Annotated in this window: 199 protein-coding genes and 1 pseudogene; 135 read left to right on the plus strand and 65 right to left on the minus strand. The window is 42.8% G+C overall.

The window, feature by feature from the left end; genetic code table 11:
• On the plus strand, window positions 1–317 hold a 317-nt coding region (locus tag E0D70_RS05280; protein WP_133011236.1), incomplete at its 5' end, for an IS30 family transposase.
• 527 nt (window positions 318–844) lie between these two features.
• Complete coding sequence (locus E0D70_RS05285) at window positions 845–1381, plus strand: hypothetical protein (RefSeq protein WP_133011237.1); 537 nt, start codon at window positions 845–847, stop codon at window positions 1379–1381.
• A gap of 277 nt (window positions 1382–1658) precedes the next feature.
• On the opposite strand, the gene E0D70_RS05290 is transcribed toward E0D70_RS05285, so the two are convergent.
• The 8 genes from E0D70_RS05290 to E0D70_RS05325 form a co-directional block, all read right to left on the minus strand.
• The gene (locus tag E0D70_RS05290; protein WP_133011238.1) at window positions 1659–2156 is read right to left on the minus strand and encodes a PaaI family thioesterase; all 498 of its coding nucleotides are present in this window, start codon (window positions 2154–2156) and stop codon (window positions 1659–1661) included.
• Window positions 2157–2335: 179 nt separating this feature from the next.
• Entirely contained in the window at window positions 2336–4048 is a 1713-nt protein-coding gene (locus E0D70_RS05295) for an AMP-binding protein (protein ID WP_133011239.1), read from the minus strand.
• A gap of 151 nt (window positions 4049–4199) precedes the next feature.
• Window positions 4200–5156 (minus strand): hydroxymethylglutaryl-CoA lyase, encoded by a 957-nt coding sequence (locus E0D70_RS05300; protein ID WP_133011240.1) that lies wholly within the window; start codon window positions 5154–5156, stop codon window positions 4200–4202.
• Complete coding sequence (locus tag E0D70_RS05305) at window positions 5153–7150, minus strand: acetyl-CoA carboxylase biotin carboxylase subunit (protein WP_133011241.1); 1998 nt, start codon at window positions 7148–7150, stop codon at window positions 5153–5155. The genes E0D70_RS05300 and E0D70_RS05305 overlap by 4 nt, the downstream gene beginning before the upstream one ends.
• 4 nt (window positions 7151–7154) lie before the next feature.
• Window positions 7155–7949 carry an enoyl-CoA hydratase/isomerase family protein gene (locus tag E0D70_RS05310; protein WP_133011242.1) on the minus strand — a complete coding sequence of 265 codons (795 nt, stop codon included), beginning with the start codon at window positions 7947–7949 and terminating at the stop codon, window positions 7155–7157.
• A 12-nt stretch (window positions 7950–7961) separates the two neighbouring features.
• Window positions 7962–9569: a carboxyl transferase domain-containing protein gene (locus E0D70_RS05315; protein WP_133011243.1), complete on the minus strand. Its 1608-nt coding sequence runs from the start codon at window positions 9567–9569 to the stop codon at window positions 7962–7964.
• Window positions 9570–9649: 80 nt separating this feature from the next.
• Window positions 9650–10816, minus strand: coding sequence for an isovaleryl-CoA dehydrogenase (locus E0D70_RS05320; RefSeq protein ID WP_133011244.1), 1167 nt, complete (start codon window positions 10814–10816; stop codon window positions 9650–9652).
• A gap of 43 nt (window positions 10817–10859) precedes the next feature.
• A complete protein-coding gene (locus E0D70_RS05325; RefSeq protein WP_133011245.1) occupies window positions 10860–11270 on the minus strand; it encodes a MerR family transcriptional regulator in 411 nt (136 codons plus the stop codon).
• 555 nt (window positions 11271–11825) lie between these two features.
• Here E0D70_RS05325 and E0D70_RS05330 point away from each other — a divergent pair.
• The 6 genes from E0D70_RS05330 (at window position 11826) to E0D70_RS05355 (ending at window position 23749) form a co-directional block, all read left to right on the plus strand.
• A complete protein-coding gene (locus E0D70_RS05330) occupies window positions 11826–13499 on the plus strand; it encodes a type I restriction-modification system subunit M (RefSeq protein ID WP_133011246.1) in 1674 nt (557 codons plus the stop codon).
• Window positions 13489–14877, plus strand: coding sequence for a restriction endonuclease subunit S (locus E0D70_RS05335; RefSeq protein ID WP_133011247.1), 1389 nt, complete (start codon window positions 13489–13491; stop codon window positions 14875–14877). The genes E0D70_RS05330 and E0D70_RS05335 overlap by 11 nt, the downstream gene beginning before the upstream one ends.
• Before the next feature lie 117 nt (window positions 14878–14994).
• Complete coding sequence (locus E0D70_RS05340) at window positions 14995–18273, plus strand: type I restriction endonuclease subunit R (protein WP_133011248.1); 3279 nt, start codon at window positions 14995–14997, stop codon at window positions 18271–18273.
• 176 nt (window positions 18274–18449) lie between these two features.
• A complete protein-coding gene (locus E0D70_RS05345) occupies window positions 18450–20651 on the plus strand; it encodes an McrB family protein (protein ID WP_133011249.1) in 2202 nt (733 codons plus the stop codon).
• Between the two features lie 2 nt (window positions 20652–20653).
• A complete protein-coding gene (locus E0D70_RS05350; RefSeq protein ID WP_207923204.1) occupies window positions 20654–23278 on the plus strand; it encodes a hypothetical protein in 2625 nt (874 codons plus the stop codon).
• A 105-nt stretch (window positions 23279–23383) separates the two neighbouring features.
• Entirely contained in the window at window positions 23384–23749 is a 366-nt protein-coding gene (locus E0D70_RS05355) for a gamma-glutamylcyclotransferase family protein (RefSeq protein WP_165942872.1), read from the plus strand.
• A 317-nt stretch (window positions 23750–24066) separates the two neighbouring features.
• Here E0D70_RS05355 and E0D70_RS05360 read toward each other — a convergent pair whose 3' ends face one another.
• A complete protein-coding gene (locus tag E0D70_RS05360) occupies window positions 24067–25089 on the minus strand; it encodes an ester cyclase (RefSeq protein WP_133011252.1) in 1023 nt (340 codons plus the stop codon).
• Between the two features lie 205 nt (window positions 25090–25294).
• Between E0D70_RS05360 and E0D70_RS05365 the strand changes: the two genes are divergently transcribed.
• The 16 genes from E0D70_RS05365 to E0D70_RS05440 all read left to right on the plus strand — a co-directional run bounded on the left by E0D70_RS05365 (window position 25295) and on the right by E0D70_RS05440 (window position 41333).
• The gene (locus E0D70_RS05365; protein ID WP_133011253.1) at window positions 25295–26350 is read left to right on the plus strand and encodes an ABC transporter ATP-binding protein; all 1056 of its coding nucleotides are present in this window, start codon (window positions 25295–25297) and stop codon (window positions 26348–26350) included.
• Between the two features lie 50 nt (window positions 26351–26400).
• The gene (locus tag E0D70_RS05370; protein WP_133011254.1) at window positions 26401–27609 is read left to right on the plus strand and encodes an ABC transporter substrate-binding protein; all 1209 of its coding nucleotides are present in this window, start codon (window positions 26401–26403) and stop codon (window positions 27607–27609) included.
• Window positions 27610–27678: 69 nt separating this feature from the next.
• Complete coding sequence (locus tag E0D70_RS05375; protein ID WP_133011255.1) at window positions 27679–28701, plus strand: carbohydrate ABC transporter permease; 1023 nt, start codon at window positions 27679–27681, stop codon at window positions 28699–28701.
• 4 nt (window positions 28702–28705) lie between these two features.
• Window positions 28706–29923, plus strand: coding sequence for a carbohydrate ABC transporter permease (locus E0D70_RS05380; RefSeq protein WP_133011256.1), 1218 nt, complete (start codon window positions 28706–28708; stop codon window positions 29921–29923).
• Window positions 29924–29976: 53 nt separating this feature from the next.
• Window positions 29977–30510, plus strand: coding sequence for an ester cyclase (locus E0D70_RS05385; protein WP_133011257.1), 534 nt, complete (start codon window positions 29977–29979; stop codon window positions 30508–30510).
• A gap of 109 nt (window positions 30511–30619) precedes the next feature.
• Entirely contained in the window at window positions 30620–31588 is a 969-nt protein-coding gene (locus tag E0D70_RS05390; RefSeq protein WP_133011258.1) for a nuclear transport factor 2 family protein, read from the plus strand.
• A 62-nt stretch (window positions 31589–31650) separates the two neighbouring features.
• Window positions 31651–32658: a nuclear transport factor 2 family protein gene (locus tag E0D70_RS05395; protein ID WP_133011259.1), complete on the plus strand. Its 1008-nt coding sequence runs from the start codon at window positions 31651–31653 to the stop codon at window positions 32656–32658.
• A gap of 148 nt (window positions 32659–32806) precedes the next feature.
• Window positions 32807–33823, plus strand: coding sequence for a LacI family DNA-binding transcriptional regulator (locus E0D70_RS05400; RefSeq protein WP_207923205.1), 1017 nt, complete (start codon window positions 32807–32809; stop codon window positions 33821–33823).
• Between the two features lie 118 nt (window positions 33824–33941).
• Window positions 33942–34919: a TRAP transporter substrate-binding protein gene (locus tag E0D70_RS05405; protein ID WP_133011260.1), complete on the plus strand. Its 978-nt coding sequence runs from the start codon at window positions 33942–33944 to the stop codon at window positions 34917–34919.
• 74 nt (window positions 34920–34993) lie between these two features.
• Window positions 34994–35482, plus strand: a complete 489-nt coding sequence (locus E0D70_RS05410; RefSeq protein ID WP_133011261.1) for a TRAP transporter small permease — start codon at window positions 34994–34996, stop codon at window positions 35480–35482.
• A gap of 1 nt (window position 35483) precedes the next feature.
• The gene (locus E0D70_RS05415) at window positions 35484–36755 is read left to right on the plus strand and encodes a TRAP transporter large permease (protein WP_133011262.1); all 1272 of its coding nucleotides are present in this window, start codon (window positions 35484–35486) and stop codon (window positions 36753–36755) included.
• A 97-nt stretch (window positions 36756–36852) separates the two neighbouring features.
• Window positions 36853–38166: a histidinol dehydrogenase gene (gene hisD / locus E0D70_RS05420; protein WP_133011263.1), complete on the plus strand. Its 1314-nt coding sequence runs from the start codon at window positions 36853–36855 to the stop codon at window positions 38164–38166.
• Window positions 38167–38171: 5 nt separating this feature from the next.
• Window positions 38172–38936, plus strand: a complete 765-nt coding sequence (locus E0D70_RS05425; RefSeq protein WP_133011264.1) for an SDR family NAD(P)-dependent oxidoreductase — start codon at window positions 38172–38174, stop codon at window positions 38934–38936.
• A 21-nt stretch (window positions 38937–38957) separates the two neighbouring features.
• The gene (locus tag E0D70_RS05430; RefSeq protein ID WP_133011265.1) at window positions 38958–39926 is read left to right on the plus strand and encodes a cupin domain-containing protein; all 969 of its coding nucleotides are present in this window, start codon (window positions 38958–38960) and stop codon (window positions 39924–39926) included.
• On the plus strand, window positions 39895–40632 hold the full coding sequence (locus E0D70_RS05435) for an alpha/beta fold hydrolase (protein ID WP_207923206.1): 738 nt from the start codon (window positions 39895–39897) through the stop codon (window positions 40630–40632). Before E0D70_RS05430 ends, E0D70_RS05435 begins: the two co-directional genes overlap by 32 nt.
• Window positions 40629–41333 carry an RraA family protein gene (locus tag E0D70_RS05440; RefSeq protein ID WP_133011266.1) on the plus strand — a complete coding sequence of 235 codons (705 nt, stop codon included), beginning with the start codon at window positions 40629–40631 and terminating at the stop codon, window positions 41331–41333. Before E0D70_RS05435 ends, E0D70_RS05440 begins: the two co-directional genes overlap by 4 nt.
• Window positions 41334–41420: 87 nt before the next feature.
• Here E0D70_RS05440 and E0D70_RS05445 read toward each other — a convergent pair whose 3' ends face one another.
• Window positions 41421–42281, minus strand: coding sequence for an NAD(P)-dependent oxidoreductase (locus E0D70_RS05445; protein WP_133011267.1), 861 nt, complete (start codon window positions 42279–42281; stop codon window positions 41421–41423).
• A gap of 514 nt (window positions 42282–42795) precedes the next feature.
• Here E0D70_RS05445 and E0D70_RS05450 point away from each other — a divergent pair.
• From E0D70_RS05450 to corA, 14 genes are all read left to right on the plus strand, one after another.
• Window positions 42796–43020, plus strand: a complete 225-nt coding sequence (locus E0D70_RS05450; protein WP_133011268.1) for an SHOCT domain-containing protein — start codon at window positions 42796–42798, stop codon at window positions 43018–43020.
• Window positions 43021–43036: 16 nt separating this feature from the next.
• Window positions 43037–45400, plus strand: a complete 2364-nt coding sequence (locus tag E0D70_RS05455) for a phosphoketolase family protein (protein WP_133011269.1) — start codon at window positions 43037–43039, stop codon at window positions 45398–45400.
• A gap of 215 nt (window positions 45401–45615) precedes the next feature.
• Window positions 45616–48099 carry a plasma-membrane proton-efflux P-type ATPase gene (locus E0D70_RS05460; protein WP_133011270.1) on the plus strand — a complete coding sequence of 828 codons (2484 nt, stop codon included), beginning with the start codon at window positions 45616–45618 and terminating at the stop codon, window positions 48097–48099.
• Window positions 48100–48325: 226 nt separating this feature from the next.
• Window positions 48326–49768, plus strand: a complete 1443-nt coding sequence (atpD, locus tag E0D70_RS05465) for a F0F1 ATP synthase subunit beta (protein WP_133011271.1) — start codon at window positions 48326–48328, stop codon at window positions 49766–49768.
• A complete protein-coding gene (locus tag E0D70_RS05470; RefSeq protein ID WP_133011272.1) occupies window positions 49743–50159 on the plus strand; it encodes a F0F1 ATP synthase subunit epsilon in 417 nt (138 codons plus the stop codon). Before atpD ends, E0D70_RS05470 begins: the two co-directional genes overlap by 26 nt.
• A complete protein-coding gene (locus E0D70_RS05475; RefSeq protein WP_133011273.1) occupies window positions 50156–50545 on the plus strand; it encodes an AtpZ/AtpI family protein in 390 nt (129 codons plus the stop codon). The genes E0D70_RS05470 and E0D70_RS05475 overlap by 4 nt, the downstream gene beginning before the upstream one ends.
• On the plus strand, window positions 50529–50888 hold the full coding sequence (locus E0D70_RS05480; RefSeq protein ID WP_133011274.1) for an ATP synthase subunit I: 360 nt from the start codon (window positions 50529–50531) through the stop codon (window positions 50886–50888). Before E0D70_RS05475 ends, E0D70_RS05480 begins: the two co-directional genes overlap by 17 nt.
• A complete protein-coding gene (locus E0D70_RS05485; RefSeq protein ID WP_133011275.1) occupies window positions 50888–51577 on the plus strand; it encodes a F0F1 ATP synthase subunit A in 690 nt (229 codons plus the stop codon). Before E0D70_RS05480 ends, E0D70_RS05485 begins: the two co-directional genes overlap by 1 nt.
• A 65-nt stretch (window positions 51578–51642) precedes the next feature.
• Window positions 51643–51924 (plus strand): F0F1 ATP synthase subunit C, encoded by a 282-nt coding sequence (locus E0D70_RS05490; RefSeq protein ID WP_133011276.1) that lies wholly within the window; start codon window positions 51643–51645, stop codon window positions 51922–51924.
• Between the two features lie 3 nt (window positions 51925–51927).
• Window positions 51928–52773 (plus strand): F0F1 ATP synthase subunit B family protein, encoded by an 846-nt coding sequence (locus tag E0D70_RS05495; protein WP_133011277.1) that lies wholly within the window; start codon window positions 51928–51930, stop codon window positions 52771–52773.
• Window positions 52739–54319, plus strand: a complete 1581-nt coding sequence (locus tag E0D70_RS05500; RefSeq protein WP_133011278.1) for an alternate F1F0 ATPase, F1 subunit alpha — start codon at window positions 52739–52741, stop codon at window positions 54317–54319. Before E0D70_RS05495 ends, E0D70_RS05500 begins: the two co-directional genes overlap by 35 nt.
• On the plus strand, window positions 54316–55221 hold the full coding sequence (locus E0D70_RS05505; protein ID WP_133011279.1) for a F0F1 ATP synthase subunit gamma: 906 nt from the start codon (window positions 54316–54318) through the stop codon (window positions 55219–55221). Before E0D70_RS05500 ends, E0D70_RS05505 begins: the two co-directional genes overlap by 4 nt.
• Before the next feature lie 203 nt (window positions 55222–55424).
• Window positions 55425–56180: a Crp/Fnr family transcriptional regulator gene (locus E0D70_RS05510; protein ID WP_133011280.1), complete on the plus strand. Its 756-nt coding sequence runs from the start codon at window positions 55425–55427 to the stop codon at window positions 56178–56180.
• Window positions 56181–56255: 75 nt separating this feature from the next.
• A complete protein-coding gene (gene corA, locus E0D70_RS05515) occupies window positions 56256–57407 on the plus strand; it encodes a magnesium/cobalt transporter CorA (protein WP_240536997.1) in 1152 nt (383 codons plus the stop codon).
• Here the strand turns inward: corA and E0D70_RS05520 are convergent.
• Window positions 57373–57732: a hypothetical protein gene (locus tag E0D70_RS05520; protein WP_133011281.1), complete on the minus strand. Its 360-nt coding sequence runs from the start codon at window positions 57730–57732 to the stop codon at window positions 57373–57375. The genes corA and E0D70_RS05520 overlap by 35 nt on opposite strands.
• Before the next feature lie 228 nt (window positions 57733–57960).
• On the opposite strand from E0D70_RS05520, the gene E0D70_RS05525 reads away from it, so the two are divergent.
• The 5 genes from E0D70_RS05525 to E0D70_RS05545 all read left to right on the plus strand — a co-directional run bounded on the left by E0D70_RS05525 (window position 57961) and on the right by E0D70_RS05545 (window position 64464).
• Window positions 57961–58920 (plus strand): ABC transporter substrate-binding protein, encoded by a 960-nt coding sequence (locus E0D70_RS05525; RefSeq protein WP_133011282.1) that lies wholly within the window; start codon window positions 57961–57963, stop codon window positions 58918–58920.
• Window positions 58921–58964: 44 nt separating this feature from the next.
• On the plus strand, window positions 58965–60605 hold the full coding sequence (locus E0D70_RS05530) for an ABC transporter permease (protein WP_165942873.1): 1641 nt from the start codon (window positions 58965–58967) through the stop codon (window positions 60603–60605).
• Window positions 60602–61591, plus strand: coding sequence for an ABC transporter ATP-binding protein (locus E0D70_RS05535; protein WP_133011284.1), 990 nt, complete (start codon window positions 60602–60604; stop codon window positions 61589–61591). The genes E0D70_RS05530 and E0D70_RS05535 overlap by 4 nt, the downstream gene beginning before the upstream one ends.
• A gap of 212 nt (window positions 61592–61803) precedes the next feature.
• Entirely contained in the window at window positions 61804–62799 is a 996-nt protein-coding gene (locus E0D70_RS05540; RefSeq protein WP_133011285.1) for a potassium channel beta subunit family protein, read from the plus strand.
• 372 nt (window positions 62800–63171) lie between these two features.
• Window positions 63172–64464, plus strand: a complete 1293-nt coding sequence (locus E0D70_RS05545; RefSeq protein ID WP_133011286.1) for a cation:proton antiporter — start codon at window positions 63172–63174, stop codon at window positions 64462–64464.
• 96 nt (window positions 64465–64560) lie between these two features.
• Here E0D70_RS05545 and E0D70_RS05550 read toward each other — a convergent pair whose 3' ends face one another.
• Window positions 64561–65385, minus strand: a complete 825-nt coding sequence (locus tag E0D70_RS05550) for a PRC-barrel domain-containing protein (RefSeq protein ID WP_133011287.1) — start codon at window positions 65383–65385, stop codon at window positions 64561–64563.
• Between the two features lie 34 nt (window positions 65386–65419).
• Complete coding sequence (adhP, locus tag E0D70_RS05555; RefSeq protein ID WP_133011288.1) at window positions 65420–66454, minus strand: alcohol dehydrogenase AdhP; 1035 nt, start codon at window positions 66452–66454, stop codon at window positions 65420–65422.
• A 600-nt stretch (window positions 66455–67054) separates the two neighbouring features.
• Between adhP and E0D70_RS05560 the strand changes: the two genes are divergently transcribed.
• The 8 genes from E0D70_RS05560 (at window position 67055) to E0D70_RS05595 (ending at window position 78624) form a co-directional block, all read left to right on the plus strand.
• Window positions 67055–68461 carry a YfcC family protein gene (locus E0D70_RS05560; protein ID WP_133011289.1) on the plus strand — a complete coding sequence of 469 codons (1407 nt, stop codon included), beginning with the start codon at window positions 67055–67057 and terminating at the stop codon, window positions 68459–68461.
• A gap of 91 nt (window positions 68462–68552) precedes the next feature.
• Entirely contained in the window at window positions 68553–69794 is a 1242-nt protein-coding gene (locus E0D70_RS05565) for an arginine deiminase (protein WP_133011290.1), read from the plus strand.
• Window positions 69795–69946: 152 nt separating this feature from the next.
• Window positions 69947–70948, plus strand: coding sequence for an ornithine carbamoyltransferase (gene argF / locus E0D70_RS05570; protein ID WP_133011291.1), 1002 nt, complete (start codon window positions 69947–69949; stop codon window positions 70946–70948).
• An 11-nt stretch (window positions 70949–70959) separates the two neighbouring features.
• A complete protein-coding gene (gene arcC / locus E0D70_RS05575) occupies window positions 70960–71889 on the plus strand; it encodes a carbamate kinase (RefSeq protein WP_133011292.1) in 930 nt (309 codons plus the stop codon).
• Window positions 71890–72018: 129 nt separating this feature from the next.
• Entirely contained in the window at window positions 72019–73014 is a 996-nt protein-coding gene (locus E0D70_RS05580; protein WP_133011293.1) for an HlyD family secretion protein, read from the plus strand.
• Entirely contained in the window at window positions 73014–75743 is a 2730-nt protein-coding gene (rbbA, locus tag E0D70_RS05585) for a ribosome-associated ATPase/putative transporter RbbA (RefSeq protein ID WP_133011294.1), read from the plus strand. Before E0D70_RS05580 ends, rbbA begins: the two co-directional genes overlap by 1 nt.
• Window positions 75740–76870, plus strand: coding sequence for an ABC transporter permease (locus tag E0D70_RS05590; protein WP_133011295.1), 1131 nt, complete (start codon window positions 75740–75742; stop codon window positions 76868–76870). Before rbbA ends, E0D70_RS05590 begins: the two co-directional genes overlap by 4 nt.
• A 419-nt stretch (window positions 76871–77289) precedes the next feature.
• Window positions 77290–78624, plus strand: coding sequence for an OmpP1/FadL family transporter (locus tag E0D70_RS05595; protein ID WP_133011296.1), 1335 nt, complete (start codon window positions 77290–77292; stop codon window positions 78622–78624).
• A gap of 442 nt (window positions 78625–79066) precedes the next feature.
• On the opposite strand, the gene E0D70_RS05600 is transcribed toward E0D70_RS05595, so the two are convergent.
• The gene (locus tag E0D70_RS05600; protein ID WP_240536998.1) at window positions 79067–81253 is read right to left on the minus strand and encodes a bifunctional diguanylate cyclase/phosphodiesterase; all 2187 of its coding nucleotides are present in this window, start codon (window positions 81251–81253) and stop codon (window positions 79067–79069) included.
• A 367-nt stretch (window positions 81254–81620) separates the two neighbouring features.
• Window positions 81621–82232 (minus strand): hypothetical protein, encoded by a 612-nt coding sequence (locus tag E0D70_RS05605; protein ID WP_420813327.1) that lies wholly within the window; start codon window positions 82230–82232, stop codon window positions 81621–81623.
• A gap of 385 nt (window positions 82233–82617) precedes the next feature.
• Here E0D70_RS05605 and E0D70_RS05610 point away from each other — a divergent pair, with 385 nt between their 5' ends.
• From E0D70_RS05610 to E0D70_RS05660, 11 genes are all read left to right on the plus strand, one after another.
• A complete protein-coding gene (locus E0D70_RS05610; RefSeq protein WP_240537012.1) occupies window positions 82618–83748 on the plus strand; it encodes a BaiN/RdsA family NAD(P)/FAD-dependent oxidoreductase in 1131 nt (376 codons plus the stop codon).
• Between the two features lie 108 nt (window positions 83749–83856).
• Window positions 83857–84156 (plus strand): hypothetical protein, encoded by a 300-nt coding sequence (locus E0D70_RS05615; RefSeq protein WP_133011299.1) that lies wholly within the window; start codon window positions 83857–83859, stop codon window positions 84154–84156.
• 162 nt (window positions 84157–84318) lie between these two features.
• Window positions 84319–85338 (plus strand): ABC transporter substrate-binding protein, encoded by a 1020-nt coding sequence (locus tag E0D70_RS05620; protein WP_133011300.1) that lies wholly within the window; start codon window positions 84319–84321, stop codon window positions 85336–85338.
• Between the two features lie 9 nt (window positions 85339–85347).
• Window positions 85348–86130 (plus strand): ABC transporter permease, encoded by a 783-nt coding sequence (locus tag E0D70_RS05625; protein ID WP_133011301.1) that lies wholly within the window; start codon window positions 85348–85350, stop codon window positions 86128–86130.
• Window positions 86115–86846 carry an ABC transporter ATP-binding protein gene (locus tag E0D70_RS05630; protein ID WP_133011302.1) on the plus strand — a complete coding sequence of 244 codons (732 nt, stop codon included), beginning with the start codon at window positions 86115–86117 and terminating at the stop codon, window positions 86844–86846. The genes E0D70_RS05625 and E0D70_RS05630 overlap by 16 nt, the downstream gene beginning before the upstream one ends.
• A gap of 19 nt (window positions 86847–86865) precedes the next feature.
• Window positions 86866–87168: a DsrE family protein gene (locus E0D70_RS05635; RefSeq protein ID WP_133011303.1), complete on the plus strand. Its 303-nt coding sequence runs from the start codon at window positions 86866–86868 to the stop codon at window positions 87166–87168.
• Window positions 87169–87673: 505 nt separating this feature from the next.
• On the plus strand, window positions 87674–87964 hold the full coding sequence (locus tag E0D70_RS05640; RefSeq protein ID WP_133011304.1) for a DUF2607 family protein: 291 nt from the start codon (window positions 87674–87676) through the stop codon (window positions 87962–87964).
• Window positions 87965–88066: 102 nt separating this feature from the next.
• Window positions 88067–89668 carry an ABC transporter substrate-binding protein gene (locus E0D70_RS05645; RefSeq protein ID WP_133011305.1) on the plus strand — a complete coding sequence of 534 codons (1602 nt, stop codon included), beginning with the start codon at window positions 88067–88069 and terminating at the stop codon, window positions 89666–89668.
• Window positions 89652–90584, plus strand: a complete 933-nt coding sequence (locus E0D70_RS05650; protein WP_133011306.1) for an ABC transporter permease — start codon at window positions 89652–89654, stop codon at window positions 90582–90584. Before E0D70_RS05645 ends, E0D70_RS05650 begins: the two co-directional genes overlap by 17 nt.
• Entirely contained in the window at window positions 90581–91381 is an 801-nt protein-coding gene (locus tag E0D70_RS05655) for an ABC transporter permease (RefSeq protein ID WP_133011307.1), read from the plus strand. Before E0D70_RS05650 ends, E0D70_RS05655 begins: the two co-directional genes overlap by 4 nt.
• On the plus strand, window positions 91365–92774 hold the full coding sequence (locus tag E0D70_RS05660) for an ABC transporter ATP-binding protein (protein WP_133011308.1): 1410 nt from the start codon (window positions 91365–91367) through the stop codon (window positions 92772–92774). Before E0D70_RS05655 ends, E0D70_RS05660 begins: the two co-directional genes overlap by 17 nt.
• Window positions 92775–92963: 189 nt before the next feature.
• On the opposite strand, the gene E0D70_RS05665 is transcribed toward E0D70_RS05660, so the two are convergent.
• A complete protein-coding gene (locus E0D70_RS05665) occupies window positions 92964–93650 on the minus strand; it encodes a GntR family transcriptional regulator (RefSeq protein WP_133011309.1) in 687 nt (228 codons plus the stop codon).
• A gap of 209 nt (window positions 93651–93859) precedes the next feature.
• Here E0D70_RS05665 and E0D70_RS05670 point away from each other — a divergent pair, with 209 nt between their 5' ends.
• From E0D70_RS05670 to E0D70_RS05700, 7 genes are all read left to right on the plus strand, one after another.
• The gene (locus E0D70_RS05670) at window positions 93860–94774 is read left to right on the plus strand and encodes an aminotransferase class IV (RefSeq protein WP_133011310.1); all 915 of its coding nucleotides are present in this window, start codon (window positions 93860–93862) and stop codon (window positions 94772–94774) included.
• A gap of 58 nt (window positions 94775–94832) precedes the next feature.
• Complete coding sequence (gene proC / locus E0D70_RS05675) at window positions 94833–95654, plus strand: pyrroline-5-carboxylate reductase (protein WP_133011311.1); 822 nt, start codon at window positions 94833–94835, stop codon at window positions 95652–95654.
• Window positions 95655–95800: 146 nt separating this feature from the next.
• On the plus strand, window positions 95801–96787 hold the full coding sequence (locus tag E0D70_RS05680) for a TAXI family TRAP transporter solute-binding subunit (protein WP_133011312.1): 987 nt from the start codon (window positions 95801–95803) through the stop codon (window positions 96785–96787).
• Window positions 96788–96867: 80 nt separating this feature from the next.
• Window positions 96868–99438: a TRAP transporter permease gene (locus E0D70_RS05685; protein ID WP_133011313.1), complete on the plus strand. Its 2571-nt coding sequence runs from the start codon at window positions 96868–96870 to the stop codon at window positions 99436–99438.
• A 306-nt stretch (window positions 99439–99744) separates the two neighbouring features.
• Window positions 99745–100101: a hypothetical protein gene (locus E0D70_RS05690; protein WP_133011314.1), complete on the plus strand. Its 357-nt coding sequence runs from the start codon at window positions 99745–99747 to the stop codon at window positions 100099–100101.
• 213 nt (window positions 100102–100314) lie between these two features.
• Window positions 100315–102264, plus strand: a complete 1950-nt coding sequence (locus E0D70_RS05695; RefSeq protein WP_133011315.1) for a copper resistance system multicopper oxidase — start codon at window positions 100315–100317, stop codon at window positions 102262–102264.
• 10 nt (window positions 102265–102274) lie between these two features.
• Window positions 102275–102988, plus strand: a complete 714-nt coding sequence (locus E0D70_RS05700) for a copper resistance protein B (protein WP_133011316.1) — start codon at window positions 102275–102277, stop codon at window positions 102986–102988.
• Window positions 102989–103202: 214 nt separating this feature from the next.
• Here the strand turns inward: E0D70_RS05700 and E0D70_RS05705 are convergent, their stop codons facing one another.
• The gene (locus E0D70_RS05705) at window positions 103203–103451 is read right to left on the minus strand and encodes a hypothetical protein (RefSeq protein WP_133011317.1); all 249 of its coding nucleotides are present in this window, start codon (window positions 103449–103451) and stop codon (window positions 103203–103205) included.
• Window positions 103452–103761: 310 nt separating this feature from the next.
• Between E0D70_RS05705 and E0D70_RS05710 the strand changes: the two genes are divergently transcribed.
• Window positions 103762–104364, plus strand: coding sequence for a class I SAM-dependent methyltransferase (locus tag E0D70_RS05710; protein WP_207923208.1), 603 nt, complete (start codon window positions 103762–103764; stop codon window positions 104362–104364).
• Window positions 104361–105464: an HNH endonuclease gene (locus E0D70_RS05715; protein ID WP_133011318.1), complete on the plus strand. Its 1104-nt coding sequence runs from the start codon at window positions 104361–104363 to the stop codon at window positions 105462–105464. Before E0D70_RS05710 ends, E0D70_RS05715 begins: the two co-directional genes overlap by 4 nt.
• A gap of 704 nt (window positions 105465–106168) precedes the next feature.
• Here E0D70_RS05715 and E0D70_RS05720 read toward each other — a convergent pair.
• Together E0D70_RS05720 and E0D70_RS05725 are read right to left on the minus strand one after the other, a co-directional pair.
• Complete coding sequence (locus E0D70_RS05720; protein ID WP_133011319.1) at window positions 106169–107143, minus strand: IS5 family transposase; 975 nt, start codon at window positions 107141–107143, stop codon at window positions 106169–106171.
• Window positions 107144–107295: 152 nt separating this feature from the next.
• Window positions 107296–110463, minus strand: a complete 3168-nt coding sequence (locus E0D70_RS05725; protein ID WP_133011320.1) for a DEAD/DEAH box helicase — start codon at window positions 110461–110463, stop codon at window positions 107296–107298.
• Between the two features lie 430 nt (window positions 110464–110893).
• Here E0D70_RS05725 and purU (E0D70_RS05730) point away from each other — a divergent pair, with 430 nt between their 5' ends.
• Window positions 110894–111766 carry a formyltetrahydrofolate deformylase gene (gene purU / locus E0D70_RS05730; protein ID WP_133011321.1) on the plus strand — a complete coding sequence of 291 codons (873 nt, stop codon included), beginning with the start codon at window positions 110894–110896 and terminating at the stop codon, window positions 111764–111766.
• Between the two features lie 100 nt (window positions 111767–111866).
• Here purU (E0D70_RS05730) and E0D70_RS05735 read toward each other — a convergent pair whose 3' ends face one another.
• The 3 genes from E0D70_RS05735 to E0D70_RS05745 are packed head-to-tail and all read right to left on the minus strand — an operon-like array spanning window position 111867 to window position 114562.
• On the minus strand, window positions 111867–112724 hold the full coding sequence (locus E0D70_RS05735; RefSeq protein ID WP_207923209.1) for an ABC transporter permease: 858 nt from the start codon (window positions 112722–112724) through the stop codon (window positions 111867–111869).
• Window positions 112725–112726: 2 nt separating this feature from the next.
• Window positions 112727–113536 carry a taurine ABC transporter ATP-binding protein gene (locus tag E0D70_RS05740; protein WP_133011323.1) on the minus strand — a complete coding sequence of 270 codons (810 nt, stop codon included), beginning with the start codon at window positions 113534–113536 and terminating at the stop codon, window positions 112727–112729.
• Between the two features lie 24 nt (window positions 113537–113560).
• Window positions 113561–114562 carry a taurine ABC transporter substrate-binding protein gene (locus E0D70_RS05745; protein WP_133011324.1) on the minus strand — a complete coding sequence of 334 codons (1002 nt, stop codon included), beginning with the start codon at window positions 114560–114562 and terminating at the stop codon, window positions 113561–113563.
• A 580-nt stretch (window positions 114563–115142) separates the two neighbouring features.
• Between E0D70_RS05745 and E0D70_RS05750 the strand changes: the two genes are divergently transcribed.
• The 7 genes from E0D70_RS05750 to E0D70_RS05780 all read left to right on the plus strand — a co-directional run bounded on the left by E0D70_RS05750 (window position 115143) and on the right by E0D70_RS05780 (window position 124060).
• Window positions 115143–116795: an electron transfer flavoprotein-ubiquinone oxidoreductase gene (locus E0D70_RS05750; RefSeq protein WP_133011325.1), complete on the plus strand. Its 1653-nt coding sequence runs from the start codon at window positions 115143–115145 to the stop codon at window positions 116793–116795.
• Window positions 116796–117077: 282 nt separating this feature from the next.
• Window positions 117078–117824, plus strand: coding sequence for an electron transfer flavoprotein subunit beta/FixA family protein (locus E0D70_RS05755; RefSeq protein WP_133011326.1), 747 nt, complete (start codon window positions 117078–117080; stop codon window positions 117822–117824).
• Complete coding sequence (locus tag E0D70_RS05760; RefSeq protein ID WP_133011327.1) at window positions 117824–118771, plus strand: electron transfer flavoprotein subunit alpha/FixB family protein; 948 nt, start codon at window positions 117824–117826, stop codon at window positions 118769–118771. The genes E0D70_RS05755 and E0D70_RS05760 overlap by 1 nt, the downstream gene beginning before the upstream one ends.
• Window positions 118772–118829: 58 nt before the next feature.
• Window positions 118830–119687 (plus strand): formyltetrahydrofolate deformylase, encoded by an 858-nt coding sequence (gene purU / locus E0D70_RS05765; RefSeq protein ID WP_133011328.1) that lies wholly within the window; start codon window positions 118830–118832, stop codon window positions 119685–119687.
• A 52-nt stretch (window positions 119688–119739) separates the two neighbouring features.
• A complete protein-coding gene (locus E0D70_RS05770; protein WP_207923210.1) occupies window positions 119740–122193 on the plus strand; it encodes a GcvT family protein in 2454 nt (817 codons plus the stop codon).
• 84 nt (window positions 122194–122277) lie between these two features.
• A complete protein-coding gene (locus E0D70_RS05775) occupies window positions 122278–123120 on the plus strand; it encodes a tetrahydrofolate dehydrogenase/cyclohydrolase catalytic domain-containing protein (protein WP_133011329.1) in 843 nt (280 codons plus the stop codon).
• A 349-nt stretch (window positions 123121–123469) separates the two neighbouring features.
• Window positions 123470–124060 (plus strand): helix-turn-helix domain-containing protein, encoded by a 591-nt coding sequence (locus tag E0D70_RS05780; protein ID WP_133011330.1) that lies wholly within the window; start codon window positions 123470–123472, stop codon window positions 124058–124060.
• A gap of 137 nt (window positions 124061–124197) precedes the next feature.
• Here the strand turns inward: E0D70_RS05780 and E0D70_RS05785 are convergent, their stop codons facing one another.
• Window positions 124198–126627 (minus strand): GcvT family protein, encoded by a 2430-nt coding sequence (locus E0D70_RS05785; RefSeq protein ID WP_165942874.1) that lies wholly within the window; start codon window positions 126625–126627, stop codon window positions 124198–124200.
• A 138-nt stretch (window positions 126628–126765) separates the two neighbouring features.
• On the opposite strand from E0D70_RS05785, the gene E0D70_RS05790 reads away from it, so the two are divergent.
• The 4 genes from E0D70_RS05790 (at window position 126766) to E0D70_RS05805 (ending at window position 130776) form a co-directional block, all read left to right on the plus strand.
• On the plus strand, window positions 126766–127662 hold the full coding sequence (locus E0D70_RS05790) for a LysR family transcriptional regulator (protein WP_133011332.1): 897 nt from the start codon (window positions 126766–126768) through the stop codon (window positions 127660–127662).
• 18 nt (window positions 127663–127680) lie between these two features.
• The gene (locus E0D70_RS05795; RefSeq protein ID WP_133011333.1) at window positions 127681–128595 is read left to right on the plus strand and encodes a LysR substrate-binding domain-containing protein; all 915 of its coding nucleotides are present in this window, start codon (window positions 127681–127683) and stop codon (window positions 128593–128595) included.
• A 624-nt stretch (window positions 128596–129219) separates the two neighbouring features.
• A complete protein-coding gene (locus E0D70_RS05800; protein WP_338068570.1) occupies window positions 129220–129960 on the plus strand; it encodes an ETEC_3214 domain-containing protein in 741 nt (246 codons plus the stop codon).
• 171 nt (window positions 129961–130131) lie between these two features.
• The gene (locus tag E0D70_RS05805; RefSeq protein WP_133011335.1) at window positions 130132–130776 is read left to right on the plus strand and encodes a hypothetical protein; all 645 of its coding nucleotides are present in this window, start codon (window positions 130132–130134) and stop codon (window positions 130774–130776) included.
• Here the strand turns inward: E0D70_RS05805 and tnpB are convergent.
• The gene (gene tnpB / locus E0D70_RS17765) at window positions 130723–130875 is read right to left on the minus strand and encodes an IS66 family insertion sequence element accessory protein TnpB (RefSeq protein WP_133011336.1); all 153 of its coding nucleotides are present in this window, start codon (window positions 130873–130875) and stop codon (window positions 130723–130725) included. The genes E0D70_RS05805 and tnpB overlap by 54 nt on opposite strands.
• Before the next feature lie 116 nt (window positions 130876–130991).
• Here tnpB and E0D70_RS17695 point away from each other — a divergent pair, with 116 nt between their 5' ends.
• Complete coding sequence (locus tag E0D70_RS17695; RefSeq protein ID WP_276312843.1) at window positions 130992–131120, plus strand: hypothetical protein; 129 nt, start codon at window positions 130992–130994, stop codon at window positions 131118–131120.
• A gap of 223 nt (window positions 131121–131343) precedes the next feature.
• Here the strand turns inward: E0D70_RS17695 and E0D70_RS05815 are convergent, their stop codons facing one another.
• From E0D70_RS05815 to E0D70_RS05830, 4 genes are all read right to left on the minus strand, one after another.
• Window positions 131344–132510, minus strand: coding sequence for a hypothetical protein (locus tag E0D70_RS05815; protein WP_133011337.1), 1167 nt, complete (start codon window positions 132508–132510; stop codon window positions 131344–131346).
• 1 nt (window position 132511) lies between these two features.
• Entirely contained in the window at window positions 132512–133825 is a 1314-nt protein-coding gene (locus E0D70_RS05820; RefSeq protein WP_133011338.1) for a hypothetical protein, read from the minus strand.
• 9 nt (window positions 133826–133834) lie between these two features.
• Window positions 133835–134848, minus strand: coding sequence for an OmpA family protein (locus E0D70_RS05825; RefSeq protein WP_133011339.1), 1014 nt, complete (start codon window positions 134846–134848; stop codon window positions 133835–133837).
• A 559-nt stretch (window positions 134849–135407) separates the two neighbouring features.
• The gene (locus E0D70_RS05830; RefSeq protein WP_133011317.1) at window positions 135408–135656 is read right to left on the minus strand and encodes a hypothetical protein; all 249 of its coding nucleotides are present in this window, start codon (window positions 135654–135656) and stop codon (window positions 135408–135410) included.
• Between the two features lie 586 nt (window positions 135657–136242).
• Here E0D70_RS05830 and E0D70_RS05835 point away from each other — a divergent pair.
• The 3 genes from E0D70_RS05835 to E0D70_RS05845 all read left to right on the plus strand — a co-directional run bounded on the left by E0D70_RS05835 (window position 136243) and on the right by E0D70_RS05845 (window position 139673).
• On the plus strand, window positions 136243–137307 hold the full coding sequence (locus tag E0D70_RS05835; RefSeq protein ID WP_133011340.1) for a substrate-binding domain-containing protein: 1065 nt from the start codon (window positions 136243–136245) through the stop codon (window positions 137305–137307).
• Between the two features lie 255 nt (window positions 137308–137562).
• The gene (locus tag E0D70_RS05840) at window positions 137563–138381 is read left to right on the plus strand and encodes an ATP-binding cassette domain-containing protein (protein ID WP_133011341.1); all 819 of its coding nucleotides are present in this window, start codon (window positions 137563–137565) and stop codon (window positions 138379–138381) included.
• Window positions 138378–139673 carry a sugar ABC transporter permease gene (locus E0D70_RS05845; RefSeq protein ID WP_133011342.1) on the plus strand — a complete coding sequence of 432 codons (1296 nt, stop codon included), beginning with the start codon at window positions 138378–138380 and terminating at the stop codon, window positions 139671–139673. Before E0D70_RS05840 ends, E0D70_RS05845 begins: the two co-directional genes overlap by 4 nt.
• A gap of 185 nt (window positions 139674–139858) precedes the next feature.
• On the opposite strand, the gene E0D70_RS05850 is transcribed toward E0D70_RS05845, so the two are convergent.
• From E0D70_RS05850 to E0D70_RS05920, 15 genes are all read right to left on the minus strand, one after another.
• Entirely contained in the window at window positions 139859–141151 is a 1293-nt protein-coding gene (locus E0D70_RS05850; protein WP_133011343.1) for an NCS2 family permease, read from the minus strand.
• A gap of 348 nt (window positions 141152–141499) precedes the next feature.
• The gene (locus E0D70_RS05855; RefSeq protein ID WP_240536999.1) at window positions 141500–143356 is read right to left on the minus strand and encodes an LTA synthase family protein; all 1857 of its coding nucleotides are present in this window, start codon (window positions 143354–143356) and stop codon (window positions 141500–141502) included.
• Window positions 143357–143595: 239 nt separating this feature from the next.
• Complete coding sequence (locus tag E0D70_RS05860; RefSeq protein WP_133011345.1) at window positions 143596–145236, minus strand: phosphoethanolamine transferase; 1641 nt, start codon at window positions 145234–145236, stop codon at window positions 143596–143598.
• A gap of 361 nt (window positions 145237–145597) precedes the next feature.
• On the minus strand, window positions 145598–147238 hold the full coding sequence (locus E0D70_RS05865; RefSeq protein WP_133011346.1) for a phosphoethanolamine transferase: 1641 nt from the start codon (window positions 147236–147238) through the stop codon (window positions 145598–145600).
• A gap of 216 nt (window positions 147239–147454) precedes the next feature.
• Window positions 147455–148396: a class I SAM-dependent methyltransferase gene (locus E0D70_RS05870; RefSeq protein WP_133011347.1), complete on the minus strand. Its 942-nt coding sequence runs from the start codon at window positions 148394–148396 to the stop codon at window positions 147455–147457.
• 167 nt (window positions 148397–148563) lie between these two features.
• Window positions 148564–149871, minus strand: a complete 1308-nt coding sequence (locus E0D70_RS05875) for a PepSY-associated TM helix domain-containing protein (RefSeq protein ID WP_133011348.1) — start codon at window positions 149869–149871, stop codon at window positions 148564–148566.
• 168 nt (window positions 149872–150039) lie between these two features.
• On the minus strand, window positions 150040–150531 hold the full coding sequence (locus tag E0D70_RS05880) for a DUF2946 domain-containing protein (RefSeq protein ID WP_133011349.1): 492 nt from the start codon (window positions 150529–150531) through the stop codon (window positions 150040–150042).
• A gap of 46 nt (window positions 150532–150577) precedes the next feature.
• Window positions 150578–150985, minus strand: coding sequence for a DUF2750 domain-containing protein (locus E0D70_RS05885; RefSeq protein WP_240537000.1), 408 nt, complete (start codon window positions 150983–150985; stop codon window positions 150578–150580).
• 59 nt (window positions 150986–151044) lie between these two features.
• Complete coding sequence (locus tag E0D70_RS05890) at window positions 151045–152058, minus strand: adenosine deaminase (protein WP_133011350.1); 1014 nt, start codon at window positions 152056–152058, stop codon at window positions 151045–151047.
• A 13-nt stretch (window positions 152059–152071) separates the two neighbouring features.
• On the minus strand, window positions 152072–152875 hold the full coding sequence (xdhC, locus tag E0D70_RS05895; protein WP_133011351.1) for a xanthine dehydrogenase accessory protein XdhC: 804 nt from the start codon (window positions 152873–152875) through the stop codon (window positions 152072–152074).
• A 21-nt stretch (window positions 152876–152896) separates the two neighbouring features.
• Window positions 152897–153250, minus strand: coding sequence for a hydroxyisourate hydrolase (gene uraH, locus E0D70_RS05900; RefSeq protein ID WP_133011352.1), 354 nt, complete (start codon window positions 153248–153250; stop codon window positions 152897–152899).
• A 115-nt stretch (window positions 153251–153365) separates the two neighbouring features.
• The gene (locus E0D70_RS05905) at window positions 153366–154448 is read right to left on the minus strand and encodes a BMP family ABC transporter substrate-binding protein (protein ID WP_133011353.1); all 1083 of its coding nucleotides are present in this window, start codon (window positions 154446–154448) and stop codon (window positions 153366–153368) included.
• 71 nt (window positions 154449–154519) lie between these two features.
• Window positions 154520–155452 (minus strand): ABC transporter permease, encoded by a 933-nt coding sequence (locus tag E0D70_RS05910; protein WP_133011354.1) that lies wholly within the window; start codon window positions 155450–155452, stop codon window positions 154520–154522.
• Between the two features lie 9 nt (window positions 155453–155461).
• Window positions 155462–156529, minus strand: a complete 1068-nt coding sequence (locus E0D70_RS05915) for an ABC transporter permease (RefSeq protein WP_133011355.1) — start codon at window positions 156527–156529, stop codon at window positions 155462–155464.
• On the minus strand, window positions 156526–158079 hold the full coding sequence (locus tag E0D70_RS05920) for an ABC transporter ATP-binding protein (RefSeq protein ID WP_133011356.1): 1554 nt from the start codon (window positions 158077–158079) through the stop codon (window positions 156526–156528). The genes E0D70_RS05915 and E0D70_RS05920 overlap by 4 nt, the downstream gene beginning before the upstream one ends.
• A gap of 401 nt (window positions 158080–158480) precedes the next feature.
• On the opposite strand from E0D70_RS05920, the gene puuE reads away from it, so the two are divergent.
• From puuE to rlmM, 5 genes are all read left to right on the plus strand, one after another.
• A complete protein-coding gene (gene puuE, locus E0D70_RS05925; protein ID WP_133011357.1) occupies window positions 158481–159389 on the plus strand; it encodes an allantoinase PuuE in 909 nt (302 codons plus the stop codon).
• A gap of 14 nt (window positions 159390–159403) precedes the next feature.
• Window positions 159404–159940, plus strand: a complete 537-nt coding sequence (gene uraD, locus E0D70_RS05930) for a 2-oxo-4-hydroxy-4-carboxy-5-ureidoimidazoline decarboxylase (RefSeq protein WP_133011358.1) — start codon at window positions 159404–159406, stop codon at window positions 159938–159940.
• Between the two features lie 142 nt (window positions 159941–160082).
• Entirely contained in the window at window positions 160083–161177 is a 1095-nt protein-coding gene (locus E0D70_RS05935; RefSeq protein ID WP_133011359.1) for a GGDEF domain-containing protein, read from the plus strand.
• Window positions 161178–161259: 82 nt separating this feature from the next.
• Window positions 161260–161931, plus strand: coding sequence for a TIGR01621 family pseudouridine synthase (locus E0D70_RS05940; RefSeq protein ID WP_133011360.1), 672 nt, complete (start codon window positions 161260–161262; stop codon window positions 161929–161931).
• Between the two features lie 41 nt (window positions 161932–161972).
• Window positions 161973–163025 carry a 23S rRNA (cytidine(2498)-2'-O)-methyltransferase RlmM gene (gene rlmM / locus E0D70_RS05945; RefSeq protein WP_133011361.1) on the plus strand — a complete coding sequence of 351 codons (1053 nt, stop codon included), beginning with the start codon at window positions 161973–161975 and terminating at the stop codon, window positions 163023–163025.
• 92 nt (window positions 163026–163117) lie between these two features.
• Here rlmM and E0D70_RS05950 read toward each other — a convergent pair whose 3' ends face one another.
• Together E0D70_RS05950 and E0D70_RS05955 are read right to left on the minus strand one after the other, a co-directional pair.
• Window positions 163118–164791 carry a L,D-transpeptidase family protein gene (locus E0D70_RS05950; protein ID WP_133011362.1) on the minus strand — a complete coding sequence of 558 codons (1674 nt, stop codon included), beginning with the start codon at window positions 164789–164791 and terminating at the stop codon, window positions 163118–163120.
• The gene (locus E0D70_RS05955) at window positions 164788–165078 is read right to left on the minus strand and encodes a YkgJ family cysteine cluster protein (protein ID WP_133011363.1); all 291 of its coding nucleotides are present in this window, start codon (window positions 165076–165078) and stop codon (window positions 164788–164790) included. Before E0D70_RS05955 ends, E0D70_RS05950 begins: the two co-directional genes overlap by 4 nt.
• A gap of 190 nt (window positions 165079–165268) precedes the next feature.
• Here E0D70_RS05955 and E0D70_RS05960 point away from each other — a divergent pair, with 190 nt between their 5' ends.
• Entirely contained in the window at window positions 165269–166510 is a 1242-nt protein-coding gene (locus E0D70_RS05960; RefSeq protein WP_133011364.1) for a GGDEF domain-containing response regulator, read from the plus strand.
• A gap of 70 nt (window positions 166511–166580) precedes the next feature.
• Here E0D70_RS05960 and E0D70_RS05965 read toward each other — a convergent pair whose 3' ends face one another.
• Window positions 166581–167378, minus strand: a complete 798-nt coding sequence (locus E0D70_RS05965) for a response regulator transcription factor (protein ID WP_133011365.1) — start codon at window positions 167376–167378, stop codon at window positions 166581–166583.
• A 97-nt stretch (window positions 167379–167475) separates the two neighbouring features.
• Between E0D70_RS05965 and E0D70_RS05970 the strand changes: the two genes are divergently transcribed.
• Together E0D70_RS05970 and E0D70_RS05975 are read left to right on the plus strand one after the other, a co-directional pair.
• Entirely contained in the window at window positions 167476–167757 is a 282-nt protein-coding gene (locus E0D70_RS05970; RefSeq protein WP_133011366.1) for a peptidylprolyl isomerase, read from the plus strand.
• Window positions 167758–167782: 25 nt separating this feature from the next.
• A complete protein-coding gene (locus E0D70_RS05975) occupies window positions 167783–168208 on the plus strand; it encodes a protein tyrosine phosphatase family protein (RefSeq protein WP_133011367.1) in 426 nt (141 codons plus the stop codon).
• Window positions 168209–168363: 155 nt separating this feature from the next.
• On the opposite strand, the gene leuA is transcribed toward E0D70_RS05975, so the two are convergent.
• On the minus strand, window positions 168364–170037 hold the full coding sequence (gene leuA, locus E0D70_RS05980) for a 2-isopropylmalate synthase (protein ID WP_133011368.1): 1674 nt from the start codon (window positions 170035–170037) through the stop codon (window positions 168364–168366).
• Window positions 170038–170229: 192 nt separating this feature from the next.
• Between leuA and E0D70_RS05985 the strand changes: the two genes are divergently transcribed.
• Window positions 170230–170703, plus strand: coding sequence for an Lrp/AsnC family transcriptional regulator (locus E0D70_RS05985; RefSeq protein WP_133011369.1), 474 nt, complete (start codon window positions 170230–170232; stop codon window positions 170701–170703).
• Window positions 170704–170781: 78 nt separating this feature from the next.
• Window positions 170782–171396: a GTP cyclohydrolase II gene (ribA, locus tag E0D70_RS05990; protein WP_133011370.1), complete on the plus strand. Its 615-nt coding sequence runs from the start codon at window positions 170782–170784 to the stop codon at window positions 171394–171396.
• A gap of 111 nt (window positions 171397–171507) precedes the next feature.
• Here the strand turns inward: ribA and E0D70_RS05995 are convergent, their stop codons facing one another.
• Window positions 171508–172758: a DEAD/DEAH box helicase gene (locus E0D70_RS05995; RefSeq protein ID WP_133011371.1), complete on the minus strand. Its 1251-nt coding sequence runs from the start codon at window positions 172756–172758 to the stop codon at window positions 171508–171510.
• Window positions 172759–172965: 207 nt separating this feature from the next.
• Here E0D70_RS05995 and E0D70_RS06000 point away from each other — a divergent pair, with 207 nt between their 5' ends.
• Window positions 172966–173526 carry a DUF1415 domain-containing protein gene (locus E0D70_RS06000; protein WP_133011372.1) on the plus strand — a complete coding sequence of 187 codons (561 nt, stop codon included), beginning with the start codon at window positions 172966–172968 and terminating at the stop codon, window positions 173524–173526.
• A gap of 55 nt (window positions 173527–173581) precedes the next feature.
• On the plus strand, window positions 173582–174415 hold the full coding sequence (locus tag E0D70_RS06005) for a CvfB family protein (RefSeq protein ID WP_133011373.1): 834 nt from the start codon (window positions 173582–173584) through the stop codon (window positions 174413–174415).
• Between the two features lie 67 nt (window positions 174416–174482).
• Here E0D70_RS06005 and E0D70_RS06010 read toward each other — a convergent pair whose 3' ends face one another.
• Window positions 174483–175427, minus strand: coding sequence for a ketopantoate reductase family protein (locus E0D70_RS06010; RefSeq protein ID WP_133011374.1), 945 nt, complete (start codon window positions 175425–175427; stop codon window positions 174483–174485).
• Between the two features lie 85 nt (window positions 175428–175512).
• Here E0D70_RS06010 and E0D70_RS06015 point away from each other — a divergent pair, with 85 nt between their 5' ends.
• Window positions 175513–175998 carry a YajQ family cyclic di-GMP-binding protein gene (locus E0D70_RS06015; RefSeq protein WP_133011375.1) on the plus strand — a complete coding sequence of 162 codons (486 nt, stop codon included), beginning with the start codon at window positions 175513–175515 and terminating at the stop codon, window positions 175996–175998.
• A gap of 84 nt (window positions 175999–176082) precedes the next feature.
• Here E0D70_RS06015 and E0D70_RS06020 read toward each other — a convergent pair whose 3' ends face one another.
• Window positions 176083–176391 carry an MGMT family protein gene (locus E0D70_RS06020; protein WP_207923211.1) on the minus strand — a complete coding sequence of 103 codons (309 nt, stop codon included), beginning with the start codon at window positions 176389–176391 and terminating at the stop codon, window positions 176083–176085.
• Window positions 176392–176439: 48 nt separating this feature from the next.
• Between E0D70_RS06020 and E0D70_RS06025 the strand changes: the two genes are divergently transcribed.
• The 8 genes from E0D70_RS06025 to E0D70_RS06065 all read left to right on the plus strand — a co-directional run bounded on the left by E0D70_RS06025 (window position 176440) and on the right by E0D70_RS06065 (window position 184911).
• Window positions 176440–176919, plus strand: a complete 480-nt coding sequence (locus E0D70_RS06025) for an FxsA family protein (RefSeq protein ID WP_133011376.1) — start codon at window positions 176440–176442, stop codon at window positions 176917–176919.
• 136 nt (window positions 176920–177055) lie between these two features.
• Window positions 177056–177346, plus strand: coding sequence for a co-chaperone GroES (locus E0D70_RS06030; RefSeq protein ID WP_133011377.1), 291 nt, complete (start codon window positions 177056–177058; stop codon window positions 177344–177346).
• A gap of 57 nt (window positions 177347–177403) precedes the next feature.
• The gene (gene groL, locus E0D70_RS06035) at window positions 177404–179050 is read left to right on the plus strand and encodes a chaperonin GroEL (protein WP_133011378.1); all 1647 of its coding nucleotides are present in this window, start codon (window positions 177404–177406) and stop codon (window positions 179048–179050) included.
• A gap of 425 nt (window positions 179051–179475) precedes the next feature.
• Window positions 179476–181236 (plus strand): KAP family P-loop NTPase fold protein, encoded by a 1761-nt coding sequence (locus E0D70_RS06045; protein WP_133011379.1) that lies wholly within the window; start codon window positions 179476–179478, stop codon window positions 181234–181236.
• Complete coding sequence (locus tag E0D70_RS06050) at window positions 181236–182063, plus strand: hypothetical protein (RefSeq protein WP_133011380.1); 828 nt, start codon at window positions 181236–181238, stop codon at window positions 182061–182063. Before E0D70_RS06045 ends, E0D70_RS06050 begins: the two co-directional genes overlap by 1 nt.
• On the plus strand, window positions 182063–183394 hold the full coding sequence (gene qatC, locus E0D70_RS06055; protein WP_133011381.1) for a Qat anti-phage system QueC-like protein QatC: 1332 nt from the start codon (window positions 182063–182065) through the stop codon (window positions 183392–183394). Before E0D70_RS06050 ends, qatC begins: the two co-directional genes overlap by 1 nt.
• On the plus strand, window positions 183391–184116 hold the full coding sequence (qatD, locus tag E0D70_RS06060) for a Qat anti-phage system TatD family nuclease QatD (protein ID WP_133011382.1): 726 nt from the start codon (window positions 183391–183393) through the stop codon (window positions 184114–184116). The genes qatC and qatD overlap by 4 nt, the downstream gene beginning before the upstream one ends.
• A gap of 270 nt (window positions 184117–184386) precedes the next feature.
• Window positions 184387–184911, plus strand: coding sequence for a JAB domain-containing protein (locus E0D70_RS06065; RefSeq protein WP_133011383.1), 525 nt, complete (start codon window positions 184387–184389; stop codon window positions 184909–184911).
• Between the two features lie 290 nt (window positions 184912–185201).
• On the opposite strand, the gene E0D70_RS17620 is transcribed toward E0D70_RS06065, so the two are convergent.
• Window positions 185202–185345 (minus strand): hypothetical protein, encoded by a 144-nt coding sequence (locus tag E0D70_RS17620; protein ID WP_240537002.1) that lies wholly within the window; start codon window positions 185343–185345, stop codon window positions 185202–185204.
• Here E0D70_RS17620 and E0D70_RS17770 point away from each other — a divergent pair.
• From E0D70_RS17770 to E0D70_RS06090, 6 genes and pseudogenes are all read left to right on the plus strand, one after another.
• Window positions 185310–185449: pseudogene (locus E0D70_RS17770) on the plus strand (hypothetical protein); the annotation flags it as partial. The gene E0D70_RS17620 and the pseudogene E0D70_RS17770 sit on opposite strands and share 36 nt — an antisense overlap.
• Window positions 185450–185476: 27 nt before the next feature.
• Window positions 185477–185890 (plus strand): zincin-like metallopeptidase domain-containing protein, encoded by a 414-nt coding sequence (locus E0D70_RS06070; RefSeq protein ID WP_207923213.1) that lies wholly within the window; start codon window positions 185477–185479, stop codon window positions 185888–185890.
• A gap of 476 nt (window positions 185891–186366) precedes the next feature.
• Window positions 186367–186651 carry a type II toxin-antitoxin system ParD family antitoxin gene (locus E0D70_RS06075; RefSeq protein ID WP_207923214.1) on the plus strand — a complete coding sequence of 95 codons (285 nt, stop codon included), beginning with the start codon at window positions 186367–186369 and terminating at the stop codon, window positions 186649–186651.
• On the plus strand, window positions 186644–186934 hold the full coding sequence (locus E0D70_RS06080; RefSeq protein ID WP_165942875.1) for a type II toxin-antitoxin system RelE/ParE family toxin: 291 nt from the start codon (window positions 186644–186646) through the stop codon (window positions 186932–186934). The genes E0D70_RS06075 and E0D70_RS06080 overlap by 8 nt, the downstream gene beginning before the upstream one ends.
• Before the next feature lie 1270 nt (window positions 186935–188204).
• Window positions 188205–189860, plus strand: a complete 1656-nt coding sequence (gene ltrA, locus E0D70_RS06085) for a group II intron reverse transcriptase/maturase (RefSeq protein ID WP_133011384.1) — start codon at window positions 188205–188207, stop codon at window positions 189858–189860.
• A 17-nt stretch (window positions 189861–189877) separates the two neighbouring features.
• On the plus strand, window positions 189878–190282 hold the full coding sequence (locus E0D70_RS06090; RefSeq protein WP_133011385.1) for a hypothetical protein: 405 nt from the start codon (window positions 189878–189880) through the stop codon (window positions 190280–190282).
• 561 nt (window positions 190283–190843) lie between these two features.
• Here E0D70_RS06090 and E0D70_RS06095 read toward each other — a convergent pair.
• From E0D70_RS06095 to E0D70_RS06125, 7 genes are all read right to left on the minus strand, one after another.
• The gene (locus tag E0D70_RS06095; protein WP_059747811.1) at window positions 190844–191509 is read right to left on the minus strand and encodes a DUF4336 domain-containing protein; all 666 of its coding nucleotides are present in this window, start codon (window positions 191507–191509) and stop codon (window positions 190844–190846) included.
• A gap of 135 nt (window positions 191510–191644) precedes the next feature.
• Window positions 191645–192544 (minus strand): haloalkane dehalogenase, encoded by a 900-nt coding sequence (locus tag E0D70_RS06100; RefSeq protein ID WP_059747812.1) that lies wholly within the window; start codon window positions 192542–192544, stop codon window positions 191645–191647.
• A 20-nt stretch (window positions 192545–192564) separates the two neighbouring features.
• Complete coding sequence (locus E0D70_RS06105) at window positions 192565–193263, minus strand: DNA alkylation repair protein (protein ID WP_124732370.1); 699 nt, start codon at window positions 193261–193263, stop codon at window positions 192565–192567.
• Between the two features lie 79 nt (window positions 193264–193342).
• Window positions 193343–193987, minus strand: coding sequence for an SDR family oxidoreductase (locus tag E0D70_RS06110; protein WP_133011386.1), 645 nt, complete (start codon window positions 193985–193987; stop codon window positions 193343–193345).
• A gap of 78 nt (window positions 193988–194065) precedes the next feature.
• Window positions 194066–194806: an SDR family oxidoreductase gene (locus E0D70_RS06115; protein ID WP_133011387.1), complete on the minus strand. Its 741-nt coding sequence runs from the start codon at window positions 194804–194806 to the stop codon at window positions 194066–194068.
• A 10-nt stretch (window positions 194807–194816) separates the two neighbouring features.
• Window positions 194817–195728 carry a haloalkane dehalogenase gene (locus tag E0D70_RS06120; protein ID WP_133011388.1) on the minus strand — a complete coding sequence of 304 codons (912 nt, stop codon included), beginning with the start codon at window positions 195726–195728 and terminating at the stop codon, window positions 194817–194819.
• A gap of 76 nt (window positions 195729–195804) precedes the next feature.
• Window positions 195805–196185, minus strand: coding sequence for a hypothetical protein (locus tag E0D70_RS06125; protein WP_133011389.1), 381 nt, complete (start codon window positions 196183–196185; stop codon window positions 195805–195807).
• A 153-nt stretch (window positions 196186–196338) separates the two neighbouring features.
• On the opposite strand from E0D70_RS06125, the gene E0D70_RS06130 reads away from it, so the two are divergent.
• Window positions 196339–196941, plus strand: coding sequence for a TetR/AcrR family transcriptional regulator (locus E0D70_RS06130; protein WP_133011390.1), 603 nt, complete (start codon window positions 196339–196341; stop codon window positions 196939–196941).
• Between the two features lie 577 nt (window positions 196942–197518).
• Here E0D70_RS06130 and E0D70_RS06135 read toward each other — a convergent pair.
• From E0D70_RS06135 to E0D70_RS06145, 3 genes are all read right to left on the minus strand, one after another.
• A complete protein-coding gene (locus tag E0D70_RS06135) occupies window positions 197519–198466 on the minus strand; it encodes a LysR family transcriptional regulator (RefSeq protein ID WP_133011391.1) in 948 nt (315 codons plus the stop codon).
• A 94-nt stretch (window positions 198467–198560) separates the two neighbouring features.
• A complete protein-coding gene (locus E0D70_RS06140) occupies window positions 198561–199220 on the minus strand; it encodes a nitroreductase family protein (protein ID WP_133011392.1) in 660 nt (219 codons plus the stop codon).
• A 22-nt stretch (window positions 199221–199242) separates the two neighbouring features.
• Window positions 199243–200220 carry an alpha/beta fold hydrolase gene (locus E0D70_RS06145; RefSeq protein WP_133011393.1) on the minus strand — a complete coding sequence of 326 codons (978 nt, stop codon included), beginning with the start codon at window positions 200218–200220 and terminating at the stop codon, window positions 199243–199245.
• Window positions 200221–200442: 222 nt separating this feature from the next.
• Between E0D70_RS06145 and E0D70_RS06150 the strand changes: the two genes are divergently transcribed.
• The 15 genes from E0D70_RS06150 (at window position 200443) to purF (ending at window position 214230) form a co-directional block, all read left to right on the plus strand.
• Window positions 200443–201300, plus strand: coding sequence for an SMP-30/gluconolactonase/LRE family protein (locus E0D70_RS06150; protein WP_133011394.1), 858 nt, complete (start codon window positions 200443–200445; stop codon window positions 201298–201300).
• Window positions 201301–201352: 52 nt separating this feature from the next.
• A complete protein-coding gene (locus tag E0D70_RS06155; RefSeq protein ID WP_133011395.1) occupies window positions 201353–201988 on the plus strand; it encodes a DsbA family oxidoreductase in 636 nt (211 codons plus the stop codon).
• A gap of 133 nt (window positions 201989–202121) precedes the next feature.
• Window positions 202122–202490, plus strand: a complete 369-nt coding sequence (locus E0D70_RS17550) for a putative quinol monooxygenase (RefSeq protein WP_207923215.1) — start codon at window positions 202122–202124, stop codon at window positions 202488–202490.
• 92 nt (window positions 202491–202582) lie between these two features.
• Window positions 202583–202861, plus strand: a complete 279-nt coding sequence (locus tag E0D70_RS17555) for a hypothetical protein (RefSeq protein WP_207923216.1) — start codon at window positions 202583–202585, stop codon at window positions 202859–202861.
• 356 nt (window positions 202862–203217) lie between these two features.
• Window positions 203218–203499: an EAL domain-containing protein gene (locus tag E0D70_RS06165; protein WP_133011396.1), complete on the plus strand. Its 282-nt coding sequence runs from the start codon at window positions 203218–203220 to the stop codon at window positions 203497–203499.
• A gap of 145 nt (window positions 203500–203644) precedes the next feature.
• The gene (locus E0D70_RS06170) at window positions 203645–205864 is read left to right on the plus strand and encodes a FimV/HubP family polar landmark protein (RefSeq protein WP_133011397.1); all 2220 of its coding nucleotides are present in this window, start codon (window positions 203645–203647) and stop codon (window positions 205862–205864) included.
• Window positions 205857–206681, plus strand: coding sequence for a tRNA pseudouridine(38-40) synthase TruA (gene truA / locus E0D70_RS06175; RefSeq protein WP_133011398.1), 825 nt, complete (start codon window positions 205857–205859; stop codon window positions 206679–206681). Before E0D70_RS06170 ends, truA begins: the two co-directional genes overlap by 8 nt.
• The gene (locus E0D70_RS06180; RefSeq protein WP_133011399.1) at window positions 206665–207285 is read left to right on the plus strand and encodes a phosphoribosylanthranilate isomerase; all 621 of its coding nucleotides are present in this window, start codon (window positions 206665–206667) and stop codon (window positions 207283–207285) included. The genes truA and E0D70_RS06180 overlap by 17 nt, the downstream gene beginning before the upstream one ends.
• Entirely contained in the window at window positions 207275–208486 is a 1212-nt protein-coding gene (trpB, locus tag E0D70_RS06185) for a tryptophan synthase subunit beta (RefSeq protein WP_133011400.1), read from the plus strand. Before E0D70_RS06180 ends, trpB begins: the two co-directional genes overlap by 11 nt.
• Window positions 208483–209289 carry a tryptophan synthase subunit alpha gene (gene trpA, locus E0D70_RS06190; RefSeq protein WP_133011401.1) on the plus strand — a complete coding sequence of 269 codons (807 nt, stop codon included), beginning with the start codon at window positions 208483–208485 and terminating at the stop codon, window positions 209287–209289. Before trpB ends, trpA begins: the two co-directional genes overlap by 4 nt.
• Before the next feature lie 33 nt (window positions 209290–209322).
• Entirely contained in the window at window positions 209323–210186 is an 864-nt protein-coding gene (accD, locus tag E0D70_RS06195) for an acetyl-CoA carboxylase, carboxyltransferase subunit beta (RefSeq protein ID WP_133011402.1), read from the plus strand.
• Between the two features lie 4 nt (window positions 210187–210190).
• On the plus strand, window positions 210191–211447 hold the full coding sequence (gene folC / locus E0D70_RS06200; protein ID WP_133011403.1) for a bifunctional tetrahydrofolate synthase/dihydrofolate synthase: 1257 nt from the start codon (window positions 210191–210193) through the stop codon (window positions 211445–211447).
• Complete coding sequence (locus tag E0D70_RS06205) at window positions 211441–212034, plus strand: SPOR domain-containing protein (RefSeq protein WP_133011404.1); 594 nt, start codon at window positions 211441–211443, stop codon at window positions 212032–212034. The genes folC and E0D70_RS06205 overlap by 7 nt, the downstream gene beginning before the upstream one ends.
• Window positions 212035–212109: 75 nt before the next feature.
• Window positions 212110–212643: a CvpA family protein gene (locus tag E0D70_RS06210; protein WP_133011405.1), complete on the plus strand. Its 534-nt coding sequence runs from the start codon at window positions 212110–212112 to the stop codon at window positions 212641–212643.
• 78 nt (window positions 212644–212721) lie between these two features.
• Window positions 212722–214230 carry an amidophosphoribosyltransferase gene (gene purF / locus E0D70_RS06215; RefSeq protein ID WP_133011406.1) on the plus strand — a complete coding sequence of 503 codons (1509 nt, stop codon included), beginning with the start codon at window positions 212722–212724 and terminating at the stop codon, window positions 214228–214230.
• 244 nt (window positions 214231–214474) lie between these two features.
• Here purF and E0D70_RS06220 read toward each other — a convergent pair whose 3' ends face one another.
• On the minus strand, window positions 214475–217621 hold the full coding sequence (locus E0D70_RS06220; protein ID WP_133011407.1) for an efflux RND transporter permease subunit: 3147 nt from the start codon (window positions 217619–217621) through the stop codon (window positions 214475–214477).
• Between the two features lie 13 nt (window positions 217622–217634).
• Window positions 217635–218759, minus strand: coding sequence for an efflux RND transporter periplasmic adaptor subunit (locus tag E0D70_RS06225; protein ID WP_133011408.1), 1125 nt, complete (start codon window positions 218757–218759; stop codon window positions 217635–217637).
• A gap of 290 nt (window positions 218760–219049) precedes the next feature.
• Between E0D70_RS06225 and E0D70_RS06230 the strand changes: the two genes are divergently transcribed.
• The 4 genes from E0D70_RS06230 to E0D70_RS06245 are packed head-to-tail and all read left to right on the plus strand — an operon-like array spanning window position 219050 to window position 226011.
• On the plus strand, window positions 219050–220954 hold the full coding sequence (locus tag E0D70_RS06230; RefSeq protein WP_133011409.1) for an ATP-binding cassette domain-containing protein: 1905 nt from the start codon (window positions 219050–219052) through the stop codon (window positions 220952–220954).
• Window positions 220955–220957: 3 nt separating this feature from the next.
• A complete protein-coding gene (locus E0D70_RS06235; protein ID WP_133011410.1) occupies window positions 220958–221551 on the plus strand; it encodes a DUF2760 domain-containing protein in 594 nt (197 codons plus the stop codon).
• A gap of 2 nt (window positions 221552–221553) precedes the next feature.
• Complete coding sequence (locus E0D70_RS06240; RefSeq protein ID WP_133011411.1) at window positions 221554–223308, plus strand: Hsp70 family protein; 1755 nt, start codon at window positions 221554–221556, stop codon at window positions 223306–223308.
• A complete protein-coding gene (locus E0D70_RS06245; protein WP_133011412.1) occupies window positions 223309–226011 on the plus strand; it encodes a hsp70 family protein in 2703 nt (900 codons plus the stop codon).
• 122 nt (window positions 226012–226133) lie between these two features.
• On the opposite strand, the gene E0D70_RS06250 is transcribed toward E0D70_RS06245, so the two are convergent.
• On the minus strand, window positions 226134–227003 hold the full coding sequence (locus E0D70_RS06250; RefSeq protein WP_133011413.1) for a lipase family protein: 870 nt from the start codon (window positions 227001–227003) through the stop codon (window positions 226134–226136).
• Between the two features lie 177 nt (window positions 227004–227180).
• Window positions 227181–228098 carry a ParB/Srx family N-terminal domain-containing protein gene (locus tag E0D70_RS06255; RefSeq protein WP_133011414.1) on the minus strand — a complete coding sequence of 306 codons (918 nt, stop codon included), beginning with the start codon at window positions 228096–228098 and terminating at the stop codon, window positions 227181–227183.
• A gap of 301 nt (window positions 228099–228399) precedes the next feature.
• On the opposite strand from E0D70_RS06255, the gene E0D70_RS06260 reads away from it, so the two are divergent.
• The gene (locus E0D70_RS06260; RefSeq protein ID WP_133011415.1) at window positions 228400–230673 is read left to right on the plus strand and encodes a bifunctional diguanylate cyclase/phosphodiesterase; all 2274 of its coding nucleotides are present in this window, start codon (window positions 228400–228402) and stop codon (window positions 230671–230673) included.
• The last annotated feature ends 13 nt before the right edge of the window (window positions 230674–230686 follow it).

Below are 230686 nucleotides of genomic sequence, written 5' to 3' on the forward strand. Positions count from 1 at the left end.
AGCTATTGATGCCTTTTAAAGATCATGTACATACGATCACAGCAGATAATGGTCGAGAGTTTGCCTATCACGCTGAAATAGCGGAAGCATTAGATACGACAGTGTATTTTGCTCATCCATACAGTTCTTGGGAACGTGGAGCGAATGAAAATAGTAACGGCCTTTTAAGACAGTATGTGCCTAAAGGTATTGATTTAAGAAGTGTTACGGAAGAAACGATTCAGTTCGCTATGGGACGAATAAACAATCGCCCAAGAAAGTGTCTAGGGTTCAAGCAACCAGCTATGATTTTCAAGGAATTATGCTTGGTTGCTTGAAATGAAAAGTGTCGCACTTCGGACTTGAATTCAGGGGTATTTTAAAAATGTAGTGGCTAAGTAATGCTGCCCACAACTGTATAAATTTCTATCTTGCTATGGGGGCGAAAGTGAGTTGGTGTTCTAGCTCGCTAAGGAGGCACAAACCGAGATGGAAGCTATTGCTTGTTTACTCTAAACCAGGTGGCCAAATTCACTATGCCACTACACCAACAAGTGATATTTTTTAATCTGCATTTTATTGATTTCTTGATGATCAATTTAAGTGTTGCCGAGGCTAGCCACTTTCCCATTGAGCATTCAATGTTTTTTGGGGGGGTAACAAATAGGAATCAGTAAGGTATCAAGCTCATCATCATGATATATTTATTTTTCGCACGTTAGTACCTATCCGACTGTATTAGCTTCAATAGACGCTATTTTCTGAAATCTTCTTCAAAAAAGTGGTCTGGGCACCTTATTTATTACATTAAGGGTCTAAAGAGTGCAGATTTTAATAGTTTGCTGAAGATGTTATGGCAGTAAATGTGAACAATAGTATAAACTCTAAGTTCCAAACAAGAATGATTGAGTACCCAATTTTCAAGGAACTCCACAACACCAATATGACACAAACAGCACACTCAGATATAACGCATACAACACGCGTTATTGATATGTTTCTTAACACGATAGCGCTTCTCCCATCGACTACCATCACAGCGAAAAGATTGATCGCTGATATTGATCGTGAAGGTGATTATCTTGCCGCCAAAAAAATACTCGTCAGATCAATAAAGGGTAAACACGCAGAGCAAAAGCGCTACGAAGATAAAATTGAGCCTCTTGAACTGGTGAGTAAAAGGTTCGCAGGTATTATGAACGAAATACAGCCAGCGCAACGCTCAAGTGTGGTCGCGTACCTTAGGACGCACCCAAAAGAAGTGTTGCAGATGGCTTTGGCGTTTTTCGACGTCATTATTGAAGGCATAGAAAAAAAGCGCGCTATTGCGATTGAGCTACGAAAAAAACTTTCGGCAGCAGGTCTAAAAGTCAGTGATTTAAGAAATACTGACGGCGGCTAAATCAATCTCTCAGATTTGATGAATTCAGCTTCATTATGATCGGTTTTATATTAAATGTACGCTCTATTTAAATGGAATGATGATCTAACGCTGGATGATCTAACTATTTATTTGATGGTTTTATAGAACCGAAAAAGCCGATTAGTGATTTCTCACAATCGGCTTTTTTAATGTCTAAATATTTAATTGGTATTCAATGAGTAATGCATACAATGCTTCTTTGTGGCCTATAGCCTAGTTAAGAAATGTCTGCTTATATTGACTTCTAATACACTTATTAAGCTTTCGGAGTCATGCTGTCTGGCATAAGCACGGCAATAACCTGTCCTTTTACGCAGACTATATCATTGGCTGATAGCGTTATTTCTACGATAATTTTGCGCTCTTTGACTTCACTGAAGCGACCAATGAGAGTGAGCTCGACGCCTTGAGGCGTTGGTGCCAAATAATTCACATTTAACGCACCGGTAACAAAGCGCATTGGCGGTAGGCTGCCGATTTCACGGTTCTGAGCAAGATAAGCCATGCCCGAAGCGCTTCCTGTGCCATGGCAATCGATTAATGATGCCAGCATCCCGCCATAAACGAAGCCAGGAATAGCCGTGTATTTCATATCAGGAATGCAATGCGCAATAGTGGTACTGGCGTTTAAGTTTGCTTCGTCAATGTGTTGCCAGTAACTTTTTAATTGGTGGCCGTCAGGATTGTTTTTACCGCAGCCATAACAGTGGCTTAACTCTTCTGGGTAATGATCTTGAAACGCGATGGTATTCATAGGACATCCTTATTATTTTGGTGAGTAGCATTGGCCCAAATGCAGATCAGGCAGCGTTCGTGCCAGTGGTGTTATTTACTAGTCGTGTGGATTGATCAAATTAACGATGCTTATCAAGGTAGAAACGATCACGCCACCAAGAGTGGCGTGTCGTCTGTGTTGTCTGTGTTAATGGATGATCAAGGCGTGTCTTTTTTTATGTCCAAGCCCAGTTCTTCAATGGAAATCTGGCGCATTTTAAATTTCTGAATTTTGCCCGTAACCGTCATAGGAAACTCATCGACAAACTTAAAATAGCGTGGGATTTTAAAATGTGAGATCTGGCCTTTGCAGAATTCACATAAGGTCTCAGCGCTGATGTTTTCTGCGTTGGGTTTTAATTTAATCCAAGCAACCAGCTCTTCACCGAATTTATTGTCAGGAACGCCCGTCACCTGCACATCGGAGATGGCATGATGGGTGTACAAGTATTCTTCAATCTCTTTTGGGTAGATGTTTTCACCCCCGCGAATCACCATGTCTTTGATGCGGCCAACGATTTGAACATAGCCCTCGTCGTCCATCATGGCTAAGTCGCCAGTGTGCATCCATCCTGATTCATCAATGGATGAGTGAGTCGCCTTCTCGTTATTCCAATACTTCAGCATTAAACTGTAGCCACGCGTACACAGCTCTCCAATCTCGCCGCGAGGTAACACGTAGGTGGAGGAGGGATCTACAATCTTAGATTCAATATGAGGTTGTGTTCGCCCTACGGTGGTAACGCGTTTATCGAAAGGATCATTACTCGCGGTTTGCAGCGACACCGGGCTGGTTTCCGTCATGCCATAAGCAATTTGCACGTCTTTTATATTCATCTTGGCATTTACGGCTTTCATCACCTCAGCTGGGCAAATAGAGCCCGCCATAATGCCGGTGCGCAAACTGGTTAAATCGTATTGTTCGAAATTAGGGTGCTCCAGTTCAGCAATAAACATGGTAGGCACACCAAAAAGAGCCGTCGCGCGTTCTTCTTCGACCGTTTTCAGAACCGTCTCAGGTTCAAAGCCCTCGCTTGAATAAATTATCGTAGCGCCATGGGAAAGGCAGCCAAGGTTGCCCATCACCATGCCAAAGCAGTGATAAAGTGGAACAGGAATAATGAGACGATCTTTGTGTGTTAAACCAATGCTTTCAGTGACAAAGAAGCCATTGTTAAGAATATTGTGATGAGAGAGCGTCGCCCCTTTTGGAAACCCTGTCGTACCAGATGTGTACTGGATATTGATAGGATCATCGAACTGCAATTCGTGCTGTGCGCTGGCAAGCTGTTTAGCGTTTATCTTGTCAGCTTGTTCGATAAAATCTGACCAGCGCCACATGCCTTCATAGACGGTATCCGATAGATTAATGATCCCTTGTAGGTGAGGCAGCGTTTCAGATTTTAGTTTGCCTTTTTCGCACTCGGCCAGCTCCGGCGCCAGTTTTTGCAGCATTTCAGTGTAATTAGAGCTTTTGAAGTTTTGCGCCGTCACCAAAAAGCGGGCTTCAGAATGGTTGAGGGTATATTCCAGTTCATGCAAACGATAGGCGGGATTAATATTCACCAAAATGGCACCAATTTTAGCGGTAGCCAATTGGGTGAGTAGCCATTGAGCATTGTTAGGAGACCAGATACCAACACGATCACCCCGACGCACGCCGATCGCTAGCATGGCTCGGGCCGTACTATCTACTTTTGACTTTAACTGAGCATAACTCCAACGGATCGATTGATGGCGCGAAATTAATGCATCGTTATCTGGATAACGGTCTGCGATTTGGTCGAACTTGTCGCCAATCGTCATACCAATGAGTGGCGTATTACTGGCACCGCTAGCGTAACTTGGGTTTGCTCTTAAGAGATTGTTCATTCATTTAATCCTAATGAGTCGTTTATTTTTGTTGTTGTCTCGGTCTGGATGTCATCTTTTCAGCGTGTCAGAATGCGTTATTCGGTATTGAATGGGGTCTTCTTGCTTCTCATGAGCGACCAAGGATTTCGAATAGAGTGTGATTGAGTGCTCATATATTCCCTCCATTATGACTATTGTCTAAGTCCAGCGTTGTAGGCTTGGTGATTTCATGCCTCATGGCTTGTGTTACGCGGGCGCCATTTTGGCGTCCTAATTGTGTGCAGATCCAGTCGCTTGTCTCGACAAGCTTGTGTAAATTGACGCCGGTCTCTATGTCTAATCCCTCTAGCAGATAAAGCACATCTTCAGTGGCCACATTGCCCGAAGCTCCTTGAGCATAAGGGCAGCCGCCTAGGCCAGCGACTGAGGTGTCGACAACGGAAATACCTTCTTCAAGTACCGCATAAAGATTGGCTAGAGCTTGTCCGTAAGTATCGTGAAAATGCGCAGCAAGTGCGTTCATGGGGATCTCGCGGGCAACAGCTTCCAACATACGTTTCGCTTTTAACGGAGTGCCAACGCCTATCGTATCGCCCAGTGAAATCTCGTAACAACCCAGCTGATACAAATCACGACTAACGGCCGCGACTTGAGCCGGTGAAATTTCACCAGCATAAGGGCAGCCAAGAGCCGTCGAAACATAACCTCGTACGGGGATGCCGTGTTGCTTTGCTTTTTCGATCAAGGGTATAAAACGCTGGATACTTTCTTGAATCGAACAATTAATATTCTTTTGCACGAAAGCGTCAGATGCGGCCGTAAACACCGCCACTTCAGAAACCCCTGCGGCCAATGCCGCTTCAAACCCCTTCATATTTGGGGTGAGAGCGCTGTAAATAACGCCTTGTTGACGATGAATACCAGCCATCACTTTGCTGCTATCCGCCATTTGAGGCACCCACTTAGGGGAGACAAAACTGGCCGCTTCAATGTGCTTCAAACCGCAGGCTGCCAAGCGTTCAATCAACTCCACCTTGATAGCGGTGGCAATCACAGGGCCAGATTCATTTTGTAAACCGTCACGAGGGCTCACATCGACCAATCGAACGTGCGTGGGAAACGTCATACGCTTGTCTCCTTTTCTTCACACTGCAATGCGATCAGAGCATCGCCTTCTTTTACCAGCTCACCATCACGAAAGAATATGTCACTGACAACACCATCAGATGAAGCATGAATGCTGTGTTCCATTTTCATTGCTTCCATGATGACCAGCGTTTGTCCTGCTTCGACGGCTTGACCTTTTTCGACCATAACCGCGACAACAACCCCATTCATTGGCGCCGCGAGCGATCCAGAGCCTGCCTGTTCGGTTTCAATGAAAGTCTCACGATATTGACAACACAGGAAGGGTTCGCCCTCATGAAACAGGGTTAAATCATCACCATTTGCATAACCGTGCAGTGTCAGATTATGACCATCAATAACCAGTTTCAAGCTGTCTTGCTGTTGTGTCGCATGAACATGATAAGTCACCTTGTCTAAAGTAATATCGTATTCATCTTTTTGTTCTTGGATGCTAAGTAAATGACAAATATCACCAACCATTAGCGTCATTGAACGAATATGCTTAGCGTTCAAACGCCAGCTGTTTTGGGCTGAGAAAGGAGAGTGCTCATCGCCATTAATGCGATTGCCATGTTTTGTTTGCTCAAGAAACCAAGCGCAGGCACTGACTAAACACAAAGAGGGATCTAATTGGCTTGGCGCGAAGAGACTCTCGTGATGGCGTTCAATAAAGCCAGTATCGAGTTGCGCCTGACGGAACGGTTCCGAATCTGCGAGCCGATGTAAAAAGCGGGTGTTCGTTTTTAGACCACCGATGCGGTAATGTTCTAACGCTTGCACAAGTCGATTAATGGCAGTGTCGCGATCTTCGTCCCAGACGATCAATTTTGCGATCATAGGGTCGTAATAAACGCTCACCTCATCCCCCTCGGTTACCCCAGTGTCAACGCGAACATGAGCGCTTTCGTCGGGCGTACGAAGATAGTGTAAAGTGCCCGTTGCAGGTAAAAAGTCTAGATTAGGATCTTCAGCATAAATACGCGCTTCTAAGGCATGGCCGCGAATCTGTATTTGCGCTTGCATAAGAGGCAGCGGCTCAGCGTTCGCAACGCGCAATTGCCATTCGACCAGATCCAAACCAGTGATCATTTCTGTCACCGGATGCTCGACTTGTAGGCGAGTATTCATCTCCATAAAATAGAAAGACTCGTCTACATCATAAAGAAATTCTACAGTGCCAGCGCCAACATATTGAATGGCTTGAGCGGCCTGTACAGCGGCTTCGCCCATAGCACGTCGCGTCGCATCGGTTAAATTAGGCGCGGGCGCTTCTTCAATGACCTTTTGATGGCGGCGTTGCACAGAACAGTCGCGTTCAGCCAAATACACACCGTTGCCTTGTTGATCACAAAACACCTGAATCTCAACATGACGCGGCTGAGTCAAATATTTCTCGATGAGCATATCTGAATTACCGAAGGCATTTTTTGCTTCACGGCACGCAGAGTTCAGTGCTTCATCGAATTCGGTCAGTGAATTGACCACTCGCATCCCTTTACCGCCACCACCAGCGACCGCTTTCAGTAATAAAGGAAAGCCGCATTTTTCGGCTTCTTGTTTGAGCCGAGCAGGGGATTGATCGTCAGCGTGATAACCGGGAACCAATGGCACACCGGCAGCTTCCATGATGGTTTTGGCCGCAGATTTTGATCCCATTTGCGCAATGGCGCTGGCTGGTGGACCAATGAAAACAATGCCATTTTGTTCACAGGCCGCCGCAAAATCAGTGTTCTCGGATAAGAAACCATAACCAGGGTGAATCGCTTGAGCGCCAGATGTTTTGGCTATTTCAATAATACGATCTGCGCGTAAGTAGCTTTCGCTGCTTGGCGCAGGCCCCAGAAGAAAAGCCTCGTCTGCCATGGTCACATGACGCGCAAAACGGTCTGCTTCTGAGTAAACCGCGACACACTTAATGCCAAGACGGTGCGCTGTTTTAATAACCCGACAGGCAATCTCACCTCGGTTTGCTATTAATATTTTACTAAACATGCGATTACTCCTCGATCCACGTTGGCTGGCGTTTGCTCAAAAAAGCATTTAAACCTTCTTGACCCTCATCGCTCACTCGAATATCAGCAATTCGTGTTGCGGTGTCGCGGATTAACGCCTGATCAATTGGCTGTTGACTCACGGCGTGAATGAGCGATTTTGCCGCACTGACCGCTTGTGGGCTGTTCCGATAAAATGGCTTCAGTAATTGATGACACAAACTGTCCAATTCGACATCGTCCTCGGCTAATTCATGAACCAAACCAAATTGCTGAGCCGTTACCGCATTAAACGCTTCCGCGGTCATAAAATAGCGTCTGGCTTGGCGTTCGCCGATTGCTCGAATCACATACGGGCTAATGACCGCAGGGATGAGCCCGATACGTACTTCAGATAGGCAAAAGTTGGAGTTTCGTGTCGCAATAACCAGATCACAACAAGCGGTCAACCCAACGGCACCACCATAAACAGCGCCTTTAATGAGCGCCATGGTTGGCTTAGAATAATGGTTCAAACGCTCCATTAATAAGGCCAAGCGGCTGGCATCGTCTAGGTTTTTCTGGCGACTATGGTTCGCCATCCGTTTCATCCAAGCTAGGTCTGCGCCCGCCGAAAAATTCTTGCCGTGAGCGCGTAATACCAAAGCACGCACGTTAGTATTTCGGTCAGTCTCTTCTAATGCGGTTATCAACTGCTCGATCATAATATCGTCGAAAGCGTTGTGTACCTCAGGGCGGTTAAGCGTCAGCCAAGCGACACCTTTCGCGTCTAGGCTTAGTTCTACATACTGCTTTGTCATGTGACGGCCTCTTTACATGCGGAACACGCCGAAGCGCGTTTCGTCCTGCGGTGCGTTGAGTGCAGCGGATAAACCCATGGCGACCACTTCTCGTGTCTGAGCGGGGTCAATGACGCCATCGTCCCATAGTCGTGCCGACGCATAATAAGGGTGTCCCTGATGCTCATAGGTTTCGACAATAGGGCGCTTGAATTCTGCTTCTTCTTCCGCAGACCAATGTTGACCACGTCGATCAAAGTTATTACGACGCACCGTCGCCATTACCCCAGCCGCTTGTTCGCCACCCATGACTGAAATACGAGCGTTTGGCCACATCCAGAGAAAATTAGGACTATAGGCACGGCCACACATGCCGTAGTTACCCGCGCCAAAAGAACCACCGACCAGCACGGTTAATTTGGGAACATTCGCACAGGCAACGGCGTTGACCATCTTGGCGCCATGTTTCGCGATCCCTTCTGCTTCTGTTTTTTGACCGACCATAAAGCCCGTAATATTCTGCAAAAACAGCAATGGAATATTACGCTGGCAGCACAGCTCGATGAAATGAGCGCCTTTTTGAGCGGAGTCACTGAATAAGATGCCGTTGTTCGCAAGGATACCCACCGGATAGCCATATATGTGCGCGAAGCCAGTTACCAAAGTCGTGCCATACAGTTTTTTAAATTCGTCGAACTCAGAACCATCAACAAGGCGAGAGATTATCTCGCGAGCGTCATAAGGTTTCTTGAGATCAGTACCGACAATGCCGCCCAGTTCTTCTGGTGAATAGAGTGGAGGGCTTGGTACTTTTTGTTCGACCGCCACTGTTTTTTTGCGATTAAGGTTAGCCACACAAAGACGGGCAATCTGCAATGCATGAGTGTCGTTTTCAGCATAATGATCCGCCACCCCAGACACGCGACAATGTACATCGGCGCCACCAAGGTCTTCGGCCGAGACGACTTCGCCAGTAGCGGCTTGAACGAGAGGTGGGCCAGCGAGAAAAATAGTGCCTTGATTTCGTACTATGATGGATTCATCCGCCATGGCCGGTACATAAGCCCCGCCAGCGGTACATAACCCCATGACAACCGCGATTTGAGGGATACCTTTGGCAGACATGCGGGCTTGATTGAAGAAGATGCGCCCGAAATGGTCACGATCTGGAAAAACGTCATCCTGTTGTGGCAAGTTAGCGCCACCAGAATCAACCAAATAAATACACGGCAAGTGGTTGCGTTCGGCAATCTCCTGAGCGCGTAAATGTTTTTTGACGGTCAAGGGGAAATAGCTGCCACCTTTTACCGTCGCATCATTTGCAATCACCATGCATTCAACGCCATTAATGCGCCCAATACCTGAAATGATGCCAGCGGCAGGAATGTCATCGTTGTAAACTTTATAGGCGGCTAATTGAGACAGCTCAAGAAAAGGGGAGCCTTCATCGAGCAAAACATTGATGCGCTCTCGCGGAAGCAACTTTCCTAACGACAAATGGCGCTGTTGATAGTCATTGCCACCGCCGAGTGCAATAGTAGCGACCTTGTCGTGAAGGTCCGCAACCGCTTCACGCATGGCCGCCTCATTACGACAAAACTCATCGCTGCGCGTATTGATCTTGGTATGAAGAACCGGCATAACTTTCTCCTGATATTGTTCTTATTCTTTTCTATTCAGACAGTGAGTCAGACGATAGGCTTGTTCCGTTCGTCTCGAACTCAGTTATTCAGGAACAATTCTCGACCGATTAACATACGGCGAATTTCTGATGTGCCCGCGCCAATTTCGTAAAGTTTGGCATCACGCAACAAGCGACCAGTAGGAAATTCATTGATATAGCCATTACCACCGAGCAATTGAATCGCATCTAAAGCGAGTTTTGTGGCATTTTCTGCGGAATAAAGGATAACGCCAGCACAATCCTTGCGACTGACTTCGCCGCGCATGGCCGCCTGACAGACGGCATAAAGATAGGAGCGGGAGGCATTCATTACCGTGTACATGTCCGCAATTTTCCCTTGCACCAGTTCAAATTCACCAATGGCTTTACCAAACTGCTGACGATCACGAATATAAGGCACAACGATATCCATAGCCGCTTGCATAATACCCAATGGACCCCCTGACAAAACCAGCCGCTCGTAATCCAAACCGCTCATGAGCACCTTAACTCCGCCGTTTAGCTCACCAATAATGTTTTCTTTTGGTACCGGACAGTCTTCGAATACTAGCTCGCACGTGTTCGAGCCACGCATACCAAGCTTGTCGAGCTTTTGATGACGAGAGAACCCCGCAAAATCCCGTTCGACGATAAACGCAGTAATACCGCGCGAGCCTGCTTTTTGGTCGGTTTTCGCATAGATCACATAAGTGTGAGCATCAGGACCATTAGTGATCCACATTTTCGTACCGTTGAGCAGATAATGGTCGCCATTGTCGCGAGCGTGTAACTTCATCGATACCACATCAGAACCAGCGTTAGGCTCAGACATAGCAAGCGCACCAATGTGCTCTCCGCTGATCAATTTTGGTAAGTACTTATGCTTTTGCTCTTCACTGCCATTGCGATGAATCTGGTTAATACAAAGATTAGAATGAGCGCCGTAGGAAAGACCCACGGACGCAGAGGCACGACTGATTTCTTCCATCGCAATAACATGCGCAAGGTAGCCCATATCGACACCACCGTACTCCTCTTTCACCGTGATACCGAGCAACCCCATATCGCCGAATTTACGCCATAAATCCGCCGGAAATAGATTGTCATGGTCGATCTGCTCAGCGCGTGGCGCTATCTCTTGAGCCGCAAAACCATTGACTTGATCGCGTAGCATATCGAGCGTTTCGCCTAGGCCAAAGTTGAGGCCGGTATATTGTGAAATCATTGTCTTATACCTATGTTTATTGCCAGCTGTACTTTTTAAAGGCTTAGCGGGCTTGTTGTTTTTGTGTGTTTAGTTCTGCTAATGCGTTAGAACACCTCGTTTCCGCATTGTCTAATTCCAGTTGTATCATCGTAATGTCTTTTAACTGTTGCTCCAGCTCGCTGCGTTTTTGATGAATGATTTCCAGCAATAGATTGAGCTGTTTCTCGCTCCCCGTCAGCGTTTCATCCCAAAGGGAAAATAACTCTCTGATCTCTGCAAGGGAAAACCCAAGACGCTTGCCTCGTAAAATAAGCTTCATACGAACCCGGTCTTGACGGCTGTAAACGCGCGTCTGACCCCGACGAATAGGCTGGAGCAATCCTTGATCCTCATAAAAGCGAATACTGCGAGTCGTCACGTCAAACTCACTGGCTAACTCGCTGATTGAATAGCTCACTTTTTTATCTGTCATGGTGTGACTCATTAATGGAATTATTTTCAGACTAGGGTAAGTTAACGTAAACGTCAACTTTAAATTGTCGATAAATTAATCAGATGATCCACTAGGAGAAAATAGTGACCAACGCACAAGCGACTAAGTTTTTAATGCCAAGAATTGCAATTTCGTTAATTTGGGTTGAATATCGATGAACTTGATTAAAGCCCTTACCAAATAAAAGGGCATTGAAAATAGCCATATACCAAAAAACAGCGTGGCGAAAAAGCCAAAGCATACGGGAAACATTTCCCCATGCACTCGTGTACGACACCACCCTCAAGTCGTATCAGATAACTGAGGATTTAGTGCCTCAAAATTTAAATAGTTACTAATTTAAATAGTTACTAATTTAAATAGTAACTGCGAGCGTTAGGGGTGAGTCCGAGGCGAGTGGCCCGACTAATATTTTCTTATAAATAAACGGCTTTTTTACCATCGCAAGTCATTATCGAGTAATATCTTTAGATACATATTTTTACATTCATATTTATATGGCTTTTTAACGCGTCAATGGAGAAACCCCAGTACATGGAATCCACGAATCACCCAGACTCTCAATCAGCGACGACATCCGCTGCCATTAAAAAGTCACCTGCGAAAAAATCGCCTGCTAAGAAGAAGCCAAGCAAAGGCTTTGAAGAAACCTTATGGGACACGGCGAACCAGTTACGCGGCAGTGTAGAATCTTCCGAATACAAGCACGTTGTGTTGAGTCTGGTGTTCTTAAAGTTCATCAGTGATAAGTTCGAAGCCCGTCGCCAAAAGATGCTCGACGATGGTCAAGAAGCCTTCATCGAGATGAAAGAGTTTTATCAGCAAGACAACATCTTCTATTTACCCGAAGAAACCCGTTGGTCGTTTATTAAAGCGCGCGCCAAACAAGACAATATTGCCGTACTCATCGACACCGCGTTATCGACTATCGAAAAGAACAACCCAAGCTTAAAAGGCGCCTTGCCAGACAACTATTTCACTCGCCAAGAACTAGAAGTGAAAAAGCTCGCGTCCTTGATAGACACCATAGAAAACATCGACACTTTAGCCAATGAATGCAACGCCACCGATGAAGACTTAGTCGGTCGCGTGTACGAATACTTCCTCGGCAAATTCGCCGCCACAGAAGGCAAGGGCGGTGGCGAGTTCTACACCCCTAAATCTGTCGTGACCTTATTGGCACAAATGCTCGAACCATATCAAGGCAAGGTTTACGACCCGTGCTGTGGTTCTGGTGGTATGTTTGTGCAGTCGTTGAAATTTGTCCAGCAGCACGAAGGCCGCAGTAAAGACATCGCCATTTACGGTCAAGAGCTTACCGCGACCACGTACAAACTGGCGAAGATGAACCTAGCGGTACGCGGTTTGTCTGGCAACTTAGGTGAAAAGCCGGCGGATACGTTTTTCTCCGATCAGCACAAAGATCTAAAAGCCGATTACATCATGGCCAATCCGCCGTTTAACTTAAAAGACTGGCGCGATGAAGCAGAATTAACCGACGACCCGCGTTTTGCGGGTTACCGTACGCCGCCCACTGGCAACGCCAACTACGCGTGGATATTGCATATGTTGTCGAAGCTGAGCGAAACCGGCACCGCAGGGTTTGTATTGGCCAACGGTTCCATGAGTTCTAACACCTCGGGCGAAGGCGAAATACGCCAACAGTTGATCGAAAACGACCGCATTGAATGCATGATCGCCTTACCGGGGCAATTGTTCTATACCACGCAAATTCCTGTGTGTTTGTGGTTTATGTCGAAAGACAAAACCGCCAACAGCGACAAAGGCTTCCGTAACCGTGAAACCGAAACCTTGTTTATCGACGCCCGCGAAATGGGCTCCATGATCAGTCGTGTACACAAAGAACTCACGGTAGATGATTTAAACCTGATCGCCGACACCTTTCACGCATGGCGCAGCAGCGACGACGCCTTGCAAAAACGTGTCGACAGCGGTGATTGCAAAGTCACTGAATACCAAGACCAAGCGGGCTTCTGCAAATCCGTCACCATTGAAGACATGAAAGCCAACGATTACGTACTCACACCAGGACGCTACGTGGGCGCAGCGGAAATAGAAGACGATGGCATTCCCTTTGAAACGAAAATGCGCGAACTTAGCCAAACCCTCTACAGCCAAATGAACCAAGCCGAAGCACTTGATAAATCAATCCGTAAGAATCTAGAAGGGCTGGGTTATGGGGAGTGAAAAATATAACTTTCCAATTGATTGGGATGTGAAGCCATTAGTTCAATGTACTTCTAATAAAAATATTTCCTATGGAATAGTACAGCCAGGTCAGCATGATGAAACTGGTATTGGAATAATCCGAGTAAACAATTTCGAAAATGGACAGATAAATACGAAAGATGCTCTTAAAGTATCTTTTAAGATTGAAAATAAATTTGAAAAAACACGATTAGTTGGTGGAGAGGTGCTTCTTACCCTTGTTGGAAGTACTGGTCAAAGTGCTGTTGTGCCAGTTTCATTACAAGGTTGGAATGTAGCACGTGCAATAGCTGTTATAAGGCCATCAGCTGCTATTAGTGCTGAATGGATCGATATTTGTCTTAAATCACCGTTATCTAAACAATTCTTAGATGATAGAGCTAATACAACAGTTCAAAAAACACTTAATTTAAAGGATGTTAAGGAAATACCTATACCCTTACCTCCTCTGAATGAAAGAAGTGAAATTGAACTTATAATTACTAATTTCGACAAAAAAATCACTCTCAATCGCCAAATCAACCAAACTTTAGAGCAAATGGCGCAGGCCTTGTTTAAGTCGTGGTTTGTGGATTTTGATCCTGTCATCGACAACGCCTTAGACGCAGGTTTTTTCGATGCAGCAACCAACAGCGAATTGAGCAGCCTTCCTCCAGCTTTAATTGCCCGCGCTGAATTACGCAAAACCGCCCGCGCCAGCGACGACTTTCAAGCCTTACCAGACCACATCCGCCAGCTTTTCCCTAGTGCATTTGAAGACAGCCAAGAACCGAGTGTTGGGATTAAAGGCTGGGTGCCGAAAGGGTGCAGTGTTAAAGGCTTAGAAAGTAGAATTAAATTTTCAAATGGGAAGACCAAAAAATCAGACGATAAAGGAAAATACCCACTTTACGGCGCTAATGGAATTATTGGTTTTAGTGATGACTCAAGATTTAGTAATGCGATTATTATAGGAAGAGTTGGCGCATATTGTGGTGCAATTGAGTATTGCTCTGGATTATTCTGGCCTTCGGATAACACTATCGTCGCATCAGCTAAAATAGATCAAAATGAATTGGCTTTTATACTATATCTTTTAAAACATTTAAATCTGAATCGTTATGCAGGTGGAGCAGCTCAACCTCTATTAAATCAAAGAACCTTGAATCAAATTGCGTTTTCATTTTCTTCACCAGAATTACTTTTAAAGTATTCTGAAATTATTGATCTTAATTTGAAGAAAATCGAACAATTGAGTTTAGAAAATGAGTCTCTGATACAAATAAGAGACATCTTATTGCCCAAACTCATCTCCGGTGAATTACGTTTGGATTCACCAGAAGTAGAGCAAGCCAATGCGTTGATGGACGCAGAATAACCCCCTCCCAACCCCCTTGAAGAGAAAGGGGGAGGGGCTAGAACATGACACTTCTTTGAAGGTAAAGGGTGGGGTTGGTCATTATTAATAACACGCAGTCAGAAGGATTTTTATTGCATGGGTTCGATGTTTACTGAGGCAAAATTAGAGCAAGCCATTATTGAATTGATGGGCGAGCAGGGTTATCCCCATGTGTTAGGTCAGAAGATACACCGAGCGGATCAGTCTCAGGTGTTGATCGTCGACGATGTGCGTGAGTATTTGTCTTGCCAATATCACGCTGACGGTATTACGACGAACGAGATCGAGTCGATCATTCGTCAGTTAAGCGCCTTGCCTGCCAGTGATTTGTACCAGAGCAATAAAACCTTCAGTGCTTGGCTGTCTAATGGTTTCTTGTTGAAGCGAGAAGACCGTAACCAAAAAGATTTGTACATCGAGCTGATCGATACTCGCCACCTGAATGAAACGTTGGCTCAGTTATTTGCCACTCCGAAAGATCTGGCGAAAGTCGCTGAAGGTCAAATCCATTATTTGTCGTCGGCGAATAACGCGCCAAACAGTCATAATGTCTACAAGATGGTGAATCAGCTTGAGATAGAAGGCGTGGATGGTCAGATGCGCATTCCCGATGGCATCTTGTACGTAAACGGCTTGCCGCTGGTGGTGTTTGAGTTTAAATCCGCTGTGCGTGAAAACAACGCCACCATTCATGACGCTTGGCAACAAATCTGTATTCGTTACCAGCGGGATATTCCCCAACTGTTTGTTTACAACGCCTTGTGCATCATCAGCGATGGGGTCAACAACAAGCTGGGTAATGTGTTTGCGCCTTACGAGTTTTATTACGCGTGGCGCAAGGAGACAGGCTTTGAGTCTGCCGAGAAAGACGGCATCAATTCCCTCTATACCATGCTCCACGGCTTGTTCCATCCCACTCGATTGTTGGATGTGATTAAGAACTTTGTCTTCTTTCCTGACACCACGAAAAAAGAAGTCAAAATCAGTTGTCGTTATCCGCAATATTACGCCGCTCGCAAGCTGTATTTTAATATCCTCAAAGAACGCAAGCCCCTTGGCTCAGGCAAAGGTGGTACCTACTTTGGTGCGACGGGTTGTGGCAAGAGTTTCACCATGCAGTTCTTGTGTCGCTTGTTGATGAAAAGCATCGATTTTGAAAGCCCAACCATTGTATTGATCACGGATCGAACCGATTTAGACGACCAACTCGCCAAACAGTTTACCGGCGCGACAGGTTACATTGGCGACGACACCATTGTCTCCGTCACCAGCCGAGCCGATTTGCGTGAAAAGCTGCAAGGCATCAAAAGCGGCGGGGTATTTCTAACCACCATTCATAAATTCACCGAAGATCTACAGCTGTTGTCGGATCGTACCAACATCATTTGTATTTCAGACGAAGCTCATCGCTCGCAAGTGAATCTCGACAAAAAAGTAGTGATCAAATATCAAGATGGCAAAGCCGTATCGGTAAAAGAAACCTATGGCTTCGCTAAGTATCTGCATGACTCTTTGCCGAACGCGACTTACGTGGGCTTTACGGGAACGCCAATAGACGCCACGTTGGATGTGTTTGGACAAGCCATCGACAGCTACACCATGACAGAAGCGGTGAACGACGAAATCACCGTGCGCATTGTCTACGAAGGGCGTGCTGCAAAAGTCTTTTTGGACAACAGTAAACTCAAAGAAGTTGAGGCTTATTACGATGTGTGTGCACAAGAAGGCTCCAGCGAACATCAGATAGAAGAAAGTAAAAAAGCCTCAGCCAATATGAATGCCATCTTGGGCGACCCTGACCGTATCGCTGCGTTAGCGAAGGACTTTGTGATTCATTATGAAAGCCGAGTCAGTGAAGGCGCTACGGTGAAAGGTAAGGCGATGTTTGTCTGCGCCAACCGAGAAATCGCCTATGACTTCTATAAAGCGGTAAAAGCACTACGCCCCGATTGGTTTGAGAAACATTTAACCTCAGATGAAAATCTCCAATTAACTGAGAAAGAGCAAGAAGCTTTATTGCCGCTCGAAAAAGTGCAGATGGTCATGTCCCAAGGGGAAAATGACACCGCCGAATTGTATGCGCTAGTGGGCAAGAAAGAACACCGTAAAGAGCTAGATCGACAATTCAAGAACCCGCTTTCCAACTTCAAAATCGCCATCGTCGTAGATATGTGGCTAACCGGCTTTGATGTCCCTGAATTAGACACCATTTACATTGATAAACCGCTGCAAAAGCACAACCTGATTCAAACCATTTCCCGCGTTAACCGTAAACTGGAAGGCAAAGAAAAAGGCTTGGTGGTGGATTACATCGGCATTAAATCTCGAATGAATCAAGCACTGGCCCAGTACTCCAAAGCGGATACAACCAGCATGGAAGATGTGAATTTATCTGTGGTGGAGGTGAAGAACCATTTAGATTTACTCAAGCAGATGTTTCATGGCTTTGATGTGTCTGGCTATTTTAGTAATGAGCCCCGTGAGCAGTTGGAATGCTTAAACCAAGCGGCCGAATTTATCCTGCAAACGAAGAAAGGCGAGAACCGCTTCATGAGCTTAGTAAAACGGCTAAAAGCCGCTTACGACGTGTGCTGTGGCAATGAGCGGATTGATCAAAGCGAACGGGACTTGATTCATTTCTACATCGCGGTACGTTCAATTATCTTCAAGCTCACCAAAGGCGATGCGCCAGACACCGCGCAAATGAATGCCCGTGTACGCGAGCTGATTGCCGAAGCCTTGCGAGCAGACGGGGTAGAGGAGATCTTCACCATAGGCGAAGCAAAAGCTGACGCCATTGATATTTTTGATGAAGACTACCTAGAGCGCATCAACAAAATCAAACTGCCCAATACCAAAATTCAACTGCTGCAAAAACTACTGCAAAAAGCCATTGGCGACTTTAAAAAGGTCAACCAAGTGAAAGGCATGGACTTCTCAAAACGCTTTGAAGCCTTGGTAGAACAATACAACGAACGTCGCGACGAAGATGTTTTGAACGGAGAAGAGTTCGACACCTTCAGCCAAGAAATGACCGATATGGTGTATGACATGGCAAAGGAAATGGGCTCCTTCGCCGACCTTGGCATCGACCTAGAAGAAAAAGCCTTCTACGACATCCTTGAACACATGCAGAAAAAATACGAATTCAGCTACGACAGCGACAAACTACTCGAACTCGCCAAAGCCATGAAAACCATCGTCGACGACGTCGCCAAATACCCCGACTTCGCCAAACGCGACGACATAAAAGCCACACTAAAAGTCGACCTAATACTCCTACTGCACAAATACGGCTTCCCACCCGTCGCCAACGACGACGTGTATAAAAGCGTACTAGAGCAGGCCGAGAATTATAAGAAGTATCGTGGGTGATAATGGCAGTAATCTTGGAAGTACTGAATATAAAGCAATCTCTCTTTTGATCGATATTATGGTTAGATTATGTTTTTTTAGATATTTTTTTTCAAAATATGAACTATTAGTTATAAATAAATATATTGTTAAAAGCAAGGTGTTTTAAATAGATAGTTCTATTAATAGGGGGATAAGTGGAAAATAAAATATACAATTTTGATGAGTTAGAAGGGTTATCTGATATAGATTTGGAAGAGATTCTTGAGAGAAGTTGGAATATTGAAAATGGTAATTTTGAGGTTTGGGGGGAAGTCAAACTATTTGCAGATAAAACTTGGGGATATTTAATAAATCCTAGAACAATAAGCGAAAACAAATTAATTTCTTATCCATTAACTGGAATTAATAACACATGTAAATTTTTTATTAATCCAAAAGATGTGAAAAAAATTGGAGATGAAAACACCTCATCTTTCGTTCGCTGTAAACTACAATTATCTCCTCTATCTGAAAGAGAAAAACATAATATTCCTTTCGAAATGAACACTTGTCCTGGAAGCTTCTCATTACTTGAAAAGCTACCATTCGATATTTCGAATGATATATTTACTAACGATAATATGTCTTCATTTATGTCCAAATCTATATATGACTTTTACCATGAAAAAGCAGATGAAAAAATAAAAGATGATTTTTATATCCTAAAAAAAAGACTAAATGATGAGTTGTTAGAATCGAGAAAAGTAGTAGAGGAAGAACTTAATGGAATTAAAAATGAGAAGTCAGTTGCAGAGATAGAACGTAATACTACATTAAAAGCCAATAAAGTGTTGATAGCTAAAAAAGAAATTCTCGACTCAAAAATTGAATCATTAACCTTTAAAGAGCAAGAAAAAGTAAAACATATAACCCAATTAAAAAAAGAGTTTCACGACTTAGAGGCTGGAATGAATAATAAAATTGAACGTCTAAGAAAATATGTATCTGATAAGGCTTTATTTTTAAAAACATTTGAGTTTGTTGATGAAGAAGATCTAGGTTGTTTTTTACTTGAGTCAAATTCGAATAATGAAATTGTCGATGGTTTTTCATTTAAAAATATATTGGGTGGTGATTACTATAAAGCAGTCTCTTATATACAGGCATATTTAGTGAAAAAAGGTGTTTTATATCCGCGGCATATTGTTGAAAATTATATAACATTGTTACGTACAAAGGATCTGATTGTACTTGCTGGTGATTCAGGTTCTGGTAAAACTAATTTAGTTAAGTCTTTTGCAAAAGCTGTTGGTGGAAAATCTATTATTATACCGGTCAAACCAAATTGGACAAGCTCAGAAGATCTTTTAGGATATTACAACCCCTTAGAAAAAAAGTACCTTGCAACTCCATTTCTTGAAGCATTAATTGAAGCTAATAAAAACCCTGATATCCCATATTTTATTTGCCTTGATGAAATGAATCTTGCAAGAGTCGAATATTATTTTGCTGATTTTTTATCGCTTTTAGAATCTAGGGATGAAGAACCAGAAATTAAGCTTTATGCAGAAGATGAATCTGCACACGTACTGTCAGAATTAAAGGCTGTTGTTGAAATTATTCAAGCAGGGAAAGAAAAATATAGTCAAGATGGTGTTGTTAACTTTATTGAGTTGTTGAAAGATGAGGAGCTTACACAGCATTTGAGACAAGCATTTGGATTTAGTGATAAAAATTCTCTTATCAAATATCACAGTGAAATACGACGTATGTTATCTGCTGCTATTACAATGCCTTCAAGTATTAAAATGCCAGAAAATGTACATATTATTGGTGCCATTAATATTGATGAGACAACACATTATCTATCCCCCAAAATTCTTGATAGAGCTCATATCATGCGCTTTGAATCGCCACTTTTATCTGATTGGGATCAAATTTTATCTGAAGTTGAACGGTACGATTTTGTTGATGTAACAAAGCCATTACTTTTTGAAATAAAGGAGCTAGGCGAACGGAATGATTATCCGAAATTTGACTGGAATAATGAATTTTGTAAATTATTTATTGAACTTAATAAAGAGTTTTTTCATAAGCTAGGTATCGAATTCGGAATGCGTACTATTCGTCAAGGGCTTAATTATCTTGCTTTTTTTGAATCGGTGAATGATGACTCTATTTTATCTATTAATAATTTTTTATTACATAAGGTTCTACCTAAATTTACTTTTGATGGTAATAAATCATTGGGACAACAAACCAAATTAGATTTAATAGAGAAGGTGTTTATAGAGCGGATTAAGAAAGAGTTACCTACATATACTGAGATGCCTCAAATATTTTCAGCCGTCGCTGTATTAGAAAGTGTCATACAAGATGCTAAAGTAAATGATGGTGTCGTGAATTTCTGGTCATAATTATGAAGTCAGAATTTGAAATTAAATATATTGAAATCCAATGGTACGATCAAGAAACTGTTATTAAAATAACTGAGTCTTTATTCTGTTTGTCTCTCGAATATAATAAGGACATTGAATGTTTTGAATGTGAAACGACTATATACCCCAATACAGGGGGATTACGTGGGCAACTTGCGGTTCGTTTTTTACATAATAATATAGTAAATCCATATATCCAATTACCAAATGGAGGAACGCAGTACTTAAGTTCTATTGATGATATCGACACAGGTAAAACGTGGTGGGTTGTAAAAGATAAATGGGATAATAAAAATCAGTATTGGCAACATTCAAGCATTAATACGGCTGGTACTTTAAGGTTGATCTTACAAGACAAAGTGTGTCAAATTCTTATCGGTTCAATAGATTTTACTCGAGAGCAACTAGATACTTACCTCTCTAGCTTTAAAGATGATTTATGGGAATTGATCTTAGATGATTCAAGCCCCATTCAAGCTGATAAAGAAGGTAATAGCATTGGTATTAATGAAGAAGTAATTGAATGCATTCAGCATCTTATTGTTAATGCAGATAAAATATTAAATGCTCCAAAATCAGAACTTCGTGAAATTCAAACACTAAAATCTCGTAAATCAGTCAAGCCAGTTAATCGGACATTTATGGAGCTTGTTAGTAAACGTAATCAGAATTTTTTAACCAGCCGAGCGACAAAACCATCTTATAACGTTGCTGAAAATCGATATGTATTATTTGCCTTAGAACGTTCATATCGAATTATAAAAAAAATAGCGATTCTCTCTCGCAATAAAGTTAAACGTTATGCTAATACTGTTGATAGGCTTCAAAGCCAATATGATGCATTCACCGATATAATTTCAATCGATAGGGAGCTAGTTGTAAAAGATTTAAAAATATTAGGTGAACGTTGCCATTTAGATTACTGGCAACGCAAATTGAAAGAGCAGTTAAATAAGAATGGAATAAATTTAGATGTGGAAGCAACAAACCATAACGAGTTATATATTCGTACCCAAAACTATACAAAAGATCAAATCTCAGGAAACAAAGATGGATTTTTTATAGAAATATTCAATAATGGAGTTTGGGGGAAGGTTGATAATAAAACAACTATATTATCTTTTAAATATAACTACTCAAATTTGATTCGTTGTCTCAAAACTAATTCTGAATATAGAGTAATAGGCGCAATACATCGAAATAAATCAACTAATTCTGTATTATATTCTATCTCATCTTTAAGTTTGGTAGAACTATTAACAACAAAAGGGTTTCAAGTTGCTAGGAAAAAGTTTGAAGAAGAAAAGCAATTAGGGTTGCAGTTAAATTCAAATGGTTGGAAACGTAATCTGAGAAGCAATGAGTTAGAAGAACAGGAAAAAGAAAAGAATGCATTGGTAAACCGAATTAACTTTTATGCTGACAATGAGAAATTATCAGCATATGTCTATGATAAAGTAGCGCCTAAATTAAAACAACTTACAAAGATCATTAAATCGCTTCGTCGACTTGAAATAAAACATTCATCAAACTTTCCTAATTCAATGACATTTGTACAAAATCCCAATTATCAAGGTGTTCATAATAATTATAAGGTATTAAGAAAGGTTACTAATCTTGCTGATGATGAATTACTTATTAGATTAGAAGAGATTGATGCGATCGGATTGGTGAATATGCCAATTATTTATGAGCGTTGGTGTTTATTACAAATAATCAAAGTATTGAGAGAATCATTTCGATATGTGCTGGAAGATAACTGGAAATATAAGCTCATAGAAGCTATTCGAACAAATACTGTTGATATCGAAATTAAGCTGTCAAACCTTGAAGCAAAACGTTTTATTACATTAACCTATGAAATGACGTTGGATAATGGGAAAAGACCCGATTTTGTTCTTGATGTCGAGTGGTGGCCTGAAGATAAAGCTCAAAATATTCAAAAAAAACGATTTGTTATGGATGCAAAATTTTATAATCAAGCTACGTTTACTCGATTTGGTGGATTAATAGGAGCTATTGATCTTCTTTATACCAAAAAAAACTATAGTGAAGATAATAAAAATCCTGTGTTTATTTTACATCCATGTAAAGAAGCTATTTCTGAGAGAGTGACTGCTCAAGAATGGGGGAAGTATAGCTTTCTTGGAGAATTAGCAATAAATGAAAACTATTCGAATCCTCTACATCAATATGGAGGTGTCTTTCTAAGCCCTATTGATAGATTATTATATTTGGATGAATTACAAAGGGTACTTGGATTATTTTTACAGTATAAATTAGAAGATCCTGATACATCTCATAATAGTCGGAATGATGATCGCACAGCTTCAAAACCATTTTGTATTCGTTGTGGTTCTTGCAACCTTCGTCAGATTGAAAAGTCGAGTGGATATTACAATAAAGATGGAGAATGGGTTCCACGAACACCTCGTTCTGTATGGATGCAGTGTAATGAGTGTGAGCAATTTATAAGCTTTAATCATTGCCGAAGTACAGATACTCGGATAATAAAAAATGGTTTTTATTGGACATATCATTCAGCAAGAGCTATTGAACCATTTAATAACAAATGTCCAAGTTGTGGAGAATGGGGGGCTTGGTGAAAGAGGATATATTTAAAAAATTAACATTAATTTATTGAAATATAAGATTTATTATTTTTCTAACTTTAATTCCGACCAATGTTTTTAGGGTATCTAGGTTTTGAAATGAAAAATACATGTCGTGTTGCCGTCTACGGATCTTTGAAACAAGGCTTTTTTAATCATGAGTTATTGGGATATTCAACGCATATAGATTCTGGTTTTATTTCTGGATTCAAAATGTTCGATCTAGAGCTATTTCCAGCGATTATTCGTTCTCCTAACGACAAAATTTTTGTAGAGATCTACGAGGTTGAAGCGGATACGTTAGCGGATCTAGATGAGTTGGAGAGTTACAAGGAGGATGATTTAGCAAATAGTTTTTATAAGCGAATCTGTATTATTTCTCGTTGGGGGCCAATTATGCTTTATGTCTATAATAAGAGTCTGAAAAATGCACAGGAAGTGATTGGTGGTAACTGGGAGCAATGACTAGAAACATGGAGGTAATTACATAATCCCAGTTTTAAACCCGTGGAATTCGACGGGTTTAAAACCTTTTACCTCATCTGAAAAATAATGGATAGCATCCATTGGCACTATTTATTTGATCTCTAAATCAGGCAGATGCAATCAAAGAAAGTCTCATTTCTGACGCATGATTCGGTAACAAATTTCATTCATGAATGACAATGAAGTAGGTGTTTTAATATCATCGAATTCGATGACATTAAAACAGAAGAGGGAGGTTCACTACGGTGGTATGCTCGTTGCGAATTGTGTAGTCGATTACGTTCCTCAAATAATGATTAGCGCTCGAAGTAGTTCAATCGCGCTTTGTTGAGTTCTTTCATTCGTCCTAGAACATCGACGCCTATTTGGTTGTAGACATCTAATAAGTCGATCAACACCCAGTTTTCTCTAATTAAGCCATTTTCGACGCGCCAAAAGTCCAAGCTTCTCATGGTAATTTTTTGATTTGAAGGGGCGATGCCTAACCATCCGCCTTGGCTTATTGTCATGGACATGCCCGGCCAAGCGGTAAACCCAACGTAGCCAGCGTCTGCAAATAAGTATCCTTTGGTTGTGTCTCCAATGCGATTTGGGAGGGCTTTTAAGAAAGGGATTTGATGCCAATTTCGAAACCCTTTGATCCCTCTGGCTGTGCCAATAGCAGATGGGCCGTACCAGCTACAATGAGGGTGCCAATACTTTTCTAGCTGCATTGCTTCGACACCACCATTGGCAAAATCCCCTAATGAGGCACACATAGCCGAGACGATATCTAAACTTTTTTTGGCGGCTGTTTCGTTGTATGCGGACGTTACTATGCCATCTTGAGTTGCGGGCCCTGGAACATGCCATTCGCGCCCTAAGCTAGGCGATAAAGGCCAAGCGCCGGCTTGCATCATTACTTCTGGAATGTCCCAAACGGCTTGTATTTCTACGATTAAGCCATTTTCGATACGGAAAAACTCATGGAAACGCATACTGACTTGATGGCCTGTTGGCAATATGTCTAGCCACGCTTTTTCAAAAGAGCCTGTGTAATAACCGCAACATCCTACCCATTGGCTTTCATGGTTTGAATCACCCGCGATGACGATGGTGTCACGACGCTCTAATCCGACAAAAGCGTCCGCCAGTGGTTTATAAATATGGCTGTATAGCTGGTGTTTTGATTGCAGTGTTTCGAACGGAAAAGTGAATTGAAGTGTTGCCGTATCGGCTATTAATTTATCTATATTATCGATCAAGGCTTCGTCTGAGTAATTGTATAAAGAGGTTCTTAATTTATTTACTATGTCCTTGTTTTTATTGTGAATTAACATTTTTAATTGCTCCCAATTTATTAAATAATGGTTTGCCTAAATCTACATTAAAGCTGTTTTTTTACAGACTAAAAACGCTTCATTTTCTGACTTGTTTTGAGTTTGTCTAATCGCGACACGGTTTTAAAAAAATATTGCATGGCTCAAAAAAGTATGGTTATTTATTGCATACGTATTCATTAAAAACAACTAGGCGACTAAGAATATGGCCAAGATACAGTTAAAAAATATTTGTAAGCGTTGGGGCTCGACGGTTGGTGTTAGGGATTTCAATTTAGACATTGAGGACAAAGAGTTTATTGTATTTTTAGGCCCATCTGGTTGTGGTAAAACGACGACAATGCGAATGATCGCAGGACTTGAAGACCCAACGGAAGGTGAGATTTTTATAGGAGATCGTTGTGTTAATGGGCTAGACCCTAAAGACAGAGACATTGCCATGGTGTTTCAAAGTTACGGTCTTTATCCAAATTTAACCGTATATGAAAACATTCGTTTTCCTCTAAAAATACGTAAAGTGGATTCTGCAACGCACGATAAAAGGGTCCATAAAGCGTCCGACATGGTGGAGTTGGGCAATCTTCTAGAGCGTTACCCACGAGAGCTTTCTGGCGGACAGCGTCAAAGGGTTGCCTTGGCTAGGGCGATCGTTCGTGAACCTAATGTGTTTTTAATGGATGAACCTTTATCGAACTTAGATGCAAAGCTTAGGGTATCTACACGAGCTCAGATAAAGCATCTACAACACACATTACAAACAACGACTATTTATGTAACACATGATCAAATTGAAGCCATGACGCTTGCAGATCGTGTAGTGGTGATGAGCATGGGGGAGTTACAGCAATTAGGAACTCCGACCGAAATTTATGATAAACCAGCCAATACATTTGTTGCGAGTTTCATCGGTTCTCCCGCAATGAATCTGTTGGATGGCGAGATTAGCGATGGCAAGTTTATAGCCGACCATACGCTTGTTAAGGACATTCCCTCAGGTTTACCAAATGCCGTCACGATAGGATTTAGAGCAGAAGATATTCAAGTGACGACCGAGTTAGAAGGCGACATTACCGCCCCTGTTTATAGTGTTGAATTGCTTGGAGATTCAACACTCATTTCTATAAAAATCGGAGATGCCTTATTAATTGCCAAAGCAGATAAGGCGTTTAGAGTAAACATAGGTCAGACAGTTAGTTTTATTATTCCACCAGAGTCGAGGCATTGGTTTAATAAAGAAGATGGTGCCCGTATCGATTTCTAATAAAAAAACCAAAATTAAAAAAAACACAAAAGTCCCAAAGGAACCTAATAATGAAAAAATCAACGCTATCTTCTCTGATTATATTAAGTACGCTAAGCTCTTTTTCATACGCCAATTGTGATTTTAAGAATACTCAAGAGGTTAAAACTATTTCCGCAAGTTTTGCCGCATGGAAAGCCGTTACGGGTGCTATGGCTGAATGTGGCCATGTTAGTTCTACTCTTGATTCAGAATTCAAAACTAAAGTAGGTTCTGCATTAGCCGCGAATCCTTCATTATATGAAGTCGCTGGTGTTGCTAATGGGACATTCGTACCTTTATTAAATAGCGGTCTTATTAGACCTTTAGACAGTCTTGTTGCGAAATATGGTCAAAATTTAAATCCAAATCAGCTTATCAAAGTGGATGGAAAAATCATGGCCATTGCCATGATGATTAATACGCAAAACTTTATGTACCGAAAAGATATTTTTGACAAGTTAGGTTTAAAAGCCCCAACCACTTGGGATGACGTTCTTGTTGATGCAGAAAAAATCAAAAAAGCCAACCTCGTTGAATACCCACTAGGTGGTGCCTATAAAGCAGGCTGGAACCTTGGCCTAGAATTTATCAATATGTATTTGAGTTATAACGCGAAGTTGTTTGATGGAAACCAACCGAGTGTTAATAATGCAGCTGGCATTAAAACTCTGGAAATGATGAAAAAATTATCTGCCTATATGGATCCAGAATACTTGATTGCTGATCCTACCTTTGTTCAGAAGCAGCTTCAATACGGCAAAATTGCCATGGCCAATCTTTGGGCGAGTCGTGCTACCGCATTTGACAATAAAGAAGAGTCTCAGGTAGTGGGTAAGGTTTATATGTCTGCCACACCTAAATCAATAGCCGATGGTCGTCCGGCCAGCACCATGTGGTGGGATGGCATTACGATTGCGAAAAATATCACCGATGAGCAAGCGGATAATGCCTTTAGAGTGGCTATGCAAGGCTTAAACGAAGATATGGTGAAGAAGAATACTGACGCGGCGATTTGGTTAGTAAAAGGCTATAAACCTTCTCGTTTAAGCGATGGTGCTATTCAGAATGCAATAGATAGAACGCCAAGCTATCCACTGACTTCTAAAATTGGTCTTATGCACTCAGCATTAGGAAAAGATGTGTCTGATTATCTGACTGGTCAAAAAACAGCCGAAGAAACATTGAAAGAAGTTGAATATGACTATATTACAGCCGCTAAAGAATCTGGCTTGTTGTAATTAATATATTCCCATAATGAGCCAATATAGTATTGGCTTCATTTTCGTTCATTGAAAGCGGTAATTAGAATGAAAAATAAAACTTTCTTTGCCTTTGTTTCACCTTCGATAATCATAATGTTTTTGTTCATAGCCATTCCTTTAGTGACGGTGTTTGTGCAAAGCTTTTATGTGACTCAAACTGTGTACAACACAGTTTCGGTAGAAACATGTACGCCAAGTTTTCCTACTTCTATTTGTACTACCTCAGAGAAATCAGTCCCAGTAATGGATAAAGACAATAATCCAGTTACGAAAACGGTATACGTAGGACTTGATACTTATAAATCTGTATTAGAAACAGGAAAGGTGGCTAAGTTAATTAGCTCTGGTCATTTCTTCGATATATTTAGCAATATAGATTTTTATAAGGCGTTGTCATTTACGTTACTTTTTACACTGATTACTCTTCCTTTGGTGTTGGGTGTAGGGCTGCTTATTGCGCTAGCCGTTAATAATGTCTCGAAAAGAATGAAAGGGCCGGTTATTTTTGTGTCTTTGTTGCCTTTTATTATCACACCAATTATAGGCGCTCTTTCTATCAAATGGCTGTTTGTGAGTAATGGTTTGCTGACAAGGGTATTGGAAAAGATTACAGGGCATGAAATATCGGTATTTGCTAATAGTTGGTCGATCGAGCTACTGATGGTGTTCTATCGTGTTTGGCACGTTGCGCCATTTGCGTTTGTTCTTTTCTATGCCGGTTTGCAATCCGTGAATAAAGATACATTAGAGTCTGCGATTATTGATGGTGCCTCTAGATTTGAACGGATTCGATACGTCGTTATCCCGCATTTGATGCCGTTAATTTACTTTGTAACCTTGATTCATTTGATGGATACCTACCGCGTATTTGAAGAAATAATAGGTTTTGCAAGTCAAGCCCATGTTATTTCATTGCAGTGGTTAACTTATAATTTCTTAGAGCCTGATGACACAGGAAACCGTGCAATATCAAGTGCTTCAGCGTCATCCATGTTAACCATGGTTGGTATTATTATTTTGCTCGCACCCGTGCTTAAGCGCACGCTTCGAGACCAGAAAAAAGGATAATAAGATGGAAGACGATACACCTAAAGCATTAAGACAGACGTCTTTACTCAAGATAGGCAGTTACGGCTTTTTAGCCTTATGGGCGTTGATTGCGGCATTCCCGTTAGTTTGGATTTTTGTCATGAGCTTTAAGCTGCCCATTGATGCTTTTGCACAAAACCCTTTAGACGTGATATTTGGACCACACACTGCTCAAAAAGACAGTGCGTTCAGTATCATTGATATTCTATTAGGTGGTGTTTTTGCTTATTACGCTTATCAAATCCCTGTGCGTTTTTATCGCACGACGTTAGATTACTTTGTGCCTGTTCAAAATAAAAATATGGGTGCTTTTGCACTGGGGTTATCGTATATATTTATTTTAGTGGGCTTTGCGTTTTATGTTTTACCTGCAATTAGTCATGTATTGAACGGGATATTTCATTCTATTTCGGCGTTGTCTTTGCTGGCTAAGCCTTTAATCGGTTACACGCTTCAGCATTATTATGCGGTATGGGTAGAAAACCAATTCTACATTCAGTTTAAAAACTCGTTAGTGATTACTTTTGGCGTAGTTACTATTTCTCTTACAGTAGGGACATTAGCGGCTTATGCACTATCAAGAACGGCTTCTAACCTTGCGATTTGGTTGCTTATTATTGCCCTTGTCTTTAGAGCGCTTCCTCACTCTGTATTAGTAACAGGGTATTTGCCTTTCTTTATTAATTCTAAAGAGATATTAGGGCCTCTATGGAGTATGCCTGTTATCGGGTGGTTTCTTAGTTTATTTTCTCAAACCCCGCCAACATTGTATGGGCAGCCTCTGGCCGTTATTGCGGTGTTAGTAGCGATTAACCAACCCTTTACGATATGGATGCTACGATCATTTTTTATGAACGTACCTAAAGAGTTAGATGAAGCGGCTAGGGTAGACGGTTGCACTCACTTTCAAGCGTTTAGAAAAGTGATTTTACCCGTAATGTGGCCAGGACTGATTACGACAGGGTTGTTTTCTTTCTTGTTGGCTTACAACGATTACTTAGTGACTTCACTGTTATTGGATAACCAAAACCAAACGATGGTTCCGGCTATTTCCGCGTATTTTAATCGAGAAACAACAGCAACCGATCAGGTAAATGCTATTGCCGCTGCGGCATCGATCACAGCGCCTTTGTTTATTCTTGTGGTCTTTTTCCAGAAACAAATTGTTTCCGGTCTGACTGCAGGAGCGGTGAAGGGTTAACCCGCGAGTGCTGACAAACATAATCACAATAATTATATTTCTGGAGTTCTGAAATGACTAAATCTGACGTTAAGCAAGCCCCTTTTACATTAGACAATGATGTTACAAAAACAGAAACAACAAGAGCCGTTGTGGATGCAATGGTGAATGGGCTCAATGATCATGATATTTCTGGTATGGGGCGTTTCTTTGATGAGCGTTTTCGCTGGATTGGTAATACTGGTTGTGGCTTTAAAGATGGCCTTCAAGAGTTTCAGGATAATTGGCAACGACCATTTCAAGCGGCATTCAGCGAAAAGGTGTGTACGGATGAAGTTCGTATTGCTGAGGGCGAGTGGATGGCGGCTTTTGGCCGTCAGAATGCGAAACATACCGGAGAATTTATGGGTATCGCTCCCACTGGACAAGACGTTGAAATCCGTTATATGGATTTTTGGAAAGTCGTGGATGGTAAAATCGTCGATAACTGGGTAATGGTGGATTTTCCTCATGTTTTAAAACAATTAGGACGCGATGTGTTCAATGGCGAAGGTTGGGAGAAAAATGATTCGAAAGCCGTTCAGCATCCGGTAACGCCTCTAAAATAGTCAAATGAATGCGCGATGTAATGCAAATAAACGCTTTTATTTGTATTACATCGACAGCCGTCATGATCGTTTTTTCATGTGATCCATTTTCTGCTTTTGAGTATTAATAATGAATAACTTTGATTCTGAATTCCTCGATTTACCCGATTATATTATTAAAATCACCAAAGAAATTTGGGAAGATCGTGGTCTGAGCACACTTCATAAATATTATAGTAAAGACATTGTTGTAAGGGTCCCTGCAGGAATATCCATCGGCAATACCAATGTTATTTCGGCCACAATGGCCACCTTGAATGAATTTCCTGACAGAACTTTATTAGGTGAAGATGTGATTTGGTCGGGAGATGATACGGCCGGCTATCTTTCTTCACATCGAATCTTCTCTCAAGCCACACATCTCAAAGACGGTGTTTTTGGTAAAGCGACAGGTAAAAAATTAGGTTTTCGGATTATTGCAGACTGTTACTGCATTGATAATCAAATCACGGATGAGTGGATGATTCGAGATCAGGGTGCTGTGGTCACTCAATTAGGACTGGATCCTAAAACCTACGCCTACAACCAAATTCAAGAAGAGGGTGGTGTTGATAAAGCCGCTAAACCATTTAATCCATCTATGGACATTGTCGGGCCTTATACCGCAAAAGGTAATGATCACCCTATGGGGCAAGCGTATGCAGACACTCTGAAGCGTCTTATGGGTGCTGATTTTAATGCTGTCTTTTCGCTTTTTGATCGGGCTGTTCAAACAGAATATCCAAATGGTGTTTCAGACCATGGGCACAGCAGTGTGGACTCATTCTGGCTGGGGTTACGCTCTTCTTTTCCAAATGCGACCTTTACGATTCATCATGTTATTGGTCGTGACGATAAAGGTATGGCAGACAGAGCGGCAATTCGCTGGTCTCTTTCTGGTAAGCATGAAGGCTGGGGGCGTTATGGGCAGCCAAGCAATGCGGATGTCTATGTGATGGGAATTAGTCATGTAGAGTTTGGCCCTCGTGGTATCACTCGGGAATACGTTGCCATTGATGATACTGCTATTTGGAAACAAATTTTATTGCAGACAGGTTAAGTCGTTATTTAATTTAGTTCGCTGTTTTGATCAAAATTATTCTTTATTTATAGAGCCTAAATATGAGCAATTTTCAAGAAAGTAAATACTTGGTTCGTGCCTATTTCGATGCGCTGGAAGAAGCGACAGTAGATACATTAGACGATGTTATGTCACATTATATTGCCGCTGAATATTCATGGCGAGGTGTGTACCCTTGGAGGGAAATAGACAGCTCAAAAGAGGTAGTACAAACCTTTTGGAAGCCTTTGTTAACGTCTATTAAGCATATGCAGCGCCGCCAAGATATCTTTATTGCGGGGCAGAATGAGTTTGATCATGAGCAGTGGGTTATGAGCATGGGGAACTTTACGGGTCTCTTTGATGAAGATTTTTTAGGCATCAGAGCAACCCGTAAAATTGTCAATATTCGCTACGCTGAATTTAACTGCGTTCAAGAAGGAAAAATCACTAAGACAGGTCTATTTATTGACCTTATTGGTTTGATGGATCAAGCGGGAGCGTATCCTTTACCGCCTTCGACGGGAGTCTATTATAACTACCCAGGGCCAAGGCATCATAATGGATTGCAGTTTCAAGGGATTTCAGAAGAAGAAGGGCAGAAGACACTTAATTTAGTGCATGAAATGGTTAATGATCTAGATGCACTTAATAAGAGTGGCTCTATGACTTGTACTCCCGAAATATTAGAAAAAACCTGGTCTTCTAAAATGACGTGGTACGGTCCAGCTGGCATTGGTGCTTCTTACACTATTCCTCGTTATCAAGAGCAGCATCAGATTCCTTTTCGAGCAGGGCTGGGTGATAAGAAGTTTTGTGGGCATGTTTGTCGATTTGCAGAAGGCAATTTTGCTTGTTTCTTCGGGTGGCCTAATTTATCAAATACCCCAATAGGTGGATGGCTTGGTTTACCAGGAGGAAAGATAAATGCAGAGATGCAAGTGGTCGATATCTATTGCCGTGAAGGCGATAAATTAAGTGAAAACTGGGTGCTGATTGATATCCCTTATTGGTTGAAACAACAAGGTCTTGATGTTTTAAAGCGTACGGGAAGTATTCTTAACCCCTGATGTGTATCACTATATTGCATGGGGAATTCGCTGTATTGCTTGAATCGTTTTACAATACTCTTCTTATGTACGTTAAGTATTTTTGTCGGCATTAAGAGAAGAGTGCAGACGTTCATTGTCCTATTAAACCGTGGTAAGCAAGCTGATTATGAATAAAACTCCAAGTTCCGTCGATGTCGCTAAAGCAGCGGGTGTTAGTCAATCCATGGTGAGTAGAGCGTTTACACCAGGTTCTTCGATTAATCCTGACAAAAGAGCGTTAATTATTGCGAAAGCGAAGGAACTTGGCTATCGGCCTAATATCATGGCGCGCTCCATGATTACAAAAAAAAGTAAGATTATCGGCTTCGTATTTGGCTATTTGGAAAACCAATATTATCCACTTGCACTAGAGAAAATGTCCCGTGAATTTCAGGCTAAGGGTTACCATAGTTTGATGTTTTTCTCGGATAATCAAAGCTCTGCCGATGACATAGTTCAAGAGTTTCTCCAGTATCAGATTGATGCCGTGGTGTTAGCGTCTGTTTCCTTATCCTCCGATTGGATCGATGCGTGTAATTCACTGTCGGTCCCGGTAGTGCTGTTTAACCGTGCGATTAAAACCGATGATGTTACTTCTGTGACGTCTGCCAACTATGAAGGTGGAAAAACGGTGGCGCGTTATTTGGTAGAAACAGGGCATAAAAGAATAAGTTATATTTCAGGTTTCGTAGAGTCTTCAACGAACAAAGATAGGGAGCGTGGTTTGAATGATGGTCTAGAGGATCACGGGATGACATTGTTCTCTGTTGAAAGTGGTAATTATGATCAAGAGCAGGCGAGAAAAGCGACACTGGACATGTTTTCTAGCGATAAAGCAGAGACGCCCGATGCACTTTTTGTCGCAAGTGATCACATGGCATTTTCCGTTCTTGAGACCTTAAGATATGAACTTGGCTTGAGAGTGCCTGAAGATGTTTCTGTTATAGGGTACGATAACGTTCCCCTAGGTGCCGCCCCTTCTTATAATCTCACCACCATGAGTCAGCCCGTTGATGACATGGTTTCTCATACAGTTAACGCCGTTATGAGTCGCATAGCCCAGCCCAGCCTTAAGCCAGAAAGAATTGAAATTCCTAGTCATTTAATCCAACGTAAAACCGTCAAAAACCGCCTTCTTTCTTAGTTGTTATAAGCACCTTAGATTGGGTTATATAATTTTAAAAATACGCTTGCATACGTATTCAAATTAATTCAGAATGCCAATACAGCCTGATAACTAAAAATAAAAAAGGACGGTAACAATGAAATTGAAAACCCTTGCAATCATTGCAACTCTAGGTATGACATCAGTGGCTTCACAAGCTGAAACCGTTATTCGTGTCGGTCTTGCAACCCCTAAAACATCTCCTATTTACCAAGCGCTTGAATACTTCAAAAACACGTTGGATAAACGCTCAAATGGTGATTTTGACGTACAACTTTTTCCTGGCGGACAGCTAGGCAGTGTTAATGAAATGACTGAGTTGGTTCAAGCGGGCTCAATACAAATGACGACGGGTGCGTCTGTATTGCTGTCTTCTGTCGTACCAGAATTTAATATATTAGATACCTTTTATCTTTTTAAGGATAAGGAACAAGCACGTCGTGTCCTAGATGGGAAAGGCGGAGATATGCTTAAAAAAGCGATGGAAGAAAAAGGCCTTAAAGGGGTAGGTTTCTTTGAACGTGGTTTTAGAGATTTCTCTAATAATCGTGCGCCATTGGATTCAGTTGAAAGCTTCAAAGGTTTACGGATGAGAGCGGCATCTAACCCTACTCAAATCGCGGCTTGGAAGTCTATTGGTGCTGCGCCTATGCCGTTAAACTGGGGTGAGATTTATCCTTCTCTACAGCAAAGCTTAATAGATGGACAAGAAAGTGCGCTGTCGTCTATGTATCTTGAGCATTTTTATGAAGTTCAAAAATACATCTCTCTGACGCAGCATAGTTATACCGCAGAGGTTTGGTTTACCAATACAGATTTCTGGGACAGTTTATCGCCTAAACAGCAAAAATTACTTAATGAAGTCGCTATAGAAACGGTTAGTCTCGAAAGAAAACTGACTGTCAAAGCAAATAATGACGCGTTAAATGCGATGAAAGCGAAAGGCTTGATCGTAAATGAAGTACCACTGAAGGTAAAAGAAGCATTAGGTAAAAAGATGAACGAAACCATCAAAGGCGACATTGTTAAGCATGTCGGTCAACGTTTCTACGACCAATTTAACGCACAACTTTAAAATACTCCTAAATTATATTTGCTTAACTATTTGGTGGTGAATAGATATTCATCACCATTTTCAAAAGGTCTACTATGAAGTTTTTGCATAAATTAGATGAAGCTTTCGAGCCGGTTTTAATTGTTACCGCAGTTTCTTTAATCGTTATTTTGATTTTTACGAACGTTATTTTAAGAATGTTTGACACTACCTTACCTTGGGCAGGTGAGATGTCGCGTTATTTATTCGTTTGGATGGTGAATCTTGGTATTAGTTACGGAATAAAGAAAAAAAGACATTTGAGAGTGTCTTTCCTATTGGATTTGTTGCCTAGGAAAATGAGTGTGCTTGCACATATTTTCTCTGACATTATCTTTATGGTTTATTCTTTTATTGTCTTATATTACGGTTATTTAGTGATGGCTAAAGCCGTTGGTCGGCATCAAATAGCACCAGCGATGGAGATATCAGTTGGCTTTCTTTATGGTGCTTTAGTTGTCGGTTCTCTATTAAGTATTATTCGGTTAGTGATGAGTATAAATGAACACCGAATTAACTTTAATTCTTCAGTAGAGGTTAAATAGCATGACCATTCTTATTCTATTCGGTGGTTTTTTTATCCTAATGCTGCTTGGCTTACCTATTGGGATTGCACTTGGCTCTGCTAGTATTTTAGCCATATTATCCTTACCATTTCTTTCCTTACAGTTTTTTACTCTGGGATTAATTGGAGGTCTAAACTCTTTTACTCTGTTGGCTGTTATTTTATTCACTCTTGCTGGCAATTTAATGAGTCAAGGTGGCATTTCAGATAGGCTACTTAAAGTCGCCTATGCATTTTTTGGAAATACAAAAGGTGGTCTAGGAACAGTCACTATTATTGCTTGTTTGTTTTTTGCTGCGATCTCAGGAACAGGTTCTGCGACTGTTGCGGCAATAGGCTTAGCCATGATCCCCGCTATGGTAAAAAACGGATATGACAGACCATACGCTGGTGCCATGGTCGCGACAGCAGGTGGTTTAGGTGTAATGATTCCACCCAGTGTTGTGATGATTGTTTATGCCGTCACAGCGGGTGTTTCCGTTACATCTATGTTTGTAGCAGGGATAATTCCTGGTTTGGTCGTCGCGGTCGTTTTGATTATTTATAACTTATTTCAGTCTAAACGATTCGATTCACATAATTTAAAATTTGATACTTCTTGGGGCGCAAAGCTAAAAGCTATTAATGAAGCTAAGTTGTCCTTGCTTATGCCTATTCTGGTCTTAGGTGGCATTTATAGTGGCACTGTTACACCGACAGAGTCTGCGGCTGTCGCAGCGGTATTTGGTTTTATATTAAGTGTGTTTGTTTACAAAGAACTGCCTTTTAATAAAGTGCCAAAGGTTATTCTTGAATCTGCATTATTAGTATCTTCAGTTCTTATTATTGTTGGAGCGTCTGTTGCTTTCGGTCGAATAATGGCATTGGAACATGTGCCATCCATAATTGCTAATTTCGTTGTTGGTTTAACGGATAATAAAATACTAATACTCTTAAGCATCAATTTGTTGCTTTTGATTGTAGGTACTTTTTTAGAAACATTGGCGGCGATTGTTATATTGACACCAATACTCTTGCCTGTAGTCACTCAGCTAAATGTTGATCCTGTTCACTTTGGTATTATCATGATTGTCAATTTAGCAATCGGATTTGTAACACCACCTTTGGGTGCGAATTTATTCATGGCCGCTCAAGTCGGTAATATAAGATATGAACATTTGTCGAGAGCAGTAATTCCTTGGGTGGCAATAATGATATTTGCACTGATGCTAATAACATTTATCCCGACCCTTTCTTTATTGCTTCTCAGTTAAGTGAGTAAGTTAAGTCAATTTAGTTAAGTTTATTGGTCAAGTAATTAAGTGAAGTAATGTCAGTTAAATAAAAATTAAAATACTAATGAGGTCCATCATGGCGATTTATTTAAAAACAGGTAAAGAAGAAAGTGTTGTTGCTGAAATGAATGCTCAAGTGAGAGCCATTGTTGAGTCAGCTATTCTTGATGTTGAAGCTCGTGGCGATCTAGCAATTCGAGAAATGTCGAATAAGTTCGATAATTGGGATCGCGAAAGCTATCAATTAACACCACAAGAAATCCAAGCATGTCTAGATAGCCTAAGTGATCAAGAGCTGAAAGACATCGAATTTGCTCAAGCACAAGTTCGTCGTTTTGCAGAACATCAAAAAGCGTCCCTTCGTGATATCGAAGTGGAGACCTTACCTGGTGTTATTTTAGGTCATAAAAATATCCCAGTTAACTCGGTTGGTTGTTATGTTCCGGGTGGTAAATACCCAATGGTTGCCTCTGCGCACATGTCTGTTCTGACGGCAAACGTTGCTGGTGTTAAGCGTATCGTTTCTTGTGCTCCGCCATATAAAGGCAAGCCATCTGCTGCGATTGTTGCTGCACAGCATCTTGCTGGCGCTAATGAAATTTATGCTTTAGGCGGTATTCAAGCCGTTGCTGCGATGGCCATTGGTACCCAAACGATTAAGCCTGTTGATATGCTGGTAGGTCCGGGCAATGCCTTTGTTGCTGAAGCTAAACGTCAGTTGTTTGGGCGTGTTGGTATTGATTTATTTGCTGGCCCGACAGAAACCTTGATCATAGCTGATGAAACTGTAGACGGTGAGTTATGCGCGGTTGATTTGCTAGGACAAGCGGAGCATGGCATTAACTCTCCCGCTATTTTACTAACCAATTCAGAGCAGTTGGCGAAAGACACGATGGCTGAAGTTGAACGTCAACTTAAGGTACTGCCTACCGCTGATGCGGCGCGTCAAAGCTGGGAAGAATACGGACAAGTTATTGTGGCTGAGAGCTATGATGAAATGTTGACCATTGCTGATGATCTTGCCTCTGAGCACGTACAAATCATGACGGATCGCGACGATTGGTTTAAAGATAATTTAACTAATTACGGCGCTTTATTCTTAGGCCCACGCACTAACGTTGCTTTTGGTGATAAATGTATTGGTACTAACCACACACTACCGACTAAAAAAGCGGCTCGTTTCACCGGTGGTTTATGGGTAGGTAAATTCATCAAAACCTGTACTTATCAAAAAGTACTAACAGATGAAGCGTCTGCTTTTGTTGGCGAACATTGTTCTCGCCTTTGTGCTTTAGAAGGTTTTGCTGGACACGGTGAGCAAGCAAATATCCGTGTTCGTCGTTACGGTAATCGTATCGTAGAACCATACAGCGCTGTTCAACCTGAGTAATGATAATGAATTTACCTAAAACACCGTCTTTTAATCTCCAAGGCAAGCGTGCCTTGGTAACCGGTGCGGGTAGAGGAATAGGCCTAGCATCAGCTGTCGCGTTAGCGGAAGCTGGTGCTAGTGTCACCCTTACTGCTCGTAGTCAACACGAAATAGAAAGCGCCGCTTTGGCTATTAGAGAGAAGGGCTGGCTGGCAGAATCTAAAACTCTTGATGTGACGGATCTTAAGGCCGTTGAAGCGTTTATTCAGCAATCTGAGCCTTTTGATATTTTGGTCTCAAGTGCTGGTGGGGCTCGACATAAGTCGGCTTTGGATGTGACAGAAGAAGATTTTGATTTCACGTTGTCTTTGAATACAAAATCTGCATTTTTTGTTGCTCAGAGCGTCGCGAAAAAGCTGATAGAGCATAATTTACCCGGTAGTTTAATTACCATATCCAGTCAAATGGGACATGTTGGTGGCCCAGATAGAGCAACTTATTGCGCAAGTAAACATGCCATAGAGGGCTTTACGAAATCGATGTCTAGGGAGCTCGGTGCTCATAACATTCGCATCAATACTTTGTGTCCTACTTTTATCAAAACACCATTAACCGAGCCTTCTTTAAAAGATCCAAGCTTTAAAGCCTATGTCGAAAATATGATCGCTTTACAGCGTGTGGGTGAGATTGAAGACATTATGGGGCCTATTGTTTTCTTGGCTTCTGATGCCAGTGCTCTGATGACAGGCAGCGCTTTAATGATTGATGGTGGTTGGACTGCGTATTAACTTATATTTAGGGTGAGTAAATTGACAAAACAAACATTAGAAAAACGTATCGTTCGATATGGCGAGTTAGTGCCTTGTAAAACCGCCTTCATTGATACTCATACTCCTGGGTCTGATCAAAAAGAAAATTTCACCATCATTGGGGCTGGAGTGTCTGAGAGTCCTGATCAACACGTCCATATTCGTGAAACGCCTGGGTTTAATATCGGTGCGGCGGGTCAACCTCCTAAATGTACGAACTCTTTGCATACCCATCGCACTGCAGAAGTTTTCTTTGTTCAGAAAGGAACATGGCGTTTCTTTTGGGGAATAGACGGAAAAGATGGTGAGTTTGTTGCTAAAGAAGGTGACTTATTTAATATTCCCACCGGTATTTTTCGTGGCTTTGAAAATATTGGTGAAGAGTACGGCATGATCATGGCGGTGCTAGGTGGTAATAATGCAGGCGGTGGGGTTATTTGGGCGCCTCATGTGATTCAAACGGCAAAAGAGCATGGTTTGATTTTGGCTGAAACCGGCCGTCTTTATGACACCAAGAAAGGAGAGTCTCTGCCTGATGGCGTCAATCCAATGCCACTTTTGACGGCTGAAGAACTTGCCGCTTTTCCTGTTGTAAATGAAAGAGATGTGATTCCACATTACGTTGCCCGTTACCTAGATATAAAAGCCATGGGCAATAAAGAAACCGTTCAAGTGCTTGGCGAACACGGAATTCTTAAGGATCGCCCTGGCTTTGAAATTGATTTTCTTCAAGAAGGACAAAAAGGCTTAGGCGAGAGCTATCGCAGTGATCAGCACGAGGTGTTCATGGTGCATGATGGCTATTGGAAAATTCAGGTTGATGGTGAGTCTGCTATTTTAGCGCCGGGCGATACCTGTGCAGTGCCACCAAACGCAGAGCGTAGTATTCAGCCTAATGTCAGTGGCACCACTGGGTTGTTCTTAATACGTAGCACGAATGATGAAGCAGGCTACACTCAAGGTGCCTAATTCTACGCTCCCTTTAGTGTTGATCCCTGGCATGATGTGTGACCATCGATTATACACGCATCAAGTTGCTGCATTGAGGGAGAGCAGAGAGGTTCTTGTTGCACATGTGGACCAAGGGTGTTCCATGGAAGCCATAGCAAAATCGGTTTTCTCACAGATACCTTGGTCACGGTTTGCACTGGGCGGGCTTTCTATGGGCGGTATTATTGCGATGGAAATGGCGCGCCAGAAACCAGAATTGATTGCAGGTCTTGCGTTAATGGATACCAACCCATGGGCTGAGATTCCTGAAGTAAAAGCATTGAGAACGCCACAGCTTGAGCTGGCAGAGCAAGGCAAGTTTCTTGATGTGATCGAACAGCAAATGGCACCAAAATATGGCGGATCTGCCGCTGAGCAAGAGGGGCAGCTAGGGCTTGTTTTGGCCATGGCAAGATCGCTTGGGAAAGAGGTGTTTATTAATCAATCAATCGCTCTGCGAGATAGGCCAGACCAAACAGAAACCCTGAAAAAGTTTACCGGGCCCAGCATTGCATTATGCGGTGAGCATGATCAGCTTTGCCCATTGGATCGTCATCAGGCAATTTGTCATCTTATGCCAAATTGTCAGCTCCATGTTATCCCTAATTCGGGTCATTTAATTACCTTACAGATGCCATTGGCAACGAATACACACCTTGCTCATTGGTTGGAGACACTTTTATGATATTTGATAAAGCGTATTTTGATGCATTGCGTTCTGTTGATACACCGACCATAGCAAACGCTATAGAGGTGGTATTAGGAAAACGCCAAGGCGATGGTTTTACCCGTAAAACAGTGCTCGCTGCTGACCCTACATTGCCTCCTATTTGTGGCTATGCTCGAACGTCTAAAATTAAAGCAGCAGCGCCAACAACAGAAGATTCGGACGTTATCGCAACGCGAAGAATGGCTTATTATAAGTACATGGCCGATTCACCTGAGCATAGTATTGCTGTGCTAGAAGATTTAGATTACCCAGATTGCGTTGGTGCTTACTGGGGAGAGATAAATACTTCGGTTCACAAAGGCTTTGGTCTAGGTGGAACATTAACGAACGGTGTGATGCGAGATTTGGACGCATTGGCGCCAGGGTATCAGGTGATAGCCGGTTCTATCGGGCCGTCACATGCGTATGTTCGTGTGAAAGAAATTGATACGGCGGTTACGTTATTTGATTTAACCATTCAGCCTGGAGATATGGTTCACGCCGACAAGCATGGCGCTGTTGTCATTCCTAAAGACGCGCAAGCGGGTATGCTAGATGCAATTAAAAAGATGATTGATCGAGAAAAAATCGTTCTCGATGCAGCCAGTAAAGAAGGGTTTAACTTTGAGTTATTCCAACAAGCTTGGGCTGAATTCGAAGCACAAAGAGAAAAGTAGTAGCCAGAATACATAAAAAAAACCCTTGCTCACTTAGCGGTGTGCAAGGGGTTTTATGGTTAAGACGTGTGCTGTTCTAAGCTCAATCTACTTTACGACTTTATAAATAGCGACAATGTCTTCATCAGCATAGCCGGCTTTGATTGCTTGCTTGAAAGATTCATTGGCGATGGCCGCTGTGGGTAAAGGGAGGTCAAGTTTGTCGCCTAGTGCTACCGCGAGGCGCATGTCTTTTTGCATGTGTTTAAGCGGGAAGCTGGTGGTGTAGTTTTCTGCTAGAAGCATGGCTCCCTTGCCTGTAAACATGGGGTTGGTGATGGCACCAGCGGCGATTACTTCGAGAATCTGTTCGCCCTGTAACCCTGCTTTTTGACCCAGTGACATGCCTTCGCTGAAAATACTGAGCATGCCGCCCATCATCATGTTGACAACCAATTTCATGTTAGCGCCTTGGCCAATTTCGCCAAGATAAGGTGCCATTTTACCCATTACATCAAACGCGGGTAGGGCATCGTCATATAGGGATTTGTCGCCTGCGGCTAAAATGATCAAGGTGCCGTCTTCAGCGGGTTTTTTAGTGCCAGAAACTGGGGCTTCTAAAAAGCGGCCGCCAGCTTGGGCGATGGTCTGAGCAATAAGTGTTGACGTTGTGTCATCAACGGTAGACATGTCAATGTAACCGCGACCTTCACCAATGCCAGCCGCGACGCCGTCAGGTCCTTGGCAAATAGCCAAAGCGGCTGCAGGGTCAGAGACCATGGCAAAGGTAATATCACACTGTGCCGCGACGTCTTTTGGTGTGGTGCCTTGCTTGGCGCCTAGAGCGACTAACTCGGTTGTTTTCTCAGGGTTACGGTTCCAAACTGTTACATCAAAACCAGCTTTGACTAGATTAACCGCCATTGCTTTACCCATGATACCTAAGCCTAAAAATCCAAAACTTGTCATAACGCTCTCTCTTAGATCTGTGTCATTTTAAATGTAGAAGTGGTTAGAAAATTAACTTGTCCGAATCCATGCCTTATTCAGTGCATGCCTTATTCAGTGCATGCCTCATTCAGTACATGTCTAGCTCAGTACACGTATAGCTCAGTAAAAGTCTAACGCAGTAAAAGTACTATATAGAACCTTTGGTGTTGAAGCAGTGTCTGTTTAGCGCTTTTTGGAAATCAAACCTTTTACTTTGCAATATCCTTAATTTTGCCATGTTGCTCTTTGTTTTTAAGCAAAATTCATCACACAAACGCCATTTATTGACTGCTTATGATGTGTTTTAGCGGCTTTTACGCGCCCAGTGAGCCACTCAGATTTTAGCATTATGATGTGATTGCACCTTGTCTAACCGTTCCGCTTTTTTCAGTGTGCGCTACCGAACAGAGCTCCGTCTCCTTTACGCTATAAAGTAAGTATCCGCGCCTTTTGGGATTCAATTGTTTCTCGACGCGATGAAGTGGAGGTTTATATGCATAACGAATACTGGAGTGGCTGGAGTTGGCTTTTATGGGTTGCTATCTGGTTTCTGATGATTTCGAGTTTTGGTCATTGGGGTTATAGCTACCGGTCAAATCGTCGTTATTTTTCTCAACCGCAAAAAACAGCGCTAGACATTCTCAATGAACGATACGCACGAGGTGATATCGATCAAGAAGAGTTTACTCGTATCAAACATGACATCAGTAGTAATTAATAGGGAGTAAAACACCATGCAAACGGCAAGGCTATCATCGGATCAATTGGACTTAATGGATCGATATTGGCGCGCGAGTAATTACTTGTCAGCAGGCCAAATTTACCTTTATGACAATCCTCTATTAACGCGGCCTTTAGTGCTTGCTGATATTAAACGCATATTGCTTGGTCATTGGGGAACCACCCCAGGGCAGAATTTTATTTATGTTCATCTTAATCGCATCATTAAACAATACGATTTAAGTATGATTTACATCTGTGGTCCCGGTCATGGTGGGCCAGCCGTAGTAGCTAATACCTACCTTGAAGGCAGTTACAGCGAGATTTACCCTAACATAAGCCAAGATACCGCTGGCCTACAAAAACTCTTTAAGCAGTTCTCTTTTCCGGGAGGTATTCCTAGCCATGCGTCCCCCGAATGCCCCGGTACGATCAACGAGGGTGGTGAGCTTGGCTATTCTTTAAGCCATGCTTTTGGTGCGGTGTTTGATAATCCAGAGTTGATTGCCGCCTGTGTTATTGGCGATGGCGAGGCGGAAACTGGCCCATTAGCCACAGCATGGCATTCCAATAAATTTCTTAACCCTGTTAGTGATGGCGTTGTGTTGCCGATTTTACATTTAAATGGCTACAAAATTGCTAACCCGACGGTGCTCGCACGCATTGGTCATGAAGAGCTAGACCAGCTGCTGCATGGTTATGGTTGGTCGCCAATATTTGTTGAAGGTGACGATCCTACATTGATGCATCAAGCCATGGCCGCAGCCCTCGATCATGCGGTTTGTGAAATAAAAGACATCAAGCTTCAAGCCAGTCAAACAGAGGGTTTTGAACGACCTCGCTGGCCAATGATTGTTCTGAAATCACCCAAAGGGTGGACGGGTCCTAAAAAAGTCGACGGTGTTCAAATCGAAGGCACTTTTCATGCCCATCAGGTGCCGATTACCAGCCCTTCTGCACACCCTGAACACTTGGCGTTATTAGAAGAATGGTTAAGCAGTTATCGTCCTCAAGAGTTATTTGATACTAACGGCCGCTTGTTACCAGAACTGGCTGCCTTGGCGCCAGAAGGCGATCGTCGTATGGGCGCAAATCCCCATGCTAACGGCGGGCTTTTGCTTAAAGCCTTGAAGATGCCAAACTTTAAGGATTATGCCTGTGATGTTCCTACACCGGGAGTGTCTGGCATTGGCGATACTCACGTGCTTGGGCCATTTTTGCGGGATATTATTACGTTTAATCAGGACAATTTTCGTATTTTTGGCCCTGATGAAACGGTTTCTAATGGATTGGCCGCGGTGTTTGAAACCACACAGCGTCAATGGGTGGGAGAAAACAAAGACAACGACGAATACCTTGCGCCAAGTGGCCGGGTGATGGAAATGCTGAGTGAGCACCAGTGTCAGGGATGGCTAGAAGGGTATTTGCTGACAGGCAGACATGGTTTATTTAATTGTTACGAAGCCTTTGTGCATATTATTGATTCAATGTTTAACCAACATGCAAAATGGCTAAAAGTGGCCGGTAAGCTACCGTGGCGACCTAAAATCGCATCGCTTAATTATTTGTTGGCTTCCCATGTATGGCGTCAAGATCACAATGGTTTCTCACATCAAGATCCAGGGTTTATTGATCATGTCGTGAATAAAAAAGCCGAAATTGTGCGCGTGTATCTTCCACCAGATGCTAACTGTCTGTTGTCTGTCATGGATCATTGTTTGCGTAGCAAGCATTACGTTAACGTTGTGGTCGCGGGCAAACATCCAGCGCCACAATGGCTGGATAAAGACGCCGCCGCGGAACACTGTGCTGCCGGTATTGGTGTTTGGTCATGGGCGAGTAATGATGAGCAAGGTGATTCGGCAGATGTTGTGATGGCTTGTTGTGGCGATGTGCCAACGTTGGAAACATTAGCCGCGGTTTCAATCTTGAGAGAGTATCTTCCAGAGCTGCGCATTCGTGTGGTAAATGTCGTTGATTTAATGAAATTACAACCTAAATCCGAGCATCCACACGGCCTTAGCGAGGACGCGTTTGATGCTTTGTTTACTCAAGATAAACCGATCATTTTTGCTTTTCATGGTTATCCAACCCTGATTCACAAACTGACTTACCGACGTACCAATCATCGTAGTATTCATGTTCATGGATATAAAGAAGAGGGCACGATTACCACGCCTTTTGATATGACGGTCTTAAATGATTTGGATCGCTTTCATTTGGTTATTGATGCAATTGATCGGTTACCGCAAACCGGTAAAAAAGGTCTTGAATTGAAACAAAGATTAACCAAGAAATTGCTCGAACACCGTGAGTACATTAATGAATTTGGTGAAGACATGCCGGAAATCCGTAACTGGCGTTGGACTCCCCGCTAAGTGACGACTTAATCGTTGACGAGCCTTAGCTCTTTTACTCTTAAGGAGTGGATGTCTAAGGCTCGGTTCTCTAAATACCAGCGTCACTCTGAGTTAACCGATAGCGCCATATAATAAAAAAGGGTGCAGCCAATGGTGGGCTTACTCTAAGCCTGATTTTTAACAAAATCGCCTGCATAAATTCGATCTGCAGAGCAGTATAGGAAACAGCCATTATGGAACCCAATACCGAACAAGCGAACACTTCTAAAGCGAAGTCGGGAGCTGCGTCTGGTGTGAAGGACGATCTCAAAACTCTGCCTTTGTCAGAAGTAGAGAAAATGTTAGCAACGTCATCAGACGGCCTCACTCAAGAAGAAGCGACAAAACGATTGACCCAATATGGGCCAAATGAATTAGATGAAAAAAAGACAAATCCAATATTAAAATTCCTCTCCTATTTTTGGGGTCCTATTCCTTGGATGATCGAGGTGGCTCTGGTTTTGTCAGGAGCACTTCAGCATTGGGCGGATTTTTTTATCATCCTCTTGTTATTGGTGGCCAACGCCGTTGTTGGTTTCTGGGAGGAACATACCGCTGGGAATGCCATCGATGCTCTTAAAGCTCAATTAGCAATCAAAGCGCGAGTGAAACGCGATGGAAAATGGGTCAACCCACCAGCAAGAGACTTGGTTCCTGGAGATATTATTCGCCTTCGTTTGGGCGATATTGTTCCTGCTGACGCGCGACTATTAGAGGGCGATCCGGTTGAAGTGGATCAATCTGCATTAACAGGAGAGTCATTGCCCATTGAATGTGCATCAGGGGAAGCGGTATTTTCAGGCTCTATCATTCGTCAGGGTGAAATCAGTGCGTTGGTTTACGCTACGGGAACGAATACTTATTTTGGTAAAACCGCATCGTTAGTACAAGAAGCCGTTACCGTGAGTCATTTTCAAAAGGCGATATTAAAGATAGGCAACTATCTCATCTTATTAGCGCTGGTTTTAGTCGCTGTCATCATTGGTTTTGCGGTCTACCGGGGCGATGCGTTTTTTACAACCTTACAATTTGCATTGGTGTTAACCGTAGCCGCGATTCCTGTTGCGATGCCGACGGTATTATCAGTCACCATGGCGGTTGGTGCTCGCCTGCTGGCGCGCAAAAAAGCGATTGTCAGTAAGTTAGTCGCGATAGAAGAATTGGCGGGTGTAGATGTTTTGTGTGCGGATAAAACCGGGACCTTAACACAAAATAAATTAACCTTAGGCACGCCATTTTGTTTAGACGGAGTGACTGCCGACGAGGTCATTCTCAATGGTGCACTGGCATCGCGTGCAGACAATAATGACACAATTGATTTAGCTGTATTAGGTGGCCTTAAAGACAGCGATTTATTAAAAGCTTATGAAGTGGTGCATTTTCAGCCTTTTGACCCGGTTCATAAACGCACTGAAACAACGGTGAAAACCAAAGAGGGTAACTCCTTTAAAGTAACGAAAGGCGCCCCTCAAGTCATTATGTCGTTGGTTTCAAATGTGGATCAATTTAAAAATGAGGTTGAAAATGCGGTCAATGAATTTGCAGCTCGAGGCTTTCGCTCACTAGGGGTAGCGCGGACAGACGAGGGCGGTAAGTGGCAATTTGTTGGGATCTTACCGCTGTTTGATCCACCACGAGAAGACGCTAAAGAAACCATCGCAACCGCTTTAGAATTAGGTGTCACTATTAAGATGGTGACGGGTGATGCGCTGGCGATCGCCAAAGAGACCGCTAAGAAATTGCATTTAGGTGCCAATATTCTTGATGCCGTTACGCTAGGAGATTCTAAGAAACAGGAATCGGCGGCTGTTGGTGAGTCCATTGAAAAAGCCGATGGTTTTGCTCAAGTATTTCCAGAGCATAAATATCATATAGTAGACGTTTTACAGAAACGGGGCCATATGGTTGGCATGACGGGAGATGGCGTTAATGATGCTCCAGCACTTAAAAAAGCCGATTGTGGTATCGCGGTGTCGGACGCAACAGACGCAGCACGTGCCGCTGCCGATATCGTACTAACGACCCCTGGTCTGTCGGTCATTATCGATGCGATTAAAGAAAGTCGTCGCATATTCCAACGCATGAACAGTTATGCCATCTACCGCATTGCTGAAACGTTGCGGGTGCTGTTGTTTATGACAGCAGCGATTCTGTTCTTCAATTTCTATCCATTAACAACGGTTATGATTGTCATGTTGGCGTTACTCAATGATGGCGCGATCTTATCCATTGCTTATGACAATGTGAATTATAAGAAGGAACCAGAAGTCTGGAATATGCGTTTAGTATTGGGCATTGCTACCGTTCTTGGTGTTATTGGCCCAATTGCTTCTTTTGGATTGTTTTTCCTTGGTGACCGCGTCTTCCATATGAGTCATGAGATGCTGCAACCCATGATGTATCTGATGCTCTCTGTGGCTGGACACTTGACGATCTTCTTAACGCGAACACGAGGTCCATTTTGGTCTATTCGTCCCGCGAAGGTGTTGCTGATTGCCGTCGTTGCTACTCAGATCCTCGCGACCTTTATCGCTGTATACGGGTTCCTGATGCCAGCACTTGGCTGGAAATGGGCGGCTTTCGTCTGGGGCTATGCACTGATCTGGGCGCTTATTAGTGACAGATTGAAATTGCTTGCTTACCGCATTTTTGACCCTGTCAAAAAAGCCTCTGCCTAAATTAACCATTAAAGAATCTCTGTGCGATAGCGCACAGAGATTCAAGTAGTAAGGCCGTATGATCAAAAGATTATTTTCCGTTTCCAAGACAACTTTCAGGCCATTCCTACGCTTCATTTCTTGCTAGGAGAAAATTGAATCGCTCTTGGACATTGAGCTTATTACTTCACTCAATCAACTGAAGTGTTGTTCGCTTAAAGGTCATTATCAGGAGTAATCGAAGGGTATGGAATCAGGAATTAAATCTGATAATACAGGCAAGGTAATATCGATACGCGGCAGTGTCGTAGATATACTATTCGAAAAGCACTTACCCCCCATTCGTTCCTTATTACGTACCGGAACAAACAATCAAATTTCAATTGAAGTTTTTTCTCAGTTAGACACTCAACGAATTCGTGGTATTGCCTTAACGCCAACCCAAGGGCTAGCCCGGGGGATGCTAGTGCAAGACACAGGTGCACCACTGCAAACACCGGTTGGCAAAGGGATTTTGTCACGTATGTTTGATGTGTTTGGTAACACGTTAGACAAACAGGGAATACCGACAGAGGTGCAATGGCGCTCTGTTCATAACGAACCACCAGCCTTAGAACAGCGCTCCACTAAAACAGAAGTTTTCGAAACGGGTATTAAGGTAATCGATGTCTTAATGCCACTTGAACGTGGTGGTAAAGCCGGTTTGTTTGGCGGTGCAGGTGTTGGTAAAACGGTATTGTTAACCGAGATGATTCATAACATGGTCGGACAGCATGCTGGCGTGAGTATCTTTTGTGGTATCGGAGAGCGCTGTCGTGAAGGGGAAGAGTTGTATCGAGAAATGAAAGCAGCCGGTGTATTGGATAATATGGTAATGATGTTTGGCCAAATGAATGAGCCACCTGGTGCTCGTTTTCGTGTCGGTCATGCGGCGTTGACCATGGCGGAGTATTTTCGTGATGACGAACATCGTGACGTTTTATTACTTGTCGATAATGTTTTTCGTTTTATTCAAGCGGGTATGGAAGTGTCTGGCCTAATGGGACAAATGCCTGCAAGACTAGGTTATCAGCCAACCATGGGGACCGAATTGTCGCAATTAGAGGAGCGTATTGCTAATACCGGTAGTGGTGCAATTACCTCAATTCAAGCCGTGTACGTGCCTGCCGACGACTTTACCGATCCTGCCGCTGTGCACACATTTTCGCATCTTTCCGCTTCTATTGTGCTATCTCGCCAACGCGCCAGTGAAGGGCTTTATCCGGCAATTGACCCGTTACAGTCCAGTTCAAAAATGGCCACGCCAAGCATCATTGGTCAACGTCATTATGATCTTGCTCAGGCTATTCGTCGTACCTTGGCGCAATATAGTGAACTCAAAGACATTATTGCCATGTTGGGCATGGAGCAGCTATCGCCAGAAGATCATAAGGTAGTAGGCAGAGCTCGGCGTTTGGAGCGATTTCTCACCCAGCCATTTTTCACTACTGAACAATTCACGGGTATGTCCGGAAAATTAGTCAGTCTTGACGAGGCTTTAGAGGGGTGTGAACGAATTTTAAATGACGAATTTGAAGACTATCCTGAAAGCGCTCTTTATATGATTGGCGCGATTGATGAAGCGCATGACAAGAGCAAATCGTCGGTCGCTCAGGAGGATAAAAATGTCGCCAATGTCCATGACGCTTAAGGTCTTACTGCCTTATAAAGTATTTGCGGAGGAACAACAAGTACGCCGAATTGTTGCGATAACACCGCAAGGCGCGTTTGGTATTTTGCCACATCGCTTGGATTGTGTTGCTGCATTGTCAGCAGGCATATTAGTCTTTGAGAAAGAGGGCGCAGAAGAGACTTATTTTGCTATTGATGAAGGGGTGTTGGTAAAAACTGGGCTGGATGTACGAATTTCTGTTCGTAACGCTATGAGCGGCATGGGGCTAGATCAATTACGAGAGGCCGTAGAACAAGAATTTTTACAGTTTAATGAGCAGGAGAAAAAATTACGCTCTGTATTAGTCAAGATGGAAAATAACTTTGTGCAGCATTTGGTGGCCTTTAAACAGGACACTAACTTGTTATGAAAAATACACCGAATTTAGACCCTAAACTCGAAAAAAAACCTACTAATAAAGAAGGGAATAAATACAACAGTCAGCAAAATTATAGTCAAAAAGTAGGCGATATTGCGAAGCGAAAACTCAATGCACAACGACATGTTACTAAAACAGTGTGGTCTGGATTGGGGATGATGGGGTTGATTGGCTGGTCGGTAGCCATACCAACGTTACTCGGGGCTATGCTTGGGATTTGGATCGATGGTAAGTACCCAAGTGGGCATTCGTGGGCGTTGGCATTATTAGTCGCAGGGCTTTGCCTTGGTTGTTTCAATGCATGGCATTGGGTCCAGAAAGAAGACAAAAACATTCACCTGAACGATGAGGACGATGAAGATGACACCGTTGATTGATTTTGGAGAAAACGTATGGGTCAGTAGTGCAGTTTCCTTGTGTTTAGGCATGTTACTGGGCGCTTTTTATTTTGCCGGACTTTGGTGGACGGTTAAGAAACTTAATTCTATTAGAAACATAGCGCCGTTAATTTTGCTTAGCATGTTGATTAGAACCGGTGTCGTAATGGTGGGTTTTTATGTGTTTCTGGGAAATGATTGGCGACAACTACTAATGGGCCTGCTCGGGTTTATTGTGATTCGTCTGTTTGCCACACGTTTTATCAATATGAAGGGGAATTCTGTCTTGCTAGAGCCAGTCATTAGTATCAAAGAAAAACAGCCACATATAGGTGAACAGTAATGCACCTTAGTCCAGATCAAATTATTTACTGGCAAATGGGATTTTTAAAAATCAACGCGACTATTGCATTTACTTGGTTGGTGATCTTGATTCTCGTGGTGACCTCCGTGTTGGTGACTCGAAAACTGTCTACTGATTTAAAGCGCTCTCGCTGGCAGAACCTATTGGAAGTGGTGGTAATCACCATCAATAAACAGATTGAAGAAGTGGGTCTAAGACAGCCTCATAAATACCTTGGTTTTTTAGGTTCGTTGTTTTTATTCATTGCACTTTCCGCTATCGGGACTGTGATTCCGGGGTTTGAGCCACCGACAGGATCACTTTCTACTACTGCGGCGCTTGCTTTATGTGTTTTGGTGGCCGTGCCAATTTTTGGTATTCAGGAACAAGGTCTGAAGAGTTATCTTTCTTCTTATACCAAACCGACCATTATTATGCTGCCGTTTAACATTATCAGTGAGGTATCACGTACCTTAGCTTTGGCGGTGCGGCTGTTTGGTAATATGATGAGTGGTGCCATGATTCTCGCCATTTTACTCACTATCACGCCATTTTTATTCCCAATTGTAATGACCTTACTCGGCTTGCTAACAGGCATAGTGCAGGCCTATATATTTTTTGTTCTAGCAACCGTCTATATCGCGGCGGCGACTCGTACCCAAGATAATACACTGAGTGAATCCAGTTAACCTTTATGGTTTGTGACGACTTAATTTAATGGCTATTTAACTTTATGAATATTTACGGAGTAACTATGGACAGCATGACAATTATTGCAGTGGTATCAATCATTACTGCGGGTCTGACAATCGCGATTGGCGTTTTAGGCCCTTCATTGGGTGAAGGTAAAGCAGTGGCTGTTGCTTTGTCATCATTGGCTCAGCAACCGGATGCGTCGGCGACGATTACGCGAACCTTGTTTGTTGGCTTAGCCATGATCGAATCTACCGCTATTTACTGTTTTGTGGTGTCGATGATTTTGTTATTTGCTAATCCTTTTTGGAATTATGGTATTGCCCAAGCGACAGGTCATTAAATCATGTTAATTGATTGGTTTACCGTTGTAGCGCAAGTGCTCAACTTTCTTATCTTAGTCTGGTTATTAAAGCACTTTTTGTATCATCCTATCCTGAAGGCAATCGACGTTCGCGAAAAACGTATTGCTGATGAACTTGCAGATGCCGATGCTAAAAGGGCTGAGGCAGAACAGCAGTGTGAGTTGTTTGAGAAAAAGAATGCAGAATTTGACCGCCAGCGTATAGAAAGTATGAATAAAGTCAGTGAAGATGCAAAAAACGAGAGTGCACGTTTATTTGATTTAGCTAGACAAGAGTCCGATACGTTACGTTATAAATTGGCGTTGTCGTTAAAAAACGAACAACTCAGTTTGCAAGATGAGCTCAATAGTAAGGTCCAAAAAGAAATTTTTGATATTGTACGTAAAGCCCTGAGTGATCTTGCAGGGACAAGTTTAGAAGGCTGTATGGCGGTTACTTTTGTTCAGCGTTTAGACGCATTACAAGACGCAGAAAAAAGCCACTTTCAAGCGGCCTTTAAGCATTCTGATCAACCCATAATTGTTCATAGCGCATTTGATCTTCCTGATGAACCGAGCGCGCTCATTGTGCGTGCACTTAAAGGCCTTTTGGGAGATTCCGTTATTATCCAATTTGTTACTGAACCAGAATTGATTAGTGGTATCGAGATGAATGCTAATGGTCAGAAAGTTGCTTGGAGTATCGCTGATTATCTAACGACATTGACTAAGCGTGTTGATGAGGTGATGCAGTCTCATGGCGAAAGTCATGACAATACTCAGGCCAATGATATCGGTATGGTGAAGGATCTGAATGAAGAGCACAGTAGCGATGAAAAACACCTTTGATGGACTATTCTCAAGCTTAAAAGAAGTTCGACAATCTTTTGAGCCCACATTAGCGCCGCGGGAAATTGGCATTATTACAAGCATTGCCACAGGTATTGCCAAAGTATCTGGTTTACCAGGGGTTGGTTTTGAAGAGTTGCTTAAGTTTCCGGGTGATATTTATGGTATCGCCTTCAACGTGGACGAACATGAAATTGGCGTGGTACTACTGGGCGAGTATTGGCACTTGGAAGCTGGCGATGAAGTTGAGCGCTGTGGCCATGTGGTGGATGTTCCTGTCGGAGACAGCCTGATAGGGCGTATTATCACTCCAATTGGTGAAACGTTGGATGGCATGGGGAAATTGGTAACTAATGAGCGTTTGCCTGTTGAGCGGCCCTCACCAGCTATCATGGATCGATCAGGTGTTAGTGTGCCTTTGCAAACGGGCATTAAGGTTATTGATGCATTGATCCCCGTTGGCCGTGGGCAGCGAGAATTAATTCTTGGGGATCGGCAGACCGGCAAAACGGCGATTGCGATTGATACCATTCTAAATCAGCGTGGTAAGAATGTTTTATGCGTCTATTGTGCCATTGGTCAGCGAGCTTCTGGTGTGGCTAAAGTTATTGCTACGTTACGTGAGCAAGGTGCGCTGGAATACACTGTCGTAGTGGTCACTGAAGGTAATGATCCGCCAGGACTTGCGTACCTTGCACCCTATGCTGCAACAAGCATTGCTGAGTATTTTATGGAAAAGGGCCGCGATGTACTGATCGTTTATGATGATTTGACTCATCATGCTCGGGCATATCGAGAACTCTCACTTTTGTTGCGTCGTCCGCCTGGTCGAGAAGCGTTTCCAGGTGATATTTTTTATATCCATTCTCGTCTTTTAGAGCGATCGACACATCTAAGTGCTGAGCTTGGCGGGGGGTCTTTGACGGCTTTACCGATTATTGAAACCGAAGGGCAAGATATTTCTGCGTATATTCCCACCAATTTAATTTCCATTACGGATGGTCAAATCTACTTATCACCCGCACTGTTTGAACTGGGTGTTTTACCCGCGGTTGATGTTGGAAAATCGGTATCTCGTGTGGGCGGTAAGGCGCAAAGAGCGGCTTATCGAGGCGTCACGGTTGATCTTAAATTGGCGTATGCTCAGTTTGAAGAATTGGAAACGTTTGCTCGTTTTGGTGCGCGATTGGACGATAGTACACTAAAAATAATCGAACATGGCCGGCGTATTCGAGCTTGTTTGATGCAGTCTGAATTTTCTCCTATGTCGATGGCGGAACAAATTGCCGTATTGGTCGCTTTAACGGCCAATTTATTTGATGTTATTCCCTTGCTACACATGCCTGCAGCAGAGCAAGCGGTACGCGATGCAGCGGTTGATATGCCCAATGAGCTTATTGAACGATTAGAAAGCTCTGAAAAATTAACTAAGCAGGACAAAGCAGTGATCTTACAGCTCGCACGTAAAGCGCTGGATACATTTTCGACTGGTTCTGATGAAAAAAACGCTGGGTTGAAAATGACTGATTTGAGTGCGCCCTCATGAGGGACAGTATTGCTAGTTTACGTCATAAAATCACCAGCGCTCAAGATTTACAATCTGTTGTAAGTAGCATGAAGGCCATCGCGTCATCGAGTATTGGGCAATATGAAAATGCAGTGCATTCTTTGGATGATTATTATCAAACGGTGCAATTAGGGTTAGTGGCGTGCTTGTCGGCTAGTGCTCAAACGATTGGGTTGTCTCAACCTGAATCGCAGCCAATTATTGTAAATCGATCCCACAATAGGGCGCCTGCGGTAGGGGTTATTGTATTTGGGTCTGATCAAGGGTTGGTCGGACAATTCAATGAAGTAATGGTTGAATTTGTGGTGGATTCTTTGGCCACATTACCGGGCGAAAAAAATGTCTGGGCGGTTGGTGAACGTGTTCAGACTCGTTTGTTAGATACCGATCTGACGACAGAGGAAAGCTTTGAACTACCTAACTCGATACACACTATTACCACTTTGGTGGGTAAAATTCTGACAGTGCTTGAGGAACAGCGTGAGCAGGGCGTGATTGATCAAGTGTATCTTTTTCATCATCGACCAGAATCGGACTCTATATATCAGCCGGTTAGGCAGCAGTTATTGCCTTTAGATGATGTTTGGCAGCGTAATCTTACTAGCATTCGATGGCCTAGCAATAACCTTGCTCAGGTAATGCCGAATCAAGACCAAACACGCCGAGGATTTGTTCGTGAATATCTTTTTGTCAGCCTTTTTAAGGCCTGCGCAGAATCGCTTGCCAGTGAAAATGCCAGTCGTCTTGCCGCGATGCAAAGAGCAGAGAAAAACATTGATGAATTACAAAAAGATCTTAACCAAATTTTTCACCGTTTGCGTCAGAGCGGTATTGATGAAGAATTATTCGATGTTCTCTCAGGTTTTGAGGCTCTTAGCTAAATATATTACAAAGATCTTAAATTCGAATTGTTCGGAAGATCAATAACTAAATAATTCTGAAATTGATAAAGATGGCCTTACTTCCTTTAAAAGGTAAAAATGTGTCCTAGATCAATAAATGTACTAAAGGCAGGCATTTCTACTATCAGGTTACCTAAAATATTCTCTATGATGATGAAACTCATCATCAAGAGTTTAAAATTATGCTCGAGTCAATCAATCCAGCACTTTCGCCATTAAAGAATCATTTATTAGCGGCTTTGCCCAAAGAAGTTCAAAACCGACTGTTTCCTTATATCGAATTGGTAACATTGCCATCAAGGCAGATGTTGTACAATGTTGATGACAAATTGACCTACGTGTATTTCCCTGTCGATGCCATTGTGTCTTTGTTGTGTGTGATGGAAAGTGGTGCTTCAGCCGAAACTTCCATGGTGGGCAATGAAGGTTTAGTGGGCTTTGCTCTCTTTATGGGCGGAGAAAGTACATCGAGCCGAGCGGTGGTACAAACGGCCGGATATGCTTATCGTTTAAAAGGCTCTGTGTTAACGGCCGAGTTTAATCGTCATGGTAAATTGCTTGAGTTGATATTGCGTTACACACAATCTTTAATGACCCAGATGTCACAAACCGCTGTTTGTAATCGTCACCATTCTATAGACCAGCAATTATGTCGTTGGCTATTGCTGTCTTTAGACCGATTGTCAGATAACCATTTAGCGATAACCCATGAATGGATTGCCAATATGTTAGGAGTGCGTCGTGAAGGGGTAACCGAAGCGGCGGGCAAATTGCAAAAGTTGGGAGTGATTGAGCATCATCGCGGCCATCTTACGGTGCTAGACAGGGAAAAGCTCGAATCTCTCAGTTGTGAGTGCTATGGCGTCGTTAAAAAAGAAACAGACCGTTTGTTATTCTGTCCTTCATTTTCTCATGATAAACACCTAAAAATAGGGTAAGTTTAGGCACTGTCGCTTTTGAGAAAAATAGTCACAATACAGTGCTAATAAGCAGGCGGCTATCAAGGAGTGAATGTGGCAGAAGACATCGATGACTCAAGTTTTGGTCTGTCTAATATTAGACAGAATCGACGTTATCAGCGTGTTATTCCGGGAGAATTACCTGGTATTGAGCATGTTGCTGATGCGTTTGTCCCTCCAGAAGAAAATCGTATTATTATCAGCTATATAGATTACTCAGAATCCCATATAGAAACAGGTTTTGTCAGTAACCTTGCCGAGTTCTTAGCGCAGCCAATGCCAGATTGGGTGACAACTCGGTGGTTTAACATTAGCAGCCCGCATCCTTACGTTATTAATCAGTTTCGTCTTCATTTTGGTTTTCATACATTAACTGCAGAAGACGTCATGCACATTCCTCAACGTCCTCGCGTAGAGTTTTTTGATGATTATTTGTTTGTTGTGTTACGAATGCTGCAATTTACGCCATCTGAGCCACATGCCCCTGTGGCAGAAAGTGTATTAGAGGTAGAGCAAGTCAGTTTATTGCTATATGACAATGTGCTTATTTCATTTCAGGAAAAACCGGACGATATCTGGAAGCCAATTTATGATCGATTACAAGCTAAGAACGCGCGTATTCGTAAAAATGGCACTGGGTATTTACTCTACGCTTTGTTAGATGCCATGGTAGATCATTGTTTTCCTGTGCTGGAACAATATGGCGATATTCTCGAAGATCTTGAGTTAACCGTACTAGAAAAACCAACACAGACGGCTTTACATCGTATTCATGCGGTTAAGCGTGAGCTCTCATTAATACGACGCATAGTTTGGCCTATCCGTGAAGTGGTTGACCAGTTATATCGTGAAGAAGAAAATCGTATGGGTGAAAATACTAAGCCTTATCTTCGTGATGTTTATGAACATACTATTCAAATTGTCGAAATTATTGAGTCTTATCGAGAAATGGTCAGCGGCCTAACGGATCTCTATATGTCCGCTGTGTCCAATCGGATGAACGAAATCATGAAGGTGTTAACGATTATGTCTTCTGTGTTTATTCCGTTAACCTTTATTTCTGGTATTTATGGCATGAACTTTAAATACATGCCAGAGCTCGACCAGCGCTGGGCTTACCCCGTTATTTGGGTCGTATTTATTGTGCTTACCGCTAGCATGTTGTTTTTCTTCAAGCGGCGTGGCTGGTTGGGAAATAATGAATAAATACTGTGTTGACAGATTGGGTAACAGTGAGCTCATAAGGGAGATCTAGCGCCTTCGCGGGCGCTTTGCTTATTGACTGTTGGGCGCAGTTATGAAGGTCAGCATGATATAGCAAATGATCTGCAACATGCCTCTGGAGAGCGTAAACACAATCTCCGCCAAAGTTATCGGTAGTGTACTGGTAGGTATGAGGAGTCCAATGACTGTCACCTTGATTCCGCATACTTATTTTGCCATCTCCCTCCAGTTTTAGGCAAGCCTTGCTCCCTTCAATCAGCATTTCCCCCATGGTAACACGTGGGTTCTCTGCTGCATGATCTGCCAAGCGATTACCATCAAAAATAGCTCGGATTTGTTTCTCAAATTCAAATACGTCTTTTTTAGATATTGTTGGCTGGAATTAGATCTCTCTCTTTCTAATTAGCTTTCTAGTCATGTTGTTTTGTTAAGACATAAATATGTCATATGACGGTTACATAACCGTCATATAAACAGAACAAAATAGAAATATATTTAAATTTTATACTTTGATGAAATTGAGAAAGAGGGGCTTATGAAATTGAAAAACTGGTGTGTTGGCTTTACCTTGCTAGGTATGGTTTGTTCTGTGAGCGCTGAAACATTGACAGTCTATTCAGCGGGTCCAAAAGGTTTGTCAAAAGAGTTAGTGGCGGGCTTTGAGAAAGAAACCGGCGCTAAAGTAAGTTTGTATCAAGCCACGGGTGGGAAAATAATGGCCCGTTACCAGGCTGAAAAATCCAATCCACATGCCGACGTTATGATTTCCTCATCGCTAGGCCATGCTATTACCCTTACGAAAGCAGGGGAGTTGCTAGCCTACCAATCACCTAACGCAAAACACGTACCCGACTTTCTCAAATCTGCGACATACGTATCTCAAGGTACAGCCGTGTTGGCGATTGCCTATAACACCCAAAGTAAACTTCCAGTCCCCACGACGTGGTCCGACCTTACTAAGCCAATATATAAGAACCAAGTTACCATGCCGGACCCGCGTAAGTCTGGTTCTGCGTTGACCTTGGTTGAAGGGTTAAGTGAACAAATGGGCAGCAAGGCTTGGACGTTGTTTAGCGCGTTAAAAGCCAATGGCATTCTTATACCCGGTGCCAATAAAGCCGCATTAAACCCTGTGTTACAAGGGGCTAAATCGGTGGTGTTCGGTGCGGTAGATTACATCGCGTTGGATTTGAAGCGTAAAGGTGAAACGATTAATGTTGTTTATCCAACGGACGGGACTGTACTGGCTCCGCGTCCTATTATGATTCTTAAGTCTACCAAACATGCGGTATTAGCGAAGAAGTTTGTGGATTATATGCTTTCGAAACAAGGTCAAACATTGGTCGCTAAGACGCTGATTCTGCCTGCTCGTAGTGATATTAAGTCTGATCGTCCGGGCTTTGGTGAATTGAAATTAATCAATTTTGATACTGTTTCAGCGGCGGCTCACGCGGAACAAACAAGAGATAAATTTGCCAACATCATGGGTCAATAATACCCATGTCGATGTACAAGGTAGGCAAAGGAGTAAGGGCTCCTTTGCTGTTAAATACCGTTTCCGTCACGCTTTTATTCATGATTATTGGCCTACCAGTATTGGCTATTATTCTGTTTGCGATTTTCCCAAAAGTTAATGAGCTTTCATTTGCGGCGCCTTTTAGTCAATTTATTCCTCAGTTACAGGATGAACGACTGATTGTCGCTACGTTAAATTCCATTCGATTGGCGTTGGCGGTCACTTTTAGCTCAATGTTAGTCGCTGTGGTGCTGGCTTATATGCGCAGTAAAATGGCGGAATCCATTGGCCGTATGTGGGATGTTTTATTACTAATTCCGTTTTTGATTCCTCCTTATATTGGCTCGATGGGGTGGATGCAGTTGCTTCAATCTAATGGCGTATTAGACCAATGGTTGAATATTAATCTGTCCAACGTTTTGTTTTCGTTTTCTGGTGTCGTGTTCGTGATCACGTTGCACCTCTTTCCTGTTATCTATTTTTCAGCGGCTAGCTCATTTAAAGTGATTGGACAACGCTATGGCGATGTCGCAAAAATTTATGGCGCAAATTCGAGACAAATATTTAGCCGTATTTTACTGCCTTTAATCGTGCCTACTTTACTGTCTACAGGGTTAATTGTTTTTGTGTTAACCGTGGAAGAGTTTGGTACGCCGAACATTCTAGGCAGTCGTTTTGGTTTTCAGGTAATGGTCACCGCCATTGAAGAGAAAATGTCAGATTGGCCGATTGATTTGTCTGGAGCCTCGGTTTTGTCGTTATTGTTGGTCGTTATTGCGATCAGTGCTTATCTTTTACAAATGTTCATCACGCGACGCTTTGCGTGCAAACTAGATAATCAAACAATGACATCTGTGCCATCCAAGAATGTGTGGTTTTCGATGGTTAGCAATGTGATTTTTTTCATCGTGGTGTGCTTAGCGGTGGTAATGCCTATATTTGCTATTGTCTCATCCTCATTGATGCGAACTGTTTCTTTAGGGCTGCAATGGGATAATTTGACTTTCAATGCTTACACGCATTTATTTTTCTCAAACAGTGACGCGCTGTCTGCTATTTATACGAGTTTAGGGCTGGCGGCCATGGCTGCTGTGATCACTGCAATCATAGGAATGTTGGTTGCGTTTACGCTTATTCGTTTAAAGCCAAGAGGCAAAGCAGTATTAGATATTCTTGCACTACTGCCTAATGCGATCCCTGCCATGGCTCTGTCAGTAGGGTTGATCCTTACTTGGAATCAGACGTTTTGGCCAGTCACGCCCTATAACAGTCTCTTTATTTTGTTATTAGCGTATGTCTGTTTAATGTTGCCTTATCCAATACGAATGTTAAGTAATGCGATGAAACAGTTACCACAGTCGTTGGATGAAGCCGCGGCCATATACGGCGCTAACTTGTTCGTATTAATGTACAAAATTCTATTCCCGCTAATGATTCCTATCATGGTTGCGTCCAGCTGTATTGTGTTTGCTATTTCAACTCGGGAGCTGGTGGCTTCCTTAATGTTGGTGCCTGCTGGAACAGAAACGGTTGCCACTTACGTATTTAATCAATTTGATCAAGGTTCAATTAGTTCAGGAATGGCCATGAGCTTTATTGTGATTGTGATTTCGGGCGCGCTTATTGCGTTGGGACAATACATGTCAAAAAGATACTTATCATGAATGCAATTGAAATTAACAATATATCCAAGTCGTTTGACGACAAAACAGTCCTGCACGATATTAATTTGACGGTGGCGAAAGGGGAGTTTATTTCGCTTTTAGGGCCATCTGGTTGCGGTAAAACGACCTTGCTAAGGATAATCGCAGGGCTGGAGTTGCCTGATACTGGGAAAATTCAAACCCCAGCGAATACCTTTGTAGATAGGGCGACTGATGAATACTTGCCTGTTGCCAAGCGTAAGCTCAGTTATGTCTTTCAAGATTATGGTCTGTGGCCGCATATGAGTGTTTTTGACAACATTGCCTTCGCGCTAACGCTGCAAAAAATGCCTAAAGCAGACATCAAAAAACGCGTCAACGAAGTGTTAACCTTAGTAAAGCTAGTCGGCCATGATGATAAGCTTCCAGAGCAATTATCAGGTGGTCAGAAGCAGCGAGTATCGATTGCCAGAGCCATGGCAGGATCGCCAGACATTATGTTATTAGACGAGCCATTATCGAATTTAGACGCCAATTTACGTGAAGAGCTGGGCAAAGAAATCCGCGAGCTCACCCACAAACAGGGCATTACTTGTGTCAATGTCACCCATGATCGTAAAGAGGCGCAGCTGTTGTCTGATCGAATCGCCTTGATGAAAGACGGTGTAATTCATCAGTTAACAGATCCGGTTCGATTATTTAAACAACCTGCTAGCAAATGGGCTTGTGAATTTTTAGACGCAGGGAATTTGATCGAGGGTCACATGATTCATCGAGAGTTGGGCGAATGGCTGGTTCCTCGCACCGCGTTTAAAATAGAAAACGACAACACTGACACTCGCTTATCACTCCATGTAGACAGTTGCCTATTTTTAGATGACCGTTTTGAAATTGCCGCATGGCTAGCGAATGAAAAAGTGTTCTTTTATAGCGAAGCGCCCTTTGATGTAGGGCAAAACATTTTTGCCTCTTTATTAGAAGAGAACTTAGTGTCTATCAAAGCCTAAGCACAATATAACACTGCATTTATGACTTCTTATTGTGGATGTTCGTCTTGCGTATCCGATGAGCATCCACAGTCTATTCAAAATCTAAATCCTTATTTCTATATCTAAATTTGCGGAAAATTTAACGCATCGAGAGTACAAATAGACCTGCACAATAAAAAAGTACATCAGCCAGACAACTGGCGCGATTGTCTTAGTTATTAGGAGGATATATGGAATACCGACGTTTAGGAAAAGCGGGGTTAAAAGTCTCTGCATTATCATTAGGATCATGGGTTACATTTGGCAAGCAAGTAGACATGAGCGATGCGAAAACCTTACTCAAAACGGCTTACGATTCTGGAATAAATTTTTTCGATAACGCAGAAGGTTATGAAGCAGGAGAATCTGAGAAAATCATGGGCGCTGCTATCAGCCATTTAGGGCTAGCGCGTGATACCTTTGCGGTATCGTCCAAAGTATTCTGGGGCGGCGATCATAAAATGCAAATGGGCTTAAGCGCCAAGCATGTTCGAGACGCGTGTGATGCTGCATTACTTCGCTTAAAAGTCGATTATTTAGACTTGTATTACTGTCACCGTCCAGACATAGACACTCCCATCGAAGAAACTGTTCGAGCCATGCATAACTTGATCCAACAAGGCAAAGTAACCTATTGGGGAACGAGTGAATGGAGTGCCCAGCAAATTACGGAGGCACACGCGGTCGCTCGTGCTCATCACTTAACGCCACCGACGATGGAACAGCCTCAATATAACTTATTGCATCGAGATAAGGTTGAAAGTGAGTTTCTGCCTATCTATGAAAACTTTGGCATGGGACTCACTGTTTGGTCACCGCTTGCCAGTGGGATTTTAACGGGCAAGTACAATGACGGTATCCCAGATGACAGTCGTTTGACCTTGCCAGGCTATGAATGGTTAAGAGATTTATGGACCAGTGAAGATGGCAAACTAAAGCTGGAAAAAGTGAGACAACTGAGCGCATTAGCCAATGATATTGGTGTGAGTATTACTCATTTATCACTGGCTTGGTGTTTGAAAAATCCTAACGTATCAACGGTTATTTTAGGCGCATCAAAATTGTCACAACTGGAAGATAATCTGCAATCCATCGAGGCATTGGAAAAACTAACACCTGATGTGATGGAAAAAATCGAATCCATCCTAGGTAATAAACCAGCCGCGCCAGAGCGCTTCGGTCAGTAGTTTTTCAGGTTGAATGTCTTTTTTAATGTTTTTCTTAATGTGTTCTAGAGCGTTTTGCGAATACATTTCGATCGTCAAAAAAGGTAATTCAACAGGCTCTTGATGTGAACCATGCCAGAAAGTAAGGCTTTAATGACGTTAGAAATCTAACGTCATTAAAGCCTTTTTTTTGAGAATCGTATGGTGTCACACGATTAAGTCCTGAGCCGTTAGGTATTCCACCGTACAGACAAGCTGGGGTCAGGCGTTTATCTTAGAGTAATTTAATTACATGCTGAGTATTCATTCTGTATGGCACATTATTTATCTCGTAAAAAGGAAGTGCATCGTGCATATCGCTATTAAGACTTTCCAGGCTATTCAGGAGGCGAGATGAGCTTTTTTTCTTTGATTAGTATTGTGATAACCCTTGCTGCGGTGTCTAGTTATTTTAATTATCGTTATATCAAATTACCAACGTCAATCGGCGTGATGGTGGTGGCTTTGGGCGCCTCCCTGATACTTATTATTGTCGGTCCCTACACAGAAGGACTTCGTGAACAGGCTACAAAATTAGTCGCACAAATTGATTTTGACAAAGTTGTCCTCCATAGCATGCTTGCGTTTTTACTGTTTGCGGCGGCGATACATGTTAAATCCCAGAATCTAACCAGAGAGTGGCTACCGATTGCCTTGCTCGCAACGATCGGGACCTTGCTCTCAACCTTTATAGTGGGCAGCTTAACTTGGCTGGTACTGGATTTGTTGGGGCTGAAAATTCCATTCTTACACGCCTTATTATTTGGTGCTCTAATTTCACCAACGGACCCTATTTCGGTATTGGCTATTATGAAATCGGTTGGCGCTTCTAAGCAGTTAGAGGCCCAAGTGGCTGGAGAATCTTTATTTAATGATGGGCTGGGCGTGGTGATTTTCTTGCTACTTTTACAGCTATCAGGTCTGGACAGAGCTACTGGTGAAGCGGTGGCTAGTGTGCATGCATCAACCTCTATTGATGTCACTGCGGTGGCGATGCTACTGCTCAAGGAAATAGGAGGCGCATTGCTATTGGCAATGGCCGCAGGATTATTAACCTATGAAATGCTTCGACGGGTTGATAATTATCAGGTTGAAGTCCTATTGACCCTTGCTCTTGCCATGGGGCTTTATGCTTTGGCGGATAGCTTAGACCTTTCTGCTCCCATTGCTGCTGTGGTTGCCGGATTGTTCTTAGGAAATCATGGCAGAGTTTTCGCGATGTCGGATAAAACGCGTGAACACCTTGATACGTTTTGGGAATTGGTAGATGAAATTCTAAACGTGGTGCTTTTCATGCTCATTGGGTTGGAGTTTTTAGTCTTGCCCATCGTCGGGGAATGGTTATTGGCTGGAGCGATTGCAATCCCCATCGTCATGCTAGCTCGTTGGTTGTGTGTTGCTGGAATAATAGGCCCATTAAGTTGGGTGACAGTACAGTCCAAAGGAGCGATAAGTATTCTGACTTGGGGTGGGTTACGAGGCGGTATTTCAGTGGCTATGGCGTTGTCGTTACCAGAAAGTCATTCGCGTAGTTTGATACTGGTTTTAACGTATTGCGTGGTTGTTTTCTCGATTATCGTACAAGGATTAACGATGGGGCGGGTGATCCGAATAAAAGGGGAGTTGACGCCACCTGATAAGTCTTGAGTCATCATCAGCACGACACGTTACTGAGATGGCACCAAGAATACGGCTACGAGGGCGGCAAAGCATCAATAAGTAACTCTGCGCCCTCAACATTACTTAGTTGCTTTTTTCGACATTACTTTTAGGTTTTCGAGCCCAATAGCCAGTGAGTCCATAGTGCTCATAAATGGCCATTTCATGCTCTCGATTTAGCGTCTCAACGGAGCTGTACTCAGGGGCATCTTTTATTAATTGACGATTTACATCGACTAAAACAGAGCGATCAAACCATTGAACTTTTTTGATCCATTCGGGTGAGATCAGAACTTGATGTCCTCCCCACCAATTACTGGTATCAATCACAAGATAGCGCACCGCCCAAGTATCTTCTTCTACTAACAGCCCGGATACATGGCCAATATCACCATCGATAGCGTGAATGTGGTAGCCAACAATTTCTTTCGCGCTACGTAAATCAGGGTCTGACTTTTGAAGATTTTCACGTTTGCTTTCATCAAAGAAATGATTGTTCTTTGGGTCGCGTAGCTCCGTAAGGGCGTCATTGTAGTCGGGATTTAGCAAATAGGGGTACATGTCGCCGCCCCATAGCTGGTTTCCTTCCCAGTAATATGGATAGCCATAAAAATTGAGATAGTCCATTTCATGCTGTCGTGAAACGGGTTTATCAGCATCAAGATTAGGGCTGTTTTTAACCTGATCTTTGGTGATTAATACCGGCAGTATTTTATTCTTCCAATCCGCTTTTTGAATGGCGATTGGCGAAATTAGCACCTTATGGCTGGATAGCCACGATCCTGTTTCTACAACAAAATAACGGACCGCCCACGATAAGTCATCAAACAGAAAGTCTTTTACCGCGCCGATATTTCCGTCACTGGCTGAAATCGTATAATCGTCTAGTTCTTTAAGGTCGCGCAACATGAGCGAATCTCCTTTTTCGAGGTCAGTATTTGTATTAATGATTAGAAAAATCGAGTACGACTCGAGACGGTACGTCACCATTTTGTAGTCGTTCAAAGACATCATTGATCGCAGAAAGTGGTTGTAACTCTATGTCTGCCTTTACCTTGCCCTCGGCCGCAAAAGCCAGTGCTTCAGCCATATCAAGGCGTGTTCCAACAAAGGAACCGCGGATGGTGATGCAATTAGCGACAACGTCGAATAATGGGGTTGGAAACTCGCCCGGTGGCAGTCCAACGAGAGCGCAGGTTCCTCGTTTTCGAGTCATAGCCACCCCTTGGTTAAAGGCGATTAATGACGGTGCGGTAATCAGTACGCCATGTGCGCCACCGTTTGTTGCTTTAATAACGGCTTCTACCGCGCCTGGTTGCTTCGCATTCACCACGGCATCAGCACCGAGTTTAGTGGCGTGCGCAAGTTTACGATCGTCTATATCAACCGCACAGACACGAAGACCTAATGCTTTGGCGTACTGAACGCCGAGATGGCCTAGCCCACCAATACCTGAAATAGCAATCCATTGACCAGGTCGTGCCCCAGTTTCTTTGATGCCTTTATAAGTAGTAACGCCAGCACAAATGATTGGCGCCGCTTCTACGGCGGAAAGTCCATTAGGGATATGGGCCACATAATTAGGATCAGCAACAATGTATTCTGCGAAGCCGCCATTTTTTGTGTAGCCGCCGAACTCAGCTTCGCCACAAACAGTTTCCCATGCCGCTAGACAATGTTCGCAATGACCACAGGCAGAATAGAGCCAAGGAACACCGACCCGATCGCCTTCTTTCACCGCAGTAACGCCATCACCTAATGCCACCACAATACCAATCCCTTCATGGCCAGGAATAAAAGGAGGAGTGGGCTTTAATGGCCAGTCACCATGCGCAGCGTGTAAGTCGGTGTGACAAACACCACAGGCCTCAGTTTTAACGAGAATCTGACCAGGGCCTATGGTTGGAATATCGAGTTCTTTTAGTGCCAATTTTTGACCAAACGCTTCAACGACGGCCGCTTGCATTTTTTTACTCATGAGAGACTCCAGTGATTGATTGCAAATGAAAAGTTATTCATAACCACAAAAATGAAAATGAGAGTGCTGTCTCAACTCGTCAATTCCTATCATTCAAAAACAATAAAACACTAGTCTTACCAAAAGGTGATGTCGGTGCGTTGCCGTACAGACTAGGGCCACAAAATTTCCTACGGTACTGGGTAAATAAAGGGATCTTATAAGTAGGGAATAAAAACTTTTTAGGCTGAATGAAAAGGTGTTGTATTTCAGTTGGTTAAGGTAGCGTTTTCTTTTTTACTAAGTTATATCACTATCGTTTTTATCAAGGTTGCACCTGTTTATTTAATTCTGTTTTTTAATATTAATCCGACTGATTTCTTTGGCTTTTCGACGAAAGGAATAAATACAAAAGTAATGGTTGGTTTCCTGACATAGAACAAAACATTCATTTACGAAATCATTACATAATAGGGCGTTTCTTATATTTCGTTTTCTACTAGTGAAAACTTTAAATTTAACGATATTTGTACCTGAGTTCTTTAGGTGGTTTTCAAATGGATGTTTTTAAAATTAAAAGTTTAAAAATAAAAACTTCTTTGTCTGGAAAGGATATCAAAAATGACGTTTAAATTTCCAAGCGCTTACACCATTCTCTTTTTGTTAATAGTGTTAGTCGCTGCTGGTACTTGGGTTGTTCCCGCCGGTAAATATGATCGTGTACAAAGTGTGGCATTAGGAAAAGAAGTACCTGTTCCTGGTACTTATAAGCATGTTGAGTCAAACCCTCAAGGTGTGGTTGCTGTATTTCTTGCGCCTATTGCTGGATTTTATGATCCAGACAGTTATGAGGCTGCCGCGATTGATGTCGCGTTGTTCGTGTTAATTATAGGTGGTTTTTTAGGCGTAGTTACCAAAACGGGAGCGATTGATACCGGTATTTCTCGCGCTATGGTGAAACTTAAAGGCCATGAAAAATGGATGATACCCATTCTAATGGCTTTATTTGCACTTGGCGGAAGCACCTATGGCATGGCTGAAGAGTCACTTGCTTTCTATGCGTTGCTTATTCCCGTGATGATCGCAGCAGGGTATGACTCTGTGGTTGCTGTAGCGGTTATTTTACTGGGTGCTGGCATTGGTTGTTTAGGCTCAACGATCAACCCGTTTGCTACTGTTATTGCTGCGAATGCGGCTGATATTCCTTTTACACAAGGCATAGGATTACGGTTTTTCATTTTACTGAGTGGCTGGTTAGCGTGTGTTATTTATGTAATGCGTTACGCCGCTAAGGTTAAGAAAGATCCTTCTCTCTCTATCGTTGCAGATCATCGCGCAGAGATTGAGCAGCAATTTATGACAGAAGCCCATAGCGATACAACTTCTATTTTGACCTTGTCACAGAAAATCGTATTAGTGATTTTTGCTTTGACATTTGCTGTGATGATTTGGGGTGTATCAAGCCAAGGCTGGTGGATGGCGAAGATGGGGGCGCTGTTTATTGCTTCTGCTATTTTAATTGGTTTTGTGACCAGAATGGGGGAGAAAAATTTTACGGATGTCTTTATCAATGGCGCTCGTGACCTATTAGGTGTGGCTATTATTATCGGCATTGCTCGTGGCATTGTGGTGGTTATGAATGCTGGTCATATGACCGATACTATTTTGCATTTAGGTGAGCAAACCCTAAGTGGCTTGCCCAACGTGGTGTTTATTAATGCCATGTTTGGCATTGAAGTTCTCATGTCGTTTTTTGTTCCTTCATCATCAGGGTTAGCGGTACTAAGTATGCCAATTATGGCGCCACTAGCGGATTTTTCTGGTGTGGGTCGAGAGTTAGTAGTAACCGCTTTTCAGTCTGCAAATGGTTTAGTTGATTTGTTTAATCCTACTTTTGCCGTGGTTATGGGGGCTTTGGCGATTGGCAAAGTGCCTTATGAAAGATGGTTGCGTTTTATTTGGCCGCTATTGTTAATTCTGTGTGTGCTCATCATGGGCTCTCTCAGTATTGTCGCGCTCAGTTCATAAATAATGGTGTATTCGTACCTTGTATGGGCCTTTATTTATAGCATTTCTACTGCTTCACAGGCCTTTTTACTCAATATAAAAGGACAGAAAGATGATTGAGTTTGGTGTTCATTCTGAAATCGGTAAGTTACGTAAAGTGATTGTTTGTCGGCCGGGCCTTGCCCATTCTCGTCTTACTCCTGCCAATGCAGCTGAACTATTGTATGACGATGTGTTGTGGGTACAACAGGCTCGTACAGACCACATGGACTTTTGCATGAAGATGGAAAGTCGTGGTGTACAAGTGCTTGAATTTGGTCAATTACTAAAAGAGACACTGCACAATAAAAAAGCGCGCGCTTGGATTCTAGACCGTCGAATTGACGAAAATCAAGTTGGCGTGGGCATGTTAAATGAATTGCGAAGCTGGCTAGAAGGTATGTCAGACGAACAATTGGCGATTTTCTTGATTGGTGGTATTTCGGTCCACGATTTACCGTTCAAACCTCATGGCATGTTTGGAAATTATTTAGGCGGTGATGGTTTTGTTATTCCTCCATTGCCGAATACTCAATTTACTCGAGATAACAGCAGCTGGATTTACAATGGCGTCACTGTGAACCCAATGTATTGGCCAGCACGTCGCCCTGAAACCTTATTGGTTACCGCTATTTATCAGTTTCATCCTGAGTTTGCTCCGGCCTTTAATAATGGTGATTTCAAAATCTGGTGGGGTAACCCAGATGAAGATCATGGTCCAGCAACTGCCGAAGGGGGCGATGTGATGCCACTAGGCAATGGTAACGTGTTGATTGGTATGGGAGAACGTACTTCACCTCAAGCAGTAGGACAAATTGCGCAACGTCTTTTCGAGCAGGGAGCCGCTACGCGAGTAGTTGCTTGCCAAATGCCTCGTTCTCGATCAGCAATGCATTTGGATACTGTGTTTAGTCAATGTGACCGTGATGTCGCGACGGCTTTTGTTGATGTCTGTGATGAAATTCAATGTTACAGCCTAAGACCGGGTGACAATGCCGAGCATATTGATTTTCGTAAAGAAGATAAGCACTTGTTTGATATCGCAGCCGACTGTGTCGGCGTCAAAAAGCTGAATATAGTGCAAACAGGTGGTGACAGTTACCAGAAAGAACGTGAGCAGTGGGACGATGGTAATAACGTGGTTGCACTAGAGCCGGGTGTGGTGGTTGCTTATGATCGTAATACTTATACCAATACCTTGTTACGAAAAGCGGGTGTGGAAGTTATTACGATCAGCAGTGCAGAACTAGGCCGAGGTCGAGGTGGTGGCCATTGTATGACATGCCCTGTATGGCGTGATCCGGTTGAGTCTTAAGTTTTACATTCAAGTGGTAAGTGTTATTAGGTTTTAAAATGCATTTTACTTACATGAAATATTGGCTGAATTCAGTTTTTTGAATTCAGTTTTTTGAATTTAGCCAATTTTCGTTCAAATTATTGGTATATCAATAGGCAAGGAATTTTTCGATGTCATTCAATTTACGTAATAAAAACTTTCTTAAGTTATTAGATTTTAGCCAGCGAGATGTTAATTTTTTATTAGATTTGGCACGAGACCTTAAGCGAGCTAAATATACGGGTATGGAAAAACAGGGTTTGAAGGGTAAAAATATTTGCCTTATTTTTGAAAAATCCTCTACGCGTACTTTATGTGCATTTGAAGTGGCTTCTTTTGATCAGGGGGCTCAAGTTACTTATTTAGGACCTTCTGGTTCACAAATCGGCAAAAAAGAATCCATGAAAGACACGGCTCGAGTATTAGGTCGCATGTACGATGCCATTGAGTACCGTGGTTATGGCCAAGACATTGTGGAAGAGCTGGCTAAATACGCTGGAGTTCCTGTTTTTAATGGATTGACTGATGAGTTTCATCCTACTCAGATGCTCGCTGACTTGTTAACCATGCAAGAGCACAGCCGTAAACCATTATGCGATGTTAGCTACGCATTTGTTGGTGATGCTCATTCCAATATGGGGCATTCATTGATGATTGCTGGCTGTTTAATGGGCATGGATGTGCGCATTGCTGCGCCTAAATCGTTATGGCCAAGTGATGAATATTTGATACCAGCCCGTGAATTGGCAGAGCGTTATGGTGCTAGGTTAACCATTACAGATGACCCAAAAGAAGCCGTGAAAGGTTGTGACTTTATTCACACCGATGTGTGGGTTTCTATGGGTGAACCTGACAGCGTTTGGAAAGAAAGAATTGAGCTATTAACGCCTTTCCGGGTAGACAGCGAGTTGATGAAGGCGACTGGTGTGAGCAATACGAAATTTATGCATTGCTTGCCTGCATTTCATAATCGCGACACGGTTATTGGTGAAGAAATGTTTCAAAAATTTGGTGTTTCTGAAATGGAAGTGTCCGATGAAGTATTTGAATCCGTAGCGGGTGTTCAATTTGAGCAAGCAGAAAACCGTCTACATACCATTAAAGCCATGCTAGTGGCGACACTGGGTAGCTAAGGAGTAAGGGTATGCGGATTGTAGTCGCTCTCGGTGGTAACGCGTTGCTAAAACGCGGTGAACCTCTCACCGCGCAGGCACAGCGAGCCAATATTAAAATTGCAGCGCAAGCGTTGGCAAAAATAGCGGTTGATAATGAGCTGATTATCACCCACGGAAATGGACCTCAAGTTGGCTTACTTGCGTTGCAAGGCAACGCTTATAAGCCGAAAGAGCTATACCCTCTAGATGTGCTTGGTGCAGAAACAGAAGGCATGATTGGCTACATGATAGAGCAGGAAATGGGTAATTTACTGCCTTCTGAACGGCCGATCGTGACTTTACTTACAATGGTAGAAGTCGATTCAAAAGACCCTGCTTTTAGCCATCCTGCTAAATTTATAGGTCCCGTTTACGACGAAGACGAAGCCCAAAAAATAGCCAAAGAAAATAATTGGTTTATTAAGCCTGATGGCGATAAATGGCGCCGCGTTGTACCGTCACCTTTGCCCAAACGTATTTTTGAAATTCGTCCCATTCGTTGGTTGTTAGAAAAAAACACCATTGTTATTGCCAGTGGCGGCGGTGGTATTCCAACCATGTTTGATGAGGCTCATCATCTTCAAGGTGTTGAAGCGGTGATCGATAAAGATCTATCCAGTGAATTATTGGCACGTGAATTGAATGCCGATTTATACATTATGGCCACAGATGCCGCCGCGGTATTTCTTGACTGGAATACACCAAAGCAGCGTGGGATTAAACAGGTTAATCCCGAAGACTTAGCAAAGCATACGTTTGCTGAGGGTTCGATGGGGCCAAAAGTTAGTGCGGCGTGCCAGTTTGCTCAGAGCACGGGTAAAACCGCTGCAATTGGCTCTTTAGAAGACTTAGAGGCGATAGTAAAAGGCTTAGCAGGTACTCATGTTAACAAGCAGGCGGTAGAGATGACGTGCTATTGATTGGATGTTTAATCAAACGCTTATGTCTTTAACGTTATCTATTTTTAATATTTTACTTATCGTCATTGTTATTAAAAAATAACCAACGATTAACCACTTAATCAGCCTGATGTAATGGAGATTTTTAACATGGCTAGTACACGCTTTCCGGTAAAATTGTTTGTGATTGCCGCCTTGTGCGCGGCGGTCGCTGTCGCGGGCGGCTGGATCTATTACCAGCGTCATTTAGAGCCTGAACTGCCAACTTCCATTGCTTCTGGAAATGGTCGGATCGAAGCCGTTGAATACGATATAGCGACTAAATATCCCGGACGAGTGGAGAAGGTGCTAGTCAATGAAGGCGACATGGTCGAACAAGATCAAGTACTCGCTAAAATGAACACAGATTCGATCAATGCTCAATTGAGGGAAGCCCAAGCCAGTCTACGTGAAGCGCAAAGTAATCGTGATTACGTGCTTGCTATGGTGACGGTTCGTAAAAGTGAATTAACCTATGCCAAAAGAGAGCAAGAGCGCTCTGCTACTTTAGCGAAATCTGGGCATATCTCTCAAGAAAAACTGGATCAAGCGAATACTCAATACGCGACGGCAGCGGCAATGCTTAAAGCGGTTAATATTCAGGTTACGCAAGCAGAGTCAGGTATTGAGGCGGCCGAGGCGGCGATTAATCAACTACAGGTGACATTAAAAGAGACGAATCTAACGACGCCTATTAAAGGTCGAGTGCTTTATAAGCTCGCACAGCCAGGCGAAGTGCTAGGATCAGGAGGGAATGTCTTAACGGTTCTTGATTTGACCGATGTCTCCATGTCTATTTTTGTACCTACGGATCAAGCAGGCAAAATACAAGTCGGCAGTGAAGCTAGAATTATCCTTGATGCCATCCCTCAGTATGTAATCCCTGCGACGGTTTCATTTGTGGCCGCTAGGGCACAATTTACGCCTAAAGCGGTTGAAACCCGCTCCGAGCGTGAAAAGTTAATGTTTAGGGTGAAAGTGAAAATAGACCCTAAGCTATTAAAAGAATATATAAACTCTGTAAAAACAGGCGTACCTGGCGACGCTTATATTTTGTTAGATCAAAAGCAGGGTTGGCCTAAAAATCTACAGGTTAAATTGCCATAATGGCTAATTCTAAATCCAGTGTTGTCTCATTGTCTTGTGTCTCACACCGATATGGTGAGAATGACGCGATAAAGCAAGTCGATCTTGATATTCCATCAGGCTGCATGGTCGGCTTGATAGGACCTGATGGGGTTGGTAAATCTACCTTATTGGCTTTGATCGCAGGGGCTAGGCAAATCCAAGAGGGTGCGATCCGTGTGTTTGATGGGGATATATCAGACGCGAATTATAGAGATGCTATCGCACCAAGAATTGCCTTTATGCCACAAGGATTAGGAAAAAACTTGTATGCGACCTTGTCTGTGTTTGAAAACATAGATTTTTTTGGCCGTTTGTTTGGTATTCCTGCAAAGCAACGACACCAGCAGATTAATGAGCTTTTATTGGCGACGGGGTTAGCTGAGTTTCGTGATCGACCCGCTGGTAAATTGTCGGGAGGAATGAAGCAAAAATTAGGCCTGTGTTGTGCTTTGATCCATGCGCCAGACTTATTAATACTCGATGAACCCACCACAGGTGTTGATCCATTGTCGCGCCGTCAATTTTGGGAACTGATCGGGCATATACGCAAGCGCCGTGAGGGCATGAGCGTCATTGTTGCTACCGCCTATATGGACGAAGCGGAGTTGTTTGATTGGATTATCCCTATGAATATGGGCAAGGTGTTGGATACCGGTACGGTAGCCGAAATCAAACAGCGAACCAATACACAGACCCTTGAAGCGGCGTTTATTAACTTATTGCCCGACAGCGTGCGCAATGAACATGCTGCTTTATCTATCCCGCCGTTAAACCTTAAGGACAATAAAATTGCGATTACGGCAAAAGGTCTGACCAAAACATTTGGCGACTTTACGGCGGTGGATAATATTAATCTAGAGATCACGCAAGGTGAGATTTTTGGCTTTTTAGGATCAAATGGTTGTGGTAAGAGTACGACCATGAAAATGCTAACTGGATTATTGCCTGTTAGCCGTGGTGAAGGCTTGTTATTTGGCAGTCCCGTTGAGTCTAATTCAATGGCGATTCGTCATCGAGTTGGCTATATGTCTCAAGGTTTTTCGTTGTATGGTGAATTAACCGTACGTCAAAACTTGGAGCTGCATGCCAAGCTATTTCATATGCCCGCAGACAAAGCCAAAGAGCGCATAGACAGTTTGCTAGATCGGTTTACCTTAAGGTCTTATCAAGGGGTGAACTCCGCCGAATTACCTTTAGGCATCAGGCAGCGGTTGTCGTTAGCGGTGGCGGTTGTACATGATCCTGAATTGCTCATCCTTGATGAACCGACTTCTGGGGTGGACCCCGTTGCCCGTGATAATTTCTGGGCATTATTGATTGATCTTTCACGTAATCATGGCGTGACTATCTTTATCTCCACCCATTTTATGAATGAGGCAATGCGTTGTGATCGTATTTCACTGATGCACGCCGGTAAGATATTAGTAACAGACACCCCAGAGGTTATTAGTAAGTCGCGGGATTCAGAGACCCTTGAAGACGCTTTTATTTCGTATTTAGAAGAAGCTCAAGGAAATAAAACAGCGACACCTGCGCCACAAAATACTATTGATAAAGAGTACCCCATTCCAGTGAACCGGGCGTTTAGTCTGCGTCGATTATTTGGGTTTAGTTATCGTGAGTCCTTGGAAGTGTTGCGCGATCCGATTCGGTTAGCATTCGCTTTATTAGGCTCCGCCTTGCTTATGTTGGTACTGGGTTATGGCATATCGTTAGACGTTAATGATTTGACCTTTTCTGTTTTAGATCAAGATCATACTCCAGAAAGTCGTAATTATATTCAGAGTATTTCGAGCTCACAATATTTTATAGAGCACTCAGCGCTTAGCTCTAACGAAGAGCTTGATAGACGCATGCAAGATGGCGAACTCAGTTTCAGCGTCGTGATTCCACCGGGTTTCGGCGTGGATTTAAAGCGTGGACGGGTCCCTGAAGTCACCGTTTGGGTGGATGGTGCTATGCCATTTCGGGCCGAGACAATAGATGGTTATATGCAGGGAGTACACAGTGCGTATTTAACGGACTTAACCTTAAAGGCGTTAGGTTATGTGCCGACTATTTTGCCTATAAATATCGCGTCTCGTTATCGTTTTAATCAGGATTTCAAAAGTATTTACGCGTTAGCGCCCAGCGTGATCCCGTTGTTATTGATGTTTATTCCGGCGATTTTGACCGCCTTGTCAGTAGTACGAGAGAAAGAAATGGGTTCCATCGTGAACTTATACGTAAGCCCAGCGACCAGGCTAGAGTTCCTGTTAGGCAAACAGCTGCCCTATATTATTATTAGTATGGTGAGCTTTGTTATATTGCTGTTTGTGACGGTATATATCTTTAAAGTGCCAATAAAAGGTGACCTTTTTGCACTCTATAGTGCCGCGCTGATTTACATTATTGCGACGACCGGTATCGGTTTGTTTATGTCGACCTTTACGAAAACGCAAATTGCCGCACTGGCGGGTACTGCCATAGTGACGCTGCTGGTAACGGTCAGCTTTTCAGGTTTGACCAGCCCTGTGTCCTCTTTAGAAGGAGTAGGGCGACTGATGGGTGAGTGTTGGCCGGCAACGTATTTTATTATCATTATTCGGGGCATAGTCACGAAAGGACTCGGCTTTTCAGAGCTGTCTTCGTCTTTTCAATCACTGCTCGTATTTGCGCCGTTGTTTACCTTGGTTAGTGTGATCTTGTTAAGGAAGCAGGGAAAATGAGAAGTCGAATGTTAGATTCTAATATCCTGCAGTTAAGCATTAAGGAATTTCGTAGCCTATGGCACGATAAAATCTTATTGATATTGATTGTGTGGGCGTTTAGCGGCGGCATTTATGTGGCCTCTACTGCCTCGTCTCAAGAGCTGCACAATGCGCCCATTGCGATTGTTGATGAGGATGGTTCTCCACTGTCTAAAACAATAGGGAATGCATTCAATGAGCCTTATTTTAATAAACCTGAGTACATTAATTATAGCGCCGTGGAACCTGCATTAAATTCGGGGCAGTTTACTTTTGTCGTGATCATTCCATCAGGTTTTCAGAGTGACATGATGGCGTCTAAACAACCAACAATTCAAATCAATATCGATGCAACCCAGATGTCCCAAGCTGGGATCGGTGATGGGTATATTCAGAATATAATCAGTGGCGAGGTCAATAAATTCGTTAGCGGGACATTAAAGGCGTACAAGCTTCCTGTAAAACTCATTATTCATAATAAGTACAATCCTAACCTGACCAGCAGTTGGTTTGGGAGCATCATGGAGATTATCAATAATGTCACCATGCTCTCTATCATCTTGGCGGGTGCCGCTGTTATCAGAGAGCGCGAACATGGCACATTGGAACATTTACTGGTTATGCCGGTGAAACCAATAGAAATTGTGCTTTCCAAAGTGCTGGCTAACGGTGCGGTCGTGCTGTTCGCGGCGACCTTATCACTTATTTTTATCGTTCAATATGTATTACAGGTCCCTATTAAAGGCTCTATTTGGCTGTTTGTATTGGGTGCTGCTCTACATTTGTTTGCCACGACTTCGATGGGGATCTTTCTTGGTACCATCGCGAGGACAATGCCGCAATTAGGCTTGCTGTTTATCCTGACGGTACTGCCGTTAGAAATGCTATCGGGCGGGATAACGCCTTATGAAAGCATGCCGCAACTCATACAAGATCTTATGCAGGTGGCTCCCACCACACACTTTGTTAACTTATCACAAGCCATTTTGTATCGCGGAGGCGGTTTTAGCATTATCTGGGAACAGTTAGTGATTCTATTGCTGATTGGTAGTGTCTTCTTGTTGAGTGCGGTGAGTCGCTTTCGCACCTCTGTCGCCAATGCGTAATATAGGTCGTGCTATAAAGATGCTTTGTTGTAATCGAGATATGTTTATAGCACGACAGTACTAAGCTCAAACTTAGTCATCACGGCAGAGATGTCATACAAAGAAGCCATACAAAAAAACAAAGTAAATAAGTGAGGGGTAGCACAAAGGTGCCCCTTAGTTTTATTGTGTATCTTTATAATCTATAATGGTTTTTCTTCACAATCCTGTATATTTCTCCATAGTTTTACATTCTCTTTATGCTTTTTTAAAAATATTTATTGTTTTGATATTTAAAATAAGTATAAGGAATAATGCGAATAGCATGAAATGCGCTCTGGTAATATCATAAGAAGCACTACTATAATGAAGGGGTACTAGATTGAGCCATTACGCTTTTTCTAAAGATTTTGACAATAAAAATAAGAATGGAGCCAGTCATGACAATTTCTTCAAAATATTCATCTAGCATTTTCAAAATAAGCCTTGTTACTTTATCGGTAGCGGCGGCATCCTCTGCGTATTCAGCAGGCTTTTCACTTGGTGACCAAAGTGCCACAGCGTCGGGTTCCGCCTTGTCTGCCGCAGCGGCTTCTGACGAGGATATTTCCTTTAGCTTCTGGAACCCTGCGTTATTCCTTAATGCGAAAAAGAACACCTTCTATGTGTCTGGGGCATACATAATGCCTAAAATGGACGTGACTAATATTGAAGCTAAGGACGCATTAGGCCAATCAATTTCTTCTGGATCATCAACCAATACCGATTCTGTTGATAATGCTCTTGCTCCATCGATTTATTATGCCATGCCATTATCTGATAATACCGTTGCAGGAATATCACTCAATGCGCCTTTTGGTCTATCGGGGGACTATGGTGATAAGTGGGCAGGACGATTCAATGCAACAAAAACGGCTCTAAAAGACATCGCGTTAAGTTTTTCCCTTGCTCATCGAGTGAATGACTGGTTCTCAGCAGGTGCTAGTATCCAAGTGCATCGTGCTAGCGTAACTTTAGACTCCGCTGTGGGTAGTACTGTTGGGGTATACGGTGGTGAAGGGGTTGGTAAAATAGATGCCGATGCAACCGGTTATGGGTATAGTTTGGGCGTGCTATTTAAGCCAGTGAAAGGTACCCGAATTGGTATTGGTTATCGTAGTAAAGTAGACTTTGATTTTAAAGGCAATGTTAAGTATAACAATGTCTCAGGATTAAATAATGCACTTCCCAATGCCCCTTATAATAAATCATATCAACTAGTAAATGCGGATGTTAGTGATTCGCTTACTTTTCCAGATGTGTTAACTATCAGTTTAGCTCAAGCACTAACGCCGAAACTCACATTGGGCTTAAGTGCTATCCGTACGGGTTGGAGCTCAATGAAAGACGGTTTAAATATCGATTTTGATAGTACTCAACCTAATTCTAAGTTGACCTTTGGCTTTGAAGATCAATGGATGTACTCCGCAGGTTTGACCTATGATTATTCACAGCAGCTAACCTTGCGAACTGGTATTGCCATGGATAATTCTCCAGCAACCGATAAATATCGTTCAGCAAGAACCCCAGATGCAGATCGTAAGTGGTATTCCATGGGGGCAACATACAACATTAACGATATGTCGTCTGCCACCTTTGCTTATACGCATGTTGCGATAGACAGTGTATCTGTTAACCGTGATGGTAGTGGTGAAGATGCCGCACGAGGTTCTTACAGCGCAGATTACTCCTCATCTGCAAATGTTATATCGTTAGCTTATAATATGTCGTTCTAACATATCGTACTTCCCTTAGATAAACAAAAAGCCAGATCTTGAAAAAGGTCTGGCTTTTTGTTGTTTGCTAGTCTGCAAACCCAGTCAGCGATTAATAACGTATTGCTTGCTCTGAGGTGTAAGAGGTCATTTATATTTGTCTATTTGAAAGGGTAAGAAGGTCGTAGAGCCTTTGATATGATTACTGTGAAGTCAGTTAGCATTGCTGTGAGTGGATTTGTGTTGGACAAAAGAGATCAGTAATGTGAATGTGTGAAAGCTCTATGTATGTGGTGATAGGTGTGTTGTAAAAAGCGCAATGGGTGTTGGAAGCGTAGGGTGCAATAACCGCTACTTAACGGTTATTAGTGAGCGATTATAGGCTAGCGTTTGCTAGTAGTTAAGCGGTGTTTGAGCGTGGAGGGGAGTGTGTGAAAATAGCAAAAGATAAGCAACTCTGTGGTTAGTAAACCATTCGAAGCTCTTTTGCTTTCTCATTGTTATTTTCCGTCCAGTCCGTCATTGGAGACGGTTTTGCAAAGTAATACCCTTGCAATACATGACATCCTAGAGAAATCAGTAAGTTGGCTTGCTCCTTGGTTTCAATCCCTTCAGCAATGACTTTCATGTCCAGCGATCGTGCGAGCTGAATAGTGGATTTCACAATGTCTAGATGACGTTGGTCATTCGGTAGTGGTGCGACAAAGCGGCGGTCAATTTTCAGTACTGTTGCCGGTACATCGATCAGTTGTCCCATGGTTGCTTGCCCTGTGCCAAAATCATCAATCGCAATGGTAAAGCCATACTGATGCAATGCCTTTAATCGTTTATGAATCAAGGGATTGGTCATGACGGGGCTGGTTTCGGTTATTTCCAACTCTAGTAATTCACCTAACCAGGGTTTGTCTGCGACCAATGTCATCATCAAAGCAAAAAAGGGATCACTCATCAGCTCTTGGCCTGCTAAGTTGAATGCAATTGGCGTATGAATCTTTTCTTCGTGCCATTCGGTTAGAATAGGGATTAAAGAACGTAATAAGTTTTCAGCTAATAAAGGCAGCAGGCCTAATTTCTCAGCAAGGCCGATAAATACAAAAGGTGATACAAAGTTACCATCTTCTTTTTGCCATCTAGCGAGCGCTTCAAAAGAACAGATTTGGCGACTAGGAGATACTTGAGGTTGTAACCATAAAACGATTTCGTTACGTTTGATGGCAGTGCTCAATAATAGCCCTAGTTGATGTTCTTCAATAAGTCTGTTTTCAAGTTGATTATTATAGTAAGAGAACCTATCTACACTGGTAGAGTACTCCAATGCCATTTCACAATGCTCTAATAATTCTTCGGCATTGTTACCGTCTGTTTGGTAATAGGCAATACCGATCTGGTAGTTCATGTTTAATGTTTTTCCATCCAGTTTGATCTGTTCAGGAAGGACGGATTTGATTAGTGCTGATAAATTTCGCTGCACCAAATAGGCTTGGCCTAAAGGAAGAAAACAGGCAAATTTCACCCCTCGTAAGCGACCAATAATTGTCTGATCTGACAGCTTACTTTGCAGCGTTTTTGCAAAATTTAAGATAATACGATTGGCGTTGTCTTTTCCGTATTGTTTGTTTAATAGCTTAAATTGACTGATGCGGATGATAAACATAGCACCAGTAAAATGAGCATCTTTTGTTTGGATTCTCTGGTTAGCTAAAGTACAAAAATAATGATGGTTAGCTAAGCGAGTTAACGCGTCAAAATGCACTAAACGGCTATTCGTTTCTTGTGTGCTTTCTAATGCTTGTTTCAGTGCTTTAAGATGCGAGACATCTTGTAGATGAAGCATATAGTGACCATTGTTAGTCAGTGTGGCTCTATGGACTTCAATATTAACTGTGTGGTCTTTTTTCAATGTACACTCAGCGTTACTGACCTGCCAAAAGTACTTTTCTTTTTTGTGCCCAATAGGGGTTAACCACGATTGGATGTCACTGTTTTCTATTTTGTGTGAGCTAGAAATAGACAATAACTTACGAGCGCAATGGTTGGCTTTTAATACTTTGCCGTGTTCATTGCAGAGTAATGTGGGCGTGCCAGTGTGTTCAAAAATTTCTTCAGATAGTGCATAGTTCCGATTTAATCGAACATATAAAGATTTGAGATGAGCCGTGTTCTTTTCCAGTGTAAACATGATCCTAGAAACTGCCAATGGCAGGCCAACATTGAGTGTTAAAAAGCTAAGAACCTGAAAATAAAAAGATGTAAAGGCGGGAACAAGGCCATTCCCACGCATCTCTAAACTGTGTGAGTCTGAGACGATTAAATAAAATGAGCCGATATTGGCAATACTAAGCAGTAGTGATAAGCGAAAGCCAAAAAATAGCCTTGCCATCAAAGGAAGTGAATACAAAGAAATTAAACCGTATTTTACTGCGTTTGAATCTTTCGACAGAGTCACAAGTAGCAAGCCGATGGTGGCTAAGGTACTAAGAAACAAGAAGGAAGTGACTTTGGTGTGTTTTTTACAAAAGTACAATAAGCCACAAAGGAGCGCTAAACAGGCACTATTGATCACCAAAAAGAATCCACTGTTCTTTTCAGATGAAAGGAAAAGGCTGTTTAACTCTACTCCTAGTAGTACGAGTAAAGTTAAGGTAATCAATATCCTAAGAGCACTTTGTTGAAAAGAGCTCTTGTTGTACCTATTAAGTTGGGCACTATCAACTAAGAAAAACTCTTTAAAAAAGTTAATTAACATTGATCAACTTCATCTATGAAAAAAAGAACTGAGTAAATTCAGGTATTTATAGAGGCTACCTAAAATTTTAAGTCATGACTATCTTGTTTTTCGTTATAAACGAATTATTTAGTCAAGAAATTGTCAAGAATCAAAGAGTGGTAGTATTTGATGTGAAAATGAGATGAGGAAGAAAGGCTAAATCATTGATACGTAATTCGAATGTATTGTCATATTTGCACAATATGAGACAAGCGGATGTGCTGTCTACTCATCTCATATTGTCTTGTTCTTAGCCATTACATTGATAATGGAAGTTGTTCTGCACGGCGGTTTTTAAATTATACTCGCACGCCTTTTCTCGCATTAGACCCTTACCTTCCCATGAAACGCTCATAGACTCTGGGGTTTTGCGCCCATAGCTTGGAATAAAACGATAAGCCGCAATAACATCAATACTGCTATTGGGTCCTAACTGTACACTTTCACCTATCAATCGCTGACGCGTTTCTACATTATAAAGTGTGTAATCAGTTGCGTATTCGCGTTTGCCGTTCTCATGTTCAAAGTTCAACCATATTTTGCGATAGGTTTTTGAACTCGTCGTCGGATTGTTTAAGCGTAAGCGAGTGTAAATGATTTGAGGTGTCGAAAAACTCGGTTTGGAGTTCAATGCGGATAAAGAGTTAGATACTTTAACATAGGCGCCACTTTGTGTTTGCCAAGGTGTTTTCGCGCCAAAAGAGGCATCAACAATTTCGATATTTTGTTTTTGAAATAAGCTGGATAAATAATGAGTCGCATCTTTTACCGGAGCATAGAGAGCCACTACGGCTAGTGCTCCAATAATAAGCGTGTTCATATTCTGTTTTGATTTTTTAATGGTTAAGCAAATCATATCCACAGCCTCGCCTGTTATTTATACTGTTTGTTTATACAGTACTGTATATAAAAACAGTAAATGTGTATAGCGCTTTTTGTAAAATCGTGTGATTTTTGTTCTTGTTTTCTAAATAACCTTGATAAATCAAGAGAATGAAGAAATCTTAAAATAATGTTTGATTTTATCTAATAGACTGAAAAATAAAGCATTATTGATGATTCCCACAGCCTTCTTAACGGTTTTTGTGGACAAAATAATTGCGTCATATTTCTTAAACATTTCACCAAATTTTGATATTTAATAGCAATATAAAGGCCAATCTTTATAATGCCATCAATTGAAAAAATAGAGGTTTAGTGTGGATAAGGTGGATGTGGTAATTATTGGGGCAGGGGCATCAGGTTTGATGTGCGCAGCGACAGCAGCATACCGAGGCCGACGCGTTGTGGTGTTGGATCATGCAAATAAAGCGGGCAAGAAAATCCTAATGTCAGGGGGCGGGCGTTGCAACTTCACTAATATGGATGCCGCACCCAAGCATTTTTTGTCTGACAATCCACATTTTTGTATTTCCGCGTTACGTCGTTACTCTTCTCAAGATTTTGTCGACCTTGTAGACCGACATGGTTTGGATTATGTCGAGAAAACACCTGGTCAATTGTTTTGCGAACATTCAGCAAAAGATTTGCTTGAGATTCTCATGACGGAGCTTGAATGGTCCGGCGCTGAGCTAAAACTTAATAGCAAAATTCATCACATCGAGTATCAAGAGACTCAGACCGTGATCAAAACCAACCAAGGCGATTTTGCTTGTGAATCACTGGTTATTGCGACCGGTGGCTTGTCGATTCCAACCATGGGCGCCAGTGGTTTTGGCTATGACATTGCCAAACAAGTTGGGCACAATATTCTGCCAACGCGTGCGAGCTTGGTGCCGATCACAGTGCAACCCGATCGCAAAGCACAATTAGCTGAATTATCTGGTATCGCCTGCGATATAGCTGCCAGTGCCAATGGCACAACTTTTCAAGAGCCGATGCTGTTTACCCATCGTGGCGTCAGTGGCCCTTCTATATTACAAATCACCAACTTTTGGCAACCAGGTGAAGCGTTAACGATCAATTTAGTACCTGACTTGACACTGGAAAGCCTACAATCCGTGCGTGAGAATACACCGAAGAAAAGTTTTGAAGGCTTTCTATCTAACCAGTTGCCAAAACGCTTAGTCGATCTGATGAAAGAGACATTCCCTTGGTTAAACGAACGCAGTGCACAAACCTCTAATGAACAAATTGAAAGCTTGTTCAACTACCTTGCTAACTTTGATATCGCGCCCAATGGCACAGAAGGTTACCGCACCGCCGAAGTCACACTAGGCGGCGTCAACACCAAAGAAGTGTCGTCTAAAACCTTCGAGTCTAACAAACAAAAAGGCCTGTATTTTATTGGTGAAGTGCTCGACGTAACAGGCTGGTTAGGTGGGTACAATTTTCAATGGGCATGGGCCAGCGGCTTTTGTGCAGGGCAGTATGTGTAGGGGCGTTATAGGCTATGTTTAGCATTTAGCATTTAGCATTTGGTATTCAGTTTTTTTGAAGCCATGATAAAACCAATGTGCATTATCAAAAGGTTGGTAGGGTGTCTGATGAATGACTGGTTTATGAGTAATCTTGGGGATCCTATGCTGGCAGATGAATCATTAAGCCAGATCAAGTCTTGTTTCTCTTCACAGTGTGATAGCAGCAAAAATGCGAATCACATGGCGGTGTTTTTTCGCCATGAATCGATAGGTGGGGTTCACTGTGAATTGAAGGTCTATTTTTCTCCGGCGGCGTTGAATGTAGCGAAAGTGTTTGATGCCGCTCCTTGCCAACAACCCTCTGTTAACGATTTAGGGCTATTGGCGGGCTCGGAAGAATCTTGGTTATTTCTCTTTCCTAGTTAATAGAGCCTGCCTCTTGTTAACCTTGTTAAATAGGCTTCGTCTCACACTTCTCTTAGACGGTTTTAAATTATCCTTAGTTCAAAATGGTCTTTATCTTGGTTTTAATATTCCTTTAGTTTATATATAATTTGACCTCAAATTTTAATTATCTGGAGTGCTTTCATGCGCCGATTCGTAACTTTAATGACTTTGGTGCTGTGTAGCTGGAGTGGTTTGGTATCCGCTGCTGACAAGCCCCTTGAAATTGGCTATATGCCTATTATTCCGGTGTCTCAAGCGTTTATTGTTTTGGAAAATAACACCTTGGAAAATGCAGGTGTTAGCGATCCTAAACTGTATCAGTTTCAAAATGGCCCAGCGATTGTACAAGCGCTATTGGCTGGCCAGTTAGACGTGGCTTATCTTGGCATTGGACCTGCGATGGTAGCTCGCGCAAAAGGGGCGGATATCAAAGTAGTCGCTTCTAATGTCGTTGAGCAGATCAGCATGGTTGCGTTGGGTAAATTGTCTCCTTACTTTAACAAGGGCGATGCGAAAACGGCGTTTGCTCGTTTTAAAGCAGATAATGGACGTAAAGCAGTTATCTCCACTTTCCCTAGAGGGTCTGTTCCAGAAACGGTGTTGCAGTACTGGTTACAAAAACAGTTGGGCATGAGCCGTGATGAGATCAAACAAAACATTGATATTATTTATCAAGGTGCTGCTCAAGTTCAGCAGTCTTTGATGACTGAAGCGGTGGATGGTGCAGCGATTTTAGAACCCGTGGTCAGCATTGTGCTTGATCGTAAATCCGATGCGAAAGTTGTTGCCTCTGGCTCTGGTATGTTCCCTCATCAGCCGGGTGCGGTGCTGGTTGTGCGTGAATCCTTGATTAAGGATCATCCTGAGTTGGTGAAAGCCTTAGTTAAAGCGCATATCGCAGCGACTAATGAATTGCAAAATGACCCAGAAAAAGCAGTAAAAGCGGTTGGTAAATACGTCGGTGGTGGTCGTTTGCCAGCTAAAATCATTTTGAATGCGTTGAAGAATTCACGCGATCAGTTCCAGGCCGATCCTAATGCCATTATCGATGGCACACGTGTCATGCGTGATTTTCAAGCGAGTCAGGGCACACTGAAAGCCAGTGTTGACCTTAAAACATTATTTGATGTTCGTTTCTATAACGAGCTAACTCAGGAGTAATTCCCAAACATGGCATTACAAGCTCATCCTTTAACACGCTCCCGATGGGGGCGTGCCTTATTAGGGCTTATCGGTGTGGCGGCGTTTGTCCTGCTCTGGAAATACGCACAGACAGCAGGTTGGGCCGCGGCCGGAACGATACCAGACCCATTTGGACTGCCACAAGCACTGGCCGATGAATGGGCTTCTGGCCGTTTAATGCCAGCACTTAGTTCCAGTTTAATACACTACGTATGGGGCTTAGCGATTGGTACTTTTCTTGGCTTTTTAGTAGGCACATTGGCAGCGTCTTCATCGCTGTTTGATGCGTTACAAGCTTGGTTAGCACGAATTTTACGACCGATTCCTCCATTAGCATGGGTCGTGTTTGCTATTGCTTGGTTCAAAGTAAGCCATGCAGGGGCTGCGTTTGTTATTGCGATTGGCGTATTTTGGGTGAACTACTTTGCGACTTATTCTGCAGTACGCAATGTGGATTCTAGATTTTATGAACTGGCGCGTGCTTTTGGTCAAAATGGCCATATTCGTCAGGCGTTACAAGTTACCTTACCTGGGGCAGCAACAGGGATTTTCTCTGGTATCCGAACTGGCATCGGACAAGCTTGGATGACGTTAATCGCCGCTGAGTTGTTGGGTGTTCCGGGTATGGGACAAGAAATGAATTCGGCCGCAGGCGTGGGTGCTTACGAAGTGGTTGTGGTTTACATGCTGATTATTTCTCTGGTTTACACCTTGAGCGATACCCTGTTTGGTTTGATTGAAAAGCGAGTGTTAACATGGCGTCCATCCTAAATATCGAAGGGTTGAGTTATCACTATGGTGACAATCCCAACCCTGTTTTTGCTAATTTGGATCTTCGCATGGAAGACGGTGAGTTCATCGCGGTAGTAGGTGGCTCTGGAGTTGGTAAATCGACTTTGCTGCGCTGTGTGGCAGGTCTTGCTACGGCGAGTCATGGCAGTATTTCGCTTCAAGTTGAAGAAAATGATACCCGTCGTTCTCGTGGTGTAGTGTTTCAAGATGGTCGTTTGATGCCTTGGCGTCGATTGCGCAGTAATGTGGCTTACGGTCTTAAAGGTCTTAAGCTAACGGCAGACGAGAAACGCGACCGAGTAGACGAAGTGCTAAAATTAGCTCGCCTTGAAGAGCTAGCTGAGCGCTGGCCTCATCAATTATCTGGTGGGCAAGTTCAGCGTGGCGGCATTGCCAGAGCATTGGCGGTTAAGCCTCACTTGTTACTAATGGATGAGCCGTTTAGTGCGGTAGATGCCATTACGCGTCAGCATTTGCAAGATCAGTTATTGGCAATCTGGGAACAAACGCGCAAAGCAGTAATGTTTATCACCCACGATATTGAAGAAGCAGTGTATTTAGCGGATCGAGTAGTGGTATTGTCTGGTTCACCGGCGAATGTTGTACTGGATCAGCGTATTGATCTACCTCGACCTCGTCGTCGTGGCACCGATGCGCTACAAAAAATAGCTCAAGACATCGCGAACGCACTTTAATTTTTAGAAGGACACAATCATGGCTATCACTCAATTATTGATCCACGCACCGACAGTGGATTCTCTAAAGCGAGCTCAGAATAACGCTCGTAATTTGCTTAAATTAGAATCTGATGCGCAAGTAGAAATTGTCGTCAATGGCCCTGCTGCGGCCGTCGCGGTTACCTTGACAGACGAAGACATTTTAAGCCGATTAGTGATTTGTCGTAATAGCTTACAAGCTCAAGGGCTTACCGCTCAGGCAGAGGTTAAGCAAGTCGACGCTGTGGTTCAGTACTTAGCTCATCAGCAAGCAAAAGGCTGGTCTTATATCCGCGCTTAAGTCTTTTACTCTTCTATTATCGGCAACTCGCTTCGATGAAAGTCTTAGCGAGATTTCGCTAAGACTTATCTAATTTATTCGGTTCATTCTAGTTAAATAAGCGAGCAATGAACAAACCTGTCTGCTTCTAGCTTATCCATTACGTCTGTTTTTCTAATTCACCTATTCTTGCTTCTGTTAGCTCCCTGATTTCATGGCTGAGCAGCGTCAATGCCAGAAGATTAATTTCTGTCTATCTCTTTGTCTTCTTCATCGAGTCATCCTGACTATGGATTGTCAAAACGTGCTTTTTTCTTGTGAGTCAATGAAAGGGCGTCTTTTTAGGATGGTATATAGGCTGCTGTAGAAGGATGTTTTAAGGCGTATGTATTTATTTAGAATTTTAGTTATGTTATAAAGTAACAAATTATTTATGGTGCCAAATTTTCTTATTTGTCATCGCAATAAATTCTTTAAAAACAATCACTTTTGATGAGCTCTATTGATACGGTTTCTAAGTTTACGCATGCAGCAAAAGCAACACACATTAGTTCAGGTTATCTGCTGCGTTTTATTGGTGCTGTTACTCGGCTTTATGTCGAGTGTACACGACACAGATTTAGACGAAGTCCATCACCAGCATCATCAATGTGAGTTGTTTCACTTTTCGCAGCAATGGTTGCCTGCGACTGAGTTTGTTTGGCCTGTGGTGCATTCGTCTCCGCCGCGCAGTGTTCCCTTGGTTCTTGTCTTCTTTTCCATCATCGTTTTGGTGCACCAAGCTCGAGCCCCACCGTCGTTTCGTTCTTTTTCCTAACCTTTATTAACAAGAAAATTGACCATGCTGAAACTGGCTCTTATGGGTGCCATGAGCAGGATGCGTCTGTCTATTTGATGATTAGTTTAAAAGAGAAGCCTAATGACAGAATTGTCTTATGCTGCGATTCGCCGCCGAAAAACGCGGATAAAAGCAGCATTAACTGGCGGTGTGAGTCTCATCTTATGCCTGATGTTTGTTTTATTTAGCCAAGCGACCAATAAAAACCAGAACCGCTCGAATACCTTGGCGATCAGTGGTTCGTGGGAATTCACCAGCCTTGAGCCGTCTAAGCAGGGTTATATTTATACCCGCATGAATATCCTAGAAACCTTGCTAAACGTAGACGCGAAAGGTGCCATGATTCCGGGCCTTGCGCAGGCTTGGCAAAGCAGCGCCGATGAAAAAACCTGGACTCTGACGCTACAGCCTAATGTGTTATTTCAAGATGGTTCGCCACTGAATGCCACCGCCGTTGTCAGTGCGTTACGCATTGCCCAAGGCAAGCATGGTGTGCTGAAAAAAGCGCCGATTGATGAAATACGCGTGAAGAACTCACAGCAAGTAGAGATAGTATTAAGCCAACCGCACACCGTCTTGCCAGCGTTATTGGCACATTACTCGACGGCGATTTTGGCACCAAGCGCATACAACAAAGAGGGCACAGTCACCAGTTTAATCGGCTCTGGCGCTTACTTGTTGGAGACTTTTGAGCCGCCCCATAAGCTCTCGGTAAAGGCTAACCCAACGTATTGGGGAATCAAGCCGAGCATTGAGTACGCTCAGTATCTGACTGGACACCGCGCCGAAAGCCGTATTCTGCAAGCAAAATCTGGCGAAGCCGACATCGTCTACACCCTAGACGCTGCCATGCTTGAGCAATTAAGCACGGCCGATAATGTAGAAGTTCATTCTGACGCAATCCCAAGAACCTTGCTGCTAAAGCTGAATGCAACACACCCATTTTTAGCCGCAGTCGAAGCGCGCCAAGCTCTTAGCCTAGCGATCAACCGTCCAACGATTGCCAAACAAGTGCTGCATGTATCAGAAGCCGCCAGCGATCAGATCTTCGCATCTTCTATGGGGGCTTGGTATTTAGATCAGCCACAAGAAGACTACAACCTAGAAAAAGCGGCCAATTTATTGGCTGGATTAGGTTGGCAAAAAGACGCCCAAGGTTGGTTAGTCCGAGACGGTGAACGCTTTCATTTAACCTTAACCACCTACGCAGATCGTCCAGAACTTACCACAGTGGCCACGGCGTTACAGGCGCAATGGAAACAGCTAGGCGTGGACTTAAAAGTAGATATCACCAATTCCAGCATGATTCCGTCGGGTCATGCGGACAACAGCCTAGAAGTGGCGTTAATCGCGCGAAACTTGGGCGTGATTGCCGATCCAGTGTCCTTGATCGCTAATGAATATACCCACGGTGGCGGGGATTGGGGCGCGATGAATTGGCACAACAAGGAAGTAGACCAAGCATTGGAACGACTGACTACTCAGAGCAATTCTGAGCAAGCTCAACGAGACGCTAAATTAGTGGCTACGGCTATCTATCAGGAAAAACCAGTGATTTCTATCGCCAATTACCAACAGCACAATGCCGTCAACACTCGGGTCAAAGGCTACCAATTTGACCCTTTCTTACGTGATTATTTTATTAACAAAATGGAGCTGGTCGACCATGTGGACGCTCATTAAACACCGAATTTTTCAATTGATTCTCGTCGTCTGGGGTGTCGGCACATTAACCTTCGTGTTGATGCGTAACTTACCGGGTGATATGGCGTATCGCATTGCGGCGAGTCGCTACGGTCAAGACAGCGTGGATTCTGCCGCCGCAGAAATAGTGCGCCAAGAGTTAGGATTGGACGCCAGCTGGTGGCAAAGTTACGCCCATTGGCTTACGGATTTAGTGCAATTCAACCTCGGTAAATCCTTAGTCAGTGGCTTGCCCGTGATCGACACCGTCCAGCACCAGCTGGGGCATTCGGTGTTATTGGCCTTTACCGGCGTATTATTTGCCTCCTTGATTGCCATCGCGATTGGCGTGTTGTCGGCGTTTCGCCAAGGCGCGCTTGACCACGGCTTTTTGTGGCTATCCACCTTGTTGCGCTCCATGCCTGTGTTCGTGATTGGCTTGATGCTGATCTTGATCTTCGCGGTGGCGTGGCCGATTTTGCCCGTGGCCGGTTTTGGTACTTGGCAACATTTGGTGCTACCGACCTTAGCGCTGGCGCTGAGCCTTGCCGCTGTGTCTAACCGAGTCGTGCGTAACAACACACTAAAAGTGATTCGCGCGCCGTTTTATCAATTCGCCGCGATCAAAGGCTTGTCGCCAACGCAGACCTTTATTCAGCACGGCATTCGTAATATTTCTGTGCCTGTGATTGCCTTTATCGGCATTCAATTGGTCACTGTAATCGAAGGCATAGTGATGATCGAATCCTTGTTTTCTTGGCCCGGCATTGGCCATGGTTTGGCACACGCTATTTTTGCTCGTGACATTCCGGTGATCCAAGGTTGCGCCTTGATGATGGGCATCTTGTTTGTGTTGCTCAATACCTGCGTTGACCTACTTTGCCATTGGATAGACCCACGAGGAGCCCAGTCATGATCTTGCAACTTAAAATCAACCAAAAAGTGGGTGTCGGTTTATTGCTTGGGCTGTTGCTCGTTGCCAGTTCGATTGTGCAGCTGTCGCCTTATCACATTGCCGATCAAGACTTGTCGGGGCGTTTATTGGCGCCGAGCGCTGAGCATTGGCTAGGCACAGACCACTTTGGTCGTGACATGCTAACGCGTATCGCCAGTGCGATTCAGTTGTCGTTTGTATTGAGCTTTTTCTGCGTGCTGACCTCGGCCACTTTAGGAGTCTCGCTTGGCGTGATCACCGCGTGGAAGGGCGGCCGCATGGCCCTTGGCATGGACGTGATCGTGAATATCTTATTGGCTCTGCCAGGCTTAGTCTTGGTGCTGTTGTTTGCCGCCATCGTGCCGGGCTCGTTGCTGGTGTTGTATTTGGCGATCACCTTAACCCAGTGGGTCGAGTACTTTCGTGTTTCACGGGCGATCACCAACACCATTATCAATAGTCCAGCGCGACAGTTATCGCAGATGATGGGCTTTGGTCCTTGGTATCAGTTCCGTCGTCATATTTGGCCAGAGCTCACTCATTCGATCTTAACGCTGGCGTCGTTTGGTGGAGCCAATGCGATTTTGACCATGGCGTCATTAGGCTTTGTGTACGTGGGCATTCAGCCGCCGTTGGCCGAGCTTGGCCTTATGAGTGTTGAGCTGTTTCCTTACTATGCGCAAGCGCCTTGGATACTCGTGCAGCCATTGATCGCAATAGCGACCTTGGTTTTTGGCTTTCACCTTCTAGCAGGAAATAAACATGACGGCGCTCATTAAGGTTCACGATTTAACCATACATTACCAAGGAAAATGCTTGGTCAATAAGGTCTCTTTTAGCGTTCAACAAGGCCGCCCATTAACCATTCTAGGGCAAACTGGCTCAGGCAAAACCTTGGTCGCGAAAGCCATCATGGGGTTATTGCCAAGCGTATTAGAAGCCAGTGGCACAGTCGAAGTCTTCGGTAAGCCTGTAATGGCTCAGTCGCGCTCGCCATTGTGGGGCAAAAGCATCACCATGTTGCCCCAAGAACCTTGGCATTCTCTTGACCCGCTAATGGTTAATTACCAGCAAGTCTCTGAAGTCTACGAGTCGGTGAAAGGCGAAGACGGCGAGGCGGCGTTTAATCACGCCATCGACGACTTAACGCATCTTGGGCTGAAAGGCAGTGCTTTAAAGCGCCCGACTGAATTATCTGGTGGCATGGCGCAGCGTTTGGCGATTGCCAGTGCCACAGCAGGCGGAGCCAACTTGTTGATTGCCGACGAGCCAACCAAGGGGTTAGACAGTAGCCGACGCGACGACATCATTCAGCTGTTACAACGAAGTGCCCAAGGCGGCAGCTTGTTGACCATTACCCATGACATCGATGTGGCTCAGCAATTGGGTGGCGACATCTTGGTGATTAAGGACGGCGAGATGATCGAAGCGGGCAGTGCCGAGTCTGTATTAACCAACCCACAGGCCGAGTACACCAAGGCGCTGATCTATGCGGCGCCGCAATATTGGCAAATCGAAAAGTTACGGAAGACTGAGCGTAAGGCAATTTTAAGCGTGACTGACCTCACCATTGGCCGTGGCAAAGATGCCTTGGCGTCTGGCTTGAATCTGACTTGTCATACCGGAGAGATCATTGGCGTGGTGGGCGACAGTGGTTGTGGCAAAAGCACCTTTGGTGACACGTTACTGGGCTTATTGCCGCCATTAAAAGGCGAGATCAAACCCTTGTTAGCCAACACCAAATCGCACCAATGGCTGAAGTTGTTTCAAGATCCGCCATCGAGCCTAAGCGCCCATGTGACGCTGCAAACCTTGTTGAACGACTTGGTGAAATTGCACAAGCTGGATACTCAGAAAATAGCGCCATTAATGGAAAAGCTCAATCTGCCAGAGTCGATTCTACAGCGCTCAGCAAAAGACGTATCGGGTGGGGAGCTACAGCGGTTTTCTATCCTGCGTGCGTTATTGCTTGAGCCGGTGTTTTTGTTTGCTGATGAGCCGACCTCGCGCCTAGATCCCTTTATCGCCAAAGAAATCACCGAACTGCTCATCGCCTTAGCGCGCGAGCAGGGCTGTGCCTTATTGATCGTCAGCCATGACCCAGCCTTGATCGACAAGTGCTGTGACACAGTTATTCGATTGGATCAACAAAAGCACAAAAGCGTAGCTTAGACATGTTTAAAAAAAGGCTTTAAGAAAAATCGCTTGAAGAAAAGGACTAAAAGATAGCGTTAGAAAAAGAAAAAGAAAATGGAAAAGAAAGCTTGCCGTGATGAAGAGACTTCATCACGGCAAGCTTCGTATCAGGATTAGATCACAGTAGGGATCAATGCTGTTTTGTCATCATTTATTCAGTGATCTTCAAAGAGTATTAGATTTTATCTCTGAAACAAATTGCTCGACCTTGTTATAGCCTTGCTGCATGTGTTCGGTAATGTGCTCCAGCATGGCGTTTAAATCATCACCTAAAGCCAATTCAAGGTACCTATCATGGGCATCTAGCAATGGACCCGCTCGATTGTGTGCTTTTTGATGCAAGGTGAAGTAGAGGTGTAATCGGCCTCGTAACCGTTGCCAAGTTTGCTCTAATAGTTCATGACCACAGTGCTTATAAACCACATTATGCAATTCTAGTTCTTCAAAAATAGCCGACTCACGATCATTGTCTTTGATTGCACTGGTTAGCTTTTTCAACTGCAGTTTCAGCTCTTCTTGAAACGCTTTATCTCGTTTGTCCCAAATAAGTTTAAACGCAAATTGCTCAAGTTCTGTGCGGAATGAGTAAAGCTCTTGAATGGCTTTTACACTGATGTTTGCCACATAAGTACCTGTGTACGGGATGCTCTCAATCAAATTTTGATCGACTAATTGGCGGATAGCTTCTCGTAATGGGCCTCGGCTTACGCCAAGTAAAGCAGAAAGCTGAGACTCAACTAATTTAGTCCCAGGCGGTAAATCGCCGTTAATGATGGCTTCTTTGAGTTGTTCGACTACATCAGACCTTAATGTACGCTCTTTGCGGATAGGTTTTAAGTTAAATGGTGTCATAAGTTCCTGATAAAACGAGGTAATGCAGTAGTTTGCGATAACGTAAAGATATCAAAAAAAAGGCGCTGTAGAAATAATCAATTAAACTATTTGTAGATTGTTAACAATCTTACTGTTGACAAAAAACACACGAACGTCATATTCTGATGCTACCCAGAGATGTGTGTGACTGCCTGCCAGTCTGTTTATTTGATAATTGGAGCTAATTTATGTCGTCTCATTCGTTTAGTGCTCATGCTGCTGAAGAAGACAGTAGAAATGAAAAAATAAAAGTATATGTGAATGGAGAGCTACTGCCGAAGCAGGAAGCCGTGGTTTCAGTATACGACAGTGGCTTTATGTTGGGAGATGGCATTTGGGAAGGGCTGCGTATTTACAATGGTAAAATTGCCTTTCTAGATGATCACCTTGATCGCCTATACGCCTCCGCTAAAGTATTGGATTTTGAGCTAGATCTTACAAGAGAAGAGCTCACTCAAGCCTTGTATAACACCTTGGCTGAAAATGGCATGACTCATGATGCGCATTTACGATTGATGGTGACTCGCGGTCGTAAAAAGCACCCATTCCAAGACCCTAAATTAAGCGTTTTTGGGCCAACGACAGTCATCATTGCGGAGCACAGTAAGCCAAGCGTGACAGTATTAGAAAATGGCATGAGCCTGTTTACCGTACACATTGTTCGTGGCCAACCTAATACCCAAGACCCAAAACTGAACTCACACAGTAAATTGAACTGCATTACGGCACTGACTCATGCGCAAAAAGCAGGCGCAGATGAAGCGTTAATGTTAGACCCACAGGGCTTTGTCGCAACGTGTAACTCCACTAACTTCTTCTTTGTTCGTAAAGGCGAAGTATGGACGTCGACTAGCAAATATTGCATGAACGGTATTACCCGCCAAAAAGTCATCGATGTTTGTAAGCAGAATGATATTCCGGTTCATGAAACAGATTTCTCTTTGTTTGATGTATACGCCGCAGATGAAGCGTTTGTAACAGGCACCTTTGGTGGTCAAACACCGGTCGTGAAAATCGACGGTCGTCTAGTTGGTGATGGCAAACCAGGACCAATGGTTCAGCGTATTCGTCAGCTTTATAAAGACCTGGTAGCAATCTCTTAATGAGTTCGTATTCAGCCAACGGTTTATAACCACAAACTCTTTTAATAAGGTGCGCGCTTTGAATGTATCACGTGAAGCAGTAGGAAAAATTTTGGTCGTTGGTGGAGGTCGCATGGGCTCCGCTATTTTAAATGGTTGGTTGGATCAGGGGTTCGTCCCTTCCAATATATATTTAATTGATCGCGATGCGAACACGCTAAAACAATATGAGACACAAGGGGTACACACTTTTACTGCGGTAGAAGATGTCCCCAAAAACCTTGTTTTTGATATTTTCTTACTCGCACTGAAGCCTCAAATAATTGCTGCCAGCGTAGAACAATTTGACCATTTAATCAGCCCAAAGACGTGCTTAGTGTCGGTAGCGGCTGGCGTTATGGTGAACACTTTAAAGCAACTTTTGCCGAGCGCAAAAAACGTAGTACGAGTGATGCCAAATACCCCAGCGATGATCGGCAAAGGCGTTATGGTTGGTTTCTCATATGAACAAGACATGTTTGGTGAATTGGTTGAATCCTTGTTTGCGACATTAGGCTCGTTTCACTGGATTATCGATGAAAACCAAATGCACGCAGTGACAGCGGTGAGCGGTAGTGGTCCTGCGTATCTGTTCTATTTTGCTCAGTGCTTTGTGGAATCTGCCAAAAAGCTTGGCTTGCCTGAAGCATTAGCCGAGACACTCGCGTTAGAAACGGTAATAGGGGCTGCAAACCTAATAGAGCAGAGTGACGATGATGTCGAAACATTGCGTCATAATGTCACTAGCCCAAATGGTACAACCCAGGCAGGGTTGGCCGCATTGATGGAGGGCAACACAGTAAAGTCTCGTGTAGAAGCGTGTTGTCTTGCCGCCGCAAAACGTAGCCTAGAGTTATCTTAGGCTATCGTTTTTGCAAGGTTGGTTATGAATGGATGCCTTTATCTTTGCTGTATTTACAGCAATCGATAACTTAAAAAAGAAATTGCATTGAAGCAATCATTAGAGCATCAGCTCTACAAAACTCACAAAAGAGATGGGATTACTTAATGAAAATCATAAAAGATAGATTAGTTCATGGCGCTGCTGCCATTGCATTAACGTGCAGTCTAGGCGCGACTCAAAGCTTCGCAGCAGACATTGAGCATTTCTCACTAGGCACCGCGGGACAAACTGGTGTGTATTATGTTGTTGGCCAATCAATCTGTAAGTTGGTAAACCGTAATACAGAAGAACACAAATTACGTTGTTCTGCACCGTCTACAGGTGGCTCCATTGCTAACCTTAATTCCATGCGAACCGGTGGTCTTAACTTCGGTCTTGTACAATCCGATTGGCAATACCATGCCTATCACGGCACATCCAGTTTCAAAGATATTGGCCCTTACAAAGAGTTGCGTTCAGTGTTCTCCTTGCATTCAGACATCTTTACACTAGTAACACGCACAGATGCGAACATTAGCAGCTTTGACGGTCTAAAAGGTAAGCGCGTTAATATCGGTAATCCAGGTTCCGGCCAACGCGCCACTATGTTGACGCTAATGAAAGAAGCAGGCATGGAAGTCTCAGATTTCAAATTGGCCGGTGAACTTAAGTCTGCAGAGCAAGCTCAAGCCTTGTGTGATAATAAACTGGATGCATTTGTGATGGTGGCAGGTCACCCTGTTGCGATGATAAAAGAAGCGACCAGTACTTGTGATACGCACATTGTGGATGTAACAGGGAGCGCCGTTGATCACTTGATCAAGGAGTACCCATATTACAGCTACGGCACTATCCCTGGAGGCATGTACGAAGGAACACCAAACGACGTTAAAACCTATGGTTTAAAAGCGACCTTGGTTTCTTCTACCGAAACCTCAGATAAAGTTGTTTATAACCTTGTCAAAACTGTCTTTGAAAACTTCGACCGTTTCAAGCGTCTGCATCCTGCTTTTGCTAATTTAGACCCTAAAGAAATGATCTCAGCAGGTTTGTCTGCGCCACTACACCCAGGTGCGATTCAATATTACAAAGAACGTGGTTGGATTAAATAATCTAATCAACGTTTGTCTTATCATGCCGCTGGGGGTTTCATCCCCAGCCGCTTATCACCATATTCTCCTGGAGTTGGTACATGAATCTAGTTAAGGAGAGCAGTAGCTCGACGGATTTAGATGACTTGGTTGCATCAAATGATATGGGTGGCCGAAAAGCAACGGGACTCCAATTAAAGATCACTTTAATTGTTGCTTTTGTTTGGGCGCTTTTTCAGCTGTGGATAGCGTCACCATTCCCTTATGTATTAGATACTGATTTATTACGCTGGAACAGTAACCAAGCACGTTCTATTCATTTATCATTCGCTATTTTCTTAGTCTTTTTAAACTTTCCATTTGGTCGTCATTCATCGCTTCACAAAATTCCTGTAGCGGATTGGATACTGGCTATTGTGGCGAGCCTTTGTGCGTCTTATTACCTTATCGAATACGAGAATATCGCCACTCGCGTTGGTGCGCCAATTCTGCAAGATGTTATCGTAGCCTGTATTGGTATTCCCTTATTGTTTGAAGCCGCACGTAGAAGTCTTGGCATTACCTTGCCTTTAATTGCAGCCACCTTTTTGGCCTACAATTTCTTTGGCAATCACATGCCAGAGATGATTGCTCATAAAGGCTTTAGTATTTATGAGGTCGTCAATCATCAGTGGATTACCACCGAAGGTGTGTTTGGTCTTGCCTTAGGGGTTGCCACGGATTTTGTCTTTCTTTTCGTGCTATTCGGCTGTCTTTTAGACAAAGCCGGAGCGGGTAACTACTTTATTCAGCTTGCCTTTTCCTGTCTGGGGCATTTTAAAGGCGGACCTGCGAAAGCCGCGGTTGTTGCTTCTGGTCTAACGGGGCTGATTTCTGGCTCATCCATCGCCAACGTCGTAACAACCGGTACCTTTACTATTCCCATGATGAAAAAAGTGGGCTTCTCGGCAGAAAAAGCCGGTGCAGTAGAAGTTGCGTCATCAGTAAATGGTCAGATCATGCCGCCGGTTATGGGCGCTGCTGCCTTCTTAATGGTTGAATACGTCGGCATCAGTTATTTGGAAGTGATAAAACACGCCTTTTTACCTGCATTGATCTCCTATATAGGCTTGGTGTACATCGTTCACCTAGAAGCGCTAAAAGAAAACATGCAAGGCTTGCCAAGAAAAGGGGCCAAAGTCAGCTTGGTAAGAAAGCTGTCCTCTTTTCTATTTGGGTTCTTATCGCTCTGTGTGATTTGCGCCATTGTCTATTATGGGCTTGGCTGGATAAAAACATTAGCAGGCAACAACTCTATTTATCTTGTGACTGTATTAGTACTAGGTAGCTATGTTGGCTTGCTAAAGATAGGTTCCAAATACCCTAAACTGTGCAGTGCAGAAGACCATGACCTTAGTAACTTACCAGAGCCACGAGAAATATTCCGCTCAGGTATGTATTACTTGTTGCCTGTATTCGTATTGGTTTGGTGTTTGATGGTAGAGCGTCTTAGTCCTGGTTTAAGTGCTTTTTGGGCGGCTTTACTGACCATCTTTATGATTCTGACGAAACCATTGTTAGATGGCGTATTCCGCAAGGAAAAGGGCGCTTCTTTATGGACCGGCGCGACAGACTTATTTGACGGTATGGTCACGGGTTCTCGAAACATGGCGAGCATCTCCATTGCGACCGCTACCGCAGGCATCATCGTTGGCGTGGTTTCCCAGACCAGTGTGGGCTCCGCCTTAGCCGATGTGGTAGAAGCTTTATCGTTTGGCAATATTACCTTGATGTTAATCTTGGTGGCCGTGCTTTGTATGATTCTTGGCATGGGGTTACCAACGACAGCCAACTACATCGTTGTGTCTTCTTTAATGGCCGGCGTGATCGTTGAAGTCGGGGCATCGAATGGCTTAGTTGTGCCATTAATCGCGGTACATTTATTTGTCTTCTATTTTGGCTTAATGGCCGATGTGACGCCACCGGTGGGCTTAGCCTCCTTTGCCGCCGCCGCAATATCAGGTGGTAAACCGATCGGCACAGGCATAGTGGCATTCAAATACGCATTGCGTACTGCAATCCTGCCGTTCTTGTTTATTTTTAATCCAGATCTTTTGTTGATTGACGTGACAGTAGTGCAAGGGATCTTCATCTTTGTGATTGCGACCTTAGCGATGCTGATTTTCACGGCGGCGACGCAAGGTTACTTCTTAGTTAAGAGTAAATGGTGGGAAACCGCAGCCTTACTACTGATCGCTTTTAGTATTTTTCGACCTGGCTTTTGGATCGACAAAGTTGTCGAGCCTCATCAATACATGCCAATGAGTGAATTTCTTAAGCAAGATAAGGTTATTAAGCAAGGCGAAGCGTTAAGACTGCACGTATCTGACGATGGTTACTCAGGAAAAGTAGAAAACACAATTCATCTACTGATCGTTAGAGAGCCTGGGCCATTTAAGCAGGTGCTAGAAAATGCTGGCCTTAACCTTTATATCAAAGGTAGCCGAGTGGAAGTCGATAGCGTAGGCATCGGCAGTGATGCTTACCAAGCAGGATTTGAAGCGTTTCAAATGATCACAGGGTTAGAAGTGGCCACTGAGCAACCTTCTAAAGCCTTTGTGTATATCCCAAGTTTGTTTTTACTTGGCTTTGTGTTCTTTACCCAAAGAAGACGCCGAGATAAAGCATCATAGTGTTATCCCAGGAAGTTTTGGGGCAGTGTTATCGCTGCCCCCTTTTTTGGTCTCAGATCAGTACCAATAGTTAAAACCAAATTTGCTTTTAGCAAACACAGTAACTTGCTGTTAGTAAACAAAGTAACCCTAGGAAGTTTGGGGCAGCGTACGCGCTGCCTCCTTTTTAGCCCACGATTAGAACTTAACATTCATCAGAACATTCTCGCCGCTTATTGTCTGAATGTAGGGATATACCGACTCAAGTCATGGAGAAAATTTATCTGTCGCGGTATCATGTTGATGTAATTAAACTGGGGTTAGGGCATGAGGCAAAAAAATATCATTGTTATCTTGTTTGTCTTGATCGCCTTCCTTAGTCAGGCGTCTGCTTCTCTGGCTGTATCGAGTCCGATGAAACATTTAGCTATGCAAGATTCTTTGTCTTCATCGTCTCTTATGGCAAGTAATGATCTGTCTTGTAAAAAAGACACTCTTGTTAAGCCTGATTGCTGCAAAAGCACTCATTCTTGTTCTATGGTTTCGTGCTTAGCTACCATCGCAATGCTAGATCACCAAGTGCTATTGCCTGAGCGAATAATCACTCGACATAACGCGACTTTGATTATTCGCAAGTTACCTCATCACAGTTCATCTTTATATCGCCCTCCCATTATTGTCTGAATTTTGGGTCAGTCTCTTGTTTTTGTAAGCCTGCCCAAATCCATAAAAATTCTTCGTTTTTAACTCCGCTTTATACAAAAGTGGCGATGCGTTCTGCTTTGAACGTTTTACAGAATTATATTGGAGACACTCTATGTCTTTTATCCGTTATGTTGGATTGTTCCGCCCACACATTTGTGTGCTTTGTTTTGTACATACAAAGGAGGGCATGTAATGACACAGTCAAAAAGTCCGCTTGATAGATCGAACAAACAAGCTCAACCTGCTTTTGCAAACAAGGTGCTGAGTCGCCGTCAGTTTGTTTTTGGCGCGTCTGCCATATTGGCTTTGACGACCATTCCTTTTTCAAAAAACGCGTTGGCAAACACAATGGCTCAATCTTTAACGCCGTTATCAGGGAAAGTATTCGAGTTAACTATCGATTATAAAACAGTCAATATTACAGGCGAGCCTGCTCGTGCGACCGTGATTAATCAATTACTACCGGGGCCGTTATTGCGCTGGAAAGAAGGGGATACCGTCACTCTTAGGGTGAAAAACAACCTTGATCATGACACTTCACTGCATTGGCATGGGATGATTTTACCGACCGGTATGGATGGTGTCCCAGGCTTAAGCTTTAAGGGAATAAAGCCTGGGGAAACCTTTGAGTATCAATTTCCTGTTAAACAAAGTGGCACCTATTGGTATCACAGCCATTCTGGGTTTCAAGAGCAGACGGGGGCGTATGGCGCCATCGTTATTGATCCAGAAGAAGCCGACCCGGTTGTCTTTGATCGTGAGCATGTTGTCATGCTGTCGGACTGGTCTAACGAGGCACCAGAAAGCATTTATGCGAATTTAAAAAAACAATCAGATTATTATAATTACCATGAAAGAACGATGTCTGACTTATTTTCAGATATCAAAACACAAGGGTTAGTGAACACATGGAAAGCGCGCTCTATGTGGAATCAGCAGCGCATGAGTGATCGAGATATTTCAGATGTCACAGGGGCTACTTATACCTATCTGATGAATGGTAATTCACCGGCACAGCCATGGCAGGCGTTATTCAAAGCGGGTGAGAAAGTACGTCTTCGAGTGATTAACAGCTCTGCTATGACCATTTTTGACGTTCGTATTCCAGGGCTGAAAATGACGGTAGTGGCCAGTGATGGGCAAAACATTCAACCTGTTATTGTCGATGAGTTTCGTATTGGTGTGGCGGAAGTTTATGACGTGATTGTTGAGCCAGAAGTCGATAATGCCTACTGTTTTTTTGCGCAAAGTATTGATCGGTCAGGCTATGCCATTGGCAATCTAACATCGGACTATGCCTTATCAGCCAAAGTACCAACCATGGACCCAATGCCCATTCTTACTCATGGTGATATGGGCATGAATATGGAACACATGGACCATAGCAAGATGCCAATGGGTGAAGGCGCAATGCAAGGCATGGATCACAGCAAGATGCCAATGGGTGAAGGCGCAATGCAAGGCATGGATCACAGCAAGATGCCAATGGGTGAAGGCGCAATGCAAGGTATGGATCACAGCAAGATGCCAATGAGTGAAGACGCAATGCAGGGCATGGATCACAGCAAGATGCCAATGGGTGTATTAGGCGTAGCGGGTTATGGCAGTAACAGTGACATAAAGCATCTAGATTCAGAATCCGGTCCACAAGTCGATATGCGCGTAGACACACCAAAAAGTGGCCTGAATGATCCAGGTATTGGGTTGAGAGACCATCAAGAAAAATACCATCGAAAAGTACTGACCTACGCAGACATTAAAGGGCTTCACGCCACGCGAGATACGCGTCAGCCGAGTAGAGAAATCCAGTTGCACTTAACGGGCAATATGGATCGTTATATGTGGTCCATTAATGGGATTAAATTTGCCGATTCAGAGCCGCTTGAGCTTACTTACGGAGAAAGACTTCGAATTACCTTGATAAACGACACCATGATGATCCACCCCATGCATCTCCATGGCATGTGGAGCGAGCTTGAAACTGGCGACCCTGATTACATTCCTCGTAAGCACACCGTTATGGTTCAACCGGGATCGAAGATTAGCTATTTGGTCACCGCGGACGCGTTAGGGCAATGGGCTTATCACTGTCATTTGCTTTATCACATGCCAGGCATGTTCCGAAAAGTTGTCGTTAAATAAGGGGCACTAGATGAAAAATTTCAAATCACCCATCCATACGTTGGCGTTAGTAGCCACCGCGTTTGGCAGTTCTTTTGTTTATGCAGAAGCGCAAGATGACCCCTTGTTAACCAGTGTCATGATTGATCAACTGGAAAAAGGTGTTCAATCTGGCGACGCTACCCGTGTCAGTGCTCAAGCTTGGCTCGGTTACGACTTAAACAAGCTTTGGCTTAAAGTGGATAGTGAATACACAAACAGTGATGAGCAAGACCTAGAAATCCAAGCGCTCTACAGCCACGCTATCGCGCCGTATTGGAATGTACAAATGGGGGTAAGACAAGACACCAAACCAACACCGACTCGCCACTGGGCTGTGTTGGGTGTTCAAGGTTTAGCGCCGTACTTCTTTGATATTGATGCCGCATTATTTGTGGGTGAAGAGGGGCGTACCGCCCTTCGTTTAAGTGTTGAGCAGGATTGGTTAATTACTCAACGACTGATTTTAACACCGGAGTTTGAAATTAATGCCTACAGTAAAAAAGATGAAACCATCAACATTGGCTCTGGGCTATCCGACATCAGCGCGGGTCTTAGATTACGCTATGAAATAACCCGTAAATTTGCGCCTTATATAGGGCTAGATTGGAGTCAGAAGCTTGGCAATACCGCCGATCTTGTTCGTAGTGACGGAGAAAGTACGGGTGATACCCAGTTTGTTGTTGGTGTAAAAGCGTGGTTTTAATGCTTTAGAAAGCAAACGCATCGAGCAGTGAGAAGCAACTGGAAGAGGTCTTATCTGCACATCATTAATGTAATCAATGCAAAAACCGAGAGAACTTACCAATAAGTGGAGTAACGATTCTCCACTTATTTATCGGTTTTAAAACAGCATGCAATTGTCTGCTTTTATGTCACTAAACAAGGCCAACAACCCTGTTTAGTGATGTTTAAGTCACTCAATGCTTGCGGCTAACACCATGACGAACCATGTCTTTGCCTGTTTCAAACACTTCTTTACTGATCCAACGAGCCAACAGCACTTTTTGTTGCTCATCAAATACCGCCACAAAATGACGGCCATCCGCATTGTTGGTTGCCATGCCCACACCAGAAACACCTTCTAAAGGTAAAGCACCACTTTCTACGCTAAGTAGAAACTTTTTTAGATCTTCTAGGTTGTCTATTACCGCTTGTTCGTTATTCATTTCTAATACCTTATTCTATCGTGTTGCGTAAGCCGTGATGAGCTCAAATACAGAGTGGTGGCTATTCTATAGCGCACAGCCAAAAATACAAATGTCCTTGTATAAAGCCTTCGCTATTGCGCTATTCTAGGGCTGTTTGTTTATTCGTCATTCGCTGTGTTGTGACTTGGTATGGATCTGAAAAATTAACAGACAGTCGTGTGTCATCTTTGCGTATGATTTATGTTAAGAAATGTTGTGAAAAATCTATATTTACGCATTATCTTCATGTAAGTTATTGGATAGTAAAGTCAACCAGTGGACGGTCAATTTGCAGTCGAATGTCACCTTAGCTTTCTATAATCAAAACGCCCAAAGTTTTACTGACTCAACACGTCATGTTGATATGTCGGCGCTGTATCACGAATTTTTACCGACGATCCCCCCCAATGGTCACATTCTAGACGCGGGCTGTGGTTCCGCTCGCGATGCCGCGTATTTTAAACAACAAGGTTTTAGCGTTAGTGCCTTTGATGCCAGTGAAGAGCTTGCTGCATTAGCCAGCGAGTTTTTACAGCAAAGCGTCGAAGTAAACACCTTTCAGCAACTAGATCGTGTAAACCTATACGATGGTATTTGGTGCTGCGCCAGCTTATTACACGTTCCGAAAGACGAACTTCCAGCGGTTTTTATTAATCTTCAAAATGCCTTAAAACCGAATGGCGTCTTGTATGTCTCATTCAAATACGGCACCACAGAGCGCATAGACCATGGCCGTGAATTCACTGACCTCAATGAAAGCGCATTAAGTGACTTGATCTATGCTTGCCCTAAGCTCAGCCTAATCAAGCATTGGCAAAGCCCTGATCAGCGACCTGGACGCGAACACGAAATCTGGCTAAACGCCTTGATCAAAGCGGCGCCAGAAAAATGAACAACGTCATGCAGCAGCAACTCGACTTCATCGCTTACATACAGCGCATGCTGGTGGAAGGGGACTTTAGCGCCACTTATAAATTTGCTCTTTTACACGCCATTGCCGATGTGTGCGTAGAGCAAACTTCTTTATCTGATAACAACACATTAGACATAACGCTGCCCACACTAGCGGACAAACTCCTTACCTTATATTGGCACCACGCCATGCCGTTTTCAGCGGAGCATACAGGGGAAAGCGCCTTACTTAAGCAGAACACGGGCGCACAATCTAAGGTAATCAGCGTCTTGTTTGAATGCCAACAAAACAACATTCGTAACATGCGCCAACTTAAGCAAAGCTCACTGTATAAACCTGCGTTTACTGCGGCGATGCACACACTAAAAACCGGCCCATTGTGGCGTCTGCAAATACTCGCAAGACAAGAAGAGTGCTTCTTGTATCCTCATCAGCTTTTTGGCTCAGGCAGAGAAACCAAATACATAAGACTAAACGCAGGAATCGCCAGTTGTTTTAGACGCTTTTACGACCTTGTTGTCTACCTTGCGAGAAACGCATGGCTACAAAAGATCCAAAGTATTAAACACAACCAAGCGTTAATTGGCCGCCAAAGCCAGCTACAAGACTTTTTATTTGGCGTAGACCGCAACGCCCTGACGAAAGCCAAACCTGTGTTGATCGAGTTGCAGACCAACCAATGTTTTTACTGTCGTAAACCGATGAAAGGTGACGTAGAAGTGGATCACTTTATTCCGTTTTCTCGTTACGCCAACGACCTTGGCCACAACTTTGTCGCCGCCCATCGTACCTGCAATAACAACAAGCGAGACTTTCTAGCCGCGCCAATACACCGAGCCCGCTGGCAAGAGCAGAACCTAGTGACCCATACCCAAACCATCAGCAATGAGCTTGGCGGTTACTTTCACTGTGACGCCGACACCTCACTTGCCGTCAGCAACTGGGCGTATCAAGTAGCGGAATCCAGCAATGCCAAACTCTGGCTTGGAAGGAATACATTTGAAGAAGCAGGGGTAATGCTACAAGAACGTGAGCTGGTTGGATTAGTGGCAGAAAAGCCTGCAGGGTATGAGGTTTAGATCGTACCGTAGACGTAGAGTTTGCTAACCCGAAGAGCGCAAAGTTTAATTTTTAGGTCATTCTTTAGTTGTAAATTTTCATATGGTTTTGTTTGAGATGCGAATGAATTTTTAAAAACTCTATTCGAGTTTGCTTGCTAGGTTGCTGTCGAAAACCAAAGGGCGGCTGTCACCGGGCGTATTTTAGAGTCACATTGTGCCCCGAGGATCACACAATGTTTTCAACATAGTTAATGATATGAACGTAACCAGCGTAGATAGGGCATCCATGGCCAAGATACGCTTTGTACAGCATCTATGCTGTAAATTACTCATCATTAACTGCGCTTCAGGTGTGATCATGGGGAGTTGGAGTGTGCTGGAAGACTGGTGTTTATTGCTCAGATATAGAGTTATTTCATCAAATAAAATTTATTGAGAGTAAATTATTTGGCTAATATTTCTCTATGAGAGCAAACCATAATTTATGAAAAGAGACCTCAAGATGCCAAAAAAAAATTGCTCTGTACACTTTTTACCTGCGGGTCAAGGTGATTGCTTTGTTATACAATTTCAAGACGAAAAGTCTAGGGAACATGCGATCAAGTCTAGCTGAGCGCCTTAACATTCTGAAAAGCCCAATGTCAGTCATTAATGTGGCTGGTTTATCATTTTTCTACCGCTAAACAAGATAATTGAACCTTGTTTAGCGATTTTTAAACGGACTAACCCCTTGTGGCTCGGATCATCTGATCAACTCGAAACACGTTTGCAAGAGCAAACAGCATGGCGAGCTTACTGTCATTTTTAGCCAACCCACGATAAATAGCTTTTCTAAAACCAAACTGACACTTGATGATTCTAAAGGGGTGTTCGACTTTTGCTCGGATACTCGCTTTGATATATTCCGTTTGGATGGGCTGTTTATTTTTTCTAGGGTGTTTTTTTAAGATTCTTATTTTGCTCGGAATCTCCGCAATCAACCAGTCTGCTTTGATACCCTTTAACTCTTCTCTCTTTTGAGCGCCGCGATAGCCAGAATCTGCCGAGACAAAACACTCCTCTCCATGAAGAAGGTTCGCTGTTTCCGTGATGTCGTGCACGTTTGCTGCAGTCGTACTTAGACTATGTGTTAGCCCCGTTCTTGCATCCACACCAATGTGCGCTTTGAGACCGAAGAACCACTGCTTTCCTTTCTGAGTTTGATGCATCTCAGGGTCTCTTTCTTTGGCTTTATTCTTTGTTGAGCTGGCCGCTTCAATAATGGTCGCATCTACGATGGTGCCTTCTTTAAGGTAAACACCAGCGTCAGACAACCATCTATTTACTTCTTTAAAAAGCTGGCGTGAGAGTTTGTGTTTTTCTAATAAGTGCCTAAAGTTCATGATGGTTGTGTGGTCAGGAATCGGATTATCTAACGACAACGCAGCAAACAAGCGCATTGACGTAACTTCATACAGAGCGTCTTCCATGGCAGGATCACTCATGTTGTACCAATGTTGCATGCAGTGAATACGGAACATGGTTGAAAGTGGGTAAGGTCTTCTGCCATTGCCTGCTTTAGGATAAAAAGGCTCAATAACCGCTTCTAGTTGATCCCAAGGCATCAACTCATTCATGCGAGAAAGGAAAATTTCCTTACGTGTTTTACGGCGTTTGTTGTTGAACTCGCTGTCGGCAAAAGTGAGTTGGTGTGACATGGTTAAGACTCGAAGGCTTAAAGCGTGATTATCGCATGGCTAGGACTTATTCGCATATTCCTAAGGAGCTAATCGGTTTTGATAAACCAAAACTTTTGAGTAAGTTTAAGATAAACACGATTGAATACGATGAAATATTCATGACCTCATAATTACCCAACCGCTAATTTTCCTGCCTCATGCCACATTTCGCTTGGCATGGGGCTGGTGAGTTGCCACGTTATGTTCATTGGCTGGCTGCCACTGTGGCTTTGGTATTTTACTTCGCCATAGTTTACGAACCCCATAGTCCTACCGTTTTCATCCTTTCCTTGTTCTCGTACAAATAACAGTATGGTTTTGCCTGTTTGGCGGTGCTGGATGTAGCTTAGTCCGCGACCGTGTTCTGGGCGGGCGCTGTTTTGAGTCTGCCAGTGGAACAGGGTCGGGCTAATGGCGTAGTCGTGGTACAGAGTTGTAGGCGAGTAGGTCTTTTCACATTTATTCAGTGTGACAAATAACAATTCTAGGTTCTGTTCTTTAAACTCTAAAACGCCCTCGCGGGCGGTGGATTTCTTCTCAAATGAGTGGGCGCCAAATGCGGCGAGTATCTGTTGTCGCGTGTAGCGGCTGTGCAATTTGATCGCGTGATTGGGCAAGCAGGCGAGCTCACTTTCTTGCTGGTGAATTCGTTGGATGAGCAAGCTGATTACTTGCTCTAGTTCCTGTTGCAGTAATGGGTGGATCAAAGCTTGTAAGCTTTGCTCAAGAGTGTCGAAACCTAGCGTATTTCCTGTGTTGTCCCAGAAATTGTAATGGGCCATTAGGGCAAACTGATTATTTTGAGGTGTCTTCACAAAGTCGAAATTATGGCGAGACAGTTCAAGCAAAAAGTGTAAATAGCTTAGTGAGTCGCAACCAAGTAACTGAGTATTGATTGCTCGGTAATACGCCGCATACACATCGGCTTGCTCAGGTGGTATCTCATCGCCTTTTAGCCAATACCAACCACCTAGTTTTTTCTCTTTGGGTTTATAAATGTCTTCGAGGCTGACTTGTGGATTAAGGCGTAAAAAATTGCTTAATGTGAGTGCTTCGTTGGTGTGTTGAGAGTAAACATGGATAAGCTGTTGTAAGCGTCTCTTACTGTTAATGGCCTGTTGGATATTGCGCAAAATTGTCTTTTGGGTTTGCGCTTGCAGCTCTATTCGACAACCCAGTGGCAAGTGAGGGAAGTTGTGTTCTATCTCTGTTTTAAGGGGTTGGTTAGTTTTACCAATGAGTGCTCGAAATTTACTGGCAAAATCGTACTCAGCACGGGCATTACCCACAAAATCGAGAACGGTACAGCACTGCTTTGAATTAGCCGATGAGCCCGTGTTTTCTGGTAGACGAAGGCCACGACCTAGTTGCTGTAAAAACAGCGTTAAGCTTTCTGTCGGCCGCAAAAACAACAAGGTGTCCACTTCTGGGATATCGACCCCTTCATTAAAAATGTCCACCACGCAGAGTATTTGTATTTTCCCTTGGCGCAATGCTTGTTGCTTCTGTGAACGTTCATTGGTGTTTTTACTGATCAGAACATCTGCATGAATACCCGCAAGATTGAACTTAGCGGCCATAAATTCAGCGTGTTTTTGGCTAACGCAAAACGCCAGTGATTTAATTCGCTGCACATTGGTGACTATGTCGCTCAGGCTGGTGATGATCTTTGTTGCGCGATGATTTTCACCCGTATAAAGGTTACTCAGCTCAGCAATGTCGTAGCGGCCGTTTCGCCATGTGACTTGGCTTAAATCTGTGTCGTCATCCAGACCGAAGTATTGGAATGGGCACAAATGGCGTTGATTAATGGCTTCTGGCAAGCGAATTTCTGCGGCGATCACACCACAAAAATCATCTAATATATTGGCACCATCTTGTCGTTCTGGTGTGGCCGTTAAGCCGAGTAATATGTGTGGTGTGAAGTGCGCTAAAACATCGCGATAACTGGCCGCTGTTACATGGTGCACTTCGTCGATGACGATGTAGTCGTAGTAATCATCACTGAGCTTTAATGACGTGAGTTGTTTGTTTAATGTTTGAATGGAGGCAAACAATTGGTTGTAACGTTGAGGTTGATAATGACCAACCCATAACTCACCAAAGTCATTGTTTTTGAGCACGCCACGGTAAGCATTTTGTGCTTGTTTAAGAATCTCTTCACGATGAGCGACAAACAAAAAGTTGGCACTGGGTTTGGCGTCATACACTCGCTTAAAGTCGAACGCTGAGATAATCGTTTTGCCGGTGCCCGTTGCCGCCACCACGAGATTTCTGAATCGTTGGTGAACTTGTCGTTCTGCGCTGAGCTTTTCTAAAATCGCCAATTGATGTGTTTTAGGCGTGATATCAAAATAAAACTGATGGTTTGATTGGCCAATGCCACGTTGTTCATTTAGTGAGGTTCTGAGCTTTTCTTTGCTTTCTGCTTCGCCGGTAAAGCGCTCAAAGTCAGGTGATTGCCAATAGGTTTCAAAGGTACTTTTGGTTTTGGCAATAATATGTGGGATTTCTTGCGCGGTGATTTTAAGGTTCCATTCAAGCCCACTGGTCAGCGCAGAATGGGATAAATTTGATGAACCTATATAGCCAGTGTGAAATCCAGTATCACGCATAAATAAATACGATTTGGCGTGCAGGCGTTCTTGTTGATTGTTGTAACTCAGTTTTACTTCTGTGTTGGGTAGGCTGACGAGAAACTCCACCGCTTTGACGTCAGTGGCGCCCATGTAAGACGTGGTAATGACTTTGAGCTGCTTGCCGCTTTTAGTGAATTCTTCCAATTCGTTCTTAAAAATCCGTAGGCCAGTCCACTTTATAAAAGAAACCAGCCAGTAAATGGTGTCAGCGGATTTGATCTCACGCTTGAGCTCGGTTTCAAGGGAAATACCAGCATTGGCGCCACTAAATAGCTCGCTTTGAGTGAGTCCGGTGAGCGGGAAAATCTCATTGGTGTAGTCTTTGAGATTTGCGGCAATCGGGTTTTTAGTCGTAAATAGGGCGGTTAAAATGCGTCCTTGGCTGTCGATGAGGTTTTCACTGATCAGCTCATCGTCTTTTATATGGTCTTTCAGCCAGAGTACTAGATTGTTTGCGAGAGTAATTTGTTCTTGTAAGCGTTCGTTTGATTGGGGAATGGTGTCGATAGCGTGGGCAACAAGCTTACCTAGAAAACGCGATAACCATGTAGCGGCCTCGGCGGATTCTAGCTGGCGCTCACCAACAAAAAACTGATCGCGATTGAGATTCTTCTCGATGACCTGCGTTATTAATTGTTCGTAAATGCCAACTTGTTCCATTTCACCACTCCTTGATTGAATGGTTAGTGTACTAAAAAGTCTATTGCAAACAAGGTTTAAAGCGTTTTCTGTGGAGCGGTACTGAGGAGGTAAAAGGCAGAAAGGCTAGTGATAACGATCTTGGTTTAGATGAGTTCAATCACGATGTCTCAATTACGCGATAATCTGCCGCTAAGGGGCAAGGGATATTGGTTGGGTTGGCTATCTTATTCTGCATTATGATCATCAATTTCATTGCTTAAGCGTATTTCAAATCAGTGGTAAGCCTGACGAGCGGATGGCGGATCATGTGATCGCTAATCATCGGGAGAAAAGCGCACGAGGAGTGATTCCCGTGCGTGAACAGGTTTATAAGAATGCATTGAGCCTGTGTAAATCAGGCCTTGGCAAATGACTTTATCGACTCTAGGAAGTTAAATAGGCAATTATTATGACAACGAAAAAAACGCAAGAAAATCAGTTTATTTTTAATATCACGTGTAGCGCAAGCAGCGGGATAGTGTCATCTGTCACCACGTTTTTGGCTGAACGAGGTTGTTATATTAGCGAATTGTCACAGTTTGATGACCCAGACACTGACCATTTCTTTATGCGCGCCGTTGGCTTCATTGAAACGGGCGATAAAACATTGGAAGACCTTAATCTAGAGTTTCCTGTGTTTGCTGAACCGTTCGATATGAAGTGGACCTTGGTGCCTGCGTCACAGCCTTGCAAAGCGTTGATCATGGTGAGTAAATTCGACCATTGTTTGGACGATCTTTTGTACCGTTTGCGCAAGGGTGAGTTGAACATGGAAGTCACAGCCATTGTGTCTAATCATTTGGATTTGCGCCCGATGGCGGAACGTGAAGGCATTCGCTTTATTTATTTGCCAGTGAACAAAGAAAACAAGCGTGAGCAAGAGCAAGCCTTGTTGAGCATTGTTGAGGAAACGGGCACTGAGTTGGTGATTCTGGCGCGTTATATGCAGATCTTGTCGAACAGCTTATGCACCGAGCTGAAAGGCCGTGCGATCAATATTCACCACTCTTTCTTGCCCGGTTTTAAAGGGGCTAAGCCTTACCACCAAGCTCATGCGCGAGGGGTTAAATTGATCGGTGCGACGGCTCACTATATTACGTCTGATTTGGACGAAGGCCCGATCATTGAGCAATCTGTGCAGATAGTGAATCACGCGTTTTCTCCTGAAGCCTTAGTGGCCGCCGGTCGAGACACCGAAACCGTTGCTTTAGCGCGGGCGGTAAAATTACACATCGAACACCGTGTGTTTATGGATGACAACAAAACGGTTGTCTTTCGTTAAGGGAAAAAAGGGGTATGTGTTCAGGAAGGGGCACATAAAAAGGAGAAAGGGTGACAGCCCTTTCTCCTTTTTTTATGACATTGAATACTTAATCAGGAGATTATGATTTGCCTTTCCAAGGAATGAGCTTGGCTTCGATCTTACGCATGATGATGTCGATGCTGTAGCCAATTAAGCCAACGATGATCACGCCTAATACGACGATGTCGGTGGCTAAAAATTTACTCGCTACCATGATCATATAACCCACCCCCGAATTCGCGGCGACTAGCTCAGCGGCGACGACTGTTCCCCAACAAACACCCATGGCAACGCGCATGCCGGTAAAAATTTCAGGCAAGGAGTTGGGCAGAATAACGTGTTGTAATATTTGTCTTTTGTTGGCACCTAATGAGTGGGCCGCATGGATTTTATTCAATTTAATGCTGCTAACCCCAGCGCGTGCCGCGATGACCATGATCCAAAGCGCTGCAAAGAAAATCAGTAAGATTTTTGAGCGCTCGCCGATGCCAGACCAAATGATTACCAATGGGATAAACGCAAGCGGAGGAATCGGGCGGAAAAACTCGACAATCGGATCAAACCAACCACGCACCTTTTCAGATAAACCCATAGCAAAACCCAAAGGAATACCCACAAGGCAACCTAAACTAAAGCCAACTAGGATGCGATAAAGACTCGCCCAAATATGCTCCCATAAGGTAAAACCGCGGTAGCCGTCTTGGGAAATGGTGATGAACTGTTGCCATACAGTACTCGGCGCAGGCCAAAAAATCGGGTTAATAAAGCCTAATGTGCTACCAAAGTGCCAAACAATGGCGAGGGTGAAAACAGAGACAATGCTCCAAAATCGGCCTTTTCCTATGGCTTCAGTGTCACCAAAAGTCGAGGTTTTTTGATTGTTAATCCCCGATTTACTAATGCCTGAGTATTGTTTGAATGATTCAAGTAAGGACATGCTCATATTCCAACCGCCTGATTATTTCCCATGATTTCTTCTTCCATTCCCCATATCATCGATAAGACTTCTTCTCGCTTGGCGATGAATTCCGCTGAGGTTTTGACTTCTCTAGGGTCTTTTGTGAGGCCCTCTTCGGCAAAGGGCAAATGGTACTCTTGTTTGATCCGACCGGGTCTTGGTGCCATAACAAACAGGCGTTCGCCTAAGAACAAGGCTTCTTCGACGCTGTGGGTGATCAAAATAATGGTTTTACCGGTTTCTTTCCAAAGCTTCAGCACTAAGCTTTGCATCTTCTCTCGGGTTAATGCATCCAGCGCCCCAAGGGGTTCGTCCATTAAGATAATATCGGGGTTGTTGGCCAGACATCTGGCGAGAGCAACTCGCTGTTGCATACCACCAGAAAGTTCATAAATGGCCTTGTCTCCGAAGTCTTGTAAACCCACCGTGTCTAATAAGTCGTCAACGATTTTGCTGGTGTCTTCACTTGATACACCTGCCATTTTGGGGCCAAAGGCAATGTTCTCAGCGACATTCATCCATTCGAATAAAGCGCCTTGCTGAAATACCATGCCGCGGTCAGGGCCGGAGTGTGTGAGTTTCGTATTGCCATTTAACACAGCCCCAGAAGTGGGTGCTAAAAAGCCCGCAATAATATTAAGCAGCGTACTTTTACCACAGCCAGATGGCCCAAGAATGGCGAGCAGCTCGCCTCGCTTTAGGTTAAAGCTTACGTCTTGTAGGGCTTCAACCCGATTGCCATTGGGCTCATCGAAGGTCATCGAAATGTGATTTGCGTTCAATGCAGACATTATGAATACCTTATGTTAGTTGGATTAATTGACGTTTTTGAAGTAGCTGGCATCGACCGTGGCACTGTAGTCATCCAAGGCTTTGGGGATTTGCTTTTGCTGGACAAAAAAATCGGCAACTTCCTTGGTAAAGGTCTGTACACCGCCACCCATCCAATAGGCAGATATTTGCTGCTCTTTAAGTGGGAAGGTGAATAGGTCGAGAATTTGGTTTGAGTCTTGTAGTGATAAGCCAGAGGCTTTCGCAATAATAGGCTGTTGCGCTTTAGGATCGTTTTTATAAGCGGTGTTAGCGTCGTTGGTGACTTTTAAAAACTCGGTGACTAAAGCGGGATGTTGTTTGGCGAATTTATTGTTGGCAGAAATGACATCAAAGGCTCGAATACCTAACGATTCCTGCTCTTGTGCCGTCATTAAGACGTGTCCGTATTGCTTCATACGACGCAGAGCGCCACCCCATCCACAAGCCATGGCAACATCACCACGGGCCAGCGCAGCAGCGCCATCGGCAGGTGCCATGTCTAATAGGTGGACTTCTTTACTGTCGACGTCTAGCTGTTTCAGGGTTTTGAGCATTTTGTAATGAGAGACGGTACCAAAAGGAACGGCGATGTTTTTGCCTTCCAGTTGTTTGGCATTGGCGGTGGTAATCTTGGCTTGTTCTCTGACCACGCAGTTGTCATTTTCAGCGTAAGAGACGGCGATGCCCACCATGGTGATAGGCAGGCCTTTTGAGACGGCGATGGTAAAAGGCACCAAACCTTGTGAGTAGGCCATGTCGACTCCTCCTGACGCCATCGCCGCAGACATAGCGGTGCCAGAATCAAAGGCGTACCACTCGACTTCTACCCCCATTTCTTTGCTGTAGGTATCGTTCACTTGAGCCACTTGGTTGGCCGTTGGCCACTCTAAAAAATAACCAATGGAAACTTTGCTCGGTTTATCGGCGGCTAACGCAAAAGTGGTACCAGAGGCAATGGTGCCTACGGCCAGTGTGTGTATTAGTGTCGAGACGATTTTCTTCATAAGAACCTCATTACCGTGTTTGTATGATTGGACGTCAATGCAACGTAGCTGTTTTTAGTTATTGAGTTATTCGTTCTTAGCCATATCGCAACTAACCGTGACTTGGCGAGAAACTGACTTCTATCAAAGAAGAGTCAAAATAATGACTTAAATCGATACTGCCGTTTAAAAAATGCCGCTACAAATGATTAAAACTGCGCTTCTGTGAGAAAAACTAACACTAAGGTTGCGTGTTTTTTGTGCAGACTGGGGCTCTTTCTGCTACATCCTTGCGCATAGCTAAGGGATCAGAGTGGAAGGTCTGAGAATGAATGATATTTGATCAAAGAAGTGCCAATTAATGGCTTTGTTTTGGTGCAAGCGATATTTGCCCGTTCTGTTTGATTGATTCGTTGAGATAGAGAGTTAGGCTAAAAAAGTCACAATAAAGTGTGCAAATTCTATTTTTTAAAGATCATGAATCGATTCTAGTCAAAACATATTTTCGTGTGAGTGAAATTTTAAGTTGTATTTTCATTTTCTGTGTGTAATTTTCCTGTTAACTTTTTCTATATGTGCAGTTTGATAATTAGGGGTGAATATGACACGGGAAAGTATGGAGTTTGATGTCGTTATTGTCGGGGCAGGACCGGCTGGATTATCGACGGCTTGCCGCTTAATGCAACAAGCCAATGACGCAGGCGAAGAGTTAATGGTGTGCGTAGTTGAAAAGGGCGCGGAAGTAGGCGCGCACATTCTATCTGGTGCGGTTGTTGAGCCAAGGGCACTTAATGAATTGTTTCCAGAGTGGCAAACCTTAGGCGCACCATTGACCGTGCCTGTGGTGGAAGATCAAATTTATTACCTAAAAAATAGTAAAAAATCGATCAAAATTCCCAATGCGTTAGCGCCTAAGCCGATGCATAACCATGGAAACTATGTTGCCAGTGTCGGTAATGTTTGTCGTTGGTTAGCTGAGCAAGCGGAGCAATTAGGGGTAGAAATATTTCCAGGCTTTGCGGCGGCGCATATTATTTATGACGAAGAAAGCGGTCGTGTGGCGGGGATTGGCACCGGCGACATGGGGGTCGATTCTGATGGTAATGCAAAAGACAACTACATGGCAGGCATGGATCTACTGGCGAAATACACGGTATTTACCGAAGGCTGTCGTGGGCATCTGGGTAAAGAGTTGATCAAAAAATTTGCTTTAGATGAGGGTAAAGACCCTCAGCATTATGGTCTTGGTATTAAAGAATTGTGGGAAATCGATGAGAGCCTGCATCAGCCTGGTTTGGTGTTGCATGGGGCAGGCTGGCCGCTGAGTGAATCAGGCTCCACGGGCGGTTTCTTCTTATATCATGGGGATAATAACCAAGTAGTGGTTGGTTTGATTACCGATTTAAATTACAGCAATCCTAATTTAAGTCCTTACGATGAATTTCAGCGCATGAAGCATCACCCTTTGATTAGTAAGTATTTATCGGGAGCCAAACGCTTGTCTTACGGGGCTAGAGCCATTGCCAAAGGTGGTTTGAATTCTTTACCAAAAATGACCATGCCGGGGGCTTTGCTGCTGGGATGCGATGCAGGAACCTTGAATTTCTCTAAAATAAAAGGTACTCACACTGCCATGAAATCCGGCATGTTAGCCGCAGAAGTGTTATTTCCTGAGCTGATGAAGAAAGACCAAGGCGGGCATGATCTGGTTCAATATCATGAGCATTTTAAACAGTCGTGGTTATACGACGAGTTGTATAAAGGGCGGAACTTTGGCTCTTTGTTGCACAAATACGGCACCTTTGTCGGTGGCATGTTGAATGTCATAGACCAAAATATCATGCGCTTGCCGTTTACTTTACGGGACCCGCAGCCCGATTATTTGTGTTTGAAACCGACAAGTGAATGCGAAGCGATTGAGTACCCTAAACCAGATGGCAAACTGAGCTTTGATAAAAGTTCATCGGTTTTCTTGTCAAATACCAACCACGAGGAGAATCAACCTTGTCACCTGCATTTGCAGGATGCGTCTGTGCCTCTGTTGAATAATTTGCCGATGTTTAACGAACCTGCTCAGCGTTATTGCCCAGCAGGGGTGTATGAGGTGTTGGACAACGAGGACGGTAGCCCACGCTTTCAAATCAATGCGCAAAACTGTGTGCATTGTAAAACCTGTGACATTAAAGATCCGGCACAGAACATTACTTGGCGAGTCCCTGAAGGGGCTGGTGGGCCAAATTATCCGAACATGTAGTCTGCTGATATAAGCAAACCGATTATCGCAGATGAAATCTGCTGTTTGCTTTCATTGGTTGGCATTTCTTGCGAGCCAATGAAAGTATCTCCTTATTTACTTTTCTCTGATCACCTCTTTTATTCATTTTCTAACGCCTGTATTTCAGTGTTTTTTGCCTCGATAAAGATTTATCCAATAAAACTATTGACATAAAAAAAGAGATAAACAATCATGTAAATGAAATTATTAAAGTAAATTTCATTTACATGATTTTTGTTTTCTTCTTTGTTGGAGCGAAAAATGAAAGTGCTAGTCGCCGTTAAACGAGTTGTGGATGCCAATGTTCAAATTCGAGTGAAGTCAGATAATTCTGGCGTTGATGTGTCGAATGTCAAAATGTCGATTAACCCTTTCTGCGAAATCGCAGTGGAAGAGGCGGTTCGATTAAAAGAGTCTGGCGTGGTTGAAGAAGTTATCGTGGTAAGCGTGGGAGATGATGCCTGCCAGGAGCAATTAAGAACGGCCCTTGCCCTAGGGGCTGATCGCGCGATTCAAGTAAAAACAGAGGCGGAACTTCAGCCTTTGGCCATCGCGAAGTTGCTCAGCAAAGTTGTCGAACGTGAAGAGGTTTCTCTCGCTATTTTAGGTAAGCAATCTATCGATGGGGATAACAATCAGACGGGCCAGATGTTGGCGGCGTTGGCGGGCATGTCCCAAGGTACCTTTGCGTCTAGCTTAGAAATCAAAGACGGCGAGGCGATTGTGACCCGTGAAATCGATGGCGGTTTGCAAAAAATCGCGCTGAAATTACCAAGCTTGATCACCACAGATTTACGTCTTAATGAGCCGCGATTTGCGTCTTTGCCCAACATCATGAAAGCCAAGCGTAAACCACTGGTGCAGATCACACCAGAAGAACTGGCTGTGGATATTTCCCCAAGATTGACCACCTTAGAAATCAATACTCCTGCTGTCCGCGCGGTAGGCGAACGAGTGGCAAATGTGGCTGAGCTTGTCGAGAAATTAAAAGTGGAAGGAGTATTGTAATGACTATTTTAGTAATCGCAGAGCACAACAATCAAACACTCGCCCTAGCAACAGGTAATACCTTAGCGGCAGCGCAAGTGTTGGCCAGCAAAAACGGTAGCGAAGTAGCCTTGCTGGTGGCAGGAGAAGATTGCCAAAGTGTTGTTGAAGAAGCAGCGAGCACTCAAGGTGTGGCTAAAGTATGGGTGGCTAATTGTGCGGCGTTAAAGCAACAGCTTGCTGAAAATCTAGCGCCTCTCGTGGTTGATCTTGTGGCCGAAAAGGGCATCAGTCATGTGCTTGTTTCTTCTACTGCAGCGGGCAAGAACATTGCGCCACGCCTAGCAGCGCTACTCGATGTAGCGCAAATATCTGACCTAATTGAAGTCATTGATGCTGATACTTTTGTGCGTCCGATTTACGCAGGCAATGCCTTAGCAATGATCAAGAGTAGCGATGCAGTAAAGGTCCTGACGGTACGCAGTACGGCGTTTGATGCAATCGAATTCACTGGCGGTGATGCACTGATAGAGTCTCTGCCAGATGCAGTTGACCAAGGCCTTTCACGTTTTATTAGTGAAGAAGTGGTGTCATCAGATCGACCTGAATTGACCTCTGCTAAGGTGATTATTTCAGGGGGCCGAGGCATGAAAAACGGCGATAACTTTGTCTTGCTGGAAAAAGTAGCCGACAAAATTGGCGCCGCTGTTGGGGCTTCCCGTGCGGCGGTAGACGCAGGCTTTGTCTCGAATGATATGCAAGTGGGGCAAACCGGAAAAATCGTGGCGCCAGATTTGTACATTGCAGTGGGCATTTCAGGTGCGATCCAACATTTGGCCGGTATGAAAGACTCCAAAATCATTGTGGCCATCAATACAGATGAAGAAGCGCCTATTTTCAAGGTCGCTGATTACGGCTTGCAAGCGGATCTGTTTGACGTATTACCAGAATTTGAAGCCGCCCTTTAATTACTTAACTTATTAGCAATAGGGGCATTTTTACAATGCCCGATTCGGAGAGCATGAGATGTCGGACCGCACCTATCGTATTGTTTTAGATTGCCCTGATCGTATTGGTATTGTGACACGTGTTGGTGAGGTGATTACCAATAATGGCGGCTGGATTAAAGAAGCTGCTCACTATTCAGACGAAGAAAACAATTGGTTTTTCTCGCGCTTTGAAATTAAAGCAGAATCATTGTCGTTTAGTGCGGAAGTGTTAGCGCAAAAATTTGCTGGTTTGAAAGAAGAGTTCAGCATGAATTTGCAGGTACTTGATACCAGCCGTCCTAAGAAAGTGGTGTTGATGGCGAGTAAAGGCAGCCATTGTTTGTCTGATTTGCTAGACCGCTGGAAGAGTGGTGATTTGGACTGTGACATCCCTTGTGTCATTTCCAATCATGAAGACATGCGTAGCATGGTTGAGTGGTATGGCATTCCGTATTTTTGTGTGCCGATCGACCCTAGCAATAAATCCGTTGGGTTTGCTGAAGTAGAGCGCTTGGTGACTGAACATGAAACCGATTGTGTGGTGTTGGCGCGTTACATGCAAATTCTGCCACCTTCCTTGTGTCAGACTTTGAAGCACAAGGTGATCAATATTCATCACAGCTTCCTGCCTTCTTTTATTGGTGCTAAGCCCTATCATCAAGCCGCCGAACGCGGTGTTAAGCTGATTGGTGCGACTTGTCATTATGTAACGGAAGACCTTGACGAAGGGCCGATCATTGACCAAGACGTGGTTCGCGTTAAGCACAGCGACAAGGTTGAAGAGCTAGTACGACGGGGTAAAGACGTTGAGAAAGTTGTCTTGGCGCGGGGTTTGCGTGCGCATTTAGAAGATCGAGTCTTGGTGCGAGGCAACAAGACCGTAGTATTCAACTAAGAGAATGGATTTATTAGGCGCTTTACCAACAAGGTAAAGCGCTTGGAGAAAGATGATGACTAAAACACTACCTAGTTCTGCTCAAGTTGTGATCGTTGGCGGCGGCGTTATTGGTTGCAGCGTGGCGTACCATTTAACCAAGCTTGGTTTTACCGATGTGGTACTGCTCGAAAGAAGACAGCTTACCTGTGGTACCACTTGGCATGCGGCGGGTTTAGTGCCGACGTTACGTGCTACCTACAATATGTCTATGTTGGCGAATTACAGCGCTACCTTGTATGAACAGTTACAAGCGGAAACAGGCCAAGGAACTGGGTTTGTTCGTAATGGCTCTTTGACCATTGCGACCAATAAAGAACGCCTTGCAGAACTGAAACGTGGCGCATCGATGGCCAAGGTTGCCGGTTTTCCGTGTGACGTTATTTCTCCAGATGAAGCCAAATCCTTATGGCCACTAATGAATGTGGACGATGTGATTGGTGCGATTCATTTGCCGATGGATGGCATGGCAAGCCCTGTGGATGTTACCCAAGCATTGGCCAAAGGCGCACGCCAAGGCGGTGCCAAGATTATCGAAGGCGTTAAAGTCTTGGATATGAAGGTAAAAGACGGTAAAGCGGTGGGCGTGATTACCGAACAAGGTGATATAGACGCTGAGTATGTGGTGAATTGCTCGGGCATGTGGGCCCGTGAATTTGGCAAAAAAGCTGGCGTTAATGTGCCATTGCATGCGGCGGAGCACTTTTATGTTGTCACAGAAAGCATGCCTGATTTGAAGCGTGGCTTGCCGACGATGCGAGACATGGATGGCTTTTGCTATTACAAAGAAGACGCAGGCAAGCTGTTAGTTGGCATGTTTGAGCCAAATGCCAAGCCTTGGGGCATGGAAGGTATACCAGAAAACTTTTTCTTTGATGAATTGCCAGAAGACTTTGATCATTTAGAACCCTATTTAGAAGCGGCCATGCACCGTTTGCCGATTCTTGAAAAAACCGGTTTGCAGGTGTTTTTTAACGGCCCTGAATCCTTCACGCCAGACGACCGCTATCACCTAGGTGAAGCGCCAGAGGTGCGTAACTATTTTGTTGCCGCTGGGTTTAACTCGGTGGGCATTCAGTCCGCAGGTGGTGCCGGTAAAATGTTGGCAGAATGGATTCATAAAGGACATGCACCACAAGATTTATGGGACGTAGATATTCGTCGCAATATGCCTTTCCAAGGCACTCAGAAGTACTTACAAGAGCGCACCACTGAATCGCTGGGTCTATTGTATGAAACTCATTATCCCTTCAAGCAGTTTAAAACCGCTCGTGGTGTTAGACGCTCGGTATTGCATGAGCAACTTAAAGCTCAAGGTGCCGTTTTTGGCAGTGAAAATGGCTGGGAGCGCGCCAATTGGTTTGCTAAAGAAGGCCAAAAAGCCGAGTACGAATACTCTTTTGGTCGTCAGAACTGGTTTGAGAACAACCAAGAAGAACACCAAGCGGTCAGAACATCTGTGGGTGTGATTGATCAGAGTTCTTTTTGTAAATATAAGATAGAAGGCCCGGATGCTGAGGCATTTCTTAACCGTATTTGTTGTAACAATGTATCGGTTGCCGTGGGCAAGATGGTTTACACCCAATGGCTCAATGAGCGTGGTGGAATTGAAGCCGATGTGACGGTAACTCGCTTGGCTGACGATCAGTATTTGGTGGTTTCTGGGGTGGCTTGTCAAACCCGTGATTTAGACTGGCTGCGCCGTCATAAACAGGCTGATACTGCGGTGGTTATCACAGATATGACATCAGCTTATGCCGTCGTCACCGTGATGGGGCCTAAGTCTCGTGACACTCTTGCCAAATTGGCCAAGGCGGATTTATCCCACGAAGGTTTCCCATTTGCCACGTCGCGTGAGATTGAGCTGGGTTATGCGATTGTGCGAGCGTCGCGTATTACCTATGTGGGTGAGTTGGGTTGGGAGTTGTACATTCCAACGGAGTTTGCGCCAAGCGTGTACGAGCTAGTATTTGAAGCGGGGGCTGAGTTTGATATCCGCCCATATGGCTACCATACGATGAACTCGTTGCGGATGGAAAAATGCTACCGCCACTGGGGCCACGACATCACAGACGAAGACACTGTGTTGGAAGCAGGCTTAGGCTTTACCTGTGATTTTGAAAAAGCAGGTGGCTTTATTGGTAAGGAAGCAGTGCTTGAGCAAAAAGCCCAAGGGCCTTTGAAAAAACGTTTTGTGGCCTTCTTATTTGATGATGCAGAACCGCTTTGTTATCACGAGGAGCCGATTTATGCCGATGGCGTTATTGTTGGCCGAACAACGGCTGGTATGTTTGGTCATACGGTCGGTGCGACTGTGGCTATGGGTTATATCGAGTCGGAAGCGGGCGTGACAAAAGATTGGTTAGAAGCAAGCAACTTTGAAATTGAAGTGGAGTGTGTGCGTTATAAAGTGACACCTTCGCTGCGTTCTTTCTATGACCCAGCCATGGAAAATATTAAGCGCTAATACTTGGTGCATCTGAGGGCTGCTTGCAGCTCTTAGTTTTTTTCTTTGATCGATAGAAGATGACTTGATAGACAGGGATAAATGATGGCAGCACTGATATTAGATGGTAAAGCGTTAGCAAAGCACAGAGAATCTCAATTGAAAAGTGCAGTAGAGGCGCTCACTAAGGCTGGAGCAGAAGTGCCTACCTTAGCGACTATTTTGGTGGGAGGCGATCCTGCCTCGGCAACCTATGTGCAGATGAAGCAAAATGCTTGTCAGCGTGTGGGGATGGACTCGGTCAAAATTGAGATGCCAGAAGAGACCAGTACCGAGCAATTATTGACGCAAATCGAAATATTAAATAAAGACCCTAAAATCTGTGGCATTTTATTGCAGCATCCGGTGCCAGCGCAGATAGATGAAAGGGCCTGTTTTGACTCTATTGCCATTGAAAAAGACGTAGATGGTGTGACCACGCAAGGCTTTGGCTTGATGTCGATGGGCGAGCTGGCGTTTGGTTCAGCTACTCCTGCGGGCATTATGACCTTGTTGCATCATTATGATGTGCCTTTATCAGGTAAGCATGCGGTGGTGGTAGGGCGCAGTCCTATTTTAGGCAAACCTATGGCAGCCATGCTGTTAAATGCCAATGCTACTGTGACTGTGTGCCATTCGCGCACTGAAAATTTAGCGGGGCTGGTTGCTCAAGCGGATATTGTGATCGGAGCCGTTGGTCAGCCAGAGTTGATTAAAGCTGATTGGATTAAAGATGGCGCAGTGGTGGTGGACGCGGGTTATCACCCAGGCGGAATTGGCGACATAGATAAATCTGGCTTGGCCGAGCGGGCGATGGCGGTAACGCCGGTGCCGGGTGGTGTTGGTCCTATGACGATTAATGCCTTGATCAGTCAAACTCTAGAGTCTGCAAGGATAGCGGCGCAATAGGGAGGTAAACCATCGTCTTGATTCTTCTAAGCGATTGATTCTTATCAGTACTTGCTTGTTATAAAGAGTTTGTTGTGAACATTCGCTTTTAGTTATCAGGGTGTTCAGCACTTTTGTGCCGAAAACAGAGCCGCTATCATAAGATAAGCGGCTTTGTTGTTGCTAAACAAACGATTGGAAAGCTGTGTGTCTTACGTTTTTTAATGCTATCGGTTACTCTTATCCGCCTTTTATAAAGGTGGTTTTTTTGGTTTCGCTCTATTGTCTTTTAGCGAACCACCTAAGTACTTTAATCATGTGCTTTTTTGATTAGAGAAATTACTTTAAACACGGGCTAGTATGGGCTGTTATGACGAATAAAATACGCACTGATGCAGACGCTGAAAACCTAAGAATTGGTCGTCAAATACGTGATTTACGTAAAGCCAAGGGCATTACCTTGATCGAAATGGCAGAGCGAATTAAGCGCTCTGTCGGCTATGTTAGCCAAGTTGAGCGTGGTGTGTCCGCTTTGCCGATTCCGATTCTACAGGCAATTTGTAAGGTGCTTGATGTCCAAATGAGTTGGTTTTTTCATACGGATTTGGAAGTACCCATAGAAGAAGTGAATCACATTGTTCGTGGTGACTCTCGACGTAGTTTACACTTTGCTGGAACTGGCATTAGGGAAGAGTTGTTGTCGCCACGTTTATCAGGTCAATTACAGATGATTTTGACCACTTTTTCACCAGGCTCAGAAACACAAGCTCGGGAAAGAAAAGGTGAAGAAGGCGGCTTGTTGCAAGCTGGCACGATCGAGCTTGGCATTGGCGAAAAGCGCTTCTTATTAAGTGCAGGAGACAGTTTTATTCTTACCGGAGACGAATCCCATTGGGTACGTAATCCATCAGACAGTGAAGATGCTGTAGTGGTATGGACCCTTACCGGTGGTGGTTATTAACGCTGAGAAATAGGAAAGGGTCATAGACTTTGTTTATGACCCTTTTTTTTAGCGGATTTTATCTATCAGCAAGGGCTTATTCTAATCACAGCCCTTACTGATAGCTCTTAATTAGTAGCCTTTACTCATAGAAGGGATCAGTCGTCTGATTTTAAACGCTCTGAACTGGCGTCGTAAGGCGGCTTTTTCAGGCAGCTGATCGGGTAGTGATCACCAAGGATTTTTACCGTTAAGGGTTTATCTAGGTAGTCGCTTTGGATATAGGCAAGGGCTAGGCTCTTTTGACAGCGATGGCCGTATCCACCTGAGCTGACTTGGCCTACGGCTTTGCCATCATGGTAAATAGGTTCCATGCCATTGGCGGCATCTAGGTCTGTTGAATGGACTTCAATCAGCATCATTTTTTGTTTAATGCCGGCTTCTTTTTCAATGCTAAGGGCGGCTTTACCTTCGAATTCCCCTTTGCCCATTTTTACAAAGAAACTTAAGTTGGACTCGAGAATACTAAATTCACTGTTTAGATCGTGGCCCCACATGGAGTAGCCTTTTTCAAGGCGCATGGAATCCATCGCTCTGAGACCAAAGTTACCTATGTTGAACGCTTTACCTGCCGCCATTAAGGCGTCATAAAGGGCTTCTTGATGCTCAATAGGGTGATGCAACTCCCAGCCTAGTTCGCCTACGAAGTTCATTCTGAGGGCTCGGGTAGGCACGCCTGCGACTTGGATTTCTTGTCCAGTGAACCATGGGAAAGCAGCATTACTTAGGTCTGTCTCGGTCAATTGTTGCAATACTTTTCGTGCGTCTGGCCCTGCTAAAACCAAGGTGCCGTAGTCACGGGTGATGTTAGTGAGTGCCACTGAGCCATCTTTCGGTAAGCGTGTGCGTAGCCAATCTTCAATCAAGAGCTCACCGGCAGCTGGCGCCATCATGTAATAGTGGCCGCTTTCTAACTTGGTAATGGAAAATTCCCAAGCAATGCCACCATCATTGGTTAATGGGTGTGCAAGGGCGATATTGCCCGTTTGAGTTGGAATTCGGTTAGGCGAGAAAGACTCCAGCCAAGCATGGGCTCCAGATCCCGAAATTTCAAACTTGGTGAAGGGCGATAGGTCTAATACGCCAACATGTTGCTGAACCAGTTGGCACTCTGCTGCAACTGGCTCGAACCAATTGCCGCGGCGAAAGCTGTGCGTTTCCGTTGCTTCGCTACCTTGAGGTGCGAACCAACTAGCACGTTCCCAGCCGAAATAGGCGCCAAAGACGGCATTTTGTTCTGCTTGGCGTTGGTAAATAGGTGCTTGTTTTTGTCCGCGTTTTGCTGGGCGCATGGCGTATTCATTGGGGAAGCCCAGCTGATACTCATTGGCGTAGACTTCAGTTCCTTTTGCCACTGTGTATTCGTGGTTGGCATAGTCGCCAAAGCGGCGAGGGTCGAGCTCAAAAAGGTCTAGTTCAGGGTGTCCATCAACTATCCATTGCGCCATGAAATGCCCAGCGCCGCCACCTTGTACTATGCCGAAGTTGAACCCTGTACAGACAAAATAATTGTCATAGCCGTGTACAGGACCAATCAAAGGATGACCGTCTGGGGTGTAGGTAATAGGGCCATTAACGGTGGTTTTAATACCGGCATTAGCAACAATGCCAACTTGTTCCATGGCGGTACACATAATGTCTTCAATGCGGTCCAAAGAAGGTTGTAATAGCTCCTGACCGAAGGCCGTTGGTACGCCATCTACCGCCCATGGAATGCCGTCTTTTTCATAGGGACCTAGGATAAAACCTTTGCCTTCTTGGCGTAGGTAATAGGACACATCAGGGTCGCGAAGCATAGGTAACATGGTGTCACGGGCTTCTAATTCTGGCACATTATCGGTGACAACAAATTGGTGTTCCATTGAGCAGACTGGAAGTCGATGGCCTATCATTTCGGCCACTTCGTTACAGCGAAAACCAGCTGCGTTGACGATTTTTCCGGCATCGATGACACCTTTTTCAGTGGTCACTGTCCAGCGGCCATTGGCTTGTTGCTCGATGGATTTTACTGGGTTATTACGAACAATAGTGGCACCGGCGGCTCGAGCGCCAGCGGCCATGGCGTTGGTAACACTGGTTGGGTCGATGTGACCATCGGCTGGGTCCCATAGACCGCCGACAAGTCCTGTTGTATCTAGAAAAGGGAAGAGTTCTTGTAGGCGTTGGTTGTCGACGATTTCTAGGTCTAAGCCCGCAAGGTCAGACATGGCGGCAACTCGTTGGAATTCATCCATGCGATCTTGGGTGTGAGCGAGTCGAATGGCGCCGGTTTGGTGGTGATCAACTTGCTGACCAGTTTCAGCCTGTAAACGACTGTATAGATCAATACTGTATTGTTGCAATTTCATGATGTTGTAGCTGTTACTAAAATGTGGCAAGTTGCCCGCTGCATGCCACGTAGACCCAGATGTTAGCTCCAGTTTTTCGGTGAGCATAACATCCGTCAAGCCCATTTTTGTTAGATGATACAAGGTGCTTACGCCCGCAATACCACCGCCAATAATAAGAACGTCCGTCGTACTTTTCATAGTCTCTATTCTCATGTTAAGGCTCGCAAATTGGAGCTTGTGTGTTGGGATAAACTGATGCTATAAAACGGTTAGCATTACTACAAACGATAAAATTTGCGTTTTTAGATAAGCTCAACTTATTTGAAGTGAGAAATCATGCACAAAGGATTAACCAACAATATACAGCTGAATTGGCTACGCACATTTGAGGCGGCGGCACGCCAGCTGAGTTTCACTTTGGCGGCAGAAGAGTTGTATATGAGCCAGTCTGCGGTGAGCCAACAGATTCAATTGTTGGAGCATCATCTGGCGCAAAAATTGTTTGTCAGGGCGAATCGCGCCATACAGCTATCGGATGCGGGTCGAGCTTTTTTGCCTTTGGTGCAAGATTCCATGAGCTTATTAAATACCGGTGCCGCTCAGATATTTAGCCCTGTGAATGCTTCTATGGTGGAGGTGAATGTCAATGAGTCTTTTGGCGTACTGTGGCTGGCTACGCACATGGCCAAATTTCATGCGATATACCCTCAGGTGACGGTACGACAGTTGGGAACCAACTGGGAAAGTGATTTTGAACGATCCACCACTGAATTAGAGATTCGCTACGGTTCGGGGGATTGGTCTGGGTTTGAGGCTTATCCTTTGATTACCCCTAATTTGCGCCCTTATTGCAGCGCTGAAAATGCAAAACGTTTGCGCAGTCCAGAAGATTTAGTCTGTCTCCCCTTGTTAGAGGTGATTGGTGCCAAACAAGGTTGGGATTCCTGGTTAACCAAGATGGGATTATCTTCGTTGATGGATTTACCACGTCATTACACGGACAGTCATGCTTCTGCGGTGAGTATGGCGGCCAATGGTTGTGGTATTTGCTTAATGTATGACGAAATGATGCAAGAAGGGGTCTTGGCAAAACAGCTAGTAGCGCCTTTTATGGACAGTATTGAGACCAAAGGTAACTACTATTTGTGTTATCGAAAAGGCTTGCCCCTGTCTGCGGCGTCAACGGTGTTCTGTGATTGGCTATTAAGTGAATCTCGTTTTAATCCTCAATAGAGCTTGGATAGAGTCAGTATGAAAAGACGATTACCTTCGTTAAATGCGTTGCGAGCCTTTGAAGTAACAGCTCGTTTGTTGAGTTTTCAGCAGGCGGCTAATGAGCTTAATGTCACTCATTCTGCGGTTAGTCATCAAATTAAAAAGTTAGAACAAGATTTGGGGGCAGAGCTTTTTGTACGTATGGGGCGAAGAGTGGCGTTAACCAACCTCGGTCAGCGTTACTATCAAGATGTGCACGATGCGTTACAGATCATAGAGCGCAGCACAGAGGAAATTTTCGGTGAGCCTGATCAGGGTAAATTGGTTGTGCAGTTTTATATGGGCATAGCATCGCGTTGGTTAGTACCGCGTTTAGGTTTTTTCCGGCAGCAATACCCAGAGTTGAACGTTGAATTGTTTAGCACTTATTTTAGCTGGGAGTATGAAAAAAGTGCATCCGATTTAGGGGTGGTTTATACAGAAGAAAAAGACCACCATTTATCCTACCAGTATTTATTTAAAGGCAGTTTGGTGCCGGTATGCAGCCCTAATTTATTTTCTGAGCAAGCTTGCTCCTCGTTAGCCGAGCTATTAACCAAGCCATTGCTGCATGTTTCTGAATCTCCTGAAAACTTATCCCATTGGCTGCAGCAGCAAGGTGTGATGAGTCTAGATAACCTTGAGGTCAAGGTAGGTTACGATAACTATCAGTTGGTGTTGGAAGCCGCTATTGCCGGGCAAGGTGTGGCTTTTGTGCCCGCGTTTTTCTGTTGTGGTGATATCGCAAGTGGAAAGCTAACTGTGCCCATTGAGTTAATCGCACCTGAAATAGGCTCTTGGTATATTGTTTATCCTGCAGCTTCACGCGACAACTCTAGGGTCAATTATTTTGTTAATTGGCTGAATAAAATGATTGAGCAAGACTCTGTTTTGCAGCGATACCTACAGTAAGTGGCCACTTTGCTGTTCCCCCGTCTTTCCTCTCGTATTGTGCCCCTGTCTTTTTCTCTTTGTAGATTCTCTCTCTTGAATGTATTTTCAGGAGGTTATCAAGCAAACCGTATTGTTTGATCTGTATTCTTTTGGAATTATTTAAATCATAAAATTTTTTTATGATTTAAATTTTAATAAACACAAATACATTAAATATGTCTTTACAGTTATTGGATAATAACTTTTGTAAAGGCGACAATGGCTTTATAAAAAGTTTATGCCTGTCTATAAATTGATCTGTTTTATTCTTCTGATGCTTTTTTAGGTGAATTTCCTTTTTACTTTGAGAACAATGATCTTCGATTTGGTGTTATGAGGGAGGGGGATTTTTAGTAAAGATAGCGTCATTAAACATTGTTTTTCTCTACTTACTTGTTGATCTTTATGGCTTTTATGTAGTTAAATAATGCTTGCTTTACAAAAGTAAATGGATTTTTACAAGAAGATGGATCAATTAGTAACCCCCAAGCTCCTATTTATAAACGCCTTCAAGCTGTTGCTGTGTTAATTGCTTCTGTGATGATTTCTTTTGGATCATGGGGTAATACCAAATAACTTCTTCTTGAAATTTATGACAGTAGTATTAGCCACTTTACAAATAATGTAGAATTTTCTCACCTTGAAAGCGTTAAAGTGGGTGGGAATCTTGATTTTATCGAGCAAACATTTGGTATTGCTAAAGTTATAAAGCCTTCCAAGACAATCAAGGATCTTGAGTATCGTTATTATACGGATCGCAAATATATATTGGCCATCGCGGCACAAAAATCACGAGTAGTCGCGTATCAAGTCGTCAGTTTACGTCGCTCTTTTGACCCTTCTTTGCCGTTTTCTGAGTTTCAATTAGGTTCTTTTTCTTACTCTGATTATTCCGATAGTTTTGATGACTATCGCTTGGATAATGCCAACATTACGTACTACATGGAATCTCATTCACTAGGGCGCGCTGGGTTGTTTTTAAATCAATACTTCGTCTATGTAGGATACGGTGCCGATTATTCTGAATTGAAGGATGCCGGTACGATTAATAAGCGCGGCATCGCGACATCGGATCAGTTGGTTGTTTTCTGGTTTGGTTTGATAGGACAAGAAAAAACCAGATACTTTGTAAATCAGCTTAATGTCGTGATTGATAGGAGAAAACCCAGTGTGCAGCTCAAGGGTTCTGAATCCTGTATTAATCAGGTTATTAGAGTGAGCTTGTTGGATGAAAGCTTGCGTTTAAGTGTATGTTGCGTTTGTGATGTGACTATTCAATGCAGTGCTCAGTTTAGCAGTGATAATTTGTTTGGTCAGAGTGTGGTTAATATGGCTTTTGCTTGAACACTAGCGGATCGTGACAGCGAAATGTCTTCAACTTGCTGGCAGGTAAGAGCTTCTTCTGGTTCAGAGGCATCAGTGGGAAAAAAACATGCTGGTACTGGCTGTGTAGAAGTTATAAAAAGAAGGCCTATGGAAGGCTTTCGGTTTGGAAACTAATTAGGTAGAGTCTACGTGATATTAAGGAAATCACGAGTTGCTATTGTTTCTATGGTCGTATCAATAGCGCTTACAGGGTGTGGTGGGTATCTACCAGTAAGAGATACTCAATATGTTTCGATTCCTATCTCTGATGAGAAACCTACTCCAGAAGAATTAAAATCCAATGGCATCAAAATTATTTCATTTCCGATTGAGTATAGTGACAAAAATTTTCGTTTTTTTACAGAATTTGTATATGACGATTTTAGTCAGCGCCTACTTAAATCAGGAAATATGATCGTTGACAGCAAACTTGCTAATAAATTAAAAAGTGAACTATTAGCAGCAGAACAATCTGGTCGCTTTCAGACATCAGGGCCAGCTGTTGCTGATGTTGTTATGATTACTAAAATTGTTCATCTGGCTCACAACGCGGTTTACTACGAATCAAAAAGAAAGACGGACAGTAAAGGTAATACTTATTATAGCGATGCTTACTGTTCTTTCATTTCTAAGGCAAAGTTGAATGTTCGCGCTTATAAAATTCCTTCAATGAAGCTTGTGAATACTTACGAGTATGAAGGGACGAAGAATACGAGTGTTGATATGTCTGATAGAGAGTGCTCAGTGTCTGCTAGCACTACTTACAACCTGTTCGCTACAAGGCTCTTTTTCTAGATCGTACGCGACGATATTGCATAGCCCATCAATGGCTTTACGCATGTCCGTGGGACCACAGATCAAAGTGACATGGTGCTGAGAGGAGGATGTAAACATAAGCCTTATGTTCCTGTTGAGAAAACAACAGACTTTATGGTTTTTGGAAGGAATTACTATGTGGGGTTTAACCGACGCTTACCCTAGATCCCTTTATCGCCAAAGAAATCACCGAGTTGCTCATTGCCTTAGCGCGCGAGCAGGGCTGTGCCTTATTGATCGTCAGCCATGACCCAGCCTTGATCGACAAGTGCTGCGACACTGTGATTCGATTGGATGAGAAAATGCAAAAAAGCGTTGCTTAGACATGTTTAAAAAAGGACTGAAAGTAAAATCGCTTGAAGAAAAGGATTGAAAGAAAGCGTTAGAAAAAGAAAGCTTGCCGTGATGAAGAGGGTTCATCACGGCAAGCTTCGCGCTTATTATCTGAATGTAGGGTTTTATTGTTTTTTAAATAATATCTTATATTTTTCTATCTATTATTTTATATTAAAGTTAATAGAAGACATTTTTAAAATCATTTGTTGATTATATTTTGGAAAGTTTTATCGGATTTTGATATATGTTGCCTTTACTGTCTATGACAGAGGCGTCTTTACCACCGACAAAACCACTCCATTCATTAAGGGTCCCCGTCATATGGATAATGTCTTTGCCACCTTTAAATGACTCAGGATTGGCAGAATCTAATATAACACCATCCATTATGCAATTCTTCCCACTACATTTTACAGTGCCAGAAATTGGTAAGTATAAATTAGCAATGGTTAACCAACCATGGTGAATTTTTCCATCATCACCAATTACCATTCGAAATTCAGAAGACGCTTTTATATTTCCGATTTGCGTATATCCTTTATACTTTTTGAAATTCCATGTCTTGGTGTTATTTTCTACAGCTAATTGGGTTCCATATTGTTCTGTATATGCTCCCGAAAGTAATAAGTAATGTCTCCAAAAATCACGAATATTTTCGTTTATCTTTGTTTCACTATTGGTGTAATTAATTCCGTAAATTTGAAAGCTTGCATAATTAAGTGACATAGGAAATCGCTTTGCTACAGCTTTTGCAGATTTTAATGGATCAAAGTTTTTTAGTGTGAAAAGGTCACTATTTTCGATCATGTCGGAAAATATAATAACTCGACTAAATGTGTCACTGACATTTAATCGCTTTGAGTCATAGTAAATAGCCTCGACAAGTTTTTTTCGTGGAAAAGATGATGCCGTAAACTTGGGAGGAGTTTCATGAAGGGTTTTTTGTAATGGGTAGCTCAATGCCTTAATTATTTGTTTGTTAAAGAATTTTTTGTCAGCAGTTAGGTTGTCGGCAATACCGCCAGTAAATAGGCTGCCAAAACCTTCATCTTCCTTTAGTTGTTTTAAACGTTTACTACTATAAGCTGGATAGCATGCTTCCCATATTAATTCAACAGTTGAGCCGCCGTTGTTTATGTTTACAAATTGAATTTTTTCTCCAGGCCGATAAGTTACTTTATTTAGGATGTCCTTATACCAATTAGGATCTTTGGAAGCAATAATGTTTTGATCCAAATATATAACTGTTTGTCTATCGCCTAATTGACTTTGACAGTATTTATCTAAGTTAGTTGTTCTTAATAATCCATCTGCCAGAGCAGCTGTTGGCAATATTGTTACTACAGCTATAATTAAAGTTAATAAATTTTTGAACATATTAAATAGCCTCTAAAGAAAGTGTTTGTCGAATAAAGTTTGAGTCTATAGTTATTGTCTTTGTTTTAAATTGATCAATTGTGAGTGCATCTGGGCCAATGGCTATGTTTGACCTATGCATAGCATTTAATTCAGTAATTAATATTGCATGATGTTTCTCAAGCATATTATTAATGGAATTTAGGGCTTGTTTTATCAGAGCTGTTTCTTTCGAAGACAATCTACCTAGTAAGGTTTCCAATTCTCTTATATCATTCTGATGGCTAGAAAGAGAGTTTGTTGCATTTTTTAAACTTTCTTCAAATTCTTGCTCTATTCGCTCGATTTCTTCCTGTAACCCTTTGTCGGCTCTATGGAATTTCTTTTTGGCAGTCTCATAATGCTTTAATGATTCTTGGTAGTCGGGGCGAGGGTCATGTACGAAGTAAGAGATTGCTACGCCAACAATCCACACCAAAATATTGAGTAATGAAAATTGTATTAAGACCCCGATTATCGACTCTGAAGACTCACTCATTCCTGCTAAAGCAACTCCGCCAGACTCAATCGTGTTCGCACTTAATATGTCATATCTATTATAAGTTACTATTGATAATGAAATTATTAATAGTAAAGAAAAGAATGACTGTTTGATTAGGACTTGTCGTTTCTCTTCTTTTTTCCGATGCCTAGCAAAAAGAGACAATCGTTGTTTTAAAAGCCCACCATGAAAATGTGATGCCAAAGCAATAGATAATGCAACTAAGACAGTCGCTCCGAAAGCTATCCCAGGAGGATATTTCGTGCTAAATGTAGAGTAATTTACAAACCATTCAATAAAACCAATCATCATAATTACGATAATATATAGCCAAATGCGACCTGTAATAGGAGGTTTCCCACCTAGTTCCGCACGCATGTCCTCATAGCGCCTTTTAGTTCCTTCAAAGTTGGCTTTAAGGTCAGCGTAGTTGTTATTACGCATATATGAATCTGTTGCTTTTGATTTTTCGCCTTCCATTTCCTCTGTCAGTTTGCGTTTTTTTATGTCGAGATCTGAATTGGATTGTTTTTTAATAATCCCTATAGCCTTTAAAACGATATCGTTACGATTGTTCGACCAACGTCCTAGCTTATCTTTAATACTACCTATTGCGGCTTCTTCGATCCTATGGGTTCGATAGTTTTTATCTGTATGCAAAATATTAGAATCAGATAAATCACTAATATCTTCTTTTACTAAATTTAGTATGTGTGATTTGTCATGATGGCGCGTTGCTTCATCAATAGGGGATTCATTGATGAGTTTTTCAATTGCCAGTTTTACTTCGTCCATAAAAAAACCTTAGTCTTTGATTATATATTTTTTTGGGATATAAAGTGATTTTCGTTCTTCTTTAGGTAATTCAAGTACGGGCCTTATATCAATTGAAATTATAAAGCTCCGATTGTCGATACCTTTTTCTTTTAGTGTGGTGCGATCATTTTTTTTGAGGGCTTTTCTATCTGCTGTTTGAATGTCGCTTCTTAATGCTTTGTTTAACGCGTTTAAATTGTTTAGATCTGGTGAATAAATTGCGATTGAAGTGAGTGGAATAAGATTCATTTTATTCCCGTCTCTAGTTGACCTAATAGAAAATATATTGAGAAGCTTTCTTTCGCAAGGCTCACCATCTAGGCAGGGCAGTTGTCTAAGGTATGACTGAATCAATGCTTTGCTATTTGCTGAAATTATTTCAACTCTTCTATTTATTTGTCTGCCTTTTTTTGTTTTATTGGTTGCTTTAGGCAAATATTCACCTGCGGGAACAGTATATATTTTAGAAGCATGAACTCTATTTTTTAATAACATGTCAGAAACTGACAATGCTCTTTTTGCGCTCAATGCGTAATTATAAGAGCTACTTCCATCAGAGTCAGTATGCCCTATTATGTAAAGGTACTTCCCGAAATTTCCTGAAGCATATAGCTTAGTGAAAGCATTGAGAGCGTTCTTAGCCGAGTCTCTTAAATTTGACTTATTGTAATCAAACATTAAAGAGTTCTTTAGGTTGGCAACATAAATAAAATTACCTTTTCCTAAATCATACTGAGAAAATTCAATGTCTTTATTGATGAAGTCTGATATGTAATTAATATCTTTTTCTAGGAGCAGGGGGGATGCCGATCTAACAGCCTGGATACCAGTTTTTTGTTTCTTAAATGCAAGTGTTGTGCTATCAGACTTTTCTTTTTCTATGGCCTCTTCACTTATTATGCTATTTTTTTTAGGTGCTATATTGTCATTTTTAGTGCTGCACGCGTTCAAAAAAATTGTAAGCAAAAAGTAGAGGGCTAAATGTGTTAAGTAACGATCCATGATTAAGTCTTTCCGTGGAATTTAGTGTAAAAATAACGTAAAAACCATTTAATAACAAGAAACTATACGCTGCTGACTGTAAAAAAAACATGCATATGGTTGTGTTATTTAATGGCTATTAGAAGGCAGGGTGCCTACGAATTAGCCATGTTTTCTTGCCTATATAGATAAACTCTGAGGCATTTATTGGTTTGTATACACTTTTGAATGAAGGTGGTAGTGAAAAATTGCTTTACCGTATGTTGGTGAGTTGTCGTTGAGTGGTTAAGGTCATTGATGTTAGCCTTTGTTGCTTATTTTTCGGTAGTCGACTCAGGTGCTGATGCAATTTGGCCTTTAATGTTAAAAACTTTAAAGCTTACTCTCAAGAGAGTGTAGATTTGCCTATAAAAGTCTTGTGGCAAACCATTATTGATTTAGTTACTTGGATAATGGTAAGTATTCTTTGTAGTGGGCTAACGATTCTCTACTTATTCATCGGTTTTAAAGCAGCATGCAATTGCCTGCTTTTATATCACTAAACAAGGCCAATAACCCTGTTTAGTGACGTTTAAGTCACTCAATGCTTGCGGCTAACACCATGGCGAACCATGTCTTTGCCTGTTTCAAACACTTCTTTACTGATCCAACGAGCCAACAGCACTTTTTGTTGCTCATCAAATACCGCCACAAAATGACGGCCATCCGCATTGTTGGTTGCCATGCCCACACCAGAAACACCTTCTAAAGGTAAAGCACCACTTTCTACGCTAAGTAGAAACTTTTTTAGATCTTCTAGGTTGTCTATTACCGCTTGTTCGTTATTCATTTCTAATACCTTATTCTATCGTGTTGCGTAAGCCATGATGAGCTCAAATACAGAGTGGTGGCTATTCTATAGCGCACAGCCAAAAATACAAATCTCCTTGTATAAAGCCTTCGCTATTGCGCTTTCATCCTTACGATAATGGCAGTTAATGTGGCAGTTAATGTGGCAGTTAATGTGGCAGTTAATGTGGCAGTTTCCTAATATTCCAATTGTCCGATTTCTTTATATAAAATGTCATTTTTAAGGCGAAATCGTTGCAAATTCTCAAGAATAATGACTTTTCAATTGTTATCAGCCTGCATGCCGACAAACTAATTGATTGCTTTTATCAGATCGGATAACTCTATTAATACGGATAAGGCATCTATCAGGTTATGACGGTTGTCCTTATCGCTGTGTACTAGCCCTGAATCTCAGTGGTTAACCATCGCTTTATTAAGATGACTACGTCGACCAGGTGCAGCGCGTGTAATGAATGCATCCCATCTTAAAATGATAACCAAGGAGTAAGGAAACTTTTAAACATTAGGCTTAAGGCTGTGTTGTCGGCAGTTTATGCCAAATTCACTTGATCGGAGTGTGAGTTATGAAATCCAAACTAATAAAAACAATAGGTCTTACTTCACTTACCGCAATAATGGGAACACTCGCAGCGCCAATATTTGCTGCTACTCATTCTTCAACGGTTGCTTTCTTAATGCCTGATCAGGCATCTACGCGTTATGAGCTACATGATTATCCTGGCTTTAAAAAAGCAATGAATAAGCGCTGTCCGCAATGCAAAATTATTTATCAAAATGCGAATGCAGACGTTGCCCTTCAACAACAGCAATTTAACGCCGCCATTACTCAAGGCGCGAAGGTGATTGTTCTTGACCCTGTTGATTCTAGTGCAGCGGCGTCTCTGGTGAATATGGCTCAGAGCGAAGGCATTAAAGTCATCGCTTATGATCGTCCCATTCCGGCAAAAGCAGCGAATTATTATATATCGTTTGATAATAAAGGGATTGGTCGGTCGATTGCGCAGAGCCTAGTGAAAGACCTAGAAAGAACAGGGGTGCCAAAAGACAAAGGTGGGATCATTGAGATCAATGGTTCACCAACCGATGGAGCAGCAAGGTTGGTTCGTGCTGGCGTTCATGAAGGTCTGAAAAACAGTGGTTACACAACATTAGCAGAATACGACACGCCAAATTGGGTGCCTGCTAAAGCGCAATCGTGGACGAGTGGTCAAATTGCTCGTTTTGGTTCCAATATTCATGGTGTGGTCGCGGCCAATGATGGCACCGGCGGTGCTGCTGTCGCTGCGTTTAAAGCTGCTGGCGTGACGCCCATTCCTCCAGTAACTGGTGACGATGCCACCATTGCGGGACTACAGCTCATTATTGCGGGAGATCAATACAATACCATCTCTAAACCCTCCGAAATCGTAGCTCGTGCAGCGGCGAAAGTCGCGGTAGAAATGCTTCATGGCAAAACACCTAAAGCACAAAGCGTTGTCTACAATACGCCTTCTGAGCTCTTTGTTCCGAAAGTGATTACTCAACACAACATTAAAAAATTGATGTTTGATACGGGTATCGCATCCGCCAAACAAGTGTGTATTGGCCGTTATCTTGCTGACTGTAAAAAATTAGGCATCACTCGGTAGTTAAACACTCTGATTCGACACGTCTTTGTCTTAGTTTAAATAGCCTAGTTTAAATGGCTTTATTCAAATGACTTTGTCGAACACCTATTTTTTTGTTTTTACTTAGTTTCTTTGTTTAGGCGCGTCTTTCGTTCAGAAGTACTTTTCGTTCAGAAGTACTTTTTGTTCAGAAGTACTTTTTGTTCAGAAGAGCATGGCGATTGGCGCTTATAAGCAAAGAAGCTTATGTTAAAAAACGGTTGTGGAGTAAGGCTTATGTCGGTTAATTATTCTGCGCTCCCAGAAGGGGCGCAACCCATTCTTAGTCTTCGTAAAGTGTCTAAAAATTTTGGTGCGGTTGCCGCATTAACTGAGATTGACCTCGATGTTTACCCAGGCGAAGTGGTGGCCATAGTGGGGGATAACGGAGCTGGGAAGTCGACGTTAGTAAAAACCTTGGCAGGTGCTCATTCGCCAACAACAGGCCAAATTTGGTTCGAAGGCAAAGAGATCGTCATGAAAGGTCCGAGCGATGCTCTTGAGTTAGGTATTGCTACCGTTTTTCAGGATTTAGCCTTGTGTGAAAATTTGGATGTTGTTGCCAATATTTTTTTGGGCCAAGAGAAAAGTCCGTTACATCTGGATGAAACCGAGATGGAAGTAAAAGCTTGGACATTGCTGAATGAGCTGGCGGCAAGAATCCCCAATGTTCGAGATGTGGTTGCTTCATTGTCGGGTGGTCAGCGTCAAACCGTTGCGATTGCGCGCTCTTTGTTGCTTAACCCTAAAATTATTATGCTAGATGAGCCCACTGCTGCGCTTGGTGTTGCGCAAACGGCCGAAGTATTGAACCTGATTGAGCGAGTTAAAGAGAAGGGGTTGGGGGTTATTATGATTTCCCACAATATGCAGGATGTTCGTGCCGTTGCAGACCGTGTTGTTGTGCTTCGTTTAGGCAAAAATAATGGAGTTTTCAACGCGGACGCTTCTAATGAAGTGTTGATTGGTGCCATTACTGGAGCGACTGACAATGCGGTTTCAAGGCGAGAAAAGCGCATTGCCGAGCTGGAAGAGCAAGTGGAGGTGACAGTATGAGTAATCTAACCGATAAAGCATCGCAAGCGACCACAACGTCTTCTACCATCACATCGCCAGAGACCACTGGTTTATTAGACAGAAGCGATGTTCGTGTCAGTTATACCAATAATTTTGGTGACGCCATTCATGCCTTTATTGACCGAGTAAAATCGGGCGATCTTGGCTCTTTACCTGTGGTTGTTGGGCTGGTTTTGATCTGGGGGATTTTTACTGCGATTAATCCGCTGTTTTTATCCGCTAATAATTTAGTCAATCTGTTGTTTGATTGCTCAACGGTCGGTGTTATCGCGCTTGGTATAGTTTGTGTGCTGTTACTGGGTGAAATAGATTTATCGATTGGTTCGATGAGTGGGGTTGGTTCTGCCATGCTTGGGGTGCTCTGGGCTAATGAAGGTTGGCCTATCGCGCTGGTGATTGGTGGGAGTTTATGTGTCGGCGCGATAATAGGGTTTAGTTATGCTTTTGTGCGCACTAAATTTGGTATGCCTAGCTTTGTTTCTACCCTTGCGGGTTTGCTCGCGCTATTGGGTTTTCAACTTTATATCTTGGGGGATACCGGCTCGATTAATTTACCCTATGATTCTGCGTTAGTGAGTTTTGGTCAGTTAATGATCATTCCTGCTTGGCTGTCTTATTGTCTTGTGCTCTTGCCGGGTATTGTCGTGGTGGTGATGGGGTTGCGAGTTCGTCATAAACGACAATCGGTTAATCTTTCGGCAAAGAGTGTTAACGGTATTGTGTTTAAAGCGCTGGTGTTGACGGTCGTACTGGAAGCTATTGTGGCCTACCTCAATCAATCTCGTGGCGTACCATGGATGTTTGGTTTGTTTGTGGTCTTGGTGATTTGCATGAATTACGCGCTAACAAGAACAAAATGGGGGCGCTCTATGTTTGCTGTTGGTGGTAATGCCGAGGCAGCAAGACGAGCGGGTATTAATGTTAAAGCCATTTACATCAGTGCCTTTGTGACCTGTTCTACTTTGGCTACCTTGGGTGGTATTTTGGCCGCGGCTCGTTTGGCTTCTGCGAGTCAGCAAGCGGGTACCGGAGATGTAAATTTGAATGCGATCGCGGCGGCGGTTATCGGTGGCACCAGCTTGTTCGGTGGACGTGGTTCGGCTTGGTCTGCTTTATTGGGTATTGTGGTTATTCAATCTATCGCCAATGGGCTAACGTTACTGAACTTATCCTCTGCTCATCGTTACATGATCACCGGAGCGGTGTTAGCCATCGCGGTCATTGTCGACAGTTTGGCACGACAAAGCCGTGTTACTCACGGTAAAGCATAAACAGGGTAGTGGAGGTTTTGGCATTGAGGTTAAAGCCAATAAAAATATCTTTGTTTAGTAGGCATGTCTTGAAGGTATGCGTTGCGGGTGTATGTTGAATCGTCCTGAATTGGTTAATTAAAAACCGCTCTGAAACTTCAGAGCGGTTTTTTTATACATGGGATTTTAGTGTCTGTGATGGATGCTTATGTAAAAAACAGATATTTCAAAATGAAAAACGCAGCCAATAAGTACACGCTGATACCAACGTCTTTGCCTTTACCAGAAAACAGTTTAATCGCTGCGTAAGTGATAAAAGACAGGGCGATACCATGGGCGATTGAGTAGGTTAGCGGCATGGTGAAGGCTGCTATCAATACAGGCGCGGCTTCTGAAATGTCTTCCCAGTCTACTTTCGCTAAGCTGCTTGCCATTAGTACGGCAACGTAAAGCAGAGCACCAGCGGTCGCATAAGAGGGAATAGACCCGGCTAATGGCGCGAAGAATAAACTTAGTAAAAATAATATCCCTACTACGACTGCCGTTAAACCAGTACGACCGCCAGCGGCAACACCAGAAGCGCTTTCGATGTAGCTGGTGGTTGATGAGGTACCAAAAGCAGCACCAATAACAGTGGCACTTGAATCTGCTAATAAGGCTTTTTTCAAGCGTGGTAAGTTACCATCTTTATCTAATAATCCGCCTCGCTGACCAACACCAAGCAAGGTTCCTGATGTATCGAATAAATCAACGAATAAGAAAGCGAAGATGACGCTGATCATGCCGACATTAAATGCGCCTGCTACATCCATTTTTAGGAAGGTAGGAGCGATGGAAGGTGGTGCAGATATAACGCCATTAAAGTGGCTGTAGCCTAGAGCAATAGAGAGCACTGTGATGCAAAGAATCCCTATCATGACGGCGCCAGTGACTCTTAAGTGAGACAGGGCAGAAATGATAAAAAAACCTAATAAGCCAAAGATAGGGCCCGGTTTTGCTAGGTCGCCTAAAGTGACTAATGTGGCTGGGCTTTTCACGATAATACCTGTGTTTTGTAGGGCAACCATCGCTAGAAACAAGCCGATTCCCGCTGCAATACCAAGCTTTAAAGACGAGGGGATGGCATTGATAACCCATTCTCGGATTCTAAAAATACTGATAACAATAAACACACAGCCAGAAAGAAAGACGGCGCCTAATGCTTGTTCCCATGTGTAGCCCATGCCTAGGACAACGCCATAAGTGAAGAAAGCATTGAGTCCCATGCCTGGTGCTAAGGCGATCGGGTAATTTGCGTACAACCCCATAATAAGGCAGCCTGCCGCCGCTGCGATACAAGTTGCGACAAATACAGCGCCTTGATCCATGCCAGCTTGTGCCAAGATCGAAGGGTTGACGAAGATAATATAAGCCATCGTTAGGAAGGTTGTTATGCCTCCGATGATCTCATTACGTATCGTCGTATTGTGAGCTTTTAGTTGGAAAAGACGTTCGAGCATTGAGTAACCTTTTATATTAAATAGCCTAATTGATAGACAGATAAACGACTTAGCGTCACTTAAAGGTAAATTATTAGGTCAACGTGGGGTGATATTTAAGCAATTGGTCAGACTTTGTAAAAAGAGCGCTAGTATAAAAAATTTGATCGGATTATGGCAGGGCTAATGACGAAATAATTGGGCTGCTTACGTATATCCAATATTTCTTTGTTTTTCGCTCTTTACTGTTGCTAGGTTTAACGAATGTGCGGGGCCATCATGGATGTGAGCGTGCAGGGAGTTTTTGCTGTTTTTGTTGCCTGAGAAACAAGAAGCCAACCCAATGTCGGCTTCTTGTTGGAGGACGTATTAATGATCAGGTAGCAGTCGATATTTTCTGTCGTTATATAGCCATGTCCCAAGTAGTGGGTGTGCAATGGCTTCTTTAATTAAGTCTTCGTTTATTTTTTTGCTAGGAATGAGCTGTTTATTTTTATAAATGAAGGACTCTGGTGCTTTCTTAGGCTGCAATACGACAACGTCATTGCCTCTCATGTAAGCTTCATTTTGATGGAACTGCATGATCGCACGACCGATATAGTCAGGGCTGGCAGTTGTCATGTCTTTCCCAATCATAGGGTGAGTAGAGCTTATCCCCATAAGAGACAATAGCGTAGGCGCTAGATCTAGTTGACTAACGATACGGTAGTCTGCCTTTGGCGCTATGCCGTCACCCAATATAAGCGCGGGTATATGAAAGTTGGTGATAGGAACCAGCTCAGGGCGAGTTGAGCGAGCGTCATGGTCGGCGACGATTAAGAAGATGGTGTCTTTCCAATAGTCAGATTTCTTGGCGAGTTTGAAAAATTGACCAACGGCATAGTCTGCATATTTAACGGCGTTTTCGCGGGTGTTCTTTGGTGTGTTGTATAGGTTTATTTTTCCGTCGGGAAATTCATAAGGGTCATGATTCGAAGAGCTAAAGACCAAGCTGAAAAACGGCTTATTAGATTTCGATTTTTCAATAAATTGCTGATTGGCTTTTCTAAATAAATCCTCATCACTCACGCCCCATGAGCCGACAAACTCAGGCTTAACGAAATCTTTCTCTTCGATGATGGAATCAAAACCGTTGCCTAAGAAAAAGCTCTTCATGTTGTCAAAATGCGCGCCACCACCATACATAAAACTCGTGTCGTAATGATACTTATCCAGCAGTTTCGCTAGAGTGAAGAAATTTGTTTGTGAGTTGGGGAGTTTGACAGTACTTCGTGCCGGTGTCGGGACAAATCCGGTGACGACGGCCTCAATACCACGAACAGATCGTGTACCCGTAGCGTACAAATTATCGAAAGCCCAGCCTTGTGTTGCCAGTTTATCGTATTCAGGTGACAGCGGTAGGCCGCCTAAACGACCGATAAATTGTGCACCTAAGCTTTCTTCTAAAATGATAACGAGATTTTTTGGTCGAGCATATTGTCTGCTCGCGGTTTGTTTATGTAAGGTTGGATACGTATCAGAGACAAAGTCAGTTAAAGGAATGCCCATAGACTGGCGGATTTCATCAACAATTTGGGGCTTTTTCATCGTTGGGTACAGTTGAAATGAGCTGATTTCGCCGGACATTTGACTGACCGCGTATAGCATAGAATACGTGGAGTTTAGAGTAAGGCTATTCGTGAGAGGGTCATTGGTAAATGCCGTATAACTTGGGTTAATCGCTCTGTGTTGCAGGCTTGATCTAGCAGCTAGTACACACACTAATAAGACGATAATGGCCAGTACTGGGCGTTCAAACCATCTTGGTTGTGGTGAATTAACAATACTGCGTTTACGAAAAATCCGATACGCAATTAGCGTGGTTGCTACCGTAATGCCGAACGTAATAACCAGCGTTAATTTGTGCCCCTCAATTAGCATGGAAAACACTTCTTTTGGGTAAATAAGGTATTCAACGAATAAGCGATTTGGGCGTAAATTGTACTCATTTATAAAGGCAGGCGTAGCGGCTTCCATAAAGACAAAAAAAACAAAAATACCAGTGAGCCATAATCGACAAATCACATCCCAGAATCGATTTAGGTAGGGAATGCCTGATATTAGCAGACTAATAATGGCGGGTAAGGCAACCCAATAGCTAATGGTTGCTAAATCGATCCGAAACCCAAACCCTAAAATTGTTAGCCAATCAGAGGCGGAACTAATTCGGTCAGATTCCCATAGCATGAGTCCAAGACGGCTCATTGTAAAAATTAAAAGCGAAGCGATTAAGAAGGTGCTAAAGGGGCGTAGGGGAGAGAGATAACGTTGGAATACTGTATACATCTTTATATTCATACACTTATTGAAATGAGTATGAATATAAGCATAAATGTGCAAAAAATACTAACCTATTCATGCCTACGCTCACTCAAATTTTGTGGTGAGTGTGCGTAGGCATAGTGCGTGTTATGAGTTATGAAATGTTAAGAGCGACAGCGACTGTAGATATCTAAATTTTTATCATAGGCTGTTGTTTTTACATCCATAATGCCAAGGAGTGTACTGAAGATATAATCTTGCGAGAATCCTCCTGCTTTTGCTTCACTTTTTAGACAGGCCTCATTGATGCCTTTGCTTTTCTTAAAGCCATCAGACATCCATAAAATGAGCGGCACTGTCGTCTGAAAGGCTGGGGCAACAGCATACGGGACGCCGTGAAGGTACAGCCCATTTTCGCCTAAGGATTCACCATGATCAGAGATATAGAAAAGCGCGGTGTTGTACTGGTCACTGAGCGCTTTTAGCTTGTCTATCGCTTGGCTAATAACATAGTCGGTATAGACAATGGTATTGTCATAGGTGTTTACAATTTGGTCTATGGAGCAGTCTTCTATCTCACTGGTTTGACAATCTGGTGAGAATTTTTGTTGAGCCTTGGGGTAGCGTAAGTAATAGGTTGGCCCATGGCTCCCCATGATGTGCATAACGATGAGTTTTTCTTTGCCTTTCATTTTTGCAATTTCACCGTCTAGTCCTTGAAGTAAAGCCATGTCTAAGCAAGTACTGCCATTACAGAATTGGTCTTTACGGGATCTATCTAGTTCTATTTTAGGAATGCGTTTGGCGACGTCTTTATCACCACCATCGTTTTCTTTCCAAAGCAATGACACTCCCGCGCGTTGTAGTATGTCCATCACGTTGTCTTGGCTGTATGTACGCTCTTTGTTGTAATCGTGACGGTCTTGTTGGGAGAACATGCAGGGAACAGATACTGCGGTGGCGGTGCCACAAGAGTGAACGTTTTGAAACGAGATAACGCCTTGTTTTTCGGTGTAAGGGTTGGTGTTTTTTGCGTAGCCATTAAGGGCATAATTTTGTGAACGCGCTGTTTCACCAAGAATAAAGAAAAACAAAGTAGGTTTTTCATTATTGTCTTTTGCTGCCAATTTGGCGTCTTCACCAATGTGTTTGAACGTCATTGGAGTAGAAAAATAGGTGTCATGTAAATAGTTGTAACCGCTGTAAAGGTAATAGGTAGGAATCACCATTCTTTTTAAAAAGCTGTTGTTGCGTCCTACTGAGCTTAAATCTTTATAGACGAAAAACACCACGATTAATAATAGAACGAAGGAAATGACGACGGCGATTATTTTTCTAACCAGAGCAAGGCCGGGTTTCATTGGTGCAAATGCCACCAAAAGTGAAGGAATAACGCCAGTGATGATGACCCAGCTAATTGAATGCAAATTCAAGTAGGATGCGGCTTCACTCGAGTCTGTCTCAAAAGCATTTTCTATCATTCCGTAATCAATGCTGATCCCATAAAAGAGCATGGCATAGCTGACTAGGCTTGACGTGATGAGTAAAAATATAAAAATGGGTTTGGCTAAATAAGGCCAGCTAAACAGGTTAAAAATAATGCTCAGCAGTAAAAAGATAAAGATAGGAATCGAAATAATGAAGCTAATATGAACCGTCTCTACCCCTGATAATATTTTATAAAGACTTTTATAAAGAGGGAAATTGACAACAATGGCGTAGTAAGCGGCAACAATTAAAGCTAAAGAGGTGTAAGAGAGTTGGAATTTACGTTTTTTTATTTGAGAAGAGTTTTGCTCTTTCATCATTTTTCCTAGAGTGGAGGAGATATATTTAAAAAATATTTTAATATAATCGAGGTGGAAAAAAAATAAAATAAAATGAGTTTAAGAAAGTAAATAAGATTTTTATAACGTTTTTACAGAATGCGTTTGTTTTTGTGTGTCGTTGAAAAAGAAGCATCTAAAACTGTGCCTTTTTACGGTAAAGGCAAAGCGTTGGTAATCGAGTTTGTTACGAAGACGTGTAGCGATTAAGCGACAACTAACTTGCCGGCCGCGTTTCTTTGATTTGATCGCGATGTGATTACGTGTTCCTGAGTTAAGCATTGCCTTCCTTGGCAGATGTTAACGTTTTTGTTTTGATGTCTTTGCTAGCGGGCGCAGGTTAAGTGCGGCAAGGGTGGTAGATGTCTAAATTCTTATTATAAGCATCGGTTTTTACATCCATGATGCCAAGCAAGGTACTAAATACGTAATCTTGTGAAAAACCTCCGCGCTTAGCTTCATTTTTTAAGCATTGCTCATTAATCTTTTTGCTTTTCTTAAAGCCATCTGACATCCACAAAATAAGCGGTACCGTGGTTTGAAATGCAGGCGCCACAGCATAAGGTACGCCGTGTAAATACACGCCATTTTCACCCAAAGACTCACCATGGTCAGAGATATAGAAAAGCGCGGTGTTGTACTGATCGCTGAGTGCTTTTAGTTTGTCGATAGCTTGGCTGATCACATAGTCGGTATAGACAATGGTGTTGTCATAGGTGTTTACAATTTGGTCTATGGAGCAGTTTTCTATTTCGCTACTTTGGCAATCGGGTAAGAATTTTTGCTGATCTTTCGGGTAACGCAAATAATAGGTTGGTCCATGACTTCCCATGATGTGCATAACAACAAGTTTCTCTTTGCCTTTCATGGAAGAGACTTCGCTGTCTAAATTTTGCAGTAATGACATATCTAAACAAGTGCTGCCATTACAGAATTGATTTTTATGAGATGTGTCTATTTCTATTTTAGGAATGCGTTTGGCGACCTCTTTATCACCACCATCGTTTTCTTTCCAAAGCAATGAGACTCCCGCACGTTGCAGTATGTCCATCACGTTATCTTGAGTGTAGGAGCGTTCTTTGTCGTAGTCATGGCGACCTTGTTGGGAAAACATGCAAGGAACAGACACTGCGGTGGCAGTACCGCAAGAGTGAACATTCTGAAACGAGATGACGCCTTGTTTTTCGGTGTAAGGGTTGGTGTTTTTTGCGTAGCCATTTAAGGCATAGTTCTGTGAACGAGCGGTTTCGCCAAGAATAAAGAAAAACAAAGTCGGTTTTTCGGTAGCGACATCGGCGGTTAATGTCGCGTCCTCACCTATGTGCTTGAATGTCATAGGAGTTGTTAAGTAGGTATCATGTATATAGTTGAGGGTACTGTAGACGTAGAAGCCTGGGATAATCATCTTTTTTAGGTATTTATTGTTGCGACCCACTGAGCTGAAGTCTTTATAGGTGAAAAAAAGCAGGGCCAAAAGAAGGCTGAACAGAACAACGAGCACAACGCTTTTTTTGAGTAATGCTAAGCCTGGTTTCATCGGCGCAAAGGCGACTAATAAAGAGGGGATAACCCCCATGATGGTGATCCAGGTAATAGAATGCAAATTCAAGTAGGAAGCGGCTTCACTTGGGTCGGTTTCAAAGGCATTCTCGATCATTCCATAATCGACATTGATGCCATAATACAGCATGACATAACTCACCATGCTGGAGGTGATCAATAGGAGTATAAAAATGGGCTTGCCTAGGAAGGGCCAGCTTAACAAGTTGAATAAAATGGCATTCAATAAAAAAATAAAAGTCGGGATCGCAAAAATGAAGCTTACATGGACATTGTCTAGCTTACTGAGAATTTTATAAAATTCGGAATAGAGCGGGATGTTAACGATAGTGGCGTAATATAAGGCGAGAATTAACGCTAGGCTTGTATAGGAAAGTGTAAACTTGATTTTTTTTACATGAGTAGACGTTTTTTCTTTCATTAACAATCCTAGGATAAAATATTCTTAGAATGTAAATGTTAATAAACGTCAGATAAAAAAAAGATGAAAAATTTTTGTTTTATAAGCTAAAAATCTTATTTTATTTCAAAGGTTTAAAAGGGTCGATATGCTGTTTTGCTATTCAGCAAGGTAATGACACTTTGGCTCTCTTGACCTTAGAAAACGGTGTCATTACGTTTGCTTCGAACTGCAATATTATTGATTAACGTGGAAGATAAGAGCTTTCAATCCACTTTCTTCGTCAATGTCTAAAAATTCAGGCGGGTTTTCTAGGCGAGTTTGAAACGCTAGTTTGGGTGCTTCTTCCTTCATACCATCAATTAAGAATTGTGACGTTAAGTTCGGGTCATTTACACAGGCGAGAACAGTACCTTGCTCGCAAAGTAAATCAGGAAGGCGTCGTAGGATTTTTTGATAGTCTTTAGTAATCGCAAAGCTGCCTTTCTGGAAACTGGGCGGATCAATAATAATCAGATCATAGGGGCCGTATTTTTTGATTTTTCCCCAAGATTTAAAAATATCGTGCCCAAAGAAAGAGACTTGGCTTAGATCGTGTTCATTTAAACGATGATTCTCTCTTCCTCGGTTCAAAACAGATTTCGCCATGTCTAGGTTCACAACGTATTCAGCTCCGCCTGCAAGCGCTGCGACCGAGAAACCACAAGTGTAAGAGAATAAATTAAGCACTCGTTTATGTTGACTGTTCTCTTTGACCCATTGTCGACCAAAACGCATGTCCAAAAAAAGTCCGTTATTCTGATTGCGATCAAGGTCTAGTTGAAACTTGAGATCATTTTCTATGATGACTTGTTGCGGTACATGCTCTCCCCAAAGGCATTCAATTAGGTTGCTGCTAAGGTAGCGATGCTGGAGCAATAGTGATGTTGTTTCGCTTGCTTGCCACTCGTCGCTCAAAGGCCATGTTTGTATTGTTTGTTGTAATTCTGACAAAAACTCATCACTGGGTTGTTTAAACAATGACACCAATACTTGCCCTTGCAGCCAATCTACGGTGATGTGCTCTAAGCCTGCATAGCAACGACCACGACCGTGAAACAGTCTTCGGGTTTCACCTCGTATAGAGGTTAGTGCGGCGAGAGTGTGTTGAGTGAGAGAAGGTAAGGCTGTGTTAATCATAGTGGTGTTTTTAGCATTAGTTTGTGAATAGGTATTGGAAAGCCATTGCTTTAATTGTCCGTATTTTACTGTGAATCTAGTGCGCTAGTCAGCACAAACAAGAAGATAGCCTCACCAAAGACGAATATGGCGAGGCTATTTTCTCTGTTAGTTGTTTGCTTGGCTATTTAGTTAGCGGCTTTTCTCCAGCGAACTAGGTCGATAAGTAGAAAACATAATAGGCTAACGCCCATGGCAGGTAAGCTAAAACCCAGTGCGATGGCGATGGCCAGAGTAATGACTTTTGTGCCTGCGCCAAGATTGTTCCATGCTTCGAGCAGCGGTTTGGATGTCGCGCCGGGAGCAGGGCGACGACGCCACCACATCATGTATCCCCAGACAACCATGGTGCATAGGCCAAGCCCAAAAAAGACTAAGACAACCTGATTGACGACACCGAACAAAATACCCATATGAAAGTCGATACCCCAACGAATCAGTTTAGCGACAATAGGGAAAGTGGCGAAATCGGCACGGCTAATCACTTTCATATTCGTTGGGTTGATAGTTACTGAATCCACTTGCGTTGGCCATGAGTGGTCAATTTCGCGAACAAACCATGCTTGATTGGCTTTTCGTGGTGGTTTGATTTCAATTTTATTGGCATCGATACCCGCGTTACGTGCGGTTGCTAAAATCTGATCAAATAATTGGTCCGTATTTTTAGTCGCATCCGTATTGGGTAGGCTCATATTAGGAGAGGGCGTATACCAGCCTAAGACCTGACGAACGGTGGAAATATTGCCGCCAGCCCACTTAGACCACGTTAAACCAGTTGCTGAGAAAAACAACAAACCAATGAGTAATGCCAAACCTAGCTGGCTGTGGTTTTTTCTTGTTTTTAAATAAGGTGTTCGTGATGCTACGTTTGCTTTGTTTTTCTTACCGCCTTTAAACCATAAGAAAAAACCGCCTAAAGCGACAATCCACAACCAAGAAGCGGCCAATTCGCTGTAGTTTCGACCAAATTCGCCTAGCAAAAGTTGCCTATGGAGAAAGTCGAGCGTCATTCGAAAAGGCAAAATACCACTGGTTCCATAGACGGCCATATCGCCTTTGACGGCAAGTGTCACAGGGTCGATAAAAACGGCTCTTGCACCCGAATCTGTTGTAGCGTCTAAAAACATAATGCGCGTTGTATCACCTTTTTCAGGCGCTGGTCTGACGGCAAACAAGGTCAATGCCTTGGGCAGTGACTGTTTGGCCGCGGCTATTTGAGCAGCAAGCGGCTGACTTTGTCCGACACTTTGTGTGGTGAGAGCCTCTTTATACATCGCGTGTTCAATTTGCGGCGTAAGAACGTATAAGGTTCCTGTTAGTGCGGCGACAAAGATAAAAGGACCAATAAACAGTCCAATGTAAAAATGAAGCCGTGTAATCAACATAAGTAAGGCGTTTGGGCGCGCCGTTTTATGATTTAAATGTTCGTTATTCATAAAAATAGAAAATCCATGAACCACGTCCGTTATAGTTAATTAAGTTGCCGTTACTCGATGAAATGAGTTAAGCCGCATTAATAACCTGATGACATGGTATAAGCGTAGCAAAGCAGACGGCTTTTAAAATCGCGATATAAGCGGTATTAAGTAGAAGTCGTCGTGTGTTTAAATTTTGTAGCTGGAGCTCGTGCTTACGATTGCGGGAGGTGCTCTAGGTAAGATGGCAGAATAAACATCAAGAGATTGCCTGCCATGGATGGCTAAAACATAGTTAAGATAAGCCATTTGAAGCAGGGCGGGTAGGCTAAAAGACGGAGCGCTAAGCCAGTTTAAGTGGAACAGTAACGTACAATAACCACAAGCCGCTTCTAAGCCGGTATGGTGATGTGACATAGCATGTGTTGCATGACTTGTAGAATGGCTCGCTGGGTGGCGCATTGCTCCCATATCACCAAGCATGCCTTCCATATCACCGGACATGCCTTCCATAGAATAAGGCATAGCACTATGGTGCATCATGCCAGTGCTCATCTGCAGTTGAGAAAATAGCGGAGCAATATAGATGAGCATCATTGCAAATAGGCTAACCAATACGGCTTTGCGCATTGGTTTTGCATTATTGCTGATGTGACTAAAGGGTGTCATTAGCGAGTTCAAGCTAGACTCTATTCAATACCAAGTAGTTCAATACCAAGTAGTAAGCTTAAGATTGAATATCGTGCTGATGTTCTTCGGCAGAAGAAACGATACATTCTCCAGCCAGATTTGATGCGACACCGACGCAAAAACCATCTTTTTGCATCCCTGTTAGCCATTTGTCAGACCATTCTTGAGCGGACACTTCCAGTGATTGGAAGCCTTCATAGTCTTTAGCGCCCCATTCAGAGGCAAGTTCAGCCGTTGGCCAAATAGGCAGTACTTTGTCGCTTCCTAGGTCAATGATCAAACAGCCTTCGGCATCGGCTAATAGAAAGACACTCATGCCTTTTTTAATATGTAAGATAACTTCCTCATAACGACGGCTACTTGGTAAACGGAAAAATGCATCAGAAGAAAAATCAGGCGTGGTCATTGGAATAAAACTCGAATAAAAAAGAAACCATAATAGCATGTTATGGTTTCTTTTCTGTAGTGCTTAAGGGCGCTGAAGGTTTAAATTATTACCATAAGTTAGGCGAAAAGTGTGTCTAATGTCGCGATATGCTGTTCTTTCTGACTAGTGTTCATCCAGCTCCCTGTGATGCCATTGAGCGCTAATTGGTATAAAGCCGTTTTGTCGATGCCGGCGTGTTTGATTAATGCGTGATAATTATCATTCATATAACCACCAAAATAGGCCGGATCGTCTGAATTAACCGTGGCGTTTAAACCAAGGCGTAGCATGTGTTTAATTGGATGATCCGATAGGTCATCCACGACGCAGAGTTTAAGGTTAGACAACGGGCATACAGTTAGTGTCAGCTGTTTTTCTTTAACACTTGCCACAAGGTTCATATCTTCTAGAGCGCGATTACCATGGTCGATACGGTCAACCTGAATAAGGTCAATGGCTTGCCAAACGTATTCTGGAGGCCCTTCTTCGCCAGCATGGGCGGTGACTTTAAGCCCTAGTTCCTGACACGCTTTGAAGACGTTTTTAAATTTCTCTGGTGGATGACCCAGTTCAGAGCTGTCTAAGCCGACAGCGTGAATCCAACCTAAGAAGGGTTTGGCCGCTTCTAATGTTTCAAAGGCGCTTTCTTCGCTTAGATGGCGTAGAAAAGACATAATAAGTTTAGAGGTTATCCCCCACTTTTTCTCCGCGTCTTGTAGGGCGTTATAGATGCCGTTGATTTGTGTTTCAAAGGCAACCCCACGAGATAAATGGCCTTGTGGATCAAAGAAAATCTCCACGTGAACCACATTTTCGCTGTGTACTTTAGTCAGATAAGCCATGGTCAAATCGTAAAAATCGACTTCTTTCAATAAAACTGACATGCCTTGGTAATAAAGGTCTAAAAAATCTTGCAGGTTAGTAAACTGATAGGCTTCCTTAAGTGCCTCAACCGATGCGTATTTTAAGGTAACGTTATTACGCCTCGCCAGCTCGAACATTTGTTCTGGTTCGAAGGTGCCTTCGATGTGTAAGTGTAGTTCTGTTTTTGGCATTGTCTCAGCCAGTGTCATCAGTGTATTTACACTCATGGCGTACCTCTTTCTATTTGATTGGCATTGCTTGCGATACAGGAGCAGCGGCAGTTGCGCGTATTTTTAGAAGTTGCGCTAAAACGGAAATAGCGATTTCTCCAGGTTGTTTTGAGTGTATTTCTGTATCGCCCATTGGGCAGTGCATAGTGGCAATTTGCGCGTCACTAAAGCCTTTGTTTTGTAATCTATGTCGGAAGCGGGCGCTTTTTGTTTTAGAACCAATGACGCCAATAAAAGTCGCGTCGTTTCGTTTAATGGCCGCTTCGGTTAGCTCTAAATCCAGCTGGTGGTTATGCGTTAATATTAAATAATAGCTTTGTGCTGGCATGTCTATCACGTCGTCTACAGGAAATTCACTGAGTTGTATTGTGACGTTGTCTGGAATAAAACGTGGAAATTCTTGCTCTCGACTGTCAATCCAAGTGACTTGGCAAGGAATGTTTTCAAGGCAATGCACAATGGCTCGACCAACATGTCCCGCACCGAAAATGGCAATATGCAGGGGAGATTGCAGAACACTTTCAAATAACAAGGTAACAAAACCTCCGCAGCATTGGCCAAGTGTTGCACCTAATGGATAGTCGTGGGTGTGTGTTTCAGTGCTTCGCTCAGTGAGTGATTCTCTTGCTTTGGCAATCGCTTGCCATTCTAAATTGCCTCCGCCCACTGTGCCGTATATGGCGTGTTGGCTCACTAGCATGCGAGCGCCAATTTCTCTGGGTGTAGAGCCTTTTATCGATATCACGGACACCATGATGAAATCGATGCCAGATTTTTCAAGACGAGCGGCTTCTTGTACCCATTTTGTGTTCATAAAGCACCTGCACTGTTTTTTCTAGCTACCACGGTAAGTACTGTATCCGTATGGAGAAACAAGTAATGGCACGTGATAGTGACTGGATTCGTCACTGATGCCGAAGCGGATAACAATATCGTCTAAAAATAACGGTTCTTGTAATTCACTGTTTTTAACTCGGTAATAATTGCCAATGGCGAACTCAAGCTCATAGACGCCTTTTTTAAAATTGGCTTCGGTTAATATGGGCTGGTCACAACGGCCATCGTCGTTAGTAATCGTTTTAAAAAGTTCTTTTTTTTGTCCATCAACAAGCTCATAAAGCGTCACGGATACGTTGGAAGCGGGTATGCCGTTCGCGGTGTCTAGGACATGAGTAGTCAGGTATCCCATTGTTTTTCCTTAATATTAAACGGCGATCGGAACGAAAAACGCGAAGGGAGTCAAACCGTCTGATTGAGATTGGTGGTAAAAAAGGCAATCAGGAAGCCTGACTGCCTTAGTGGTATTAATTAGGAACTTTATCCGTAATGCCGTCAACATACCAGTGGACTTTTGCTAACTCTTTGTCGGTTAGTGTGTGTCCTGCTGGAACGACGATTTTACCTGTGTTGTCTTTGATTGGGCCTTCGAATGGTTTTAGCTTACCTGTTTTTATCGCTAGGTAAGTTTCATCAATCTTAGCGCGTACGCTTTTTGGTAGGTTTGGATTGATAGAGGCCAGTTGCAGCATATCTTCGTGGAAACCACCCCAGAAATCTTGAGATTTCCATGTGCCATCCATAACCTGTTGTACTGTTTTAATGTAGTAAGGTGCCCAATGGTCGCGTACTGAGAATATTTGAGCTTTTGGCGCAAATTTGCTCATGTCAGATGCTTGGCCAATGGCGCGAACGCCACGTTTTTGTGCCGCAATAAGAGGCGCAGGGCTGTCAGTATGTTGAATCAATACATCGGCGCCTTGGTCCATTAGAGCGTTGGCAGCATCGGTTTCTTTACCTGGATCATACCAAGTGTTCGCCCACACAATTTTAAGCTTGATGTTAGGGTTAACACTTTTTGCACCCATGTAGGTCGCATCAATATCACGAATGACTTCAGGGATTGGGAAAGCGCCAATATAGCCAATGGTATTTGTTTTCGTCATTAGGCCAGCGGCAACACCAGAAACATAACGACCCTCATAGGTACGAAGCGCATAAGTACCTATGTTTTTTGAGCGTTTGTAGCCAGTTGCGTGTTCAAAAATGACGTTAGGGAAGCGTTTCGCAACCTTGACTGTTGGGTTCATGAACCCAAAAGACGTTGTGAAAATAACTTTGTTACCCGCTTTTGCAAGTTGAGTAATGACGCGCTCAGCATCGGCACCTTCTGATACATTTTGTACGAAGGTGGTTTTTACTTTGTCGCCAAAGTATTTTTGCATCGCTAAACGACCGCGATCGTGTTCATAGCTCCAACCTAAATCGCCAATTGGGCCAACGTAGACAAATCCAACCTTGAAGGGTTCTTCTGCTTGGGCAGTGCTGACACCAGCCATGCCGAAACCGACTAATAGGCCAAGCCCGACTAATAAACTCTTTATTCTCATTTTTAGCTCCTTTTGCCCTAAGGCGTTTTTTCTATTTATCATGTTGAGTGATTCTTTTTGCTAAGCAAACGTTACGCCATGTGTCTAGGATCGAACGGTTTCCCTAATGAACGTGGTGCTAATAGTTTCTCTTTAAATTGATCCGCGCTGATGATCACCATCACAATAACGGTGGCCACATAAGGCATCATGGCTAAAAGGTTAGAAGATATATCGACACCTAATCCTTGTAAGACCAGATGCATAATGCTGGCAAAGCCGAATAGGTAGGCGCCAAGCATAATGCGACCAACACGCCATGAGGCGAAAACAACCAATGCTAGCGCAATCCAACCGCGACCAGCGGTCATGTTTTCAGCCCACATTGGGGTGTATACCAATGACATATAAGACCCAGCTAGTCCGGTCATTGCGCCACCAAACATAATAGCCAAGTAGCGCACACGAAGTACTTTTATACCAATAGCATTGGCGGCATGAGGGTTTTCACCAACGGCCTTTAGTACCAGGCCGATGCGTGTTTTATTGGCCACATAAGCAATGATCACGGCTAGCACGAAAGACAGATAAACTAGAATATCGTGGTTGAAAAGAATCTCACCAAGATAAGGAATTTTAGAAAGTAGGGGAATAGCAATTGGCTGGAAACCTTGCACGGTATGGCCGACGAAATCAGAACCAATAAACGCACTAAGGCCAGTGCCAAAAATGGTCAGCGCCAAGCCAGTAGCGACTTGATTTGCGCCAAGGTGGAGTACTAGCACGCCGAAAATCAGGCTCATAAAGCTGCCCATTAACATGGCAGCAAGTACGCCGAATCCTGCGTTTCCAGTTGAATAGGCTGCAATGAAGCCCACGACGGCGCCCATGAGCATCATGCCTTCTTGACCTAGGTTCAAGATGCCTGATTTTTCACAAATGACTTCTCCTAGCGCAATAAGCAATAAAGGGGTGCCGGTTTTAATGGCGGCAAATAATACGAGTACAATTAAATCTGCGTCCAAAACTGACTCCTAGTTCGTCACTTGGTTGTTAAATGTAAGGCGGTTACGAATGAAAAAGTCACACGCCAATAAGAAGAAGAGCAAAACACCTTGAAACATACCCACGACAGCAACCGGAATGCCCATTTGTATTTGGGCTAGATCGCCACCCATATACAACACAGCCAGAAATATCGCTGCAACAATGGCACCAAGAGGATGTAAACGTCCTAAATAAGCAACGATAATGGCGGAATAGCCATACCCAGGAGACACATTCGGTACTAACTGACCAATGGGACCTGTTACTTCACAAACACCAGCAAATCCCGCGAGGGCGCCAGAAAATAGCATGACGAACCAGCTGAGTTTTTTACCGCTAAACCCTGCGTATTTTGCCGCAGGTTCATCGGCGCCAAAGACACGAATCTGAAAACCTAAATGTGTTTTAGATAATATAAACCAACCGACAAAGGCGGATATAACCGCGAACAGAATGCCTAAATGAATGCGGCTGCCTTCGAGCAAGATAGGCAAGGTGGTTGAATCTGAAAACATTGCTGATTCAGGAAAACCATAGCCGTCTGGATCTCTTAAAGGACCATTTACGGCCCAAATTAACAGATACAGGGCAATATAATTGAACATGATGGTGGTCAGGATGAGATTCGAATTGAAGCGTAACTTCAAATACGTAGGCACAGCCGACCATAGCATGCCAGAAATAATGCCAGCAATTAACGTAAGTGGTAGAGCGAAAACAGACGTAGAGTCGATGAACAACAGCGCAACGGCGGACCCGCCAAGCGCGCCTGCAAGGAGTTGGCCTTCGGCGCCAATGTTCCACATATTGGCTCGGTAACAAAGTGATAAGCCGACAGCACAAAATAGGAGTGGGCTCATTTTAACGAGCATTTCTCCAATGTTGTACATATCTGACAATGGGGCAATCAGTAGAACATGCAGAGCTTCAAATGGGTTTTTATTCAGTGCAGAAAAAAGAATGCAGCCGAATATCAAGGTTAAAACAATGGCAATCAGTGGGGAAGCCACCTTCATGATGGAGCTAGGCTCAGTTCGAGCTTGTATGCGGATCATGCTATTGCCTCTTCAGGATGTTGTGATGATGTATCAATAAAAGTCCCAGCCATCCATTGGCCAATTTGATCGATGGTCGCATCTTCGGTTTTGATAACAGGGGATAAATATCCATCACAGACAGCGCCCATACGGTCTGCTAGTAAGAACAATTCGTCTATGTCTTCTGAGACCAATAAAATAGCCGCCCCTTGATCGCGCAGCTCCAAAAGTGCTTGGTGAATGGCTAAGGCTGCCCCTACGTCTACGCCCCATGTCGGGTGCGCACAAATTAAGACTTTGGGATTCTGGCCAATTTCACGACCCATAATGAATTTTTGTAAGTTGCCACCGCTGAGGCTTTTTGCTTCAGAAAATTCACCATGACACTTTATTTTATAGTGAGAAATTAACGTATTGGCATAGTTCTTTAGTGATTGCCATTGAACAAGACCGTTTTTAACAAATCCTTCGCTATGGGTTAACAGGGTGTTTTCCGTTAAGCTCATATCAGGAACGGCACCACGTCCTAAGCGTTCTTCAGGAACATAAGCCATGCCTAGTTTGCGACGGCCTCCAGCGCTTAAATTACCAATGCTTTGGCTAAGGAAGGTGAGGGTATTGTTAACATTGCGATCATCTTCGCCGCTAATAATCGCCATTAGCTCATCTTGACCATTACCAGCAACGCCAGCAATACCAAGTATTTCCCCGGCTTTAAGATCAAAGTTTATGTTTTTTAAGGATGTGCCAAAAGGATGTTTGGCAGGTAACGTCAGTGATTTTGCTTCAAAAACAGTGTGTGTTCCCACTTTTTTGGAATACCCAGCGTCTTGCTCGGCAAGATCTCCTACCATCATTTTGGCAATGGAAGCCGGGGTTTCTTTAGAAGGTTCGCAAGTGTCGACGACTTTACCGCCACGAAGAATGGTCGCTTGTTGGCAAATTTCAGTTACTTCATGAAGTTTGTGGCTAATAAAAAGAATACTGCAGCCTTCTTTTGCTAGAGTGCGTAATACCTCAAACAAACCAGAAACTTCTTGCGGGGTTAAAACAGAAGTCGGCTCATCAAGTATTAACAGTTTTACAGATTGCACTAAGCAACGCATTATCTCTACACGCTGTCTTTCACCAATAGATAATGAGTGCACATACCGATTAGGATTGACATCCAGTCCGTATTCTTTAGAAAGCTCAGTAATTTTTTTAGCAAGATCACCAATGGCGATTAATTGCTTTTTACTCAGGCACAATTCAATATTCTGGCTAACCGTTAATGTTTCAAATAACGAAAAGTGTTGAAAAACCATGCCAATACCAAGATCTCTGGCGATGGATGGGGATTTTATTTCAACCGCTTTTCCGTCCCAGATAATGTCACCGCTATCGGGTGCCACAACACCGTATATCGTTTTAACTAAAGTGCTTTTTCCTGCGCCATTTTCACCTAAAAGAGCATGTATTTCACCAGGCATGAGTGTCAAGCTGACATTATCATTCGCGAGGCAGCCGGGGTATTGTTTAGTGATATTTGCGAGTTCGATACGAGGTATCAAATGTCGCTTTTTCAATGTTTCCGCCACCGTAATTTCTCTGCAGTTGTGCTCAAAAAGAGCAGGTTTTAGTTAATGAGTCTTAGATATGCTTACTGCATAGTACTCAAATCGGGCTAATACTCTCATGTAAAAAATTAAATGTTTGCATCAATATAGTGCATTTATCGAATAGCTCGCTCTATTTTGTCGCTTAAAGTTATTTTTAAAACTTTGACCGATCGGTTAATATGTATTTTTGCTCTCTTTCTTTGAAACTTATGTTTCATACAAACAACTTTCGTGCCAAAGTTTTTAAATTGGTGTATGTTTTTTATGAAAGTGGCGAAGGATACGAGATTTTTTGTGAATTGTCTTTATGGTCAAGTTTCTTTTAAGTAAATAATATGCAGTTGTTACTTTAAATATAGGAGAAAGGTATGTCTTACGATCGTGATTTATTAGGTTATGGCGGAAATCCAGTGAATCCTCAATGGCCTAATAATGCCCGTGTTGCTTTGCAGTTTGTTCTTAACTATGAAGAAGGCGGCGAGAATTGCATCTTGCATGGGGATAAGGCATCAGAGGCTTTTCTTTCTGAGATGGTTGGTGCCGATGCCCGAGAAGGCGTAAGGCATATGAGCATGGAGTCTATTTATGAGTATGGCAGCCGGTCTGGTGTTTGGCGTGTGCTCTCTCTATTCAAGGAAATGAACATCCCTTTGACCATTTTTGCAATTGGCATGGCACTTGAGCGTAACCCTAAAGTCGCCAGTGCGTTTGTTGATGCTGGGCATGAAATTTGTAGTCACGGTTATCGTTGGATCGATTACCAGTATGTAGACGAAGAAACGGAACGTTCGGATATGCATAAAGCCATTGAGGTTATTACTAAGCTAACCGGCCAGCGGCCATTAGGTTGGTACACTGGCAGAACGGGCCCGAATACACGTCGTTTGGTCGCTGAAGAAGGGGGCTTTTTATATAATGCCGATGATTATAGTGACGATCTTCCTTTCTGGCGGCTTGAGAATGATAAACCTCAATTGATGATTCCTTATACATTGGATACCAATGACATGCGTTTTGCTGCCATGCAGGGGTTTAATACCGGCGAGCACTTTTTTCAATATTTAAAAGACGCCTTTGATACGCTCTACGCGGAAGGAGAAACTAGTCCTAAAATGCTGTCTATTGGTCTTCATTGTCGAATCATTGGTCGTCCAGCGCGTATTGCTGGATTGCGTCGCTTCCTAGACTATATTCAGCAATTTGATGATGTTTGGTGTGCGCGCCGTATCGATATTGCCCACCATTGGCGTGATAAATTCCCTTATAAAGCAGAGTAGTTGGTATGACATTAATGAGTAATGATAAGCATCTTTTATTGAATAAGCCCAGCGAGCTAAGCAAAGACGAGTTTATCAAGCAATTTAAAGACATCTACGAGCACTCTATGTGGGTGGCGGAGGCGGCGTGGTCGAGAATACAAGAGAATGAGCAGGCTGCGGATTTCGACGAGAGAGAGGTGTTTACGCTTTTGTTGCATGACATTGTTGAGTATAGCAGTGCTGACGCAAAATTAGCGTTGTTGCGATTGCATCCAGACCTCGCGGGTAAGGCGGCCTTGTCTGGTGGGCTTACCATGGCATCTACGTCAGAACAAGCAGGAGCAGGGTTGGATCAGTGCACACCTGAAGAGTTAGCAAAATTTACCGCTTATAATGCGGCTTATAAGGCTAAGTTTGGCTTTCCTTTTATTATGGCGGTAAAAGGAGCAACTAGATTTGATATATTGTCAGGTTTTGAGGCGCGTATTGATAATACGGTTGAAGAAGAATTTAAAATGGCAGTGCGTCAGGTGCACAAAATTGCATGCTTTCGTTTAGCGGATAAGTAAACTATCCGCTTTACTTTGTGGGTGGGTTCTAATTAGTAGGAAAAAAGGTGTTTTTTAGGTAGAATTTACACATCAAAAAAGTACCACATTCGTTTGTATTATATTAGTGACATTATAAAAATTGAGTTTTATTAGGGATAAAGTGCCACCTACAAAACCGCATTGGCTTGATAAACTTCTTAACTTTGGTGTTTCAGAAGGGTCAGCAAGTAGTTTGACGTATCAACAAGTTGTGAATTTAACACTGGCTTTGCTTTGTGTGACGGATTTCATGTTGATGCTGATTTTTAGTGCGCATGGATCCTTTTTGGTAGTCGCTTTTTATTTTTTGGCATTGATTCTTTCTCTATCTGGTTTTTATCTTCAATCTAAAGGCCTACTTACTTTCGTTAGAGTGCTCACCCCCTTCAATATTATTACCCAGATTGTTGTTTCTAACTTATTGTTTTTTGGTGCTTATAGCGATTTCCACTGGTTATTGGTCACTATTTCGGCTTATGCGTTTGCTGGCTTTAAACCGGGCGAAAAAGCGCTACGATATGGTGTTATTGCTTTGTCTATTTTGCTCTTTATTGTCTGTGAGTTATTTCCCGCACACAGTGCATTTCTGAGTGTTAATGAGCAGAAAGTATCGTCGGTACTGACTTTTTTGTGGACGTTAATCACGATTGCGGTGGTGATTAATGTTGTGGTCGCTCGATTGCGTCAGGCGAATAACCACTTACGGATATTGGCTGAGAAGGATGAGTTAACAGGATTGGCGAATCGCAGAAAAATACTCTTGAGCGCTGTGAGTATCTATGCAGAAGCTCAGCAGCTTGGTAAATCGTGCGTTTTTGCTATTTTGGATCTTGATCACTTTAAATACATTAATGACAATTTTGGTCATGAGGCCGGTGATGTTGTGCTGAGTAAAGTCGCTTCTGTGATGCATTCTTGCTTAACGCCGGGTGATGAAATTGGGCGATATGGTGGGGAAGAATTTGTTGTTATTATGAAAAACACGACGCTGAAAGAAGCGGAAGTAAAAATGAATGACTTACGTCAGTCTGTTGAAAATGCCATGATCGTAACGGATAAGAGTATTGTTATACCCGTAACGGTGAGTATTGGTTTAGCGGTAATATCAAGTCAGACTAAGCGTTATGAAGATGTGCTCGCCTTAGCGGATATCGCGCTCTATCAAGCGAAAGAAATTGGCCGTAATCGTGTTATTTCTCAAGCTTCGACTCTTTAGTTTTTTTAATTTTTTAAGATAGGTGCTGTTCACTTCCTTATTGCTGAAGTGGGTGGTCTATTGGTTTTTTTGAGGTTTCTCTTTGTTAGACGTTGTATATCGTTGTGATGATTTTTGGGTTGTAAATAAACCGGCTGGCATGAGTTTTCATGGGGAATCCGAAGGGTTAGGCGTTATGCAGACATTAAAGCATGATTATCCTGATCAAGTGTTTTACCCTGTGCATCGTTTGGACAAGATCACGTCAGGGCTTTTGTTGGTTGCTTTAAATCATAAGTCAGCTGTGCTGTTTGGTGAGATGTTTGAGAAGCATCAAGTTGAAAAGCGTTATGTTGCACTGTCAGATCGTAAGCCTAAAAAGAAACAGGGAACGGTTCGTGGTGGTATGGTGCCAAGCCGAAGAGGGCAGTGGCGCTTGACTAAAGACAATGAGAATCTTGCGGTGACGCAGTTTTTTTCAGCGGCATTTGAGGGTAAACGCGTTTTCTTTTTAAGGCCGTTAACGGGTAAAACACATCAAATTCGAGTGGCTTTGAAAAGTGTAGGTTCTCCTATTCTTGGTGATGAGCGTTATGCAGGCGCTGCGGCTGATCGTGGTTATTTACACGCGTGCTCTTTGGCGTTTACTTGGCATGGTGAAGTACAAATTTTTAATCATTCTCCAGATGTTGGAGAATGCTTTGGTTTAGCGTTTCGTGAATTCTTTGAAATGAATTTTCAAGAAGCGTCATTAAAATGGCCTACTGGCCAGTAAATGTAACCCAACCTAGAAATAGTGTTGGGGTAGGAAAGTAAATGAAGAATATTTTGGCTTATTGCCGACCAGGTTTTGAGAAAGATTGTGCGGCTGAGCTGGCGCAGGTTTCGTCTGAGAAAGGGTTTTATGGCTACGCGAAAGTAGTGCCTGATGCAGGTTATGTGATTTTTTGCTTTGATCAAACCGAAGAAATCGAAGGGTTGATTAAGCAGTTGGATTTCAATCGTTTAATTTTTGCTCGTCAGATTATTGCCATTAATGATTTAGTCGATCTGGAGCCCGGTGCGCGTGTTGAATCTTTGCTTGAGGCGGCTCGACAGTTGCCATTGGCAGAAGAGGTTTGGGTTGAGACCGCAGACACGAATGATGCTAAAGCCTTATCTGGCTTAATAAAAAAGCTGGATAAACCCTTGAGACTGGGTTGGAAGAAATCAGGCGTATTACGGAACAAGGCTGTGGGTGTGCGACATCATGTGTTTTTGCTTGATGGCGAAAACGCCTACTTAGGGGTTTCCTATGCCGCGTGTCGTAGTGAGTTCCCTATGGGAATTCGTCGTTTGCGTTTTCCTGCTGCAGGGCCAAGTCGTTCTACATTGAAGTTAGAAGAGGCGTTCTTGCAGTTCATTCCTGAGCAGAAACGCGCGACAGATTTGGTTGAGGGTATGTGGGCGGTTGACTTGGGTGCGGCCCCTGGAGGCTGGGCTTATCAATTTGTGAAACGTAATATTCATGTTATTGCGGTTGATAATGGGCCGATGCAAAAAGCATTGATGTCGACAGGGTTAGTTGAGCATGAAAAAGCCGATGGCTTTAAGTTTGAACCCCCTTATACCGTTGATTGGTTGGTTTGTGACATGGTAGAGCGTCCTATTATGGTCGCAGAGTTGATGGCCAAATGGTTGGCAAATCGTTGGACACATAGGGCAATTTTCAATTTAAAATTGCCAATGAAAAAACGATATCAAGAAGTTATGTTGTGTTTAGAGCTGATTGAAAATCACCTCAAAAAAGCAGGTGTCGCTTATCATTATCAAGCTAAGCATCTTTATCATGACCGAGAAGAAATTACGATTTGTATTATTGCTCAATAAATAACATTTAATCTGCGTTATTTAATATAAAACCCCATTAACTTAATCGTTAATGGGGTTTTTTGTTGTGCTGCTCATATTGTAATGAGAGGTTAAAGTGGTTCGTTCACTTGAAACGCTTTATATCCCATGGCGCGTTCCATTAACTCGTCACGATGGTAAATATCATCACGAAATTCGGGCATACCGTTTGCGTTTGCTACCACAGTAAAGTAGACGATATATACAGGGATATAGGTGGGTAAAGTAATAATTTTAGTCTGTTTGTTTTTAATGTATTTCGCGAGAACTTTGGCTTGTGGGCTGCCGTTAGTGATTGTTTTTGCGAATTCTTCTGCTTTTTCTAAACGAATGCAGCCAGAGCTAAAATCTCTGTTTGTTCGCTTAAATAGGTATTTTGCTGGTGTGTCATGCAAGTAGATTTCATTCTTGTTAGGGAACATAAACTTAAATTCACCCAGAGCATTGCCTTCGTCTGGTATTTGCTCGAATCGAAAGGCTAGGTCTTCGGGAGCAATGCTTCTCCAATTAATTCTTGTAGGGTCTAATTCTTTAGCGCCAATACTCCAGCTCGAGAAAACTCTAAAACCATGTTTACCTAAATAGTTCGGGTCAGCTTGAAGCTTTGGAAGTAAGTGTTCGCGGGCGATTCGTTGTGGGATGCGCCAGCTTGGGTTGGCGACCATATACGTCATCATGCCTTTAAATACCGGTGTCATTCTATCAGGCTTGCCGACCACAGCTTTCATGGTTGTGCGAGCACCATTTAGGTACACGTCTACTGAGTAGTTTGTGAGGTCTACCCAGATGCGATTGGCTTCAAGTTTATTGGGAAGCCAGCGCCATCTTTCTAGGTTAAAGGCAATTTCCTCAGCGCGTTTTTTAAGAGGGACATTGAGCATGCTGATAGTTTGAGCTCCAGCTGCCCCATCTGCCGTTAAGTGGTGGCGATGTTGAAAACTCATTAAAGCTTCTCTTAGTTTCTTATCAAATCTATCTTCGTCTACTTTTCGAGTAGAAAAGCGGATGTCGCCGAGTTGAACTAATCGTGCTCGTAATTGAGAGACTCTTGGGCCTTCGTCGCCGATAGACAGCGCACTGCCGGGCTTGACGACAATGTCTTTTTCTTTTTTAGCGAGTTGTTGGTAGTAGACAAGCCATTTTTGTAAAATTTGATATTGTGAGCTTCTAGGGGCGAGCAGAGGCAGTGAATCGACCATTTCGCCAGCAGAGCTTAACGATAGTAAATCTTTCCAGTCTCGGCTTGGGGCATCTAATTGCCAATTTGGGTCAATGAGTTGAGGCTCATAACGGCCATTGCTGATGTCGTGGGCGTAACTTGATAAAGCAATGGTAGTAATCACATCCATTTCTGCCAATTGTTGTGGCGTAGGGGATTTGAGAGCCAAATAATGCTTAATAATGCCGACATGGTAATAAATCGGATTGAGACCGTGGCTTTTGGCTTTTTCGAGAATGGTCACTAGTTTGTAAATAGAAGGATCTATGTGTTTGTCTTTGATCCAAATTGGACGATAGCCCCTTTGTGCATACGTTGATAACACAGTGTTATTTGGAAGTGCTTGACCAGCGACAGGCGTAAAAGCATTAAGCATCATGGATACTTGATCTTTAACACTGCTTTTAATCTGTGATTCGCTAGGAGGTTCAACGACTAAACGGTTACTGGTATTTTGTGTTGAGCAAGCGCTCAATATTAGCGATAGAAATAGAAAGGCAAGCGGGCGTTTAAAAGCGAGTGTCATTGGGTGCTGCTCCTAGCAATAGAATCGTTATCCGTTGGTGTGGTTGCTGCTTCGATAGAGGCAATAATGATCATTGCTTCTTCTCTAGAGTTGCCGCAAATCATTGCTTCTGCCATAAAATCACTGCACACTTTTGGGCGTGATGCATCGTTAAAAATAGCGCAACGATACTCTTCAACAAGATGAATACAGGCTTGTCCAGCGGCTTTGCCATTTGGCATCCCTGGAATAGGGGATGAAATAGAAGGCGCTGTGCAACAGGCACCGCAATGAGAACGACATTGCATATCAGGGAAATACCTTGTTAAATGGCAAAAGAATTAAAAAAAGCAATAAGTTAGTGTCAATAAATTGAATGTTCATAAACTTATGCATTTGCGTTCTATTTTAAAGTATCCAAGGCATAGGGCAATAGGGAAGCTTTAAATAAGCTTATTAATTATTTCGCAAAATCGGTCAAATTAAAGCGTTTTTATCATGATGATGAACAAAATTTTAGTGGTTGAAGAGAACCCTGTTGTCTTAAAAATTCTGACTCACTTATTATCTAAAGTGCCTTCTTTTTCTTCAGTTTTATGCTCTTCTTATCAAGAGGCACAGGCTGCGTTGCTAGCGTGCAAAGACGCGCCTTTTTTTGCTGCGATCGTTGATTTGAATATGTCAGATGCACTTCATGGTGAAGTCGTTGATCTTGTGTTGTCGTTTAATATTTCCTGTGTTGTGCTAACCGATACATTTGATGATGAGTTGCGTCTCGAACTTCTGAATAAAGGCGTCTTGGATTACATAACCAAAGACAGTCATTACTCTTTTAGTCACGCCATTAGTATGATTGAACGGCTTAAAAAGAACCAAGCAATAAAAGCGTTAGTGGCTGAAGACTCATCAACTAGCCGGCTTTTTATAAAAGTTTTGCTTGAGCAATATCGCTTTAATGTTATTGATGTAAAAGATGGTCAAGAAGCGTTAGCTAAGTTGGAGTCTGAACCTGACATTCAGTTGCTGATTACTGATCATAATATGCCACTGATCAATGGCTATGAGTTGGTCCAATTATTACGTCAAAATACTCGTTTTCAAGATTTGGTTATTATTGGTCTCTCTGCAGAAGGGGACACCACCTTATCGGCAAAATTTATTAAAATGGGGGCGAATGATTTTATTAAAAAGCCGTTCTACCATGAAGAGTTTTATTGTCGGATTATCCACAACTTAGAATCACAAGAGATGTTGGAAACGATTCGTGATCTTGCCAATGTGGATTCTCTGACACAGTTGAAAAATCGACGTTATTTGTTTGATGAAGGACAAGCGTATTTTGATAAGGAATCTACCAAGGTTGATGGTGTTGGATTAGCCTTGTTGGATTTAGATCACTTTAAAGCCGTTAATGATGATTATGGTTGCATGGTTGGAGATGCCTTACTGAAAAAAATAGGCGTTGAAATTATGGCGTCTTTTCCGGATGCACTTGCTGCACGATTCTCTGGCGAGATCTTTTGTGTGGTTGGCAAGGGAGGTGTTTCTTTTGAAAAACAGCTAGACGATTTTCTTTTAAAGCTTAGACGCAGTGCTTTCACTGAAGCGAACATTGCTGTTACTTGCAGTATTGGCGCGTACATGACAAAAGAGGCTTCGTTAGAAGACGCTCTTAAGGTGGTAGACTCTTGTTTGAGTGAGGCTAAACGTCTTGGTCGAGATCAAATTGTTTTAGGCTAATCATCAATCATCAAGTCGGCAAGAACTCGTGCTGACTTGATTGTTGTTGTTTGCCTCTTATGGCTCATGGTTAGTTTAAAATTTTCGCAAGTAGTTTACGAACGACTGCGGGTTCAAAAGATTTACCACAGATAGCATCAACCCCTTCGTGTGCAATATTGGCTAATTGGTTGTCGCCTGCGTTTGAACTCACCATAAGGATGGGAATATGGGCCAGATCTATAGAGTGGCGAACCGCTTCTGTTAATTCTCGACCATCCATTTCAGGCATGTTGTAGTCTGTAATAATTAAATCAAACTCTGCATTGTTGAGTATGTTTATTGCGCTTTTGCCATTTTCTGCAACATCAATGTGTTCTATCCCCATGGAGTTTAATGTGCGGCTGATGTGCTTTCGAGCCATTAGACTGTCATCAACAACAAGCACTCTTAGAGACCTTGGGTCGAACAATTCTAGGTCTATTTCTTCCTCAACAATAAGGTCTAGTGCTGAATAAATCGCTCTTTGTAGATCTTTATTGGTGAAGGGTTTGGGTAAAATAGCTAAGACGCCAGACTGGCGTAAGTGCTCTAGGTTTTCTCGGTTACTTTCACTGGATACCAGCATAAAACACTGGTTCTCCGTATTTTTATTATTTCTAATGGCATCAATTAATTCATTGGCAGAACCGTCAGGAAGGTACATTGCCGAAATAATTAAGTCTGGCGGAAACGTTGTAATCAAAGCCAATGTGTCTTTAATATTATCCGCAAATTCTATTTTTTTAATGCCTGCTTCTGTTAAGGCTTTGGTGATGATTTTTTTTTGCATGTCGGAGGGTTCGACAAGAAGTAGGGACAGATCTTGTATTGCTGTATAAACTTCCATTGGCTAAACACCTTCTTTTTGAGTAGATAAAGTGATGCTATCACATCAAATACGCTAGAATACGGAGTTTGATCAATATTTGAGTTGGAGTGTTCTAATGGCGACGGCAAGTGCATGTCATATTTTAGTTAAAACCAAAGCTGAGGCTGAATCTATTAAGTTAAAACTTAAGGAGCCTAAGGCGAATTTTTATACACTCGCTAAGCAGTATTCTACTTGTCCTTCTGGTAAAAAAGGGGGAGATCTTGGTGAGTTTCATAAAGGCGATATGGTGCCAGCGTTTGATAGAGCCGTTTTTAATGGCCCGCTGTTAGAAATTCAAGGTCCTATCAAGACGAAATTTGGTTTCCATTTAATAAAAGTATTGTATAGATCTTAAAAAACGCATGTAAAGGAGAGTGAAGATGGATACCCCTATTTCATTGGGAAATAATTACTTCGTTGCGCCGCAAGTTATCTCTGATGACTTGGTTGAACTAAAAATGCTGGGGTTTGAGCGTATTATTAATAACCGCCCTGATCAGGAAGCAGAAGATCAGCCGTTGTCCGATGATCTAAAAGAAGCCGCTGAAGCGTTAGGTTTTGAGTATGTTCATAATCCAGTGGATTTAAAAAAACTTGGCGAGTCGCAAGTTAGTGCTCAAGCTACGGCGATTGCCGACGCGAAGAAAACCTTAGCGTTTTGTCGTACTGGTACTCGATCTTCGGTTTTGTGGGTATTAATGAATAACGCACAGGGCCAGAATTACAATGACCTTAAGGCGGACGTGACAGCAAAAGGATTCGATCTTTCTCGCTGTGAGCCAGCGATGCAGCCATTAATCAAATAAGTATGAATGGCTAAGTAATACGCAATAGATAAAAAGCCGCTTCATGATCAATGAAGCGGCTTTTTATTGTCTAGACTATGCGTCATGGATAATGACGGTCTAGATGGAAATGACACTGTTTCTGTCTTTAAGTGACTGTCTTTAAGTGACTGCCTTTAAGCGACAGCCGCGCTTTCACTCTGAATGGCTTTTTGGTTTACCGTTGCAAGCAAGGCTTGAATAGAGGCAGACACAATGTCGTTGTCTATCGCTACGCCATTAAAGCGATCACCATTAATATTAACTTGAACATAAGCGATGGCTTGTGAGTCACTGCCTACGGTCAGAGCGTGTTCTTGATACTGAATGATGTCTACGCGCATATTAAAGTGGTTGCCAAGCGCTTCACTGAAAGCAGACAAGGCACCGTTGCCAGAACCGCTGATGTTTACGCTGCCGCTGTCGCTAAGCAATTCAGCACGAACCGTATCTTCCTCTTCTTTAGCAAGGTCATAGCGGCCAAGTTTGTAAGGGCTAGTGCCGGTGACAAAGCTGCTTTCGAACAAGTCTTTCATCGATTCAGCGTTAACAACACCGCCGTCTTTTTCAGCAAATCGCTGTACGATTGGGCTGAATTCTACTTGCAACCAGCGAGGCAAAGCCAAACCGTATTCTTGCTCAAGGGTATAAGCGATGCCGCCTTTACCAGATTGGCTATTTACGCGAATCACTTCTTGATAGCTGCGGCCCACATCACGAGGGTCGATAGGCAAGTAAGCCACATCCCAAGGTTTGTCATCTGTTTGGTTAGCCAAACATTTTTTAATGGCGTCTTGGTGAGAGCCAGAGAAAGCGGTAAATACCAACTCGCCTGCGTAAGGGTGGCGCGGGTGAACTTGAAGCAAGGTGCAGGCTTGAACCACGCTTATGATACGGTCCATGTCGCCTAGCGCTAGCTCAGGATCAATGCCTTGGCTGTAGATGTTCATCGCCATGGTGACTATGTCCATGTTACCTGTGCGCTCGCCATTGCCTAGCAAGGTGCCTTCGATGCGGTCTGCGCCGGCCATAACACCAAGTTCAGCGGCGGCCACGCCACAGCCACGGTCGTTGTGGGTGTGTAAGCTCACTAGCATGCTGTCGCGTTTTTTAACGTTGCGGCAGAAGTATTCAATTTGGTCAGCGTAGCGATTGGGTGTAGACACTTCGACTGTGGCTGGCAAGTTAATGATGATTTTGTTTTCAGGGGTTGGTTGCCATACTTCAGATACGGCATCGACCACTTCAATTGCATAATCGATTTCTGTGCCAGTGAAACTCTCTGGAGAGTACTGGAAGACCCATTCTGTTTCTGGGTGTTTCGCCGCGTGATCTTTCACACACTGAGCGCCGTCAACGGCAATTTTTTTAATGCCAGCCATGTCCATGCGGAACACTTGCTCGCGTTGAGTCGTCGATGTGGAATTGTAAACGTGAACGATGGCTTTTTTAGCGCCTTTCAAAGACGCATAAGTACGCTCAATCAATTCAGGACGTGCTTGAGTCAATACTTGGATGTAAACATCGTCAGGCACTTGTTCTTCTTCGATCAACCAGCGTACAAAATCAAAATCTAATTGTGACGCAGCTGGAAAACCTACTTCAATCTCTTTAAAACCCACATCTACCAGTAAGGCGAAAAATTGTTTCTTTTGTTCCACTGTCATTGGTTCAACCAGTGCTTGGTTGCCATCGCGCAGGTCAACGCTAGACCAAATAGGTGCTTTGGTGATGACTTGGTCAGGCCAAGTGCGGTTTTGGATAGCCACTGGTTTGAATGGCGTGTACTTAGTGTGGTCAAAAGACGTCATGATGTAAGTCCTTGCTGGTTGAAGGGTCGGTAAACCCCAGTGTGTTATACGCATCTATATAGTAGGCGCTTGTTGATGTTTCTATAGTAACGAAAAACCTTGGGTAAAAGATTGCGTTTTTTAATAAAAATCACATATTCTTTGGCATTAAATTGCTAATATGTGGAAAAATCGGGTGAAAATGGTGGGTTTATGAAGTTTGACAAGATTGATTTAAGTATATTGAAGGAGATTCAGCAAGATTCTAGTCTTACCAATCAGGAGTTGGCTGATCGAGTGGGATTGTCTCCTTCGCCTTGTTTACGGCGGGTAAAGGCGTTGGAAGAAAGTGGTATTATTGATCGCAAGGTAACGTTACTTAAACGCTCAGGCTTGGGTTTGAAATTGACGGCCTTTTTGCAGATCAGCATGGATCGACACACGCCAGATCGTTTTAGTGTGTTCGAAGAAGAAGTAAATGCTTTTCCTGAAGTGCGAAATTGCAACTTGGTTACCGGGCAGAATTGTGACTATTTGCTCGAAGTGGTGGTTGAGGATATGCAGAAATATCATGACTTCTTGTTGGGGAAGCTGACGCGTATTCCTGGTGTGACAGGCGTTCAATCTAGTTTCTTGCTACGAAGTGTCAAAGATGGCACCTCGCTGCCGTTAGATCATTTAATCTAGTTTTCCTTAGTTCTCGTATTGAAAAGTACTTATAATACACGCATATAACAGCATTATTTATAAAGAGAGTGAGTGTCAATGAATCAGTTAACGGTTAAGCGTCGAGTGAAGATTCCTGTAAGAGCGGGCGACGTAATGGCTGATTTTATTTCTTTTAATGGAGATGAATCAGGCAAAGAGCACATCGGCATTTTCTGTGAAGGAAAAAATACAGCGTTTAAAAATGAGGTTCCTTTGGTGCGCTTGCATTCTGAGTGCTTGACTGGGGACGTGTTTGGTTCAGGGCGCTGTGATTGTGGTGAGCAGTTAGATGAGGCCATTGATCGCATTGATGAAGAAGGCGGTTATATTCTTTATTTGCGTCAAGAAGGTCGTGGTATCGGTTTGTACGCTAAGTTAGAAGCCTATGCTTTGCAAGACCAAGGTTACGATACCTACCAAGCGAATGAAATGTTGCATTTACCAGACGATGATCGCGACTTTGGTGTGGCAGCAGAAATGTTGAAAGCATTGGGTGTGACAAAAATTCGTTTGTTAACGAATAACCCAGACAAGGCAAAGCAGTTGCAAGAGCATGGTATCGAAGTGGCTGAATTGATTCCCACGAAAGTGCATGTCAATCAGCATAACCGCTCTTATTTGCATACTAAAGCCAATCGTAAGCATCACACGCTGACGTTTATTGATGAATAAGACAACGATAAGTGGTTAGTTAGATGCAAAAAAAAGGGCTTTTTCAAAAGCCCTTTTTTGTGTCCGCTGTTCGACTTATTTAGTTCTAGTTTCCAGCTTTGTTTTTCAGTTCTATTTTTTGATTTTAGCTTTAGTTTTCGATTTAGCGGTCGCTTTCATGGCCGCTTTACTAGGTGCTTTTTTCTTTCTCGGGCGACTGCTTTGTGAGCGAGCTTTGCTTTTCGCTTCCAAGCCTTCAATGCGGCCAAATTTAATGTTAGCTTGCATGAAGCGTTGAATCTTCTCGATCATAGGTAGGTCGTTGACATCGATTAAAGAGATGCAATCGCCTGGTTCACCTTCTCTAGAAGCACGACCCGCTCTGTGTACATAAGTGTCGGCTTTGCGAGGTAAGCGAAGATTAATAACGGTGTTTATTTCAGGAAGGTCGATACCGCGCGATGCAACATCGGTCGCCACTAATATCTGTAAACGTCCACGAACCATTTGCTTTAAATGCTCGCTACGATCGCCTTGTTTCATTTCGCCGTGTAGGCCATCACACATCAAGCCCATTTTACGAATGCGCTGAACCCAAACATCAACGTGCTCTCTGTTAGAAACAAACACCACGGCTTGTTGGACTCTGTCCAGCGTAAGCAAGTGTTTTAAAATCGCTTCTTTGTGTTCTTCATCATCAACTCGATAAGCAACTTGACGAATTTGATTGGGGACGGAGCGAGCAGATTCACCAAGGCGAAGTTGTTCAGTGCTGTCGTTAAGTAAGGCGCTGGCAAAGCGGCCCATTTTCTCGCCTTCTAAAGTGGCAGAAAACATCAATGTTTGATGCTCTTTAGGCAGCAGTTTTGCTAAGCGAGTAATGGCCGTTGAGAATCCCATGTCTAGCATGCGATCGGCTTCATCAATGACGAAATAAGACACATCGCTTAAATCAAGCCAATGTTTCTCATCTAGCTCTACTAAGCGTCCTGGAGTGGCAACTAATATGTCGCAGTTTTCGCTTAATTGTTGTTGTTGCATGCCGTAAGGAATGCCGCCAATAATAAGCTGTGACTCGATTCTTGTGTACGCAGTCAATTCAATCACGACATTGTATATTTGGCGAGCAAGTTCTCGGCTTGGCGCGATAATCATCACTTTAGGCGCCGTAGTGGATTGCTCATCCCGATCAAGAATATGCTGGATTGCAGGGGCACAAAAAGCAATGGTTTTCCCTGTTCCTGTTGGGGCTGTTGCTAGTAAATCTGATCCGTCTAAAGCAATAGGGATAGCTTGTTCTTGTATCGGGGTAGGGGTTTCAAACCCCATGTCCATAATGGCACGCTCTATTGTGGCATCAAGATCTAGTTCATCAAATAACATGTACACTCTCTATTGCGGGGGAAAAGGTGCAGCGAGTTAAACCTCTCTCTTGCATTACGCTAATGTAGTAGTGTAATGGTCTGCATAACGCATAATAATACCTTGTTTTATGGTGTTTCGAAATCGAAACCTTATTTCATGACGAGTTAAGTTAGACCCGTTCGGTGCTTTGCTCTAAAATGGCGAAATCATAGGAAGAAGATAACCATGCATTTGTCAGATGAGCTGGTAACCACCCAAACCATTAAGTGGGTGAATGATTTTATCGTGGGGCTGAATATTTGCCCTTTTGCAAAGCGTGAAATGGAGCGAGAAAGTGTTCGCTTCGTGGTCGTGCGTTCTAAAAAATCGCAAGTAGCGCTTGAAGAATTGATGTCTGAGGTGCATTGGCTGGATGAGCACCCAGAAACGGAAACAACGATCATTGTGTTTCCGACCTTGTTTAGTGATTTTTACCGTTATTTGGACTTTGTTGATCTAGCGGAAAATATTATGTTCGAGCAAGAATGTGAGGGCGTATATCAATTGGCGACCTTTCATCCAAATTATTGTTTTTCTGGTGCCGAACCAGAAGATGTTTCAAATTACACCAATCGTTCTCCCTATCCTATGTTGCATTTGCTGCGTGAGGCGAGTGTTGAAAAAGCCATAGAATTCTATGGTGATACCGACGCTATTCCAGAGCGCAATATTGATGTGATGGAAGAAATGGGAAAAGAGTCATTGGAAAAAATATTATCCAATAGCATGCAAACACCAGACGCTTAGTTTGGGCTTGTTAGTGATGGGTTATAATGCGTAAAAACTTAATGCCGGAGAATTCATGGCTACACAAATTGGGCGCTTAAATACGTTAAGAGTCGTAAAAGAAAAAGAGTTTGGTGTGTATTTAAACGCCGAAGAGTTAGGTGAAATCTTATTGCCTAGACGTTACGTTCCTAAAGGTCTTGAGATAGGTCAAGACGTGGAAGTATTCGTTTACTTAGATTCAGAAGATAAATTAATTGCAACGACAGACCTTCCGAAGGCACAAGTCGGCGAGTTTGCAGGGCTGACGGCCATTGCCGTGAACCAAGTGGGTGCGTTCTTTGACTGGGGGTTGCCAAAAGATTTATTGGTGCCTTTTAGTCAGCAAAAGAACCGAGTGGAAGAAGGTGAGACACATTTACTTTTTATCTACTTAGACAACATCACCAATCGTATTGTTGCAACGACAAGAATAGATACATTGCTCAATCGAGAAGAAGCGCCTTATAAATCAGGTGATAAAGTCTCGATTATTATCGGTGATAAAACCGATATTGGTTTTAAATGCATTATTGAAAATCGTTTTTGGGGGGTGTTGTTTTTTGAAGATGCGTTTAGGCAGCTTCGTAAAGGCGAAAAAACCACTGGCTTCATCAAACGTATTCGTGAAGATGGCAAAATCGATTTAAGCCTTCAAGAAGTAGGCTACAAAAAAGTTCGTAATATCTTAGATGATATTATGGATTATTTGGACGCCCATGGCGGTGAGTCACCATTGACAGATAAAGCGTCTCCAGAAGCGATTTATGCAGTCTTTAAAGTCAGTAAAGCGACGTACAAAAAAGCCTTAGGCGCACTTTATAAAGACAAGAAAATTCAGCTGACGAAAGAGAAAATCAGTAAGATCTAATGTCTTGACGTGCTTGGTGTTTTTGATGCCAGCCAAAGCGAAAGATTAAGTTATTTTAAAAAAGCTACTAAACCGTGTTTAGTAGCTTTTTTTTGATCTCTTCGCGCTGCTCAGGTTGGGCGACGGCTTGGTGAAGTGCGGCTTGAATGGGTAGGGAATTATTGCTTTGTTCGATCAAATAGCCTGAGATGAATTCGTTTTCGGTTTGTCTTTTTAGTCGCAAATCTTCGTGCATGGATGAACGGTTGAGACGCGTTAGCTGAGCAACCGTTGAAATGCGATTGATTAGATTATCAGTGGTTAGGTGCTTGCTGTGTTCTAGTAACGAAAAATTAGATTGAGTAAAAAAATCGGCCAGTTCAGCGGTGGCAGTTTTAAAAAGATTTTCGTAGTCGTTGCTTAAAATATCACCATTTTGGATGCCATAAATGGCGGTGATTGGGTTGATAATGGCGTTGACGGCCAGTTTTTCTATCAGTCTTTGGTGGATGTTCACCACTTCAAAAGAAGGAATAGGGAAGTGCTTGTTCTCCTTCGAGGCGAGCCACTGTCCGAAATACGTGTCACCAAGGCCTGTGTGTTTGACCTTGTTTGGCGCGATTTTTAGCGCGCCTTCACTGGTGGTGCCAGCCCACAATGTTTGTGTTGGTTTAATAGCCTGCTGTAGTTTTTCTTGAGCGCCAAGGCCGTTGCAGAGGCAAGCAATGTCTGCGGTTTCGCTTAGGTGTGGTTCGACAGCATGGTAGGCGTCTTGTAAGTCGTAGGCTTTGGTGCAAAAGAGTACTTTATCGTAGCTTTGATTTAGCTTGGATGCTTTGAAACGTTTGATTTTATAGTCAGATAATGTGGGTGTGTCTTCTTCCCCTGCGAGTGAGTCGTCTAGCGTAATTAGGTTGCTGGGGTCTTCGTTTCGATAAACTAAATGGACATTGAAGCCGAGCTTTTTAAGTTTGCAGGTCCAGAGTAGACCAATGGCGCCAGCGCCGACAACGAGCCAAGTTGTGGTTTTCATAATAAGACTTCCATTAGGTATTTTATTTCAATCCCTGTTATTATCGCGCCCAAATCCATTATTGACCATGTAAAGGAGCATAAAAATGCCATCATTTGACGTTGTTTCCGAACTGGATTGGCACGAAGTGACCAATGCCGTTGACCAAGCGAACAGAGAAATCACCACACGGTATGATTTCAAAGGCGTAAAAGCAAGCTATGAAGTAAAAGACAAAAGCTGTGTTGTTATGGCGACAGAAGCAGAAGTTCAGCTTCGTCAGTTGTCTGATATATTGAACCAGAAGCTTGTGGCGCGTGGCATCGATCTAAAAAGTTTAGAAAAAGAAGCCATTGTGAAAGGCAATATGAGGGTGTCGCAAGAAGTCAAAATGAAAGAAGGGCTTGAAACCGACGAAGCCAAACGCATTATTAAACTGATCAAAGACAGCAAGGCAAAAGTGCAGGCGCAAATCCAAGGTGATCAATTGCGTGTGACAGGTAAAAAACGCGATGATCTACAGCAGGTTATGGCGTTGTTGCGTGGTGCGGACCTGAATCAGCCAGTGCAATTTACTAACTTTCGAGATTAGTGATACTTAGCAAGAGCAAAAGGCAGCGTTCTTTTCTTTGTGATATGAATGATAAATACCAAGCTTAATCGGCTTGGTATTTTTTTAGTCGGTCTTCATGGCCAGTTTTGTACCAATAATTACCCATCCTTCTTGTTCTAACTTCTCTCTCTGGCGTAAATAACCGTCTGTGTTCTCTGGGAAGCTGATCTTTCGTTGCGAGTTCACCACCCGGTGCCATGGCAATTTGGTGTCTTTGGGTAAATTTTTCATCATCGCGCCCACTTGTCTAGCGTGATTAGGAAAACCTGCAAGTTTGGCTAGTTCACCATAGGCAATGCATTCGCCGTGAGGTACGCTGTTCAAAATTAAAAAGACTTGTGATTTAAAATGGTCTATTGCTTGATTAGTCACCACTTCGCCCTTAAATACTGAGTTGAACTTATTATAAAGAAGGTAGATATGAGAATTGCGCTTTTATTGTTTATTCTAGTCCCAGTCATTGAGTTAACGCTCTTGATTAAAGTGGGCAGTAGTATTGGTGCTTTGCCTACCATTGGCTTGGTTTTCCTGACTGCTATTCTAGGGGTGACCTTGATACGTAAGCAAGGATTAGAAACGTCAATGAAGGCGCAAGAGAAACTTCGCCGAGGTGAATTGCCAGCATCTGAAGTGGCTGAAGGTATTATGTTGCTGTTTGCTGGCTTGTGTCTTTTAATGCCAGGCTTCATTACCGATTCAATTGGTGCGCTTTTATTGATCCCGCCTGTTCGTAAACTGGTGGCGGCTGGCTTGGTTGTTAACTTTATCGCCTCCATGGTAAAACGCGGTAGTCAATGGAATTTCCAAAGTAGTCAGTTTTCTGAAAAAGAAGGGGATACTTTTGATGGAGAGTATTCTAAAGAGCCAGATGATAATCATGATTTAATTGATAAAAAATAATTGCGGCTAAGGGTTGAAATGCACTTTGTTAGCCGTATATAAGAATTCGAGATAGTTACTTGCCCTATGACGGTGAGTGTAGTCCTGCCAGGGACGTCCTGGCTTTTACTTTGTTTTTAATTGGAGAGATTGATCAATGAATATTCGTCCTTTGCACGATCGTGTCGTTGTTCGACGTAAAGAAGAAGAAACAACAACTGCATCTGGTATTGTTTTACCAGGATCTGCTACAGAAAAGCCTACTCAAGGTGAGGTTTTAGCTGTTGGCACTGGCCGTATTCAATCCAATGGCGATGTGCAAGCATTAGCCGTTAAAGTCGGTGATACTGTGTTGTTTGGCCAGTACTCCGGTCAAACTGTTAAAATCGAAGGTGAAGAACTGCTTATCATGAAAGAAGATGAAGTTTACGGCATTGTTGAAGCCTAACTCGTCCCACAGTTCTATTACTATTCATAACACTTACAACAGTTAAGGTATAAGAAAATGGCAGCTAAAGAAGTTAAATTCGGAGATAGCGCACGTCAGCAAATGCTAAAAGGCGTAAACGTTCTTGCAGATGCAGTAAAAGTAACATTAGGACCTAAAGGTCGTAATGTTGTTATTGAAAAATCTTTCGGCGCACCGCTTGTCACTAAAGACGGCGTGACAGTAGCGAAAGAAATTGAACTAGAAAATAAGTTCGAAAACATGGGCGCTCAAATGGTGAAAGAAGTTGCTTCTCAAGCCAATGATGTCGCTGGTGACGGAACAACAACAGCAACAGTGCTAGCTCAGTCGATCATTACTGAAGGCCTACGAGCGGTTGCTGCTGGCCGTAACCCAATGGATCTTAAGCGTGGTATCGATCAAGCCGCTGCTGCCGTTGTTAAAGAACTTGCTGCACTTTCTACGCCTTGTAAAGATACTCGTGCGGTAGAGCAAGTCGGTACTATTTCTGCTAACTCTGATTCTTCAGTAGGCAAAATCATTGCTGAAGCAATGGAGCGCGTTGGTAAAGAAGGCGTGATCACTGTAGAAGAAGGTTCTGGTTTTGAAGATGAGCTAGCAGTAGTAGAAGGTATGCAGTTTGACCGCGGCTACCTATCTCCTTACTTCATCAACAACCAAGAAACAATGAGTGCGGAACTAGAAAATCCATTCATTCTTTTGGTTGATAAGAAAATTTCTAATATCCGTGATTTGCTACCAATTTTGGAAGGTGTTGCTAAAGCATCACGTCCATTGTTGATCATTGCAGAAGACGTTGAAGGTGAAGCGTTAGCAACTCTTGTTGTGAACACTATGCGCGGTATCGTTAAAGTTGCTGCAGCCAAAGCGCCTGGTTTTGGTGATCGTCGTAAAGCTATGCTTCAAGACATCGCTGTTCTAACAGGTTCAACCGTTGTTTCAGAAGAGATTGGTATCAAGCTTGAAGAAGCAACAATCGAACAACTTGGTACGGCTAAGCGTGTTACTTTGACTAAAGAAAGTACAACGATTGTTGATGGTGCAGGTATTGCTGCAAACATTACGAGTCGTGTTGAGCAAATTCGTGCTGAAATCGCTAACTCTTCATCTGATTACGATAAAGAGAAGCTTCAAGAGCGCGTTGCTAAATTAGCAGGCGGTGTTGCGGTTATCAAAATCGGCGCGGCTACTGAATTGGCAATGAAAGAGAAGAAAATGCGTGTAGACGATGCGCTTCATGCAACTCGCGCTGCAGTAGAAGAAGGTGTGGTTGCTGGTGGTGGTGTTGCGCTGGTTCGTGCACTAACAAAAGTAGTCGACCTTCAAGGTGAGAACGAAGACCAAAACGTTGGTATCGCGCTTGCTTTACGTGCGATGGAAGCGCCAATGCGTCAAATCGTATCCAATGCTGGTGCAGAAGCGTCTGTTGTAGTGGATAAAGTAAAACAAGGCGAAGGTAACTACGGTTACAACGCAGCAACAGGCGAATACGGCGACATGCTAGAGATGGGTATTCTTGACCCAGCGAAAGTAACTCGTTCAGCGCTACAAGCAGCGGCCTCTGTTGCTGGTCTTATGATCACCACAGAAGCAATGATTGCTGATGCTCCTCAGGAAAGCGCTCCAGCTATGCCTGATATGGGTGGCATGGGCGGAATGGGTGGCATGGGCGGTATGATGTAAACGCCCCAACTTAATCTCATTAAGTTCTAATGAAGCCCGTAAGCCTAGTGTTTACGGGCTTTTTTATTGCCTTTAAGTCCTATCTAGTCGCATGAAGTTACGTTGAATCGCATGATATTTAGGGTCTAATGAGGGGTATCGCTATATCAATGCACTAGAATTCTGGTGTATATTTCCGGTGATACCCCTCATGGTACCCCTACTTATCGAAAAGATAAGGTGATTTTATGGCATTAACAGCAATGGAAGTGAAGCGTTTAACCTGTCCCGAAGGTAAAGCGCAGATTAAGAAAAGTGACGGCAATGGCCTGTCATTATTGGTAAATATATAAACAGTGATTGTAGTAATACTGATAGAGTTAGGGATTAGACACTGCTTTTTAATCAATAGCAGTGGTGCCACAAATTAAATTAGGGATGGATATATGTGGTCAGATGCAGAGTCAAAACTAGACTATTTGAATTTTTCAGAAATCGCTGAATCGGTAGCCGATATTATTAATACTCCAGAGCTGTTGCCAATATCTGTAGGGATATTTGGAGACTGGGGTGCTGGAAAATCAACAACATTAAAATTGATAGAGTCGGCCCTAGAAAGGCAGGGTGATAATTATATTCATATACATTTTGATGCATGGTTGTACCAAGGCTATGACGATGCAAGAGCTTCAATTTTAGAGGCAATAGCCGACTCTTTAATCAAAGAAACAGAAAATAATCAAGGTCACTTGGATAAGGCGCTATCACTTGGAAAGCGAGTTAATAAAATAAGAGCCCTTGGTGTTGCCGCGGATGTAGGTGCAGCAGCTTTCGGGGTGCCAACTTTCGGTGCTATTGGTAAGTTCTTAAACTTTGCCAATGATACTATTTCTGATGATGAGATCGATCTAGAAGAGTCATTTACAAATGGTGCTAAAAGCTTGAAAGAAGTTCGAAAAAGCACCAAAGGTTTAATTAATGAGAAAGTAGTAAAGTCTCCTCCACAGGAAATATCAGCATTTAGAGAAGAGTACAGCCTATTATTAAGTGAAGTAGGTCGTCCATTGGTTGTATATATTGATAATTTAGATCGGTGCACGCCAATAAATGCAATACACACGTTGGAAGCTATACGTTTATTTCTATTTCTACCAAACACAGCTTTTGTTATAGCGGCAGATGAGGACATGATTCGTTCTGCTGTAAGAGAGTACCATAAAGGTGCTACGGAAAGGCATCAAACTGACTACCTAGATAAGCTAATTCAGGTACCTATAAAAGTACCGAAACCTGGAGCATTAGAAACAAGAGCATATCTATTCATGCTATTAGCCAAAGATCTAGGCGTAGAAGATGAGAATTTAATAGTTATGCAAGAAGCTCTATCTACTTCTCTAAAAAATTCGTGGAAAGAAGCGCCCATTCAGGTTTCTGAATTAATATCAAAAGTCTCAATGCTAGATGACAAGCTAAAAGAAAAATTAGATAGTTCTTTGAATGTGGCTGAGCGTATAACTCCATTATTAGCAGGCTCTTCTCGAATTAGTGGTAATCCAAGGATTGTTAAGCGTTTATTGAATGTAGTTAAAATGAGGAAGCGCGTTTCAGATAGAAGATCAATGAATTTGGATGAATCATTAATCACGAAGCTAGTTATCTTTGAGCGCTGTGCAGGAAATGAAGCAACTATTGAATTATACCGACAAATCGACGAGGCTAAAGGTTTTCCTGATATTTTAAAAGACCTTGAAGATGACGACTTTGATGATGAGATTCCTGAATCTTGGAAGCATATAGAGAGCTTTTTAGATGAATGGGTGAAACTTCCTCCTCTTTTAGGTGGAGTTGATTTAAGAGCAGCTGCATATTTAAGTAGAGAAACGCTTCCATTGGGAAATGTTTCAGATGCCATTTCTACAGCAGCGAAAGATTTAATTGCACTTCTTTTGACTGTAAATACTCGTAATAGTCCGAAGGCTAAAGAAGAAATTTCTAAAACGCCTAAAGCTGACTACTTGCCTGTTATGGAAAAAATTGTTAATCATCTAAGGACCATTTCAACTTGGAACTCAATGCCTCTTGGACTTAATGGTGCAATATTGCTTTCGAGTAATGATAATGAGTGCAAAAAATACTTATTTCAGTACTTATCAAGTTTGTCAAAGCAACGGTGGATGTCACCAATTTTAAAGGAGCTTAGTCAATAATGGGTACCTCAATGTCTAGTAGTGGGCCAACCGGGAAAAATCCACTAGTTCCACCGTGGGCTGAAGAAGGAGGTGAGATAGTTATTTCAGATCCTGCTTCTGACGGAGGTGATGTTGAAGTAAGTAATGGAGATGTCCAGTATGATATTCCAAAACCTGAAAATACAGACTCTTCATCCACTAGGTTTCAAAGTGCAAGAAGGGCTTTTGGTGATTATGCAAAGTCAGGTAGTCGAGATGATTTAAAGAGATCGCTTGGTCATTATTCAAGAAATTCGACTGGCAAAGGTAGTGGTGCAGCAAAAAGATTAGCCAGTGGAATCACAGCTGGTAGTGGACTCTTCGGTCTTCTAAATGGCAATTCTGTACAAACTAGTTCTGGTAATTTAGCGCTACAAAGTTTATCCGGCTTAACTACAGATCAAGCAATCGACAAGATAGTAACCCACTTAACTCCAAATTCAGCTGATGCAGATGTTGTAAGAACAGCGCTTAATTTTGCATTAAGTGAAGCACTTCAAGAGTCTGAATATATCGATGATGTAGGGTTCTCTCCTGAATTAATGGGTGAGATTTATACTTTATATATTACAGATTTGGTCTTTCAGCAAATATTAATTGATATGGGAAGGGCTTGGTTTCATGCAGAAACTGCGATCAGGCAAATAAGTATGGAGAATGAACTTAGGGAGTTAGTCAGAGTGGTTGTAGATAGTAAATTTGAGACTATATCTGGCGGTGATGTATCGACAATAACCCAAGATCAAATTTCACAGGTCCAAGCGTCAGCTATAAGTGAAACAATATCTGAGTGGGAGCAGTTCTAATGACAGATGTAGTCTTTCATCATAATCCAAAAAAGCTTCCTGAGTTCAGCGATGAGTGCCATCCGGTACAGTTGTATGACAAGTTTAAGTGGAATTCTTTATCATCGAGTTGTATCGCTAGGCCAGTGATTGAAAAAATAAGAGATCTTGGTTGCAGTGTCTCAGTAGAATCATTTGATTTCTTAACCATTGCTATGGCAGTTACGGCTGCTGATACATTTGTACAAAGAGATAACTCACCAAATGCATGGGCTAGAGAGCTTAATCTACAAATTCCACTTTGCAGACCAGATAAGTGGAATGATGTATCTGCCCGCCTTGAAAAAGCGTTGGGTTTTTTGACTGGAGATATGTGGAGTTTAATTTTTACTACGGGTGGTTTAGCACCTCCAAAAATAAAGACGAGTAAGAAAGCTGCAGAGAAAAGAAGAACGTTAAAAGGGCTTGATTGTGTTTGCCTGTTTTCTGGGGGATTGGACAGTGCTGTAGGTGCGATAGATATTATTAATGGAGGTGATCGTAGGCCCTTATTAGTAAGTCACGCCTATAAAGGTGATGCGACTAAGCAAAACCAAGTAGAAAAAGTTTTAACTCAAGGGCAGTATTCTCGATTATCATTCAATGCTGATCCTCATCTAATTAATAGATTAGAAGGAAAAACAGACATTACAATGAGAGGAAGAAGTTTTAACTTCCTCGCAATGGCAGTTGTTGGAGTGTCAGCAATACAGAGAGTTAATGGTAGCCCAGCTGGAGAAATTATAATTCCTGAAAATGGCTATATCTCTTTAAACCCTCCATTGAGCAGAAGAAGGATTGGGTCATTGAGTACTAGAACTACGCACCCATATTTCCTGACGCAGATAGTAGACTTATTAAATATAGTCGGATTCGACATCTCTATAACAAATCCTTATCACTACAAAACAAAGGGTGAAATGTTAAAGGAATGTAAGGATGAAACATCCTTGAAGAAAGCCCTTTCGCATACAGTATCCTGTAGTAACTGGCACAGAAAAGGAATTCAGTGCGGTCGATGCGTACCTTGTGTTATTCGTAGGTCTGCAGTTCATGCTGCTGGTCTATCAAATGATGCAAATTATGATTCTGAGAAGCTACAAAATGAATTGAAAAGTGGCGATTCTAAGGATGACATCCTAGCGCTAGCCGCAGCACATATCAAACTTCAAAAAATGAAAGATCCTTCACGATGGGTTCGTGAAAGTGGACCTTTGCCTGACGCAAAGAATGAAAGAGATCCTCTTGTAGATGTATTTAGAAGAGGATTGAATGAGGTTGGGATATTCTTTAAGAAAGAAAAAGTTTTATGATGGATTTGCATTGCCATATAGACCTTTATCCTGATCCGCAGGCAGTTATAGATGAATGTATTCAAAATAGATTGTATGTTTTATCTGTAACTACTACTCCAAAGGCATGGCATGGCACCTATGCTTTGACAAGTAAGTTACCAAGATTTAATACATCTCTTGGTTTGCATCCTCAGCTTGCTCATCAAAGGCTACATGAACTTCCTTTGTTTGATTCTTTAGTTTCAGAAACTAGGTTTATTGGAGAAATTGGTTTAGATGGTACAAAAAATCATGCTCCTTACATGGAATCACAGCTTGAAGCCTTTCAGCATATTTTGAAAAAGTGCCAAGAATACGATAATAAAATCATGACTATACACACCCTATCTGCAGTGACTAGCGTGCTTGATGAGCTGGAAAAACATCCGGGTGCAGGAGTCCCAATACTGCATTGGTTTTTAGGGACTAAAAAGGAATTGACTCGTGCAATATCTTTAGGCTGTTATTTCTCAATAGGTCCAGCAATGACTGTTTCAAAGAGAGGAAAAAAGGTAATTGAGTGGATTCCTAGAGATAGGATATTAATAGAAACAGATGGCCCATTTGCTGCTTTAGAGGGCGTTTCACTAAAGCCAATTGATTCATATAGAGTTTGTGACTATTTGGCAGGTCAGTGGCAAACAGATCTTGATTACCTATTTAGTGTGTTAAAGACGAATCTTCGAAACGTCTTGGCGTAGATGGTTTTTCACAAGAATTAAAATAGAACTTAAATCTCATACTCTATACATGTGGTGATTGAAAAATAAATTTTGAATTTTTAGTTATGTGATAGTTAATGATTCAAAACACTTACGAAGTATTTAATCGCCATTAATATATAGCATTTTCTAGCTCCTGCTCTGGTGCCTATATGTACGTACCAGTATCAAAGGTGGAGACCTCCTGAACCCGCCCCCGGGTTACTTCTACAGCATGTAGACATCTTAATTAACTTAAGGAGTCTAGAAATGACTAACTCAAACAATACTAACTACTCACTTATTAGCCTATCGGCTTTTATCAAAACTGAGGATGATAGATTCCTATTGTCTGAACCTGTTTCTGAAAATGATATGTATAACTTGATGTTGGATATCTTAGAAAAGGAGTACTTTCGTCCGGATCAATTAACTTCACCAGAGAAAACAAAACATTTCCTACAGATCAAGCTTGGAAAGCTTGAGCATGAAGTATTTGGCATTATCTTTATGGATTCGCAGCATAAAGTGATTGCCTATGAAGAATTATTTCGAGGCACTATCGATGGTGCTGCAGTTTACCCTAGAGAAGTTCTTAAGCGCTGCTTACACCATAATGCAGCTGCGGTGATCTTTGCTCCACACCCTTCAGGTTCACCTGAGCCATCAAATGCAGATATTCAGCTTACTAAAAAGCTGAAGGAGGCATTGTCATTAATTGACATAAGAACTCTTGATCATCTAATTATAGGAGGAACCGAGAACGTAAGTATGGCTGAGCGTGGACTGCTTTAACTTGTTTAAACCTCTATAGCATAGGGCTAATCCTCCGTGGCTCCGTCAGTTTCTAAAAACACTATTCCATCTTGAGAGTTCGTATTTCTATTCAGTTAATCAGGAGAGCTATTTTGTGCATGGTGCATAAACGATAGACCCCTGATGACAAACGAAACACAAAAGCCGTTTCGCTCGCCCTCAGCGGTCGCAGTTTTAGGCTTTCTAATGTCGCTAGTCCTTCTACTAAATTAAAACCTTTACCGAATCAGCACTCTGCTGATCGTATCAACCTAATCAATCCTTAAATATTAATCAGCGTCACGGCTAACTGCTGAGGCATTGCCGTGACTGCTGTTTGGAGAATCACAATGAAAACCAACCTGCATGAAGAAATTACCAATCACATCATTGCTGCTATGAAAGACAGTAAGGGTTGTGAAATGCCTTGGCATAAACAAGCTGCTATGCCTGTTAATGCAACGACTGATAATTGCTACAGCGGGCAACTTATAAACAGTGGCAATCTCTTGGTGCTCAAGTCGCTAAGGGTGAGAAAGGTTCCAAGATTGTTATCTATAAACCATTGCCTAAAACTGAAGAGGATGACGGTGATAGGGCTTATTACACTAAGGCACTGGATAAGATTGTAATGCCAGATAGAGAACTGTTTAAAGGAACTAAAACTTCTACTGAAACAGAGGCTTATTATGCTGTGCTGCTTCATGAACTAACACACTGGACTGGTATCAAGTCTCGCCGTGATCGTGATATGTCAGGCCGCTTTGGTGAAGCTTCTTATGCAATGGAAGAGTTAGTTGCTGAGCTGGGTTCGGCTTTTGCCTGTGCCCAGCTTGGGGTGACTAATAGCCCTAGGCAAGATCATGCTGATTATATAGCTAGCTGGATCAATGTATTAGAGAAAGATCCTAAATCCGTGTTCTGGGCTTCTGCTAGAGCATCAGAAGCAGTGGCTTATCTAGATTCCGTTCAACCTTAAAGGAGAGTGCTATGAAAACTATATCAATGACAGAGTATTTATTATTGGCTTTAAAGAGTATGGAGCTGAGAGGGCTAGCTATTTGCCTAACAGTATTCTATTTACAGAGTGATGTTGTCAGCAGTTTCCCTGCTATATAATGTCCGTAGTAGCACAGGTGCTAGTAGAGCTAGCTCGATGAATGTTCTATTAGGATAGTAATTTCAATCAGCTTCATTATGTGACTATTGATTTATTTTTAGGGGTATAATGAGGGGTATTTTATTTCTCCCATATACTGCAGTCCTTGTGATTAAAGGGCTTTGGGAGTATGTGGGCGGCATGATGTAATAGATTTTTAACTCTATTACTGAAGCTCTAACCATTTAAACGAAAGCCCGAATAGCGATATTCGGGCTTTTTTTATTTTCTATCATCAAACTTGAATTATGTGCATATCATGCGCATAATGTGATCAATGAATGGTTGGAGTGTTAATGATGAATATTACTTTAGGCAAAGAGTTCGAAAGAAGGATCACAGAGAAAGTATCTGATGGTTTATATACTTCAGCAAGTGAAGTGATCCGTGATGGTTTGAGACTTTTATTTGAGAAAGACGCTGCTAAAAATCAGCAACTTGAAATATTACGAGAAGAAGTCGCTAAAGGATTCGAACAGCTAGCTGCTGGCGAATCGTCAAAGCACAGTGTAATGGAAATATTTGAACAAGCTTCTCTATCAATCGCTAGCAAGTCAGCGAGCGATAATACCAATGCCTAGCTATAGGTTATCTCCTTTAGCTGAAGCCGATTTATTCAAAATAATTTCATCAACTATTGAATCTTGGGGAAGTACACAGGCAAAGGTGTATGCTCAAACTATCGATGCTGCCTTATTGAAGTTAGCTCAATACCCTGATTTTGGTAGAGAAAGAAGCGATGTTTATGACGGCGCTAAAAGCTTTCCCGTAGAGAAGCATATTGTCTTTTATCAAATTAGTGAAAGTGGTATTGATGTTGCCCGTATTCTTCATCAGCGTATGGATCCATCAAAACACTTCTAACCTTACTTTGGTAAGATTTTAATCACATGAAATTAAATTTTTTAATTTAAATTCAACAGGTTAAATCCAGAAGTAAACAACTAGGGGTATAAGGTGGGGTATCACAACAGAATCCCATTTAACTATTACAATAAAAACAGATAGATAAGTGCTGTATGGGCGGCATGATGTAGTGCGACGAGAGTCGCAGAGGTAGCTAGCCTCTCTGGGCTATAACGTCAGTAGATACTAACATTGTTGGTATCTACTTCACCACCAGAAATAACTAGTATTAATCAAAACCCGATGTTCGGGCGTTAAACCCCGAGCATCGGACTCTCTAATTGAGAGTATTATGCTTGGGCGTATATCGCCTATTGAAATTCAAGTTCGCAAAGTGAACCCGAACTTATTAAGACAACTGCAGGCTAATCAGCCGAGTTATTTTTATAAGTGTGAGCCTCGATTCTATCGATACTCATTCATTTCAAAGACATGCTGAAATTTATCCGCTATTAAATGGGATTTATTGAGGCAGGTATCATCGTGTGTTTTAAATACTCAGTCAGCTACCGATGTGCGTAAGCTGATACTTCTCATTGTCTCACCTGTTATGCAGGTAGCGAGACCTAATATTCAGCTATTAGTAGCCTAGGGATAGTGCGTCACTGGTAACGGTGGGGTGCGAAGCTTCCTGACAATGTAACCCCCATCACGGGAATACTCATCCGTGAGGGTGGGTATAGATTTCACGAGTAAGGCGTGGATGAGGTGCTAGGCTTATTGGTATGGTTAACGCAAGTGAACTGTTGATAAACACCGTCAGCCGCAAAGAGCTAAGCTTTACTATAAGGCTCTGACCAAAATGGTATGTGGTCGGTTTTACCTTTTACATCTGGGTAAACGCTGACAAATGACCACCGGTGGACAGACAGAACCTAAGCCAATAATGTGAAAGTATCGGAACTCGGTAAGCCCGTAATGCTGCCCTCTGGGCAGGTGATCCGTAAGGTGATCTGTTGGTGTTGCGGGTAAAGGAGGATGGAAAAAGCGAATGCCAATCTGTAATGGGTTGGATAGAGGTTCGAACTTTGCCTCGGCCCGAAAGGGCGCAGACTTCCATCTGGTCTTTAATCGTGTGAAAACCTGTAAAGCTTTCTATTAAATAGAAAGTAGAGTCTTCGGGCTCTATAACCAATTGAACACCCACGAGGGGAAAGATTTATTTCCCCTCGTGGGGATAAATCCGTCTTCATCTTGTGGGTGCTCTTTAATCTAGGAGGACTGCAAGATGAGCAACTCATCAAATGAAGCGCCTGCGTCATCCCGCGTTGCTAATTCATGGCATGAGATTGACTGGGAAACCAGTCATCTCACAGTGAGAAAGCTACAGGTTCGGATCGCGAAGGCAGCTAAAGAAAAGCAATGGCGAAAAGTTAAACAGCTTCAACGTATGTTGGTGCATTCTTTTTCTGCCAAAGCAATCGCCATTAAACGTGTCACTGAAAACCGAGGTCGTAAGACAGCGGGGATCGACGGTGAGACTTGGGATTCCCCTAAAAGCAAATGGTCAGCGGTATCTCGTTTGCGTCAAAAAGGCTACAAACCGAAAGCGCTGCGTAGGGTATATATACCAAAATCGAACGGCGAACGCCGTCCATTAGGTATACCTACTATGCTGGATCGGGCTATGCAGGCGTTATATCTGCTAGCACTGGAACCTGTGACAGAAACGTGGGCTGACCGAAACTCGTATGGGTTTCGTCCATTGCGCTCGGCAGCAGATTCGATTGAGCAATTATTTGTCAATCTAAGCCGCAAGTCGTCCGCACAATGGGTGCTTGAAGGGGATATAAAAGGTTGTTTCGACAATATAAGCCATGACTGGTTGATCCAAAACGTCCCTCTGGACAGGCGGATCGTCAAGAAGTGGCTAAAGGCTGGCTATGTAGAGTCTGGTCAAATTCATAAAACCGAGGCTGGCACGCCACAGGGCGGAATCATTTCTCCGTTACTGGCTAACTGGGCGCTGGACGGTCTCGAACGTGTTTTGGAATCCCATTTTGGGAAGAAGAACACAAAAGCATCGTATAAAACTAAGGTGAATTATGTGCGCTACGCAGATGATTTCATCATTACGGGAATATCCAAAGAGTTACTGCAAGAAAGAGTAAAACCTGTGGTTGAAGCCTTTATGGCGGAACGTGGGTTAACGCTTTCTAAACAGAAAACACTCGTGACCCATATCGATGTGGGATTTGACTTCCTTGGTCAGAATATCAGGAAATACAGTGGCAAGTTTTTAAACAAGCCGTCTCGTAAAAACCTGAAAGCCGTACTGGCCAAGATAAAAGACGTATTTGTTCGTTTTAAAACGGCACCCGCTTGGTTGTTGATAGCAAAGCTCAACCCGATTATTCGTGGCTGGGCTAACTATCATCGAGGTGGCGCCGCAAAAGAAACGTTCAAATATTTAGACTACCGTATCTGGAAAATGCTATGGCAATGGTGCAAGCGACGACACTCAAACCGTCACAAGCGGTGGGTGGTTAAGAAATACTTCAAAACCGTTGGTAAACGGAACTGGGTGTTCTTTGGTCAGTCTCCTGACAAAGGAGAAATGCACTTATTGTATGCAGCGGATACAAAAATAGTACGCCACCGAAAAATAGTGGCTGAAGCCAATCCCTATGACCCAAAAGATGAGTTGTATTTTGAGCAACGCTTGGAATATGTTCTTCGTCAATCGGAGATAGGGATGCGCAAAGCCTTTACGTTGTGGAAACGACAACAGCGCCGTTGTCCATGTTGCAACCAACTGATTACGCCCGAAACAGGATGGAACATTCATCATGTGGTAGAGCGTCATAAGGGCGGGAGCGACAAATTGGATAACTTGGTGTTGTTGCATCCCAATTGTCATCGTAGACTACACTCAAACGATTAAATGATTGGAGAATAAGAATGTCAAAGAATGAGCTTTTAATTTTGATAAACGAACGCAAGTTGTCTAATGTTGATAGAATCGATAAAGGATATCGTGAACTCAAACAGTTAGGCTATATTTCACATCCTGAAACAAAGGGGATTGAAAATATTTCTGCTATCGAAATTACAGACACTGGTATTGAATATCTAATGGAAGTGCTTGGAGTAGTATTGCCTGATGATAAGCGTACTCTTGATTTACTTAATCTCTTTCTTATCCCAAATGATCTTAAAGGTGTCACTATGATTGAGTATAAGTTCATTCAGAGGCTGGGTGCAGTTAATCTGAAAGAACTAAACTCATCTAATGTCTTATATGAGAAGGACGATCGTAAGATATTCGAAAATATCAAGTCCTTAGAGAATAAGTTGCTGGCCTAGCTTGCTAGGCTTATAAAGGCTTGAGCTGTATGCGGGGAAATTCGCACGTACAGTTCTTAGGGGAGGGAGGCTCAGTAATGGGCTTCTCTTACCCGACGATTTTAAATCTATTACTTTAGCTCTAACCGTTTAAACGAAGCCTGAATAGTCATATTCAGGCTTTTTTATTCGCTGCTTATCAATATCTAATAATACTTTTGCTATGTCTTAATTGAGGGCAAGCGAAAGCTATCTCCCAGCCGAACCTAATGCTCACTAAGATACGAAACCGGACGTTAACCTTGTCTTATCTAGCGACGAGTAATCTGATGCAAATCAACTCTGCGTCAGATAATAGAATTGTTCTAAATTTCATCAAGAATCTGTCAAATAAAAAATTATAATTTGGTTAAAATACCAAAAGCGGACATTCGATTAACAGTATTTTAGGTATTAAATTTTTAAGAGTCTTTGGCGCTTTGGGGCACAAAGCGACTTAAAAATTTATTTCTGAATGAGTAGTCAAGCCTATGAACCACTATAAGTGGCACTCTTTTTAATTGCGGATAATATCGCTATTCTCTAGCCAAGTTCGAGTATTAAATTTCGAATCTGATCAGCTAGCTCAGGTGATTTAATTAAAGCACCATGACAAGGCAGTAAAATTTTAGGCGGTGAAATTTCAATAAGTTGCATTACCGCGCTGGCAAAGACTTTTCGATCTTTAATACCAAAATTAGGAAATACTTTAACCATTTTTACAATGTCACATAGGGGGCCTTCAGTATGTTTTTGGCCCGAAAAGGCATCCACAACATGCCAAATATGGCCAATCTGCGCTGACTCTATAAGCCAAACCTCACCATTTTTCAAACCACTGGGTTCTTCCAAGGTAAGCCCGTCTGGTAGTGCATTGGCTAGCGATGATAATTCTTTGAACGTTAGTCCTGTCTTGCTAGTCAAGCGTGCATGAGCACTCTCAGATGCCACCAGATGCGCTTTGGGGTAGGCTTTTGAGTATTCTATCAAACCAGCATTATGGTAGGTATTGGGGGCGAGTAGATATTGGACTTCGCCTAATTCGATTAGGCTATCTTTAGCCTCTTCACTGAGGCCTGACACTGGACTATATAAACAAACGCCACCTGTTCTCAGTTTAATAGCCGTGCATCTAAGGCTATTTTTGGTGGCGGTATATAATGTAGCAGAGCCATCGACTGCTTCAAACTTGGATAATTTAGCTGCCATCGGTACTTCCTTTGTCGTGGTCAAATTATAGCGGTCAAATTATAGCGGTCAAATAAATCTGCTCATGGTTCCGTAGTCTACCCAATATAACGCTTAAGCATTTTTCTATTTGACCACTAGCCCTATAATTAGTGTTTATTTAATAACTTTTTTATACCAATCGACAATACCTTCACCAATTTCATGTGGATGCGACTCTTGTAGATAATGCTTTCCTTCACCTAAATCTACTGCAGTAATATTTTTCCACGTTTCAGCGATATGCTCACCTAATTCTCGATTAATGATTAGTCCTGGCTCTGCATAAAATAACAACTTAGGCACATCTGAATTTTTGTGGTATTCATTATATGAATTAACAATGTCAGTGGTAAATTTTGGGACGCCATCAAACGAAATTTGACCAGGCCACATAAGCAGTGGTTTACGGCTCTTTTCTTCCAAATAAGGCGCTCGGTAATGGTCCATTTCTTCTTGAGTTAATTCTCTGCCCGCCATCATGGGTAGCATAGCCTCAATAAAGAAGTTGTTTTTAACAATCATTTCATGCCCTTCTGCAGGGTCACGAAATTTTCTAAATAATGTTTCTGTCTCTTTGGTCGTATTTTTCCAATAAGAAACTTGAGACATAGCTTCAAAAAAAACAATCCCTTTTATATTTTCTCTATGCTGATTGGCATAGTTAAAACCTAAAGCAGAACCCCAATCTTGAATGACTATAATGATATTTTTTAAGGCTAACTTTTCAATAAACGCATCTAAATAGGTAATATGGTCTTCAAATGTATAATCTATATCGGGCTTGTCAGACTTACCCATTCCAATAAGATCAGGAACAACCACACGACCTAAGGCACTTACATGAGGAATAATGTTCCGCCATAAATAACTTGATGTAGGGTTTCCGTGTATGAGTAAAAAAGTATCTTTAGAATTTTTGTCTCCTTCATCTACATAATGCATTTTAGAATCTAATACTGCTTGAAATTTAGATTCAAAAGGAAATGCTGCTGATATTGGTTTGTTGTTTGACATATTTATTCCTTTTTAAATGTTTAAATTGAATTTTTGCGATTTAAAACTCTTGCTGCTTTTCTAATTTGCTTCAGTTTTTCTCGTTTTGTTTTATCCCACTTTTCTGTACCCGCGCTATATCCGTAAGCACAAATTTTAGTTGCGTTTTTAAATAGAAATTCTTCCTGCTCTTTAGGGTATATATTTCCTATTTCTCTAAGTGTCCAACCCACTCCTTTTTCAACATAATAAGCGTGGTCAGAAATTAAAGGTGTTACCAAATCTATAAGTACCTGAAAAGGTAAATAGTGTTTTCTATGAGCGCTGTAATAAAGTAAACCCACTATGCTTTGTCTTCTATGCCATGGGTTTTCAGACGTATTCCATTTTTTATATGTTGGCAAAATTAGTTCTGCATGATATTCTACTAATTGAGCATATATTTTTGAAATACTATCGCTTGTTTCCCATCGATTAATTTTGTCTTGCCATAATTTAATCGTTGGCCAAGCGGCCAGCATTTCATCTTTGTTTTTAATATGCTCCTCCAAGAAATACAAACAAAACATTTCTGCTCTATACACTTTTGTGTTAGTCCAGATATAACTCCATATCGCTAGTTGTTCATAAAAAGACATGTGTTTAAAAGAAAAACCTCTTTCAAAAGCTTTTCTTTGTAAAGGAACGGTTTCACCTGCTTTAGAAGTGATTGTTTCTATTTCTTGAAGGTAGTTTTGCATATTATTTAAAACTCTAATATTAATAGCTTCTTTCGCTAATATATTATTTTATAGTGGTTAGCGAATCGTTGGTTATAAATTAATTGCTAGCGGTTAATGCCGAGCTAATTACTTCATTACCATGATAAAGTTCAAATATCTGGTTACTGACTTCGTCACGATTAATGTAATACTCTATTGATTTAGCGACATCTTCTCTGCTAATGAATAAATCATTCGTAGAAGTCGAACGCGTGGTTGTTATGAGCCCGTTGCCTTTATCATTAGTAAGGAGTCCCGGTCTAAGAATGGTGTAATTTAGGCCACTGGATAATAGGTACTGATCGGCAAAATACTTTGCCACCAAATAGGGTTTTATTTCTGATTCAAATTCGTCAGGGTCTTGTGCGCCTAAACCACTTACCATTACAAAATGTTGTATACCTTCCTTTAAAGAATAATCAACTGCTTTTTTTGCTGCCCATAAATCTATTAGAAGTGTTTTATCGTCGCCTGTATTACCGCCAGAACCTGCACTAAATACTACTTTATCGCAGTCCTTAAAAGCGTGTTCAAAATCAGTTTCAAGATCGCCAACAACAGCCTCTACACCCATATTTTCTAACTTCTCAGCTTGTAGTTTGCTACGAACCATTGCGAGCACTGGGCGATCCTGATTGTGAAGCAACTCAACCACTATTTTACCAATCTGGCCATTAGCGCCAATAACGAGTGTTTTTTTCATTTTTTATACCTTTAAAGCAATTTTTTAAATTGACCTGCCAAACAAAATACAAAAAAGGCAGGATCCACTCACATTAGATTAGAAGTCTTGAATTGTTGGTCTGATAATAATTTCGTTAATATCGACATCATCTGGTTGTTCAATCGCATAGGCGACAGCTTTGGCAATAGATAAAGCTGGAATGGCGACTTTATAAATATCTTGAACAAACTTAGAGGTGGCTTCATCCGAACTACCGAATTTTAATTCAGAATCAATTAAGCCGGGTGATAATAGCGTTGTACGTATATTGCCACCCACTTCCGCTCTCAATCCTTCAGTTATCGCTTTAACCGCAAATTTTGTACCGCTATAGACAGCCGAACCCGGTGAAACTTTATGTGCAGCAACGGAAGCGAGATTAATAAAGTGACCACTATTTTGTTTGGTAAACACGGGAAGTGCAGCGGCGATACCGTAAAGTACCCCTTTGATATTAATGTCAACCATGCGATCCCATTCATTAACCTTAACCTCAGCCATTGGGGCAATCGACATCAAGCCAGCATTATTGACCATGACATCTAAGCGTCCAAAAGTCTCAATCGCCTTGTCGACAAGCATTTTAACCTGATCGGATTTGGTGACATCCATCGTGACATATTCAGCTTCGCCACCCTGAGCACGAATATCGTTTACGATAGCTGCTAGTTTTTCACTACGACGCGCACCCAATACGACTTTAGCGCCTTTTTGAGCCAGAAAACGCGCAGTTGCTTCACCTAAACCACTGCTAGCACCCGTTATAACAATCACTTTATTTTCTATATTTGTATTCATTGGATATAGCCTATTTATTATTCATTTCTAAGTGAACAAGCGCTTTTTCTGCAATTTCAACACCGTATTCCTGAACAAAATGTCCTGCTTCTGCAATTTTTAAGGGCTCAGGGCAGCCTTTAATAAAGCTTCTTAAGTACTCCATCGGGCCTTCGCCTAAAGCTGTATCTTTCATGCCAATCGCCATGAAACTTTGACCGTTCCAGTCTTTTGACCAAAACTCTCTTGCGCGTTTTCCAAGTTCAACGCCATCCATCGTTGGCTCGACAGGCACCATGGCGGGAAAGCGTCTTACGCCTGCTTTATAGCTGTTGTCTGGAAATGGCGCATCGTAAGCTATAACATCCATCACAGACACTGCTGACCCTGCGTCACAGGCAAATAAACCACCGACAGGTATTTCAGGGGCATTTGCGCAGAAATCTCGCCACTGATAAAACCCTTCAGGGGCGGTTTCACCCACCGATATTGCCGTGTTCATAACAATCAAATTTTTGAATCGATCTTGCATATCCATTGGGATTGTTAACCCTAGAATTCCGCCCCAGTCTTGACAGACCAGCGTAATATTTTTCAGATCAAGGCGTTCAATTAATCGCATTAAACTATCACGGTGAAAATCAAAGGTATAAACTGATTCATCAACGGGTTTATCTGAGCGACCAAAGCCAAACAAATCAGGCGCAACAACACGATGACCAGCGCCCGTAAATATAGGAAGCATTTTTCTATATAAGTAGCTCCAAGAAGGCTCACCGTGCAAACATAAAAAAGTGTTTTCAGATGAGAAATCACCCTCGTCGATGTAGGCCATGCGTAAAGACTCAAAACCAGCTAAATCATCAATGTAGTTAGGTTGGTAAGGAAAAGCTGGTAATACAGAGAATCTTTCTTCTGGTGTTCTTAATGCTTTAATCGTCATAATATTTCTCCTGAAAGTAGTTTGCTTGAGTTTGCTTAAGTTAATGTTATCAATGCTAAAATTATTAATTTATAAGTTACTGGGTTTTGCCTAAAAATAGCGATTTAAAAGACAGTCCAGATACGCGCATACTGCCAATGATGTAAACAAAGGCGGTAATAAGATCTATGACTGAAATAAAGATAAATACCTTTGGAGCCAAGCCTAATGAAGCGGCATATGTAACAATGATAAAGCCGACCATTCTTACCAATCCGTTCCAAACAATAAGAGGGGCACGGGTTTTAATATCTGAAGTAGCCCAAAGTAACGCAGCGCCCATAAGCATAAAAGATACGCCCAATACCACTGTGATAATTAACGTGTCTGCTTGAGGTGCCATCAGCGCTGAAATAATCATGCCTAGTGCGATTGGAAAGTTGAATAGCGCCGTAATTTGTACGAATTTTTTAAACATTTTTAGTTCACTTATTTTACACTTATGAAGCGATCGCTTCAGAATTAAGTTAATTGTGAAGCGATCACTTTGTAATGTCAATAGGGTGAATTGACATTTTGAAGTGACTGCTTCAAAATAGAGTTAATTAATATTATTTTTAAGGGCCACAGAGTGAAAGCAGGACGAAAAAGAGCGTTTGATAAAGAGGTCGTTTTAGATAAAGCGATGCGGTTATTTTGGGCCAATGGATATTCAGGTACTTCTGTTGCCAATCTTTCTTCTGAGCTTGGCATTAATACGTCGAGCTTGTACGGCACGTTTGTCAATAAAGAGCAATTGTTCAAAGATGCATTGGCACATTATCAAAAACAATATGTAGAAGTTAACTACAGCCATCTAGTAGAGCCATCAAATGCAACATTAAAGGAGCGGTTACAAGCTTGTTTCTATGGACTTATTGAGCTATTTACCAGCGATGAAACGCCCCGTGGATGTTTGCTTGTAAAAAGTGTTAATGAATCAGATAGTGTTGCGTTTCCAGAAGATGCGGTTGTTTATATAGAAAAATCAGGAACAGAAACTCAGAAAATACTGACGGATTTATTCGTGTCTGGCATTGCGAAGACGGATATGCCCAAAGGTCAAACAGCTGAAAAACTTGCTACGTATCTATTGTCAATTAGTTATGGCATTGCCGTTCAAGCAAAGGCTGGTAAATCGGAAGAAGAGTTAAAGTCAGTCCTTGATCATAGTTTGAATTCTATCCTTGGTTAAAATTGATTAATAATTATGTCGAACTAATGTTGGATATAAATTTATAGTTTTACAAGGCGCTTTGGTGGCTAAGCAGACAATGAATAGGTACAAATTTTGGTTTAATTTAGTATGCTTTTAACAATTGTTGACAAAGTTGACCTAAGAGCTACATTGATTAGTTTTATGTCATATGTGTTAAATTGCTACTCTGTTTTGAAAAGTGATGAAATTTTAAATAAGGCCACTATCTCATTAAATTTTAACTTGTCAGCGAAAGTGTTTAGTTGGTAGGGGTATAAAGTGGGGTATCAATAAAATTCCCATGTTAATAATTTAATATAATCAATCAGATAAATGATATGTGGGCGGGATGATGTAAATCATCCCCTAAGTCATTGAAATATAAGAAGCCTCGCTAACGCGGGGCTTTTTTTTGCTTGTTTGGTTTGTGTGATGACATGTGATTGGCGCAGCGCCTTTGTCCATGTTGCAACCAACTGATAGCGTCCGAAACAGGGTGGGATCTTTATTATGTGGTAGAGCGCAATAGTGAGGTTGTTTTTAATCACACGGTTGCGATGTGGTAATCATTGGCTCACTGAACATACATGGAAGAATAATTCTCTACATAGTCTTCCCATATTGGAGGAGTGCCGATCACATCTTGTACTGTTTCGATAAATTTTTTGACCAGTGGCGTTTGATTTCTGTGTGGGTAAACGGCGTATAGTGCACCAAAGTCACTTGGAAACCAGTAGTTTTGCAGTATCGGGACGAGTCCGAGATCTTTAAGGTTTGATTTAAGCACGGACAGGTCCGCGATTGAATAGCCCAGCCCAGCTTGTGTTGCACTAATAAGCGATTCTACGCTGTTTGCTTTAAAGCGCCCGTTGATGCTGTATTTCTCCATTTTACTCTGTCCGGAAGGTGCCATTTCCAGCTTATCAAATGTAAAAGAGCCATTTGAATAGGTAATCGCAGGTAAGGAAATAAGCTCTTTAAGCGTTTGAGGATTGCCGTGCTCTTCAATAAAGTGGGGAGAGGCGAGAATAACCAACTTGGTTGGTGCGAGTTTCTTCGCGATATTGCTTGAGTCTTTGGGGGTGTTTAGGCGAAAAGCGATATCGAATTTTTCACCTACGATATCCATTAGTCTGTCGTCCAATGAAAGCTCAATATAGGTTTCCGGGTATTTCTTCATAAAAAGATTAATGGCTTTTTGCAGATATGGATTGCCAAGCGAAACATAGCTGGTTATCCGTAGTAATCCTCTAGGTTCCGTATGAAACGTTTCTGCTAAGCGTTGAGTTTTACTGAGTTCATTACGGATAACTTTGGCTTGCTCTAGGATTTCTCGCCCTGCATCCGTTAAGGATAAAGAGCGAGTGGTGCGGTTGAGTAACCTTACGCCTAGGGTCTCTTCCAATATTTTGAATTGCTTAGTGACCACAGCTCTATCCATGTGCCTGAGCTCAGCGGCTTTAGCAAAGGAGCCCTGATAAACAATATCCAAGAACAGGTCAAGGCGAGTCGCTATATCCATATCTTATCCGCTAGTAAATTAAAAAATGAATCTGAAGCTCAATTTTAATGTATTAAAAGGGATAAGTAACTTAAATCGAATACGCTTATGTCAGCTAAATGACAGTGAAGACCTCTTCGGTTGCCAGTCGAGATTTGGGTAGTCCGAAGTTGAAATCCTCAGCATCCGCATGATAGCCCATCGCTAAGGCTACATGGCATACGTAGCCATTCAATTCATCAGTGAAAACCTCACCGATGAGTTCTGAGTCAATGCCTTCCATCGGTGTTGAATCTATGCCTAACCGAGCTAGAGTATGCAGCGCATTACCCAGAGCGATATAAGTTTGTGCTTTAGTCCACGTTGCGTTAGAACCTTGCTCGTCTCTTAGAAGGTCTGCAAAGTGAAGCGCTCCGTTTAAGGCAGCATCATATTTTTCTTCTTTTAAACGGCCTAATGCAACATTGATATCCAGCACTTTTTTGTGGTCGTCCCTCTGGTAGTTCGGATTGTGTGCAAAAAGGATAATATGTGACGCTTCCTTAGCATGGTGACGATTAGGCTGATACTTATTAACAAAGGTGGCGTCGAGACGATTTTTTGCTTCATCACTTTCTATTAATATAAATTTCCAGGGCTGTGAATTAATGGATGAAGCTGACAGCCGAATCGCTTCTTTGATTATTTCAATGTTTTCCGCTGAAATGCGTTTGCTGGGATCGTATTGTTTGGTTGTATAGCGGGCGCTTAAATCTTTTATAATCGAGTGAGTCATTGGTTTCTCTTTAACTGTTTATTTAATTTACTTTTTTCAGGATTTTTCTGAGTGCAATAGTAAAGCTTTCTGGGCTATCTTCCTGAACAAAATGGCAGGCATCAGGTACAAGTTGTACGTCTGCTTTAGGAAAATGCGATCGCCATTTTGCAATGGCTTCAGGCGTGCCATGATTGAAGTCCTTTTGGCCAAAAATAAACTCTACTGGTTTATTCGCGAGTGTTTTTAGTCTGGCCTCTATTTTCTCTAGCCATGCGCCTGCAAGGGTGATCTGCTGAGGAAAAATGGCGGTTGCTCTTCTTGAATCCGGTGTTGGAAATGTCATGGTATAAGCATCAACGATGGCTTGGTTACTGCTGGATTCTTTCTTAATGTTTGCCAGCATTAGCTTAGTAACAAAGACGTTCTCATTCAGTACCCGCTGTTCCATCTCCGGTGTTCTAAACAACATGGAAAATGCTTCAATACCGCCATCAACTTTCCACGCCCAAGTATTGGAAATCACCACTCCAAGTACATTATCAGGGTGATTCGTCGCCACGTTTAGCCCGGTCGGCCCACCCCAGTCCTGAACAACCATGATGAATTTGTCTAATTTCAGATGTTCAAAAATTAAAGATTCAATCCACTCTGAGTGCTCCTGTGGCGTAAAACCGAAATCAGCAGGCGTATCTGAAAAGCCAAACCCAGGAAGGTCATAAGCAATTACCCGAGCTTCTTTTGACATGTCTTTGATTATGTTGCGGTTTAAAAAAGACCAATCGGGGTTGCCATGCGTCAGAACAATGGGAATGCCTTCGCCTTCATCGACATAATGCATCGACACACCGTTTCGTTCATACCAGTGGCTCTTAAATGGGTACTCTTCTTTATCGACTATAAAAGGACGTTGCTTTTGATTAGTCACGTCGGCGTTGTTGATAATTGGATCTGGCTCAACGTGGTAGACGATCGGCTGTGAGTATTCAGCAGCAAGTTTTTTTAATGCTTCTACAGACATGTGTTCTTCCAGTGTGGGGTGAAAAAATGATTGCTGAGCTCAATTAATGTAATCGATGAGTTAGTTGACAGCTAAGCCATAAAGGGCATCTTATCACGCTATATATCCCTTTATTGTTTCTTAATATTCAACAATCAATTGGCTATACGCCTCTATATCATTGCTTCGAGTCGGGCCATAATTCAATCAATCGAACACACTGATCACTACAGAGTTAAAAATATGAAATCTACCCTTGCATCAGCCTTTATCGTCCTGTCTTTATTGTTTGCCAGCGCGACTCAAGCCGCCTCATTAGCACCACAATGGGAGCTAACAGGGTTCTCACAACCCGAATCTGTTTATGTTTCACCTGAACATAAATGGATATATGTTTCTAATGTAAACGGTCAAAAACCCGGCTTTATCAGTAAGCTCTCTAAAGGTGGTGTTATCGAGCAACTAAAATGGGTTGACGGGTTAGGTATGCCAACGGGTATGGGCATGTTTGGCAGCGATCTCTATGTTGTAGATAGAAATCAGGTCCATATCATCAACACCGAAACCGGAAGTATGACTAAGAGCATAAAGGCAAATGATGCTGTCATGCTGAATGATTTGACGATTAGTGATAAAGGACAAGTATTTGTTGGCGATATCGCGGCAGGAAAAATCTATACCTTAGTCGATAATAAATTAGTTGTTTGGTTGGAAGATAAAAACCTCCCACATCCAAATGGCTTATTGGCACAGGGAAATACACTTGTTGTCGCCAATATGGCAAGCAAGTTAGCTCAGCAATTTGAGCCCGAAGAATATGGCTCAATCTATAAAATTAATATCGCTGATAAATCGCTGCAAATGATTAACTCAAGCTACAGGCTTGGTGGTTTGGACGGTCTAACCGAATTGAATAATTCACTGGTTGTCAGTCATTTTCCTGCGGGGGAGATTTATCAGATCACAGACAAAGAACGAACGCTGTTAGGCACTTTAGATATTAGTACCGCGGATATTAGTGTTGATGACAGCACTGATACGCTGTTTGTTCCATTCTTATTAAAGGACAAAGTTGCTTCTTATAAGGTTATCAACGATTAGCGCTATTTATGACATTACCTATTTTGGTGCCAAATAATATAAGGGAAATACGATGAAAATTGAAATGTGGGCTGATTATACCTGCCCCTTTTGTTACATGGGGCAAGCCAGTCTTGATCAAGCGCTTGACGGGCTTGGATTGAGTGAAGAAATAGAAATTGTACATAAGAGCTTTCAGTTGGAACCCAATGAAGCTTGTCATGCTGGCGAAGATCTCAATGAGCTGGTGGCAAAAAGATACGGTAAGTCTTACGAATGGGGCAAAGCCCATAACGAACAACACACTCAAATGGCCGCCGGTTTTGGTTTGCATTTGAATCTAGCAGATCAAACCATCAACAATACGATTCTTGCGCATCAGACCACTAAATTTGCGGATGCAGAAGGTAAAAAAGAGCGGATGATTGAGCGTATATATCAAGCGACCTTTGAAGAAGGTAAAGATATCGGTGATAAGCAAACGTTATTAGATCTTGCCGCAGAGATTGGCTTAGATGCAGATAAACTTGCAAAAGCGTTGGATGAAAAAACCTACCTCAGCGCCACTCATTCAGACATTAGAGAGGCAATGACAACAGGGATAAACGGAGTTCCTTTTTATCTGATCAATGGCAATACGCCTGTGTTCGGGTTGCACAAGGTAGATGCATTAAAAGCAATTCTACAAGAAGCGAGTAAGCAGCCTTAATCCTCAACACAAAAAATACAGATGAGAGCCGTTCGATTATCTAATCACTTTAACGTTAAGTGATAGATAGAACTAACCGTTTTAAGAAGCCTCTTTACTAGTTAGGGCTAAAGAGAAAATACTGGAGAAAGTAATGTTTAAAAATTTTGGATGGATAGTTGAAGCAAAGTTAAACGCTGGTCAGTTAGAGAACTTCAAGAAAGTAATGAACTCTCAAGTTAACCGAGCATTGACTGAAGATGGCACGCTAAACTATCAATATTATCTTTCTGATGCTGGGGATGTGATGGTTTATGAGCGCTTCAAGAATGCGGATTCATCACACGAGCATATAGAAAACTGGGATGCCCATGCTGAAAAATGGATGGCAGCGGCAACACCTACCCGTATGTTACATTTAGGAGAGCTTCCTGAAGATGTTCGTGAAAGACATTCGGCCCTAGATCCTCTTTGGCTAAAGCCATTGGGTGGATTTGCAAGAGAAGAAGCTGAAGGAGCCTGATTGAAAAAGAGGGTAATACCACTTTTGAGAACTTTGGTTGGATAGTAGAAGCTAAACTGAACGAAGGCCAACTTGAAAATTTTAAAGAGGTGATGAACTCACAGGTTAACAGAGCCTTAACTGAAGAGGGTACGTTAAACTATCAGTACTACATCTCTGATGCTGGTGACATTATGGTCTACGAGCGTTTTAAAGATCTTGAGGCATCTTATATTCATATTGAAAACTGGAATGCACATGCGGAGCGTTGGATTGCAGCGGCTACGCCAACAAGAATGGTTCATTTAGGTGATTTACCGATGGAGCTTAGAGAGAAGCATGCTGCACTTGCCCCACTTTTATTAAAGCCTCTTGGTGGCTTTTCAAAATAAGCTTTAATGATTAATCAATAATGTCGCTGTGTAAAATGTATACACCTAAATCATACGGCGGGCATCGTCCGGAAGGGAGGGGTTGTTGTAGTTTTTCCTTACCCGATAATCACCCTCTAAGTTATTGATACAAAAGAAGCCTCGCTAACGCGGGGTTTTTTTTGTGCTTATTTTCATGCTTTATTTTTATGTTAATGAGAATTATTATCCCTGCAGTAAATGTTAGCTTTAAAAAGGAAACTGTGAGTGTTTGATTTGTCGAATAGTGTGTTGTTGGATCTGATTAAGCATCAGAGGTTTGGGGTGGAATATCAACCTATTGTAGCGATAGCTACCAATGAGATAGTAGCTTAGGGATAGGTACGGCGCTAGACGATTTGTGTAATCCTAGGTCCATGTTATCTGTGGCTGTGATGCAGTTGGTGGAGTGGATTAAGCTTGATAAGTATGTTCTTAAAATGCAAGATGATGTGAGCTATATGGTGTTTGTCTCAAAGATTATTGAGTTTGCCCATGTCACCGGTAAGCGAGTTATTTTAGAAGGTGTGGAAACCGCTGAAGATCTGGCTTTTGCTGAGCGGATTGGCGTAGATTACGTGCAAGGCTTCTTTTATCGAGATAACTTTATTTATTTCTAAAGGCTAAAGTTGCCGACTAATTAGGCGATTATTCAATTCTGGCATTATAAGACAAACCATTGATTCTAAAGCTATTGATAAATACTCAACCGTGTAAGATACTTAGATTAGAATTTAACGCCATTTTAAAATAAAAGGGACGATTATGCTCAGGAAAACCCTCATTAGTCTGGCCGTTGCTGGTGCATTTTATGTGTCTAACGGCTACGCATTGGAACTGGGCGAGTTAACCTCTCAATCAAACTTAGATGAACCATATCGAGGCAAGATTGAATTGTCGGATTATGGTCAGCTCACGCCAGAAGATATTTTAGTTCGCTTAGGAAGTGAGAGTGAATTCCAGCAGGCTGGCTTTAAACCTGCGACGGACTTATCTCAGCTAAAATTTGATGTGAAACGTGCGAGTAATGGTAAAGACCTTGTCATTGATGTGACCTCGGTTAAAGCGATAAAAGATAAAGAATTACATTTTGTATTGGCTGCTCGTTGGCCTAGTGGGCAAGTGGTTCGTGAGTATCAAACGCCACTGAATCAATCTGCCTTAGTCGATAAATCGCAAGAAGAGCTCGTCCGTTCGACGAAACTTACTTCTGCGCAAACCTCTTCAAGTTCGGTGTTTCGTGGTGCAACGGCATCAGCGGATAAAATGGCTTCGCGCGGTAATATGTTTACGGCGAAAGGCAATACACTGTGGTCAATTGCGGACAAAAACACCTTATCGAATCGCTTAAATATTTATCAAACTATGATGGCGATTCAGGCATTAAATAAAAATGCTTTTTATTCAAATAACATTAATTTGCTAAAAGAGGGTGTTGTATTACGATTGCCTACTGAGCAGCAAATTGCTCTATTCAATAAGTCCCTTTCTCAAAAAGAATTTAATCGTCAGCACAGTGCGTGGATGGCGCTTAAAAGTGCGGCTGCAAGTCGCTCAAAAATCGCAAGCGCTCAGTTGAACACTCAAGCCAAAGCAAAAGGCGCGGCTACATCGCCGGTCTCCGACTCGGATAAATTAACCTTATCTTCTGGTCAAAGTGCTTTGCCGGAAAATAATGCCAGCTCAAATGCAGGTCAAGGGCAGAGTGTTAGCAATCTTAAGACGCAACTTTCTTCCGCAGAAGAGTCGTTAGATAAAGAGAAGCGTGAGAAAGAAGATCTTTCAGGCAAGCTTGGCGATTTGAATAAACAACTGGATACGCTGCAAAAACTTATCAGTTTAAAAGATAAGCAAATGGCGGAGCTAGAGAAGCAGTTTGCGAGCGCACAGCAGTCTCTACAAGAACAGAAAAATACGGTTGATCAGCTTCTAGAAGCGGATCAGGCGCGAAGAGCGAAAGAAAAGGCTGAAGCTGATTCTCTTGTGAATAAAATTTTCGGCAATCCTATCATTGTCTCTATTGCTGCGGTCGTCATGCTTTTATTCGGATTTTTAGGTGGGCTGTTGATGCGTCGCCTAGGTAAGAAGAAAGAGATTGAGCCAGTTGCAGATGAATTTGATTTGGCGGCTCCTGCGGCGCTTTCCGGAGCGGCGGCGGCTGTTGCCATTAATAATGATGATGAATCCGAAGAAAACTCTTTAAAAGACCCTTTTGACTTTCCTGTTGATGATGCAGCGAGTGATAAAGCTGAATCTATGAATAAAGTAACAGATTCATTGGATTTAGATGAAGAAGAGTTTGATTTCGCTGAAGACTTGTCTATCCCTGAAGAGACATCGCCACAAGATGATGGTGTTGAGGATGATGAATTAGAAGATCCTTTTGCGTCTTTAGACGTGGAAATGGATGAGTTGTCTGATGAAAATGATATTGAAGATCTGGATGACAGTTTTGAAAGTCTTGAGTCAGAATTAGAAGCTGTTCCTGAAGATGAAGTGGATGTTCCAACGGTAGAGCCTGAAATGGATGCCACAGAAACTGAAACGATCCAGGCCGATACTGCCATACAAGACGTGGATGAACCTAGTGAAGAAGAGAGCTTTGTTTCAAGTCTGCTAAATGATGAGCAGGATGATCTTGATGAGTCTGCTTTGTTCGATAAAACGCCAAACGAATCTTTAGCGTCTACTATCGAAGAAACATTAGCAGAAGCGCAGCATGATATGACGGATATTGAAGTGCCTTCATTTGGTGTAGAAGAAGCAGCAGAGGGTGCTGAGGTTGACGATGACGAAGAAGAGTTTGATTTCTTCGATGCCAGCGGAGATGAGGTGGCAACTAAACTTGATCTAGCTCGTGCCTATATGGATATGGGTGACGATGAGGGTGCGCGTGTTATACTTGAAGATGTTGTATCCACGGGTAATGAAAAACAAATTGCCGACGCAAAAAGTATGATGGAGCGGATGTTCCCAAGTGACTAGAAAAGTTGTCCTGTTAGTAGAATATAATGGCTCAGCCTATAAAGGCTGGCAAGCACAAAAATACGATGTACCCACTGTTCAGGAGAATTTAGAAAAAGCACTGAGTGTGATTGCAAACCACAAAGTGAGCGTTATTTGCGCAGGTCGAACAGACTCTGGTGTTCATGCCAGTTCGCAAGTGGTTCATTTTGAAACAGATGAGGAGCGCAGCGAGCGCTCTTGGACGTTAGGCACGAATACGCATCTGCCTTCTGATATTGCAGTGGTCGCAGCTCGGTACGTTGATGATGATTTTCATGCTAGATTTAGTGCGCTTAGTCGTCGCTATCGCTACGTCATTTATCCTACGGCTCTGCGTCCTGCTATCTTGTCTTCGGGTCTTACATGGACTTACAAGTCGCTAGATGTTGGCGCAATGGCGCAAGCAGCAGAGTGCTTTCTGGGAACTCATGATTTTACGTCCTTTCGTGCCATTGGTTGCCAAGCCAATACGCCCACGAGAACTATTTTGAATTTTTCAGTTCAGCAATTGGGTCAGTACGTTGTGCTTGATGTGCGTGCCAATGCGTTTTTGCATCATATGATTCGCAATTTTGCGGGTGTATTGATGACCATTGGAGCAGGTGAGAAGCCCATTTCTTGGGCGAAACAAGTATTAGATGCTAAAGATCGCACTCAAGGTGGTATCACAGCACCGCCAACAGGTTTGTATTTTGTTGATGCTGAATACCCAGATCATTTCAATGTCCCTTCGCGACCATTAGGTCCGCATTTTTTACCTTATGTAGAAGAGCCAGAGTATGCCTTGTCGCGTTAAAATCTGTGGAATTACTAACCTTGAGGACGCGCTTACCGCTTGCGAATATGGTGCGGATGCTCTGGGTTTCGTTTTTTATAAAAAAAGCCCTCGTTATATCGACCCTGAAGTAGCCAATGGTATCCTTGCTAAATTGCCTCCCTTTGTTGTGCCAATAGCGCTTTTTGTGGATGCTCAAAGTGATGAAATTAATGAGGTGATCTCAGGTCATTCTCGTTGGATGATTCAATTTCATGGAAATGAATCAGAAAAAGAGTGTTTATCTTATAATCGTCCCTATATAAAGGCATTAAGGGTTAAAGAGGGCGATGATTTGTTAGCGGCAACGCAAACGTATTTGTCGGCCAATGCCATTTTATTAGACGCCTATAAAGCGGGAGTACCGGGTGGTACGGGGGAAGTGTTTAATTGGACTTTGATTCCAAACAACTTACCTTTGCCGGTTATTTTGGCGGGTGGCTTAACACCTGAAAATATTGCCCATGCGGTTGAGCAAGTTGCTCCTTATGCGGTGGATGTTAGCGGTGGTGTTGAGGCGTCCAAAGGCTTAAAGAACAAGGTAAAAGTAAAACAATTTATTAGTGGAGCAAAACGTGAGCAATAAAGATATAGATCAAACCTTGCCGGATGAGCATGGTCGTTTTGGTCAGTACGGTGGAGTCTTCGTTTCTGAAACGTTAATGTCTGCACTTGATGATTTAACAAAAATGTACGAAGAGTTGTCTCAGGACGCTGCGTTTCAAGCCGCGTTTGATAAGGATTTAGCCCATTATGTTGGTCGTCCTTCTCCATTGTATTTTGCTGAGCGATTAACTGAAAAAGCCGGTGGCGCTAAGATTTACCTTAAGCGTGAAGATTTGAACCATACGGGCGCGCACAAAATCAACAACACCATTGGTCAAGCCTTATTGGCGAAACACATGGGTAAGCCTAATATTATTGCTGAAACCGGCGCCGGACAGCACGGTGTGGCTTCTGCTACTGTGGCGGCTCGTCTTGGTTTAAGTTGTAAAGTATTTATGGGGGCGGAAGATATTCGTCGTCAGAAGCTGAACGTTTATCGTATGAAGCTATTGGGCGCGGAAGTGATTTCGGTTGAGTCTGGTACCAAAACACTGAAAGATGCGCTCAATGAAGCAATGCGTTATTGGGTGAGTAATGTAGACGATACTTTCTACATTATCGGCACCGCAGCGGGCCCTCATCCGTACCCTAAATTAGTACGGGATTTTCAGTCCGTGATTGGTCGTGAAGCTAAAATACAGTGTATGGAGCAGGAAGGTCGATTGCCTGATGCTTTGGTTGCCTGTGTTGGTGGTGGTTCTAACGCGATTGGACTGTTCCATCCATTCATTGGTGATGACGGTGTGGCTATGTATGGCGTAGAAGCCGGTGGTGATGGCATAGAAACAGGTCGTCATGCGGCGCCATTGTCAGCAGGTCGTCCTGGTGTGCTTCATGGTAATCGTACTTATGTGATGGCAGACGATGATGGTCAAATTATCGGTACGCACTCTATTTCAGCCGGTTTGGACTACCCAGGCGTGGGTCCAGAGCATGCATGGTTAAAAGACATTGGTCGTGCCAATTATGTTGCGATCAATGACGACGAGGCAATGGACGGTTTTCATGATTTGACTCGTCTTGAAGGTATTATGCCGGCTTTAGAATCAAGTCACGCAGTGGCTTACGGTATGAAGTTAGCGGCGACTATGGACAAAGACCAATTTATCGTCATTAATCTTTCCGGTCGTGGTGATAAAGATATTATGACGGTTGCTGAATTGGATGGGATTACAGTATGAGCCGAATCAAACAGTGTTTCGCGGATCTAGCTAAAACAGGTAAAAAAGCATTAATTCCTTATATTACCGCAGGTGATCCAACGCCAGAACATACGGTTACCATGATGAATGGTTTGGTTGATGCTGGCGCTGATGTGATTGAAATTGGTATGCCGTTTTCTGATCCAATGGCAGATGGTCCGGTTATTCAGTTAGCCTGTGAGCGTAGTTTAGCGGCTGGCACCAGTGTACGTAAGGTATTGGCTATTATCGCTGAGTTTCGTAAACAAAATTCTCATACGCCAGTGGTCTTGATGGGCTATTTGAACCCAATTGAGTTCTTTGGTTATCAAGCTTTTGCAAATTCTGCGAAAGAAGCGGGTGTAGATGGCATTTTATTAGTCGATCTGACTCCAGAAGAGGCGACAGATGTAGTAGAATGCTTCCGCCAAAACGAGATTGACCTGATTTATTTGTTAGCGCCGACAACAACACCGGCTAGAGCTAAGAAAATTTGTGATCTGGCTTCCGGTTATGTGTATTACGTATCGGTAAAAGGTGTCACTGGTACGGCTGAACTGGATGTGGATAGTGTTCAAAAACACGTCGATTCATTGCGTGAAATTACATCGCTTCCAATTGGTGTGGGTTTCGGTATTCGCGATGCGAAAACAGCCGCCGCTGTCAGTAAGTGTGCTGATGGTGTTATTGTTGGTAGTGTTTTGGTAAATGCCATTGCTGAAAATAAAGATCAGCCAAAAGAATATATCGCTGACGCTTTGCAAGCTATTCTAGCGCCTATGCGCACAGAAATGGATGCTTAAGCGGCAGCTGTAAACAGAGATATGGAGAGTTAAATGAGTAGCTGGTTAGACAAATTTGTACCGTCGCTTGTACGTAGCGAATCAAAACGCGGATTAGGTTCTGTTCCTGAAGGCCTTTGGAAAAAATGCCCTAAGTGTGACAATGTTCTTTACCGTCCTGAATTAGAGAAAAATTTAGACGTTTGTCCAAAATGTAGTCACCATTTGCGAGTCAGTGCTCGTCGTCGATTGGATATTTTCTTGGATAAAGAAGGGCGTTTTGAAATCGGTGCTCACCTTGAGCCTGAAGACAAGCTCAAGTTCAAAGACACCAAACGCTATAAAGATCGTATTACGGCTGCGCAAAAAGCAACGGGCGAAAAAGATGCGTTGGTTGCAATGGAAGGTGTTCTAAATGGCATGCCCGTTGTTGCTGTGGCATTTGAATTTAGCTTCATGGGCGGCTCTATGGGCGCTATCGTTGGCGAACGTTTTATTCAGGCTGTCAATGTCTGTCTTGAAAAGCGCATCCCATTGATTTGCTTCTCAGCCAGTGGCGGCGCTCGTATGCAAGAAGCCTTAATTTCCTTGATGCAAATGGCCAAAACCAGTGCGGGTCTTGAACGTCTAAAACAAGAAGGCATTCCATACATTTCTGTTATGACAGATCCTGTGTTTGGTGGTGTTTCCGCTTCTCTTGCTATGCTAGGCGACCTAAATGTTGCTGAGCCAAATGCCTTGATTGGTTTTGCTGGTCCTCGTGTTATCGAGCAAACAGTGCGTGAGAAACTGCCTGCAGGTTTCCAGCGTAGCGAGTTTTTGCTAGAGAAAGGAGCGCTTGATATGATTATCGGACGTGAAGAAATGCGCGATCGCTTATTCAATATCTTGTCATTGTTGACTAATAGAGCAGCCTAAATAAATGACGCCAACGTCGTTAGATAGTTGGCTTTCGTACATCGAAAGCCAACACCCCTCCGAGATCGAATTAGGTCTCGAACGAGGAAGTTCAGTCTTAGAAAAGTTAAACATTTCGAGACCGAAAGGCAAAATTATTACGGTCGCTGGGACGAATGGTAAAGGGTCAACCTGTGCTATGTTGACCCAGTATCTGTATTCCCAAGGCCATTCGGTTGGCACGTATACTTCTCCCCATTTTATTGATTTCAATGAGCGTATCGCCATTAATGATACGGCTTGTGACGATTTAATAATTTGTCAGGCGTTTAGCGCGATTGAAGCCGCTCGTGGCGATACACCATTAACCTATTTTGAATTCAGCACTTTGGCTGCGTTGTGGATTTTTTCACAAGCAGACCTAGATTACTGGGTGTTAGAAGTGGGCTTGGGTGGTCGTTTGGATTCGGTCAATATGGTCGATACCGATGTGGCTGTCGTGACTTCCATTGCGCTTGATCATACGGATTGGCTGGGCGATTCCATTGAGGTGATTGCTCGTGAGAAAACAGGGATTGCGCGTAAAGATAAACTGCTGATTAGTGGTGTCGTAAACCCTCCTCGTAGTCTGGCTCAGACTGCTGTGATGATAGGTGCAGACTTACGTCAGAAAGGGGAAGATTTTTCTTACCAAATCAATGGGGATCAATGGTCTTGGACGGGTAACAATCAGGTCTTTGCTAATTTACCACGACCTAATTTGCCCTTGGAGAACGCAGCAACCGTGGTCGCTGTGTTGAGCTATATGGGGTTTGATCTTGAGCTGCTTGATCTGCAAGCATTATTTCAGACTGCTGAATTAACGGGGCGTTTTCAAAAAGTAAATGAAAGTCCTTTAATTTACATTGATGTCGCTCATAACCCAGAAGCGGCTGGTGAATTGGCGAAACGAGTGTCGCAGCTTGGTGTTAAGCCCATTGCTGTGTGCGGCATGCTAAAAGATAAAGATATTAATAGTGTCATGGCAACGCTTTGTGATCGGTTTTCTTCTTGGTATTTAGCTGACTTAGGCGGCCCTCGAGGGGCAAAAGCACAAGAGCTAGGTCAAGTCTTGGCGCGGTTGCATGACATTGTTGCGAATGAGTATTCGAGCATTGCTGAGGCTTTTGAGGTTGCTGCTTGTCGCGCATTAGAAGAAAATCGCCCGATTATTGTTTTTGGTTCTTTTGTTACTGTGACTGACTATCTTGCTCATATCAAACATAAGGAAGCACAATGTTAGATAAAAAGATGACTTATAGATTGATTGGGGCAGGGATTATGATTGTGGCAGCAGCGATTATTTTGCCACAAATTCTAGATGGTGAACGTCCTCCTGAGCTCGATATTCAAGTGGCAGTCAGTAAGCCTCCCGTCTTTCCTGATGTGAAAATTGCACCGGCGCAGTCATTAGATGCACTACCTGATTCAGGTAAAAGTGATGTGGCCGCTATTTCATCGGATAACACGGTTGCGAAATCGGCTCAAGATATAAGTCTTGTGCCAGCGACTAAAAATGACAACGTTGCACCAGCACCAGCAGTGAAAGTGGCGCAAAAAAGTGTTCCAAAAGTCAAATTAAAACCTGCTGCTACGCCCTCTGGTCGTTGGACTGTTCAGATCGCCAGTTTCTCAAAAGAAGATAATGCAAAAAGACTGGTTGATAAGCTAAAAAAAGCAAATTACTCAGCGTATAGCGTCACTACAAATTCATTATTTAAAGTGTTTGTTGGCCCTGAATTAGATAGAGATACCTCTGAAAAAGTCCAAAGCAATATCCAGAAGAAATTTTCCCTAAAAGGGATTGTTGTGAGATTTTCTGAAAATTAATACGAGTTTTCTTTTTCGGTATTTGGATTATCTATACCTTCTGTTAAACTTCGGCGCGCTTTTAATAGGGTCATTATGGACACTGTAAATTCAATTTCAACGTTAGACTGGCTTATCATTGCCGTCGTTCTTATTTCCACTTTGTTAAGTTTAAAGAGGGGATTTGTAAAAGAAGTTTTATCGCTAGTCACTTGGGTTGTCTCATTTGTTGTTGCGGTTAAGTTTTCTGACAATATGCAGGCTTTATTGGTCGATCAGGTTCAAAGTGACCAGATTCGCTATATCGTTTCTTTTGTCTCTTTATTCGTTGCGAGTCTCGTGGTGTGTGCATTAGCGAGTTATTTGATTGGCTCTTTGATACAAGTAACTGGCCTTTCTAGTACTGACAGGGTATTAGGGATGGTATTTGGTTTTGCACGAGGCGGTTTAGTGGTTGTGGCTTTTGTTTCATTATTGAGTTTGAGCCCAGCAATAGAAAAAACAGAACTTTGGAAGTCATCACAATTGATTCCTCAGTTAGTACTTTTGAAAGACTGGACACGAGATATGTTAGGCAAGAGTTCGGACATGATAAGTCCGTCTCTCATAGATCGTGCTCTTGGAAATTAGTTGCTTATAAAGCAGCAAAAAATGAAGAACCTTTATTGTGTTTATAAACACAATTTCCCCAACACGAGGATCTAGAACATGTGTGGTATCGTTGGTGTCGTTGGCACGTCCCTGGTCAACCAAGCTATTTTTGATGCGTTAACTCTGCTTCAACATCGCGGACAAGATGCAGCAGGAATGGTAACAAGCCATAATGGTCGTTTGTGCTTACGCAAAGACAATGGTCCGGTTAGTGAAGTATTTCGTACGCGTCACATGAAAAAGCTTCAGGGTAATATCGGCATTGGGCATGCTCGTTACCCAACCGCGGGTACTTCTAGCTCAGCAGAGGCGCAGCCTTTTTATGTTAACTCTCCTTACGGTATTTCTCTTGCCCACAATGGCAATTTAACAAACACTAAGAAGCTGAAACAAGAGGTGTTTGAATCTGATCTTCGTCATGTAAATACAACGTCTGATTCAGAAGTGTTGTTGAACGTACTGGCTCATGAGCTTCATACGGAAGGGAAACTTATCCCAACGCCAGAAGATATTTTCAATGCGCTAGAGCGTGTTTATAAGCGAATTGAAGGGGGTTATGCGGTTGTGGCGCTGATTACTGGTTACGGTATCTTAGCGTTTCGTGATCCAGATGGTATTCGCCCTTTGATCTACGGCTCTAAACAAACTGAGACCGGTATTGAATACATGGTGGCGTCAGAAAGCGTGGCGCTCGATGCAGGTGGCTTTAAAATAGAACGTGACATTCAGCCAGGTGAGGCCATCTTCTTTGATGTGCACCACAATGTTCATGTTCGTCAGTGCACGCCAAAAAAAGTCGCACGTCCTTGTTTGTTTGAGTATGTGTATTTTGCTCGCCCAGACTCTGTACTCGACAGTATTTCAGTGTATAAAGCCCGTATGAATATGGGTGATCGTTTAGCGGAGAAAATTCGCCGTGAATGGAAAGATCACGACATAGACGTGGTCATTCCGATTCCAGATACCAGTCGTACGGCTGCATTGCAAATAGCCCAAACGTTGAATATTCCGTTCCGTGAAGGTCTGGTGAAAAACCGTTATATCGGTCGAACTTTTATTATGCCAGGGCAGGAAATACGCAAAAAGTCTGTTCGTCAAAAATTGAATCCTGTTCCTTTCGAATTCAAAGACAAAACGGTTCTATTGGTTGATGATTCCATCGTTCGTGGTACCACGAGTAAAGAAATCATTGAAATGGCACGTGAAGCGGGTGCGAAGAAAGTGTACATCGCCTCTGCCGCGCCAGAAGTTCGTCATCCTAATGTGTATGGTATTGATATGCCTGCGGTGACTGAGCTGATAGCCAATGATCGCAATGTTGATGAGATTTGTGAATTAATCGGTGCTGACAAATTGATTTTCCAAGATTTGGACGATTTGATTGCAGCTTGTGTTGACGAAAAACACTCTGATGTTCGTGAATTTGATACTTCAGTATTTGACGGCAAGTACATTACTGGAGACATCACTGAGTCTTATCTCCAAGGTCTTGAAAGCGCTCGTAATGATTCTAAGAAATCATCCGTCGAGACCGCTTCTAGTAATGACATGATGTACCCAATGTAAAAATAGCTCGCTATTGTCGTTGCATAAAACAAAGCCAGGTCTCATGCCTGGCTTTGTTGTTTTTAATTGACGTAAATGCCAACACATTCAAAGGTCGGTCTGCGTGGAGGTAGCGAATGCCTATGTGCAGCCGATTATCAGTGGTAAGCGCTAGAAGAGCATGATGCTTCTTCTTCACTTCTTCTGCGCCTTTTTTGCAGTGCTGCATTTATTCTTGTTAGCTGAATTTAGGAATAAAATTCTGTTATTCGCTTTTAACCTCTTCAAGTTTTTCACTCGCTTCTAAGGCATCTTTTTTACGTTCTCCGCGACGATATCCGAGGACTAAGAGACAAGGTGTCAGTATCAGCGTTAACGGTGTGGCGAATGTTAGTCCACCGGCGATGGCGGTAGAAAGTTGCGTCCACCATTGCGCTGATGGCGCGCCAACACTGATAGATTGATGAATTAGGTCGATATTGAGCTGAAACACCATAGGAACGAGTCCTAAAATAGTGGTAATCGTGGTGAGCATGACCGGGCGCAAGCGTTGTACGCCGGTACGAATAGCGGCTTCTCGAACCTTCATGCCTTGTGCTCTGAGGTTGTTAAAAGTATCGATTAGAACAATATTGTTATTCACCACTATGCCAGCTAAGGCGATAACACCGACGCCACTCATGACCACACCAAAAGGCTGGCCTTTCATCATCAAACCAATGAAGACACCAATGGTAGAGAAGATGACGGCGCTTAGAATGAGGGCGCATTGGAAGAAGTTATTAAATTGCGTAACCAAAATGATCGCCATAATAAAGAAGGCAACAAAAAAAGCTTTGATCAGGAAGTCGGTCGACTTTTGCTGGTTCTCTGTGTTGCCTCTAAATTGATAGGTAATCGCGCTTGGAAGCTCTTTGTCTAACTTCGCTTTTATGGTTTTGATAACGTCGTTGACCACCACGCCATCTTTCACATTGGCGTCAATCGTGACGGTTTTTTTGCCATCTGTTCGATTGATGACACCTTGCTTAGGTGCTGCGTAGCGATGGATGAAGTTGCTGGCTGGAATAGGGCCTTTGTTGGATGGAATCTGTATTTGGTCTAGTTGTTCTAAACTTCGATTGTTAACGGGATAGCGCAAAACAATATCAATTTTGTCATTTGCGCCTTCTGGTAAAAAGTCGCTCAGTTTTAATCCGTTGGTGACCAGCTTTACCACACTTCCAAGCGTGTTTACATCAATGCCATAGCGGCTGGCTTTGGCTCTGTCTACTTCAAGGCGCCATTCGATACCGGGAAGCGATCTATCATCGTCTACTGAAATGATCGAATCCTGTTGTCTTAATTGTTCGGCGATCATGTCGGCTGCATCGTTCAGGGGTTTAGAATAATCTGAACTCAATTCTAATTGTATGTCTGAACCCGATTGCGGGCCACCTTGTTGAATTTCGGATGTGACTAGGATGCCAGGGATTTGTTTTGTTTTCTCGCGAATCTGTTCAAGTATGACACTGGCGGGTTCACGCTGTGACCAGTCAATAAACTCCATAGAAATTTTGCCGATGCTGTCTGGCGCATCTTTATTGCTGGGGGTAGCAAATGTTGTAGCTATCAGAGATTTAAGGTTTGGATTGCCAATAAGTAGTTTTTCAACTTTATGCACCAAAACATCTTTTTCCTGTAAGGATAAGTTGCCTCGAGCATGGATCTCTAAATTAGCCACTTCGGGTTCTATGCTTGGGAAAAATTCGACGCCTTTGCCATAGAGACTATAGGTAACCTGAACGGCGATTAGTAACGTAATGACAAACATTAAAACCCAAATTGGTATGTCGACTAAGCGAGTAAGTACACGACTGTACCAGCCAGTAACCCCTCTGAGTTTTGTTAGGTCGCCATTTTCGGCAAGGCGTAATGAAAGTAGGGTGGCGTCACTGTAATTGCCTTTTTTACCGATTAAAGAGCCTAATGTAGGAAGCACAATGAGCGCCATCACTAGAGATGCTGTGAGTGTGGCGATAACCGTAATAGGCAGATAACGCATAAATTCACCGACCGTATCTGGCCAGAATAGTAATGGCATAAACACGGCCAAGGTGGTTGCCGTCGATGCGATAATAGGCCATGCCATGCGTTTTGCGGCTTCGCTATAGGCTTCTTTTTTAGGGGCGCCTTCGGCAAGCTTGCGATCGGCGTATTCAGTCACAACAATTGCACCATCGACGAGCATGCCGACACTTAATATTAGCGCAAAAAGTACCACCATATTAATGGTGTAGCCCTGAATGTTAAGCAATAAAATGCCCGCTAGAAAGGCGCCGGGAATGGCTAATCCGACTAGTATTGAGCTGCGGATACCAAGCGCCCAGACAATGACAATCATGACCAATAACGTTGCTGTTATCACATTATTAAATAAGTCATTAAGCGACGTTTTAATATTGCTCGATTCGTCTTGGGTGATTGTGTAATTAACCCCTTGAGGCCACTGAGTACTGTCTTTTTTAACCAAGGCTTTGACAGCATCAATCGTGTCTATGATGTTAGCGCCAACCCGTTTTGAGACCGCGAGTGAAATGCTATTTTTGCCATCAACTCTGGCGTAGCTTGTGGGATCTTCAAAGGTTAATTCACCGTTTGCTATATCCCCTAATTTAACAACGTTGTCACCATCTACCTTGATGGGTAAATTAAGAATATCTTCTTTATTTTTGAGTAGACCCGGGACTTTAATAGGGAAGCGGCCTGCTCCAGTGTCTAGATTGCCTGCTGCCACTAATTGGTTGTTACCTGAGACAAAGTTAGCCACATCGGTGAGGTTTAAATTGTACGAGTCTAATTGATCAGGGCGGATAATTATTTGCGCTTGCTGATCGCGATCGCCACTGATCGCCGCTTCGAGTACGCCATTGGTTGCTTCAATTTTGTCTTGCAAGTCATTGGCGACTTTGCTTAATGTGGTAAAGCCTACATCACCAGATAAATTGATACGTAGTACAGGGAAGGTAGAGAGATTTATTTCTGTTACGGTTGGTTCGTCAGCGCCTTGAGGAAGGTCGCTTTTAGCGCGGTTAATTTTTTCTTGAGTGTCGATGATTGCTTGATCGATATTTGTCCCTTGGTCAAACTCTAAAATGATTGATGCGTGGTTTTCAGAGGCAACAGAGCTGATTTTTTTTAGGTTATCTAGGCCCTTCAATTCTTTTTCCAAAGGGTGGACTAGCAAACTGTCCGCATCTTCTGGTGAAATGCCGTCTAAAGTAACAGACACGTAAGCCATAGGGATGGTGATGTCTGGTGTGCTTTCTTTAGCGATTTCAATGTAAGACACCGCCCCAGCAATCAATACGAGACTAAACAATAATAGTACCGTTCGTGATCGCGCTAAAGCCGCTTCTATTAATTTTTGCATTTAAAAATCCTTATTAATAGTGGGCTTCAACAGTGTCGCCAGCGGAAACAAAACCTTGTCCGACCGTGATCAAGTTGACAGTGTCTGGCAGGCCAGTTACCCAGACATTGTCTCGTCCAGATTTGACAATACTGACTGGAAAAATGGTCACTTGATTGCGGTCGTTCAATACTTTTACAGCGGTATGTCCATTGTCATCTAGGGTAAGTAGGGCGGGTGAAAAGGCTTGAGCTTTTTGCTTGGTAAGCGTGAAATCTACGTCAGCGGTTAATCCTGTTGGGATCTTATGTGTAGGGTTGTGTATTGATAACTCGACGCTAATGGCGCGGCTCTCTTGATTTGCTTCTGCACTAATATAAGACACACTGCCAGTGGTCTCAAAACCAGATTCTAAGCGAACTTCCCCCAGTGTTCCTATTTTGATTTGTTGTATTCTGTTTTGTGGAATAGACACTTGAATGCGCAGCGGGTCTAAAGAAATGAGTGAGCCAATCGGTGTGTCCTCACCCACTATTTGTCCTTGTTTTACCGTTAATGTGTTCAGTGTGCCAGTAAAAGGTGCGGTAACCGTGGCGTTTTCTAAATGGATTTCCAGTGTCTTTAGATTGCTTTGTGCGGCCGCGAGGTTAGTTTTGGCTTCGGCTAATTTAACATTAGAGGCTAAGTTCTTGGCTTTCAGTTTTGTCAGACCGTCTAGTTCTATACTTCTTTGTTGTGTTAGTAGCGTCGCTTCTTTTATTTGCGATTTAAGTGCTCGAGTATCAATTTGCAAAATTGGCTCACCCTTCTTCAAAAAGTCGCCTTTATCAGCATACAGCGCAACAATTTTCCCTTTATAGCTATTGGTTAACACAAGGGTTTTGTCGGCAAGGGTTTGTCCCGAAAGGGTAAGGTGTAATTCGGTCATTTGCGCGTGAATGGTTTTGGCTTGAACCGAATACTGTTGAGTGCTTAGGGATTTGTTGGCATTGCTGTTTAGTGCATTCTCTTTAGGGCTGCTGTCTTCTGAGCTTTTTGTTGAGCTGGGATCATCATGTTGGGCTGTGGTGATGCCATGGCCACCTGCAATCATCCATAAAACAGCGGCAACGGTTATCGTGATCGCAAAAATTGGACCTGCTTTGTTTTTAAGCTCCATTAACCGCTCCCTAGTAGGCTGGTTTATATTGTTCTTATGTTGTATGTCGTTATCAAGTTTGTGTCAATTATATGCACAATTGAAGGGCGATAAAATGATCCTTGTTTGCTTATCTAAGCATATTGTTCGTGATTATGTAGATAGATACCAATGTATGGGCTTTTTTCTCTTTTTAATTAATGGTTTTTGTCAGTTTTTGGATTACAGTTTCTTTGTTTCGCTAAACCTTCGTTAGGAAGGGTGATATTATACGCGCACAAAATTTACCCTCTTTTTTTATTTGGATAGATATGAGTCTATTGTCGTTAGAACAGGTCAGTGTTGCATTCGGGCATAATCCGCTGCTGTCAAAAATCAGTTTTGCTGCTGAAGCCGGCGAACGTGTTGCTATCATCGGTCGTAATGGTGCTGGTAAATCTACGTTATTAAAAATTATTTCAGGCGAGCAGGTTGCCGATGAAGGCATGGTTCGAATCGAAGGCGGTATGCGTGTTGCGCAGCTTCCTCAAGAACTTCCTGATGCCAACAACAAAACTGTACGTGAAGTAGTGAGTGAAGGCGCAGGTAAAGCTCATGACCTAATGAAACGTTACTTTGCGTTGTTAGAAGATTTTGAAAATGACCACGCTAATGAGCTTGGTGATATTCAAACGGAGCTGGATAAGATTCAAGGCTGGGATCTTGAGCAACGCGTGAATCACATGATTCAGCGTTTAAAACTTCCTGCAGACAAGTTAATGTCTGAATTGTCTGGTGGGTGGCGTCGTCGTGTTATTTTGGCTCAAGCTTTGGTATCAAATCCAGACGTGCTTTTGCTCGACGAACCAACAAACCATTTGGACGTTCCTACTATCGAGTGGATGGAGCAGCAGCTTCAGCAATTCCGTGGTTTGATTTTGTTTATTACCCATGACCGTCGTTTCCTTGAGAAACTAGCCAATCGTATTATCGAATTGGATCGTGGTAACTTAATTTCTTTTAGTGGCAACATTAACGAATTTCTTGTCTTCAAAGAAAAACTTTTAGAAGAAGAAGAGCGTGCCAATGCGTTGTTTGATAAGCGTTTGGCAGAAGAAGAAGTCTGGATTCGCCAAGGTATTAAAGCACGTCGCACCCGTAACGAAGGTCGAGTACGAGCGCTAAAAGCGTTGCGTGTTGAACGTTCTGAGCGTATTGGTCGTCAAGGCAACGCTAAAATGACGATTGAGTCGAAAGACAGCTCCGGCAAATTGGTAGCAGAGTTCACACAAGTGGCCCATTCGTTTGAAGACAAGGTAATTCTTCGCCCAATGGATTTGATCGTCAATCGTGGAGATCGGATTGGACTGATCGGACCAAATGGTTGCGGTAAAAGTACTTTTCTAAAAATCCTGTTAGGCGATTTAAAAGCAGATTCAGGTACAGTGCGCCAAGGTACTAAGCTAAACGTAGCGTATTTTGATCAGCTGCGTGAGCAATTAGACCCTGAACAAACGGTTGCTGAGAATGTCGGTGAAGGCAAAGATACCATTGAGATTAATGGTCAGACTAAGCATGTTATTGGTTATCTTGGTGATTTCTTGTTCCCGCCTGAGCGCGCTCGTACGCCAGTAAAAGCCTTGTCAGGTGGTGAGCGTAACCGTGTGTTACTTGCCAAATTATTTACCAAACCTGCGAACCTTCTCGTAATGGATGAGCCAACCAACGACCTTGATGTGGAAACATTAGAGTTGTTAGAAGAGCTGCTATTAAATTACGACGGCACCTTGCTGTTAGTAAGCCATGACCGTGCATTTTTGGACAGTGTTGTGACCAGCGTAATTGCCTTTGAAGGTGAAGGCCGTGTACGTGAATACGTCGGTGGTTACCAAGATTGGATTCGTCAAGGTGGTAAATTCCCAACAGAATCTACATCGCAAACCAACGAAACGAAACCTGCCAAAATTGAAATCAAAAAAGAAGCGGTGGCCGTGGCCGCTAAGCCGAAAGCAAAGCTGAGCTATAAAATACAGCGCGAATTTGATTTGATGCCAGAAGTGATTGCTAAGTTAGAGCAAGAAATTGCCGCTTTGCATCAAATCACTAGTGCTGCAGATTTTTATGCCGGTGATGCGAAGCAGGTTCAAAAGACCTTATCGAAAGTCACTACTAAAGAGCACGAACTTGAGACAACCATGGAGCGTTGGCTTGAGTTAGAAGAAATGCAGAATGGGTAGATTATGAGCCAAAAAATCACATCAATCTCTTTTATACCGCGCTTCTTTGGCGCGTTTGGTCAGTTTTTTAAATACATGGGCAGTGGCGATTACGCTGCCCGTTGTTCTGCTGTAGGTAAGGGTGAAGTGCTGGCCTTTGAAGCAGAGCCCACTGTAATAACCAAAGAAATTGAAGTCATTCGTGAAGTCGAAGTGGCTGCGCCAGTATTGGCCACCGTCAATGAGGACGGTGCTCACCAACTGTTGCAATTATTACAACACGAAGCACGTTTTATCGATTTTATTCAAGAAAGTATCGATGGCTATGACGACGCCGAGGTTGGCGCGGCTGCGCGCCAAATTCATGCCGGTTGCTCTAAAGTGATTAACCAGCACTTTACTATCGACGTTGTTAACACAGCACCAGAGAACAGCCGTGTTGAAGTAGCATCTGACTACGACGCTAAGCAGATCAAGCTAGAAGGTCGTGTTGAAGGTACTGGCCCATATGCTGGTACCTTAATTCATCCTGGTTGGAAAGTGACAAAAACTCAGCTTCCAAAAGTCAGCAGCACCGACAATCTAACCATCTTAGCGCCCGCTGAAATAGAGGTTTAACTATGAGCGATTATTTTATTGGTATCGATTTAGGTACCACGCATTCGGCTGTCTTCTATTCTGAATCAAAACAAGAAAACGCAACGCCTGAGATTAAACAACTCAGTATTCCGCAATTTACCGCGGCAGGACAAATAACAGAACAGCCTTTATTGCCATCTTTTGTTTACTTTCCTCATGCGACCGAATTTTTAGAAAGCGATTTGCAGCTGCCTTGGGGTAGAGCAAATTCCATCGTTGGTCAATTGGCTCGTGAGTTGGGTGCGAAATCTTCTGGGCGCTTGGTTCAAAGTGCGAAAAGTTGGTTGTGTCATTCACGAGTGGGTGCTGATGAAGCTATTTTACCGGTCGACGCGTTAGAAGAGGTCTCAAAAGTCTCGCCAGCGCAGATCACGGAAACATTATTATCTCATCTTGTACATGCTTGGACGCTGGCGTTTCCAAATGCCCCCATTGCAGAGCAAGATGTGGTTATTACTGTGCCAGCCTCATTTGATCCAGCCGCACGCGCTATTACCGAGCAAGCAGCGGAACGTGTAGGCTTGCGTGCACGTTTGATTGAAGAGCCTTTGGCTGCGTTTTATGCGTGGTTAGCTGACCAAGAAACTTGGGGTGATGCCTTACACGTCGATGAGCACATTTTAGTGGTTGATGTGGGTGGTGGTACTACCGATTTATCCTTGATTCAAGCGGTTGAGCAAGATGGAACGTTAGGGTTAGAGCGTGTTGCTGTTGGCCGTCATATCCTTCTTGGTGGCGATAACATGGATATGACGCTGACTTACCATTTGGCCGGTCAGCTTGCACAAAGTGGAACGACCCTAGAGCCGTGGCAAATTTCTGGTTTAACTCAAGCGTGCCGTGAGGCGAAAGAGAGGTTGCTGTCTAACGCAGACTTGTCTGATGTGAGTGTTGTCGTACCAAGTCGCGGACGTAGCCTGTTTAATAACAGCATCAAAACAACCTTGACTCAAAACGATGTTCAGCAGCTATTGTTGCAAGGCTTTTTTCCAGAAGTGACGTTTGGTGAGCAAGCTCATAAAGCTCCACGTAGTGGTATCAGTACCATTAATTTGGATTATGAAAGTGATCCTGCGATTACTCGCCATATCAGTGAGTTCTTGGCGCAGCATAATGCTAAACCAACAAAAATCCTGCTCAACGGCGGTGTATTTAATGCCAGCTTGATTCGCAGCACGATAGAAACTCGACTGCGCGCCATGTTAGAGGGTGTTGAGCTGACTATGTTAGCACCGTCACACCTTGATCATGCGGTGGCGAAAGGAGCAACCTATTATGCCTTGGTGCAAGCTGAAGGTGGGGTAAAAGTAAAAAGTGGCTTAGCGGCGAATTATTATATTGGTGTCGCTAGCCCAATGCCTGCTATTCCAGGAATGGCGCCACCAGTGGATGCTGTTTGTGTGGCGCCATTTGGTTTGGATGAAGGTTCAGAAGAGCAAATGTTACCGAATGAGTTCTCGCTTGTTGTGGGTGAATCGGTGACCTTCCGTTTCTTCCAATCGCAAGGCAATCAAGTAGATTCAGTGGGTAAGGTGATTTCTTCTTTTGCGCTTGGTCAGCTTATTGAATTGAATCCCATTAGTATTCAATTGGATGCGGGGCATTATCAAGAAGGTGAAATGGTTCGAGTGTATCTAACCGCTCGTGTCACGGAGTTAGGATTGCTTTTATTGCAAGCTCACGATACGAAATCGGACCTAAACTGGACGATTGAGTTTCAAGTCAGGGAGGCGTAAATGCCAGAGTCAGTTTTTCGAGTTGGGATTGATTTAGGTACGACCAATTGCGTCGTATCCTATTTATCGAATGATGGAGGTGAGCCGACTCTATTGCCAATTCCGCAAGTCATGTCAGATGGTTCTGTGCAAGAATTTACCTTCTTGCCAAGCGCTATCTATCTATTGGCGGCGGATGAAAAACTGGACCCGGTACTGCCTTGGCGTAATGGTGATAAAGGGCGTGTCGTTGGTGTGGGCGCGTTAGCGCTTGGTCAGCGTCGTGCCGGACAATTAGTGCAGAGCGCAAAAAGTTGGTTGAGTCATCGCCAAGTAGATCGTCGTTCTGCCATTCTTCCTTGGGCAAGCGAATTTGCTAAAAAAATAAGCCCATTGGAAGCTAGCCAAGTGTTGCTAATGCACATCAAGCAAAGCTGGAATTATACGTTTCCTGATGCGCCTCTAGAAAAGCAAAAAGTTGCTTTGACCTTGCCAGCCTCTTTTGATGAAGAGGCGCGTGCTTTAACCCTTGAGGCAGCAAAAAATGCAGGTCTCGATGATTTGTACTTGCTTGAAGAGCCGCAAGCTGCTTGCTATCACTATATTAACGACGATGTGAAACTGGCGGCATTAGCAAACAAAAAAATGCTCTTAGTGGTTGATATTGGTGGTGGCACTAGCGATTTTAGCTTGGTTTCTGTTCAGCCGACTACGTCCGCTAATAAGAGTGTGTCACTAAAGCGTATAGCGGTAGGCGAACACTTATTATTAGGTGGTGATAATTTAGATCAGGCGTTGGCTTTTCAGCTTGATCCTAAGCAAATTTCCGCATTGTCTGCGACGCGGCTTGCTGCGTTAGTACAGCAAACGCGTCAAGCCAAAGAGACATTGCTCGGTGAAGCTGCCCCAGATCATGTCAGTATTACAGTGCTGGGCGGCGGCAGTCGTTTGATCGGTGGTTCTCAGAAATTTTCCGTGTCACGTAATGCGTTACTTGAACAAATTCAAACCGGCTTTTTCCCATTGGTAGACCAGAATACTAAGGTGCAAAAAAGCGCTTACGCCATGCATACTTTGGGCTTGCCGTATGAGTCAGATCCGGCATTTACCCGGCATTTGGCCGCATTTCTTTATACTCATCAAGAGGCTATTCAACAAGCCACTGGTAACACTATGCCAGACGCTGTTTTGTTTAATGGAGGATTGTTTAATAGCCCGCTGTTAAAAACGCAGCTATTAGACCAGCTTAATGCTTGGTCTGACACGCCGTTATTAGCCTGTGTTGCTGATGAACCAAATGATGCCGTTGCGAAAGGGGCTGCTCTTTATTTGAGTGCGCTAGTGGGCGAGGGTGCTCGAATCGAAAGTGGTGTCGCACATGCTTTGTATCTGCAAGTAGGTGACGATCAGTTCGTGGGTATTCTGCCAAAAGACACCCTGAAAGGGGAAACCTTAACCCTAGAACAAGATTTTTTTGTCACCCTAGGTCAACAGGTTCAATTTCCTCTTTATCGTTCAGATGATCATATCGACTGTATTGTAGGCAAAGTACGAAATCACGAAGGGCTGCATTATATTTCTACCTTGTCGACTGAACTGGATGCTTCAATTGATGCGAATGAAGCCGTTGTTAATTTGGCCGTGCAAATGACGGAAGTGGGCGTGTTGCAAGTCTCCTTGAAAAGCAAGAATGAGCGCGATCAGTGGCGTTTACTTTTCTCTACACAGACTAGCGCCTCGTCATCTAACGCATCAGCTGAGAGTGACAAGACTAGTACCGGCTTATTGCCCGCCAATATGGGCCAAGCCGAAGAACATTTGACTAACTGTTTCTCTAGCGCTGGGCAAAAACAAGCACCCGATCTAGTGAAGTCCCTTAAACAGGATTTAGATTCGCTTTTGGGGAGTCGTGACCATTGGAACCTTGCTACCTCGCGACGTCTAGTTGATAAGCTATTGAGCTTGAAATCAGGTCGAATGAAAAGCGCTCAACATGAACGCCAATGGTTGCAACTGATTGGTTATTGTTTGCGTCCTGGTTATGGCGCAGAGGAAGATCTTGCTCGAGTACAGCAAGTGGTTAATCTTACCAAGGTAGGTGCTCAGCATGATGCTGCGGCTGTTTGGGGGCAATATTGGACGCTGTATCGACGTATTGCTGGTGGTTTATCTGTTGAGCAGCAAACCCTTTTATTTAAACAATTTAGCCAATTTTATTCACCGTCGGGCCAGCGTTCTCGTGAAAAAATGAAGGCGTTATTAACTCGTTCTAGTGATGATTTAATTCGTCTTGTTGGTGCCCTAGAGAAGTTAGAACAAGTCGACAAACTGACTGCGATAGAGTGGTTGTTGAAGCGGCTGTCAAAATCCTCAGAGCCTGATACCGCTTGGTGGACATTGGGACGGATTGCTTCACGCCATTTATTGAGTGGGGAGCAGGAAGCTCGTATTCCTGAAGACGCACTGTATCCTCTATTAGACGCAGCTCTAAAAGAGGATTGGAAAAAACGTAAGCAGGCTGGGCTTGCCGCGGTACTTATGAGCCAAATGAATCAGGATGAATCAGCATCGCTTAAAGATTATCGTAAGAAAATTGGCAAAAAGTTAGTAAAAGACAAATGTCCGGCTCAATGGTTAGAGCGTCTTGAAAGCCAAATAGAGATCAATAGTAATGAGCTGAATGCCCTTGTTGGTGAAAGTTTACCGATAGGGTTACGTTTATAGCGTTATCAGACTTGATCTGAGCATCGTACTTGCTTCAATTATCTAAACGGAAATAAAGAACACCCAGTGATATTTTACTGGGTGTTTTTTTATGTCTGGAAAAGCCTATATTCGGGTTGGTCTTAATCGAATGAAAAACCAAATAAATTAATATCTGTTTTATATGGAACTTCCACTGGATTGTCCTGGAGTTCATTAATTCGGCCCATGTAGGTCGACATCTTGTGAGCATTAAGATTTTGTTCGTTAGGAATAGACGTGGTGAATTTTGTCGCTCTTAGGGCGCTTTTTATACCATTGGTTTCAGCGTATTTTTTATCTCCCATTAAAATAACTTCTTGTCCCATATGCCAGAAAATGTCTAAGTCTTTTATTTGTAATGGGCTGATTGGTGGTACTAAAGGCACAATGTCGTGCAGTGTAACAACACGAATCAAGGGTAAGTTACTGAATTTATTGGCTCCCGTCACATTGGTGACTTTGGGTTGTCCAAAGGTAATCAACTGAGTGACTTGGTAATGGTCGTGTTGTAAATACATACCTAAGATAACGGCAATCGCACCACCTAAACTATGTCCAGTGATGTGTATTGCTTCATCTTTTTTAAGATAGGGTTTCATGTTTTCGTAAACGGCTCTCGCGGCAGAAGCAAAGCCTTGGTGCAGTTTAATGTCTAAGATGGGATCAGGTTGTAACGATACCGTTAAATCTACAATGGCGTTTTCTAGGTTAGCGGTGCCTCGGATGGCAATGGTTTGTACTCCGTCCTTCTGGCTTAAGAAATAACTGACTTGAGAGGCAGGTATCAAAGATTGATGAACCAGCTCCTGTCCTTGTTGGTTCAGCCTATCTTTAAGTGTGTCGGCAGTTAGGTAAGTATCGTCAGATAATTTTGCTTGCGCTTTAATAAGGGTAAAATTTTGCGCGGCAATGGCGGACTGGAACGGGGCGATCAAGAAAATGACACTGAGAATAAGAAATTTTTTAAACATGTTGGTGTAGGCGGCTTACTGATTGAAGAGCGCAGAGAGTACTAAAAAATGACATTTTCTAACAGTAAAAATCCTTTTGTCAGTCGTGTTTTACGGTTGCGCGCAAGTTTTGTGCGATCTAGAAACCTTGATCTGCCCTTAACGGCAGATCAAGGTTTTAGGATAACGATGATAATCTTATAAGCTGTTCTTATATTTCAACATATAAGTCACTTTTCCCTTTTTAGGGTTGAACAGTTTATTCAGTCCTTTTTTGTTAAAGGCCGTAAACTGGCCCATTTCTTTGGTTGTTTTTCCTGAGCCGCCAACATTATCGCTTTTCATATTTATAAGGTAATGGCTGACGTCTGTGATAGCTTGGCGGTACCCTTTGGCAGAAGTTAGGTCATAATGGCTTAGATCAATGCCTTTGCGGACTTCTTTAGACCAATAAAATTCAAGAAACGGTACTGGAGATTTAGGCTTGTTCCAGCCTACGTCGCGAGAGTAGTACATGAGGGAGCGGTATTTATCATTTTCAAAATTGGCCATTCCCAAAGAAGTAGGAAGCTGCTGATAGGTAATAGCGTGCCCGGTACTGTTTTGTAGCCATGTATTTCCGTCTATTGCCATGGCTTTCCAAAATGCTGCCATGGTAGGTAATGCTCGATAATCTTTAGCAACGACAACATTGACCTTAAATTGCTTTCCACCATCTTTCATTTGCCAGAAGGCGTTAAATGTATGATGTCCATCAGTAAGATAATATTGGCCATTTGGCGCAATCACTATGGTTTTCATATCTTTCTTTTCTGTGCCCACGGCCTCGTCACATTGAAAACTGCTAGGAATGTTGGGCATAGAACTTGAGGTAAAATGAGATAAACCTTTTTGACCATTTGCTTCACAGATTTCATCAAATTGTTTCTTAGGGTCTGCTTGGAAGCGTCCTAATTTGTAATAAACTTGGTCGTAACCAATAGCAGGTTGGGTAGGGTGCAAAGTACTAAGAGGGACAAGTGCTATGCTGCCTACTTTTAGGTCGTTGGCATTGACGATAGTAGATATAAGCAGTAACAATGAGAAAAGTGGCAGCATTAGCGCTTTGCATTTCATGGCGTGTTTCCTTAGTACGTCTTTGAAAAAAAGCAGTTTACAACGCTTGTGTTACATTTGTATGTGAAGATTAATGTTTATTAATCAATAATCTTCAGTTAGGGCCAAGTAATAGGATGCTGACTTTAGATTGAATTATTTCTTTATAGTGGAAAAGTTTTATTTTTAATGTGGAGAGTCGTCTTAACGTTTGATATTACCTCGAAAACACTAAAACCAAACAAGCAAATATTATATAATTTACGAGGTTGTTTTGAGCTACAATCGTACAATATCCCCATTCACCTATAAGGACGATTAGATGGATAATGTGACTGGTTACAGTAGACTAAAAATAGGATTAGTTTCGGTTATAATTAGTTTTACTTGTCTTCTTGTATTTTTGTTCCTCTACTCTTTTGTTGAAATGTCCACATTTCAGCTGGGGCTCTCCATCGTTGCTCTTGTGTTTATTTCAGGTGGGATCACTTCTGTTTTTCTACACAAAATATTTATGAAAAACATGGATCTCATTACCAATGTTATTCATGAGATGGAAGACATTGTTACCGTTAAGGAATACAACGGAGATTATGTTTTTTGCAATAAAAGACTAGCCTATTTATACGGCAGTACACCTGATGAAATGATAGGTAAAAACGATTATTTTTTTGATCGGCATAGAGATCAAGCGGATGCCTTTTTGGAGAGTTTGCAGTCTGTTATCAATAAGTTTGAAAAAGAAACCGTTAGTGAGTCTTTGTACGATATTGATACCGGTAGAAAGCAACACCTTTGCTCCACTAAAATTCCATTCAGAGATACTCAAAACAACCTTAAAGTTGCTATCGTTGCTAAAGATGTTACTGATATCACACAATTGAAAGAAGATGCCGATAGAGATAAAAGACGCCTTGAACATGCCTTAGATGTGTCTGAGGAAGGCTTGTGGGAATGGGATGTTCACACCAATCAAGTGCTTCACAATGCGCGATGGGACCTGATTACGGGTGTTGAATCGAGCCAAGAAACCTTTAAAGAGTTTGAGGCCTGTATTTTACCTGAAGACCGAGTGGCAGTGGTTCAGGCATTGGATTTGTTATTGAAGACGAGCCAGCCATATAGTATTGAGTTTCGTATAAAACGGCCTGATGGGAAAGTAATATGGGTTTGGGATCGTGGCCGTGTGGCTGAGTTTGATAGTAATGGTGATCCAACTTGGTTGGTGGGTATTATTCTAGATATCACCACAGAAAAATATAACCAACAAAAAATTGAACGTCTTGCTTATTATGATGGACTGACAGGTCTTGTAAATCGTACCCAACTGGAAATTGAGTTGGAAAAGACCCTCTTATTAAGTAAACAAGAGGATTGCTATAGTGCTGTTTTGTTCTTAGATCTTAATCGTTTTAAATTGCTAAATGATAGTTATGGGCATCATATGGGTGATAAATTGCTCAAAATGGTCGCCACTCGCTTGTTAGATGTAAGCAAAGAGACAATGATTACCTCTCGTTTTGGTGGTGATGAATTTGTCATTATCTATCCGCTAATTGATTCAGATAAAGAAGTATCGACGATTGAAGCTCAGAAGCATGCGGATTCGTTAATTAAAGAAGTATCAAAAACGTTTACAATAGAAAACGACCATCATGATGTGTCTGTTGATTACGATATTTCTATTAGTGTTGGCGGAATAGTCTTTAAAAGCAATGATGTGACTGCTGGTGCATTGCTACAATTGGCGGATCTTGCGTTGTACCGTGCTAAATCAAGTAGCAGTAAACATGCTCTATTATTTGATATTGATATGAAAGATGATTTGACGCATATAAGTCAACTTAATAAGGACATGCGACAGTCTGTTCTTGATCATGATTTCATTATTTATCTTCAACCTAAGGTGAACAAAGAGGCGGTATTAATAGGAGCTGAAGCTTTGGTTCGTTGGCAGCATCCAGTACGAGGGTTGTTGCCTCCGGTTGCTTTTATGGACCAAGCGGAAGAAAGTAATCTGATTATTAATATTGGCGAGCAAGTTCTTATGCAGGCCTGCGAACAGCTACAGAAGTGGCAACAGTCCTCAAGTACCCAAATGTTAACTATGTCAGTGAATTTAAGCGCCAAGCAAATCTGGCAAAGCCAATTTGTTGAAGATTTCATGGCGACGGTTTGCGCCTATGATATTGATAAAAGCAAACTCATTGTTGAGGTTACCGAGACGGTTTTGCTTCAAGATATCAATGACGCGACGGATAAAATGAATAGATTAAAGTCTCATGGTATTGCCATTTCTTTGGATGACTTTGGTACGGGTTATTCATCACTTAGTTATTTACATCGACTGCCGATTGATGAGCTTAAAATAGATCGTTCTTTTATTAAAGATTTGGCAGGAGGTGAGCAAATTCGCTTAATGGTTAAGTCGATAGTGGATCTAGCGGATAATTTTGGTGTGAGTGTGGTGGCAGAAGGAGTGGAAACCAATGAGCAATTTGAGTTGTTAAAGCAGCATGATGTTTATGGTTATCAAGGATATTATTTTAGTAAACCTATTTCGCTGGCAGAATTTGATCTTCGCTATCAGGGTTAGTTTTTTGTATAGC

It is taken from the genome of Marinomonas flavescens, from assembly GCF_004352835.1.
Lineage (GTDB): Bacteria > Pseudomonadota > Gammaproteobacteria > Pseudomonadales > Marinomonadaceae > Marinomonas > Marinomonas flavescens.

Excerpts from the sequence above, each read along its gene's own strand:
- E0D70_RS05290 (WP_133011238.1), bottom strand. The coding sequence starts at position 2,156 with ATGAATACCATCGCGTTTCAAGATCATTACCCAGAAGAGTTAAGCCAC.
- E0D70_RS05295 (WP_133011239.1), bottom strand. The coding sequence starts at position 4,048 with ATGAACAATCTCTTAAGAGCAAACCCAAGTTACGCTAGCGGTGCCAGT.
- E0D70_RS05300 (WP_133011240.1), bottom strand. The coding sequence starts at position 5,156 with ATGACGTTTCCCACGCACGTTCGATTGGTCGATGTGAGCCCTCGTGAC.
- E0D70_RS05305 (WP_133011241.1), bottom strand. The coding sequence starts at position 7,150 with ATGTTTAGTAAAATATTAATAGCAAACCGAGGTGAGATTGCCTGTCGG.
- E0D70_RS05310 (WP_133011242.1), bottom strand. The coding sequence starts at position 7,949 with ATGACAAAGCAGTATGTAGAACTAAGCCTAGACGCGAAAGGTGTCGCT.
- E0D70_RS05315 (WP_133011243.1), bottom strand. The coding sequence starts at position 9,569 with ATGCCGGTTCTTCATACCAAGATCAATACGCGCAGCGATGAGTTTTGT.
- E0D70_RS05320 (WP_133011244.1), bottom strand. The coding sequence starts at position 10,816 with ATGATTTCACAATATACCGGCCTCAACTTTGGCCTAGGCGAAACGCTC.
- E0D70_RS05325 (WP_133011245.1), bottom strand. The coding sequence starts at position 11,270 with ATGACAGATAAAAAAGTGAGCTATTCAATCAGCGAGTTAGCCAGTGAG.
- E0D70_RS05330 (WP_133011246.1), top strand. The coding sequence starts at position 11,826 with ATGGAATCCACGAATCACCCAGACTCTCAATCAGCGACGACATCCGCT.
- E0D70_RS05335 (WP_133011247.1), top strand. The coding sequence starts at position 13,489 with ATGGGGAGTGAAAAATATAACTTTCCAATTGATTGGGATGTGAAGCCA.
- E0D70_RS05340 (WP_133011248.1), top strand. The coding sequence starts at position 14,995 with ATGGGTTCGATGTTTACTGAGGCAAAATTAGAGCAAGCCATTATTGAA.
- E0D70_RS05350 (WP_207923204.1), top strand. The coding sequence starts at position 20,654 with ATGAAGTCAGAATTTGAAATTAAATATATTGAAATCCAATGGTACGAT.
- E0D70_RS05355 (WP_165942872.1), top strand. The coding sequence starts at position 23,384 with ATGAAAAATACATGTCGTGTTGCCGTCTACGGATCTTTGAAACAAGGC.
- E0D70_RS05360 (WP_133011252.1), bottom strand. The coding sequence starts at position 25,089 with ATGTTAATTCACAATAAAAACAAGGACATAGTAAATAAATTAAGAACC.
- E0D70_RS05365 (WP_133011253.1), top strand. The coding sequence starts at position 25,295 with ATGGCCAAGATACAGTTAAAAAATATTTGTAAGCGTTGGGGCTCGACG.
- E0D70_RS05370 (WP_133011254.1), top strand. The coding sequence starts at position 26,401 with ATGAAAAAATCAACGCTATCTTCTCTGATTATATTAAGTACGCTAAGC.
- E0D70_RS05375 (WP_133011255.1), top strand. The coding sequence starts at position 27,679 with ATGAAAAATAAAACTTTCTTTGCCTTTGTTTCACCTTCGATAATCATA.
- E0D70_RS05380 (WP_133011256.1), top strand. The coding sequence starts at position 28,706 with ATGGAAGACGATACACCTAAAGCATTAAGACAGACGTCTTTACTCAAG.
- E0D70_RS05385 (WP_133011257.1), top strand. The coding sequence starts at position 29,977 with ATGACTAAATCTGACGTTAAGCAAGCCCCTTTTACATTAGACAATGAT.
- E0D70_RS05390 (WP_133011258.1), top strand. The coding sequence starts at position 30,620 with ATGAATAACTTTGATTCTGAATTCCTCGATTTACCCGATTATATTATT.
- E0D70_RS05395 (WP_133011259.1), top strand. The coding sequence starts at position 31,651 with ATGAGCAATTTTCAAGAAAGTAAATACTTGGTTCGTGCCTATTTCGAT.
- E0D70_RS05400 (WP_207923205.1), top strand. The coding sequence starts at position 32,807 with ATGAATAAAACTCCAAGTTCCGTCGATGTCGCTAAAGCAGCGGGTGTT.
- E0D70_RS05405 (WP_133011260.1), top strand. The coding sequence starts at position 33,942 with ATGAAATTGAAAACCCTTGCAATCATTGCAACTCTAGGTATGACATCA.
- E0D70_RS05410 (WP_133011261.1), top strand. The coding sequence starts at position 34,994 with ATGAAGTTTTTGCATAAATTAGATGAAGCTTTCGAGCCGGTTTTAATT.
- E0D70_RS05415 (WP_133011262.1), top strand. The coding sequence starts at position 35,484 with ATGACCATTCTTATTCTATTCGGTGGTTTTTTTATCCTAATGCTGCTT.
- hisD (WP_133011263.1), top strand. The coding sequence starts at position 36,853 with ATGGCGATTTATTTAAAAACAGGTAAAGAAGAAAGTGTTGTTGCTGAA.
- E0D70_RS05425 (WP_133011264.1), top strand. The coding sequence starts at position 38,172 with ATGAATTTACCTAAAACACCGTCTTTTAATCTCCAAGGCAAGCGTGCC.
- E0D70_RS05435 (WP_207923206.1), top strand. The coding sequence starts at position 39,895 with ATGATGAAGCAGGCTACACTCAAGGTGCCTAATTCTACGCTCCCTTTA.
- E0D70_RS05440 (WP_133011266.1), top strand. The coding sequence starts at position 40,629 with ATGATATTTGATAAAGCGTATTTTGATGCATTGCGTTCTGTTGATACA.
- E0D70_RS05445 (WP_133011267.1), bottom strand. The coding sequence starts at position 42,281 with ATGACAAGTTTTGGATTTTTAGGCTTAGGTATCATGGGTAAAGCAATG.
- E0D70_RS05450 (WP_133011268.1), top strand. The coding sequence starts at position 42,796 with ATGCATAACGAATACTGGAGTGGCTGGAGTTGGCTTTTATGGGTTGCT.
- E0D70_RS05455 (WP_133011269.1), top strand. The coding sequence starts at position 43,037 with ATGCAAACGGCAAGGCTATCATCGGATCAATTGGACTTAATGGATCGA.
- E0D70_RS05460 (WP_133011270.1), top strand. The coding sequence starts at position 45,616 with ATGGAACCCAATACCGAACAAGCGAACACTTCTAAAGCGAAGTCGGGA.
- atpD (WP_133011271.1), top strand. The coding sequence starts at position 48,326 with ATGGAATCAGGAATTAAATCTGATAATACAGGCAAGGTAATATCGATA.
- E0D70_RS05470 (WP_133011272.1), top strand. The coding sequence starts at position 49,743 with ATGTCGCCAATGTCCATGACGCTTAAGGTCTTACTGCCTTATAAAGTA.
- E0D70_RS05475 (WP_133011273.1), top strand. The coding sequence starts at position 50,156 with ATGAAAAATACACCGAATTTAGACCCTAAACTCGAAAAAAAACCTACT.
- E0D70_RS05480 (WP_133011274.1), top strand. The coding sequence starts at position 50,529 with ATGACACCGTTGATTGATTTTGGAGAAAACGTATGGGTCAGTAGTGCA.
- E0D70_RS05485 (WP_133011275.1), top strand. The coding sequence starts at position 50,888 with ATGCACCTTAGTCCAGATCAAATTATTTACTGGCAAATGGGATTTTTA.
- E0D70_RS05490 (WP_133011276.1), top strand. The coding sequence starts at position 51,643 with ATGGACAGCATGACAATTATTGCAGTGGTATCAATCATTACTGCGGGT.
- E0D70_RS05495 (WP_133011277.1), top strand. The coding sequence starts at position 51,928 with ATGTTAATTGATTGGTTTACCGTTGTAGCGCAAGTGCTCAACTTTCTT.
- E0D70_RS05500 (WP_133011278.1), top strand. The coding sequence starts at position 52,739 with ATGAAGAGCACAGTAGCGATGAAAAACACCTTTGATGGACTATTCTCA.
- E0D70_RS05505 (WP_133011279.1), top strand. The coding sequence starts at position 54,316 with ATGAGGGACAGTATTGCTAGTTTACGTCATAAAATCACCAGCGCTCAA.
- E0D70_RS05510 (WP_133011280.1), top strand. The coding sequence starts at position 55,425 with ATGCTCGAGTCAATCAATCCAGCACTTTCGCCATTAAAGAATCATTTA.
- E0D70_RS05525 (WP_133011282.1), top strand. The coding sequence starts at position 57,961 with ATGAAATTGAAAAACTGGTGTGTTGGCTTTACCTTGCTAGGTATGGTT.
- E0D70_RS05535 (WP_133011284.1), top strand. The coding sequence starts at position 60,602 with ATGAATGCAATTGAAATTAACAATATATCCAAGTCGTTTGACGACAAA.
- E0D70_RS05540 (WP_133011285.1), top strand. The coding sequence starts at position 61,804 with ATGGAATACCGACGTTTAGGAAAAGCGGGGTTAAAAGTCTCTGCATTA.
- E0D70_RS05545 (WP_133011286.1), top strand. The coding sequence starts at position 63,172 with ATGAGCTTTTTTTCTTTGATTAGTATTGTGATAACCCTTGCTGCGGTG.
- E0D70_RS05550 (WP_133011287.1), bottom strand. The coding sequence starts at position 65,385 with ATGTTGCGCGACCTTAAAGAACTAGACGATTATACGATTTCAGCCAGT.
- adhP (WP_133011288.1), bottom strand. The coding sequence starts at position 66,454 with ATGAGTAAAAAAATGCAAGCGGCCGTCGTTGAAGCGTTTGGTCAAAAA.
- E0D70_RS05560 (WP_133011289.1), top strand. The coding sequence starts at position 67,055 with ATGACGTTTAAATTTCCAAGCGCTTACACCATTCTCTTTTTGTTAATA.
- E0D70_RS05565 (WP_133011290.1), top strand. The coding sequence starts at position 68,553 with ATGATTGAGTTTGGTGTTCATTCTGAAATCGGTAAGTTACGTAAAGTG.
- argF (WP_133011291.1), top strand. The coding sequence starts at position 69,947 with ATGTCATTCAATTTACGTAATAAAAACTTTCTTAAGTTATTAGATTTT.
- arcC (WP_133011292.1), top strand. The coding sequence starts at position 70,960 with ATGCGGATTGTAGTCGCTCTCGGTGGTAACGCGTTGCTAAAACGCGGT.
- E0D70_RS05580 (WP_133011293.1), top strand. The coding sequence starts at position 72,019 with ATGGCTAGTACACGCTTTCCGGTAAAATTGTTTGTGATTGCCGCCTTG.
- rbbA (WP_133011294.1), top strand. The coding sequence starts at position 73,014 with ATGGCTAATTCTAAATCCAGTGTTGTCTCATTGTCTTGTGTCTCACAC.
- E0D70_RS05590 (WP_133011295.1), top strand. The coding sequence starts at position 75,740 with ATGAGAAGTCGAATGTTAGATTCTAATATCCTGCAGTTAAGCATTAAG.
- E0D70_RS05595 (WP_133011296.1), top strand. The coding sequence starts at position 77,290 with ATGACAATTTCTTCAAAATATTCATCTAGCATTTTCAAAATAAGCCTT.
- E0D70_RS05610 (WP_240537012.1), top strand. The coding sequence starts at position 82,618 with ATGTGCGCAGCGACAGCAGCATACCGAGGCCGACGCGTTGTGGTGTTG.
- E0D70_RS05615 (WP_133011299.1), top strand. The coding sequence starts at position 83,857 with ATGAATGACTGGTTTATGAGTAATCTTGGGGATCCTATGCTGGCAGAT.
- E0D70_RS05620 (WP_133011300.1), top strand. The coding sequence starts at position 84,319 with ATGCGCCGATTCGTAACTTTAATGACTTTGGTGCTGTGTAGCTGGAGT.
- E0D70_RS05625 (WP_133011301.1), top strand. The coding sequence starts at position 85,348 with ATGGCATTACAAGCTCATCCTTTAACACGCTCCCGATGGGGGCGTGCC.
- E0D70_RS05630 (WP_133011302.1), top strand. The coding sequence starts at position 86,115 with ATGGCGTCCATCCTAAATATCGAAGGGTTGAGTTATCACTATGGTGAC.
- E0D70_RS05635 (WP_133011303.1), top strand. The coding sequence starts at position 86,866 with ATGGCTATCACTCAATTATTGATCCACGCACCGACAGTGGATTCTCTA.
- E0D70_RS05640 (WP_133011304.1), top strand. The coding sequence starts at position 87,674 with ATGCAGCAAAAGCAACACACATTAGTTCAGGTTATCTGCTGCGTTTTA.
- E0D70_RS05645 (WP_133011305.1), top strand. The coding sequence starts at position 88,067 with ATGACAGAATTGTCTTATGCTGCGATTCGCCGCCGAAAAACGCGGATA.
- E0D70_RS05650 (WP_133011306.1), top strand. The coding sequence starts at position 89,652 with ATGTGGACGCTCATTAAACACCGAATTTTTCAATTGATTCTCGTCGTC.
- E0D70_RS05655 (WP_133011307.1), top strand. The coding sequence starts at position 90,581 with ATGATCTTGCAACTTAAAATCAACCAAAAAGTGGGTGTCGGTTTATTG.
- E0D70_RS05660 (WP_133011308.1), top strand. The coding sequence starts at position 91,365 with ATGACGGCGCTCATTAAGGTTCACGATTTAACCATACATTACCAAGGA.
- E0D70_RS05665 (WP_133011309.1), bottom strand. The coding sequence starts at position 93,650 with ATGACACCATTTAACTTAAAACCTATCCGCAAAGAGCGTACATTAAGG.
- E0D70_RS05670 (WP_133011310.1), top strand. The coding sequence starts at position 93,860 with ATGTCGTCTCATTCGTTTAGTGCTCATGCTGCTGAAGAAGACAGTAGA.
- E0D70_RS05680 (WP_133011312.1), top strand. The coding sequence starts at position 95,801 with ATGAAAATCATAAAAGATAGATTAGTTCATGGCGCTGCTGCCATTGCA.
- E0D70_RS05685 (WP_133011313.1), top strand. The coding sequence starts at position 96,868 with ATGAATCTAGTTAAGGAGAGCAGTAGCTCGACGGATTTAGATGACTTG.
- E0D70_RS05690 (WP_133011314.1), top strand. The coding sequence starts at position 99,745 with ATGAGGCAAAAAAATATCATTGTTATCTTGTTTGTCTTGATCGCCTTC.
- E0D70_RS05695 (WP_133011315.1), top strand. The coding sequence starts at position 100,315 with ATGACACAGTCAAAAAGTCCGCTTGATAGATCGAACAAACAAGCTCAA.
- E0D70_RS05700 (WP_133011316.1), top strand. The coding sequence starts at position 102,275 with ATGAAAAATTTCAAATCACCCATCCATACGTTGGCGTTAGTAGCCACC.
- E0D70_RS05705 (WP_133011317.1), bottom strand. The coding sequence starts at position 103,451 with ATGAATAACGAACAAGCGGTAATAGACAACCTAGAAGATCTAAAAAAG.
- E0D70_RS05715 (WP_133011318.1), top strand. The coding sequence starts at position 104,361 with ATGAACAACGTCATGCAGCAGCAACTCGACTTCATCGCTTACATACAG.
- E0D70_RS05720 (WP_133011319.1), bottom strand. The coding sequence starts at position 107,143 with ATGTCACACCAACTCACTTTTGCCGACAGCGAGTTCAACAACAAACGC.
- E0D70_RS05725 (WP_133011320.1), bottom strand. The coding sequence starts at position 110,463 with ATGGAACAAGTTGGCATTTACGAACAATTAATAACGCAGGTCATCGAG.
- purU (WP_133011321.1), top strand. The coding sequence starts at position 110,894 with ATGACAACGAAAAAAACGCAAGAAAATCAGTTTATTTTTAATATCACG.
- E0D70_RS05735 (WP_207923209.1), bottom strand. The coding sequence starts at position 112,724 with ATGTCCTTACTTGAATCATTCAAACAATACTCAGGCATTAGTAAATCG.
- E0D70_RS05740 (WP_133011323.1), bottom strand. The coding sequence starts at position 113,536 with ATGTCTGCATTGAACGCAAATCACATTTCGATGACCTTCGATGAGCCC.
- E0D70_RS05745 (WP_133011324.1), bottom strand. The coding sequence starts at position 114,562 with ATGAAGAAAATCGTCTCGACACTAATACACACACTGGCCGTAGGCACC.
- E0D70_RS05750 (WP_133011325.1), top strand. The coding sequence starts at position 115,143 with ATGACACGGGAAAGTATGGAGTTTGATGTCGTTATTGTCGGGGCAGGA.
- E0D70_RS05755 (WP_133011326.1), top strand. The coding sequence starts at position 117,078 with ATGAAAGTGCTAGTCGCCGTTAAACGAGTTGTGGATGCCAATGTTCAA.
- E0D70_RS05760 (WP_133011327.1), top strand. The coding sequence starts at position 117,824 with ATGACTATTTTAGTAATCGCAGAGCACAACAATCAAACACTCGCCCTA.
- purU (WP_133011328.1), top strand. The coding sequence starts at position 118,830 with ATGTCGGACCGCACCTATCGTATTGTTTTAGATTGCCCTGATCGTATT.
- E0D70_RS05770 (WP_207923210.1), top strand. The coding sequence starts at position 119,740 with ATGATGACTAAAACACTACCTAGTTCTGCTCAAGTTGTGATCGTTGGC.
- E0D70_RS05775 (WP_133011329.1), top strand. The coding sequence starts at position 122,278 with ATGGCAGCACTGATATTAGATGGTAAAGCGTTAGCAAAGCACAGAGAA.
- E0D70_RS05780 (WP_133011330.1), top strand. The coding sequence starts at position 123,470 with ATGACGAATAAAATACGCACTGATGCAGACGCTGAAAACCTAAGAATT.
- E0D70_RS05785 (WP_165942874.1), bottom strand. The coding sequence starts at position 126,627 with ATGAAAAGTACGACGGACGTTCTTATTATTGGCGGTGGTATTGCGGGC.
- E0D70_RS05790 (WP_133011332.1), top strand. The coding sequence starts at position 126,766 with ATGCACAAAGGATTAACCAACAATATACAGCTGAATTGGCTACGCACA.
- E0D70_RS05795 (WP_133011333.1), top strand. The coding sequence starts at position 127,681 with ATGAAAAGACGATTACCTTCGTTAAATGCGTTGCGAGCCTTTGAAGTA.
- tnpB (WP_133011336.1), bottom strand. The coding sequence starts at position 130,875 with ATGTTTACATCCTCCTCTCAGCACCATGTCACTTTGATCTGTGGTCCC.
- E0D70_RS05815 (WP_133011337.1), bottom strand. The coding sequence starts at position 132,510 with ATGTTCAAAAATTTATTAACTTTAATTATAGCTGTAGTAACAATATTG.
- E0D70_RS05820 (WP_133011338.1), bottom strand. The coding sequence starts at position 133,825 with ATGGACGAAGTAAAACTGGCAATTGAAAAACTCATCAATGAATCCCCT.
- E0D70_RS05825 (WP_133011339.1), bottom strand. The coding sequence starts at position 134,848 with ATGGATCGTTACTTAACACATTTAGCCCTCTACTTTTTGCTTACAATT.
- E0D70_RS05830 (WP_133011317.1), bottom strand. The coding sequence starts at position 135,656 with ATGAATAACGAACAAGCGGTAATAGACAACCTAGAAGATCTAAAAAAG.
- E0D70_RS05835 (WP_133011340.1), top strand. The coding sequence starts at position 136,243 with ATGAAATCCAAACTAATAAAAACAATAGGTCTTACTTCACTTACCGCA.
- E0D70_RS05840 (WP_133011341.1), top strand. The coding sequence starts at position 137,563 with ATGTCGGTTAATTATTCTGCGCTCCCAGAAGGGGCGCAACCCATTCTT.
- E0D70_RS05845 (WP_133011342.1), top strand. The coding sequence starts at position 138,378 with ATGAGTAATCTAACCGATAAAGCATCGCAAGCGACCACAACGTCTTCT.
- E0D70_RS05850 (WP_133011343.1), bottom strand. The coding sequence starts at position 141,151 with ATGCTCGAACGTCTTTTCCAACTAAAAGCTCACAATACGACGATACGT.
- E0D70_RS05855 (WP_240536999.1), bottom strand. The coding sequence starts at position 143,356 with ATGCTATGGGAATCTGACCGAATTAGTTCCGCCTCTGATTGGCTAACA.
- E0D70_RS05860 (WP_133011345.1), bottom strand. The coding sequence starts at position 145,236 with ATGAAAGAGCAAAACTCTTCTCAAATAAAAAAACGTAAATTCCAACTC.
- E0D70_RS05865 (WP_133011346.1), bottom strand. The coding sequence starts at position 147,238 with ATGAAAGAAAAAACGTCTACTCATGTAAAAAAAATCAAGTTTACACTT.
- E0D70_RS05870 (WP_133011347.1), bottom strand. The coding sequence starts at position 148,396 with ATGATTAACACAGCCTTACCTTCTCTCACTCAACACACTCTCGCCGCA.
- E0D70_RS05875 (WP_133011348.1), bottom strand. The coding sequence starts at position 149,871 with ATGAATAACGAACATTTAAATCATAAAACGGCGCGCCCAAACGCCTTA.
- E0D70_RS05885 (WP_240537000.1), bottom strand. The coding sequence starts at position 150,985 with ATGCTATTATGGTTTCTTTTTTATTCGAGTTTTATTCCAATGACCACG.
- E0D70_RS05890 (WP_133011350.1), bottom strand. The coding sequence starts at position 152,058 with ATGAGTGTAAATACACTGATGACACTGGCTGAGACAATGCCAAAAACA.
- xdhC (WP_133011351.1), bottom strand. The coding sequence starts at position 152,875 with ATGAACACAAAATGGGTACAAGAAGCCGCTCGTCTTGAAAAATCTGGC.
- uraH (WP_133011352.1), bottom strand. The coding sequence starts at position 153,250 with ATGGGATACCTGACTACTCATGTCCTAGACACCGCGAACGGCATACCC.
- E0D70_RS05905 (WP_133011353.1), bottom strand. The coding sequence starts at position 154,448 with ATGAGAATAAAGAGTTTATTAGTCGGGCTTGGCCTATTAGTCGGTTTC.
- E0D70_RS05915 (WP_133011355.1), bottom strand. The coding sequence starts at position 156,529 with ATGATCCGCATACAAGCTCGAACTGAGCCTAGCTCCATCATGAAGGTG.
- puuE (WP_133011357.1), top strand. The coding sequence starts at position 158,481 with ATGTCTTACGATCGTGATTTATTAGGTTATGGCGGAAATCCAGTGAAT.
- uraD (WP_133011358.1), top strand. The coding sequence starts at position 159,404 with ATGAGTAATGATAAGCATCTTTTATTGAATAAGCCCAGCGAGCTAAGC.
- rlmM (WP_133011361.1), top strand. The coding sequence starts at position 161,973 with ATGAAGAATATTTTGGCTTATTGCCGACCAGGTTTTGAGAAAGATTGT.
- E0D70_RS05950 (WP_133011362.1), bottom strand. The coding sequence starts at position 164,791 with ATGACACTCGCTTTTAAACGCCCGCTTGCCTTTCTATTTCTATCGCTA.
- E0D70_RS05955 (WP_133011363.1), bottom strand. The coding sequence starts at position 165,078 with ATGCAATGTCGTTCTCATTGCGGTGCCTGTTGCACAGCGCCTTCTATT.
- E0D70_RS05960 (WP_133011364.1), top strand. The coding sequence starts at position 165,269 with ATGATGATGAACAAAATTTTAGTGGTTGAAGAGAACCCTGTTGTCTTA.
- E0D70_RS05965 (WP_133011365.1), bottom strand. The coding sequence starts at position 167,378 with ATGGAAGTTTATACAGCAATACAAGATCTGTCCCTACTTCTTGTCGAA.
- E0D70_RS05970 (WP_133011366.1), top strand. The coding sequence starts at position 167,476 with ATGGCGACGGCAAGTGCATGTCATATTTTAGTTAAAACCAAAGCTGAG.
- E0D70_RS05975 (WP_133011367.1), top strand. The coding sequence starts at position 167,783 with ATGGATACCCCTATTTCATTGGGAAATAATTACTTCGTTGCGCCGCAA.
- leuA (WP_133011368.1), bottom strand. The coding sequence starts at position 170,037 with ATGACGTCTTTTGACCACACTAAGTACACGCCATTCAAACCAGTGGCT.
- E0D70_RS05985 (WP_133011369.1), top strand. The coding sequence starts at position 170,230 with ATGAAGTTTGACAAGATTGATTTAAGTATATTGAAGGAGATTCAGCAA.
- ribA (WP_133011370.1), top strand. The coding sequence starts at position 170,782 with ATGAATCAGTTAACGGTTAAGCGTCGAGTGAAGATTCCTGTAAGAGCG.
- E0D70_RS05995 (WP_133011371.1), bottom strand. The coding sequence starts at position 172,758 with ATGTTATTTGATGAACTAGATCTTGATGCCACAATAGAGCGTGCCATT.
- E0D70_RS06000 (WP_133011372.1), top strand. The coding sequence starts at position 172,966 with ATGCATTTGTCAGATGAGCTGGTAACCACCCAAACCATTAAGTGGGTG.
- E0D70_RS06005 (WP_133011373.1), top strand. The coding sequence starts at position 173,582 with ATGGCTACACAAATTGGGCGCTTAAATACGTTAAGAGTCGTAAAAGAA.
- E0D70_RS06010 (WP_133011374.1), bottom strand. The coding sequence starts at position 175,427 with ATGAAAACCACAACTTGGCTCGTTGTCGGCGCTGGCGCCATTGGTCTA.
- E0D70_RS06015 (WP_133011375.1), top strand. The coding sequence starts at position 175,513 with ATGCCATCATTTGACGTTGTTTCCGAACTGGATTGGCACGAAGTGACC.
- E0D70_RS06025 (WP_133011376.1), top strand. The coding sequence starts at position 176,440 with ATGAGAATTGCGCTTTTATTGTTTATTCTAGTCCCAGTCATTGAGTTA.
- E0D70_RS06030 (WP_133011377.1), top strand. The coding sequence starts at position 177,056 with ATGAATATTCGTCCTTTGCACGATCGTGTCGTTGTTCGACGTAAAGAA.
- groL (WP_133011378.1), top strand. The coding sequence starts at position 177,404 with ATGGCAGCTAAAGAAGTTAAATTCGGAGATAGCGCACGTCAGCAAATG.
- E0D70_RS06045 (WP_133011379.1), top strand. The coding sequence starts at position 179,476 with ATGTGGTCAGATGCAGAGTCAAAACTAGACTATTTGAATTTTTCAGAA.
- E0D70_RS06050 (WP_133011380.1), top strand. The coding sequence starts at position 181,236 with ATGGGTACCTCAATGTCTAGTAGTGGGCCAACCGGGAAAAATCCACTA.
- qatC (WP_133011381.1), top strand. The coding sequence starts at position 182,063 with ATGACAGATGTAGTCTTTCATCATAATCCAAAAAAGCTTCCTGAGTTC.
- qatD (WP_133011382.1), top strand. The coding sequence starts at position 183,391 with ATGATGGATTTGCATTGCCATATAGACCTTTATCCTGATCCGCAGGCA.
- E0D70_RS06065 (WP_133011383.1), top strand. The coding sequence starts at position 184,387 with ATGACTAACTCAAACAATACTAACTACTCACTTATTAGCCTATCGGCT.
- E0D70_RS17620 (WP_240537002.1), bottom strand. The coding sequence starts at position 185,345 with ATGCCAAGGCATTTCACAACCCTTACTGTCTTTCATAGCAGCAATGAT.
- E0D70_RS06075 (WP_207923214.1), top strand. The coding sequence starts at position 186,367 with ATGATGAATATTACTTTAGGCAAAGAGTTCGAAAGAAGGATCACAGAG.
- E0D70_RS06080 (WP_165942875.1), top strand. The coding sequence starts at position 186,644 with ATGCCTAGCTATAGGTTATCTCCTTTAGCTGAAGCCGATTTATTCAAA.
- ltrA (WP_133011384.1), top strand. The coding sequence starts at position 188,205 with ATGAGCAACTCATCAAATGAAGCGCCTGCGTCATCCCGCGTTGCTAAT.
- E0D70_RS06090 (WP_133011385.1), top strand. The coding sequence starts at position 189,878 with ATGTCAAAGAATGAGCTTTTAATTTTGATAAACGAACGCAAGTTGTCT.
- E0D70_RS06095 (WP_059747811.1), bottom strand. The coding sequence starts at position 191,509 with ATGGCAGCTAAATTATCCAAGTTTGAAGCAGTCGATGGCTCTGCTACA.
- E0D70_RS06100 (WP_059747812.1), bottom strand. The coding sequence starts at position 192,544 with ATGTCAAACAACAAACCAATATCAGCAGCATTTCCTTTTGAATCTAAA.
- E0D70_RS06105 (WP_124732370.1), bottom strand. The coding sequence starts at position 193,263 with ATGCAAAACTACCTTCAAGAAATAGAAACAATCACTTCTAAAGCAGGT.
- E0D70_RS06110 (WP_133011386.1), bottom strand. The coding sequence starts at position 193,987 with ATGAAAAAAACACTCGTTATTGGCGCTAATGGCCAGATTGGTAAAATA.
- E0D70_RS06115 (WP_133011387.1), bottom strand. The coding sequence starts at position 194,806 with ATGAATACAAATATAGAAAATAAAGTGATTGTTATAACGGGTGCTAGC.
- E0D70_RS06120 (WP_133011388.1), bottom strand. The coding sequence starts at position 195,728 with ATGACGATTAAAGCATTAAGAACACCAGAAGAAAGATTCTCTGTATTA.
- E0D70_RS06125 (WP_133011389.1), bottom strand. The coding sequence starts at position 196,185 with ATGTTTAAAAAATTCGTACAAATTACGGCGCTATTCAACTTTCCAATC.
- E0D70_RS06135 (WP_133011391.1), bottom strand. The coding sequence starts at position 198,466 with ATGGATATAGCGACTCGCCTTGACCTGTTCTTGGATATTGTTTATCAG.
- E0D70_RS06140 (WP_133011392.1), bottom strand. The coding sequence starts at position 199,220 with ATGACTCACTCGATTATAAAAGATTTAAGCGCCCGCTATACAACCAAA.
- E0D70_RS06145 (WP_133011393.1), bottom strand. The coding sequence starts at position 200,220 with ATGTCTGTAGAAGCATTAAAAAAACTTGCTGCTGAATACTCACAGCCG.
- E0D70_RS06150 (WP_133011394.1), top strand. The coding sequence starts at position 200,443 with ATGAAATCTACCCTTGCATCAGCCTTTATCGTCCTGTCTTTATTGTTT.
- E0D70_RS06155 (WP_133011395.1), top strand. The coding sequence starts at position 201,353 with ATGAAAATTGAAATGTGGGCTGATTATACCTGCCCCTTTTGTTACATG.
- E0D70_RS17550 (WP_207923215.1), top strand. The coding sequence starts at position 202,122 with ATGTTTAAAAATTTTGGATGGATAGTTGAAGCAAAGTTAAACGCTGGT.
- E0D70_RS17555 (WP_207923216.1), top strand. The coding sequence starts at position 202,583 with ATGAACTCACAGGTTAACAGAGCCTTAACTGAAGAGGGTACGTTAAAC.
- E0D70_RS06170 (WP_133011397.1), top strand. The coding sequence starts at position 203,645 with ATGCTCAGGAAAACCCTCATTAGTCTGGCCGTTGCTGGTGCATTTTAT.
- E0D70_RS06180 (WP_133011399.1), top strand. The coding sequence starts at position 206,665 with ATGCCTTGTCGCGTTAAAATCTGTGGAATTACTAACCTTGAGGACGCG.
- trpA (WP_133011401.1), top strand. The coding sequence starts at position 208,483 with ATGAGCCGAATCAAACAGTGTTTCGCGGATCTAGCTAAAACAGGTAAA.
- accD (WP_133011402.1), top strand. The coding sequence starts at position 209,323 with ATGAGTAGCTGGTTAGACAAATTTGTACCGTCGCTTGTACGTAGCGAA.
- folC (WP_133011403.1), top strand. The coding sequence starts at position 210,191 with ATGACGCCAACGTCGTTAGATAGTTGGCTTTCGTACATCGAAAGCCAA.
- E0D70_RS06205 (WP_133011404.1), top strand. The coding sequence starts at position 211,441 with ATGTTAGATAAAAAGATGACTTATAGATTGATTGGGGCAGGGATTATG.
- E0D70_RS06210 (WP_133011405.1), top strand. The coding sequence starts at position 212,110 with ATGGACACTGTAAATTCAATTTCAACGTTAGACTGGCTTATCATTGCC.
- purF (WP_133011406.1), top strand. The coding sequence starts at position 212,722 with ATGTGTGGTATCGTTGGTGTCGTTGGCACGTCCCTGGTCAACCAAGCT.
- E0D70_RS06220 (WP_133011407.1), bottom strand. The coding sequence starts at position 217,621 with ATGCAAAAATTAATAGAAGCGGCTTTAGCGCGATCACGAACGGTACTA.
- E0D70_RS06225 (WP_133011408.1), bottom strand. The coding sequence starts at position 218,759 with ATGGAGCTTAAAAACAAAGCAGGTCCAATTTTTGCGATCACGATAACC.
- E0D70_RS06230 (WP_133011409.1), top strand. The coding sequence starts at position 219,050 with ATGAGTCTATTGTCGTTAGAACAGGTCAGTGTTGCATTCGGGCATAAT.
- E0D70_RS06235 (WP_133011410.1), top strand. The coding sequence starts at position 220,958 with ATGAGCCAAAAAATCACATCAATCTCTTTTATACCGCGCTTCTTTGGC.
- E0D70_RS06240 (WP_133011411.1), top strand. The coding sequence starts at position 221,554 with ATGAGCGATTATTTTATTGGTATCGATTTAGGTACCACGCATTCGGCT.
- E0D70_RS06245 (WP_133011412.1), top strand. The coding sequence starts at position 223,309 with ATGCCAGAGTCAGTTTTTCGAGTTGGGATTGATTTAGGTACGACCAAT.
- E0D70_RS06250 (WP_133011413.1), bottom strand. The coding sequence starts at position 227,003 with ATGTTTAAAAAATTTCTTATTCTCAGTGTCATTTTCTTGATCGCCCCG.
- E0D70_RS06255 (WP_133011414.1), bottom strand. The coding sequence starts at position 228,098 with ATGAAATGCAAAGCGCTAATGCTGCCACTTTTCTCATTGTTACTGCTT.
- E0D70_RS06260 (WP_133011415.1), top strand. The coding sequence starts at position 228,400 with ATGGATAATGTGACTGGTTACAGTAGACTAAAAATAGGATTAGTTTCG.